A 211,107-nucleotide genomic window follows, 5' to 3' on the forward strand; every position below is an offset into this window, starting at 1 on the left:
GCTTTCAGATCGGCCAGGTTGAGACGTTCGTCGCTCATCAGGTCACCATGTGCCCCATCCACGCCCGGTTGATGGCGCTGCGGCATGATTGCAGGTCGGAAGGAATCGCACCGGACGGCGCGCAACCGTGCCCATAGCGCGGTTGCGCGCCGTTCGTCAATCTTGTCGCCGACCGTCTCAGAACTTCACGATCACCGACAGCACGATCACCACCATCAGCAGCGTCGGAACCTCGTTCATCAGGCGATAGCTGCGCCCGCTTCGCCCTGCGCCGGTGGACAGCCGCCGCCGCTCGATCATCAGCCAGTGGTGAAACACCGACATGCCGATGACTGCTGCCGCCTTCGTCCAGGGCCAGACCATCGTCCAGTCCACGATGCCCGGCGTGAACACCAGTGCCAGCCCGGCGATCCAGGTGGCGATCGAGGCCGGACCCATGATCACGCGAAGCAGCTTGAATTCCATGATGCGAAAGCTGTCCACCGGCTCGGGACCCGTGCCGGCGCGTTCGGCATGATAGACGAACAGTCGTGGCAGATAGAACAGCCCCGCCATCCACGAGATCACGGCCATGACATGGAATGCCTTGATCCATGGATACCAGCTCGCCAGCAGATCGCCCATTCGGCACCTCCTGCTTCTCTTTCTTAGATAAGAGAGAGAAAGGGAAGATGATGTAGTTGGGCCTGTGCATCGTTGAATCCGGCCGAGTCGCACCCGGTTTTCCACAGAAACACTGCTTGTGGACAAATCCGGTAAAATTCACGAGCCAGATCGTCCAAGATATTGGTCCCGTATGACTAATCCGTTTCCCTGGACCTGTGGATAATCCGTGTTGTCCCCGTGCGGTGGACAATCATCCACCCCCTTGTCCCCTTGTGGAGGATGCGGCGGCCTTCCCGGTCCGGGACCGGCGGTTTGCGCCCACCCACCCGAACCGGCGCATTCATCCCCAGCCGCTCCTCCCCGGGCGGGGCCATCTGTCCACAGCCCTGTCCCCAGACGGGGCACTTTCCCCCCTGGACGGCGCGCGCTAACGTCGCGCTCAACGATCCCGGATGCGTCATGACCGACACACGCCCACCCGCCGACCCGATGCCTGGCCCTGACGCGGGGCCGTCGCCGATCCCCTTGGCCGGGGTCGTCGGCTGGCCCGTGGCGCAGTCGCGCTCGCCGCGCCTTCACGGCCATTGGCTGGCGCGGCATGGCCTGGCGGGACACTATGTCCCCTTGCCGGTCGCGCCCGAGGATCTGGCCCAGGTCCTGCGCGCCCTTCCTCGCGCGGGGTTCGTCGGGCTGAACGTCACCATCCCGCACAAGCAGGCGGTGCTGGCGCTCGCCGACAGTGTCACCGACCGGGCGGCGCTGATCGGGGCCGCCAACACGCTGGTGTTCCGCGGGGGGCGCATCCATGCCGACAACACCGACGGGTATGGCTTTGTGGCCAATCTTCGGCAGCACGCGCCGGACTGGGTTCCCGCGGCCGGCGCCGCGGCCGTGATCGGTGCGGGCGGCGCGGCGCGGGCGGTGGTGGCCTCGCTTCTGGAATGCGGGGTCCCGGAACTGCGGATTACCAACCGGACCCGCCTCCGGGCCGACCAGATCAAGGCGGAATTCGGCGCGCGCGTGGTCGTCTATGACTGGGCGCAGGCCGCCAACATGCTCGAAGGGGCGGCCACCGTCGTCAACGCGACCTCGCTGGGCATGGACGGCAAGCAACCCCTGCGCCTTCCGCTGGATGCGCTGGACCCCGGGGCGCTTGCGACCGATCTGGTCTATACTCCCCTGGATACCCCCTTCCTGCGCCAGGCGCGGGATCGCGGCTGCCGGACGGTCGATGGCCTGGGCATGCTGCTGCACCAGGCCGCGCCGGGGTTCGAACGCTGGTTCGGCGTCCGCCCGCAGGTGGACGACGATCTGCGCCGGGCCGTGCTGGCATGAGCTTTCGTCTGGGACTGACCGGCGGGATCGGGATGGGCAAGACCACGACCGCGCGCCTGTTCGCGCAGCGCGGCCATCCGGTCTGGGACGCCGATGACGCCGTGCACCGGCTGTACGCGCCGGGGGGCGCGGCCGTGGCCCCTGTCGCGGCTGCGTTTCCCGCCGCGCTGGTCGCGGGCGGCATCGACCGGGCGGCGCTGAAATCCGCCCTGTCCGACGACCCAGGGGCGCTGGCGCGGCTGGAATCCATCGTGCACCCGCTGGTGGCCGCCGACCGCGCGGCTTTCGTCGCGCGCCACAGGGACGCGCCGCTGGTCGTTTTGGACATCCCCCTGCTGTTCGAAACGGGCGCCGAGGCCGAGATGGACGGCACCGCCGTCGTGTCCGCGCCGGCCCCCGTTCAGCGGGCCCGCGTGCTGGCCCGGCCGGGCATGACGCCGCAGATGCTGGACCTGATCCTGTCGCGCCAGATGCCGGATGCCGACAAGCGCGCCCGCGCCCGCTGGGTCATTCCGACCGACACCCCCGAAACCGCGGCCGCGGCGGTGGACGCCCTCTGCGCCGACATCTTGGGACGACCCGATGCGTGAAATCGTGCTGGACACCGAAACCACCGGCTTCGACCCCGACCGCGGCGACCGCGTCGTCGAGATCGGCGCGGTCGAACTGCTGAACCATCTGCCGACGGGGCGGCATTTCCACGTCTATCTCAACCCCGACCGCGACATGCCCGCCGAGGCGCAGGCCGTCCACGGCCTGTCGTCCGAGTTCCTGCGCGACAAGCCGCGGTTTCCCGACATTCTCGACGACTTCAACCGCTTCCTCGGGCCGGAGGCGCGGATCATCATCCACAACGCGACCTTCGACATGAAATTCCTGAACGCCGAGCTGCGCCGGGCGGGCCAGCCGCCCCTTCCGCAGGGCCGCGCGCTGGACACGCTGGCCATGGCGCGGGAAAAGTTTCCCGGCTCGCCCGTCACGCTGGATGCGCTGTGCCGCCGCTTCGGGATCGACAACTCGGGCCGCACCCTGCACGGGGCGCTGCTGGACAGCGAGCTTCTGGCCGAGGTCTATCTCGAGCTGATCGGCGGCCGCCAGCCCGACCTGGTGCTGGTGGCGCCGACCCGCGCGACGGCCGGCAACGATGCCGGCGGCACAGGCGTGTTGCGTCCCCGCCCGCCGCGTCCCGTGGCGCTGCCGCCCCGCCTCTCGCCGGCCGAGGCGCAGGCCCACGCGGCCTTTGTCCAGCGGCTGGGTCCGAATGCGGTCTGGCTGCGCTATCCGGCCGCCCTCGGCTGAGCCGGGAAGGCAGGGGCCGGTCGCGGCCGCGGTTGCCTAAGCCTGTCCCGCAAGGCATGGTCGCGCCATGATCGGGTCCCTCCGCGACGTCTGGCAGTTCATCTCCGCCGTGATGGAACGGATGGACAAGATCCACATGGGCCTGATCGCCGCGGGCGTGGCGTTCTATGCGATGTTCGCGGTCTTTCCGGGCCTTGCCGCCATGATCGCCCTGTGGGGCCTGTGGTTCGACCCCGCGATCATCCAGGAATACGACAGCTATGTTGACGAGTTCCTGCCCACCGAGGCGGCCGACATCGTGCACGCCCAGATCGACGCGCTCACCTCGGGCGGGCGCACCAAGCTGGGCTGGACCTCGGCCATCTCGTTCCTGGTCGCGACGGTCGCAGCGCGGGCCGGGGTGGATGCGCTGGTGCGGGGACTGAACGCCGCCTATGGCGTGCGGTCCCATTCCACCATTGCCGGTTTCATCCTGGCCTATGTCCTGACGCTGGCGATCGTCGGCGTCGTGCTGATGGGGCTGACGACCATCGTGATCGTGCCGCTGGCGTTCAACTTCCTTCAGGCCGGTCCGCTTCGGGCGTGGCTGGTCAGCTATGTGCCCTGGGGCGCGATGTTCCTGATCGTGATCATCGCGATAGGAATCCTCTATCGCTATGGACCCAACGTCAAGACGCCGCCCACGCCGATCTTTACCTGGGGCGCGCTGTTCGCCGCCGTGGCCTGGGGCCTGGCGTCGCTGGCCTTCTCGGCCTATCTGACCAGCTTCAACAGCTACAACCGGATCTATGGGTCCATCGGCGCGGTCGTGGCGCTGCTGATGTGGTTCTATCTGGCGGGCTTTTCGGTCATGCTCGGCGCGCTCATGAATGTCGAACTCAGCCGCCGCCGCCGCGTCGCGCAGGCCCGCAAGGCCCGCGACCTGGCCCGCCAGATGGCTGCCGAGAAGAACGCCGCCCGGCCGCAGGGCGCGGCCGACTGACGCGGGCGGCGCGGCTCGCCGCGTGGGGCGACAGGCCTGCGGACCGCGTCTTGCGCCCGTCCGCCGCCGCTGGCAGGGTCCGCGCGGCAGGCCCATCCCGCAGGGGCGCGGGCCCCTGGCGCAGGAAAGGGCATCATGGACACGCGTGACCTGGGCGGTCTGACCGTCAGCGACCTCTGCCTCGGCACGATGACCTTCGGGCGCGACACCGACCGGGCGACCGCCTTCGACCAGATGGACCGCGCCCTGGAGGCGGGGATCACCTTCTGGGACACGGCCGAGATGTATCCCGTGAACCCCGTGACCGCCGAGGCCCATGGGCGCACCGAATCGATCATCGGCGCCTGGCTGGCCAGCCGCGGTCGGCGCGACCGGGTGCAGATCGCCACCAAGGCCAGCGGCAAGGGCGGCAACGGCCGCTTCAGCCGCGACAACGCGGGCTTTGGCGCCGATGCCATCGCCGATGCGGTGGACGGGTCGCTGCGGCGGCTGGGGACCGACCGGATCGACCTCTATCAGCTGCACTGGCCCGAACGGGGGTCCTATGCCTTCCGGCAGCACTGGCGCTATGACCCGCGGGGGACATCCGCGGCCCGGGTGCGCGACCACATGGACGGTGTGCTGGGCGTGCTGGCCGATCTGGTCGCGGCCGGAAAGGTGGGCCGGTTCGGCCTGTCGAACGAAACCGCCTGGGGCATGATGCAGTGGCTGGCCGCCGCCGATCGCACGGGGGGGCCGCGCGCGGTCACGATCCAGAACGAATACTCGGCGCTGTGCCGGCTCTACGACACCGACCTGGCCGAACTGGGTGAGAAGGAGGGGATCACCCTCATGGCCTATTCGCCCCTCGCGGCAGGGCTGCTCAGCGGGAAATACGCGGGCGGCAGCGTGCCGACACCCAGCCGCGCGGCGGGCGACCTGGTCCACGGCGGCGCGGGCGACCTGGGCGGCCGGCGAACCCCCCAGGGCATCGCGGCGTCCGGCGCGTGGCTGCGGCTGGCCGCCGAGCTGGGGCATGACCCGGTGCACATGGCCATCGCCTTTGTCCGGCAACGGCCGTTTCCGACCATCCCGATCCTGGGCGCGACCTCGTCCGAGCAGCTTGATCACCTGATCGCGGGACGGGGCCTAGTGCTCGATCGCGCCGCGCTGGCGGCGATCGACCGGTTCCACCGCGACCATCCGCTGCCGTTCTGACGCAGCGGCGGGCGTGACGCGCGGCGGCTGTCCCGCCATCCTGCCGCCATCACGAAGGAGAGTTCATGCTGCCCCCCATCCTGCAACACCTGCGTCTTCCCGTCGTCGCCTCGCCCATGTTCATCGTGTCCGGCCCCGAGCTGGTCATCGCCCAGTGCAAGGCGGGCATCGTCGGCAGCTTTCCGGCGCTGAACGCGCGCGAGGCCGAGGGCGAGCCGCCGCTTCTGGACGCCTGGCTGACCCGCATCGCCGAGGAATTGGATCGCCACAACCAGGCCAACCCCGACACCCCGGCCGCACCCTTTGCGGTGAACCAGATCGTGCACCGCTCGAACGCCCGGCTGGACCGCGACATCGAGATCTGCCACCGCCACCGCGTCCCGATCTGGATCACGTCACTGGGCGCCCGCCCCGAGGTGAACGCCGCCGCCCATGACTGCGGCGGCATCGCGCTGCACGACATCATCAACGCGACATTCGCCCGCAAGGCGCTGGACAAGGGCGCCGACGGGCTGATCGCGGTGGCGGCGGGCGCGGGCGGCCACGCGGGGGTCCAGAGCCCCTTCGCCCTGATCCAGGAGATCCGCGCCTTCTTCGACGGCCCGCTGCTGCTGTCGGGCGCGATCGCCACGGGCGGCGCGGTGCTGGCGGCGCAGGCGATGGGGGCCGACCTCGCCTATATCGGCAGCCCCTTCATCGCCACGACCGAGGCGAACGCGCAGCCCGACTACAAGCAGATGATCGTGGACTGCGGGGCCGAGGACATCGTGAACTCGTCCCTGTTCACGGGCATCCATGGCAATTACCTCAAGCCGTCGATCCGGGCGGCGGGGCTGGACCCCGACGCGCTGGACCAGGCCGACGCCAGCACGATGGATTTCGGCAAGGCAGCGACCAGGGCCAAGGCCTGGAGCCAGATCTGGGGATCGGGCCAGGGCATCGGCGCCGTCCGGGCGATCACCCCCGCCGCGGGGCTGGTGGACCGGCTGGCCCGGGAATACGCCGAGGCGAAACGGACGCTCTGCGCGGGCTGAAGGGGCAGACCATGACGCGCCACGATCACGCCCGAGCCGGCCAGGTGCCCCCCGCCTATCCGACGCTGGCCCAGGCCGTGCCCGTCTGGGCGCGCATCGCGGCGCTGTCCTTCGGGGGGCCGGCGGGGCAGATCGCCGTCATGCACCGCATCCTGGTCGAGGAGCGGCGCTGGCTGGGCGACGGGCGTTTCCTGCACGCCCTGAACTTCTGCATGCTGCTGCCCGGCCCCGAGGCGATGCAGCTGGCCACCTATGTCGGCTGGCTGATGCACGGGGTGCGGGGGGCGCTGGTCGCGGGCGGGCTGTTCGTCCTGCCCGGTGCGCTGTCGATGCTGGCGCTGTCGATCGTCTATGTGCTGTGGGGCGGCGTCGGGATCGTCGCGGGACTGTTTTTCGGACTGAAGGCGGCGGTGCTGGCGATCGTGGTGCAGGCGGTGGTGCGCATCGGCCGCCGGGCGCTGAAGACGCCCGCGCTGCGCGCCATCGCCGCGGCCAGCTTTCTGGCCATTGCCGCGCTGGGGGTGCCGTTCCCGGCGATCGTGGCGGCGGCGGCGCTGGCCGGGTGGCTGGGCCACCGCGCCCGCGTTCCGGGCATGACCGGCGGGGGCGGCGACCACGGCGCGGCGGGCGCCCATGTCGCCGACGCGGCGACCGTGCTGGGGCACGCCCCGCCGCCGGCGACGGCGGGCGCGCGGCGGGCCGGGGCGGTGGCGCTGGTCCTGTGGCTGGCCCCGGTCGCGGCCCTGTGGCTGGCCCTGCCGGGCAGCGTCTTCAGCCACATCGCCCTGTTCTTTTCCCAGCTGGCGGTCGTGACCTTCGGCGGCGCCTATGCGGTGCTGGCCTATGTCGCGCAAGAGGCGGTGACGCGGTTCGGCTGGCTGGCCCCCGGCGAGATGCTGGACGGCCTGGGCCTGGCCGAGACGACGCCGGGCCCGCTGATCATGGTGGTCCAGTTCGTGGGCTTTCTGGCCGCGTTCCGCGAGGGGGGCGGCATGGCGGCCGGCATCGCCGGGGCGGCGCTGACCACCTGGGTGACGTTCGCGCCGTGCTTTGCGTGGATCTTCCTGGGCGCCCCCTATATCGAGCGGCTGCGCCACAACGCCGCGCTGGCCGCCGCGCTGTCGGCGGTCACGGCTGCGGTGGTGGGGGTGATCCTGAACCTGGCGCTGTGGTTCGGCTGGCACTTCGTCGTGCCGGACGGGGTCCTGGACCCATGGGCCGCGGTTCTGTCGCTGCTGGCCCTGGCCCTGGTGTTCGGGCGGGGCTGGGGGGTCATGCCGGTCATGGCGCTGTGCGCGGCGCTCGGCATGGGGCTGCGGCTGGCGGGCTGGGCCTGAGGCGCGTCCCGCGCGCCCTGCCCGTCCTGCCCAGACCCGCCGCCTAGTTCGCGGCGACCTGCGTGCCCGCGCCGGCGCGATACCAGTCGCGGATCGCCTGCCGTTCGGCCGGCTCGACAAAGCTGACGTTGCCGGGCGGCATGGCGTCGGTCAGCCCGGCCTGTACAAAGATCTCGTGCGCGGCCCGCGCGATCTGGTCGGGCGTTTCCAGATGCAGCCCCCGGGGCGCGGTCCCGATCCCGTCCCATCCCGGTTCGGCCGCGTGGCACATCGCGCAGCGCCCCATGACGATGCCCGTCACCGCATCGAACCCGGCCGCATCCGCGAACCGCTGCGCGGCCGGCGGCAGGGCGGTCGTTTCCGTGTCCTCGGGCAGCGACTGGGTGCCCGCGGCGGACAGCCAGACACAGGCTGCAAACAGCGCCGCCGTCGCCCCCCAGGTCCACCACGGCCACGGCTTGCGCGAGTGCTTGGTGTTGAAGAAATGCCGGATCGTCACCCCCATCAGGAACACCAGCCCCGCGATCAGCCAGTTCCAGCGCGTGGCGAACACCAGCGGATAGTGGTTCGACAGCATCAGGAACACGACCGGCAGCGTCAGATAGTTGTTGTGGGTGGACCTCAGCTTGGCGATCTTGCCGTATTTCGGATCGGGCGCGCGCCCGGCCTTGAGGTCGGCGACCACGATCCGCTGGTTCGGCATGATGATGAAGAACACGTTGGCGGTCATGATCGTCGCCGTGAACGCGCCCAGGTGCAGCATGGCGGCCCGGCCGGTGAAGACCTGGTCATAGGCCCATCCCATCGCCAGCAGGATCACGAACAGGATCAGCATCAGCAGCGTCGGCCGCTCGGCCAGCCCCGACGTGCACAGCCGGTCATAGACCAGCCACCCCAGCGTCAGCGACGCGGCCGAGATCAGGATCGCGGCCCAGGGGTCAAGCGCCAGCTTGGCCGGGTCGATCAGGAACAGTTCCGCCCCCGCCCAATAGGTCACGGCCAGCAGCGCGGCCCCCGACAGCCAGGTCGAATAGCTTTCCCATTTGAACCAGGTCAGATGCTCGGGCATGGCGGCGGGGGCCACCAGGTACTTGCGGATGTGATAAAAGCCCCCGCCGTGGACCTGCCATTCCTCGCCATGCGCGCCCGGCGGCAGGTCCGGGGCCTTCTGCAGCCCCAGGTCCAGCGCGATGAAATAGAACGACGAGCCGATCCACGCGATCGCGGTCACCACATGCAGCCAGCGCACGCCCGCCGACAGCCATTCCCACAGGATCGGGTCCATCAGCTGCCCCGATACGTGGAATACCCGTGCGGCGCGATCAGCAGCGGCACGTGGTAATGGTCATGCTCGGCCAGGCCGAAGCGGATCGGCACCTCGTCCAGGAACCGGGGACCCGCGGCATCCTGCCCCTCGGCGTCCAGCCAGGCGCCGACGTGGAACACCAGCTCGTACCGGCCCACGGCAAAGCGGTCCTCGGGCAGGATGGGCGTGTCGGTGCGCCCGTCGCGGTTGGTCAGCATCTCGGCTAGCCGCTCGCGCCCGCCGTGGTCCAGCCGAAACAGCTCGATCCGCATCCCGCTGGCGGGGCGGCCCCGGGCGGTGTCCAGAACATGGGTCGTCAGGTATCCGGTCATCTCGCGTGTCCCTTTCAATGGGTGTCGGCCGCGGCCGCGGCGCGGCGCATCTCGGCCTCGTCCACCGCGCGGGCGCCGTTGAAATACCAGTTCAGCAGGACCGCCGCGACCGCCGCCAGCAGGATGCCCGAATGGCTGAGAACCTTGGTCGACTGCGGCAGCCACTGGTCAAAGTCGTTGGCGATCATCGGAATCATGCCGAACCCCAGCGAGACCGCCACGATGAACAGGTTGTTGCGGCTGCTGGTGAAATCGACCCGCGCCAGGATGCGCACGCCGGTCGCCGCGACCATGCCGAACATCACCAGCCCCGCGCCGCCCAGGACGACGGTGGGCAGCGCCTCGACCAGCGCGCCCATCTTGGGGATCAGCCCTAGCACCACCATGATCGCGCCCCCCATCACGCACACGAACCGCGACCGGACCCCGGTGACGCCGACCAGCCCCACGTTCTGGCTGAACGAGGTATAGGGAAAGGTGTTGAAGATGCCCCCCAGCAGCGTGCCCACGCCGTCGCCGCGCAATCCGGCGGCCAAGGCGGGCTGGGTGATCTTGCGGCCCACGATGTCGCCCAGCGCCAGGAACATGCCGGTCGATTCGATCATCACCACCAGCATGACCAGCGACATGGTCAGGATCATCACCGGGTCAAAGGTCGGCATCCCGAAATGGAACGGCCGGATCGGGGCGAACCAGGCGGCGGCCGCGACCTTTTCGAAATGCATCAGCCCCATCGCCGCGGCCAGCAGCCCGCCGGCCAGGATGCCGATCAGCACGGCGATGTTGGACAGGAACCCGCGCCCGAACCGGGCCACCAGCAGGATCACCGCCAGCACGACCAGGGCGATCATGATGTTGCCCGGCGCGGCATACAGCGGGTTGGGCACGCTGGGCGCCAGGCGCAGGCCGGGCGGCACACCGCCCGCGGCCACCTGCGCGTCCAGCCAGGCCTGCATCCCCGGATCGACGATCCTGGGGGCGGTCGGCCCCTGCTGCAGGCCGAAGATCCAGTTGATGCCGATCGGCATCAGCGAGATCCCGATGGTCAGGATGACCGTACCGGTGACGACCGGCGGAAAGAACCGCAGCATCCGGCTGACCAGCGGCGCGATCAGGACGCCCACGATGCCCGCGCCGATCACCGCGCCGAACAGGGCGCGCGCCCCGGCCTCGCCCGGCGTGGCGCCTGCGATGGCCACCATCGGGCCGACGGCGGCGAAGGTCACGCCCATCATCACCGGCAGGCGGATGCCCAGCCACGCCCCCGCGCCCAGGGACTGGATGATCGAGGCGATGCCGCAGACGAACAGGTCGGCCGAAATCAGGAACGCCACGTCCTCGGGCGCAAGCTTCAGCGCGCGCCCGACGATCAGCGGCACGGCAATGGCGCCCGCATACATCACCAGGACGTGCTGCAGCCCCAGGGCGAACAGCCGTGGCGCGGGCAGTCGCTGGTCCACGGGGTCCGGGGCCGCGGGGGGTGCCCCCGCATAGGTCGTTGCTTGCATGGTCCCTGTCCTTGCGTGTCGGTTTTGCCTGTGATGATGGTCCATCGACCTGGGCGTGCAATAGTCGTGAACCGCCTTTCCGCAGGGTGGAACGGCCGGCGCCGCCTGCCCCTGATGGATCAGTCCGCCGCCCGATGACCCGCCCCCCCGCCAAGCCGCCCGCCAAACCGCTCGCCCGACCCCCCGCGACCCCCGCGCCGGCCGACGCCTCCGCTGGCCCGCCCGCCAACCCGACCGCCGATCCGACCGGGCCGCAGCCCTCGCGCCGGCCGGGCCGCCCCCGCCGCGCCGATGCGCCCACCGGCGCCCGGGTGGTGGACCGCGCGCTGGATGCTCTGGCCGCGCTGGCCGAGGCCGAGGGGCTGACGCTCAGTCAGCTGGCCGCCCGGCTGGGGCTGCCGGTGTCCACCATGCACCGGCTGCTGGTGCCCCTGGCGGCGCGCCGGCTGGCCGAGGCGGACCCCGGCACCGGCCTGTGGACCGTCGGGCCGGGGGCGTTCCGCCTGGGCGCGGCGTTTCTGCGGCGGGGCGGGCTGGCCGACCGGGCGCAGCCCCACCTGCGCGCGCTGGCGGCGGCCAGCGGGGAAACCGCGGCGCTGGCGGTGCCGGATGGGGACGGGGCGCTGGTGGTGGCGCAGGTCGAATCGCCCGCGGCCCTGCGCGTCTGCCTGCCGCCAGGGACGCGGCTGGCGCTGCACGCCAGCGCCGCGGGCAAGGCGCTGATCGCGCACCTGCCGCTGGAACGCGCGCGCGACCTGCTGGGTCGGGGGCCGCTGCCGGCGCTGACCGCGCGCACCATGACCGACCAGGGCGAGCTGACGGCCGACCTGGCAACGCTGCGCCACCGGGGTGTGCTGACCGACCTGGGCGAATCCGCGGACGGGCAGGCCGCGCTGGCCGCGCCGGTGTTTTCCGGCATCGGCGATCCGGTCGCGGCGCTGACGCTGGCGGGGCCCGCCGCGCGGCTTGACCTTGCGCGCATCGACGCGCTGGCCCCGCTGCTGGCGCGGGCGGCGCGCACGCTGGGCACGGCGCTGGGCGGTCCTGCCTGACGGCTAGCGTGCGGCGCGGGCGACCTGTTTAGGCGGGCGGTCGCCCGTCAGGCGGCGCACCGCGACGTAGAACCCGGGGACCAGGAAGATCCCCAGGAACGTCGCGGCCATCATCCCCCCCATGACCCCGATGCCGATCGAGTTCTGCGCCGCCGCCCCCGCGCCCGTCGCGATGGCCAGCGGCAGCACGCCCAGGATGAACGCCAGCGAGGTCATCAGGATCGGCCGCAGCCGCAGGCGCGCGGCCTCGATGGCGGCCTCGGCCGGGCTGCGGCCGCGGGTTTCCAGGTCGCGGGCGAACTCGACGATCAGGATCGCGTTCTTGGCGGCCAGCCCGATGGTGGTCAGGATGCCCACCTTGAAATACACGTCGTTGGCCTGGCCGAAGGCCAGCGCCGCCAGCACCGCGCCCAGGATGCCCACCGGCACCGACAGGATGACCGAGAACGGCACCGACCAGCTTTCATACAGCGCCGCCAGCGACAGGAACACGACCAGCGCCGACAGCGCATACAGATAGGGCGCCTGATTGCCCGACTGGCGTTCCTGATAGGCCAGCCCGGTCCAGGCGACGCCGTAGCCGCCCGGCACCTGCGCGACCAGTTCCTCCATCGCGTCCATCGCCTGACCCGAGCTGTAGCCCTCGGCCTCGGCCCCCGACATGGCGATGGCGTCCGTCCCCTCGAACCGGGCCAACCGCGGCGAGACGGGTTCCCAGCGGGTCGAGATGAAGGCCGAGAACGGCACCATCTCGCCCGAGGCGTTGCGCGCGTACCACGCCTCCAGGTCCTCGGGCTGCATGCGAAAGCCGGCCTCGCCCTGCACGATCACCGGGCGCAGCGTTGCGCCCAGCGCGAAATCGTTGACCTCGCGCCCGGCGAAGATCGTGGACAGCATCCCGTTCAGGTCCGAGAGGCTCAGCCCCAGCGCCTCGGCCCGCTGCGCGTCGATGTCCAGCCGCAGGGCCGCGTCGTCCTCGTCGCCGCGGCCCTGCACGTTGGTCAGGCGCGGGTCGGATTCGGCCGCGATCTCGACCGTCTGCGCCGCCTCGCGCAGCGCGCGCAGCCCCTGGTTGGACTGGTCGATGAGGAACATCTCGAACCCGGCCGCGTTGCCCAGGCCCTGGATCGGCGGCGGCTGCATGAAGGTGACGCGCCCCGCGCGGTGGCCGCGGAAGCGGTCGTTGGCGCGCTGGGTGATGGCCCGGGCGGACTGGTCCGCATCCGGCCGCTGGTCGAAATCCTTCAGCCGCACGAACAGCGTGGCGCGGCCCTGCCCGGTGCCCGAAAAGCCGAAGCCCAGCGCCCCGAAGGTCGAGCGGACGGCGGTTTCCTCGGTCAGCATATACTGCTCGACCTCGCGGACCACGGCCAGGGTCTGCTGCGTGGTCGATCCCTCGGACAGGTTGATCTGGGCCATCAGCACGCCCTGATCCTCGGTCGGAAGGAAGGTCGATTCCATCCGGGCGAACAGCGCCCAGACGGCCGCCGAAAGGCCGGCCAGAACCAGCAGCACCAGAAACGGGCGGCGCACGATGCGCGCCACCGCGCGCGCATAGCGGTCGGTCAGCCGGTCGAACCCGGCGTTGAACCAGCGCGCGGGCGCAAACCGCGCGGGGCCGTGCGCCGGACGCAGCAGCACCGCCGTCTGCGACGGGGTCAGGATCAGCGCGGCCGCCAGGGACAGCATCATGGCGCTGATGATGGTGACCGAGAACTGCCGATAGACGACCCCCGTCGACCCCGCCATGAAGGCCATCGGCAGGAACACCGCCGACAGCACGACCGCGATGCCGACCAGCGCGCCGGTGATCTGGCGCATCGAGACTTCCGTCGCCTCGACCGGCCCGACGTGATCCTCGGCCATCACGCGCTCGACGTTCTCGACCACGACGATGGCGTCGTCCACCAGCAGGCCGATGGCCAGCACCATCGCGAACATGGTCAGCGTGTTGATGGAATATCCCATGGCCGCCAGCACCGCGAAGGTGCCCAGCAGCACGACGGGCACCACGACGACCGGGATGATGGTGGCGCGCCAGTTCTGCAGGAAGATCAGGATGACCGCCGTGACCAGCGCGATCGCCTCGATCAGCGTGTGATAGACCTTCTCGATCGAGCGTTCCACGAACGGCGAGGTGTCGTAGGCGACATAGAGGTCCACCCCCTCGGGCAGCGCCGGGCGCAGGCTGTCGAGCACCGCGCGCACGCCCGCCGCGGTGTCCACAGCGTTCGCCCCGGTTTCCAGATTGACCCCGAAGCCCGCCGCGTTGCTGCCGTTCAGCCGCGAGCCCGAGCCATAGGATTCCTGCCCGATCTCGATCTCGGCCACGTCGCCCAGCCAGACCGAGGAGCCGTCCTCGCCGGTGCGCAGCAGGATGCGGCGAAAGTCCTCGACCCCGGTCAGCTGGCTTTGGGCGGTGATCGTGGCGGTGAACTGCTGGCCCTGCGTCACCGGCTGGCTGCCCAGCGACCCGACCGAGACGGTGGCGTTCTGCTCGGCCACCGCCGCCGTGATGTCCGAAGGCGTCAGCTGGTATTGCGCCAGCCGCAGCGGGTCCAGCCAGATCCGCATCGCATAGCCGGACCCGAAGACGTTGACGCCGCCCACCCCCTCGACCCGCTTGACCGGACCCTCGATGATCTCCTCCAGCAGGTTGCCCAGTTCGACCGTCTGATAGCGCCCGTCCGCCGACGCGACCGCCCCCACCATCAGGATCGACGAGGTGGACCGCGTCACCGACACCCCCTGGGTCTGAACCGGCGTGGGCAGGCGCGATTCGACGCTGCGGACCTTGGACTGCACGTCGTTCAGCGCGTCGGTCGGCTCGACGCTGTCGTCGAAGGTCAGGGTCAGCGACGCCCGCCCCTGCGACGAGCTGGATTCGAAATAGATCAGCCCGTCGATGCCGGTCAGCGTGTCCTCGATCCGGGTCGTGACCGAGTTCTGCACCGCCTCGGCGGTGGCGCCGGGATAGCTGGCGGTGATCCGCACCGTGGTGGGCGCGATGTCGGGGTATTGCGACACGGGCAAGCCCAGCACCGACCACAGCCCGGCCAGCATGGTGACGATCGCCAGGACCCAGGCAAAGACCGGACGATGGATGAAATACTGCGCCATCAGCGTGCCACGGGCGCAGCACCCACCGCCGTCCGGGTGGCCGCGCCTCGGTCGATGGTGCCGGGACCGGCCGCGCTGGCCTGTGCGGCGGGGGCCTGTGCGGGGACCGCCTGCGCGTCACCGGCGGGGCGCGCGCCATCCGCGGCCCCGGTCGCGGCAGGGCGTTCCACCGAGAGCGCGCCGATCTCGCGCACGACGCCGGTGGCGTCGATCTCGACCGGAACGGTCGTCACCTCGGCGCCGTCGCGCAGGTTGGTCAGCCCGTCCAGCACCAGCATGTCGCCGGCCTCGACCCCTTGGGTGACGATCCAGGCGTTCTCGTGCGTGCCGGTTTCGGTCAGCACCACCTGATCGGCGCGGCCGTCGCGCACCAGAAAGGCGGTCAGGGCGCCGCTGGCCGCGCGGCTGGTCGCGCGCTGGGGGACGAGGACCGCGTTGACCGTGCCGACCGTCACCTCGACGCGCAGGAACTGCCCCGGCAGGATCAGGCGGTCGGGGTTGGGAAACTCCAGCCGGACAGGCACCGTGCCGGTCGTGGCCGACACCGCGATGCCGGGGCTGACCAGTCGCCCGCCCAGCGGATAGGCCTGCCCGGTTTCCAGGATCAGCCGCGCGTCCGGCCCCGCGCTGGGCTGCAGGTTGCCCTGAGTCGCGCGGTCCCGGTCACGCAGGACGCGCGCCCGGCTTTGCGAGACATCGACATAGATCGGGTCAAGCTGCGTGACCGTGGTCAGCGGCGCGGTCTGGCTGGCGGTCACCAGGTCGCCGACCGAGACCGCCGCGATATCGACGACGCCGTCGATGGGGCTGCGGATGACGGCGTGGTCCAGCGCCAGTTGCGCCAGGTCGCGCTCGGCCCGCGCGCCCGCCAGCACCGCCCGCGCGCCCGCCAGCGCGACCTGCGCGGTCTCCAGCTCGGCCTGGCTGACCCCGGTCCCCTGCAGGCGGTCATAGCGATCCACCGTCGCCTGCGCGCCGCTGACGGCAACCTCGGCGCCGGTGACGGCGACCTCGGCCGCGGTCAGTTCGGCCGCCAGCGTCTCGGTGTCCAGGCGGAACAGCACGGTCCCGCGGGCGACCTGCTCGCCGCCGCGATGGGCGATCTCGACGATCTCGCCGCCCACCTGCGGGCGAATCTCGGTGCGGGCCACGGCGACGGCGCGGCCCGGCAGGGTGACGGTCACGGTCACGTCCTCGCGCCGCAGGGGGGTCACGCCGACGGCGGCCGGGCCGGGTGGACCGGCGCCGCCCGCTGGCGGGCCCGCGCCCTGCTGGGCCAGCGCCGGCAGGGCCAGCGCGGCGCACAGCACGATCAGGGCTAGACGGGACAGCAGCATGACCACCTCGGGCGCGCGTTCTCCTTGGTGTGGCAGCACGGTCCGGTCCGATCAACCCGCGGCCGAGGGGATCGCCATCACGCCCGCGTAACCCCGGCGAGAGATCCGGCGCTCAGCCCAGCCATCCGGCAAACCGCAGCCCGTCGTCCAGCGTGGCCACCTGGGCGGCCGGCGTGCCGGGGCCGATCGCCAGCGGCGGCAGGCGCATGGCCGCGCGCGGGATGTCGGTCGCCATCGCGACGCAGCGCTCCAGCGCGATGCCGCCGTCGCGGTGCAGGCGGCGCAGGCAGGTCACCAGATCGACATGCGCGCCCGCCAGCGCCCCTTCGGCGTTCACCAGCCGGCCGTCCCGGACCGTGATCTCGCGCCCGTAAAGGCTGAAGCGGTCCGGCCCGCCCACGGTCGGCATCGCGTCCGACACCAGAAGGCTGCGGTCGGGGCGGTGCGCGGCCAGCGCGATGCGCAGCGCGTCCCAGGCGACGTGGTGGCCGTCGGCGATCAGCCCGACATAGGCGTCCGACAGGATCGCGGCGCCCACCAGCCCCGGCGCGCGGTGCCCCAGCGGCGGCATGGCGTTGAACAGATGCGTGACCATCGTCACGCCCTGCGCAAAGGCCGCGCGGGCCTGATCGGCGCTGGCCATGCTGTGACCCGCCGACAGCACCACCCCCAGCGCCGCCGCCTGCGCCAGCCACGCGGGGTCCGCCCGTTCCGGGGCCAGCGTCAGCATCACCGGCACGCCCGCCGCGCGCAGCCGGGCCAGCACCGCCATCGTGCGCGCGTCGGGCGGGCGGATGTGGCGGGCGTCGTGGGTGCCGCGCTTGTCGGGCGCGATGTGGGGCCCCTCGATGTGCAGCCCCTCGATGCCCTCGCCGCGCGCGGCCAGGACGGCGTCGGCGGCGGCCTCCATCACCTCGGGCGCGTCGGTGATGACGGTGGGCAGGATGGCATGGGTGCCCAGCCCCCGGTGTGCCGCGCGCACGGCGCGCAGGCCGGCGGGCGAAGGGTCGGCGTTCACCAGCACGCCCCCGCCGCCGTTCACCTGCAGGTCGGTCGGACCGGGGATCGCCAGATGCGGGCGTGCGTCGGGGCGGTCGGCGCCCAGGGGACGGACCTCGGCCACCCGCCCGCGCGCGATGCGGATCGCAAGGCCGGGGCGCAGCGCGCCCGCCTGCCAGGTCAGGTCGGGGGCGATCAGGGCGTCCAGGGCAGGGATCCGTCCGCGATGCGCCGGGCCAGCAGCGCCGCGCCGCGCACCCCGCTGGCATCGCCAAAGCGCGCGACCCGGATCGCCGGCGCGGGCACCCCGGCCATCAGCCGGGCGGGCAGCGCGTCCGTCAGCCGCTGCGCCACGCCGGGCATCTGCGACAGCCCCCCGCCCAGCACGACCACGCGCGGGTCGATGGTCATCTGCAACATCTCAAGGCACTCGGCCGCAAGGTCGGCCCAGACCGCCAGCACCGGCGCGGCCGCCTCGCCGGCGGCGACCAGTTGCGGCGCGCTCAGCGGCCCCAGCCCGGCGTGCTGGGCCAGTCGGGTCAGCCCCGGCCCCGCGACATAGGTTTCCACGCAGCCCTCGCGCCCGCAGCCGCAGGGCCACAGCGGCAGGCCGTGGCGCAGCAGGGCGCGGGCGGGCATCCCGGCGTGGCCGATCTCGACGGCGATACCGCCGTAGCGGGGCGCGGGCGCGCCCGCGGTGCACAGCCCCGCCGCGACCCCGGTCCCGAGGATCAGCCCCACCGCCGCGTCAGAACCCTCGGCCGCGCCGCCGTTCGCCTCGGAAAAGGCCAGCGCCATCGAATCGTTCATCACCGGCAGGCGGCGGCCCAGCCGAGCGATCAGGTGGCGCTGCATCGGCTGGCCGCTGATCGGCAGGTTGGCCGTCCGCGCGATGCCGCTGTCGGGTTCCACGACGCCGGTCATGGCGATGCCGACCGGCAGGTCCGCAGCACCCGCCTGCCCCGCCAGCCAGCCCACCTGCGCGGCCAGCGCGTCGAAGAACGCGTCCGCGCTGTCGCGGGGCGTCGGCACGCGATGGGTCGCCACCGTCTCCAGCGCGGCGTCGAACAGCCGCGCCTCGATCTTGGTTCCGCCGATGTCCAGCCCGCCGCAGATCACCCCTGTCCCCCCTTGCCCGTTTGCCCCCGGTCCCTGCCGGTGTGATAACCCCCGGCGCGCAGACGCGCGAGAGGGGGATGGCATGCAGCTGGAAATCGTCGTGGACGACGCCGAGGGGCTGGCGCTGGCCGCAGCAGGCGGGGCCGACCGGATCGAACTGTGCGCGGCGCTGGCGCTGGGCGCGCTGACCCCGTCCGTGGGGCTGATGCGGCGGGCGGCGGCCTGTGGCGTGCCGGTCCATGCGATGATCCGGCCGCGAGCCGGGGATTTCCTGTTCTCGGCCGACGACCTGTCTGTCGCGCTGGACGACATCCGCGCCGTCCGCGACGCGGGGCTGGCGGGCGTCGTCATCGGCGTCTCGCGCCCCGACGGGCGGCTGGATGCCGAGGCGCTGGCCCGCCAGATCGACGCCGCCGCCGGGATCGAGGTGACGCTGCACCGCTGTTTCGACGTGACCCCGGACGCCGCGCAGGCGCTTGAGGCGGCTGTGGCGCTGGGCGTGACCCGGATCATGACCGCAGGCCACGCCGCCCGCGCGGTGGACGGGGCGGCGGCCCTGTCGGCGCTGGTCGTGCAGGCCGCGGGTCGCATCCAGATCATGGCCGGCGGCGGGGTCGAGGCGGCCCATGTCCCAGCCTTTGCGGCGGCCGCCGTGGACGCGGTCCATGCCGCGTGCAGCGTGGCGCGCCCCGTCGCCGGCCCGCGGGGCAGCCTGCGGATCGCGCCCGACCGGCCCCGCACCGACGCCGCCCTGATCGCGGCGCTGCGCGCGGCCGTGACGGCGGCGCGCACTGGCGGGGCTTTCCTTGCGCGCCAATCGGATTAGGCTTGGCGGCAAGGGGGCGCGATGCTGACATTCCTGCTGAACGACGACGAGATCCGGCTGACCGAGTGCGGCGCGTCGGACACGCTGCTGGATTTCCTGCGGATCGGACGCCGCCTGACCGGCACCAAGGAAGGCTGCGCCGAGGGGGACTGCGGGGCCTGCACCGTCCTGCTGGGCCGGCTGCACGAGGGCCGTCTGGTCTATGAACCCGTGAACGCCTGCATCCGGTTCCTTGCGTCCTGCCACGGCTGCCATGTCGTGACGGTCGAACAGCTGCGCGACCCGGACGGGGGCTTGCACGCGGTCCAGCGCGCGATGGTGGACCACCACGCCAGCCAGTGCGGGTTCTGCACGCCCGGCTTCGTGATGGCCCTCTACGGGCTGTGGATGACCGACCCGGCCGCCGACGTGACGGCGATCGAGACCGCGCTGCAGGGCAACCTGTGCCGCTGCACCGGCTATGCCCCCATCGTGCGCGCGGCGCAGGCGGTGCTGGCCGCGGGCGGACAGGCGGGCGACCGCATCGAACGGGACCGCGCGGCCGTGACCGCCAGGCTGGCCGCGATGCAGGGCGCGCGGGTCGAGGTGGCGCGCGACGGGGCTGACCGCGCGATCCTGCCGGCCGACGTGGACGACCTGGCCGCCGTGCTGGACGACCACCCCGACGCCACCATCGTCGCCGGGGCCACCGACGTGGGCCTGTGGGTGACCAAGGCCCTGCGCCCGATCGCACCCGCGGTCTTCATCGGCCATCTCGACGGGCTCAAGCGGATCGAGGTCGGGGGCGATCACATCCGCATCGGCGCGGGCGTGACCTATACCGAGGCGGTGCCCCTGATCGAGGCCGAGTTCCCCGAGGTCAGCGATTACTGGCACCGCATCGGCGGCTGGCAGGTCCGCAACATGGGCACCATCGGCGGCAACATCGCCAATGGCTCGCCCATCGGGGAAACCCCGCCGCTGATGATCGCGCTGGGGGCGCGGCTGGTGCTGCGCCGGGGCGCGCTGCGGCGCGAGTTGCCGCTGGAGGATTTCTTCATCGCCTACGGCCAGCAGGACATCCGACCGGGCGAGTTCGTGGAAACCATCGTCCTGCCGCGCCGGGGCGACGCGCGGGTCGCGGCCTACAAGATCTCCAAGCGCCGGTCGGCCGATATCTCGGCCGTGGCGGCGGCCTTCCGCATCGAGGTGGCCGGCGGCGTGATCACAGCCGCGCGCGTGGCCTTTGGGGGCATGGCGGGCACGCCGAGGCGCGCACCCGCAGCCGAGGCCGCGCTGACGGGGGCCCCGTTTTCAGCCGCCAGCTTTGCCGCGGCGGGCGCGGCGGTGCTGGACGACTTTCAGCCGCTGGACGACTGGCGCGCCAGCGCCGCGTATCGCCGCGCCATCGCGCGCAACTTTTTCCGCCGGCTCTGGCTGGAGCAGGCGGGCGGCGACCAGCCGGTCCGGCTGGCCCGCGCGGCAGGGGACTGACCATGAAGGACGCGAGCGACACCACCATCCGGGGCGGCGTGCACCAGTCCGTGCCCCATGATTCCGCCGTGCTGCACGTCACCGGACAGGCCGATTATACCGACGACCTGCCCGAGCCGGTGGGCACGCTGCACGCCTGTCTGGGCCTGTCGCAGATCGCGCACGGTCGCATCCGGTCGATGGACCTGGACCCGGTCCGCGCCGCGCCGGGCGTCGTCGGCGTGCTGACCGCCGCCGACCTGCCGGGCCACAACGACGTGTCGCCGCAGGGGCGGGGCGACGATCCGATCCTGGCGGACGGCGTCGTGCAGTTCTGGGGCCAGCCGGTCTTTGCGGTCATTGCCGAAACCCGCGACCAGGCCCGGCGGGCGGCGGCGCTGGCGCGCATCGACTATGACCCGCTGCCGCACCTGCTGGACCCGATCGCCGCGCGCGACGGCGGCGCGGGCTATGTGACGCCGCCCCTGACTCTGACGCGCGGCGACGCCGACGCGGCGCTGGCGGCCGCGCCCCGCCGCATCGACGGGCGCTTTGCCATCGGCGGGCAGGATCATTTCTACCTTGAGGGCCAGATCGCCCTGGCCATTCCCGGCGAGCGGGACGAGATCGCGCTGCACGTCTCGACCCAGCACCCGACCGAGGTGCAGCACATGGTGGCCCATGCGCTGGGGGTGCCGGCGGCGGCGGTGGTCGTGACGGTGCGGCGCATGGGGGGCGGGTTCGGGGGCAAGGAAACCCAGATGAACCTGTTCGCCTGCGTGGCCGCCATCGCGGCGAAACGCTGGCGCCGGGCCGTCAAGCTGCGCCCGGACCGCGACGACGACATGACCGCGACGGGCAAGCGCCATGATTTCGTCGTCGACTACAGCGTGGGCTTTGACGACGACGGGCGCATCCTGGGCGTCACCGGTGACTATTACGCCCGCTGCGGGTTCTCGGCCGACCTGTCGGGTCCGGTGACGGACCGGGCGCTGTTTCACGGCGACAACGCCTATTTCTATCCGGCGGTGCGGCTGCGGTCGCACCCGATTAAGACGAACACCGTCTCCAACACCGCCTTTCGCGGCTTTGGCGGCCCGCAGGGCGTCATCACGGCCGAACGGATGATCGAGGACATCGCCTATGCGCTGGATCGCGATCCGCTGGACGTGCGGCGGGCCAATCTGTACCGCGACGGCGACCTGACCCCCTATCACCAGCCGGTCGAGGACATGATCCTGCCCCGCCTGCTGGACGAGCTTGAGGCGTCGTCCGATTACCGCCGCCGGCGCCAGGCGGTGCTGGACTGGAACGCGCGGATGCAGGCGGGCGACGGCCCGATCCGCCGCGGCATCGCGCTGACCCCGGTCAAGTTCGGCATCAGCTTTACCGCCACGCATTTCAACCAGGCGGGCGCGCTGGTCCATGTGTATGCGGACGGCTCGATCCACCTGAACCACGGCGGCTGCGAGATGGGGCAGGGCCTGCACGTCAAGGTGGCGCAGGTCGTGGCCGATGCGTTCCAGGTCGATCTGGGGCTGGTCCATGTCACGCGGACGGCCACCGACAAGGTGCCCAACACCTCGGCCACGGCGGCCTCGACCGGGACGGACCTGAACGGCATGGCGGCGCTGGACGCCTGCGGGCAGATCAGGGCGCGGCTGGTCGCGTTCGCCTGCGCGGCCAAGGGGCTGACGCCGGATCAGGTGCGCTTCGCCGACGGCTGCGTCCACATGGGCGGCGAATCGATGCGCTGGTCGGAGTTCATCGAGACCGCCTATCTGGCCCGCGTCCACCTGTCCGCCGCCGGGTTCTATCGCACGCCCAAGATCCACTGGGACCGCACGACCGGGCGCGGGCGGCCGTTCTATTACTTTGCCTATGGCGCGGCCGTGACCGAGGTATCGGTGGACACGCTGAGCGGCGAATACGTGATCGAACGCGCCGACATCCTGCACGACGCGGGCCGCAGCCTGAACCCGGCCATCGACATCGGCCAGATCGAGGGCGGCTATGTTCAGGGCGTTGGCTGGCTGACCAGCGAGGAATTGTGGTGGGACGCGCAGGGCCGTCTGCGGACGCACGCGCCCTCGACCTACAAGATCCCGCTGGCGGGCGACCGGCCGCGGGTCTTCAACGTGGCGCGGGCCGACTGGTCGGAAAACCGCGAGATGACGATCAAGCGGTCCAAGGCGGTGGGCGAGCCGCCGTTCATGCTGGGCATCTCGGCGTTTCAGGCGATCGGCATGGCGGTGGCCTCGGTCGCCAATTACCGCGAAAACCCGCGGCTGGACGCGCCCGCGACGCCGGAACGGGTGCTGATGGCGGTGGAACGGCTGCGGCGATGATCCGGGTCCGCATCACCGCCGTCCGCGGGTCCACGCCGCGCGAGGCCGGGGCCGAGATGATGGTCGGCCCCGATACAGTGACCGGCAGCATCGGCGGCGGCGCGCTGGAATGGATGGCGATCGACCGCGCCCGCGCGATGCTGGCGCGGGGCGAGGACGGCGCCGCCATGGACGTGCCGCTGGGCCCCGAGATCGGGCAGTGCTGCGGCGGACGCGTCACGCTGGCGCTGGACCGCGCGCCCGCCACGCCCGAACCCCCGCGCCCGCCCGTCCTGATCTTTGGCGCGGGCCATGTGGGCCGGGCACTGGCGCGCGCGCTGGCCCCGCTGCCGCTGGCCCCGCTGCTGATCGACAGCCGTGCCGCGGAACTGGCCGCCGCCGGGGACGTGCCCGCGCGCCTGACGCCGCTGCCCGAATCCGAGATTCGTGCCGCCCCGCCCGGCGCGGCCATCGTCATCGTCACCCACGACCATGCGCTGGATTTCCTGCTGGCCGCCGAGGCGCTGTCGTGGGGCCGCGCGGCCTATGTCGGCATGATCGGCAGCGCGTCCAAGCGCGCGGCCTTTGCGCGCCACGCCCGCGCGCAGGGGATCGACCCCGCGCCCCTGGTCTGCCCCATCGGGGCCAACCCGACCGGCGACAAGCGCCCCGCCGTCATCGCGGCCTTTGCCGCGGCCGAGGTGACGGCGCGGCTGCTGGCGCCGGCGCGGGCGATCGCATGAGGACGCTGATCCGCGGCCGGTTGCTGACGTTCCACGCCGACCCGACCGACAGCGCCGCGGCGCACCGCCATGTCGAGGACGGCGCGCTGGTCGTGGCAGGCGGGTGCATCGCGGCGGTGGGCGACTACGCGGACCTGCGCGCCGAGGGCCTGCCCGAGATCGACCACCGGCCGCACCTGATCCTGCCCGGCTTCATCGACCCGCATATCCATTTCCCGCAACTGCAGGTCACTGCCAGCTGGGGCCGCGACCTGCTGGACTGGCTGAACCGCTATACCTTCCCCGAGGAAAGCCGCTTTGCCGACCCGGATCATGCCGCCTGGGCGGCCGGCGCGTTCCTGGACGAGCTGGCGCGCGCGGGCACGACCACGGCCAGCGTCTATGCCTCCAGCCACGCCGTGTCCGCCGACGCGCTGCTGGCCGAGGCGGACCGGCGCGGGCTGCGGATGAACGTGGGCCGCGTGATGATGGACCGCAACGCCCCGCCGGGCGTGCTGGACACCGCGCAGTCGTCCTATGACGACAGCGCCGCGCTGGCCCGCCGCTGGCATGGGCATGGGCGGCTGTCCACCGTGATCACGCCGCGCTTTGCGATCACCTCAAGCCCCGCGCAGATGGCGGCGGCGCAGGCGCTGGCGCAGGATTTCCCCGACTGCCCGATCCAGACGCATCTGTCGGAAAACGGCGACGAGATCGCGCTGACCCTGCAGCTGTATCCCGACCGCCGCGATTACCTGGACATCTATGACCACTACGGGCTGCTGGGGCCGCGCAGCCTGATGGGCCACTGCCTGCATCTGTCGGACCGCGAGATCGCGCGCATGGCGGACACCGGCACCCGCGCGATCTCTTGCCCGACCTCGAACCTGTTCCTGGGCTCGGGGCTGTTTGACCGCAAGCGCCTGCACGGCGCCGGCATCGTCACCGGCGTCGCCACCGACATCGGCGGCGGCACCGACTGGTCGATGCTGCGGACGCTGGGCGAGGCTTACAAGGTGTCGCAGATGCGCGGCCACCGGCTGCACCCGCTGGAGCTGATGCACTGGGCCACGCGCGGCAACGCCCTGGCGATGGGGCTGGCCGACCGGATCGGGACGCTGGATGCGGGGTCCGAGGCCGATCTGGTCGTGCTGGACGCCCGCGCCACGCCCGCGATGCGGCTGCGGATGGATCGCGCCGCCGATCTGGCGGACGAGCTGTTCGTGCTGACCACGATGGGCGACGACCGGGCGGTGGTGGAAACCTATGCGGCGGGACGGCCCATGAAAAAGCCGGGCTGACGCGCCCGGCTTTTCCTGGTCCGAATACACCGGCAGAGGGCGTCAGGCCGCGCCCAGCCCCTCGGTCGAGGCGAAGAACATCGCCTGCGAAACGGCCGAGCGGACCTGTTCCTCGGAATAGGGCTTGGAGATCAGGAACGCGGGTTCCGGGCGGTCGCCGGTCAGCAGCCGTTCGGGGAAGGCGGTGATGAAGATCACCGGCACGTCGCCCAGGCTGCCCATCAGCTCGTTGACCGCATCGACGCCGGACGATCCGTCGGCCAGCTGGATGTCGGCCAGGATCAGGTCGGGGCGGCGGTCGTGGGCCAGTTCGATCGCGGCGCTGTGGGTGCGCGCGATGCCCGTCACCTCGTGGCCCATGGCCTGCACGATGCCCTTCAGGTCCATGGCGATGATCGTCTCGTCCTCGATCACCATGACGCGGCCGCGGATGGCCCGGCCCATCTCGTTCAGGGCGATCTGGACCAGCTCCTCGGCCTCGTCCTGCTCGACCTGCATGATCTGGGCGATCTGGTCATAGCGCAGCTCCTCGATCGTGCGCAGCAGCAGCGCCTCGCGCGAGTTGGCGGTCAGGCCGCGCAGGTGGCTTTGCGCCGCCGCCTCGCGCGCCGACTGGTCGTCGCTTTCGACCGGCTGCCCCGAGCTTTGCCAGATGGCGTGGAAGGTGCGGAACAGGCCGATCCGCGTGTCCTCGCCGTTCATCAGCGAGCGATCGGCGAGGATGGCCTCCAGCGTGGCGGCCGCGTAATTGTCGCCGGCGGTCTGGCTGCCGGTCAGCGCCCGTGCGTAACGGCGCAGATAGGGCAGCTCCCGGCCGATGGATTGGGCAAGATCAGCAGCGGACATCACAACCTCGATAAACTTGGCCCTTTCGGGAACTTTCACGAACCTCTAACGGTTGGCCACCGTGCGCACAAGATTTCCGGGATAAAAGAAAAAATGACCATGAGGCGGGAAGAGCGCAAGCGCGCCGCCATCGAGAAGCAGATCGACGAGAATCTGCGGAAGGTGTATGAGCAGGAAACCTCGCAAGACGTGCCGGACCGGTTCCTGTCGCTGCTGCAGCGTTTGCGCGAGCAGGAGTAACGGACGACATGACCCGATCCGAGACGAACGCGCGGTCAGGCGATGATCCGCGCAGCGAACTGGTGAACCACCTGCCCGCACTGCGGGCCTTTGCGCTGTCGCTGACCCGCGAGGGGGCGTCGGCGGACGACCTGGTGCAGGACACCATCGTCAAGGCGTGGACCAACATGGACAAGTTCCAGGCGGGGACGAACCTGCGCGCCTGGCTGTTCACCATCCTGCGCAACACCTTCTATTCCGCCCGCCGCAAGACCCGGCGCGAGGTCAGCGACAGCGACGGCATCCATGCCGCCCGCCAGGCGACCCGCCCCGAGCATGACGGCCGGCTGGCGATGAACGACTTCCGCGTCGCCTTTGAGCAGCTGCCCGACGAACAGCGCGAGGCGCTGATCCTGGTGGGCGCCTCGGGGTTCTCGTACGAGGAGGCCGCCGGCATGACCGGGGTCGCGGTGGGGACCGTCAAGTCGCGGGCCAACCGCGGCCGGCGCCGCCTGGCCGAGCTGCTGCACATGGTCGAGGGCGAGGAACTGGACATGACGGATCGGGCGACCAAGGCGGTGATGGCGGCGCATCAACCCGTCTCTCGCTGAGGCGACCGGCGGATGCCGCGGTCGGCGGGCGAACTGTTCGGCTTTACGCGCAGCCTGGGCTTTCGCCTGGGGATGCTGCTGACCATCGCCATCCTGCCCATCGGCCTGATCTCGATCATCCAGACCCTGCATCTGTCGCGCGAGGCCGAGCGCGCGGCCGAATTGGCCCTGCTGGGCCGCACCGCGGCCGCCGCGGCCGGCGAGCGGGCGCTTCTGCAAAGCGCCATCGGCACGGCGGATGCGCTGGGACCGGCGGTGCTGACCACGCTCGACGACCCCGAGGCCTGTTCCGAGGTGATGCGCAACTTCGTCCAGCGCAGCGCCAGCTTTGTCTTTGCGGGCTTTACCGGCGTGGACGGGATCAACCGCTGCAACTCGACCGGCGCGCCGCCCACCGATCTGTCGTCGTCGCCCCATTACAAGGCGTTCGTCCAGAACCCCTCGACGCTGATCACGGCCACGGCGCGGGGCGTGCTGTCGGGGCAGTCGGTGGTCATCGTCTCGCAGCCGCTTTACCGGGATCGCGATCTGCTGGGCTATATCGCCGTGTCGCTGTCGCATGACCTGCTGCGGTCCACCCATGCGACGACGCCCGGCACGGACGGCGCCCATATCGTGACCTTCAACGCGGCCGGGCAGACGCTGTCGTCCGACAGCGACGTGGACACGACGGCGATCCTGCCGCGCGGGGTCACGCTGTCGCAGCTGGTGGCGCGGCGGGAAACGACCTTTGCCGAGATGTCGAACGCGGACGAGAAGCGCGTCTTCGCGGTGGTGTCGGTGGTTCCGGGCCTCGTCTATGCCCTGGGCAGCTGGAGCCCGCGGCAGACCGGCATCGCCGGGCTGGGCCTGTCACGTTTCGCCGCGGTGCTGTTTCCACTGGCGCTGTGGATCGTGTCGCTGGCCGTGGCCTATTTCGCGGTCTATCGGCTGGTGCTGCGCCATGTGCGCGAACTGCGCGGGCAGATGCGGCGCTTTGCCATCGGCGACCGGTCCACCCCGCCCCCGGTGCTGCAGAACGCCCCGGCCGAGATCGCGGACGTCAGCGAGACGTTCCACAACATGGCCCGCATCCTGATCCGCGACGAGGCGGCGATGGAGGAGGCGGTCCAGGAAAAGACCGTCCTGCTGAAAGAGGTCCACCACCGCGTCAAGAACAACCTTCAGTTGATCGCCTCGATCATCAACATGCAAAGCCGGGTGATCGACCATGCCGACGCCAAGCGGGTGCTGCGTTCGGTGCAGGATCGGGTGCAGTCGCTGGCGACGATCTATCGCAATCTCTATCAGGCCGAGCATCTCGATTCGGTCGAGGCCGAGCGGCTGGTCGCCGACATCATCCAGCAGATGAGCTCGGCCACCGTGGCGACGGGCACCGACCTGCGGATCGAAACGCGGCTGGAGCCGCTGACCCTGCTGCCTGACCAGGCCGTGCCGCTCAGCCTGCTGACCAACGAGGCGTTCACCAACGCGGTCAAATACGCGGGCCGTCCCGATCCCGGAACGCCGCCCTGGGTGCGCGTGACCCTGACCCGCGAAAGCGAGGATTGGGCGTGCCTGCAGGTCGAGAACTCGCTGAGCCCCGAGACCGCCGAGCTTGAGGGCACGGGCCTTGGCAGCCAGCTGATCGAGGCCTTCGCCGTCCAGCTTGAAGGCGAGGCCGAGGTCACGGCCGAGGACGGCGTCTATCGCATCAAGATGCGGTTCCGCCCCAGTTCCAGCCAGCGCGAGGCGTTCCGCCCCGAGGATTCGCGCCCCGTGGTCCTGACGTCCAAGGCGCGCGAGGGCGCCCGGCACTGAGCCGGCTGCGGCCGCCAGCGGGTCCGCGCGGTCAGCTGCCGGGTCCGAAGCGATCGGTGAACGTCCGCCCCTCGGTGTCGGCGGCCGTGACGGTGACGGGCTGGCCGTTGGGGACGAAGCCCAGCCGGAACACCGGGTTTTCCGAGATGGAAATCCCCCCCTCCATCGTCATCAGCAGCTCGTCCCCCTGCCGCATCTCGACGGTCGAGATGAACTCGGCCGGGATGTCCAGCAGCGTCACCTGATCGCGCTGCAATCCCGAGAAATTGGGATGGCGGATCATCAGCGTGCCCATCGCGCGCTCGCCCGTCGGCTCGGCCGTCCAGCGCATCTGGCCCATGGACGCGCGCGGGTCGCCCGCCTGTCCGGCCGGTGCCGCGCAGCCGCCCGAGGCCTTGACGAACCGCCCCGCCATCACCTGCCGCCCGTCGTCGAGCGTCGCGATGGCGCGCACGTCGGAATAGGCGTTGACCCGGACCCGCACCTCGAAATCGAGAGGGGCGGTGGCGGGGCCGAAGGTGAACTCGCCCGCGACCGGGGCGGGGTTCTCGTCGATCACCAGCGCAAGGCGTGCGATGCGGGGCGCACCGGGGGGCTGGGTGATGCGGATCGGGACCAGCGCCGGGTTGTCGGCGCGCGGGGGCGCGTCCAGATCCAGAACCGCCGGGTCCACCGGCGGATCGGTTTCGGTGCCGATGATCGAGGATCGCAGGTCGTCCCAGACGGGCGAGGGCACCAGCGGATTGTCGGCGGCCCAGCCTGGCGCGACCCATGCGGGTGCGGCCAGCGCGGCCAGGGCGAACGGCAGCAGGCGGGTCAGGACGGTCATGGTCGGGGCGCCTCCTCTCGCGCCATGCGGCGGTGGATCAGCTCGTCGGTCGGCGCGGCCGCATCGGCGTCGGCCCGGGCGTGGACGGCGGGGTTCAGGGGCGACCGGCTGCACACCGGGTCGGTGGCCGCGGCCTGTCCCGCCATGGCCATAGCCTGACAGCGGCAGCCACCGAAATCCAATGTTTTCCGCTCGCAGCTCTGGCACGGCTCGGGCATCCAGGCGGTGCCGCGGAACGCGTTGAAGGCGGGGCTTTCGTGCCAGATGGCGGCCAGCGGCGTGTCGCGGACATTGGCAAAGGTCAGCCCGGGGATCGTCTGTGCGGCGTGGCAGGGCAGGACCGTGCCGTCGGGCGTGACGTTCAGCCCGGTCGAGCCCCATCCCCCCATGCACGCCTTGGGAAAGCGGGCGTGGTGATCGGCGGGCACATAGTCGATGACCATCCGCCCGCGCAGCGCCGCCCGCGCCGCATCGACGACGCGGCGCGCCTGGGCCGCCTGTTCGCGCGTGGGCATCAGCGCGCGGCGGTTCAGGTCGGCCCAGCCGTGGAACTGGACGGTCGCCACCTCGATCCGGCGCGCGCCCATGGCCAGCGCCAGGTCGATCATCTGCGGCAGCGTGTCCAGGTTCTGGCGGTGGACGACCGCGTTGATGGTCAGCGGAAACCCGATCTCGGCGATCCAGCGGGCAACCTGCATCTTGCGGTCCCACGACCCCTGCATCCCGCCGATGCGGTCGGCCGCGGTCCGGCCCACCCCCTGCAGCGACAGCTGCACATGGTCCACCCCCGCGGCCTCCAGATCGCGCAGCCGCGCCAGCGTCAGCCCCAGCCCCGAGGTGATGAGGTTGACATACAGCCCCGCGTCGCGCGCGCCCCGCACGATGTCGGCCAGGTCGCGGCGCGAGGCGGGCTCGCCCCCCGACACATGGGTCTGCAACACCCCCAGGGCCGCGGCCTGCGCAAAGACGCCGGCCCACAGCGCCGCCGGCATCTCGGCGTCCGCGCGGGTCAGCTCGACCGGGTTCGAGCAATAGGGGCAGGACAGCGGGCAGCGGTGCGTGACCTCGGCCAGCATGGCCACGGGCAGGCCGGGGGTGACCGGGTTGCCCTGGAAATCGCGTGGCCCGGCGATGGTCATGGCGCCCTCACGAAGACCATGCGGCGGTCGATCAGCCCCTGCAGGAAGGCCCGGACATCGGCGTCGATCTGGTCGGCCGGCGCGGCATAGCGGGCGGCAAGGTCGGCCACGATGGCGCCCAGCGGGCGGCCGTCCAGCGCGGTCAGGATCGCCTCGCCCACCGCGTCAAGCTGCATCGCGCGTTCCGGGGCCTGCAGGATCGCCATGTCGCGCACGTGGTCGCGCGCCAGTCGCACGCCGCGCGGCAGAAACGGGATCATGCCCGCGTCCAGCGCCGGATCGGCAGGCGGGGCGACAAAGCCCGCGTCGTCGCACGGGGCCGCGGCCGTCGGGACGGGGACGGCGGCGGCCGCCGGGTCAGGGCCAGGGACCAGGGCGGGCAGCGGCTGGGCGGTCATGGCGCCAGCCCCTCGCCGGGGCGCCACGCGCCGGGCGGGATGGCGCCCGCGACATAGCCGTGCCACAGTGCGTCGAGCTGCGCCCACAGAACATCGGTCTTGAAGGTCAGCGCCGCGGCCGCCGCGTCCTGTTTTTCCAGCGTGTCGGCGTGGTCCAGCACCCATGCCAGGCCGAACGCCACGTCCTTGGGCGCCTCGGTCAGGCGGGTGCGGAAATAGGACAGGGCCGCGTCGTCGGCGAAATCATAATGCCTCAGCAGCCCCTCGATCCGCTCGGCATGGATGCGCGGCGCGAACATCTCGGTCAGGCTGGCCGCGACCGCATCCAGCAGCGGCATGTCGCGCACGAACCGGACATAGGCGTCCACCGCAAAGCGCGTGGCGGGCATGACGCCCACGCCGCTGGCGACATAGTCGGGGTCCAGCCCGACCGCGCGCGCCAGCGCCAGCCAGCGCCGGATGCCGCCGCCCTCGGCGACGCCGCCGTCGTGATCCTCGATCCGCGACCGCCAGACGCGGCGCAGGTCGGGATCGGTGACGCGCGACAGGAAGGCCGCGTCCTTCATCGGGATGCGCGACTGGTACTGCCAGCGGTTGACGACCCAGGCGCGCACCTCGTCGGGGGTGCACTGGCCGCCGTGCAGGCGGCGGTGGAACGGATGCAGGTCGTGATAGCGCTCGTCCCCGATCCGGCGCAGCCGCGCCTCGAACGCGTCGCGGGACAGCGGGACATTGGTGCGGGGGGCGTTCACAGCGTGATCTCCATGCCATCGTGGGCGACCTGCCACCCGGCGGCGCGGACCTGCGCCGATTCGGGAGAGGCCGGGTCGCAGAGCGGGTTCGAGTTGTTGACGTGCACATAGACGCGGCGCGCGGGCGCGGTCAGGCGCGCCAGGCTGCCCTCCGGGCCGGACACCGGCAGGTGCCCCATCCGGCGGCTGGTCTTGGTGCCAAGGCCCGCGCGGATCATCTCGTCATCGCTCCACAGGGTGCCGTCGAACAGCACCAGGTCGGCGCCGGCGATGCGCTGGGCCAGCCAGTCGGGCAGGTCGGCGCAGCCGGGAATGTACAGCGCCCGGCGGCCGTTCGCCGACAGCTCGACACCGACGGTGGTCTCGGCCAGCAGGTCGGTCTGCACCGTCTCGCCTTCCAGATACAGCGGCACCTTGCCGGGCACGGCAAAGATCGTGGCGCCAAGGCCGGGGGCAAGGTCCGCCGCCCGGTCCAGGGCCAGCGCGCGGCGCGTCACCAGATCGGGGTTCAGCGCGCCGAACACCGGGTTCGCGTCCAAGACCGCGTGAATCGCGGCGGTGGCGAACAGGTCGAAGGCTTGGGATTCGCGCAAGGTCAGCAGCCCGGCGACATGGTCGATGTCGCCGTTCGTGACCAGAACCGACCGCAGGGGCAGCGTGCGCGGCCCGGTCGGGTGCAGCGCGGGGGTGGCCGCCAGTTGCGCGCGGATGTCGGGCGAGGCGTTCAGGATCGCCCAGGTCTCGCCGTCGGCGCTGACGGCAAGGCTGCTCTGGCTCATGGCGTCCAGCCGGCCGGCCCGCGCGGCGTTGCAGTGGACGCAGCCGCAGTTCCATTGCGGCAGCCCGCCGCCGGCGCCCGCCCCCAGGATGATGATGCGCATCGCGTCGAACGCCGCCGGCGATGCGGCCCCGCCGGACGGGCGGGGCCGCGAACCGTCGTCGCGGTTCAGAACAGAACCGGTTCGTCCTCGGCCGGCGCATACATGTTGATTTCCATGCCGCAGGCGATTTCCTTGAGCGAAGGTTTGGTCCAGGCCATGTCGTCTCTCCGTCGATGGAACCGGGCAAGCCGGTCGAACCCTCAGGCTAAGGTAGTGGCGTCATGTGGCAAGCAGACGAAAGTGGCAGACGGGCCAGAAAATGCAGGGCCGCGCGCGGACGCGGGAATATACGGTCGATCGCGTTCGGGAAGGTTCGGCAATGCAGGTTCTGATTCTGACCGCCTGCCTGGCCGCGGCGGCGACCGACTGTGCCCCGCGCCTGCTGCCGGCGGGCATCGCGCCCGACCCGGCCGCCTGCGCCGCCCGGGGTGATTCGGTCGCATCGGGGTGGATCGCGGCCCATCCGGGTCTGGTGGCGCGGGGCTGGACCTGCGCGCCCCTGTCCGATGCCCCCGCCCTGCCGGTCGAGGAGGTCGCGCCGGGCATCCACGTCCACCGCGGCGCGGACGAGGGGCTGTCGCCGTCGAACGGCGGCGGCATCGCCAACCTGTCGTTCGTCGTGGGCACCGAGCGCGTCGCGGTCATCGACCCCGGCGGCTCTCGCGCCCAGGGCGAGGGGCTGTTCGCCGCCATCCGCCGGGTGACGCCCCTGCCCATCGGGCCGGTGATCCTGACCCACATGCACCCCGATCACATCGCCGGCGCGCAGGTCTTTGCCGAAGCAGGGGCCGAGATCGTGGGCGACGCCCGCCTGCCCGCCGCGCTGGACGCGCGCCGCGACACCTGGATGGACAGCATCCCCGCGCAGATCGGGGCGCAGGCGTGGCTGGGCACCGTGCTGGTCGCGCCCACGCGGCTGATCGACAGGCCGCAGTCTTTCGATCTGGGGGGCCGCAGCCTGCGGCTGCACCCGGTGCCGCGCGCCCACACCGACAGCGACCTGACGGTGCACGACGACCTGACCGGCACGCTGTTCACGGGCGATCTGGTGTTTCGGGGCCTGACGCCGGTGGTGGACGGCTCGCTGAAGGGCTGGCTGGCGTGGCTGGCGCAGCCGCCCCGCGGGGCGCCGGTGGTGCCCGGCCACGGACCCGTGGCGCCCGGCCTGGCGCAGGCGGCCGCCGACGAGACGCTGTATCTGAACGCCCTGCGCGACGCGGTGCGCGCGGCGCTGGACGCGGGGCAAGGGCTGTCGCAGGCCGTGCCCGCGATCGTTGCGGCGATGGCGCCGCAGCGTGGGACCTGGGCCGAGTTCGACGCCACGACCGCCCGCAACGCCGCCGCCGCCTATGCCGAGATGGAGTGGGACTGACGCCCCCGACTTTCGCACGAGTTGCGGTGCGGCCGGCCCCGGCTGCTATAGTGGCGCGGGGGAGATTGCGAATCATGGCCCAGCGGCCTCACGCGGACCTGGTGATCGAGCGGACGCACGCCACGGGCGACCTGTCGGCCCTGACCTCAAGCTGGCGACGCTCGGCCGTCAAGCACGGGCTGGACCCGGCCGCGCACACGCGCGCCGACCGCCTAGACGGGGCGGCGCTGGCCCGCCGGCGGCAGCGTCTGGACGGATTCCTGCATGTCGCCGCCCCGCAGCTTGACGCGCTGTACCGGCTGGTCTGCCCGACGGGCTGTTCGGTGCTGCTGACGGATGCGTGCGGGATCGTGCTGGACCGGCGGGTGGCCGAGGGCGACGCCGCCGCCTTTGACGACTGGGACCTTGCCCCCGGCGCCGACTGGTCCGAATCGGCGCAGGGGACCAACGGCATCGGCACCTGCCTGGCCGAGGGGCGGCAGGTCATCATCCACCGCGACGAACATTTCCTGTCCCGCAACACCGCGATGAGCTGTCTGGACGCCCCGATCCACGGACCCGACGGGCAGATGATCGCGGCGCTGGACGTCTCGTCGGCGCGTGCCGACCAGACCGGGCCGATGAACGCGCTGATCGGCGCCATGGTGGGCCAGACCGCGCGCCAGATCGAGGCGGCGTATTTCCGCGCGGCGTTTGTCGGCGCGCGCTTTGTGGTGGCGGGCGACAGCGGCGAGGCGCTGGTCGCGGTCGACCGCGACGACCTGGCGATCGGGGCCACGCGCGACGCGCGCCGGGCACTGGGCCTGCCTCGCCAGGGCGCGCTGAAGCCGCGTCCCCTGGCCGACCTGATCGGGCGCGACGACGAGATGCGGGGCCTTGACCGGGCCGAGCGGGCCGCCCTGATGCGGGCGCTGTCGCGCGCCGACGGCAACGTCTCGGCCGCGGCGCGGGCGCTGGGGGTGGGCCGGGCCACGCTTTACCGAAAAATGGCGCGGCTGGGGCTGCTGGCCCGCGCAGGTGACGGCCCCTGTCTCAGCGATGAGACAGTCGGCCCTGCGAATCGGCCGGGCGCGAATTGACCCGAAGGGGCGCCCCGCCGCAGCATGGCAGGCGACCCGGACGTGAAGGGCCGGGACAGATCGACAGACATCGACTTCAGGGAGGAAGAGATGCCGAACGACCAGACGCATGAGTTCAAGGGTGTCAGCGCGATGCCCTTTGCCAAGCGCTACGACAACTTCATCGGCGGCACCTGGGTTGCGCCCAGGGCCGGCCGCTATTTCGAGAACACGACGCCGATCACCGGCGCCGTCATCGGCGAGATCGCCCGCTCGGATGCCGACGACGTCACGGCGGCGCTGGATGCCGCCCATGCCGCGGCCGACAAGTGGGGCCGCACCAGCCCGCAGGCCCGCGCCGACATCCTGCTCAGGATCGCCGACCGGATGGAGCAGAACCTGGAACTGCTGGCGACGGCGGAAACCTGGGACAACGGCAAGCCCATCCGCGAGACGATGGCCGCCGACCTGCCGCTGGCCGTGGACCACTTCCGCTATTTTGCCGGCTGCCTGCGGGCGCAGGAAGGCTCGCTGAGCCAGATCGACGACGACACCGTGGCCTATCACTTCCACGAGCCGCTGGGCGTCGTGGGCCAGATCATCCCGTGGAACTTTCCGCTGCTGATGGCCTGCTGGAAGCTGGCCCCCGCACTCGCCGCAGGCAACTGCGTCGTGCTGAAGCCTGCCGAGCAGACGCCCGCGTCCATCATGCTGTGGGTCAGCGTGATCGGCGACCTTCTGCCGCCGGGCGTGCTGAACATCGTCAACGGATTCGGCCTGGAAGCCGGCAAGCCGCTGGCGTCGTCGAACCGGATCGGCAAGATCGCCTTCACCGGCGAAACCTCGACCGGGCGGCTGATCATGCAGTACGCGTCCGAGAACCTGATCCCCGTCACGCTGGAGCTGGGGGGCAAGTCGCCCAACATCTTCTTCGAGGACGTCGCGCGTGAAGACGACGACTTCTTCGACAAGGCGCTGGAAGGCTTCACCATGTTCGCGCTGAACCAGGGCGAGGTCTGCACCTGCCCGTCGCGCGTGCTGATCCAGGAGTCGATCTACGACAAGTTCATGGAACGCGCGGTCAAGCGGGTCGAGGCGATCAAGCAGGGCGACCCGCGCCAGGGCGACACGATGATCGGCGCGCAGGCGTCCGGCGAGCAGCGCGACAAGATCCTGTCGTATCTGGAGATCGGCCGGAACGAGGGCGCCGAGGTCCTGACCGGCGGCGGTGCGGCCGATCTGGGCGGAGAGCTGTCCAGCGGCTATTACATCAAGCCCACGATCTTCAAAGGCAACAACAAGATGCGGATCTTCCAGGAGGAGATCTTCGGCCCGGTGGTGTCGGTCACGACCTTCAAGGACCGTGACGAGGCGCTGTCGATCGCCAACGACACGCTCTACGGCCTGGGCGCGGGCGTGTGGTCGCGCGACGCCAACACCTGCTATCGCATGGGCCGCGAGATCAAGGCGGGCCGGGTCTGGACCAACTGCTATCACGCCTATCCGGCCCACGCGGCCTTTGGCGGGTACAAGCAGTCGGGCATCGGGCGCGAAAACCACCGCATGATGCTGGATCATTACCAGCAGACCAAGAACATGCTGGTCAGCTACAGCCCCAAGAAGCTGGGCTTCTTCTAAGGCGACACCGGCGCGCCCCCCCGCGGGGCGCGCCACATCCTTTCGTGCCGTCCGGCGCGGCTGCGGGACCAGCCGCTGAACCGCAACGCTGCCCGCGGCGTTCGGCCGGAAACGGACAGCGTGGTCATGCCCAGCGACAGCGGAACCATCGTCGATCCCCAGGACGCCGCCGAAAGCGTGGGGCTGGTCTATGTGACCGACGCCGACCCCGGCATCACCCGCCGCCGCACGGGCAAGGGGTTTTCCTTTCGCGACCCCGAGGGGCGAACGATCCGGGACAAGGCGGTGCTGGCCCGCGCCAAGGCGCTGGCGATCCCGCCGGCCTGGACCGATGTGTGGATCTGTCCTGACCCGGACGGTCACATCCAGGCCACCGGCCGTGACGCCAAGGGGCGCAAGCAATACCGCTATCACCCCCGCTTCCGCGAGGTGCGCGACAGCACCAAGTACGAACGCATGCTGGATTTCGCCGCTGCCCTGCCGGGGTTGCGCGCCCGGGTGGACGCCGACATGGCCCGCCCCGGGATGAGCCGCGAGAAGGTGCTGGCGACCGTGGTGCATCTGCTGGAGACGACGATGATCCGCGTCGGCAACGCCGATTACGCCCGGCAGAACAAGTCGCACGGCCTGACCACGCTGAAGGACCGCCACGTCAAGGTCGCGGGGTCCGAGGTCCGGTTCTCGTTCAAGGGCAAAAGCGGCAAGCACTGGACGCTGGACGTGCAGGACCGGCGCGTCGCGCGGATCGTCAAGGCCAGCCAGGACCTGCCCGGCCAGCACCTGTTCCAGTACCTTGACGACGAAGGCCAGCAGCGCGTCGTGACCTCGGGCGACGTCAATGCCTATCTGCGCGACATCACCGGCCGCGACATCACGGCCAAGGATTTCCGCACCTGGACGGGCACGGTCCTGGCCGCGCTGGCGCTGGCCGAATACGAGGCGGCCGACAGCGAGGCCGCGGCCAGGCGCAACGTGCGCGAGGCGATCGAGCGCGTCGCGGCCCGCCTGGGCAACACGCCGACGATCTGCCGCAAGTGCTATGTCCACCCGGCGGTCATCGAAACCTACCTGTCCGACGATCTGGTGCTGGACCTGCGCGAGGAGATCGCGGACGATCTGGACGAACCCGCCCTGCGCCCCGAGGAGCGGCGGGTCCTGACCTTCCTTCAGGAAAGGCTTGCCGCATGACCCCCGACCCTCTGCCCGCCCGCGACCGCGTGGCCGCCACCCCCGCGGCGCTGGCGCTGCTGGCCGAGATCGTCGCCGACCACGGGCCGGTGATGTTCCACCTGTCGGGCGGGTGCTGCGACGGGTCCTCGCCCATGTGCTATGCGCTGGGCGATTTCCGGCTGAGCGAACGCGACGTGCTGCTGGGCCATGTCGGCGCGGCGCCGTTCTATACCGGCGGCGCGCAGGCGGCGGCCTGGGCCGACACCGACCTGCTGATCGACGCCGTGCCCGGCCGTGGCGGGATGTTCAGCCTGGACAACGGGCGCGAGCGGCGGTTCCTGGTGCGCGCGCCCACTTGCGCCCCCTGACCGCACGGGCCACATCGGGCCGGACGGAACAGGGGGGCGATCATGGCGCACAGGGTCTTCATCGATGGCGAGGCAGGGACCACCGGCCTGCAGATCCGCGACCGGCTGGCCCGGCGCAGCGACGTCGACCTGATCCAGATCGACCCGGCGCGGCGCAAGGACCCCGACGCCCGGCGCGACGCCATGGCCGCCGCGGACGTGGCGATCCTGTGCCTGCCCGACGCCGCCGCGCGCGAGGCGGTGGCGCTGGCCGAGGGGCTGCCCCAAGGCCGGGGCGTGCGCTTCATCGACGCCTCCAGCGCGCATCGCGTGGCGGATGGCTGGACCTATGGCTTTGCGGAGCTGGCGCCCGGCGCCCGCGCGGCCATCGCGGCCTCCGCGCGCGTGTCGAACCCCGGCTGCTATGCCACCGGCGCGATCGCCCTGCTGGCGCCCCTGGTCGCGGCGGGGGTGCTGGCCGCGGACGAGGTCGCCTCGATCAACGCGGTCAGCGGCTATACCGGCGGCGGCAAGGATCTGATCGCCGAGATGGAGGGCCAGGGCGCGCCCGACCATTTCGTCTATGCCCTGGGCCAGGCCCACAAGCATCTGCCCGAGATCATCGCCCGGTCCGCCCTGACCCGCCGGCCGGTCTTTGCGCCGGCCGTGGGGCGATTCGCCCAGGGCATGGTCGTGCAGGTGCCGGTGCAGCTGAATGGCCGCCGGCTGGCCGACCTGCACGATGCGCTGGCCGCGCATTACGCCGACGAACGCTTTGTCCGCGTGATCCCGCCGCAGCCGCGCGTGGTGCCCACCGTGCTGAACGACACCAACGATCTGGAACTGTCGGTGCATGGCAGCGACGACAGCGGCTGCGCCGTGCTGGTCGCGGTGCTGGACAACCTGGGCAAGGGCGCCTCGGGGGCCGCGGTGCAGAACCTCAACCTGATGATCGGAGCGGACGAGGACGCGGGGCTTTGACGCGCCCTTGACCGGCTGGCCTAGTCGCCGGCGGCCCAGGGGTTCGAGACCTTCGGCACCGCGTCATCGTCGGCCTTGATCTGGCGCGCCTCGCCGATCAGCATGATCGGGATGCCGGCGCGGATCGGAAAGGCCAGCCCGGCCGTGCGCGACACCAGCTCTTGCCGGGTGGCGTCATAGTCCAGCCGGCCGTGCGTCAGCGGGCAGACCAGCGCCTCCAGCATGTGGCGGTCAAAGGTGGGGACGGCAGGCTCGTGGGTCCGGGTCAATGCATCCGCTCCTCGTCGTCGCCGCCGATGTGCAGCGCGAATTCGATCAGCCCGTCCAGCATGGCGCGCCGTTCGGGCAGGGTCTCGGCCTCCAACAGGGCCTGCTTTTCCTCGGGACCCAGGGGCAGCAGCATGGCCAGGCTGTTGACCAGCAGCTCGTCCTCGGCCTCCTCGGCGGCGTTCCAGTCGGTGGACAGGTCATGCGCGGCCATGTAGCGGCCCAGCCGCTCCATGAAGCCGGCGCGGTCGAAGGCGGGGTCGTCGGCGGACTGCCCGGCCCGGTCGCGCTTGAACCCCGACCAGTCCACGCGACCGCGCGGATAGGGGGTGAAGCCGTCGATGGCCTCGACCAGGCGGAACCGCGAGACGGCCGCCAGCGACACCATCATCCGCCCGTCATCGGTTTCCGAGAACATGGTGACGCGCCCGGCGGTGCCGATGCTGGCCAGCCCGTCGCCCGCCGGCTGGATCATGCCGATCAGGCGATGGCCGGACTTCAGCACGTCCTCCATCATCTGCAGGTACCGCGGCTCGAAGATCTGCAGCGGCAGGCGCGTGCGCGGCAGCAGCACCGCGCCCGGCAGCGTGAACAGCGGGATGGTGTCGGGCAGCGCGGATTCGCGGCGCGGCATGTCAGGCGAAGATCAGCGACGACAGCCGCCGCCGGCCCTTCTGGGCCAGGGGGTCGTTGGGCTTCATGGCGTCGAAGATGGTGATCAGCCGCGTCTTGGCCGCGCCGTCGTTCCAGTCCCGGTCGCGGCGGAACGATTCAAGCAACTGGTCGATCGCCTCCTCGACCCGGCCCGCGGCATGCAGGGCGGTGGCATAGTCCATGCGCGCCTGGTGATCGCCCGGCTCGGCTGCGACGCGCCGTTCCAGGTCGGCCAGCGGCCCGGCCTTGGCGGCCTGCTGCGCCAGCGCCAGCTGGGCGCGGGCGGCCTCGACCGGGGCGGACCCGGCGACGGCGGCGGGCACGCGCGACAGGGCCTCGGCGGCGGCGTCGGTGTCGGCCCCGGCCAGCCGGGCGCGGATCAGGCCGGCCCAGGCCTGCGCGTTCTCGCCTTCCTCGTCCAGGATGGCGGCGAATGTCTCGGCCGCGTCGTCGGTGGCGCCCTCGGCCAGCATCTGCTCGGCCGCCTCCAGCGCGGCGCCCAGGCCGCCGTCGTCGCCGCCCAGCGCGATCAGCTTGTCCACGAACTTGCGGATCTCGCTGGGGGGCAGCGCGCCCTGGAACGCATCGACCGGCTGGCCCTGGAAGAACGCATAGACGGTCGGGATCGACTGCACCCGCAGCTGCGAGGCGATCATCTGGTTCTTGTCCACATCGACCTTGACCATGCGGACGCGGCCCTTGTGGCGCGACACCTCGGCCTCCAGCGCGGGGCCAAGGGTCTTGCACGGCCCGCACCACGGCGCCCAGAAATCGACGATCACCGGCACCTTCATCGAGGCGTCGATCACCTCGGCCATGAACTCGGCCTCGGTGACGTCCTTGATGAAATCGGCGGTCTGCGGCTGCTCGCCCGCGCCCTGAAGCAACATCGCACGGCCCTCTGGTTGTTCCGGTCGGGGGCAATATGGCCCCTGGGGCGGGCGGATGAAAGGGGGCGGCGCCTGCGACGCTGCCGCCGCTGCGGCGGGCTGCGCTGCCGATCCTGTTCACGCGGGGCGCGCGCTGCGCGGGCAGGCCCGGGACGGACATCCGCGCGGGCGTGTTCCGCGGCCTCCGCGTCTCGATGCCGCCGCTGCCGGTGCTGATCGTCGCGGGGGGGCTGAGGGACCTGGGCGGTCACGCGCTGGCCGACACCGGCCCGGCCTCAGCCGCGGATCGTGTCCCCCGCTCAGACCCGCAGGTCAAAGCTGGCCATCACCGGCACGTGGTCGCTGGGCTGGTCCCATCCCCGCACCGGGCGCAGGATGCGGCTGGCGTGGCCCGAGGCCGCAATGTCGGCCGTGGCCCAGACATGGTCCAGCCGGCGGCCCCGGTCGGACGCCTGCCAGTCGCGGTTGCGGTAGGACCACCAGGAAAACAGCGGGCCTGTGGGAATGTCCTTGCGCGTGATGTCCACCCAAGCCCCCGCCTCCTGCGCGTCGGTCAGGTGCTGCACCTCGATGGGCGTGTGGCTGACCATCCGACGCAAGACCTTGTGCGACCAGACGTCATCCTCGCGCGGGGCGATGTTCAGGTCGCCCACCAGGATCGAGCGTGCGGGCCGGTCGGCGCGGAACGCGTCGCGCATGTCGGTCAGGTAATCCAGCTTCTGGCCGAACTTGACGTTGACCTCGCGGTCGGGCTCGTCACCGCCCGCGGGCACATAGACGTTGTGGATGGTCACGCCGTTGTCCAGCCGGGCCGCGACATGGCGGGCATGGCCCAGCCCCGCGTGGTCGCGGTCGCCCGCGTCGGTGATCGGCAGCCGCGACAGGATCGCCACGCCGTTGTAGCCGCGCTGGCCGCGGGCGACCATCCAGCGATAGCCGGCGTCGTGGAACAGCTGCGCGGGGATCTGGTCCACCAGGGCCTTGCATTCCTGCAGGCACAGCACGTCGGGCGCCTCGTCGGTCAGCAGCCGCAGCACCAGCGCCGAACGCAGCCGGACCGAGTTGATGTTCCAGGTGGCAACGGTGAACATGGCGCGCGCAATAGCCCGCGCCGGGCAAAAGGGAAAGCCGATGAACCAGCTTGTGGACGGCCGCTGGACCTATGGCCCCGTCGGGTCCGACCCCGGCGCGGGGGGCGACTATCGACGCCAGACCGCCGGGTTCCGCCACTGGATCACGCCGGACGGCGCGCCGGGTCCGTCCGGCCGCGGCGGATTCGCGGCGGAAAGCGGGCGCTATCACCTGTATGTCTCGTATGCCTGCCCCTGGGCGCACCGCACGCTGATCGTCCGCGAACTGAAGGGGCTGGCCCCGCACATCGGCGTCTCGGTCGTGCATCCGGTGATGGGGCGGGACGGCTGGTCCTTTGCGACCGACTTTCCCGGCGCGACCGGCGACGCGCTGTATGGCGCGGACCATATCCGCGATCTGTATCTGCGCGCCGATCCGCACATGACCGGCAAGACCACGGTGCCGGTCCTGTGGGACCGCGCGCAGCAGACCATCGTGTCCAACGAATCCAGCGAGATCATCCGCATGTTCGACAGCGCCTTCGACGCGCTGACCGGCAGCGCGGTGCGGTTCTGGCCGGCCGAGCTGCGCGACGCGATCGAGGCGGTGAACGAGCGGGTCTATCCGCAGTTCAACAACGGGGTCTACCGGGCGGGCTTTGCCTCGACGCAGAAGGCTTATGACGCGGCGGTCGGCCCCGTGTTCCAGACGATGCAGTGGGCGGACGAGCGCCTGTCGCGCGACCGCTATCTGACGGGCGACCGGCTGACCGAGGCGGACTGGCGCCTGTTCACCAGCGCGGTGCGGTTCGACACGGTCTATCACACGCATTTCAAGTGCAACCGCGCCTGGCTGCGCGACTATCCGAACCTGTGGGGCTGGACGCGCGACCTGTACCAGATGCCGGGCATCGCCGACACCGTGCGGCAGGACCACATCACCCATCATTATTACCGCAGCCACCCCGACATCAATCCGTTCGGGATCATCCCGATCAACCCGGTGATCGACTGGGACGCGCCGCACGGGCGCGGCTGAGCGGCCCTGTTCGGCGGGCGCATCGGGCGGGCGGGCGGAAAAAAAAGCCCCGGCAAAAGCCGGGGCCAGGGACAGGGAGGAGGGGATGTGACCGTATCCCCGGTCACTGGGCTTCACAGACAGAACACCTCAGGGGCGTGCCGGTTCCCGCGCCCGACAGCTTTCGCGCGACGCCCTTCAGGAGACCAGCCGATAGCCGCCGCTTTCCGTCACCAGCAGGCGGGCGTTGGACGGATCGGGCTCGATCTTCTGGCGCAGGCGATAGATGTGGGTCTCCAGCGTGTGGGTCGTGACGCCCGCGTTGTAGCCCCAGACCTCGTGCAGCAGCACGTCGCGCGGCACCACGCCGTCCTTGGCGCGATACAGGAACTTGAGGATGTTGGTTTCCTTTTCCGTCAGCCGGATCTTGCGGTCCTTGGCGTCGATCAGCATCTTCATCGACGGCCTGAACGTATAGGGGCCAAGCTGGAAGACCGCGTCCTCGGACTGTTCGTGCGTGCGCAGCTGCGCGCGCAGCCGGGCCAGCAGGACGGGGAACTTGAACGGCTTGGTGATGTAATCGTTGGCGCCGCTGTCCAGGCCCAGGATCGTGTCGGCGTCGGTGTCGTGGCCGGTCAGCATGACCACCGGGCATTTCACGCCCTGCTTGCGCAGACGCTTGCACAGTTCGCGCCCGTCGGTGTCGGGCAGGCCCACGTCCAGCACCACCAGGTCGAAGATGGTGCCCTTGGTCCTCTCGACGGCCTCGGCGCCGGTCCCGGCCTCGAACACGTCGAAATCCTCGGTGGCGACAAGCTGTTCGGCCAGGGCCTCGCGCAGGTCGTCCTCGTCATCGACAAGCAGGATCTTCTTCAGACCAGCCATCTCAGCCTCCATGCGGTTCCTAGGGGACAGACATGGCGGCGCAAGCGCCCCGGTCCAGCAGGTTGCAATGTTTCTCACGGGCAGTTGTCGCGGGGCGGTGTTATGTTACGGACTGTTTCAGGGTCCTGCATTCCGACGAGCGGGCCTGCCCCGGTCCGGCGCGCCGGCCCGGTGCCCTGACCTTGTGTTCCGACCCTGTGCCCCGACCCTGTGCCCCGATCATGAGCCCCCGAGCATGAGCCTTGTCCCGACGCTGTGCGAAACGATCAGCCGGGCGCGCACCGACCTGCGCGTCGGGCTGCCGGTCGTGATCGACGGGCATCTGGTCGCGGCCGTGGAAACGCTGACCCCGGCGCGGCTGGCCGATCTGCGGGCGCTGGGCCGCGTCGTGCTGGCGATCACCGACCGGCGGGCCGAGACGCTGAAGGCGCGCGCCTATGACGGCGACCTGGCGCGGGTGCGGGTGCCGGGCGACGCCGACGTGGCCTGGCTGCGGGCGGTGGCGGACCCCTCGGGCGACCTGATGACCCCGATGAAGGGGCCGCTGTTCACCGACCGCCCCGAGGACGCGGGCGCGGACGTGGCCGCGCACCGCGCCGCAATCGGCCTGGCCAAGTCGGCGCAGCTGCTGCCGGCGCTGGTGATCGTGGCCGGGGTGTCCGCGCCGCCCGGCCTGACCGCGCTGCCCGCGGGGCCGATGCTGGCGCAACTGGCCGCGGAAACGGCGCTGGCCCCCGTCGCCGCCGCGCGGCTGCCGCTGGCCGCGGCGGAACGATCGCAGTTGCACATCCTGCGTCCCGCCGATGGCGGGACCGAGCATTACGCCGTCGAGATCGGCAGCCCGCGCCGCGACGAACCCGTGCTGGCGCGGCTGCATTCCGCCTGCTTTACCGGCGACGTGCTGGGCAGCCTGAAATGCGATTGCGGCCCGCAGCTCGCCTCGGCGCTGGCGGCGATGGGGCAGGCGGGGGACGGGGTGCTGCTGTATCTCAACCAGGAAGGGCGCGGCATCGGGTTGGCCAACAAGATGCGCGCCTATGGCCTGCAGAACCAGGGATTCGACACGGTCGAGGCCAACCACCGCCTGGGCTTCGAGGATGACGAGCGCGACTTTCGCCTGGGCGCGGCGATGCTGCGCCGCATGGGGTTTTCGGCGGTGCGGCTGATGACCAACAACCCGCGCAAGGTGGCCATGATGCAGGCGCATGGCATCGAGGTGGTCGAGCGGGTGCCGCTGGCCGTGGGGCGCAACCGCTGGAACGACGCCTATCTGTCGGTCAAGGCGGCCAAGTCGGGGCATCTGCTGTGATGGTGCTGTCCCCCGGCGGGCTGCGCGCCTTTGGCCGCATCATGCCCTGCAGCATCGGGCGCGCCGGCGTGACCGCCGCCAAGGCCGAGGGCGACGGCGCCACCCCGGCAGGGGTCCATCGCATCGCGGGGCTGCTGTACCGGCCCGACCGGCTGGCCCGGCCCGCGCCCTGGGCCGAACCGATCGGGCCGGGCGATCTGTGGTGCGATGCGCCGGGCGATCCGGCCTATAACCACGCGGTGCGCGCGCCCTTTCGCCCCAGCCACGAACGGCTGCGCCGGGCCGATCCGCTGTACGACCTGGTGCTGGTCACCGACTGGAACTGGCCCGATGCCCGGCCCGGGCGCGGCTCGGCGATCTTTCTGCACCAGTGGCGCCGGCCGGGGTTCCCGACGGCGGGCTGCATTGCCCTGTCGCGGGCGGACCTGCTGTGGCTTGCGGCCCGCGCGGGACCCGGCACGCGGCTGGCCGTGCCCGCCGCGCTGGCCGGGCGCGCCACGCGCCGCGGGCTGGTCGCCGCGCCGCTGTAAGCCCGCCCCGGCGCCGGCGCCGGTCCATGCCGCGCGGCCGCCCGCCCCTTGCCGCCGCGCGTCTGCCGGTCCATCCCTTGCGCACGGAAGCGAAGGAGCCACGGATGAAGATCGCTGTTGCCGGACTGGGGTATGTCGGGCTGTCGCTGGCCGTGCTGCTGGCGCAGGCCAACCGGGTGATGGCGCTGGACGTGGCCGGGCCGCGGGTCGATGCCGTGAACGCCCGCCGCTCGCCGATCGAGGACGCCGAGGTCAGCGCCTTTCTGTCCACCCGCGCGCTGGACCTGACGGCCACGCTGGATGCAGGTCAGGCGCTGGCGGGGGCCGATTATGTCATCATCGCCACGCCCACGAACTATGACCCGCGCACCAACCATTTCGACACCTCCAGCGTCGAGCAGGTGATCGCGCAGGCGCGCCGGCACGCGCCCGACGCCACCATCGTCGTGAAATCCACCATCCCCGTCGGCTTTACCCAGCGGATGCGGGCCGAGCACGGGACCGACGCGATCCTGTTCTCGCCCGAGTTCCTGCGCGAGGGGCGCGCGCTTTACGACAACCTGCACCCGTCGCGCATCGTCGTGGGCGACCAGACCCCGGCCGCGCGGCGCTTTGCCGACCTGCTGGTGGCGGGGGCCGAGGACAAGACCATGCCGGTGATGTTCACCGGCTCGACCGAGGCCGAGGCGATCAAGCTGTTTTCCAACACCTATCTTGCGCTGCGCGTCGCCTTTTTCAACGAGCTGGACAGCTATGCGCTGACCAAGGGGCTGGACGCCCGCCAGATCGTCGAGGGCGTCAGCCTGGACCCGCGCATCGGCGGCAACTACAACAACCCCAGCTTTGGCTATGGCGGCTATTGCCTGCCCAAGGACACCAAGCAGCTGCTGGCGAACTATGGCAACGTGCCGCAGAACCTGATCGCGGCGGTGGTGGAATCCAACCGCACCCGCAAGGACGTGATCGCCGAGCAGATCATCGCGCGTCGCCCGGCCTGCGTGGGCGTGCACCGGCTGGTGATGAAGGCGGGGTCCGACAATTTCCGCGACAGCTCGATCCAGGGGATCATGAAGCGGATCAAGGCCAAGGGCATCCCGGTGATCGTGTACGAGCCGGTGCTGACCGAGGGCCAGTTCTTCAACTCGCCCGTGGTCCGCGACCTGGCCGAGTTCAAGGCCCGCGCCGACCTGATCATCACCAACCGGATGTCGCCCGACCTGGCCGACGTGACGGACAAGGTGTTCACCCGCGACCTGTTCGGCGCCGACTGATGCGGACGGCGGTGGTCACCGGGTCTGCGGGGTTCATCGGATTCCACCTGTCGCGGCGGCTGCTGGACCAGGGCTGGCGGGTCGTCGGCGTGGACAGCCACAACGACTATTACGACCCGGCGCTGAAAGCCGCGCGCGAGGCGCGGCTGACCCCGGACCCGCAGTTCCGCGTCCTGCGCGGGACGGTCGAGACGCCGGGCCTGCTGGCCGATCTGTTCGCGGCGGAACGGCCCGACGCGGTGATCCACCTGGCCGCGCAGGCGGGCGTGCGCCATTCCATCGACACGCCGCGCGCCTATGTCCAGGCGAACCTGCTGGGCACGTTCGAGCTGCTCGAGGCCGCACGCGCCCATCCGCCCGCGCATCTGCTGCTGGCCTCGACCAGCTCGGTCTACGGCGCCAACACGGCGATGCCCTATCGCGAGACGGACAAGGCCGACACCCAGATGTCGTTCTATGCCGCGACCAAGAAATCCACCGAGGCGATGGCCCATTCCTATGCCCATCTGTTCGGCCTGCCGGTGACGATGCTGCGGTTCTTTACCGTCTATGGCCCGTGGGGGCGGCCCGACATGGCGCCTTGGCTCTTCACCCGCGCCATCCTGGACGGCCAGCCGATCCGGGTGTTCAACCACGGGCGGATGCAGCGCGATTTCACCCATGTCGGCGACCTGTCGGCGGCGGTCGCCCGGCTGATCGACGCGGCGCCCGGCACGGTGCCGGCGGGGGCGTGCGACAGCCTGTCGCCGGTCGCGCCGTTCCGGGTGGTCAACATCGGCAACGGCGCGCCCGTGCAGCTTGGCGACTTCATCGCCGCGATCGAGGCCGCGACCGGGCGCACCGCGATCCGCGACCTGCAACCGATGCAGCCCGGCGACGTGCCGGCGACCTGGGCCGACACCACCCTGCTGACCGCCCTGACCGGGCAGGTGCCGCGCACGACCGTGCGGCAGGGCGTCGTCGATTATGTGCAGTGGTTCCGCGCCTATTACGGCGACTGAACGCGGGGCAGCCCAAGGGGGGGCGGGCAAGGCGTCCCGCAGCCCGCCGCGGGGATGCCACCGCCCGACCACGCGGACCGGAAACGGCCTGCCTCTCGTGTCGAGAGACGGGCCGATCCGTTCGGCGCCCATCAGCCGGGGTCGGGGATCAGAGCGAGCCTGCGCCCTGCGCGGCCGCCTTGGTCAGCCGCTGCGCGATCTCGTACATCTCCTCGGGCGCATAGTCCGGGGTGAAGGCCGAGGGCTGGCCGGTCAGGTCGTGGATCTTGCCGCCGTCCGGCATCCCCTCGACCACGATCAGCTCTCCGGGCGGGTCGCCGGGAAGCGCCTGCTCGCCCTCCCAGATGCCGCGCATCGCCTGATAGTCGCCGGTCGAGAACGTATAGAGCCGCCGGTGCGAGCCTTCGACCAGGTACTTCTGGCACTCGGGGATCTTGTCCAGCGGGATGTTGGGCGTGGGCAGCATCTGCTCGATAGCGATGCCGGTCAGCTTCTTGAGCGCCAGCGCATAGGCGTGGGCGTGCACCGAGCCGCGGACCAGCAGATAGCCGCAGACCTCGCGCCCGGTCGTGTTGTCGTGGGTCAGCGATTCATAGACCCGCAGCTTGTGCAGGCGCGCCCCGCATTCCAGGTGAAAGTTGTGCAGCAGGTCGAACACCACGTTGCCGGTCGTGGTGACCATGTCGACGTTCCACGACATCGAGTTCGAGTTCACCGGCACCGCGCCGCCCGCGTGGGAAAAGAACGACGCGGCCGAGCGGATGTCCTTCATGTCGGCAAAGGGCGCGTTCGAGATGTCGCCGCCGTTGCGCTCGTCCGCGCCCGGCTTGTCGGGACCGTTGGCCAGCATCGCGATGCCGTGGGACACCAGCTCGACGTGGCCCAGCTCTTCGGCGGTGATCGCGGCCACCAGGTTGTAGAAGGGCTTGAGCTTGGACTTCGAGCGGAAGTTGAAGCTCTGGAACATGTAGTTGCCCAGCGTGGACATCTCGCCGTACTTGCCGCCCAGAAGCTCCTGAAGGGCGGCGGCAGCGTTGGGGTCGGCCTTCTTGGGGGGCGGAAGCTCGGTCTGGAGCTGGTCGACGCGCATGAACATATGGCTGATCCTCGTGTGGCAAGGTTTCGCGGGCAGCGATGCCCCTGCGACAACGCACTGGCGCAGCGATCGTTCACGGGCCCGGCCCGCAGGCCGCAAGATTCCGCGGCAGGGAAAGGGTCGGGTGCGGGCCGGACCGCCGCCACAGGGCTGGGCGCCCGGCTCGCGCGCAGCTGTCCCCGCCTGCTGACGGGCTGACGCGCCGGCCCCAGCCTCGCTGGTCCCAGCCCGCGCGCAGCGGCTCGGCGTCACGCGGGCCCGGTCGCGCCCGACGGGGCCGGCAGGCCCGCAGACAGGCCGTCACACCTCGGGGACCAGGACCTCGCGCTTGCCGACGTGGTTGGCGGCGCTGACGACGCCCTGCTCCTCCATCTGCTCGACCAGGCGCGCGGCCTTGTTGTAGCCGATGGCCAGCTTGCGCTGGATGTAGCTGGTGGAACACTTGCGGTCCTTGGCGACGATGGCGACTGCCTGGTCGTACAGCACGTCGTCGGACCCGTCGGTGGCCAGGATCGCGTCGATCTCGGCCTCGCGCTCCTCGTCGGGCGATTCCACGACGCCGCTCATGTAGCGGGGCGGCCCGAAGGACTTGAGGTGGTTCACCACCTCCTCGACCTCCTCGTCGCTGACGAACGGCCCGTGGACGCGGGTGATGCGCGAGCCCCCGGCCATATACAGCATGTCGCCCATGCCCAGCAATTGCTCGGCCCCCTGTTCGCCCAGGATGGTGCGGCTGTCGATCTTGCTTGTCACCTGAAAGCTGATCCGGGTCGGGAAGTTCGCCTTGATCGTGCCGGTGATCACATCGACCGACGGGCGCTGCGTCGCCATGACGATGTGGATGCCCGACGCCCGCGCCATCTGCGCCAGGCGCTGGATGCAGGCCTCGATCTCTTTCCCCGCGACCATCATCAGGTCGGCCATCTCGTCCACGATGACGACGATATAGGGGAAGGCCTCGGGCTGGAACTCCTCGGTCTCGAAGACGGGCTCGCCGGTGTCCTCGTCAAAGCCGGTCTGCATGGTGCGGCGGAACATCTCGCCGCGGTCCAGCGCCTCGCGGACGCGGCCGTTGTAGCCCTCGATGTTGCGCACGCCCATCTTGGACATCTTGCGATAGCGTTCCTCCATCTCGGACACGACCCATTTCAGCGCGACGACGGCCTTCTTGGGGTCGGTGACGACCGGGGACAGCAGATGCGGGATGCCGTCATAGACCGACAGTTCCAGCATCTTGGGGTCGATCATGATGAGGCGGCATTCCTGCGGCGTCAGCTTGTAGAGCAGCGACAGGATCATGGTGTTGATCGCCACCGACTTGCCTGACCCGGTGGTGCCCGCGATCAGCAGGTGGGGCATCTTGGCCAGGTTCGCCACAACCGGCTCGCCCCCGATGTCCTTGCCCAGCGCCAGCGGCAGCGGCATGGCCGTGTCGGCGAAGGCGTGCGAGGCGAGGATCTCGCGCAGCACGACCTTTTCGCGGCGCTGGTTGGGCAGCTCGATCCCGATGACGGTGCGGCCCGGAACGGTGGACACGCGCGCCGACAGCGCCGACATCGACCGCGCGATGTCGTCGGACAGGCCGATCACGCGGCTGGCCTTCAGCCCGGGCGCGGGTTCCAGTTCGTACAGCGTGACGACCGGACCGGGGTGGACGGCGGTGATCTGTCCCTTGACGCCATAGTCGTCCAGCACGGCCTCGAGCAGGCGGGCGTTCTCGTTCAGCGCCTCCGGGCTCAGGGCGTGGCGCTCGACGGTGCCGGGCGCGGTCAGCAGTGTCAGGGGGGGACCTTCATAGTCACCAGGCGCGGCGTCCTCGAAGGCTGCGCCGGGCTGCGCCTCGGCGCGGGGTTGCTGCGGGGGCGCGGGCCGGCGCATCGGCGGCATCGTCACGCGGCCGGCCTCGGCGTCGGTGGGGGCGGCGGGCTCTGGCGGCGCGGGGGCGCGCCCGGTCAGCCGCGCCGTGACCGCCGACAGCACCGACCGCGCGGCCGGGTCCCCGGCGGGCTGTTCCGCGCGATGGCGGATCGCGTCGGCGATGCGGGCCTGGATCGCCGCAGCATCTGGGCCGGGGCTGTCGTCATAATGCGGCTCCGGCTCCACCAGCTCGGATTCGGGCACCGCCTGCCCCGACGGGCGGCGCAGCCGCGCCAGCAGCCGGGCGGGGGGCGCCTCCGGGGCCTCGGTGGCCTCGGTCTCGCCCTCGCCCGCGGCGCGGGTGCGATGGGCCTCGGCGCGGCGGCGCAGCTCGCGCGCGGCGGCGACCGATGCGCGGCCCCCCCAGCCTGCGGCCGTCATCACAAGGTCATAGGCGGTGGCCAGGCCCGTGGCCAGGAACCGCCCGATCCCCATCGCCTCGGCCCGGTCCACGCCCAGCACGAAACCCCCGAACGCGACCGAGGCGACCGCCGACAGCAGCGCCAGGATCTTCAGCCCGACGGCGGCGGGCAGGGGCATCAGCCCCAGCATCGCGCCCATCAGCATGTCGCCCAGGTGCCCGCCCAGCCCGAAGCTTTGCGTCCAGCCCGGCGGCGGCACCATCGAGGTCGCGTAAATCGACACCAGCACCATCGCCAGCGGCGTGAAGACGCCGCGGATCAGCCGGTCCTCGCCCCTGTGCACCATCAGGCGCAGCCCCCAGGCGACGGCGGCCACCGCCAGCATCCAGCTGCCATAGCCGGTGATCATGAACAGCGCCGAGGCGGCATAGGCGCCCACCCGGCCCAGCAGGTTCTGCGCGGGCTGGTCCGTGGCGGTTCCGACGCCGGGGTCGTCGGGGGAATAGCTGAACAGCATCATCGCGACCAGGATGCCCGCGACGACCAGCCCCGCGCCCACCAGTTCCTTGACGCGACGCTCCAGCGCCGCCTGCGTGGTCTGGTCGAACAGCGGGTCGCGGTGTTTCGCCTGCCAGCTTGCCATGCCTCAGCTTCCCTCTTGGTACAGACAGTCGCGCAGGCGGGCCAGCGCGTCCTCGGTCTCGGCGGCAGGGCCGACCAGCGCCACGCGGACATAGCCCGCGCCGGGGTTGGCCCCGTCCACGTCGCGCGCGAGATAGGCGCCGGGCAGCACCTGCACGCCCGCCTCGGCCCACAGGCGGCGCGCCGCGGCCTCTCCGTCCTCGACGGGCAGCCACAGGAAGAACCCGCCCTGCGGCGGCAGATAGCCGGGGATGGTGCCCAGCACCCGGTCGGCGATGGCGTACTTGTCCTGATACAGCGCGCGGTTGGCGGCGACGTGATCCTCGTCCGCCCAGGCAATCTCGCTGACGCGCTGGTGGGGCAGCGGCACGGGCGCGCCGGCATAGGACCGCAGCACCCGGAACCGCGCGATGGCGTCGGCGGACCCGGCGGCAAAGCCCGACCGCAGCCCCGGCAGGTTCGACCGCTTGGACAGCGAGTTGAACATCATCACCCGATCGGCCAGTCCCAGCGCCTGCGCCACGGCCAGCGCGCCGGGCGGGGGCGCGTCGCGCCAGATCTCGGAATAGCATTCGTCGGCAAAGATCAGGAAATCATGCCGGTCGGCCAGCGTCACCAGAGCTTCCAGATAGTCGCGGTCCGCGACCGCACCCTGCGGGTTGGCGGGCGAGCACAGATAGCAGATCGCCGTGCCGTCCAGCGTGGCCGCGTCCAGGCCCGCGAAATCGGGCAGGTGGCCGGTCGCGGCGGTGGCCGGCACGAAGACCGGCTCGGCCCCCACGGCGGCGGCGGCGACGGCATAGACCTGATAGAAGGGGTTGGGCACCAGCACCTTGGCCCGCGCGCCGTTCTTGCGTTCGGGGCACAGCGCCAGCGCCGCGTTGAACAGCCCCTCGCGCGTGCCGTTCAGGACCGTGATGCGGTCGGCCCCGACCTCGATCCCGTGGCGCTGCCCGATCCAGCCCGAGATCGCGGCCAGCAGCGCGGGCGTGCCCTCGTTCGGGGGGTACTTGGCCAGTTCACCCACGCTGCGGGCCAGGGTCGGCGCCACGAAGTCGGGCAGGTCGTGGCGCGGCTCTCCGATGGTCATCACCACCGGGTCCGGGCCGGGCGTCACGTCGGCCAGAAGCCGCCGCAGACGCGGAAACGCATAGGCCGGCAGGTTCGAGAACCGCTCGGGGGATGCCATGACTCTGCCTCGCTTGACGGAGTCGTGTCGCCCCGTTTGCCGTCAGACTATCGGCAAAGCCGCCGTGCGTCCAGCCAAAGCCGGGCCGCGGCGGGCTGCGGACGGTCAGTCCCGCAGGGCGGATTCGGCCCCTGCGGCGGTCCGCAGCAACGCCCGGTCGGCGCCCGCGCGGCCCATCAGCATGACCCCGCAGGCCGGGCGCCGTGTCGGCAGGGTGATCGCAGGCAGGCCCAGCAGATTGGCGATTCGGGTGTTGCGCAGGGCCAGCAGGTTCTCGGCCGCGAAAAACGCCGCGTCGCGTTCCAGCCGCGCGGCATCCGGGGGCATGATCGCGACCGTGGGCAGGATCACCGCGTCAAAGGGGGCGACCGCCGCCGCCCAGTCCGCGCGCAGCCGCGCCAGCGTTTCCCAGCCCGCGACGTAATCCGCCGCACCGACCGTCTGGCCGCCCCGGAAGCGGTCCAGCATCGGCGGGAACATCAGCTCGGGCGCGGCCTCGATCTGGTCGCGCCAGATGCCATAGGCCTCGGGGGCGAACAGCGTGGGCGACAGCGCCAGCGCACGGGCCACGCAGTCGGGCGCGGCATGGGTGATGCGGGCGCCCGCGGCGGCCAGGGCGGCCACGGCCTCCTCGAACGCGGCGACGGGGGCGTCGCGCGCCTGGTCGAAGGGGGCGCCGTCCAGCACCATCAGGCGCAGGCCGCGCGCGTCCGCGCCGCGCAGGTCGGGCGCGGCCTCGCCGCGCAGCAGGGCCACGATCTCGGCGCAGTCCTCGACCGTGCGGGCCAGCGGGCCGGCCGCGTCGAAGCGGCGGCACAGCGGCAGCACGCCCGTCATGTCCAGCGCGCCATGCGTCGGCTTGAAGCCGACGATCCCGTTCCACGCCGCCGGCACCCGGACCGAGCCGCCGGTGTCGGTCCCCATGGCCGCCGCCGCCAGCCCCAGCGCGACCGAGACCGCCGCCCCCCCCGACGAGCCGCCGGCGACCAGCGCAGGGTCGAGCGCATTGGGCACGGTGGCGACCGGCGGGTTCAGCCCCAGCCCGGAAAACGCCAGTTCCGTCATGTGGGTCTTGCCCAGGCAGACGGTTCCCTGCAGGCAGGCGGTGGCCAGCAGGCCCGCGTCGGTGGGGGGCGTGCGCCCCTCGAGCAGCAGCGACCCGGCCTCGGTCGCGACCAGGGCGCTGTCGAAATTGTCTTTCCAACTCAGCGCCACGCCGTCCAGCAGGCCGCGGCGCAGCCCCGCGCGGGCGCGGTCATGCGCGGCGATCGCCTCGCTGCGCGCGCGGTCGGGGGTCAGCCGGGCATAGATGCGGGCCCCGTCCGGGTGGCGGGCGATGGCGTCCAGATAGGCGTCCGCCAGATCCACGGGGCTGACCAGCCCGGCCAGGATCGCCCGGCCCTGGTCGGTCGCCGATGTCGTCCGCCACTCCATCCGCACCCCCTGGCTTGCCGGCGCAAAGGCTAGACCCCCGCGGCTTGCGCGGCAATGGCGGCGTGGGACAGGCCGAGGCCCGGGGGGGTGGCGGAAAGGGGCGGCCCGTGGGACGGCGGCCCGTGGGAGGGCGGCCCGTCCCGACGAGGACCGCGGACGCGTGCGGCGCACGCCCCACCCGCAGGGTGCGCTTGCGGCGCAGCACTCGTCCGGGTCGGCCCGCCGCGCCCGGGCGTGCCGCCGCGCCGCCGATTGGACGCGGCGATGCCGCATGGACCCTGTCGCCGGGTCGTCCTAGTCTGCGGCCATGACACCGAACCATGACATCCTGATCGCGGGCGGCGGGCTGAACGGCCCGGCGCTGGCGCTGGCGCTGGCCGGCGCCGGGTTTTCCGTCGCCGTCATCGACGCGCGTCCCGCCCGCGCCCGCGCCGCCGACGACTTCGACGGGCGCGCCTATGCGCTGGCGCTGGCCTCGCGCCGCCTGCTGGGGGCGCTGGGCCTGTGGGACGGGCTTGCGCCGCGATCCCAGCCGATCCTGCGAGTCGAGGCCGCGCAGGGCCATCCGGGCGAGGGCGCCGACCCGTTCCGCCTAGTCTTCGACAGCGCCGAGATCGAGGAGGGCGCCGTCGGCCACATGGTCGAGGACCGCCATCTTTATTCCGCGCTGATGCAGGCGATGGCGGGGCGCGTGACTCATGTGCCCGCGACGCAGGTCGTGGCGCAGGACGGGCGGCCGGGCCATGTCGCCGTCACCCTGTCGGACGGGCGGACGCTGACGGCGCGGCTGCTGGTGGGCGCGGACGGGCGCGGGTCGGGGGTCGCGGCGCGCGCGGGCATCACCCGGCGCGGCTGGGGCTATGGGCAGACGGCGCTGGTCGCCGCGGTCGATCACGAGCGCCCGCACAACGGCACCGCGTGGCAGTATTTCATGCCCACCGGCCCGCTGGCGATCCTGCCGCTGCCGGGCAACCGCAGTTCCATCGTGTGGTCGGAACCCGATGCCGGCGCGCAGGCGATCGCGGCGCTGGACGACGCCCGCTTCCTGGACCTGCTGCGCCCCCGGTTCGGCGATTTCCTGGGCGAGATCACGCTGGCAGGGCCGCGGTTTTCCTATCCGCTCAGCCTCAGCCTGGCGGACGCCCATGTCGCGCCGCGCATCGCGCTGGTGGGCGATGCCGCGCACGGCGTCCATCCCATCGCCGGGCAGGGGCTGAACCTGGGCCTGCGGGACGTGGCGGCGCTGGCCGAGGTGCTGGTCGATGCCGCGCGGCGGGGCGAGGACATCGGCGCGCCGGACGTGCTGGCCCGCTATCAGGTCTGGCGGCGGTTCGATTCGACCGCGCTGGGCCTGGGGATGGACAGCGTGAACCGGCTGTTTTCGAACGACAACATCCTGCTGCGGACGGCGCGGGGCCTGGGCATGGGGGCGGTGACGGCGACCGGGCCGCTGCGCCGGGCCTTCATGCGGCAGGCGGCGGGGCTGTCCATCGACCCGATGCCGCGCCTGCTGGCCGGCCGGCCGCTGTAGCGCGGAACGTTCACCCGCGCGCGAGCGTTGCGGCCCCGGCCGTCCCGGTTTCGTGACGTGCAACCCTTTGGAAAGCCCGTATGATCCGGCCCATGATCCTTCGCTCTCTCGCGCTTGCGCCCGCCTTCGCCCTCGTCCTCGCCTTGCCGGCGGCGGCCGAGAAGATCCCCCTCAACGAGATCTCCCGCTATCTCAACAGCCTCAAGACCGTGGTGGCCGAGTTCACGCAGGTGAACCCCAACAGCTCGGTCACGCCCGGCACCGTCTATATCCAGCGCCCCGGCCGGGTGCGGTTCGAATACAGGGGCGACCAGACGCTGGTGCTGGCGTCGGGCGGGCAGGTCGCCGTGTTCGACAAGAAATCGAACACCGGCGCGCAGCAGTACCCGCTGTCCAAGACGCCGCTGTCGATCATCCTGGACGACAACATCAACCTGGGCCGCGCCCGCATGGTCACGGCGCACACCGAGAAGAAGAACACCACCGTCGTCAAGGCGCAGGACCCCGCGCACCCGGAATACGGCAACATCCAGATGGTGTTCACCGCCAACCCGACCGAGCTGCGCCAGTGGGTCGTGACCGACGACACCGGCAAGCGCACGACGGTCATCCTGGGCCAGATGAAAAAGGGCGTGTCGATCCCGCCGTCGCGCTTTTCCATCGCCGCCGAGGCCGAGCGGCGGAACTGACCGCGCCGGCCCGGCGGCCGCGGCCGGCTTGGCAGGGCGATGTCCGGCGGACCGCGCCTGCGGCCTCAGGCGCGTCCGCAGGACCGCAGTTGTGCGTCATACATGGCGGCGCGCGACTGCACCTGGCCCGCGACGCCCAGCAGCCAGGGCTTGGACAGGTGGCTGCCGTCGGCGAATCCGCTGCGCCCCTCGTGATAGGCCAGGTACTGCGACCCCGCGTCGTGCGGCGCGATGCCCAGCCGCCGGGTCGTGCCGTTCATGTACCAGCCCATGAAGTCGGTGGCGTCGCGGATGTCGTCGCGCCGGGCGCGGCGCTTGCCGGTGTCGCGCAGATACTCCTCCCACGTGCCGTCCAGCGCCTGGGAATAGCCGAAGGCCGAGCTTTGCCGCCCGATCGGAATGATGCCCAGCGCGTACTGATGCGGCGTGCGGGCGTCGCCCACGAACTTTGATTCCTGGTGAATCGCCGCCATCTGGACCGCCACCGGCACGCCCCAGCGCCGCTGGCTGTCGCGCATCGCGCGCAGATAGGCGGGGCGCTCGGCCACGATGGCGCAGGCGTTGTCCAGTTGCCGCGGCGCCTTGAAGCTGCCGCCGCCGCCCCCGCAGGACGCCACCAGCATCACGATCGCCAGTTTCAGATAGGTGTTCATGCCAGACTGCCCCAGGGTCTTGTGATTTTTCGCACGATCCTAGGGGGAAACCGCAGACGGGGAAATGAGGAAATTGTCGCGCGCCCGTCCCGTCGCGGCGCCGGCCGCATCGGCGGTCCCGCGTCCGGCGCGGGTCGCAGGCCCTTGCCTGCACGCCCCGGGCCGCTAAGGTCCCCGGCAGGGACATTCATCTTGGGGGACTCTTTCCATGGCAGACAACGACATCGTCATCCTGGGCGGCGCGCGGACCGCGATCGGCGCGTTCGGAGGCAGTCTGGCGGGAATCCCGCCCATCGATCTGGCAACCACGGTGGCCAAGGCCGCGATGGAGCGCGCCGGCGTCTCGCCCGAGCAGATCGGGGTGGTGGCCTTTGGCCATGTCATCAACACCGAGCCGCGCGACATGTACCTGGGCCGCGTGGCCATGCTGAACGCCGGCGTGCCCGAAACCACGCCCGCGATGAACGTCAACCGCCTGTGCGGGTCGGGGGCGCAGTCGATCGCCTCGGTCGCGCAGTCGCTGATGCTGGGCGATGCCGACTTCGGTCTGGCGGGCGGGGCCGAAAGCATGAGCCGCGGCCCCTACATCGTCCCCTCGATGCGCCACGGCGCCAAGATGGGCGACCAGCAGGTGCTGGACATGATGGTCGGCGCGCTGACCGACCCGATGGGCACCGGCCACATGGGCGTCACCGCCGAAAACGTCGCGGCCGAGCATCAGGTGTCGCGCGACCAGCAGGATGCGTTCGCGCTGGAAAGCCAGACCCGCGCCGCCCGCGCCATCCAGGAAGGCCGCTTCAAGGAGCAGATCGTTCCGGTTCCGGTCAAGACCCGCAAGGGCACGGTCGACTTCGACACCGACGAGCATCCCAAGTCCACCACGCCCGAGGCGCTGGCGGGGCTGCGCACGGTGTTCAAGAAGGACGGCACCGTGACCGCCGGCAACGCCAGCGGGATCAACGACGGCGCCGCGGCCATCGTGCTGGCGCGCGCCGACGCGGCCGCGCGGGCGGGCCTGACGCCCAAGTTCCGGCTGCTGGGCTATGCCCATGCGGGCGTGCGCCCCGAGGTCATGGGCATCGGCCCGATTCCGGCGGTCGAGAAGCTGATGGAGAAGATCGGCAAGACCACGGACGACTTCGACGTGATCGAAAGCAACGAGGCGTTCGCGGCGCAGGCGCTGGCCGTGAACAAGGGCCTGGGGCTGGACGCGGACAAGGTGAACCCGAACGGCGGCGCCATCGCGCTGGGCCACCCGATCGGCGCGACCGGCACGATCCTGACCATCAAGGCGATGTACGAGCTTGAGCGCACGGGCGGCAAGTCCGCGCTGATCACCATGTGCATCGGCGGCGGCCAGGGCATCGCGCTGGCCATCGAGCGGATCTGACGCCGCCCCCTTGCACGGGCATCCGCCCCGGCCGCCCCCTGGGCGGCCGGGGTTTTTCGTGACGGCGGGGGCGGGTCTGCCGGACGCCCCGCCTAGCGACGCAACCGGTCCAGGCAGTCTGGCGCGACAGCGGCGGTCGCCAGCGCCCGCCCGCCCAGCTCGCCCCGGCCGGGCGGCAGCGCAAGGACCGGGTCCGCGCAGGCGGGCGGATGCGCCACGTCCCCCGCCCACAGCGCGGGACCGGGCTCGTCCCGCAGGGGATAGATCAGGTCGTAATGGCTCGGCTCGGGTCCCCAGGGGGCGGGGACGGTGCGGACGACCGCCGGCCCGCCGGTGGTCGTGGCGCGCAGGACAAGCTGCGCCAGCAGGGCGCGGTCGCTGGCGACGATCAGGCCCGCGCCCTGCTGCGCGGCGCGGTCCAGCACGGCGTCGGCCACCGCCGCGTTGCCGACATAGCGCGCCAGCACGGGCGCGCCGTCGCGCTGCCAGTCCTGCGCGCGGGTCCCGATCACCGGCAGCGCCAGCGCGAGCCCGCCGTTCAGCGCCACCGCCAGCATGGCCAGCCGGGGGCGGGGCGCCAGCAGCGCCGCGACCAGGACCGCGCCCGGCACATAGGCCCCGACCGCCCAGTTCGCATTCGCGCCCGATTGCGCCGCCTGTGCGGCCACGATCGCCAGCGGCGCAGCCGTCAGCGCGACAAGGCCGCGCAGCCCCGTCGGCCAGCGCCGGGCCAGCGCGACCAGCAGCGCGGCAAAGCCCAAGGGGCCGGCGACGGCGAACTGTTCGGCCAGAAACAGACCCGCGCGGCCCAGGTCCAGACCGCCCTGCCAGTCGGCGTTCTGCACCGTGTGCCGGACGGTGGCGAGGTCATGGGTCAGGTTCCACCGGATATTGGGCGCAAACAGCACCAGGGCGACCGCGGCCGCGATGCCCGCCTGGCCCCACGGGCGACGCCAGCGCGGGTCGATCCACGCGGCCACCGCAAGCCCCGGCAGGGCGAACAGCATCGCGTATTTCGACCACATCCCCGCCGCCAGCGCCGCCCCGGCCAGCGCCGCGCCCCACGGACCCGGCGCGCGCAGCCACGCCAGCAGGACCAGCGCCAGCGCCAGCAGCTGCGGGCTGTCGGTGGAGATCAGAATGCTGCCCACCGAGACGGCGGGCAGGGTGGCATAGACCACCCCCGCCAACGCCCCCACCGCGTCCCCCGCCAGCACCCGCCCCACGCCCATGACCGCGACCGCCGCCGCGCCGTGGACCAGCGGCCAGGGCAGGCGGGCCACCCAGGCCGCGTCCGAGCCTGCGATCTCGTTCGCCGCCCGGATCAGCCAGCCGACCAGCGGCGGCTTGGACCAGGCCCCCGCCGCAAGCTCGCGCCCCCACAGCCAGTACTGCGCCTCGTCCACATAGAGTTCCAGGTCCGACGCGGGCAGCCAGGCCAGCCGCCAGGCGGTCAGCGCCAGGATGACGGCCAGCGCCCGCGGCGCGGCCGTCGCCCGCTCAGCCATCGCCGGGGTGACGTTCGGCATGGATCAGCCACAGGTTGCGCGCATAGATGATGGTCCCCAGCGCCTGCCCCGCCATGAACACCGGGTCCCGGCGGTGGACGGCATAGGCCAGCAGCGTCACCCCGCCCGCCAGCGAGAAATACCAGAACGCCACCGGCACCACCGACCGCCTGGCCCGTTCCGAGGCGATCCACTGGATCAGGAACCGCATCATGAACAGCGCCTGGGCGAAAAAGCCGAACAGGACCCACAGCAGTTCGGCCGTGGTATGGACGTTGAAGAAATGCAGCAGTTCGGTCATGGCTCCGCCTTCCGCTCGACGGCGCGCACGGTCTTGCGCCGCCGTATCAGCCAGGCCACCCCGGCCAGATCGGCCACGCCCACAAGCCCGCGCTGCCAGTTGGAATAGTTCGACCGCCCCGCGCGCCGCGCCCGGTGGGACACGTCGATCAGCGCCACCCCCCAGCCGTCGCGCGCAAACAGCGCCGGCAGATAGCGGTGCTGGTGGTTGAAGAACGGCAGCGCCAGATAGGCATCCCGCCGAAAGGCCTTGAGCCCGCAGCCCGTGTCGCGCGTCGTGTCCCCCAGCACGGCCGCGCGCAGGCGGTTGGCCAGCACCGACGCCACCCGCCGCGACGCCGGGTCCTTGCGCCCGACGCGCTGCCCGGCGACCAGCCCCAGGTCGGGCGGTCCCCCCGGCCCCGGGTCGAGCAGCGGCGCCAGCAGCCGCGGCAGTTCCTCCGGGGGGTTCTGGCCGTCGCCGTCCATCGTCGCAATCAGGGGGGCGCGGGCCGCAAGCACGCCGTTGTGGATGGCCGCCGACTGCCCGCCCGTGCGGGGATGGCACAGCAGCCGCAGCCACGGCCGGGCCGCCGCCATGTCCAGGACGATCCGCGCGGTGTCGTCCTCGGACCCGTCATCGACCACGATCACCTCGAACGGGGCCAGCGGGGCCATGGCCGCGGCGACGCCCTCCAGCAGCGGGGCAATGGCGCCGGCCTCGTTCCGGCAGGGGATGACGATGGAACAGCGCGGCGTCATGGGGGGCCTGCAAGGGTCGTGCGGTCGCGTGCGTCTTGCAGGGCCGGCGTGACAGCGATGCGACGGGCGGGCGTGCCGCGCAAGCCCGCGCAGGTCACGGGCGCCGGCCTTCGCCGCCCGGAAACACGGACGGGCCGCCCCAAGGGACGGCCCGCGAGATCATGGGAGATGGTCCGGTTAGGGATGGAATGCATCCGGTCCCAGCCACAGGTTCTGTGCCTCAGGGGATGCCCTCAGGCGGCGGACCCCCCGGCTGTCCCGACTCCGTTCTCCAACATCACTCTCGACACTGGACCACCTCCTTTCGCTGTTGACGCTGCTCGGAAGGGTGCCACAGCCTTGGGGCAAGTCAATCAGTTTTCGACCGGCCCGGACAAGATTTTGCGGATGATGAGGCGGAACGGCACAAGGGCCAGCGCCGCCAGCGCCAGCTTGACCATCCAGTCCGCAAGGGCCAGCGACACCCACAGGGGCGCCGCCGGTCCCTGGCCCAGCAGCGGCAGGATCTCGTTGGCCCAGCCGGTGTTGGCGTCGGCCGGCAGGATCACCGCGAAGGCGATGGCAAAGAACAGCACCGTGTCGACCGCCGAGCCGACCAGCGACGACAGGAAGGGCGCCTGCCACCACGTCCGGCGGCGCAGCGCGTCGAAGATCGCGACGTCCAGCAGCTGCGCGGTGATGAACCCCAGCCCCGAGGCCAGCGCGATCCGCAGCGTGGTCTTGTCCAGCCCGGCCGCGACCAGCGAACAGGCGACCCCCGCGACAAAGCCCGCGACGACGACGCGGCGCGCGGCGGCGGCGCCGTGGACGCGGTTGGTCACGTCGGTGACAAGGAAGGCGATCGGATAGGTCAGCGCGCCCCAGGTCAGCCAGTCGCCCAGCATGAACTGGACCAGGATGTTCGAGGCAAGCACGACGGCGGCCATCGCGAGGACCGCGGGCAACAGCGAACGCATGGATGATTTCCGTTTTACAAGGTGGCGGAAGAACTCGGCCCCGGCGGCGGGACGGGCCGCGTCTAGGACGCCCGGACCCGCTGCGTCAAGCCGCGGTCAGTCGCGGACGCGGTATTCCACCAGTTCCGTGCGCTGGACGAACAGGAAGTTGTCGTCCGAGATCATCGTCAGGCGGATGCCCTGCGCGTCCCGCCAGACCGCCAGTCCCTCGAGGTTGTCGTGGCGCAGAAAGCCTGTCTCGATCAGCACCTCGCCGGCCGACAGGCTGTCGGGCGTCATGTCGAACCGGCGCACCCGGCTGGCAAAGCCCTGCACACCCTTGAAGGCGCGCTCGAGCAGGTAGAGCCGGCCGTCCGGCCCCACGTCCGCGCCCACCGGGACGAACGGCCCCGACCGGGGGATGCGGAACGGCACGGTCCATGCGTCGCCGCTGCGCCGCAGCACGGGAAAGCCGCCGTCCTTGCCCGCCGGCGCGGGCCAGGCCTCGGGGATGGTCAGGATGTCGCCGTCGGGGGTCACGGCCAGTGCCTCCAGCCCGGCGTTGGGGCGCAGGCGCCTGAACTGCGGCGCGGGCGGGATGCGGACGGCGGGGCTGTCGGGGGTGTCGAACCGGGCGATGCGGTCCAGCCCCTCGAAGCTGACGAACAGCCGGCCCTGCGCGTCGATGGCCAGCCCCTCGGCGTCGCCCAGATAGCCCGCGCGCAGCTTGTTGCCGCCGCTGTCCTGCAGCCGCGCGGTGCCGGCGGTGGTCAGGGCGCGGATGCGTCCCTGTCCGTCGCGGTCCACGCTGCCCCAGCGGACCGTGCCGCGGTCCGACAGCGCGGTATAGCGCCCGCCCGCCTCGTCCAGCTCCAGCCCCGAGAACCCGCCGAAATCGGCGTCGCTGCCGCGCCAGACGAAGGTGCCGAGGTAATCGACGGTGGCGGCGGCGGCGGGCAGCGACCCCGCCGCCAGCGCGAGTGCCGCGGCGAGTGCCGCCGCGATCAGCGCCTGACGAGGGCCTGGCATGCGCGCGGCAACTCGCTGAGCCGATAGGTCCGGGGGTGGCGATACTCGGGGTTCGGCGGCGGCGCGGGCGGCGGGTCGATGCGGTCGCGGATCCACTGCGCGGCCTCGTCGCAGCCGTCGCCGGGCGGCGGGGCGGCCTGATCCTCGCAGCCCCGGTTGGTGCAGGCCAGACGGACGTGGAAGTGATAGTCATGGCTGGCGATGGGACGGATCTTGCGCAGATAGCCGCGGTTTCCGCGTTCGGACTGGCACATCATCACCTTGGCGACCGGATCGACGAAGACGCGGGCGACGCGGGGGTCGGACGCCGCTGCCCGCAGCAGCGCATGGTGCGAGGCCGACCACAGCGGGCTGGGCGCCACGCCGCCGCGCGCCACGACCGACTGCGACGACAGGCTTTCGCGCTGGGCCGGCGACAGGCGCAGGCTGGACGGGGGCAGCATCCAGATGTCGGCGTCCAGCCCCATCTGGTGGCTGGCATGGCCGGTCAGCATCGGGCCGCCGCGCGGCTGGCTCATGTCGCCGACATAGATCCCCGGCCAGCCGAAGCGCGTCGCCTGCCGCGACAGGTCGATCAGGAAATCGACCAGTTGCGGATGGCCCCAGTTGCGGTTGCGCGACAGGCGCATCGCCTGCCAGGTCGGGCCGGTTTCCGGCAGTTGCACGCTGCCCGCGGCGCAGCCCCGCGAATAGCCGCCGATCGCCAGCGGCTGGCCGCGGCTGGGCGCCCGCTGGCCGCCGAACACGTCCTTGGCCAGCGGATCGGCCAGCGCGGGCGCTGCGGGAAGGGCCAGCGCCAGCAGCGCGGCGGCCAGGGTCAGGGTCTTGCGGATCACGGTTCGGGCTCTCCCTCTGGGTTGACCCAGCTTAGCAGCGCCAGCGCCAGAAGGAACATCACGATCAGCGGCGAGATGCCGATCCGCTGGCTGTCCGACAGGTCGGTGGCGACCGCGATCAGCAGGGGGGCCAGGAAGGCGGTGGCCTTGCCCGACAGCGCGTAAAGGCCGAACGCCTCGGTCGCGCGGGCCGCGGTGGTGTGGCGCACCATCATGGTGCGGCTGGCCGACTGCAGCGCGCCGCCCGCGCCCCCGATCGCCACGCCGCAGGCCAGAAACAGCGCGTCCGGCAGGCGCGAGCCGGGGTCCAGCGGCAGGCCGAACAGGGATTGCCGGCTCATCCCGACGACCAGGGTGCAGACGGCGATCAGCACGGCGATGGCCACCGCGATCACGGGCCTGGGCCCCCAGCGCCGGTCTGCCCGCCCGCCCAGCCAGCTGATGACGGCGGCGGCGACCGCGCTGACCACGCCGAAGACGCCCGACCAGATCACCGGCCAGCCCAGCACCGTCGCCGCATAGACGCCGCCGAAGGCATAGAGCGCGTTCAGCGCATCGCGCGAGAACATCGACGAGGCCAGCCACGCCGCCAGCGATCGGCGGCGGCGCAGCGACCAGATCAGCCGGCCCAGGTCGGCCGCGACCCGGCGGGCCCGGAACGGGGTGCCGGTGCCCGCAGGCTCGCGCACCCACAAAAAGAACGGGATCATGAAGACCGCGTACCAGATCGCGGTGAACGGGCCGACAAAGCGCGTGCCCTCGCGCGCGCTTGCGTCCAGCCCAAGCGCGGGCGGGTTGCCCAGCAGCGTCAGGCCCGTCGTGCGGCTTTCGGCAAAGAACGCCAGCATGACGACCAGCGCCACCACGCCCCCCAGATAGCCGAAGGCGAAGCCGGTTCCCGAAATCCGCCCCATCTCGGCCCGCGTGCCCAGCGAGGGCATCAGCGCGTTGGTGAAGATGGTGGCGAACTCCATCCCGATCAGGCCGATGCCGAACAGCACCAGCGCCTGGGTCAGCGCGCCGCCGTCGGGGGTCAGGGTCCACAGCCCCGCGCTGCCCACGACATACAGCGCCGAGAACAGCCAGATCCACGGCATCCGCCGCTCCGTGGTGTCGGCCACCGCCCCCAGCACGGGGGCCAGCACCGCGATCGCGATGCCGGTCAGCGACAGCGCATAGCCCCACATCGCCTGCGCCTGCGCGCCCGCGTGGACGGCGTCCGCCGCGCCCAGCATGGCAAAGCGGTGCTGCGCCACCTCGGCGAAGTAGATCGAGAAGATGAAGGTCAGCAGCAGCGTGCTGTAGGGCTGGCTGGCCCAGTCGAAGAACCACCAGCCCCAGATCCGCCTGCGGTCCATGCCACCCCCGGTCCCCTTGATCGCGGCGCATAAGGCACCGGGCGGGTCAGGCTGGCAAGTCGTCGGTTCGGTCATCCCCAAGGTCGCCGATCCGGGGCGGCCAGGGGCGGCGGGCGTCGGCCTCGACCCAGGCCAGGACCCAGTCGGGCAGGGGCGGGCTGGCCTCGGGGTGGCCCATCGCGGCCATGAAGTCGGCGGGCGGCACGATGCCCGCGCGCTGCCCGCCGACGATCGCCACGCGCAGCAGCATGTGGTTGGCGCAGTCGCCGCGGGTCCACATCGACTGCTCCATATACAGGAACCGCTCGTCCCAGCCCAGCATGCGCGAGACCTGCGTGAACCGCTGCATCGCCCGGATGCGGCGGCGATAGCGAACCGAGTTGCCCGCCACCGTGAAGCCCCAGCCCCGGGCCCGCAGCGTGTCGGTGATGCCCAGCCGGATCGCCATCGGAATCCGGCCCAGGTCGTACAGCGTCAGGGTGCGGCCGTTGTTCAGCTCGATCCAGGGGTCGAGGTCCCAGGGCCAGCAGCGATGGGTCGAGACGTGGATGCCCAGCGGCGGCAGGCGCGGCGCGCGGCGCGCGGCCACCACCTCTCGGGCAAAGCGGATCAGCGGATACATGGGCGCCCCCTGGACAGTGCGGACCTGCGCCGGGGCTAGGACGGCCTGCCGCGGGCGTCAACCGTGACGGGGCGTGACGGGCGGCGGGGCGGGACGGCCCCGCCACGCCGCACGGGTCGTGCCCCCCGGCGTGGGTCGCCCGCCCGCAGAGCGCTTCGCCGGCCGTCCAGCACCGCCCGCGCGCGTGCCGGGCCAGTGTGCCGCCAGTGTGCCGCCGGTCTCTTGCGCGGCGTTGCGATGCGGCGCGCCTTGCGCCGGCAGGCGCTCTCGCCTACCTGATGCCCACCCTTTCGGAGGCGAGGCCGCGATGACGACGCTTTTTCAGGCGCTGATGCTGATCCTGGACGTGATCTGGTTCATCATGATCGCCCACATCATCATGTCGTGGCTGATCAACTTTCAGGTGCTGAACCTGCGCCAGCCGCTGGTCGCGCAGGTCTGGGACGGGCTGTCGCGGCTGCTCGAGCCGCTGTATCGACCCATCCGCAACATCCTGCCCGACATGGGCGGGCTGGACCTGGCGCCGCTGGTGGTGTTCATCGGTATCGTCATCCTGCAACGGGCGCTGGCGAACAACGCCGGGTTCTTCCTGGGCTATTGATGGCGGACCCGCAGGCGGCCGACCTGCTGCGGCGGGTCTGGGGCTTCGACGCGTTCCGCCCCGGCCAGCAGGAGATCGTGGAGGCCGTGGCCGCCGGCCGCGACGTGCTGGCCATCATGCCGACCGGCGGGGGCAAGTCGCTGTGCTATCAGCTGCCCGCCCTGATGCGGGACGGCGTGACGGTCGTCATCTCGCCGCTGATCGCGCTGATGCGCGACCAGGTCCGCAGCCTGCGCGCCGCCGGTGTCGCCGCCGGCGCGCTGACCAGCGGCAACACCGACGACGAGACGCGCGAGGTCTTCGACGCGCTGGCCGCCGGCACGCTCAAGATCCTCTACATGGCGCCCGAGCGCCTGGCCTCGGGCGGCACGCTGCCCCTGCTGCGGCGCGCGGGCGTGACCGCCCTGGCCGTGGACGAGGCGCATTGCGTCAGCCAGTGGGGCCACGACTTCCGCCCCGACTATCTGCGCGTGGGCGAGATGAAGCGCGCGCTGGGCGTGCCGCTGGCGGCCTTCACCGCGACGGCGGACGCCGAGACGCGCGAGGAGATCGTGGCGCGTCTGTTCGAGGGCGCGCGCCCTGCGGCGTTCCTGCGCGGCTTCGACCGGCCCAACATCCACCTGGCCTTTCAGCCCAAGGACGGGCCACGCCGCCAGATCATGGAGTTCGCCGCCGCCCGGCGCGGCCAGTCCGGCATCCTGTACTGCGCGACCCGCGCCCGGACCGAGACGCTGGAGGCGGCGCTGAACGAGGCGGGCATCCCGGCCGCGGCCTATCACGGCGGCATGGAGGCCGAGCGGCGGCGCGAGGTCGAGGGCCGCTTCCAGCGCGAGGACGGGCTGGTGGTGGTGGCGACCGTGGCCTTTGGCATGGGCATCGACAAGCCCGACATCCGCTGGGTGGCCCATTCCGACCTGCCCAAGTCGATCGAGTCCTATTACCAGGAGATCGGCCGCGCGGGCCGCGACGGAGCGCCTGCGGAAACGCTGACGCTGTATGGCCCCGACGACATCCGCCTGCGCCGCACCCAGATCGACGAGGGGCTGGCCCCGCCCGACCGCAAGGAGGCCGACCACGCCCGGCTGAACGCGCTGCTGGGGCTGGCCGAGGCCGCGGCCTGCCGGCGCCAGGTGCTGCTGGGTTATTTCGGCGAGACGGCCGAGCCGTGCGGCAACTGCGACCTGTGCGACACCCCGCCCGAGGTCTTCGACGCGACCCAGCCGGTGCGGATGGCGCTGTCGGCGGTGCTGCGGACGGGCGAGTGGTTCGGCCAGGGCCACATCATCGACGTGCTGACCGGCACCGTGACCGACAAGGTCACGCAGCGCGGCCACGACCAGTTGCCGACCTTTGGCGTGGGCCGCGCCACGCCCAAGGGCGAATGGCAGGCGATCCTGCGCCAGATGCTGGGCCGCGACCTGATCCGCCCCGACCCCGAACGCCACGGCGGGCTGCGGATCACCGCGGCCGCGCACCCGGTCCTGCGCGGCGAGGCGGCGGTGATCCTGCGCCGCGACCTGGTCCGCAAGGCGCGTCCCGCCACCGTCGTCAGGACCCAGGTGGACGAGGAGGACGCGCCCCTGCTGTCGGCGCTGAAGGCCAAGCGGCGCGAGCTGGCCGAGGCGGCGCGGGTGCCCGCCTATGTGATCTTTCCCGACCGCACGCTGATCGAGATGGCGCAGGCCCGGCCGCGCACGCTGGACGACATGGCGCGGATCGGGGGCGTGGGCGCGAAAAAGCTCGACAGCTTCGGCGCGGCCTTCCTGTCGGTGATCGCAGGCGAGGTCGCGCCCATGCACCCCGCCCGCCGCGCGCTGGCCGGGCGACCCGAAGGCGCGCTGTTCGACCGGCTGGACGCCGCTCAGCGGCGGCTGGCACGCGGCGAGGACGGCACCGAAAAGCCGCTGTCGGTCGGCAACGCCACGCTGCGGCGCATCGCGCAGGACCGCCCGCGCGACCTGTCGCGCTATCTGGATGCGCCCCGGCTGGACCGGTTCGGCCCCGCGTTCGCCGTCGAGATCGCCGAACCCGGCTGACGGACGGGACAGGCCCGTGCCGCGGCGATCCGGGGGCGCGGTGCGGCCGTTTCCTTGCGCCCTGACCGACAGCCGGGAGTCCTGCCGGACGGCGCCCTTAGCCTTCGGTGGCCTGCTGCATCGAATCCGGGCGTCGTGCGTCCGCGCCGGTCGGCACGCCCGCACGGATGATGCGGCCAAGGCCGTCCATCCCGCCGCCGCCAAATGCACGGCCTGCGGGCGCGCCGCGTTTGCCGCGGTCGAGAGTCCCGCGCACAGGACGCACCCGGGGTCGTCAGTCCGCGCCCGCCGCCGGCTGCGTCGCATCCGCCGGGATCGTGTCCAAGCCGTTCGTTGCCGCGGCGGGCGCGGCTTGGCCGTCCGCAGGGGGGGCGGGGCTGCGCGCAAAGCTGTCGCTCAGCTCGGCCGCGACGCGCGGCTGGTCCTCGGCATCGGCCAGCGGCCAGATCAGCACAAAGCCTTCGGCGCGCCCGTCCGCGACCCGCGCCTCGGCCTGGCCGATGTGGGTCGCGTTCTGGCCGCGCAGCACGGCGCGGCCCGGCGTCACCATGCGCTCGGGCGCGGGCACCCAGCCCAGCGCGGTGACAAGGCCGGTGAAGTCCAGCATCTCCTGCTGGCCGCCCGGCGCCGACCACAGGATCAGCGCGGCGCCCGAGCCGTCGCGCGGGCCATAGATCGACAGTCCCTGCTCGGTCCGGTCGAAGATCAGCCGGTCCATCGGCGCAGTGACCGACAGGCCGCTGGCCGCGTCGTCCAGCCGGGTCAGGCCCATCTGGTCGCGCCAGGCCGCGCGTCGTGCGATCAGCGCGGCCATGGCCGTGCCCGCGTCGGGGGCGGCGCGCTGGGCCATGATCTCGGCCGCGATGGCGTCGCGCGTCCGCGGCCCGTCCTTGCCGTCGATCGCGCCGTCGTAAAGCCCGGCCCAGCGCAGCGCGCGCTGGACTTGGTCCAGCGGCGGCAGGGGCGCGTTCCCGGGCGGCGGCAGGTCGGGGGCGCGGCCCGCATCGGCGACCGGACCCAGGCGGTCCGCGCCTGCGACGAAGGCATCATCCGCGGCGCGGCCCGCCGCCTGCATCGCATCCAGCCAGGCGGCAGCCGTGTCGCGCGCCATCGGCCCCAGCGCCACGGCGAACCAGCCGTCGGGCAGGGCGTAAAGCCCGGCCTCGGGGAAATCCTTGCGCCAGTCGGCCAGCGCCGCGTCCGCCTCGGCCCGCGTGGCCAGGGCCTGCAGGCGAATATAGTCGCCGGGCGCGGGCTGGTCGGGGGCAGGTTGGTCGGCTGTGGGCTGGCCGGCTGTGGGCTGGTCGGGGGCGCCGGCCTGCGGCTGGGCGGCGGTGGGGTCGGCCGACGGATCGGGCGCGGGCGCGGCGTCCGGCTGCCCCGTGGCCGCCGTCGGGGACGCAGGTGTCAGCGCGTCGGGCACGGGGCCAAGGAAGCTGTCGCCCGGCACGCGGCCCGCGCCCTTCAGCGCCTCGAGCCTGGCCTGCGCCTCGGCGCGCTCCATCGGGCCCAGCGCGATGGCGGTCCACCCCTCGTTCAGCGCAAACGTCACCACGTCGGGAAACTGCGCCGCCCAGCGGGCGGCGGCCTCGGCTGCGGCGCCGGCGTCGCGCTTGGCCTCAAGCCGCAGGACGACGGGCTCGGCCAGCGCCAGCCCCGGCAGAAACATCGCGATCAGAAAAGCCCAAGCTCGCATCCGCGCCCCGTTCGTGACCCGTCATTGACCCGGTCAGACCCGCCCCCTAGAAGGCGCCTGACATTCGCGTCAGTTATGCGAAAGGACGCTGGAATGACCAGCCCCCAGACCGATCAGGGCGCCGGCATCGCCGATGCGGGCGCGCGGGCCACGCCCGGCGCGAACGGCCCGCGCTGTTTCCAGGACGTGATCCTGCGCCTGCAATCCTATTGGGCCGCGACCGGCTGCGCCGTGCTGCAACCCTATGACATGGAGGTGGGCGCCGGCACCTTCCACCCGGCGACCACCCTGCGGTCCCTGGGCACCCGCCCCTGGGCCGCGGCCTATGTCCAGCCCTCGCGCCGCCCGACGGACGGGCGCTATGGCGAGAACCCGAACCGCCTGCAGCATTACTATCAGTATCAGGTCATCATCAAACCCTCGCCCCCGGACCTGCAGGACCTGTATCTGGGCAGCCTGCGGGCGATCGGGCTGGACCCCCTGATCCACGACGTCCGCTTTGTCGAGGACGACTGGGAATCGCCCACGCTGGGCGCCTGGGGCCTGGGGTGGGAGGTCTGGTGCGACGGGATGGAGGTCAGCCAGTTCACCTATTTCCAGCAGGTCGGCGGCCACGACTGCCGCCCCGTCTCGGGCGAGCTGACCTATGGGCTCGAACGGCTGGCGATGTACGTGCTGGGCGTGGAACACGTCATGGACATGCCCTTCAACGCCCCCGACAGCCCGATCCCGCTGACCTATGGCGACGTCTTCCGCCAGACGGAACGCGAATACAGCCGCTGGAACTTCGAGGTGGCCGACACCGACATGCTGCTGGCGCACTTCAGGGACGCCGAGGCGGAATGCGCCCGCATCCTTCAGGCGCCTGCGGAAGACAGCGCCGGGCGGCGCATCCCGATGGCGCACCCGGCCTATGACCAGGCGATCAAGGCCAGCCACATCTTCAACCTGCTGGACGCGCGCGGCGTCATCTCGGTCACGGAACGCCAGGCCTATATCGGCCGCGTGCGCGCGCTGGCCAAGGCCTGCGCCGACCTGTTCGTGACGACCGAGGCCGCGACCGGCACAACCCCGGGGGACGTCGCATGACATCGGGCAAGATCATGGTGTCGATGCTGGTGCTGGTCTCGCTGCTGGCGGGAATGGCGGTCTGGTATCTGCAGGTCTACGGCTTCTACGAGGAGGTGGACGAGATCACCGGCGCGGGGCAGATCGTCGTCACGGACGCGGCCGGGGCCACGCATCCGGTCGCGATCGAGGGGTTCCGCGCCATCGACGCCTCGTCCTCGCCCATCCGCTATCGCGCCTGCTTCACGCTGGACCCCGCGCAGGTCGCCCAGGCTGCCCCCTATCCCGCCGCGACGCCGCTGAACGGGCCGAACTGGTTCCAGTGCTATTCGGCGCGCGCGCTGACGGCCGACCTGGAAAGCGGGGCCGCAAAGGCGGTGCTGGGGCAGGCCGAGGTGCGCCCCGACGTGGACCGGGTGATCGTCGTCTATCCCGACGGCCGGGCCTTTGCCTGGCACCAGTTCAACGACAAGACCCCGGAACGAAAGGTCATGGACTGATGCCCGACCTGCTGATCGAGCTGTTCTCCGAGGAGATCCCGGCGCGCATGCAGTCGCGCGCGCGCGAGGACCTGCGGCGCCTGATCACCGACGGTCTGGTCGAGGCCGGGCTGACCTATCGGTCCGCCAATGCCCTGTCCACGCCGCGCCGGCTGGCGCTGGCGGTCGAGGGGCTGACCGCGCAATCCCGCCCCGTGCGCGAGGAGCGCAAGGGGCCGAGGACGGACGCGCCCGCGGGGGCCATCGAGGGCTTCCTGCGGTCCACCGGCTTGACGCTGGAGCAGCTGGAACGCCGGGCCGAGAAAAAGGGCGAGGTCTTCTTCGCCGTCATCGAACGGCCCGGCCGCGGCGCGCCCGAGATCGTGGCCGAGGTGCTGGAGGCCGCGATCCGCGACTTTCCCTGGCCCAAGTCGATGCGCTGGGGGTCGGGGCCGCTGCGCTGGGTCCGCCCGCTGCATTCGATCATCGCCATCCTGTCGGACGAGGCGGGTGCGCAGGTCGTGCCGCTGACCGTGGACGGCATCACGGCCGGCGACACGACGCGCGGCCACCGGTTCATGGCGCCAGACGCCTTCCGCGTGACGGGCTTTGACGATTACGCCGCCAAGCTGCGCCGCGCCCGCGTGATGCTGGACCCCGCCGAGCGCGACTCCGCGATCCGGCAGGAGGCCGCGACCCGCGCCTTTGCCCGCGGGTGGGAGATCGTGGCGGACGAGGGGCTGATGGCCGAGCTGGCCGGGCTGGTCGAATGGCCCGTGCCGCTGATGGGGGTGATCGAGGACCGCTTCCTCGACCTGCCGCCCGAGGTGCTGCAGACCTCGATGAAGGCGCACCAGAAGTTCCTGTCGGCCCGCAACCCCAGGACGGGCCGGATCGAGGGCTTTGTCACGGTGGCCAACATCGAGACGCCCGACGACGGCGCGACGATCCTGGCCGGCAACCAGCGCGTCCTGGCCGCCCGCCTGTCGGACGCCGCCTTCTTCTGGGAGAACGACCTGCGCGAGGCGCGGTCGGGGATGGAGACGTGGAAGAAGGGGCTGGAGGCCGTGACCTTCCACGCCAAGCTCGGCTCGCAAGCCGACCGGGTGGAGCGGATCGCGGCGCTCGCCCGCGAGATTGCGCCCGCCGTGGGGGCGGACCCCGATCAGGCCGAGCAGGCGGCAAGGGTTGCCAAGCTGGACCTGCGGTCGGCCATGGTCGGCGAGTTCCCCGAGTTGCAAGGCACGATGGGCCGCTATTACGCGCAGGCCGCCGGGTTGCCGGACGCGGTCGCGGACGCCGCCCGCGACCACTATTCGCCGCTGGGGCCGTCGGACGAGGTGCCCAGCGCGCCTATGTCGGTCGCCGTGGCGCTGGCCGACAAGCTGGACACGCTGACCGGCTTCTGGGCGATCGACGAGAAGCCGACCGGGAGCAAAGATCCCTTTGCGCTGCGGCGCGCGGCGCTGGGGGTGATCCGGCTGGTGCTGGGGAATAAGCTGCGCTTAGTGCTGAATGACGTCTTTTTCTCATCGCTTCCTGCAAATGCTAAGTCAGCGCTGTCCGTGCTGTCGGCTGATGCCTCGGCGACAAGAGAAAAATATGCGTCGCTCTCAAAAATCCCAGCGGCGCAGTTGTTGCACAACGAACTGATTGCTGCCCTCTTCGAGGAGGCAGAGAAAGCCGAACCGGAGTCAAAAACGGTTCTTATCGCGGCGTATGATCCAGAGATTGTAGCCGCCGACCTCCTCGCCTTCCTCCATGACCGCCTCAAGGTCCATCTCCGCGATCAGGGCATCCGCCATGACGTGATCGACGCGGTGCTGGCGATGCCGGGCAGCGACGACCTGACGCTGGTGGTCAACCGCGCCACCGCGCTGAACGCGATGCTGGGGACCGGGGACGGGCCGAACCTGCTGCAGGGGCTCAAGCGCGCCGCCAACATCCTCGCGCAGGCCGAGGAGAAGGACGGCGTCGAATATTCCTTCGGCGCGGACCCGAAATTCGCGGACACCGACGAGGAACGCGCGCTGTTCGCCGCGCTCGACGCGGCCGAGCCGAAGATTTCCGCCGCCATGCGGGCCGAGGACTTCCCCGCCGCCATGGCGGCCATCGCCGCCCTGCGCGCGCCCATCGACGCCTTTTTCGAGGCGGTGCAGGTCAACACCGACAACCAGATCCTCCGCCGCAACCGCCTGAACCTGCTGTCGCGCATCCGCGGGGCGGGCCGCCTGATCGCGGATTTCGGAAAGATCGAGGGGTAAGGCCGGGGACAGGTCCCGAGGGCCGTTCCTGTCCCCCCCGCCGGCCGCCCGGCCCCTTGCGCCGCCGCACGGGGGCTGTCTGCCCCCGCGAGGCCTTCGGCCTCTTCCCCCGAGGATATTTCAGGCCGCCCGAGGCCTTTTCGGGCGGGTTCAGGGATCACGGAGGTGTCCAGGCGCGCGGACGGGCCGGGCGGATAGCCGGCGGCGAAGGCCGCGGCAGGCACCCGGGGGGACGGCGGCGAAGGCCCACCTTGCAGCCGCCGCCTGCGCTGCTAGCCTTTGGCGAAAGGGGACCGCCATGACCGACTTTGCCGCCACCCGCCGCGCCTTTCACCTGCCCGACGGGATCACCTATCTGGACGGCAACTCGCTGGGCCCGATGCCGCGCCATGCCGCCGACCGCGTGGCGGCGATGATGCGGGACGAGTGGGCCGGGATGCTGATCACCGGCTGGAACCGCGCCGGCTGGTATGACCAGCCGCGCCGCGTGGGCGACCGGATCGCGCGGCTGATCGGTGCGGGCGAGGGGCAGGTCGTCATGGGCGACACGCTGTCGATCAAGGTCTTTCAGGCGCTGTCCGCCGCGCTGGCCCTGCGTCCCGGCCGCCGGGTGATCCTGTCGGACAGCGGCAACTTCCCCTCGGACCTGTATGTCGCGCAGGGGCTGGCCCGCATGACCGGGGCCGAGCTGCGCGTCGTGGCGCCCGAGGATGTGGCGGCGGCGATCACCCCCGATCTGGCCGTCCTGATGCTGACCGAGGTGGATTACCGCACCGGCCGGCGCCACGACATGGCCGGCCTGACCGCTGCCGCGCAGGGGGCGGGGGCGCTGACGGTCTGGGATCTGGCCCATTCGGCGGGCGCGGTGGACGTGGACCTGCTGGGCGCGGGGGCCGATTTCGCGGTCGGCTGCACCTACAAGTACCTGAACGGCGGGCCGGGCGCGCCGGCGTTCATCTGGGTCAACCCCCGCCACGCCGACGCGGCGCAACCTGTCCTGCAGGGCTGGATGGGCCATGCGGCGCCCTTTGCGTTCGACCCCGCCTATGCCCCCGCGCCGGGGATCGAGCGGATGCGCGTCGGCACGCCGCCGGTCATCGCGCTGGCCGCGCTGGAGGCGGCGCTGGACGTGTGGGAGGGCGTGGACATGGCCGCGCTGCGCGCGCGCTCGGTGGCGCTGACACAGGCCTTCATCGCCGGCGTCCGGTCCGCCTGCCCGGAGGTGGTGCTGGCCAGCCCCGGCGATCCGGCCCTGCGCGGGTCGCAGGTCAGCCTGCGCCATCCGCAGGCTTACGCCGTCATGCAGGCGCTGATCGACCGCGGCGTGATCGGCGATTTCCGCGCCCCGGACCTGCTGCGCTTCGGCTTTGCGCCGCTGTTCAACGGGCCGGACGACGTGGACCGCGCCGTCGCCACGCTGGCCGCGATCCTGCGCGAGGGCTCGTGGGACCAGCCCCGGTTCCACCAGCGGGCGGCCGTCACGTAAAATCCTCACCTCAATGTGCTTTCCATTGCCAGCCGGGGCCGGCAATAGAACAGCCATTCAAAGGACAGGCAGCTCGTGCGGCAGACTTCCTCGACAGGCCCCCGGTCGCTTGCGACCGTTATCCTGATGGCGCTGGCCGTCCTTGCCGTGCTGGTCAAGGCCGCGCCCGCGCAGAGGCCCGATGCACCGGGTTCCGGCGCGTCCCGGACTGCCGCGCCGCTGGCGGTCGAATTCGTGGCCGTGGCGCGCCGGCCGCTGACCTTCGACATGGCGCTGACCGGGACCATCGCGGCGCGCGACAGCATCGCCCTGTCGTTTCCCCAGGGCGGCAAGATCATCCAGGTGCTGGTCGATGCCGGCGACCGCGTGCGCGAGGGCCAGGTGCTGGCGCGGCTGGACCCCGTCCAGCAGCAACAGGCGCTGGCGGCCGCCCAGGCCTCGCTGGGCGCGGCGCTGGCCTCGCTGGAGCAGGCGCAGCAGGCGGCCACCCGCTCGGACGAGATGCTGCGGCGGGGCGTGGGCACCGCCGCAGCCCGCGACGACGCGCGCCGCGCCCTGTCGGCCGCCGAGGGCGAGGCGGAGCGCGCCCGCATCGCCGTCGATCAGGCGTCCCGCGCCCGCGAGGACACCGAGCTGAGGGCCCCCCAAGCGGCGGTCGTGACCGTCCGGTCGGGCGAGCCGGGCCAGATCGTCGGCCCCGCGCAGGACGTGTTGCAGGTGGCTGCGCTGACCGGCCTCGAGGCGGTGTTCCAGGCCCCCGACGGCCCCGATCTTGACGCCGCGATGGGCGCGGCCGTCATGTTGCACCCCCTGGACCGGCCCGGCACCACCCTGACGGCGACGGTCAGCGAGATCGCGCCGCTGGTCGATCCGGCGACCGGGGCAGTCACCGTCCGCGCGACGATCCCCGGCCCCACCGACACCTCGCTGCTGGGCGCAGCGGTGCGGGGCAGCGTGCGCCTGCCGGTCGGGACCGGCATCGTGGTCCCCTGGACGGCGCTGACCGTGACCGGGGACCAGCCCGCGGTGTGGCGGGTCGGCCCGGACGGCCGGGCGACGCTGACGCCGGTCACGGTCGAGCGGTTCCAGACCGAGGTGGTGATCCTGCAATCGGGCGTCGAGCCGGGCGATACCGTCGTGGGCGAGGGGTCGCAGATGATGTTTCCCGGCCGGCGCGTCACCGCGGGGCAGGTGCGGCCATGACCCGCGTGGGCTGCCATGCGGCGCGGCTGCTGATCGCCGGCGCGCTGGCGCTGGCCTTGGCCAGTCCCCTCGCCGCGCTGACCCTGCCCTGGGACACGGCCAAGGCGCCCGCGCCCCAGGCGCCGCCGCGCCCCGTCGTGACCGAGATCGTGACCGACATGGCCGCGCAGGTCCGCAGCATCCCCGGCATCATCGTCGCGCGGTCGCAGGTGGACATGGCGTTCCGCACCTTGGGCCGCATCGTCGAACGCGACGTGGACATCGGCGACCGGGTGCGGCGGGGGGCGCTGCTGGCCCGCCTCGACGGCGAGACCCTGGACGGCAACGTCCGCGCGGCCGAGGCGGCGGTGTCGGCGGCCGAGGTGAACCTGTCCACCGCACGCAGCACCGCCGAGCGCACGCGCGCGCTGGCCGAACGCAACGTCGCCTCGCGCGCGCAGCTGGAACAGGCCGAGCAGGGCCTTGCCGCCGCCGAGGCCGCGATGGCCGAGGCCCGGTCGCAACTGGTCCGGGCCAGCGACGCGCAAGGCTTTGCCGAGATGCGCGCGCCCATCGACGGGGTCGTCAGCGAGGTCTTTGCCAGCAAGGGCGCGGTCATCGCTGCGGGCGAGCCGGTGCTGACCCTGTCGGGCGAGGACGGGCTGGAGGCGAGGATCGACGTAAGCGAGGCGCAGCGCGCCATGGGGGTGAGGATCGGGACCGCGTTCCTGGTCAGCCGCGCCGCCGCCGATGCCGCGCCGGTGCGCGCGGTCGTGCACCGGGTCGAACCGGTCGCCGATGCCCAGACGCGCACCCGCCGGGTCCACCTGACCCTGGCGGACGCGCGCGGCTTTCGGCTGGGCACGCTGATCCGCGCGGTGCGGGCCGACGGCAACGCCGAGGTGCTGACCGTGCCCGCCGCGGCCATCGTGGGCGGCGACGCCCCGGCGGTGTGGGTCGTCGCCCGCACCGATGCGGGCCGGGTCGTCACCCGCCGCGCCATCGCCACCGGCGAGGGCTGGGCCGACCGCGTCGTGGTGACGGCGGGCCTTGCGGCCGGCGACGAGGTCGTGATCCGCGGGGTCAACTCGCTGGCCGAGGGGCAGGCGGTGGGCCGCCGGGTCGATCCATGATGCGCCCGCGCGCCTGTCCGTCCCGCCCCCGGGCCGCCACCTCCCCCACCGACGCACGGGCCGCGGCCCGCCCCCCGACAGGACGGCCAGGATGAGACGCAGCGCCTTCAACCTGTCGGACTGGGCACTGCGCCACAGGTCGTTCGTCTGGTTCCTGCTGGTGGTCTCGATGGTCGCGGGGATCATGGCCTATCGCAACCTCGGCCGCGAGGAGGACCCCGACTTCACCATCAAGGTGATGGTCGTCACCGCCGCGATGCCCGGCGCCACGATCGAGGAGACGCTGGACCAGGTCACGGACCGCATCGAGACCAAGCTGGAGGAGCTGGACGAGCTGAAGTTCACCCGCTCGGTCACGCTGCCCGGACAGGCCGTCGTCTATGTCGAGCTGCTGGAGACGGTGCGCGGCCCCGCCGTGGCCGAGACGTGGAAGCGCGTCCGGTCCATGATGTCCGACATCCGCCCCGAGTTCCCGCAGGAGTTCGCGGGCTTTCAGTTCAACGACAGCTTCGGCGACGTGTTCGGCAACATCTATGCCTTCACCGCCGACGGATTCACCCAGCGCGAGCTGCGCGACCGGGTCGAGGCCATCCGCAAGCAGATCCAGGGGCTGCCCCAGGCCGGAAAGACCAGCCTGCTGGGCGTGCGCGAGGAGCAGATCTACCTCGAGTTCTCGTCCGCGCGGCTGGCCGCGCTGGGGGTCCAGCAGTACGAGGTGATCCAGACGCTGGCGGCCCAGAACGCCATCGCGCAGTCGGGGATCGTCCAGGCGGGGCCGGAACAGGTTCTGGTCCGCGTGGACGGCCAGTTCGACGACGCCGCCGCCATCGCCGCCGTCAACCTGCGGATCGGCGACCGCTTCTTCAACCTCGGCGACGTCGCCACCGTGCGCCGCGGCTATGCCGACCCGCCCGCGTCGCTGTTTCGCTACAACGGGCGCGAGGCCATCGGGCTGGAGGTGGCGATGCGCCAGGGCGAGAACATCCAGACCTATGGCGCGGCGCTGGACGCGATGATGGCCCGCATCGCGGCCGACCTGCCGGTGGGCATCGAGATGCACAAGTTCGCCGACCAGCCGCAGGTGGTCGAGGATGCGGTGGGCCATTTCATCACCGCGCTGGCCGAGGCGGTGGGCATCGTGCTGCTGGTCAGCTTCGTCAGCCTGGGCATGCGGGCGGGGTTCGTCGTCACGCTGACCATCCCGCTGGTGCTGGCGATCACCTTCGTCGTGCTGGACTACTGGGGCATCACGCTGCAGCGCATCTCGCTGGGCGCGCTGATCATCGCGCTGGGGCTGCTGGTCGACGACGCGATGATCGCCATCGAGACGATGATCTCGCGGCTGGAGATCGGCGAGAGCCTGACCGAGGCCGCCAGCTATGCCTGGACCTCGATCGCGTTTCCGATGCTGACGGGCACGCTGGTCACCGTGGCGGGGTTCATCCCGATCGGGCTGAACAGCTCGGCCGCGGGCGAGTTCACCTTTTCGCTGTTTGTCGTCATCGCCGTGTCGCTGGTGGTCAGCTGGATCGTGGCGGTGCTGTTCGCGCCCCTTCTGGGGGTGACGTTCCTGCCCAGCCGGATGACGCACCACGCCGACCGCCCCGGCCCGCTGCGCCGGGGCTTTCGCGCGCTGCTGCGGGCTGCGATGCGGATGCGGTGGCTGACGGTGGCGGCGACGCTGGCGATCTTCGGCGCATCGGTCTGGGCGATGCAGTTCGTGGAACAGCAGTTCTTCCCGACCTCGGACCGGACCGAGGTGGTGATCGACGTGACGGAACGCCACAATGCCTCGATCGCGCGCACCGATGCCTCGATCGCGCAGCTGGACGCCTTCCTGGCCCGGCAGCCCGAGGCGCTGTTCTGGACCAGCTACGTGGGCCGCGGCTCGCCGCGCTTCGTGCTGGCGATGGACGTGCCGACGCCCGGCCCCTTCATGGGCCAGCTTGTGATCCAGACCCCGGACCTGGCCGCCCGCGACGCGCTGAAGGCGCGGCTGTCGGCCTTTGCCCGCGCCGAGATGGTGGGCACCGATGTCTATGTGAAGAACCTGGAAATCGGCCCGCCGGTTGGCAAGCCCGTCCAGTACAGGGTCAGCGCCCCCGACATCGCCGCCGCCCGCGACGCCGCGCGCGGGCTGGCCGCCGTGATCGCCGCGGAACCCCGGCTGCGGGACGTGTCGCTGGACTGGAACGAACCCGCGCGGGTCGTCCGCGTCGCCGTCGATCAGGACCGCGCGCGCCGGCTGGGCCTGTCGAACCAGGACGTCGCGGGCGCGCTGGCGGCGCTGTTCTCGGGCCGCACGGTGACGCAGCTGCGCGACGGCATCTTCCTGATCGACGTCGTCGCGCGCGGCGAGGCCGAGGACCGAAAGTCGCTGGAATCGATCCAGACGCTGGAAATCGCCATGCCCAGCGGTACGCCGATTCCGCTCGCCGCGCTGGCCTCGCTGTCCTACGACACCGAGCAGCCGCTGATCGCCCAGCGCGACGGGCTGCCCACGGTCAGCGTCAAGGCCGCGATCGCCACCGCCGACCAGCCCGCGACGCTGGTCGCCGCGCTGGCGCCCCGCGTGGACGCCTTCGCAGCCACGCTGCCGCCCGACGTGCGGGTGGTGATCGGCGGCACGGTCGAAAGCTCGGGGCAGAGCCAGGCCCCGATCGCGGCGGTGGTGCCGCTGATGCTGCTGACCATGGCCGTGCTGGTGATGGCGCAGATGCAAAGCCTGCGGCTGTCGCTGATCGTCCTTGCCGCGGCGCCGCTGGGCCTGATCGGCGTGGTGGCGGCGCTGGTGCCCTTCGGCGTGCCGATGGGGTTCGTGGCGATCCTGGGCATCCTGGCGCTGGTCGGCATCCTGATCCGCAACTCGATCATCCTGGTGCACGAGATCGAGGTGCTGCGCGACCGGGGCCGCAGCGCCTGGGCGGCCGTCTTCGAGGCATCCGACAGCCGCGCGCGCCCGATCCTGCTGACCGCCGCGGCGGCAAGCCTCGCCCTGATCCCGATCTCGCGCCAGGTGTTCTGGGGGCCGATGGCGTTCGCGATGATGGGGGGCATCATCGCCGGCACGCTGATCACGCTGGTGTTCGTGCCGGCGCTGTACTGCGTCGTGTTCGGCGTCCGTCCTCCGGCGGCGGGCCCGGTGGTGGACCCGGCGGCGGCCCCCGTCCCGGGTCCCACGCCCGCTGCACCCGCCCCCGCCCCCGCCCCCGCAGCGTCTGCCTGACGGCGCGGGCAGCGGGGGCGGGCGGCCCTATTGCCGCCAGAACCGCGGCATCAGCACCACCAGCACCGTGATCAGCTCAAGCCGCCCCAGGTACATGCCCACGATCATCAGCCACTTGGCGGTGGTCGGAAAGTTGGCGACGCTGCCGTTGCCCGTCACCTCGGGTCCCCAGGCGGGCCCGACGTTGGCGATCGCGGTCCAGGCGGCGGTCAGGGCCGTGCGCGGATGCAGCCCGGTCAGCGCCAGCGCCACGATCAGCAGGCCGAAGGTCAGGATGAACAGCGTGAACATCGCCATGACGGAATGCACGACGTCGGCGTCCAGACGCCGGCCCTGCAGCCTGAGCGGCCGGACCCGGTGGGGCGACTGCATCGCCGCCAGCTGGCCGCGCACCGCCTCGAACAGGACCTGATAGCGAAAGACCTTGATTGAGCAGACCGTCGATCCGCTGCACCCGCCGATCAGCCCCGCCGCGATCAGCAGCACGAACGGCAGGTGGCCCCATTGCGTCACGTCCACCGACGCATAACCGGTGCCCGAGATGATCGTGGTGACGTTGAACAGCACCTCGGTTCCCAGCCGCGTGCTGGCCGGCGCGCCCAGCCACAGGACCTGATAGGCGACGATGGTGGCGACCAGCGTCGCGATGATCGCCAGATAGGCGCGGATCTGGCTGTCGCGCCACATCGGGCTCAGGTCGCCGTGCATCGCCTGGACCATGCGCACGAACGGGATCGAGGCGAGGATCGTGAACACCGAGGCCGCGATCTCGGGCGCGCCCAGGAACTTGCCGAAGCTGGCGTCATAGTTCGAGAAGCCGCCCGTGGAACAGGTCGTCAGCGCGTGCATGATGGCGTCGAACCCGCTCAGGCCCAGCGCGGCATAGGTGAGGGCGCAGGCCAGGGTCAGTCCCACATAGATCTCGGTCAGTTGCAGGGCGATGCTGCCCGCGCGGGGCATGACCTTGCCCAGCGTGTCGAACCCCTCGGAGCGGAAGAACTGCATGCCGCCCACGCGCATGACCGGCAGGAAGACCATCGCGACGACGACGATCCCCAGCCCGCCCGACCATTGCAGCAGCCCGCGCCACAGATGCGTGCCGCGCGGCAGGTCGTCCAGGCGCGGGAACGCCGTGGCGCCGGTCGTGGACATGCCCGACATCGATTCGAACATCGCGTCGGTCAGGCTGGCCGCGGGCGCGCCCAGCATGAAGGGCAGCGCGCCCAGCACCGGCAGCACGATCCACAGGCCCGAGGTCAGCAGGAACGCCTGTTCCAGCGTCAGCGTGCCGGACCGCGAGGGCGTGGCCAGCGCGGTCATCGTGCCGCCCAGGATCGTGACCGTGCCCGCCGCCAGGAACGCCCGCCAGTTGGGATCGCCGCGCAGAAGGTCGGCCGCCATCGGCAGCATCATCAGCCCGCCCATTGCGACGGCCAGTCTGGAAATGGCGTGGATCACCGGGCGGACGTCGATCATGCCGCCTGCCTGCCCGCCCGCCGCGCGCCGGTCAAGCAGGGTCGCGCGCCGTCCCTGCCGGATGGGTGCCCCGGTCCGCGTCAGTCTGCGTCAGTCTCCGCGTCAGTCCGCGAACGAGGCGACCGCCCCCCAGACCGCGTCCAGGTCCGCGGCGGTCACGCAATAGGGCGGCAGGACATAGACCGTGTTGCCAAGCGGCCGCAGCAGCACGCCCCGGTCCAGCGCGTGGGCGCGCAGGCGCGGCCCCACCGCCGCCATGTAGCCCTCGGAGTCCGAACGCAGGTCGATGGCCGCGATGGTGCCGGTGCGGCGCGGGTTGGCAAAGCGGGGATCGCGGGCCAGTTCGTCCAGCCGGTCGCCCTGCATCGCGCCCACCGCGTCCAGCCGCGCCTGCATCCCGCCCTCGGCCCAGATGCGGGCATTCGCCAGCCCCGCCGCGCAGGCCAGCGGGTTGGCGGTGTAGCTGGACGAATGGAAGAACGTCTTGGCCCGGTCCTCGGACCAGTGGGCGTGAAACACCGCCTCGGTCGCGAGCGTCGCGGCCAGGGGGATCGCGCCGCCGGTCAGGCCCTTGGACGTGCACAGGATGTCGGGGGCGACCCCGGCGTGGTCGCAGGCCCACAGCCGGCCGGTGCGGCCCCAGCCGGTCATCACCTCGTCGGCGATCATCAGAACCCCGTGGCGGTCGCAGATCGCGCGCAGCCCGGCCAGCACCTCGGGCGGATACATCAGCATCCCGCCCGCGCCCAGCACCAGCGGCTCGGCGATCACCGCGGCCATCTCGCCCGTCGCGGCCAGCGTCTCGAAGATCGCCAGCGTCCCCGCGCCGTCGCCGCGCGGAAAGGGCAGGCGATCGACGGAAAACATCAGCGGCTCGTAGCTGGCGTTGAAGACGCCGCGCTCGCCCACGCTCATCGTGCCGATGGTGTCGCCGTGATAGCCGTGCTCGATCACGGCGATGCGGTGGCGGGGGCGGTCGGTGTTGCGCCAGAACCCCAGCGCCATCTTCAGCGCGACCTCGACGCTGGTCGAGCCGCTGTCGGAATAGAACACCCGCGTCAGGCCGGGCGGGGCCAGGCCGACCAGCGCGTTCGCCAGATCCTCGGCCGGGGCATGGGTCAGCCCGGCGAAGATCACCTGGTCCAGATGCTCGGCCGTGTCGCGGATCGCGTCCATGATGGGGGGGTGGCGGTGGCCGTGGGTGATGACCCACCAGCTGGACACCGCGTCGATCAGCACGCCGCGGTCGGTGGTCAGGTGGACGCCCGCCGCATGGGTGACGACCGGCGGCGGCGGTTCGGTCGCGTGCTGGGTGAACGGCCGCCAGACCGCGCTGTCGGTGCGGCGGGGGGCGTGGTTGCGATCGGCATGGGGCCGGTCGGCGTGACGGGCGGGGACGGTCATGCGAAATCCTTGCGGTCGAAGCCCGCCTGCATCGCGGCGGCCAGGCTGGCGGGGGTCAGCGGGTCCAGGCGGGGCAGCCGACCCAGCGCCCGCACCCCGCCCAGCGCGGCGATGGTGGCGATGTTGTCGGGGTTGTCGTCGCCCACGAAGGCCACGCCGTGAACCCGCACCCCGCGCCGGTCCAGCGATTCCAGCGCCGTCAGCGTGTGGCTGATGGTGCCCAGCCCCGTCGTGGCGACCACGATCACCGGCAGGCCCCAGCGGGCGAACAGGTCCGCCGACAGCAGCTGCCGGGTGATCGGGACCAGCACGCCGCCGGCCCCCTCGATCACCAGCGGGTCGCCGTCGGGGGGCGTCAGCGCGGGGATGGCGACGCCGGCCAGTTCGGCGGCGCGGTGCGGCGACAGCGGCGCAGGCAGGACCACGGCCTCGGGGTGGATGCGCGCGCCCGTCATGCGGTGGACGAACGCCGCATCGCTGCCGGGCGCGGGGGCGTCGGGCGCGCCTGCGGGCCGGGGCGTCACGCCGGTCTGCACGGGCTTCCAGTAGCTGGCCCCGATCAGGCCGACCAGCCCGGCGGCGAACACCGTCTTGCCGATGTCGGTCCCCGTGCCCGTGATTACAAAGCGGGCCATGCATCCTCCAGCACCTCGGCCAGCCGGGTCACGTCGGCCGCCGAGGCGTTCAGCGTCAGGGACACGCGCAGCCGCGCGGTACCGGGCGGCACCGTGGGCGGGCGGATGCCGCGCACATCGAACCCGGCCGCCTGCACGCGCCCCGCCAGCGCCATGGCGTCCGCGTCCGCGCCCACGATCAGCGGCACGATCTGGCTGCCCGACATCGGCAGATGGGGCAGGCGGGTGGCCATCTCGCGCCCGAACAGCGCCACCAGGTCGTGCAGGCGCTGCCGCCGGTCCGGCTCGTCCCGCAGGATGTCCAGCGCCTCGGCCCCGGCCGCCGCCATCAGGGGCGAAGGGGCTGTGGCGAAGATGAAGGGCCGGGCGCGGTTCACAAGGAACGCGCGCAGCACGCGCGGCAGGCACAGCAGCGCGCCCGATCCGCCCAGCGCCTTGCCCAGCGTGTGCAGGGTAATCACGCATTCCCGCCCCTCCAGCGCGTGGCCGAGGCCGCGCCCCCCGGGACCCCAGACGCCCGTGGCGTGCGCCTCGTCCACGATCAGGAACCCCTCGCGCTCGGCCAGCGCGGCCAGATCGTCCAAGGGGGCGCGGTCGCCGTCCATGCTGTAGAGGCTTTCGACCGCGATCCACGCCGCGCCGCGCCCGCCGCCGCGCCGCCAGTCGGCGATCACGTCGGCGGCGTGGCCGGCGTCGTTGTGGCGGAACTCGGCCACCGCGGCGCGGGTCAGCCGCGCCCCTTCGCGGGTGGACGCGTGGCTGAGCGCGTCCATCACCAGCAGGTCGCCCCGCTGCGGCAGCGTCGAGATCAGCGCGACGTTCGCCGGATAGCCGCCGGTGAAGCCCAGCGCGGATTCGGCGCCGAAAAAGGCCGCGGCCTTGGCCTCGAACGCCTCGTGCCAGTCGGTGTTGCCGCGCAGCAGGCGCGATCCCGCCGCCCCCACCGGCACGCCCGCGTCCAGCGCCGCGCGCACGGCGTCGCGCAGGCGCGGCGCGCCGGCCAAGCCCAGATAGTCGTTCGAGGCGAAGTCCACGCCCGCGCGCGGGATCAGCCGCCGCTGGCGCGAGGCCGCCGCCAGCCCGTCCAGGTCGGCGCGAAAGACCGCCAGGCGGTCGGGGGCCGTCCCGCTCTCCGCAGGCCCTTTCATCGCAGGCCCGCTCACCGCAGGATCGGCACCGGCATGGCGGCCCGGTCGGGCGCCGAAGGCAAGGGGGCTGCGTCCTGCGGCGCGTGTTCATGCGCGACCATCGGCGACATCCCCAGCCGGGACAGCAGGCGCATGTCGCGGTCCTCGTCGGGGTTGCCCGCGGTCAGCAGCGTGTCGCCGACAAAGATCGAGTTCGCGCCCGCGAAGAAGCACAGCGCCTGCATCTCGTCCGACATCCCGGTGCGGCCGGCGGACAGGCGGACATGGCTTTGGGGCATCATGATGCGCGCCAGCGCGATGGTGCGGACGAAGTCGATGGGATCGACGGCCTCGGCATCCTGCATCGGGGTGCCGGGGATCGCGATCAGCATGTTGATGGGCACGCTGTCGGGCGGCTCGGGCAGGTTGGCCAGCGTCACCAGCATGTCCACGCGGTCCTGCTGCCCCTCGCCCAGGCCCAGGATGCCGCCCGAGCAGACCTTGATGCCGCTGTCGCGCACCACGGCCAGCGTGTCCAGCCGGTCGGCAAAGCTGCGGGTGGTGATGACGTTGGGATAGTGGCGCTCGGACGTGTCGATGTTGTGGTTGTAGTAGTCCAGCCCCGCGTCCCGGAGCCGCCGCGCCTGGCCCGCGTCCAGCATCCCCAGCGTCATGCAGGTTTCCATGCCCAGCGCCTTGACGCCCTCGACCATGGCGACGACCTGGTCCATGTCGCGGTCCTTGGGGCTGCGCCAGGCGGCGCCCATGCAATAGCGGGTGGCCCCGGCGTCGCGGGCGCGGCGGGCCTCGGCGATCACCCGCTCGACCTCGACCAGCTTCGAGGCGGACAGGCCCGATCCGTGCCGCGCCGACTGGCTGCAATAGCCGCAATCCTCGGGGCAGCCGCCGGTCTTGATCGACAGCAGACGGCTCAGCTGGACGCGGTTGGGGTCGAAGTGCTGGCGATGCACGGTCTGGGCGCGAAACAGCAGCTCCATGAACGGCAGGTCCAGAATGGCGCGGGCCTCGGCCCCGGTCCAGTGCGTGCGGTCGGCTGCGGCGGCGGCGGGACGGGACATGGCACCTCTCTCGACGGTTTTGCAGGCCGCGGTTAGCAGCTTTGCCTGCGCCTGTCCAATAGGCGCGCGGGGTGTTCGCGGCGGGCACGGGGTCCGCCGTGTCGGGCGCGGCAAAGATCATTGACGGCCGCCGGGGCAGCACCTCTAATCGGCGGCGATCCGGGGTCCGCCCCCTGCAAGATAGGTGCCACCGATGACCCTGATGACCCGCCTGGCCTGCTGCGCCGCGGCGCTGGCCCTGTCGGCCGCCGCCGCGAGCGCCGAACCGGCCCTGATCTTTGACCTGGGGGGCAAGTTCGACAAGTCCTTCAACGAGGCGGCCTATGCCGGCGCCGAGCGCTGGAAGGCCGAGACGGGCGGCACCTACAAGGAGCTGGAGATGCAGTCCGAGGCCCAGCGCGAGCAGGCGCTGCGCCGGCTGGCGCAAGCCGGCGCGGACCCGATCGTGATGACCGGGTTTGCCTTTGGCGACGTGCTGAACAAGGTCGCACCCGACTATCCCGACAACCGCTTCGTCATCATCGACATGGTGGTGGACCAGCCCAACGTGCAGTCGATCGTCTTCACCGAGGAACAGGGCAGCTATCTGGCCGGCATCGCCGCCGCCAAGGCGTCCAAGACCGGCACGGTCGGCTTCATCGGCGGCATGGACATCCCGCTGATCCACAAGTTCCAGTGCGGCTATGCCCAGGGCTTCAAGGCGGCGCGGCCGGACGGAAAGGTCCTCGTCAACTATACCGGCACCACCCCGGCCGCCTGGAACGACCCGGTCAAGGGCGGAGAGCTGGCCCGCGCCCAGAAATCGCAGGGCGCGGACGTGATCTATGCCGCGGCGGGCGGCACCGGCATCGGCGTGCTGCAGGCGGCGGCGGACGAAGGCATCCTGTCCATCGGCGTCGATTCGAACCAGAACCACCTGCATCCGGGCAAGGTGCTGACCTCGGTGGTCAAGCGCGTGGACAATTCCGTCTACGACGCCTTCAGCAACCCCGAGGCGATCACCGGGGGCGTCAAGGTCATGGACCTGAAATCCGACGGCGTGACGCTGGCCATGGACGAGCACAACAAGGCGCTGATGACCGAGGACATGGTCAAGGCCATCGACGAGGCCCGCGCCGCCATCGTGGCCGGCACCCTGACGGTGCACGACTACATGACCGACAACGCCTGCCCGGTGGAATGAGCAGGGCTGCGGGCGGGCGATCGTGGGCCTGACGGCCGCCACCGGCGATGCGGCGCGACCGGCCACGGCCGCGCCGCCCGCCATCGAGCTGCGGGGCATCAGCAAGGCGTTCGGCCCCGTGCAGGCCAACCGCGACATCGCGCTGGCGGTGCGGCGCGGCACGATCCACGGCATCGTGGGCGAGAACGGCGCGGGGAAATCCACGCTGATGTCGATCCTTTACGGGTTCTACCGGCCCGACGCGGGGCAGATCCTGATCGACGGGCGCGAGGTGGCGATCCGCGACAGCCAGGCCGCGATCCGGGCGGGCATCGGCATGGTGTTCCAGCACTTCAAGCTGGTGCCGAACTTCACCGTGCTGGAGAACGTGATCCTGGGGGCCGAGGATGGGGCGCTGCTGGCCCCTTCGCTGGGCCGCGCGCGGCGCGAACTGCGGCAGCTGGCGGCGGACTATCAGCTCGAGGTCGATCCCGACGCCGTGGTCGAGGACCTGTCCGTCGGCCACCAGCAGCGGGTCGAGATCCTCAAGGCGCTGTATCGGCGCGCCGACATCCTGATCCTGGACGAGCCGACCGGCGTGCTGACCCCGCCCGAGGCCGACCATCTGTTCCGCATCCTGCGCGGCCTGCGCGACCAGGGCGCGACCGTGATCCTGATCACCCACAAGCTGCGCGAGATCATGCAGATCACCGACGCCGTCAGCGTGATGCGGCGGGGCGAGATGGTGGCGACCGTGCCGACCGCCGACACCACCCCCGAGGCGCTGGCCGAGCTGATGGTCGGGCGCAAGGTGCTGCTGCGGGTGGACAAGGCCCCCGCCGCCCCCGGCGCGCCCGTGATGGAGCTGGCGGGCCTGCGGATGGTGGACGCGGACGGCGTCGAGCGGCTGCGCGGCATCGACCTGACCGTGCGCGCGGGCGAGATCCTGGGCATCGCGGGCGTCAGCGGCAACGGGCAGAGCCAGCTTCTGCAGATCCTGGGCGGCTATCCCGAACCCGGCGCGCAGGTCACGGGGCGGGCGACGCTGAAGGGCGCGGCGCTGCCGCTGGCGGGCGCGGATGCGCGCCAGCGCCGCCGGGTGGGCATCGGCAACATCCCCGAGGACCGGCAGGCCGAGGGGCTGGTGATGGATTTCGCCGCGTGGGAGAACATGGTCTTCGGCCATCACCGCGACCCCGAATACCAGGCGGGCGCGATGATGGACAACGACGCGATCCGCCAGCGCACCGCGCGGCTGATGCAGCGCTTCGACGTGCGCCCGCCGCTGTCGGACCTTGCCGCCAGGAATTTTTCGGGCGGCAACCAGCAGAAGATCGTCTGCGCGCGCGAGATCGAGGAAGGCCCCGCCCTGCTGCTGGTCGGCCAGCCGACCCGCGGCGTGGACATCGGCGCGATCGAGTTCATCCACCGCCGCCTGGTCGAGATGCGCGACGCGGGCGCCGCGATCCTGCTGGTGTCGGTCGAGCTGGACGAGATCCTGGCCCTGTCCGATCGCATCGCCGTCATGTTCGACGGCCGCATCATGGGCGAGCGGCTGCCCGGCGCCACGACGGCGGGCGAGCTGGGGCTGATGATGGCCGGCGTCGGCGAAGGGCGCGCGCGATGACCCGCCTGCCGCGCTGGGCCGATCTGGTGCTGACCCCGCTGATCTCTCTGGTGCTGGCGTTCGGCCTGTCGGCGCTGGTGATCCTGGCCATCGGGGAAAGCCCGTGGCTGGCGTTGAAGACCATGGTCACGGGGGCGCTGGGGTCGTCCTATGGCTGGGGCTACACGCTGTATTACGCCACCAACTTCGTCTTCACCGGGCTGGCGGTGGCGGTCGCCTATCACGCCGGGCTGTTCAACATCGGGGGCGAGGGGCAGGCCGCGATGGGGGGCCTGGGGGTCGCGCTGGTGTGCCTGGCGCTGCCCTGGCCGCACTGGGCGCTGGCGCTGCCCGCCGCGATGCTGGGGGGCGCGGCCTTTGGCGCGCTGTGGGCGCTGATCCCCGCCTGGCTGCAGGCGAAACGCGGCAGCCACATCGTCATCACCACGATCATGTTCAACTTCATCGCCGCGGCGGCGCTGAACTATCTGCTGGCCAACGTCCTGCGCCCGACCGGCAGCATGGACCCCGCGACCGCGCGGTTCCCCGAGGGAACGGCGCTGCCGCGCCTGACCGACATGGCCGCCGCGCTGGGCCTGGACTGGGGCAAGGCCACGCCCGCGAACGTGTCGTTCCTGGTGGCGCTGGCGGCCTGCGGGCTGGTGTGGCTGCTGATCTGGCGCACGCGGCTGGGCTATGAGATCCGCGCCTTCGGCAAGTCGGAACGCGCGGCCCGCTATGCCGGCATCTCGCCCGCGCGCATCACCGTGGTCGCCATGCTGATCTCGGGCGGGCTGGCGGGGCTGATGGCGATCAACAATGTCATGGGCGAGGCGGGGCGGCTGGTGCTGAACAGCGTCGAGGGCGCGGGCTTCATCGGCATCGCCGTCGCGCTGATGGGGCGCAACCATCCGCTGGGCATCCTGCTGGCGGCGCTGCTGTTCGGGTTCCTCTATCAGGGCGGGGGCGAGCTGGCGCTGTTCACCCAGATCCCGCGCGAGCTGATCGTCGTGATCCAGGCGCTGGTGATCCTGTTCACCGGGGCGCTGGACAACATGGTGCGGATGCTGATCGCGCCGCTGTTCGCCCGGCGGGGGGGCGCGTGATGGATCTGGCGACGCTCCTCCAGATCCTCGACAGCGCGACGCGGCTGATGGCGCCCCTGCTGCTGGCCTGCCTGGCCGGGCTGTGGTCGGAACGCGCGGGCGTGTTCGACATCGGGCTTGAGGGCAAGATGCTGATCGCGGCCTTTGCCGCCGCCGCCGTCGCGGCGGTGACGGGCAGCGTCTGGGCGGGACTGGCCGCCGGGATCGGGGCCTCGCTGGCGCTGGCCTGCGTGCACGCGCTGGCCGCGATCACGTTCCGCGGCAATCAGCTGATTTCCGGCGTGGCGATCAACTTCCTTGCGTCCGGGCTGACGGTCCTGCTGGGGCAAAGCTGGTTCGGGCTGGGCGGGCGCACGCCCTCGCTGGAGGGGGCGGCGCGGTTCGCGCCCGTGACCCTGCCGGGGGCCGAGGCGCTCCGCGGCGTGCCGGTGATCGGCCCGCTCTATGCCGAGGTGCTGTCGGGCCACACGCCGCTGGTCTATCTGGCGCTGGCGCTGGTGCCGGCGACCGGCTGGGTGCTGTATCGCACCCGCTTTGGCCTGCGCCTGCGCGCGGTGGGGGAAAACCCCGCCTCGGTCGATACCGCGGGCGTGTCGGTCGTGCGGCTGCGCTGGGCGGCGGTGCTGATCGCGGGCGTGCTGTGCGGTGTGGCCGGGGCCTATCTGGCGACCGGGCTGTCGGCGGGGTTCGTCAAGGAAATGACGGCCGGGCGGGGCTATATCGCGCTGGCGGCGCTGATCTTTGCCAACTGGCGGCCCTGGCGGGCGCTGGGCGCCACCTTCCTGTTCGGCCTGATGGAGGCGGTGGCCAACCGCTTTCCCAGCCTGGAGCTGGGACCGATCACCGTGCCCTCGATGGTCATGACGGCGCTGCCCTATATCCTGACGGTCATCATCCTGGCGGGCTTCATCGGCCGCGCCACACCCCCCCGCGCCGGAGGCGAACCCTATGTCAAGGAGCGCTGAACTTGCCCGCCTGATCCGCGACCGCGCGGGGGCGGCGCCCCCGGACTGCGCGCTGGTCCTGGGGTCCGGGCTGGGCCATCTGGGGTCCATGGTGCGGGGCGTGGCGATCCCCTATGCCGACCTGGACGGGTTCCCCCACGCGGGCGTGTCGGGCCATGTGCCGCAGCTGTTCATCGGCACGCTGGAAGGGCGGCGCGTCGCGGTCCTGGGCGGGCGGGCGCATTACTATGAAACCGGGCGCGCCGACGCGATGCGCCTGCCGCTGGAGGTCCTGGCGGAACTCGGCTGCGAGCGGCTGGTCCTGACCAACGCCGCCGGATCGCTGCGCGACGATCTGCCGCCCGGATCGCTGATGCTGCTGTCCGACCACATCGCGTTCGCCGGCGCCAACCCCCTGATCGGAGAGGCGACCGACGCCCGGTTCGTCCCCATGACCGACGCCCACGACCCCGCCCTGCGCGCCGCCTTGCGCGAGGCCGCGGCCGCCGAGGGCGTCGATCTGCCCGAGGGCGTCTATTGCTGGTTCTCGGGCCCGTCGTTCGAGACGCCGGCCGAGATCCGCGCCGCGCGCGTTCTGGGCGCGGATGCCGTGGGCATGTCCACGGTGCCCGAGATCATCCTGGCGCGGTTCATGGGCCTGCGCTGCGCGGCGGTGTCGGTCATCACCAACATGGGCGCGGGCCTGTCGGCCGAACGCATCAGCCACGACCACACCAAGGCGATGGCGCCCGTGGGCGCGCGCAAGCTGGAACAGGTGCTGCGCCGGTTCCTGCGCGACTGACGCCGCGCGGCGCGGCCGCCGCCTTTTGCCCGCCGCAGCGTCCGCGGGCTGGCGCAGCGGCGCTGGCAGGTCGCCGCGCCTGCGCGCGTGCCCGTCGTGCGATTGCCGTGACATCCCCGCCCCGCGTGGTTATATCAGGCGGGTCAACCGCAGGATTTTTCACGCATGAGCGCAGCCGCCGCGCCCCAGGCCACCTACGACGCCGATTCCATCAAGGTCCTCAAGGGCCTTGAGGCCGTGCGCAAACGTCCCGGCATGTATATCGGGGACACCGACGACGGCTCGGGCCTGCACCACATGGTCTATGAGGTCGTGGACAACGGCATCGACGAGGCGCTGGGCGGGCACGCCGACTCTGTGCTGGTCAAGATCCACGCCGACAACAGCGTCAGCGTGCGCGACAACGGCCGCGGCATCCCCGTGGACATGCACCCCAGCGAGGGCGTGAGCGCCGCCGAGGTCATCATGACCCAGCTGCATGCCGGCGGAAAGTTCGACCAGAACAGCTACAAGGTGTCGGGCGGGCTGCACGGGGTCGGCGTGTCGGTGGTGAATGCGCTGTCGGACTGGCTGGAGCTGCGGATCTGGCGCAACGGCAAGGAACATTTCGTCCGCTTCGAACACGGCGACACGGTCGAGCACCTGCGCGTCGTGGGCGACGCCAAGCCCGGCGAAAGGGGGACCGAGGTGCGGTTCCTCGCGTCGTCCAGGGTGGACGGGGGAACCGGGACGTTCTCGAACCTCGACTATCAGTTCAAGACGCTCGAGGCGCGGCTGCGCGAGCTGGCGTTCCTCAACAGCGGCGTGCGCATCGTGCTGGAGGACGAGCGCCCCGCCGAGCCGCTGCGCACCGAGCTGCTGTACGAAGGCGGGGTGCGCGAGTTCGTGCGCTATCTGGACCGCAGCAAGCAGGCGGTTCTGGCCGATCCCATCTTCATCCAGGGCGAGCGCAACGGCATCAGCGTCGAGATCGCGATGTGGTGGAACGACAGCTATCACGAAACCGTGCTGCCGTTCACCAACAACATCCCCCAGCGCGACGGCGGCACCCACCTGGCGGGATTCCGCGGCGCGCTGACGCGGGTGATCAACAACTATGCCCAGACGAGCGGCATCGCCAAGAAGGAAAAGGTCGATTTCACCGGCGACGACGCGCGCGAGGGGCTGACCTGCGTGCTGTCGGTCAAGGTGCCCGACCCCAAGTTTTCCAGCCAGACCAAGGACAAGCTGGTCAGCAGCGAGGTGCGCCCCGCGGTCGAGACCCTGGTGAACGAAAAGCTGGCCGAGTGGTTCGAGGAAAACCCCGCCGAAGCCCGGTCCATCACCGGCAAGATCGTCGAGGCCGCCCTGGCGCGCGAGGCCGCGCGCAAGGCGCGCGAGCTGACGCGCCGCAAGACCGCGATGGACGTGGCCAGCCTGCCCGGCAAGCTGGCCGACTGCCAGGAAAAGGACCCCGCGCTGGCCGAGCTGTTCATCGTCGAGGGTGACAGCGCCGGCGGGTCGGCCAAGCAGGGACGGTCGCGCCAGAACCAGGCGGTGCTGCCGCTGCGGGGCAAGATCCTGAACGTGGAACGCGCCCGCTTTGACCGGATGCTGTCGTCGGACATGATCGGCACGCTGATCACCGCGCTGGGCACCGGCATCGGACGCGACGAGTTCAGCCTCAAGAAGCTGCGCTACCACAAGATCGTCATCATGACGGACGCCGACGTGGACGGCGCGCATATCCGCACGCTGCTGCTGACGTTCTTCTTCCGCCAGATGCCGGACCTGATCGATGCCGGGCATCTCTATATCGCGCAGCCCCCGCTTTACAAAGTGGCGCGGGGCCGGTCCGAGGTCTATCTCAAGGACCAGTCGGCGCTGGAGGATTACCTGGTCCAGCAGGGGATCGAGGGCGCGGCGCTGCGCCTGGGATCGGGCGAGGAGATCACCGGCGCGGACCTGGCCCGGGTCGTGGACGAGGCGCGGCTGGCGCGGCGGGTGCTGCGGTCCTATCCGACGCATTACCCGCCCCACATCACCGAGCAGGCCGCCATCGCGGGGGCCATGCGGCCCGGCGCGCTGGACGCCGACGCCGCGGGCGTGGGCGAGGCGGTCGCGGCCCGGCTGGACATGATCGCCGCCGAGTACGAGCGCGGCTGGTCCGCCCGGCCCACGCAGGACGGCGGCGTGCGCCTGTCGCGGCTGCTGCGCGGCGTCGAGGAGACGCGGACCCTGGACGGCCCGATGCTGCGGTCGGGCGAAAGCCGGCGACTGGGCCAGATGTCGGACGCGCTGGCCGAGGTCTATGGCGCGCGCGCCGTGCTGGTCCGCAAGGAGCGCACGGTGCCCATCTCGGGCCCGCTGTCGCTGCTGGACGCCATCTTCGCCGAGGGCGAAAAGGGGCTGAGCCTGCAACGCTACAAGGGCCTGGGCGAGATGAACCCCGAGCAGCTGTGGGAAACCACGCTGGACCCGCAGGCGCGCACCATGCTGCAGGTGCGGATCGAGGACGTGGCCGAGGCCGACGACATCTTCACCAAGCTGATGGGCGACGTGGTCGAGCCGCGGCGCGACTTCATCCAGGCGAACGCGCTGAACGTCGAGAACCTGGACGCCTGAGCCGCCCCGCGGGCTGTGGCATATGGGTCACGGGTCGGCCGCCTGCGGGGCGCCCCAAGCATCCGTTTGGCGGCCCGGGCGTTGCAGGGGAAAGCCCGCGTCGCTATGTTTGCCGCTGACAAGGCGATGACCGGGTGCAACCCGGCAACCGCCGAGGAACAGGAGCCTGCCATGACCTTCACATCCGCATTCGCCGTTGTCGCAGCGATCCTGTCTGCCGGCGCCGTCCATGCGGGCGGATTCACGGCCCCGGCGGTCGAGGTCGAGCCTGTGGCCCCCGTGGTCGTCACGGCCGAACCCGCCGAGTGGACAGGCGGCTATGCCGGCCTGACCTTGGGCTATGCCTTCGGCGGCGACGACGATGTCGGCGAATTTACGGGCGATGGTCTGCTGGGCACCCATGAGCTGTCGGGCGCCAACGCCGGCATTCGCGCTGGTTACCGCTGGCAGCGTAATCGTTGGGTCGTCGGGCCCGAAGTGTCGTATCAGGCGGGCGACATCAGTGACGAATTCGACCTGCCGCTGGCGCTGGGCGGCGGAACGTTCGACTCGCAGGTTGACAGTCTGTTGGCTGTCAAGGTCAAGACCGGCTATGCGGTGCGCCCGGACACGTTGGTCTATGGCATCGCCGGTTGGCAGCGAGGCGATTTCACCTATGACTTCGCCGGAGCTGAAACCGAATACGACGCCGAGGGCTATGTCCTGGGGCTGGGTGCGGAACGCAAGCTCACCGACCGCATGTCGGTCACTGGTGAATGGGAGTATTCGGACTTCGGCAGTACCACTGTCGAACTTGAGCCTGGCGTAACCACCTCTGCGACGCCCAAGTTCAACAACCTCAAGCTGGGCCTGAACTTCAAGTTCTGATCGGCCACGCTGTCCTGTTCAGGGGCCGTCCTTTGGGGCGGCCCTTTCTGCATGGGCGGCCGGGTTTGCGCCGGGCGGGCAGGCGAGTGAGGCGCGGCCGTCGGGCGCGGGAACGCTGACGGGCGTTCGGGGTTCAGGGCAGGGGCCGTAGGGGCCGTCCTCTCTGCCGCACGGGGGCGGGCAGGGGCAGCGGCAGGGCCCGGTGGACGCAGGCCACCGCGATCCCCCCCGCGACCCAGCGCGACAGCGCGGGATCGGCCGCATCCAGCCCCCCGGTATAGCGGCCGAAGGCGGGCAGGATCAGGTGCTGCGGCCCGATCAGGGCAGCCCGGCGCCGCGCGCCCGCAAGCCGCACGACCGGGTGATAGTGGCCGCTGATGTCGGGGCCATCGCCCTGCGGTTCGTGGCGCAGGGTGATCCCCCCAAGCGCCACGGCGTCCAGCATCCGGCCCGGCAAGGGCGCGGTCGGCGCCGGGTCATGGTTGCCCGCCACCCAGATCCAGTCCCGCGCCCGTGCCATGCCGTCCAGCGCGCACAGGGCATCGGCATCCAGCGCGCCGGCCGCCGCGTCGTCGTCGAAGCCGTCGCCCAGGCTGATCACCACGGCGGGGTCCAGGGCGTCCAGCTCGTCCCCCAGGCGGCGCAGCGTTTCGGCGGTCTCATAGGGTGGCAGCAGCGCGCCCCCGCGCCGGGCCATGCGTTCCGACTTGCCCAGGTGCAGGTCGGCCACGACAAGCCAGCGGCCCGCAGGCCACCACAGCGCACCCGAGCAGCGCATCTGCAAGGACTGTCCCTGCCAGGCAAAGGCAAAGCCCGTCATCGGGCCGTGCGCGACCGCGACGGACGCGACCGTTCGGGCAGGGCCGCTGCCGCCGCGGGCGCATCGAAGCCCCCGGGGTCGTCGGTCAGCTGCAATCCTGCGGCCTGCATCATCGCCTCTGCCTCCTGCTCGGCCAGCCGCATCCGGCCCTGCCCCTCGATCCTGACGCGCCCCATTTCCAGCATCAGGGGTGCGGCCAGGGGGGATACGCGGTCCAGTCGCCGGTGGTCAAGGACGGGGGACCGGTCCAGCATCTCGTCGATGCGGCCGAAATCGACCAGTCCGCGGCCCGCCTCGGCCGCGGTGATCCGCAGCAGCAGGTGGTCGGGGTCGTGGCGGCGCAGCGTGTCATAGAGGATGTCGGTCGAAAACGTCGCCTGCTTGCCGCTGCGCCGCCCGCCCGGCATGTTGCGGTGGATCAGGCCCGAGATGATGGCCACGTTCTTGAACGTGCGTTTCATCACCGCGTTGTCGGCCAGCCAGTCCCCCAGCCCCGCCCGCAGGCTGTCGCGGTCCAGCAGCGGACCAAGGTCCGTGACCGGGTCCAGCGACCAGACCAGCAGCGCATAGTCGGTCGAGGAAAACCCCAGCGGTCCCAGTCCCGCCGCCTCCATCGCGCGCGTCAGCAGCAGGCCCAGCGTCTGCATCGCATTGTGCCCGGCAAAGCCATAGACGGCCAGGTGCCAGCGGCCCATGTGCGGGAAGGTTTCCGCCAGCAGCGTGCCGGGCCGGGGCACGGCCGAGACCTCGGCCTGCAGCGCCAGCCAGTCGCGGGTGGGCTGGGGCAGGACCTCCCACCGCGCGGGGTCGCCGATCAGGGCCAGCACGCGGTGGCTGAGTTCCGCGGACATGGGCATGCGGACGCCCGAGAAGACGGCGATCTTCGGCTCCTTGCGGGGGCTGGGGCTGACCTCGACCACCAGTTCGCGCAGGGCTTCATAGCGGACGATCTGGCCGCCGGTCAGGAAGGTGTCGCCGGGCACGAGGCTGGCGGCAAAGGATTCCTCGACCTCGCCCAGCAGCCCGCCGCCGCGCTTCCAGCGGACCTTGGTCATCTCGGCCTCGACGATGGTGCCGACATTCATCCGCAGGTCGCGGGCGGCGCGGGGGTCGCGCAACCCCCACAACCCGCCCCGCTGCATCAGCCGCTGCCAACGGTCATAGGCGCGCAGGGCATAGCCGCCGGTGGCGGTAAAGTTCAGGCAGTCGTCGAAATCGGCCCGCGACAGGCCGCAGTAGGGACCGGCCGTGCGGACCTCGGCATAGAGCGCGTCGGCCTCGAACGGTCCCGCGCAGGCGGTCAGCAGGATGTGCTGACACAGGACATCCAGCGGCCCCGGGCCGCGCGCGTCGCCGTCCAGGTCGCGCGCGCGCACGGCCTCCAGCGCGGCGATGCACTCGATCACCTCGAAGCGGTTGGCGGGGACCATCCGCGCGCGGGATGGCGCGTTGTAGCGGTGGTTCGCTCGCCCGATCCGCTGGACCAGCCGCTTGACGTTCTTGGGCGCGCCGACCTGGATCACCAGGTCCACGTCGCCCCAGTCGATCCCCAGGTCGAGCGACCCCGTCGCCACCACCCCCCGCAACTCGCCCGCGGCCATCGCGGCCTCGACCCGGGCGCGGGCCTCGCGGGCAAGGCTGCCGTGATGCAGGCCGATGGGCAGGTTCGTGTCATTCTCGGCCCACAGCGCCTGGAAGAACAGCTCGGCCTGGGCGCGGGTGTTGATGAAGATGATCGTGGTGCCCGCCTCGGCCACGGCCTTGAGCACGTCGCGCACGGCATAGCGCCCGCCCGCGCCGGCCCAGGGCGGGGGCCGGCTGGTCAGCAGCATGGCGATGTCGGGATCGGGCCCGGGGTCGGCATGGACGACCCGAGCGCCCCCCATGAAATCCGCCAGCGCCTGCGGGTCCTCGACCGTCGCCGACAGGCCGGTGGCGATGAGGCCCGGTGACAGGCTGCGCAGCCGCGCCAGTCCCAGCATCAACTGGTCGCCGCGCTTGGATTCCGCCAGCGCGTGCAGCTCGTCCAGCACGACCCGGCGCAGGCTGCCGAAGATCTTCGGCGCCTCGGGATAGGACAGCATCAGCGCCAGGCTTTCGGGCGTCGTCAGCAGGATCTGCGGCGGGTCGGTGCGCTGGCGCTGGCGGGCGCTGGTCTTGGTGTCGCCGGTGCGGTCCTCGACCCGGATGGGCAGGTTCAGGTCGGCCACCGGCCGCGCCAGGTTGCGGCTTATGTCCGCCGTCAGCGCCTTCAGCGGCGAGACATAGAGCGTGTGCAGTCCTTTCCAGCCCTCGGCCAGTTCCACCAGCGAGGGCAGGAACCCGGCCAGCGTCTTGCCGCCCCCCGTGGGCGCGATCAGCAGGCTGTCGCCCCCCGCCCCCAGCAGCGCCAGCTGATGCGGATGCGGGGTCCAGCCCTGTCGCGCGAACCAGTCGGCGAAGGCGGGCGGCAGGCTCATTCTTCCTTGCCCAAATATCCCGCGGGGGGGGATGGGGCTTCGGCCCCATCCAGGGGGCGCGAAGCCCCCATTTCTTCGGGCGGGCCGCTCGCGCCGCCCCGCCGCTTCGTCCGCCCGTGGCGCACGCCCGCCCGCGCGGCCTCGGCGTCGAACACATTCGGCGCGTCGATCATCGCCTCCAGCGTGTCCAGCCGGTCGGCCTCGGCCACGGGCTTGTCCCAGCGGATGCGGCTGATGCGCGGAAACCGCAGCGCCACGCCCGAGCGGTGGCGGGCCGAGCGGTTGACGCCCTCGAAGGCGACCTCGACCACCAGCCTGGGCGCAAGGGCGCGGACGGGGCCGAAGCGCTCGGTCGTGTTGGCGCGCACGAAGCGGTCGAGTTCGCGCAGCTCCTCGTCGGTGAAGCCGAAATAGGCCTTGCCGACGGGGACCAGCGTGTCGCCCGCCCATACGCCGAAGGTGAAGTCGGAATAATAGCCCGACCGCTTGCCGTGCCCGCGCTGGGCATAGATCAGCACGGCGTCCACCACGCGCGGGTCGCGCTTCCACTTGAACCAGGGTCCGCGCGGGCGGCCGCCGACGTAGGGCGCGTCGCGGCGCTTGATCATCACGCCCTCGATCACCGGGTCGGGCGGTTCGGCGCGCAGGGCGGCCAGGTCGTCCCATGTGGCGAAGGGCAGCAGGGGCGAGACGTCGATGCGGTCCGACCGGAAATCGGCGGTCTCCAGCACCGCGCGGCGGTCCGTCAGGGGACGGGGCCGCAGGTCCTCGCCGTTCCAGATCAGCAGGTCATAGACGCGCAGCCCCGCCGGGTGGCTGGCCAGCAGCGCGCGGCTGACGGTCTTGCGGTTCAGCCGCTGTTGCAGCTCGTTGAAGCTGGCGACCCCGCCCTGGCTGCGGACCAGCAGTTCGCCATCGACCGTGCCCTCCCAGGTCATCTCGGCGACAAGGTCGGGGAAGGCGCCCGAGATGTCCTCTCCGGTGCGGGAATACAGCCGCCGCACACCGCCGTCGCTGACCGCCTGCACGCGAATGCCATCCCACTTCCATTCCGCGACATGGGTGGCGGGGTCCAGCGCCCGCAGCTCGTCCAGATCAATGGGGGTGGACAGCATGACCGGCCGGAAGGGCGCGAGCGCGGCGCGGTCGGGACGCGGGCCGCCCTCGACCCAGGCGAAGATTTCGGGATAGGGGGGCTTGAGGCCGTGCCAGACCTCCTCGATCTCGTCCAAGGTCGGCGCGCCCATCTGCGCCAGCGCCGTGCGGGCGAGCCGGGCCGACAGGCCGATCCGCAGGTTGCCGGTGGCAAGCTTGAGAAAGGCCAGCCGTTCGGACGGACCCAGCCGGTCCAGCACCCCCGCGATGGCGGCGGGCAGGCCCGCCTTGCCGGTGGTTTCCAGAAGGCGCACGGCCTCGGTGATCGACAACTCGCCTCCGGGCTCGCCCTCCCAGATCAGCGCGATCGTCTCGGCCAGATCGCCGACGAAGTCGTAGGACAGCGCGAACAGCACCTCGTCGAAGCGTTGGGCGGCGAGGCCCCGCAGCAGGCCCGGCGTCACCGCCCGCAGCTTGAGATCGCCCGTCAGCGCGGCAAAGGCATAGCCGCGGTCGGGGTCGGGGGTGCGTTCCAGATAGTGTTGCAGGATCTGCAGCTTGGCATTGCGGGCAGGCGTGAAGGCCAGCCGTTCCAGCAGGGCGGCGAAGGCCTTCATTCCTCCTCGTCCTCGTAGCCGACCAGCCGCAGGGGGCGGGCGCGCAGCTGGTTCAGCTCGCACCAGCGGACCAGCGCCTCCTCGGCGCCATGCGTGACCCAGACCTCGGACGGGCGCAGTTCGGACAGCGTCTGCGTCAGCTGCGGCCAGTCCACATGGTCGCTGATGACCAGGGGCAGTTCCACGCCCCTTTGCCGGGCGCGGGCGCGGACGGCCATCCAGCCCGAGGCGAAGCAGATCACCGGGTCGCGGAAGCGCTGGACCCAGGGGCTGGCGAAGGCGGATGGGGGGGCGATGACGACCTGCCCCTCGAGTGCCTTCGGCGTGGTGGCGGGGCGCAACTCGCCCAGGGGGACGCCCTCGGCCAGGTGATAGTCGCTCAGCCGCTGGGCGCTGCCGTGCAGGTGGATCGGCGCGTCATGGCCCGCCTGCCGCAGAAGCGCGATCACCCGCTGCGCCTTGCCCAGCGCATAGGCGCCGACAAGGTGCGGGCGGTCGGGGAACTCGGCCATGCTGGACAGCAGCTTGCGCGTTTCCGCGCCTGGGTCGGGGTGCTTGAAGACCGGCAGGCCAAAGGTCGCCTCGGTCACGAAGATGTCGCAGGGCACAGGTTCCCACGGGGCGCAGACAGGGTTCGGCGTGCGGCAGTAATCGCCCGAGACGGTGATGACCGGGCCGCCCGCGCAGGCCAGCCGGATCTGGGCCGAGCCAAGGATATGGCCCGCCGGGTGAAAGCTGACCTCGACCCCACCCACGCTGACCGGCCCGTCCGCCACCTGCCGGGTCGCGGTGAACTCCTCGCCATAGCGGATCGCCATGATGTCCAGCGTCTGCCGCGTGGCCATGACCGCCCCGTGCCCGGCGCGGGCGTGGTCGCCGTGGCCGTGGGTGATCAGCGCGCGCGGCACGGGGCGCACCGGGTCGATGAAGAAATCGCCCGCCGGGCAGTAAAGCCCGGCCTCGGTCGGATAAAGGAAATCGTCGGCGCGCATCACGCCTGAACGCGCCGGACCCCCCGCCGGTTGCCGCGACCGCGGCGCCGGACCGGCCGGTTCCCGCATCCCGTGCCGCCCTTGCGCCATCAAGGACATCGCGCGGGTCGCCGAGGCCCTGCAGGGCCACGACTGTTTGCCGGGCGATTGCTACTCGGCCGCGGACCTGCGGGTCGGCAAGCCCCTCACCCGTGTCCGCCCCCTGATCCCCGACACCGAGCCGATCGGCCCCGGGGTCGGGCGCTGTCAGGGCCGCGGGGCACCCGCCGGGCCGTGGACGCGGCCGCGTCGGGTGAGGCCGCCTGAACCGGCCTGGGCGAAACGCGGGCCAGCTGCACCATCAGGATGCCGATGGCGACGATGATCGAGCCGATCACGTCCGACCAGCCGAACCGCTCGCCCAGCCACAGTGCGGCGATGGCCACGCCCAACGGCGGGGACAGGAAATGGAACGCCGCCGCGCGCACTGCGCCGATGCGCGTGACCAGCCGGAACCAGATGAAGGTCGCAAGGATGCCCGGCACCAGGATCGAATAGGTCAGGCCGCCCACCAGCGGGATGCCCCAGTCGATCGGGCGGCCCCATTCCAGCGCCAGCGCCGGCAGCACCAGGGCCGCGGACCCCACCGCCATCTGAAGCCCCACGATCATCAGCACGTTCGGACCCCCGCCGGCCGTCCGAACGGCCAGGGTGGCGACGGTCAGCGCGACGACGGCGGCCAGGCACATCCCCAGCCCCAGCAGGTTCATGCCGTGCGACAGCCGCACGCCCATGATGATCGTGACGCCCACGACGCCCACGACCAGCCCGGCCACCGCCATCGGCCGCAGCCGCTCGCCCAGGATCGCCCAGCCCGCAAAGGCCACCAGCAGCGGCATCATGGACGCGATGATGGCGGCGGCCGACGCCTCGACCCACTGCATGCCCATCCAGTTCAAACCCAGATACAGCGCATTCTGGCACAGGCCGAAGACGACGACGGTGCGCCATTCGGCCCGCGTCAGCCGCATGGTCTGGCCCATGGCGCGGGCCAGTCCGATGGCGATGACGGCCGAGATGGCAAAGCGCACGACCAGCGCGCTCAGCGGCGGCATCTCCTGCACGACGACCCGCGTGGCGGTGAACGCCGACGCCCAGATCACCGCAAAGCTCAGCCCCATCAGGACGGATTTCAGATCCATGCGGTCCCCCTTTGAACCGTCCAAGGCGGTCGCCGTCACAAGACAGGGGCGCCCGGCGATTGTCCAGCAAGCCGCAGGCGGGCGCGATCCAGATCGGCCGGCGTGTTGACGTTGAAGAACGGATCGTCCCCCGGCACCGCCACACGCAGGGCGCCCTGCGCCTGCATCCAGTCGATCATCCGCCGCTCGCCCCGCCCCAGCGCGGCGCGCAGATCCTCCGCCAGCCCCGTGTCCCAGGCGGCGAAGGCCGGATGGTCGCGGCCGTCGTGGCAGGCCAGCGCGACCCGTGCGGGGGTGGCAAGCAGGCGGGCGGCAAGGGTGCGCGGAAAGAACGGCGAGTCGGCGGGCGCGGTCACGATCCGCGCGATCCCGCGCGCGGCGGCCCAGTCCATGCCTGCCAGCACGCCGGCCAGCGGCCCCTGCCACCCGGCCACGCTGTCGGGCAGAACCGGCAGGCGAAAAGGCGCGAACCGCGCCGGATCGCCGTTGGCGCTGATCGCCCGCGCGCAGCCCAGCCGGGCGATGACATGCGCGATCATGGGCTGCCCGCCCAGGTCGGCCAGCGCCTTGTCGCCCCCACCCATCCGCCGGGATTGCCCCCCGGCCAGCACGATGCCCGTCGGTTCCGTCATGCCGCAGGATTGGCGCCCCCCGCCGGTCGGGGCAAGCCCCGCGGCAGGATCGTGCGGCCAGGGTGCCGGACGGCGGACGGGACGGGACGGGATTGCCGGGGGGCCGCGCGGGTTCTATCAGGGGGTCATGCTGGCCTATCTGATCCATGACGATGCAGACAACGCCGCCCCCGCCCTTGCGGCGCTGGCCTGCGGCCTGGCCGCGCAGGGGCTGCGCCTGGCGGGCGCGGTGCAGCACAGCCTGGACCGCGGCCCCGACTGCGCCTGCGACATCGTGCTGGAGGTTCTGGGCACGGGCGGCACGCGGGTCGCGATCTCTCAGTCGCTGGGCGCGGGCTCGACCGGCTGCCGTCTGGACAGCGACGCGCTGGAACGCGCCGTGGGCCTGGCCGAGGCGGCGCTGGCGCAAGGGGCGGACCTGCTGATCGTCAACAAGTTCGGCAAGCAGGAGGCCGCGGGCCGCGGCTTTCGCGCGCTGATCGCCCGCGCGCTGATCGGCGGCGTGCCGGTCCTGACCGCCGTCGCCCCCGCCCAGATGCCCGCGTTCCAGGCCTTTGCCGACGGGCTTGCCACGCCGGTCACGGCGGCCGAGGCCCGGGCGTGGTGCCTGCGGGCCGCGCGCGCCCCCGCATGACCGCCACCGCAGACCCGGCCGCGCCGCTGGAACTGGACGCGCGCCACCTGCTGTGCCCGCTGCCGGTCCTGCGCCTGCGCCGCGCGCTGTCGGCGCTGCCGCCGGGCGCGCAGGTCGCGCTGATTGCGACCGACCCCGCCGCGGTGCTGGACGTGCCGCATTTCTGCGCCGAGGCGGGCCATGTCCTGCTGGACCAGGCCCCGACCCCGGACGGCGCGCGGCGCTATCTGGTCCAGCGCGGCTGAGGCGCCGCATCGTCCAGCGTCAAGACGAAAACCCCCGCGCGTTGGGGGGGCGCAACCGGGGCTGATGGGCCGTGTGCCACGGTCGAAGCCCACGGATAGCGCCGATCTTGCCGCCGACGTGTGCCCGGCGCGGCGCCCCAAGAACTGGCCCTTTGCGCGCATCCCCTGCGTCTGGGCAGGGACAGGTTGCAGCGGGATGGTGCACCGTCCCCGCACGGGCTGGCGTCAGGCCATGGAAAAGCCCCGCCGATGAGGGCGGGGCAGGAATGGTGCAATGTCGTTGCTTTCCAATACGCAGGCCAACGCTCACCAAGAGGAATGATCATGCCCGCCAGGTCGCGTTAGAGCCGATTTGTAACGTGAGTATGTCAACCCGAGGGTGCGTTCATGCTATGATGGATAGCACCGGGCGCAGACACGCCTGTGAGCGCCAGGGTTTCGCCGAGGGGGACGAATCCGCCCCGGTCGGCGCGACCCCCGGCTCCGGGCAGGCCAGACCTGTGCGCTCTTTCAAGCGCAGCGTCAGTTGGCAGCCCGTCGGAAGGGCCTGCCGAAGTGGGCACCGCCTCTTGCGCAGACATCGGCTTTCGGCAGCATGCCGAACTCGCTGCGGCTGTCCACCGTTGGCGCCCTTGCAAGTTTTTACCTGGCCCCGGCCCTGCCGCAGCTGCTGGAAGCCGAGCCGGACCTGGTGCTGTCCATCGACACCTCGGACCACCATGTCGCCATGTCGCGCTGGGAGGCGGATTTTGCCCTGCGCCTCGGCCGCCCGAGCCGGGGGGGCTTCACCATGCGCCGGGTCGGCACATTGCAGTTCGCGCTGGTTCGCCCCAGCGATCCGGCCGTCGTCCCCATCGTCACGGCCTATCCCGGCCCGTGGCTGGAAACGCCCGAGATGCAGGCCCTTCAGGCGATGCTGGGGGGCTCGCGACCCCGGCTCGAAACCTCCGACCTGACGCTCTTGCGGCGCTTTCTGGAGTCGGGGCGCGGCATCGGCGTCCTGCCGGACCGACTGGCCCGGTCGCTGACCGGCAACCCCGCCGTCGCGATCGAGGCGCTGGAGGTCACGCGCGAGGTCTGACTGCTGTCGCAGCCGCATCTGCGCGAAGATTCCCTCGCCCGCAGCGTGTCCGACTGGTGCGCCGCACCCCCCAAAGGCTTGGCGCCCGGCAGCCATCGCCGAACCGAGGATACGGAGGGTCACGCCGCTGCCCGGGGCCCGGACCGTTGTCGATCGATCGAAGGCTGCGTGGTCCTTACAGAATGCCCCGCGGTGCCGTTCCGCACAGCGCATGGCGGCGGAGAATCCCGTGCCGTCCAAGGCCGTGACCAATCGAGTGACCAGCACCAAGAGGGCCATCGCTGATCCCCCAAGGACGGCGTCAGCAGCGTTGTAGATAACGAGAAACAGTGGTGAGCCCAACAGGACATGAAGAGTCCTGTCAAAACAACGCTGTAATCTGTCCACATGCCCGAACCGGCCGCATTGAAAACATTGCGGAATATTCCGCTTTGTCCAACGGCGAAAACGAAAACCCCGGCGCGCTGGCGGGCGCAACCGGGGCTGAACTGCATAGCAGCACTGTCACCGACCATCATAGCGAACCGGGCTGGCCCTATCAAGGCACCCGTGCCGAACGCGCGGACCTTTTTCGCAAGGAGCTGCTGAAAGCGGCCCTGTCTTACGCCGCCAAGGGACTGCCGGTGTTCCCGGCGGCCAAGATCGACGGCGAAAAGAAGCCGCTGGTCAAATGGGGCAAGGGCGCCGATGGGCACCCGGACCTGAAACAGCGACGGGCCACGACTGATGCGGACACGATCCGCGCCTGGTGGACCCGCTGGCCGCTCGCCATGATCGGGATGCCCACAGGTGAGCGGTCCGGGCTGGTCGTCCTGGACATAGACCGCAAGAACGGCGTGGACGGGCTGGCAAACCTGCGGGCGGCGGGAATCGATCCGTTCACCATGTCCCCGGTGATAGCCAAGACCCCCAGCGGCGGACTGCATGTGTTCATGCGCTACTCCGGCCCGCTCAAGAACTCTGCGGGCATCTTGGCGGATGGCGTCGATGTGCGGGGCGACGGCGGATACATCGTCCTGCCCCCGTCCCTGCCCAGCCTGTCAGGCCCCGAATACTGCTGGGAAGGAGGCGCTTATGGTTGCCTTTGATCTTCCCAACTGGTCGCCGGAACTGACCGCGCTGGAAGAACAGAAGCGCGGCGAGAAATGGGCGCAGCGGGCGCTGGAAAGCGAAACGCAGATTGTCGCGCGCGCCATGAACGGCACCCGCAACAACACCCTGAACAACGCTGCGGTGAAGCTGGGGCACAAGATCGCCGCGGGCTATCTGGACCTGTCCGAGGTCGAGGCGGCGCTGTTGCATGCGGCGCAGGCAAGCGGGCTGGTGGGCGAGAACGGCGCGGACGCGGCGCTTGCCACGATCCGCAGCGGACTGACGAAGGGGATGGAAGAACCCCAGCACCCCGAGGGCCGCCCCGACTATCGGAGCGCGCCTTCCATGATTGTTCCGCAGCCCGAACGCACGTCGCGGTTCTACAGTGCCGCCGACCTGGCGGGCCGCCCTGTCCCCGCCCGGCAATGGCTGGTCGAAGGCATGGTGCCCCAGAAAACCGTCACGCTGTTCAGCGGCGACGGTGGCACCGGCAAGTCACTGGCCGCCCTGCAACTGGCCGTCAGCGCCGCCACGGGGCGCGCATGGCTCAACATCCCCGTGCCGAAGGGCCGGGCGCTGTTCCTGTCCGCCGAAGATGACGACGACGAACTGCATATCCGCCTGGACACGATCCGGCGGCAGATGCGCCTGGAATGGTCCGATCTGGCCGGACTGACGATCCGGTCACTGGCGGGTGAGGATGCCTTGCTGGCGGTGGAAACCAAGATCGCCTTGGCGCAGACGGCGCTGTTCGATGAGATCGAGGCCCGCGCCGCCGATGAGCAACCGTCCCTGATCGTGCTGGACACGCTGGCGGACCTGTTTCCCGCCAATGAAAACGACCGGGCAGCGGTTCGGCAGTTCATCAGCATCTTGCGGGGTCTGGCGCTGCGGAAGAAATGCGCGGTCCTGCTGTTGGGGCACCCGTCCCTGACCGGGCTTGCCAGCGGCACGGGGACCAGTGGCAGCACCGCCTGGAACAACAGCGTCCGGTCCCGGCTCTACTTGGAACGGATCGTCCAGGATGGATACGAGCCGGACCCCGACAAGCGCGTGCTGTCCACCAAGAAGGCGAACTACGGCCGTGTCGGGGGCGAGCTGACCCTTACGTGGACCGAGGGCGTGTTTCTGCGCGATGCCGAGCCGCAGGGCCTGGACCGCCTGGCAGCGGGCGCAAAGTCGGAGCGTGTGTTCCTGCACCTCTTGCGCGAGGTCACGATGCAGGGCCGCAAGGTCAACGCATCGGGAGGGCTAAATTACGCGCCGAAGGTCTTTGAGACGCATCCCGATGCCGAGGGTTGCAACAAGAAAGTCCTGCGGTCCGCGATGGAAAAACTGCTCGCCAGTGGCAAGGTCAAGGTCATTCACGGCGGTTCGCCATCGCGACCTGTGACCTGGTTGGAGGCCGCAGAATGACGCCCTTCATCCCCCCCTTCACCACACCCTTCATCCCCCCTTCATCCCCCCCTCTGTCACACACCCCTATAACCCCTAGGTGTGTGCGCACCCCTTGGCGGGGATGCGCCACCTTTGGCGGGCGTGTGGCGACGGAAGCGGTGGCGTGTCGGACCGCTCAAGAGGCCACCCGATGACCTACACCCGCACGCCCGCGCTGGCTGTCCCTGTGGACCTGGCCGACGCCAAGCAACACCTGCGCGTCATGGCAGATGACGACGATCTGGCGATCCAGCGCATGGTGCTGGCAGCCGCCCGTGAGATCGAGGCTTACTGCGACCTTGCCCTGACCCGGCAGACGATCAGCCTGACGGTTCTGGCAGACGAACGGCAGCCCGATCTGGTTCACGCCCTGCCAATCGGGCCGCTTGCCCCGGATGCCAACGTGACGGCGGACGGTGCACCGCTGGTCAACGGCGTGACCGGGGACCGCTGGCCCGTGCTGATGCTGCCCGCCTGGATGCACGGCCCGGTGCGCGTGACCTATGAAGCCGGGTTCGGCGACGACGCGCGCAGCGTCCCCGACGACCTGCAACTGGCGATCATGGAGCAGGCCGCGTTCGCCTATGACAACCGTGGCAATGCCGATGCCAAGCCCGGCCTTGTCCCCGCCGCTGCCCGGATCGCGGCGCGGTATCGGAGGGTCAGGGCATGACCCGCAGAGGCGCAGAGAGCGGCGCACAGGGCGACAAGGGCGCGCTGGTGGGTAAGGGCGGAAAGAGCGCGCAAGCCGCTGTCCGGGGCGCTGTGGCGTCTGGTCCCAATCCGCAGACTTTGAAACGGCAGAGGTACCGGCGGCTACCTGTTGCAGACGAAAAAAATCCGGCCGCGATCGCCATTGCCTTCCTGGAGACGCTGCGGATTCCCGAGGGCAAGCTGGCGGGCCAACCGCTCAGGCTGGCGGAGTTCCAGCGGCAGTTCGTCCGGGGCGCGCTGGCCGATGGCGTGATGGTGGGCGTCCTGTCGATCGGGCGCGGCAACGCCAAGACCGCGACGGCGGCGGGGCTGGCGCTCGGGGCGCTCAAGGGCGTCTGGGACGATCAGCCGAAGCGGGAAATCCTCTTCGCCGCGCGCAACCGGGATCAGGCGAAGACCGCCTTCGGGTTCCTGGTGGGGTTCATCGAGGGGTTGCCCGAAGACGAGCAGGAGCTGTTCACCATCCGCCGCGCCAAGCTGGAGGTTGAGTTCGAGGGTAACGGCGGCGGGCTGGCGCGCTGCATCGCGGCCGATGGCAAGAGCATCCTGGGCGGGGCACCGACGCTGGCCCTGATGGACGAGCGGGCCGCTTGGGAGCGCGAGAAGGGCGACAACCTTGAGAACGCGATCCTGTCGGGTCTCGGCAAGCGCGACGGCCGCGCGCTCATCATCAGCACGAGCGCACCCGACGACGCCAACACGTTCAGCCGCTGGTTGGATGAACCCCCGCCTGGAACGTATGTGCAGGAACACCGGCCCCCCTTCGGACTGCCGGCCGACGATCTGGACAGTCTCTTGCAGGCCAACCCCGGCGCGACCGAGGGCATCGGCGCGACGGCGGACTGGCTGGTCGCACAAGCCCGGCGGGCGATTGCGCGGGGCGGATCGGCGCTGTCCAGTTTCCGCAACCTGAACCGGAATGAGCGGGTCTCGACCGAGAACCGCAGCGTCCTGGTGACGGTGGACGAATGGCTGTCGTCGGAGGTGGACCCGGCGGACCTGCCCGACCGCGACGGGCCGTGCATCCTGGGCATCGACCTTGGCGGCAGTCGCAGCATGTCGGCGGCGGCGTTCTACTGGCCGCAGACCGGCCGGCTGGAGGCGCTGGGGACGTTCCCCGGAACGCCCGGCCTGGCAGATCGTGGCGCGTCTGACGGCGTGTCCGACCGCTACGTACAGATGCAGGACCGGGGCGAGCTGACGACCATGGGCGAGGCGACCGTTCCGCCCGGCCCCTGGCTGGCGGAGATCGTCCGCAAGCTGGACGGGATCACCCCGGCCTGTGTGGTGGGTGACAGGTTCCGCCATGCCGAGTTCACCGAGGCGCTGGACAAGGCGGGGCTGCGTGTCCCGTTCGTCTGGCGCGGCTTCGGCTGGAAGGACGGCAGCGAAGACGTGGAGCGGTTCCGGCGGGCGCTGTTTGACGGCGAGGTCAGGGCGGTTCCGTCGCTCTTGCTGCGATCCGCCATGTCGGACGCCATTGTCCTGAACGACCCGGCGAACAACGCCAAGCTGGCGAAAGCCCGGTCCCTGGGCCGGATTGACGCGGCGGCGGCAACCGTGCTGGCCGTGGCGCAGGGGCAGCGGATGCTGGCGGCCCCGACCCGGAAAGCGAGGGTCGCGTGGGCCTGAGAGACGACTACACCCGCCACAGCAAGCGCGTCACGCGCGGCCCGCGCTGGCACACGCTGCGGATGGCCGTTCTGGAACGCGACGGCTTCAAGTGCGTGGACTGCGGCAAGAGCCGGGGCCGCTTGGAGTGCGACCATATCGTGCCCGTCCGGCTGCGGCCTGACCTGGCCTATTCCCCCGAAAATTGCGCCATGCGGTGCCCTTCCTGCCACTCGGCAAAGACCCGCATCGAGGTGGGAAATCCCCCGCCTTCGTATGACCGCCAAGGCTGGCGGCAGGCTGTCAACGATCTGATGGCCGACAATCCCCCCCTATCGAGCAACGAGGAAACACATGCTTGATTCTGTGAAGATCGCGCGCCGTCAGTCGGAAATCCGGCAGCAGCTCGCAACCCTGGTCGGAAAGGAAAGCCCGACCGAAGACGAGACCCGTTCGATGGAGACGCTGGACGGCGAGTATCGGACCAACGAGACCCGCTATCGCGCGGCCCTGACCGCCGAAGACACCGAGCGGCGCGAGGCCGGGGCGGACCTGGAGACGCGCAGCGACCGCCAGTTCGCGGAGCTGGTCGGCCGGTTCGAGCTGCGGCAGGTGGCGCTGGCGATCGACGAGGGCCGCGCCCTGACCGGAGCGACGGCCGAGGTCGTGGCCGAGCTGCGGAACGCGGGCGGCTATCAGGGCATCCCGGTTCCGTTCGCGGCGCTGGAAACCCGCGCGGGCGAGACCGTCGCGGCGGACCAGATCAAGCCCAAGACCTACCGCAACGTCATCGACCGGCTGTTCCCCGCGAGTGTCGCGGCGAAGCTGGGGATCGAGCGCATCCAGATCGAGCGGGGCGAGCTGGCGTTCCCCGTCGCCACGTCCGGGGCCGTCTTCGGCTGGCAGACGACCGAGCTGGGCAACGTGGGGGCACCCAACCCCTACGCCACGACCGAGCGCAGCCTGACCCCGGATCACACGGGCGGCGCGCAGATGGTCATCAGCCGCAAGGCGCTGAAACAGGCCGGCGAGGGCCTGGAAGAAGCGATCCGGCGCGACCTGAACGCGGTCATCGGGGCCGAGCTGGACCGCGTGGTCATCAACGGCAGCGGCGCGGCGGGCCAGCCTCTCGGCATCATCCCCGGCGCGGCGACCTACGGCATCGCCAGCACGGCGGTTGGCGCGGCGGCGACCTGGGGCGCGTTCCGGACCGCGATCGTCGCCTTCATGCAGGGCAACGCGATCACGTCCCCGTCGCAGGTGAACATCGGCTTCCCCCCGGCGATCTGGGCGGACCTGGACAGCCTGCAAGCCGCCGACTCGGCGCCGATGTGGGAATGGGACCGCCTGGTCAAGAACGTGGGCACGGCGGCGATCAGCAACGTCATCCCCGCCGCGACGGCGATCATGACGGCGACGGTGCAGGGCATCGCGCCGGGCTATCTCGGCATCTATGGCGGGATCGACCTGATCCGCGACCCTTACACCAAGGCGGCCAGCGGGCAGCTTGTCCTGACGGGACTGGTGACGGCCGACTTCACCGTCCCGCGCGGGATGCAGACGCGCATCCTGACCGGCCTGGCGGGGACGCCCTGATGCTGTGGGGCGCGATGAACGGCAGCCTTGAGCTGCGGGCCGAGGGCGGGACAACCCGCCTTCGCGCCACCTTCCCCTATGGCCGGGAAACGGAGCTTGCGCCGGGGCGGTATGAGTCCATCGCGCCGCGCGCCTTTGCTGCCCGGATCGAGGCGGGCGAGGATATCCACCTGTTGGCGGGTCACAGCTACGACCGGCCGCTTGCATCCCGGTCGGCGGGCAACCTGCGCCTGTCCGACGACGACGACGCATTGCGGCTGGAGGCGGAGATCGACGGCGGCACGACCTGGGCGGCGGACTTCATCGCCGCGCACCGGGCCGGGCTTATCCGGGGCCTGTCGCCCGGCTTTCGCGTGCCGCGCGGCGGTGAGCGGATCGAGCAGCGGGCGGGCGGGCTGCACCGGACGATCACCGAGGCCGAGCTGTTCGAGGTCTCGACCGTCACCCGGCCCGCCTATCCCGAGGCGCAGATCGAGGCGCGGAGCTGGGAGACGCATCAGGACCGGCAACCCTATCGCGGCCCGGCCTATCCCTTGAACCGATGGAGGGCATAATGGGGATCTTCGATCTGTTCCGGCGGCAACGGGAGGTGGGCAACTATCCCCCGTCCGAAACTCGCGCCCTGGCGACGGGCTACACCGCCGATCTGATCGCGGCGCGGGCCGAATGGCTGTCGGGCCGGTCCAACATGGCCGAGCTGACGGCGACCGTTCAAAGCTGTGTGAGCCTCTGGGAAAGCGGTTTCACCCTGGCGGACGTGACCGGCACCGACCTGCTAGATCGGCGGGCGCTGGCGATGCTGGCCCGCTCGCTGGCCCTGCGGGGCGAGGCCGTGTTCCTGATCCGGGACCGGCTGTTGCCTATTACCGATTGGGACATGAAGACCCTGCATGGCGAGCCGACCGCCTACCGGGTCAGCGTGTCCGAAGTGGGCGGGGGGCACTCCCAAACCGTCCTTGCAGGCGAAGTGCTGCATGTCCGCATCGGAAGCTCGCCCGTAACGCCCTGGGCGGGCACGTCGCCGCTGCATCGGGCCAGCCTCTCGGCATCACTGTTGCAAGAGGTCGAGTGCGCGCTGCGCGACGTGTGGCGGGATGCGCCGATCGGCAGTCAGATCGTGCCACTGCCCGACTCATCGTCCGAGGACATGGCATCCCTGCGGCGGTCCTTCCGGGGCGCGCGCGGACAGTCTCTGGTGATTGAGGGCACGGCGCAGGCGGTCGCGGCCGGGATGCACCCGCAGCTTGAAAAGCGGGTCGAGGGCCTGACCCCGGACATGCAGCGCGCCATGACGGCCGAGACGTTGCAGGCGGCCCGTGGCGCGGTCCTGATGGCCTATGGCGTCCTTCCCGCGCTGCTGAACCCGGCAACCACTGGGCCGCTTGTGCGGGAGGCGCAGCGGCACCTGGCGCAGCTTGTCTTGCAACCCCTCGCCCTGATCGTGGCGGAGGAAGCGACGGCCAAGCTGGGCCAGCCGGTGACGCTGGACGTGGTGCGGCCGATGCAGGCTTACGACCACGGCGGCAAGGCGCGGGCCTTCGGGGCGATGCTGCAAGCCTACGCCACCGCGAAGGAGGCCGGTCTGGACGGCGCGGCGCTGCAAGACGCCATGACGTTCATCGACTGGCAGGAATGACGAGACAGGGCCGGGATGCGCCCTGCGGTAGCTCAACCGCGAAGCATCTGGGATCAGACGGCGAGTGCCCCGGTTCAGCGACCGAACAACCCCGTCACGGCGCGGCCCTTGAGAACCTTTCGGGGGCGCGGCGCAGGCTGGCACGGCTTGTAACCGGGGCCAGCCAACGCAGCGCGTGTATGCGCTACGCCCCGCGTCTGGGGCAGGGGCCGGGGCAGCGGGATGTTGCACCGGCCCCGACTTTCTTCTGGGCGAGCGAAGATTTTATGGGAACATCCTTTCCGCAGGCTTTTCACCAGCGGCAACCGCGCGCACAACATCGGCGAGGTCGGCGTTCTCCGTTGCGACCTCTTGCAGCGTCCCGATCAGGGCTTTCATCGTCGACAATAGCTGTTCCTGCACTTCGGCCTGTTTGTCGAGGCTCGCTTTCAAATCGACAAGCGCGTCGTAGATAACATCGTCCATAGTTGAGCCTTTCTTGCTCTAAGATTGCAGCAGCATTAGCGGCGAGACGACACCCGAGCGCAAGCCTAAACGCGCGCAGCACGATTACGCTTGCCGGCACGCTAAGTGTGTGCTACGCATTGGATCATGAAATCCGGTCCTTTCCTCTCGATGATCGCCGATACCTTCTCCGTGGAGGGTAAAACGGTAACGGTCTATGCCCGTGCGCTCAAAGAGGCAGGCCTGCTGACCACGGGCGCACGGGGCGTGAACGCCCCCGACATGACACCGCTGGACGCCGCGCGCATGACAATCGCTCTGCTGGCATGTGACGGTCCGTCGCAAGCGGTGGACCGTGTGCGCCGGTTCGGTCAACTGCGCCACAAGCCCACGCTGGGCTATTCGCAGACGTGGCGCGAGGTTGTCACGGCCGACGAGTTCGCCAGCCTGTTCCCCGGCGCGAAGACGCTGGAAGATGTGCTTGCGTTCATTTTCAGTTTGTATCTGGACCGAGGAATTAACGATGCCTCGGCTTGGTTCGGCCGACATATGCTGTCTCTAACTGTCCGTCCGGGCGACGTTATGGCGGAGCTTGTCCAGTGGACCTATGGCAGCGAAGATAAGATCGCCGGCGAGCGCGTCGTTCCCTTCAAGGGCGAGAGGGGCGACCCCCAATATGTCACCATTCCGCGCGGCCTGCTGGTGGAGCGGACAGCTTCGCCCGGCACCATGAGCTTGATTGCCACGCAGTTGTGGGCCGACGCTAAAGGCGAGGGCTGACGCATGGCTGCCCGTCCCGTCACCATCCCCAAGAACGAGTTGGCAGGCTACGCGCAAGTGATGCGCGAAGCCAACATCGAGCATTGGACGGTATCGGCCGAGCGGCCGGACGGAACGCGAATCACCATCACGGCGGGCGCGACGACCAGCGGCCCGAACGAAATCGACAAGATGTTGGGGATCGGCCGATGACGCGCAAGAACCCCTTTTCCGGTGCGACCATTGTTGACGACCCGCGCGGCGGCAAACGCATCCGCCTGCGCAAAACGATCAAGGGCCGCAAGATCGACACCTATCTTCCCGGCCCGTGGGGTTCGCCTGCCATGGTCGCGGCCTACAACGCGGCCATCACCGGGAAGCCCGATCTGCCCAAATCGCAGCACTCGCGCGGCACGTTCGACCACACCATCACCGACTATCTGGCGGGCAAGAAATTCCGCGATCTGCGCGAGACGACCCGCTATCATAAGCGGCTGCGGCTGGACTGGATCAGGGAAAAGATTGGGGCCGCGCGCCTGTCCGATCTGCAACCTTACCATGTCGAACACCTGATGGACATGAAGGGCGGGCCGACTGCGGCGAACCGCCTGCACAAGGAGCTGTCGGAAATCTACACCCACGCGCGCAAGCGCCTTGGCTTCAACGGCGTGTCGCCGACCGAACAGGTTGATCGTCGCAAGGTTAAGTTGGGCGGGTTCCATACCTGGACCGAGGAACAGGTCGAACAGTTCCGCGACCATCACGCCAGCGGCACGGTTGCCCGGCTGGCGTTCGAGCTGTTCCTTGGCACCGGGGCAGCCCGGCAGGACGCGCGCGCGATGGGACGCATGAACATCAAGGGCGCAAATATCTGGTATCGGCGGATCAAGACCGGGCAGGAAGTCGAGCTTCCTCTGGAATACCTGCCCGAGCTGCGGGCCGAGCTTCGCCAGCTTCCGCCGTCGCAGGCGACGTTCATCCTAAATCGCGAGGGCAATCCCTACACGGTCGAGAGCTTTGGCAACTGGTTTGCCGATCAGTGCCGCGAAGCCGGATTGCCGGACGAGTGCCGCGCGCATGGCCTGCGCAAGTATGGCGCAACCCGTCTTGCGGATCAGGGCGCTTCCGAATTTCAGATTATGGCCTTCCTCGCGCACAAGACGACGCAAGAGGCGCGGCGCTACGTCCAAGCCGCAAACCGCGTGAAGCTGGCGGCCGGCGCGCTGGCGCTGCTTCCCGGCAACAATGTCCAACACCTTCGCCCGTTGGACAAAGCAGGTTCATAACACCGTGAAAGGAAACGATAAAATGAGAACAGTGGTGAGCCCAACAGGATTCGAACCTGTGACCCACTGATTAAAAGTCAGTTGCTCTACCAACTGAGCTATGGGCCCAACACAGGGCCGCCGATTACCCATGCACCGGGCAGGGGTCAAGGGGAAAATCATGGGCCACTGGCACAAACCCGGCGGGCGGCGTATAGGGCCGCCATGGACCGCCACAGCCTTTCGGGCCTGCCTTTCGTCAAGATGCACGGGGCAGGCAATGATTTCGTCGTCGTCGATGGCCGCGCCTCGGGCCGCAGGGTGGTCACGCCCGCGCTGGCGCGCGCGCTGGGCGACCGCAACCGCGGCGTGGGCTTTGACCAGCTGGCCGAGATCCTGCCCGACGCGCAGGCTGATTACCGGCTGGTGTTCTGGAACGCCGACGGCAGCCAGGCGGGCGCGTGCGGCAACGCCTCGCGCTGCGTGGCCGATCTGGTGATGGCGCAGACGGGGCGCGCGCAGCTGCGGTTTTCCACCGCGCGCGGCGTTCTGGCCGCCCTGCGCGAAGGCGACGGCGTGACCGTCAACATGGGCCAGCCGCAGACCGAGTGGGACCGCGTGCCGCTGGCGCGCGCGGCCGACACGCTGCACCTGCCGCTGCCCGGCGATCCGGCGGCGGTGGGCATGGGCAACCCGCACTGCGTCTTTTTCGTCCCCGATGCCGAGGCCGTGGACCTGGCCGCGCTGGGTCCCCGGATCGAGCACGACCCGCTGTTTCCCGAACGCACCAACGTGGAATTCGCCAGCCCGACCACGCCCGACCGGCTGCGGATGCGGGTCTGGGAACGCGGCACCGGCGTCACGCTGGCCTGCGGGTCCGGCGCCTGCGCTGTCGCCGTGGCGGCGCACCGGCGCGGGCTGACCGGACGGCGGGTGACGCTGGACCTGGACGGCGGCACGCTGGTCGTGGACTGGCGGACGGACGGGGTCTGGATGACCGGCCCCGTCGCGCGGGTCTTCGACGGCGTGCTGTCGCCCGAGTGGCTGGCGGGCGTCGCATGACCGCGCCGCCGATCTTTGCCACGCTGGGCTGCCGGCTGAACGCCTATGAATCCGAGGCGATGGCCGAGATGGCGCGCGGGGCGGGCCTTGACGGCGCGGTGATCGTCAACACCTGCGCCGTCACGGCCGAGGCCGTCCGCAAGGCCCGCCAGGAAATCCGCCGCCTGTCGCGCGAACACCCCGGCGCGCCGATCATCGTGACGGGCTGCGCCGCGCAGACCGAGCCCGAAACCTTTGCGGCCATGCCCGAGGTCGCCCGCGTCCTCGGCAACCACGAGAAGATGCAGCCCGAGACCTGGACGCGCCTTGCCGCGCCCGATTTCGGGACCGAACGGGTGATGGTCGACGACATCATGTCGGTGCGCGAAACGGCGGGCCACCTGATCGACGGCTTCGGCCGCCACCGCGCCTATGTGCAGGTCCAGAACGGCTGCGACCACCGCTGCACCTTCTGCATCATCCCCTATGGCCGGGGAAATTCCCGGTCCGTCCCGGCGGGCGTGGTCGTGGACCAGATCAGGCGGTTGCGCGACCGGAGCTTCAACGAGGTCGTGCTGACCGGCGTGGACCTGACCAGCTGGGGCGCGGACCTGCCGGGCCAGCCGCGGCTGGGCAACCTTGTGCGGCGCATCCTGCGGATGGTGCCGGACCTGCCGCGCCTGCGGATTTCCTCCATCGACTCGATCGAGGCCGACCCCGAGCTGATGGAGGCGATCGCCACCGAGCCGCGCCTGATGCCGCATCTGCATCTGTCGCTTCAGCACGGCGACGACCTGATCCTGAAACGGATGAAGCGCCGCCATCTGCGCGACGACGCCATCGCCTTCTGCGAGGAAGCCCGCCGCCTGCGGCCCGGCATCGTCTTTGGCGCCGACATCATCGCCGGCTTTCCCACGGAAACCGAGGCGCATTTCGAGAACTCGGTCAAGCTGGTCGCGGACTGCGGCCTGACCTTCCTGCACGTGTTCCCCTACAGCGCGCGCCAGGGCACGCCCGCCGCGCGGATGCCGCCCGTGCCGGGCCCCACCGTCCGGGACCGCGCCGCCCGGCTGCGGGCCGTGGGCGACGCGGCGCTGGGCGCGCATCTGGCCGCGCAGACCGGGCGCACCCACCGCATCCTGACCGAAGGCCCGCGCCTGGGCCGCACCGAGCAGTTCACCGAGGTCGCGTTTGCCGTCGACCGCCCCGAGGGCGCGCTGGTCGAGGCCACCATCACCGGCCACGACGGCGCGCGGCTGACCGCATAGCTGCGACATAACGAATGCGTTACAAGCGGCCGTGCCGGGGCTAAGCTGCAGCCCGGTTACAACCGGGAGGAGAGATTCGCATGAGCGTCGGCGCAGCAATCCGGCGGGTCACACCGCCCGACCTTGTGGCCCGAAAGGGGGGGGCGCCGCTGGTCTGCCTGACGGCCTATACCACGCCCGTGGCGCGGTTGGTGGACGCGCAATGCGACGTGATCCTGGTCGGCGACAGCGTGGGGATGGTGCTGCACGGCCTGCCTTCGACGCTGGGGGTGACGCTCGACATGATGGTCCTGCACGGGCAGGCGGTGATGCGCGGGTCCGACCGCGCGCTGGTCGTGGTCGACCTGCCCTTCGGCGCCTACGAGAGCGGCCCCGAGCAGGCGTTCGAGGCCGCCGTCCGCATCCTGCGCGAGACCGGCGCCGGCGCCGTCAAGCTGGAGGGCGGGGCGTACATGGCCCCGACCATCGCCTTTCTGGTTGCGCGCGGCGTGCCGGTCATGGCCCATGTCGGGTTGACCCCCCAGTCGGTCAACGTGTTCGGCGGCTACAAGGTGCAGGGCCGCGGCGACGACGGCGACCGCATCCGCGCGGATGCCCGCGCCGTGGCGGATGCCGGGGCGTTCGCCGTGGTGCTGGAAAAGGTGCCCGACGGCCTGGCCAGCATCATCACCGCGGATCTGTGGGTGCCGACGATCGGGATCGGCGCGTCGGCCGATTGCGACGGGCAGATCCTGGTGATCGACGACATGCTGGGGCTGTTCACCGATTTTCGCCCGCGCTTCGTGCGCCGCTATGCCGAACTGGGCGCGGCCGCGGCCGCGGCGGTGGCCGCCTATGCCGATGACGTGCGCGCCCGCCGCTTTCCCGGGCCGGACCATGTCTTCCCCGACGAGACGGGCGCATGAGGGCGGTCCGCACCGTCGCGGACCTGCGGGCGGCCGTCGCGGGCTGGCGCGCCGCCGGCGAAACGATCGCCGCCGTTCCCACGATGGGCGCCCTGCACGCAGGCCATCTCAGCCTTGTGGATGCCGCGCGCGCCGCGTGCGACCGGGTGATCGTCACGCTGTTTGTCAACCCGCGCCAGTTCGACCGCCCCGAGGATCTGGCAAACTATCCCCGGACCGAGGACCGCGACCGCGCCGTGCTGGAACCCCGCGGCGTCGATCTGCTGTTTTCGCCCACGGTCGATCAGGTCTATCCGCCGGGCTTTGCCACCACGGTCAGCGTTGCCGGGCTGACGCAGGGCATGTGCGGCGATTTCCGGCCCGGCCATTTCGACGGCATGGCGACCGTTGTGGCCAAGCTGTTCCTGATGACCGGGGCCGACCGGGCGTTCTTTGGCGAAAAGGACTGGCAGCAGTTGCAGATCGTGCATCGGCTGGTGGCCGACCTGAACATCCCCATTACCGTCACGGGCTGTCCCACGGTGCGCGAGGCCGACGGGCTGGCCCTGTCGTCGCGCAACGAGCGCCTGTCGCCTGCCGATCGCGCTGCCGCGCCGGCGCTGCACCGGGCGATGGCCCATGCCGCGGACGCGCTGCGGCAGGGCCGGGCGCCCGCCGCGGTGCTGGACGCGGCGCGGGCAGGGATCGTCGCGGGCGGGTTCGACCGTGTGGAATACCTGGACCTGCGCCACCCCCGGACACTGGCGCCGCTGGACCGGGTGGACGGCCCGGCCCGCCTGCTGGCCGCGGCCTGGCTGGGGCCGGTGCGGCTGATCGACAGCGTCGCGGTCTGACGCGCCGCTTGCAGGACGGCCCCCCCGGCAAGACGGGCCGCAGAACAGGGCCGCTTGCGGGGCAGGGGGCCTGCGCCTAACGTCGGCCCTCATGACCATCCTGTATTCCCACCCCGCCTCGGATTCCCACGTCAATCCGCCCGGCCACCCGGAACAGGTGTCGCGCCGCGCCGCCGTGCTGGAGGCTCTGTCCGACCTGCCGCTCGATCGCCGGGACGCGCCCCTGGCGGCGGATGCCGAGGTGCTGCGCTGCCACCCCGCCCGGCATCTGGATCGCCTGCGCGCGGCCGTGCCCGCGAAGGGCCATGTGGCGCTGGACGCCGACACGCACATGGCGCCCGGCAGCCTGACGGCGGCGCTGCACGCCGTCGGCGGGGCCTGCGCCGCGGTCGATGCGGTCCTGTCGGGCCAGGACGACAGCGCCTTTGTCGCCCTGCGCCCGCCCGGCCACCATGCCGAGCGCGAGACGCCGATGGGCTTTTGCCTGCTGGGCACCGCCGCCATCGCCGCGATGCGCGCGCTGGACCATCACGGGCTGGACCGGGTGGCGGTGGTGGATTTCGACGTCCACCACGGCAACGGCACCCAGGACCTGCTGTGGACCGAGCGGCGGGCGTTCTTCGCCTCGACCCACCAGATGCCGCTGTATCCCGGCACCGGGGCAGCGGCGGAACGCGGCGCGCACGACCAGATGCTGAACATTCCGCTGCGGCCCGGCTCGGGCGGCCGTGATGCGCGCGCGGCGTGGTCCGCGATCGCGCAGCGCCTGCGCGACTGGCGGCCGGGGCTGGTGGTGATCTCGGCCGGGTTCGACGCGCACCGCGACGACCCGCTGGCCGAACTGTGCTGGGACGATGCCGATTTCGGGGCCGTGACGGCGCTGATCCGCGACGCCGCGCGCGACGTTGGCGCGCCGATGGTATCGGTGCTGGAAGGCGGCTATGATCTGGCGGCGCTGGGCCGGTCCGCCCGCGTCCATGTCGAGACACTCAAGGAACCCGCCCGATGAGCGACCCCGAAATCGAGACGCTGTCCTTCGAGGACGCGATGAAGGAACTGGAGGCGACCGTGGGCCGGCTGGAGCATGGCGACGCGACGCTGGAGCAGTCGATCGCGCTCTACGAACGCGGCGCGCAGCTGCGCGCCCACTGCGAGCGTCGCCTGCGCGCCGCCGAGGAGCGGGTCGAGAAGATCATGCTGGCCGCCAGCGGCGAGCCGGTCGGCACCACCCCGGCCGAAGGCCTGTGATGAAGGCCCGCATGGACGCGGTCCGCGCCGCCGTGCAGCAGGGGCTGGACAACGCGCTGGCCGACCTGCCCGACGGCGACCTGGCCGACGCGATGCGCTATGCCTGTGTCGGCGGCAAGCGGGTGCGCGCCTTTCTGGTCCTGGAATCGGCGCGGCTGCACGACCTGCCCGACACGGCCGCGCTGCCGGTGGCGGTCGCGGTCGAGATGCTGCACGCCTACAGCCTGGTCCACGACGACCTGCCGGCGATGGACGACGACGATCTGCGCCGGGGCATGCCCACCTGCCACATCCAGTGGTCCGAGGCGACGGCGATCCTGGCGGGCGACGCCCTGCAGACCCTGGCCTTTCGCCAGCTGACCGACGAGGCGATCGGCGGGTGCGAGCAGCGGATGGCGCTGATCCGCCGCCTTGCCGACGCGGCGGGCGCGCGCGGCATGGTCTGGGGACAGGCGCGCGACATCGCCGCGCAGTCCGCGGTCGAGCCGCTGGACCTGGCCGCCGTCAAGACGCTGCAACAGGCCAAGACCGGCGCGCTGATCGGCTTTGCCGCGACCGCGGGCGCGATCATGGCGCAGGCCGATCCCGCGCCGCTGGCGGACTATGCGCGCCAGCTGGGGCTGGCCTTCCAAATCGCCGACGACATCCTGGACGTGACCGGCGACGAGGCCACGACCGGCAAGCGCGTCCACAAGGACGCCGCCGCCGGCAAGGCCACCTTCGTGTCGCTGCTGGGCCTCGAGGAGGCGCGCGACAAGGCGGCCGCGCTGGTGACGCGGGCGGAATCGTCGCTGGACCCCTACGGAGAAAGCGACGCGGCCGGAAACTTGCGGGCGTTGGCGCGTTTCGTTATCCACCGCCAGACCTGACGCCCGCGCAGCCAGCGCAGGCCAGCCGCCCGGGAAAGGGCACGCCATGACCGACCGCCCGGACCGTCCCCCGACCCCGCTGCTGGACCGCGTCGCCGCGCCCGCCGACCTGCGGGCGCTGTCGGACCGCGAACTGCACCAGCTGGCCGACGAGCTGCGGGCCGAGACGATCAGCGCGGTCAGCGTGACGGGCGGGCATCTGGGCGCGGGGCTGGGGGTCGTCGAACTGACCGTCGCGCTGCACGCCGTCTTTGACGCGCCGCGCGACAAGATCATCTGGGACGTGGGCCACCAGTGCTATCCCCACAAGATCCTGACCGGCCGCCGCGACCGCATCCGCACCCTGCGGATGGAGGGGGGGCTGTCGGGGTTCACCAAGCGCAGCGAATCCGCCTTCGACCCGTTCGGGGCGGGCCATTCCTCGACCTCGATCAGCGCGGCGCTGGGGTTTGCCGCGGCGCGCGACCTGGGCGGCGATCCGGGCGACGCCATCGCCGTGATCGGCGACGGCGCGATGAGCGCGGGCATGGCCTTCGAGGCGCTCAACAACGCCGGCCACATGGGCACGCGGCTGATCGTCGTGCTGAACGACAACGAGATGTCCATCGCCCAGCCCACCGGGGCGCTGTCGTCCTATCTGACGCGGCTTTACACGCGCGGCCCCTTTCAGGACCTGAAGGCCGCGGCCAAGGGCGCGGTGGGCCTGCTGCCCCACCCGATGCAGGAAGGCGCGCGCCGGGCCAAGGAAATGCTCAAGGGCATGACCATCGGCGGCACGCTGTTCGAGGAACTGGGGTTTTCCTATGTCGGCCCCGTGGATGGGCACGACCTGGACCAGCTGCTGCCGCTGCTGCGCACGGTCAAGGCGCGCGCCGACGGGCCGGTGCTGATCCATGCGGTGACGAAAAAGGGCAAGGGCTACGGTCCCGCGGAAAACGCCGCCGACCGCGGCCACGCGCGCGCCAAGTTCGACGTCGTCACGGGCGAGCAGGCCAAGGCGAAATCGAACGCGCCCAGCTATACCGCGGTGTTCGCGAAATCGCTGCTGCGGCTGGCCGAGACCGACGACAGGATCGTGGCCATCACCGCCGCCATGCCGGACGGCACCGGGCTGAACCTGTTCGCCGACCGCTTTCCGCGCCGCTGCTTCGACGTGGGCATTGCCGAACAGCACGCGGTGACCTTTGCGGCCGGGCTGGCGGCGGGGGGCATGCGGCCGTTCTGCGCGCTGTATTCCACGTTCCTGCAACGCGGCTACGACCAGGTGGTGCATGACGTGGCGATCCAGCGCCTGCCGGTGCGGTTCGCCATCGACCGCGCGGGGCTGGTCGGCGCGGACGGCGCGACCCACGCCGGCGCCTATGACATCGCGTTTCTGGCCAACCTGCCGGGGTTCGTGGTCATGGCCGCCGCCGACGAGGCCGAGCTGGTCCACATGGTCGCGACCGCCGCGGCCCTGGACGACCGTCCCAGCGCCTTCCGCTTTCCGCGCGGCGAGGGGACGGGCGTCGAGATGCCCGACCGCGGCACCCCGCTGGAGATCGGGCGCGGCCGCATCGTGGCCGAGGGCGGGCGCGTCGCCATCCTGTCCTTCGGCACCCGCCTGGCCGAGGTCATGGCCGCGCGCGAATCGCTGGCCTCCCGCGGCCTGGTGCCCACCGTGGCGGACGCCCGCTTTGCCAAGCCGCTGGACCAAGACCTGATCCTGCGCCTGGCGCGCGAGCACGAGGCCCTGATCACCATCGAGGAGGGCGCGACGGGCGGCTTCGGCAGCCATGTCGCGCAGCTGCTGGCCGACCGCGGCGTGTTCGACCGCGGCCTGCGATTCCGCAGCATGGTCCTGCCCGACACCTTCATCGACCACGCCAGCCCCGAGGCGATGTACCGCGCCGCCGCCATGGACGCCCCCCAGATCGAGGCCAAGGTGCTGGAAGTGCTGGGCGTGGCCGCGCTGGGACGGCGGGCCTGAGCGGCGAGGGGTTGCCCTCGGTAACGTCATGCGGCCCTGTCTTCGCCGTCTTGCAGGGGGGCGACCAAAGCACGCGAATGTCTTCCCGGATTGAGGGCGCACTTCGATCCGGGCGAGGACGACAAGGCGGAGACGAGTCCCAGCGGCCTGCGGACCAGCGCGGCCTGTGTCGTCCGCCGCATCGACGAGGATTGGTTCTCGATCGACTGACAGGGTGGTCCTGCACGCCTGCCAGCGGTTCCTCGCCTGTGGTGCGGTTCAGGCGCCCGGCAACCGGCCCCGGCGGGCTGGCACCGGGGCGGCCGCGCGCATAAAGGATCGGGCATGACCCGCCATACCCATCCCGAAGCCCATCCGCACGACCCGCATTACATCAGCCGCTCGGGCTGGCTGCGCGCGGCGGTGCTGGGCGCCAACGACGGCATCGTCTCGGTCAGCTCGCTGATCGTGGGGGTGGCCATGTCCACCCCCGCACCGGGCGCGGTGGCCATCGCGGGCGTCGCCGGGCTGGCTGCCGGGGCGCTGTCGATGGCGGCGGGGGAATATGTCAGCGTCAGCTCGCAGGCCGACATCGAAAAGGCCGACATCCGGCGCGAGAAGCGGGCGCTGAGCGCGCAGCCCGACATCGAGCTGGAGGAGCTTGTCTCGATCTACATCGCGCGGGGCCTGGCCCCCGACACCGCGCTGATGGCCGCGGTCGAGCTGACCGAGCATGACGCCCTGGCCACCCACATCCGCGACGAGCTGGGGCTGAGCGAGGTTCACGCCGCAAACCCGATGCAGGCGGCCTTTGCGTCGGGGATGACGTTCAGCGCGGCGGCGGCGGTGCCGCTGCTGGCGGCGATGGCCGCGCCACGGGCGCAGCTGGTCCCGGTGGTTCTGGTCGTCACGCTGATGGCGCTGGCGGCGCTGGGCGCGATCGGGGCGCGCGCGGGTGGCGCGCCGGTCGGCCGGGCGGTGGTCCGGGTGCTGCTGTGGGGCGGATTTGCCATGGCGGTGACGGCCGGGATCGGGCATGTTTTCGGCACGACCATCGCCTGACCGGAGCCCTGTCATGATCCGTGCCCTGCTGCTTGCCCTTCTGACCGCGCTGGCGACCCCGGCGCTGGCCACCCCCACCCTGTACGACGTGACCGGCGTGTCCGCCCGCGACGTGCTGAACATCCGGGCCGAGCCCAGCGCGCAAGCGCGCATCGTCGGCACGCTGCCCGCCAATGCCCGCGGGCTGGAGGTCGTGGACACTGCCCCCAACGGCTGGGCGCGCATCTATGACGGCACCCGCACCGGCTGGGTCAACGGCCGCTATCTGGTCCGCGCCGCGCCTGTCGCAGCACCACAGCTGACCTGCCTGGGAACCGAGCCGTTCTGGTCCCTGACCAAGTTCGACGGCACCCTGACCTATGACACGCCCGAGGCGGCGGCGCGCGCCCTGACACTGCGCGCCGGGCTGACCGACGGGCTGAACCCCGTGCGCACGCAGGCCATGATCGGGGGCGATAGCGGCGGGCGCCTGACGGCCGTGATCCGCAGCCAACAGTGCAGCGACGGCATGTCGGACGAGGTCTATCCCATGGGCGTCACCGTGATCCTGGAGGGCAGCGGACAGTCCTCGCGCCTGCTGACCGGCTGCTGCCGGGTCGGGCGCTAGCCGACCATCCCATCAGGGGGGCAGGGACGGCGCCGGCCCGGCCCTGCCAGCGGCGGTTCGCGCAGACGACAGCGGGCACCGGCCGCGGGTGCGGCGTGGCCCTCAGTCGCCCCCGCCGTTCAGCAGGGCCGCCAGCCCCGCCCGGTAATCGGGATAGCGCAGCGTGATGCCCAGGTCGCGCTTGATGCGGTCATTCGCCACCCGCTTGCTTTCGGCATAGAAGCTGCGCGCCATCGGCGTCATCTCGGCGGTGGCGAAATCCTCGGCCGGGGGGATGGGCGCGCCGATCAGCGCGGCGGCATGGGCCAGCACGTCCTGCGGGGGGGCGGGATCGTCGTCGCAGACGTTGTAGATCGCGCCCGGCGCCGGCCGCGCGATCGAGGCCGTCAGCACCTGCGCGATGTCCTCGGCGTGGATGCGGGAAAACACCTGCCCGGGCTTGATGATGCGCCGCGCGGTGCCCGAGCGGATCTTTTCGAACGGCCCCCGTCCGGGGCCATAGATCCCCGCCAGCCGGAAGATGTGCAGCGGCAGGCCGTGGGCCGCGGCCAGCGCCTGCCAGGCGGCCTCGGCGGCGACGCGTTCGCGCCCGCGGCGGGTGGCGGGGGTCAGCGCGGCGGTTTCGTCCACCCACGCCCCCTGCCGGTCGCCATAGACGCCGGTGGTGGACAGATACCCCAGCCAGCGCGCCGGGCTGGCGGCGATGGCCGGGCCGAAATCGCGCAGCGCGGGGTCGCCGTCCGGTCCCGGCCCGGCGCTGAGCAGGATCGCGTCGGCGCGGGCCAGTTCGGCGCGCACCGCGTCCTCCTCCCCCGGCCAGCGCAGGGGCGCGGCGCCTGCCGCCTGCACGCGCGCAGGATCGTCGCGGGTGGTGCCGGTGACGGTCCAGCCCTGCGCGACCAGCAGCCGGGTCAGGAACCCCGCCGAATAGCCGTGGCCCAGCGTCACCAGCCTCATGCGGCGGCGCTGCGGGACGACAGGCCCATCACCTCGGCCCCGATCGCATAGGACCGCAGCCGGGCCTGTTCGTCCCAGATGTTGCCGGTCAGGATCAGCTCGTCGGGCCGATACTGCGCGATCAGCGCGTCCAGTTGCGCCTTGACCGTGTCAGGCCCGCCGACCGCGGTGATCCGCAACGCGGCGTCCACCAGCCGCTGCTGGTGGGGCGCGACATGGGCATCGAGGTCATCCACGGGGCGCGGCAGCAGCCCCGGCTGGCCCGACCGCAGCCGGGCAAAGCTGATCTGCTGGCTGGTCTGCAAGCGGCGCGCCTGCGCGTCGGTGTCGGCCGCAAACAGGTTGGCCGCCAGCATGAACCGCGGCGCCTCGCCCCAGGGGCCGGGCTGGAACCGCTGGCGATACAGGCGCACCGCCTCGTCCAGATCGTTCGGGGCGAAATGCGACGCGAACGCATAGGGCAGGCCCAGCGCCGCCGCCAGGCTTGCGCCATACAGCGACGAGCCGAGGATCCACACCGGCACGGCCGTCCCCTGTCCGGGATGGGCGGCCACCGCCAGGTCGGGGCGGGGCGGGCCGAGATAGGTCAGCAGCTCGATCACGTCGTTGGGGAAATCGTCGTTGCGCGACAGGCCGCGGCGCAGCGCGTGCATCACCGCGCCGTCGCCCCCCGGCGCGCGGCCCAGCCCCAGGTCGATGCGGGGGCCATGGATGGTGGCCAGGGTGCCGAACGCCTCGGCCACCGCAAGCGGCGCGTGGTTGGGCAGCATGATGCCGCCCGCGCCCACCCGGATCGTGCGCGTGTGATCGGCCACATGGCCGATCAGCACGGCGGTCGCGGCGCTGGCGATGCCGGGCATGTTGTGGTGTTCGGCCAGCCAGAAGCGGGCATAGCCCAAGGCCTCGGCGGCCTGGGCCAGCCGGACGGACCGGCCGATGGCGGTGCGGGCGTCGGCCCCCTCGGGGACGGGGGCAAGATCGAGGATCGAGAGTTCCATGACTGACAGATAGGGGCGTCGGGGACCCGTTGCCAGCCCCGCGCGCCCCCCGCAGCCCCGCGCAGCCCCACGGGCACGCTTGTCACCGCCGGCTGCCCCTGTCAGCATGGCGGCATGGACGAGATGCGGATCGACAGGACCAGCCGGCTTTTGCCCGTCGAGACGCCCGACCCGGTCGAGCGCGCCTATTTCGACGATCCCGCCGCCGCCGTGGCGCGGCTGGTCCAGCTTTACGACCGCGCCACCCGCTTTCTGCTGGACCGCTTCATGGCGACGCTGGGGGGACGCGAGCCGCGCGCCCGGTATCGCGCCTTCTACCCCGAGATCCGGCTGACCACCTCCAGCCACAACATGGGGGATTCGCGGCTGGCGTTCGGCCATGTGCCGCTGCCGGGCAGCTATGCGGCGACGATCACGCGCCCGGATCTGTTCGGCGACTATCTGGTCCAGCAGATCGGGCTGCTGATCCGCAACCACGGCGTTCCCGTCGCCATCGGGGAAAGCGACACCCCGATGCCGGTCCACTTCGCGGTCGCCACCCGCAGCGACCTGAACGTCCCGCAGGAAGGGGTGCTGGACTATTCCCTGCGCGACGTGTTCGACGTGCCCGACCTGGACACGATGAACGACGACATCGTGAACGGCACTGCCGGGCCGCTGCCCGACGGCACCCGGCACCTGGCGCCCTTCACCGCCCAGCGGGTGGATTATTCGCTGGCCCGGCTGGCGCATTACACCGCGACCCTGCCCGAGCATTTCCAGACCTTCGTGCTGTTCACCAACTATCAGTTCTACGTGGACGAGTTCGAGGCCTTCGCCCGGCGCGCACTGGCCGATCCCGCGTCCGGCTACAGCGGGTTCGTGGGGCCGGGCAACCACCTGATCGAACGCGCCGACGATGCCTCGGTCCCGGTCGCCAAGACCCCGCAGATGCCGGCCTATCACCTCAAGCGGCCGGACGGGCAGGGGATCAGCCTTGTCAACATCGGGGTGGGTCCGTCCAACGCCAAGACCGCGACCGACCACATCGCGGTGCTGCGCCCGCATGCCTGGCTGATGGTCGGCCACTGCGCGGGGCTGCGCAACAGCCAGCGGCTGGGCGACTATGTGCTGGCCCATGCGTACCTGCGCGAGGATCACGTGCTGGACGACGACCTGCCCGTCTGGGTGCCGATCCCGGCCCTGGCCGAGGTTCAGGTCGCCCTGCAGGACGCGGTGGCCGAGGTGACGCGGCTGGACGGCTACGACCTCAAGCGCATCATGCGCACCGGCACCGTCGCCACCATCGACAACCGCAACTGGGAACTGCGCGACCAGTCCGGCCCGGTCCAGCGCCTGTCGCAGTCCCGCGCCGTGGCGCTGGACATGGAAAGCGCCACCATCGCCGCCAACGGGTTCCGGTTCCGCGTCCCCTATGGCACGCTGCTGTGCGTCAGCGACAAGCCCCTGCACGGAGAGCTGAAGCTGCCGGGCATGGCCACGGATTTCTATCGCACCCAGGTCGCCAGCCACCTGCTGATCGGCATCCGGGCCATGGAAAAGCTGCGCGCCACGCCGCTGGAGCGGCTGCATTCGCGCAAGCTGCGCTCGTTCGACGAAACCGCCTTTCTTTGAAGGGCTTTCGCGGGGCGACGCGCGGCCGGGCCGCGGCGCGGGGGCTTCTGTGCCTTTTTGGGCCGAACCGGCGCCTTCGATGCGCGCGGGGATCAAAAAGGCTTGAACTGCCGGTAAAAACCCGCTGTAGCAGTGCCCATGCCACCGTTCCGTGGCGCGATTTTGGCCCGCACGGATGCGGGTGACATGAGGAGACAGGTCCGATGGCCACAGCCCCTGCGAAACCCATGACCAAGACCCAGCTGGTCGCCGCGCTTGCCGACGAGATGGGCAGCGACAAGAAGACCGCGTCCGCGGCGCTGGACGCGATCCAGTCGCTGGTCGCGCGGGTCGTGTCCGAAGGCGGCGCGCTGACGCTGCCGGGGATCGGCAAGGTCGCCTGCCGCGCCCGCCCGGAACGCCAGGTCCGCAACCCGCAGACGCAGGAGATGATGACCAAGCCCGCCGACAAGGTCGTCAAGGTCACGGTGGCCAAGGCGCTCAAGGACAGCGTCAACGCCTGAAGGGCAGAGACATCGGAAAGGGGTCGCGCAGCAGCGCGGCCCCTTCTTCATTAACGCGACGGGGGAACCGCGCCATGAATCGCACCGTGGACGACGCATTGGCCGAGGCGGGGGCCGGGCGCTTTCAGCGCCGCCTGCTGGGAATCTTCGGCCTGGTCTGGGCGGCCGACGCGATGCAGGTCGTGGCCGTGGGCTTTGCCGCCCCCTCGATCGCGCGCCAGTTCGGCGTCGACATGCCGACCGCGCTGCAGACCGGGACCCTGTTCTTCCTGGGCATGTTCATCGGCGCGGCGCTGTTCGGCCGTCTGGCCGACCGCATCGGGCGGCGCAACGTGCTGATGGCGACGGTGGCCTGCGACGCGGTCTTCGGCATCGCGTGCGTCTTTGCGCCCAGCCTGACCGCCCTGCTGGCGCTGCGCTTCCTGACCGGCGTGGCGGTGGGCGGCACGTTGCCCGTGGACTATGCGATGATGGCCGAGTTCCTGCCCCCGAAGAACCGCGGCCGCTGGCTGGTCTGGCTGGAGGGGTTCTGGGCCGTGGGCACGCTGGTCGTGGCGCTGACGGCCTGGTATGCCGCGACGTCCGGCATCGCCCAGCCGTGGAAGCTGATCTACCTGGTGGCCGCGCTGCCCGCCTGCCTGGGGATCTTCCTGCGGATGTGGGTGCCGGAATCGCCCATGTACCTGCTGCGCCGCGACCGCGAGCCCGAGGCGCGCGCCGTTGTCAACCGCGTCCGCATCGCGAACGGCGCCCAGCCGCTGCCTGCGGAGGCGCGCCTGATCCTGCCCGCGACCGCGCCCGTCCCGCAGGGGGGCATCATGGCGCCTGCGCTGGCGCGCACGACCGTCGCGGTGCTGGCGGTGTGGTTTCTCGTCTCGCTGTCCTATTACGGCGTGTTCGTCTGGCTGCCGGGCAAGCTGGCGACCGACGGGCTGGGCTTTGTCCGCGGCTACGGATTCCTGGTGCTGCTGGCGCTGGCGCAGCTGCCCGGTTATGCGCTGGCCGCCTGGGGCGTGGAAAACTGGGGCCGCCAGCGCACGCTGCGGATCTTCCTGATGCTGTCGGCGGCGGGCTGCCTGCTGTTCGTGTCCGCGCAGGCCACGCTGGTCGTCGCGGCCGCCCTGCTGCTGATGAGCTTTGCGCTGCTGGGGACCTGGGGGGCGCTTTATGCCCTGACGCCCGAGGTCTATCCGACGACGCTGCGCGCCACGGGCATGGGCACCGCGGGGGCGGCAGCCCGGCTGGGCGGGCTCGCCGCGCCGTCGGTGATGGCGGCGCTGGCCACGCGGGATTTCAGCGCCATGATCGGGCTGTTCGCGGGGCTGCTGGTGCTGGCCGCCCTGGTGTCGCTGATGATCGGGCGCGAGACGCGGGACGTGTCGATCGCCTGATCGCCTGATCGCCGGCCGCGCCGCTGCTGCTGGCGGCGCGGGTCAGCCGGCCGGCGGGACGAACACGCGCGAGGGATGCACCTCGCCGCCCAGGTAGCGGCCGATGCCGATGGCGCGGCCCTGATGGCTGACCCAGACCTCCGACCCATAGTCGGCGATGCCCAGCACCTGACCGGGGTTGCCATGCCCGATGCGGATCGCGCCCTGGTCGGTCGCGCGCATCTCGGGCAGGTCCAGCGCCGCCTCGATGGGGCGCAACGCGGCCTCAAGCTCGGCCATGGCGGCGCGGTCCACGCGGTCGAAGGGGATCGCGTCGGCCACGTCGAACGGTCCCGACCAGACCCGGCGCAGCGTGGCGACATGGCCAAGGCAGCCCAGCGCGCGGCCCAGGTCGCGGGCGATGGCCCGGACATAGCCGCCCTTGCCGCAGACCATCCGCAGGTCGGCGTCATCGGGCCAGGCCTCCCGCAGCTCCAGCGCCTCGACCCACAGCGGGCGGGCGGCCAGATCGACCGCCTGGCCGTCGCGGGCCAGGTCATAGGCGCGCGCGCCGTCGACGCGGACCGCCGACACCGCCGGCGGCACCTGCAGGATGTCGCCGCGGAACGCGGGCAGTGCGGCCTCGATCTGCGCGGCGGTGGGGCGCGCATCGGACTGGCGCAGCACCGCGCCGGCCGCATCGTCGGTCGCGGTTTCCGCGCCCCAGGCCACCGTGAAGTCATAGGCCTTCAGCGCCTCGGTCAGGTAGGGCACGGTCTTGGTCGCCTCGCCCAGCGCCACGGCCAGCAGGCCGGTCGCGTCGGGGTCCAGCGTGCCGGCATGGCCCGCCTTGCGCGCATCCAGCGCCCAGCGGACGCGGCCCACCACGTCGGTCGATCCGATCCCCGCCGGCTTGTCCACGATCAGCCAGCCGGAAATGTCGCGGCCCTTCTTGCGTGCCATCAGGGCCCCTCGACCAGTCCGATGATCGGGCCCAGCCGCCGGCCCCAGTCCGCGCGGCCCAGGGCCGGCGCGTAAAGCCGGCTGATCGAGCCGTCCAGATACAGCGCGTTGGGCGCGCCCAGCCCGTCGCGGAAGAACCGCGCGAATTCGTGAAACGTCACCGCGCGGTCCGAGATCACGAACCATGCCGTGCCCATGTCCCCCGACACGCCGACGCCGTTGCGGACATGGCGGCTGTCGCTGTCGGGCAGGAAACGGGGATGCAGTGCGCCGTCGATGACCAGCATCGGCCCGGACTGCGTGGCCAGACGACAGTGCGGCTGGACGCGGGCAAAGCGGCGGCTTTCGATGACCTGGAATGGCGCCCTGGCGCCGACGCAGAAGACGCCGTTCGGCCGCATGCCGAAGTTGCCGCCGCCGCCCGCGGTCACCACCGCGCCGCGTTCCACCCCCTCGGCCCGGTACAGCCCGACCGGCGCAAAATCGGCGTGATACATCCCCGCGTTCATGGCGAATCCCAGCACCTCGCCGGGGGCAAGCTGGGCGCGCACGGCGGCGAAATCGCCCAGCACCCGGCCGTCCGGTCCGTCCAGCCACAGCCGCAGCTTGCCCTGGTCAGCCGCCTCGACGGTGCAGACCGCATAGCCCGCGCCCTCGAACTGGCGGGTGTCGCACAACTCGGCCACGGCGGGCAGGGTCATCGCGACCAGGCCGCCCAGCGCCAGCCCCAGCCGGCGCCTCAGCTCAGCGATCATCGTCCCGGCCGGCGTCGCGCGCGGCCTCGGCGCCGGCATCCCAGTCTTCGCCGTCCTCGCCGTCGTCGCCGTCCTCGGTCCCGGCCTCGACGTCGCGGCGCACCCGGTCGTCGGCGAACAGCCGCCTTGTGTCGTCCATGCGGTCGAACGTCTCGTCCAGCACGAACCGCAGGTCGGGCGCGTATTTCAGCGTCATGTCCTTGGCGACATGGTGGCGCAGTTCGCGCGTGTTGCGGCGCAGCGCGGCCAGCGCCTCCTCGGCGCCCTGGCCGCCCAGCGGCAGCACATAGACCGTGGCGACCTTGAGGTCGGTCGAGGTGCGCACCTCGCCCACGGTGATCGAGTGGCGGTTCAGGTCGGGGTCGTGCACGTCGCCGCGCAGCAGAACATCCGCCAGCTTGCGGCGGATCAACTCGCCCACCCGCAGCTGGCGCTGCGACGGACCGGAACCAGGGGGGGAACGATAGGCCATGGCCGCAGATGTAGGGGGTCGCGCGCGCCGCGGCAACCGGATAGACCGGCCGCACGCAGGATCAGGCGGCCGTTGGGGGGCGTGCATGGAACAACCCGGTATCGTCATCACCGGCGTCTCGGGCCGGATGGGCCGGATGCTGGCGGGCCTCGTTGCCGCCTCGGACGCCTGTCGGCTGGTGGGCGCGGTCGAGCGCGAGGGCCACCCCTGGGTCGGGCAGGATGCGGGGACCGCCATGGGCGGCGCGGCGCTGGGCGTCACCGTCACCGACGACGCGGTCGCGGCCATCGCCCGGGCGCAGGCGGTCATCGACTTCACCACCCCTGCGGCGACGGTGGCCTTTGCCGAGCTGACCGCGCAGGCCCGCGCCGTCCACGTCATCGGCACGACCGGCCTGTCGTCCGACGACCTGGCGCATATCGCCGCCGCCGCCCGCCACGCCCCGATCATCCGCGCCGGCAACATGAGCCTGGGGGTCAACCTGCTGGTCGGGCTGACCCGGCGCGTGGCCGCAGCCTTGGGCGCGGACTGGGATATCGAGATCGTCGAGGCCCATCACCGCATGAAGGTGGACGCCCCGTCCGGCACCGCGCTGATGCTGGGCGAGGCCGCGGCCGAGGGGCGGGGCGGCGCGCTGTCCGACCTGCGCGTGCCCGCGCGCGAGGGGATGACCGGCGCCCGGGTCCCGGGCAGCATCGGGTTTTCCGCGATCCGCGGCGGCGACGTCGTGGGCGAGCATGACGTGATCTTCGCCACCGACGGCGAACGCGTCGTGCTGCGCCATCTGGCCACCGACCGCGCCATCTTTGCCCGCGGGGCGCTGCGCGCCGCGCTGTGGGGGCAGGACAAGGGGCCGGGCGAATACGACATGGCGGACGTGCTGGGGCTGTGACGGCGTGCCAGGGGCCTTTGCCGCCCCCTTGGGACGCTGATGCAGCCGCTGTCCGCGGGTGATTCGGCGGCGCTTTGGGACGATCGTCGAAGATTGTTCGGCCAGGTGGCGCTGATCCCGAAGAAAACTCTGCGGCAGCGTCCGTGCGCGCCGCAAATCGCAAGCACATTTCCCCGTGTTTCGACGATGGTTCCTTTCGTCGCATCGACCGGGGGGGTTAGCGGGATGAAGATCGTCGTTCTGGGTGCAGGGGTTATCGGCGTCACCAGTGCCTGGGCGCTGGTCCGCGCGGGCCATCAGGTCACGGTCGTGGACCGCCAGCCCGCCGCCGCGATGGAGACCAGCTTTGCCAACGCGGGCGAGGTTTCCCCCGGTTATTCGACGCCCTGGGCTGCGCCGGGCATCCCGCAAAAGGCGCTGCGCTGGATGTTCCAGCGCCATGCGCCGCTGGTGCTGCACGCCTCCGCCGATCCGGTCCGGGCGGGCTGGATGGCGCGGATGCTGGGCAACTGCACGTCCGACGCCTATGCGGTGAACAAGTCCCGGATGATGCGGATCGCGGAATATTCGCGCGACCGGCTGGGGATGCTGCGTGCCGAGACCGGCATCCGCTATGACGAGCGCACGCAGGGCACGCTGCAGGTGTTCCGTGACGCCAAGCAGGTCAAGGCCGTGCAGAAGGACATCAAGGTCCTGAAGGCCGACGGCGTGGCGTTCGAGGAGCTGGACGTGGACGGCTGCATCGCGGCCGAACCCGGGCTGGCGCAGGCGCGTCACCGGCTGGCCGGCGGCCTGCGCCTGCCGGGCGACGAGACCGGCGACTGCCACATCTTTACCCAAGGTCTTGCGGCGCTGGCGGCGGCGCATGGCGTCGTGTTCCACTATGACACCACCATCCACGGGCTGGAGGGCACGGCCGGCCGGATCGAGGCGGCGCTGACCTCGGCCGGGCGGCTGACGGCGGACGCCTTTGTCGTGGCGCTGGGCAGCCATTCGCCCGCGCTGGTGCGGCCCTTCGGGATCAGGCTGCCGGTGCATCCGGTCAAGGGCTATTCGCTGACGCTGCCGATCGTGGACGAAAGCCGCGCCCCGGTCAGCACCGTGATGGACGAGACCTACAAGGTCGCGATCACCCGTCTGGGCGACCGCATCCGCGTGGGGGGGCTGGCGGAACTGGCCGGCTTCGACCTGTCGCTGTCGCCGCGCAGGCGGGCGACGCTGGCAAAGTCGGTGGGCGAGCTGTTCGGGGGGGCGGGCGATCTGGACGCCGCGACCTTCTGGACCGGCCTGCGACCGATGACGCCGGACGGCACGCCCATCGTCGGCGCGACCCCGGTTGGCAACCTGTGGCTGAACACCGGCCACGGCACGCTGGGCTGGACGATGGCGGCCGGGTCGGCGGCGGTGCTGGCCGACCTGATGACCGGCCGCACCCCCGACATCGAATCGGGCGACCTGGGCTATGCCCGCTATCTGCGCGGGGCCCGCGCGGCGCAGCCGGTGCTGCGGCCCGCCGCGGCCTGACGGTCAGAAGTCGACCGCGATCCCCTTGCGTTCGTAATCGCCGAAGCGGACCGGCTCGGGCCCGTCGCGGCCCCCCAGTTCGGGCGGCAGGTCCAAGGCCTTGGCCTCGCGCCGCCGGGCCTCGGCCTCAGCCAGGGCGCGGCGGGCGGCGGGCGGCAGGTCGTCAGGGCTGGCGTCGGCCTGGGTCGTGGTGTCCGGTCCGGCCGGCGCGTCTGGCGTGTCGTCGATCATGGCAAACCCCGCTGCGGTTCTGTATCACCCTCTTTCAGCTAAGCGCCGGAGAGCCGATGAACAAGCGCGACGACACCGCACCCGCCGGGGCCGGCGCGCGCCCGCGCCGCGCATCGGCGCCGCGCGGTCCTGCGGCGGCCAAGCCGAACCCCGCGCGCAGCGCCGCGCACGCCGGCGACACCCGCGACAAGGCGGTCGATCCCGCCCGCCAGGGCGCGCTGCGCCTGCTGGCCGCGGTGCGGGAGGGCGCGACCCTGTCCGAGGCTGCGGGCGCGCTGGACCGGCTGGCCCCGCCAGACCGTGCCCGCGCCCAGCGGCTGGCCGCCGACACGCTGCGCCACAGGGGCCGCGCCGACGCCGTGCTGGCGCCGCTGCTGACCGGCCGCACCCGCCCCGGAACGCTGGACCTGCTGCGCCTGTCGGTGACCGAGATGCTGGCCCTGGCCGAGGCGCCGCACGGCGTGGTCAACGCCGCCGTGGCGCTGGCCCGCGCGGGCGGGCCGAAATCCGCCGCCGCCGCGGGGATGGTCAACGCCGTCCTGCGCCGCGCGGCGGACGCGCGGGCCGCCTGGGACGCGGCCCCGCCCGTGCGCCTGCCCGACTGGCTGCGCCGCCCCGTGGCCGAACGCTGGGGCGAGGCTGTCGCCGCCGCGATCGAGGCCGCGCAGGAACGGCCCGCGCCCCTGGACCTGACCCCGAAGGGCGACACGCCCGGCGAGGCCCTGCCCACCGGCAGCCACCGCCTGCCCGCGGGCACGCAGGTGTCGGCGCTGCCGGGCTATGCCGCGGGGGCGTGGTGGGTACAGGATGCGGCGGCCGCGCTGCCGGCGCGGCTGCTGGACCCCCGCCCGGCCGAGGCGATCGCCGACCTGTGCGCGGCGCCGGGCGGCAAGACGATGCAGCTTGCGGCCGCAGGCGCCGATGTCACCGCCATCGACCTGTCGCCCGCGCGACTGGACCGCGTGGCCGAGAACCTGGCCCGCACCGGCCTGACCGCCCGGCTGGTCGCAGCCGACGCGCTGGACTGGCGGCCCGGCGCGCCGCTGGACGCGGTGCTGCTGGACGCGCCCTGTTCGGCCAGCGGCACGATCCGCCGCCACCCCGAGCTGCCGCTGATCCGCGACGGCGCGATGATCCCCGATCTGGTCGCGCTGCAGGCGCGGCTGATCGACAGTGCGCTGTCGATGCTGGGGCCGGGCGGGCGGCTGGTCTATGCCGTCTGCTCGATCCACCGGGCCGAGGGCGAGGCGCAGCTTGCCGCCGCGCTGGCCCGCCATCCGGGGCTGGCGGTCGAGCCGCCGACGCTGCCGGGGCTGGACCCTGCCTGGATCACGCCCGAGGGGGCGATCCGCACCCGTCCCGACCACTGGGCGGACCGGGGGGGCCTGGACGGCTTTTTCATGGTCCGGCTGCGGCGGGCCTGACCCGCGGCGTGGGCGCTGGACCTTGCCCCGTTCAGCCGCTAGGTGACGCCAGACAATCCCAACCGGGGCCGCCATGACCGACCGCATTCCCCTGCGCCGCGCGCTGATCTCTGTGTCCGACAAGGCGGGGCTGGTCGATTTCGCCCGCGCGCTGCACGCCCGCGGCGTGGACCTGCTGTCCACCGGCGGCACCGCCCATGCCCTGCGCCAGGCCGCGCTGCCGGTGCGCGATGTGGCCGACCTGACCGGCTTCCCCGAGATGATGGACGGCCGCGTCAAGACGCTGCACCCCAGGGTCCACGGCGGGCTGCTGGCGCTGCGCGACAACGCCGAGCATCGCGCCGCCATGGACGAACACGGGATCGAGGACATCGACCTGCTGGTCGTGAACCTTTATCCGTTCGAGGCGACGGTGGCGCGCGGTGCGCCCTATGGCGACTGCGTGGAAAACATCGACATCGGCGGTCCCGCGATGATCCGGGCGGCGGCCAAGAACCACGGCTTCGTCGCCACGCTGGTGGACGTGGACGACTACGGCGCCCTGCTGGCCGAACTGGACGCGAACGCAGGCGCCACGACGCTGGCGTTCCGGCAGCGCATGGCGCAGGCCGCCTATGCGCGCACCGCCGCCTATGACGCGGCCGTCAGCACGTGGATGGCGGGCGCGATCGGGCAGGACACGCCCCGCCGCCGCGCCTTTGCCGGCACGCTGGCGCAGCCGCTGCGCTATGGGGAAAACCCCCATCAGCAGGCCGCGTTCTATACCGACGGATCGGGCCGGCCGGGCGTTGCCACCGCGCGCCAGGGACAGGGCAAGGCGCTGTCCTACAACAACATCAACGACACCGACGCTGCCTTCGAACTGGTGGCCGAGTTCGACCCCGCGGCAGGCCCCGCCGTTGCGATCATCAAGCACGCCAATCCCTGCGGGGTCGCCCGCGCCGACACGCTGGAGGCGGCCTATCGCCGCGCCTTCGACTGCGACCGCACCAGCGCCTTTGGCGGCATCATCGCGCTGAACCAGCCGCTGGACGCCGCGACGGCCCGCGCCATCACCGAGATCTTCACCGAGGTCGTGATCGCCCCCGACGCCTGTGACGAGGCGCGCGCGATCTTTGCGGACAAGAAGAACCTGCGCCTGCTGACGACCGGCGGGCTGCCCGACCCCGGCGCGCCGGGGCTGACCTTTCGCCAGGTCGCGGGCGGGTTCCTGGTGCAGACCCGCGACAACGGCCGCGTGACGGCCGCCGACCTGCGGGTCGTGACGCGGCGCCAGCCGGACGCACGGGAACTGGACGACCTGATGTTCGCCTGGACCGTCGCCAAGCACGTCAAGTCGAACGCCATCGTCTATGCGCGCGACCGGGCCACCGTCGGCATCGGCGCGGGCCAGATGAGCCGGGTGGACAGCACCCGCATCGGCCGCCGCAAGTCCGAGGACATGGCGCAGGCGCTGGGCCTGCCCGCCCCCCTGACCGAAGGGGCGGCGGTCGCGTCCGACGCGTTCTTTCCCTTTGCCGACGGGATCGAGGCGCTGGCCGAGGCCGGCGCGCGCGCCGTCATCCAGCCCGGCGGGTCCATGCGCGACGACGAGGTGATCGCCGCGGCCGACCGGCTGGGCCTGGCGATGGTGTTCACCGGCCAGCGGCATTTCCGCCACTGAGCCGATGACCGACACCCCGCCCCCCACCCCCGCGGCCGATCCGCCGCCCCCGGCCCCCCGGCCCAAGGCCCCGCGCAAGGCGGGCAGCGCCACCCGCGACGGCGCCGCGTCGCGTGCCCCGCGCAAGCGCAAGGCGGCCGAACCGCCGCCGCCGCCTCCTCCCCCGCCGCCGCCTTCGCTGTGGTGGGCCGGGGGGGTGGCGCTGGGGATCGTGGCGCTGGACCAGCTGACGAAATGGATCGTCGTGCAGGCGCTGAACCTGGTCGAGGTGCAGGCGATCGACGTACTCGACCCGTGGCTGAACCTGCGGATGGCGTGGAACCAGGGCGTGAACTTCGGCCTGCTGGCGTCCAGCGAGGATGTGATGCGCTGGGTGCTGGTCGCCGTTGCGCTGGCGATCTGCGTGTGGGTCGGCGTCTGGCTGGTCCGCGTCCGCCCGGGGCGGCTGGCGCAGGTTGCGGCCGGGCTGCTGATCGGGGGCGCGCTGGGCAATGTCATCGACCGCATCGCCTATGGCGCGGTGGCCGATTTCCTGAACATGTCGTTTCCGGGCTGGCGCAACCCCTACAGCTTCAACGTGGCCGACATCGCGATCTTTGCAGGGGCGTTGGGGCTGGTGTTCCAGCCCGGACCCGCCCGCGTCGAGAAGGCCGCGGCGGCGGGGGCGGACAAGACCCGTGACGCACAGGACAAGACGCGCTAGACAGGCGCGAACGGGGATCGGAGCCATCGACATGCGGGCACTCGCGCTGGGTTTCATGGTGGTCGCGGCGCTGGGCGCGTGCAGCGACGACGGCCGGCTGATGAACACCCGAAGCAGCAGCGACGGCCCCGACGAATTCTCGATCCTGCCGACGCGCGCCCTGTCCATGCCGCCGGACCTGGCGCAACTGCCGCCCCCCACGCCGGGCGGGGCCAACATCACCGACCCCGCGCCCGCCGCCGATGCCGTGGCCGCGCTGGGCGGCGATCCGGGCCGGCTGTCGGCCCAGGGGGTGGGCGCGGGCGACGGCGCGCTGATCGCCCATGCCGGCCGCGCGGGCGTGACCCCCGGCATCCGCCAGGTCACCGCCGCCGAGGATCAGGCCTATCGGTCGCGCCACGGCCGCCGTGCGCTGGAACGGGTCACCCGCAACGGGGTCTATTACCGCGCCTATCGCCCGCAGACGCTGGACAGCTGGAGCGAACTGGACCGCTGGCGTCCGACCGGCGTCCAGACCCCCAGCGCGCCGCCGGTGGCCGACTGACGCCGGCCTGACTTCGGCCTGACCCGCTGCGCGCGTCGGGGAAGGGGCCGCGTTCACCACGGGTTGACCGGCGGCCGGGTTGCGCCGGCCAGGCGGGCGCACCACCTTTCCCCCAACAGCGGAGGTTTTCCATGCGTCGCCCCATCCTGCCCACGGCTGCCCTACTGCTGCTGACGACGGCGCTGGCCGCGCCGGCCCAGGCGCCGGCGCCCGAACCCCCGGCCGCCGCGGCACCGCCCGCCGCGGCTGCGCCCGCCCCTGCGGCCATGCCGCCCGGCGTCAGCCATTTCACCCTGGCCAACGGCATGCAGGCTGTGGTGATCGAGGATCACCGCGCGCCCGTCGTGGTCCAGATGGTGTGGTACCGCATCGGGTCCGCCGACGAGGTTCCGGGCAAGACCGGGCTGGCCCATTACCTGGAACACCTGATGTTCAAGGGCACCGACACGCTGGACGCAGGCGAGCTGTCCAGGACGGTCACGGCGAACGGCGGCATGGACAACGCCTTCACCAGCTACGACTTCACCGCCTATTTCCAGCGCATCGCGTCCGACCGGCTGGACCTGGTGATGGGGATGGAGGCCGACCGCATGGAAAACCTGCGGATCGGCGAGGACGACTGGCAGGCCGAACGCCAGGTCGTGCTGGAGGAACGCGCCCAGCGCACCGACAGCGATCCCTCGGCGCTGTTCGGCGAGGAACGCAGCGCGGTCCAGTTCTACAACCACCCCTATGGCCGCCCGGTGATCGGCTGGCGGCAGGAGATGGAGGGACTGACGCGCGAGGACGCGATGGCGTGGTACGACAGCCATTACGCCCCGAACGCCGCCGTGCTGGTCGTCGCGGGCGATGTCACCGCCGAACAGGTGCGGGCGCTGGCGGAAAAGCACTATGGCCCGATCCCGCCCAAGCCGGGCGCCGAGCGCGGCCCACGCCCGCAGGAGCCGCAGCAACGGACCGAGCGGCGGATCGAGATGTCCGACCCGCGCGTCGCGCAGCCGGTGCTGTCGCGCAGCGTCATCGCCCCCGAACGCAACCCCGGCGACCAGAGGACGGCCGCGGCGCTGACCGTGCTGGCCGAACTGCTGGCGGGATCGCCGCAGACCTCGGTCCTGGGCCGCGCCCTGGTCCTGCCGGGCAAGGCGCTGTACGTGGGCGCGGGCTATGACGGGCTGGCCGTCGATCCGACCAGCTTTTTGCTGGCCATGGTCCCCGTCCCGGGCGTGGCCCAGGCGGACGCCGAGGCGGCGCTGGCGGCGGCGCTGGACGGCTTCATGCAGTCGGGCCCCGACCCCGAGCAGCTGGAGCGGGTGCGCACGCAACTGCGCGCCGCGCGCATCTATGAACGCGATTCGGCGCATGGGCGGGCCTATGACTATGGCCAGGGGCTGTCGATCGGGCTGTCGGTGCAGGACGTGAACGACTGGCCCGACCTGCTGGCGGCGGTGACGGCCGAGGACGTGCGCGCCGCCGCGGCGCTGGTGCTGGGCGACCGGCCCGGCGTGACCTCGTGGCTGCTGCCGGCCGAGGCGGGCGCCGCCACGGCCGGCAGCGGCGCGACCCTCCCGGACGCGGCGCTGGTCCCCGCCGCGCAACCGGCCGCCGATGCGCCACAGGCGGCGGATGCCACAGCGGTTGGGGACGCGGCGCTGGTCCCCGCCGCGCAACCGGCCGCAGGCGTGGCCGAGGGCGCCACCGATGCGGCCGCGTCCCCTGCCGCGACCGCCCCGCCGCCCGCCGCTCTCCCCGCCGCTCCGCCCCCGGCGCCGCCCGCCGCGGCAGGCGCCGAGGCCCCCGTCACCACCGGAAAGGCCCGTCCGTGATCCGCACCCTGTTTTCTGCCCTGGCGCTGACGCTGCTGGCCGTGCTGCCCGCCCGCGCCATCGACATCCACGAGACGACCTCGCCCGGCGGCATTTCGGCCTGGCTGGTCGAGGATCACTCGATCCCCTTCGTCGCGCTGAACATCGCATTTCGCGGCGGCGCGTCCGTCGATGCGCCGGAGCGGCGCGGGGCCGTCAACCTGATGACCGGACTGCTGGAGGAGGGGGCCGGCGCGCGCGACGCCGCCGCCTTTGCCGAGGCGCTGGAGGCGACGGGCGCGACCCTGTCCTTCGGCGCAGACAACGACGCGGTGACGGTCTCGGCGCGGTTGCTGACCGCCAATCGCGATGAGGCCGCGGCCCTGATCCGCGATGCGCTGACCGTGCCGCGCCTTGACCCCGACGCCATCGAGCGGGTCCGCGCCCAGGTGCAGGCGTCGATCCGGTCGGGCGACACCGATCCCCAGACCCTGGCAGCGCGCGAGATGGCGCGGCAGGCCTGGGGCGATCATCCCTATGCGACGCCGGTGGACGGCACCGCCGACAGCGTGGCGGCCCTGACCCGCGCGGACCTGCTGGCCGCCAAGGACCGGGTGCTGGCCCGCGACCGCGTGATCGTATCCGCGGCGGGCGACATCACCGCCGCCGACCTGGGCGCGCTGATCGACGCCATACTGGGCGACCTGCCGGCGCAGGCCACGGCGCCGCTGCCGCCCCGGGCCGAGCTGCTGCTGACAGGGGGCACCACGGTCATCGACTGGGACAGCCCGCAGACCGTGGTCAGCTTTGCCCAGGCCGGGCTGCCGATGGACCATCCCGACTATTTCGCGGCCTTCGTGCTGGACCACATCCTGGGCGGCGGCGGGTTCTCGTCCCGGCTGATGGAGGAGATCCGCGAAAAGCGCGGGCTGACCTATGGCGTGGGCACGGGACTGGCCAACGAGGTGCTGGGCGAGACATGGCGGGGCGGCATGGCCACCGCCAACGCCACCACCGGTCAGGCGGTGGATCTGGTCCGCACGGTCTGGGACGGCATGAAGGGCGGCGTCACCGAGCAGGAGCTTGCGGACGCCAAGACCTATCTGACCGGCGAATACCCGCTGCGGTTCGACGGCAACGGCAAGATCGCGGGAATTCTGACCGGCATGCAGCTGATGGGAATGCCGCGCGATTACGTCAACACGCGCAACCCGCGGATCGAGGCGGTCACAGCCGCCGACGTGCAGCGGGTCGCGCAAACGCTGCTGGATTCGGGCGATCTGCGCTTTGTTCTTGTCGGCCGCCCCGAGGGGTTGGTCGCCGACTGAACACAAGACACCGCCGCGCCCGGGGGGAGGAGGCGCGGCGGTGTCCCGACCCCGTTGGGATCACTTGACCTGAACGGCCCCGGTGCCACCCAGGGCTGCGCCTGCAACCGCCCCGACAGGACCGGCCACAACCGCACCTGTGGCCGCGCCGGTCGTGGCGCGCGTCGCCGTGTTCGGGCCGCAGCCCGCAACGGCCAGCGCCATGCCAACCGCCGTCATCATTGCCATCGTCTTCATGTCCGGTCCTCGCATCCTGTGGATTGCAGGATCAACCGTTCAGCAATGGCCCGGTTCCCTTTTCGACGCAGCAGGGGGCGAATCGGGTGATCTTTGTCCGGTCTGTGCTAGATATGGTGGCATGATACGCCAGGACCCCAACATCCGACCGGTCATCCGCCAATTGGACCAGACCGCCGCCAACCGCATCGCCGCGGGCGAGGTGGTCGAGCGTCCGGCCTCGGCCGTCAAGGAACTGGTCGAGAACGCGCTGGACGCCGGCGCCACGCGGATCGAGGTGGCGATCGCCGGCGGCGGCAAGCGGCTGATCCGCGTGACCGACGACGGCTGCGGCATGACGGCCGCCGACCTGCCGCTGGCGCTGGCCCGGCACGCGACGTCCAAGATCGACGGGTCCGACCTGCTGGACATCCGCAGCTTCGGCTTTCGGGGCGAGGCGCTGCCCAGCCTGGCCGCGGTCGCGCGGCTGACCCTGACCAGCCGCGCCGCCGGGCACGAGCCCGCGCAGATCGCCGTCAGCGCCGGACGCGCGGGTCCGGTCCGCCCGGCGGCCAGCAACCGCGGCACGGTGGTCGAACTGCGCGACCTGTTCTTCGCCACGCCCGCGCGGCTGAAGTTCCTGCGCTCTGACCGGGCCGAGACGCAGGCCATCGCCGAGGTGATGCGCCGGCTGGCCATGGCCGAACCCGCCACCGCCTTTACCCTGACCGACGAGGACGAGGGCCGGATGCTGTTTCGCGCCGATGCCGAGCAGGGCGATCTGTTCAATGCCCTGGCCGCCCGCGTCGGGCGGGTCATGGGGCGCGAGTTCCTGGACAATGCGGTGCCCATCGACGCCACCCGCGACGGGCTGCGGCTGACCGGGCTGGCGGGGCTGCCGACCTGTTCGCGCGGCGCGGCCGTGGCGCAGCACCTGTTCGTCAACACCCGCCCCGTCCGCGACCGCCTGCTGACCGGCGCGCTGCGGGCGGGGTATTTCGACACGCTGCCGTCCGGGCGGCATCCGGCGGCGGTGCTGTATCTGGCCTGCGACCCCAGGCAGGTGGACGTGAACGTCCACCCCGCCAAGGCCGAGGTGCGGTTCCGTGAACCCGACGCGGCGCGCGGCCTGGTCGTGACCGCGCTGCGCCACGCGCTGGCGGGCGCGGGGCATCGCGCCGCCACCACCGGGGCTGCGGCGGCGCTGGCGGCGTTCCGCGCCGAACCCGACCCGCGCCCGCCCCTTCGCCTGTCGCACGTCCCCATAATGCCCGCTCGTCTGTCCCCCACGGCTGCCGCGCTGTCGCTGGCCGCGCAGGCGCCGTTGCCGTCCGGTCCGGCCGCAGGCTTTGCCGAGGCCGCCGCCCGCGTCGAGCCGGAGGGGCTGGCGACCGACGCCCCGCTTGGGGCGGCCCGCGCGCAACTGCACGAGAACTGGATCGTCGCGCAGACCCGCGACGGCATCGTCATCGTGGACCAGCACGCCGCGCACGAGCGGCTGGTCTATGAACGGCTCAAGGCGCAGGCGGCGGCCGCGCGCATCCCCTCTCAGGCACTGCTGATCCCCGAGATCGTCGATCTGGGCGACGCGGCCGCGACCCTGCTGGCGGTTGCGGGGGACCTCGACCGGCTGGGGCTGGCGCTCGAGCCGTTCGGCCCCGGCTGCATCGCGGTGCGCGAGGTGCCGGCCGCGCTGGGGCGCGTGGATGCCGCCGCGCTGCTGCGCGACATCGCCGACGACCTGGCGGACCTGGGCGCGTCGGATCGCCTGCAGGGGCGGCTGGACGCGGTGCTGTCGTCGATGGCCTGCCACGGCTCGGTCCGGTCGGGCCGGCGCCTGACCGGGGACGAGATGAACGCCCTGCTGCGCGAGATGGAGCGCACGCCCCGGTCGGGCCAGTGCAACCACGGCCGCCCCACCTGGATCGAGCTGAAGCTGGCCGACATCGAGCGGCTGTTCGGGCGCTGATTGACGCCCGTGCCCCGTGGGGCGACAAGCGGGGAAAAGGGGACCGACCATGCTGGAGATCAGTGCCGACAAGATCGCCTTCGTCATCATCCGCGCCCGCGACTATGACCAGGGGCTGGACGGGCGGGGCGGGCGCAATGCCTTCGAACTGCGCGACTTCATCGCCGGGCTGAACGACGACGAGCAGGCGGCGCTGACGGCGGTCATGTGGATCGGCCGCGGCACCTATGAGGCGGAAGAACTGGCCGAGGCCGTCGCCACCGCGCGGGCCGAAAAGACCACGCCGACCGAGGATTACCTGATGGGCGAGCCCCGGCTGGCCGACCACCTCGAGGCCGGGATGGCCGCCCTCGGGCTGGATGCGACCGATGCCGAGGACGACCTGCTCAAGTTCTGATCAGTCCCGCGTGACGCGGACCAGCGCGCCGTTCCGGGCGTCGGTCAGCAGCATCACCGACCCGTCGCGCGCCACCTCGACGTCGCGGACGCGGCCGATGCCCTGCAGGTGCCGCGCCTCGCCGGTGACGCGGTCGCCGTCCAGCGTCAGCCGCACCAGCGCCCGTCCGACCAGCCCGCCGATCAGGGCGTTCCCCTGCCATTCGGGGAACATCGCGCCGTCATAGAACGCCAGCCCGCTGGCCGCGATCACCGGGTCCCAGTAATAGACCGGCTGCTCCAGCCCTTGCTGTGCCGTGATCCCCTCGCCGATCGGCTTGCCGCTGTAATCGAGGCCATAGGTGATGATCGGCCAGCCATAGTTCTTGCCGGCCTGGGGGCGGTTCAGCTCGTCCCCGCCCTTGGGGCCGTGTTCCACGGTCCACAGCCGGCCCTGCCCGTCCAGGGCTGCGGCCTGAACGTTGCGAAAGCCCTTGGCAAAGGTTTCCGGCAGCCAGCCGTCCACGCGCGCGCCCGCCGCGCCCCCCAGGGGGTCGATGCGGACCAGCTTGCCGATGTGGTTGTCGTCATCCTGCGCGGTGGCGCGGGGCGCGGGGTCGGACCGCTCGCCCAGCGTCACGAACAGCCCGCCCTGTCCGTCCAGCACCAGCCGAGAGCCGAAGTGCTTGTCGCTGGCCCAAGGGGGGGTCTGGCGAAAGATTTCGGTCACGTTCTCGAGCGTGCTGCCGTCGGCCGACAGCGTGCCGGTGGCGACGGCGGTGGCGTTCCTGCCGCCCTCGGCCGGGGCGGCATAGCTGATCCAGACGCGGCGGTCGGCAAAGTCGGGGGCGACCAGCACGTCCAGCAGCCCGCCCTGTCCGCGGGCGTCAATCGGGGGAAGGCCTGCGATCTCGGGGCCGACGCGGCCGTCTGCGGACACCATCCGCAGCCGCCCCGGCCGTTCGGTCACCAGCCATCCGCCATCCGGCAGTTCGGCCATGCCCCAGGGATGCTCAAGGCCGTCGGCGACCGTGGTGGTGGCCAGCGCGATGTCGTCGGGCAGGACCGGCGCGCGGGTCTGGCCGGCGAATGCGGGCTGCTGGTCGGGGGCGTTGGGGGGCGTCGCATTGAAATCGGCGGCGGCCGGTCCAGCCAGCGCCGCCGCCAGAACTGTGCTCAGGACGAAACGGGTCATCGCGCACTCCTCGGGGTTGCCTTGGGGTGACAACCGCGGCGCGACCCGTCCGTTCCGCGTGGATTACAGCACGAACTCGTCAGCGCTGTAGGCGTAGGGGCTGACGGACCCGTCCTGGATGACCAGACGGAAATCGGCCACGCGGTCGTTGTTGACGTGTCCCGACAGGATCGTATTTCCGTAGCTGTCCTGGCTAAGGACAACAGTCCCTGCCGCCCGGCTGGCGGAAAAGCCGAAGGTCTGGTTGCCGGCATAGTTCACGTTGGCGTCGATCCCCGACAGGTCGATCACGTCGCCGCCCCGGACGCCGATGCCCTGGAACGCGGTCGCGCCGTCGCCGGCAGAGATCACGTCGACCGTGCGGCCGCTGGAGTCCGACACCGCATTGAAGACAAAGCGGTCGGCGTTCGCGCCGCCGATCAGCCGGTCGGCCCCGGCCCCGCCCAGCAGCCTGTCCGCCCCGTCCTGCCCGCGCAGCACGTCCGCCCCGTACCCGCCGTTCAGGATGTCGGCACCGGCCCCGCCCAGCAACTGGTCGTTGCCCAGGGCGCCCACCAGATTGTCGTTGCCGCCCTGGCCATAGATCGTGTCGTTGCCGTCCATCCCGTGGATGCCGTCGTTCGACCCGGTGCCGACGACCCGGTCGTTGCCGTTGGTCGCATAGCCCAGCGACACGGTCAGCGTATAGCTGCCAGTGGCGTTGTTGCCCGTCTCGCCGACACCCAGAGTCCACGTGCCGGTCCAGCCGTTGCCGATAGTGAAAGTGATCTGCCCATCGCGGTTCACGCCGGGCGTGCTGTCGTTGGCCGGGTTGATGTCGTCGTTGTAGAGCACCCGCGTACCATTGCTGTTGTACAGCGAGATATTGGGGTCATACAGCGTGCCCGACCCTGACGAGACGCCCTTGGCCGCGACCGAATAGGTCAGCCCCTCGATGAAGGTGGTGTTATAGGTGTCGTAGTCCCTCATCGGCGAGATGGACCCGACGCGCGAAGTGCCGGGTGCAATCAGTCCGGAATAGGCCATGAGACGGTCTCCTCAAGAGTTCGGTTTGTGGCCGCATGCTACGCGCGTCCCGGGTCACTGCCTCTTCACCTTGCGCGGCGGATGTCGTGACCGAAGGCGCGCGCGCCATGCGGCACTTGCGACGGATCAACGTCCCGCCGCGCGCCGCGTTCGATCACGGACGCGTGTCGCGCCGCGCCCCAGCAGACGGCCGCCGATGGGCGGCCATGCGAAACGGCCCCCGCCGGATGGGCAGGGGCCGTCAACGGTGATCAGAAGGGCAGGGCTGGACCATGTCCCGATCCGGCCTTGCCGGCGCTCAGAACGTTCCGGGCTGCCGGACTGCCGGACTGTTTGCGGGGGCCGTGCTCCGGCCCTCCGCTTGCGCTCCGGGCGTTCGCCGGGGAAAAGGTCCACTGGACCTTTTCCTGATCCGGCTCAGCCCTTCTTCAGCACCCGGCTGCCCAGCAGCTCGGCGATCTGCACGGCGTTCAGCGCCGCGCCCTTGCGCAGGTTGTCGCTGACGCACCACAGGTTCAGGCCGTTCTCGACGGTGGAATCCTGCCGGATGCGGGACACGAAGGTGGCATAGTCGCCGACGCAATCGATGGGCGTGACGTAGCCGCCGGGTTCGCGCTTGTCGATCACCAGCACGCCGGGCGCCTCGCGCAGGATATCGCGGGCCTCGTCCTCGTCCAGGAACTCCTCGAACTCGATGTTGATCGATTCCGAATGGCCGACGAAGACCGGGACGCGCACGCAGGTCGCCGTGACCTTGACGCTGCTGTCCATGATCTTCTTGGTCTCGGCGACCATCTTCCATTCTTCCTTGGTCTCGCCCGAGTCCAGGAACACGTCGATCTGCGGGATCACGTTGAAGGCGATCTGCTTCTGGAACTTGCTCGGGGGCACGTCCTTGGTGGGGTTGTAGACCGCCTTGGTCTGCTCCCACAGCTCGTCCATGCCCTCTTTTCCGGCGCCCGACACCGATTGGTAGGTGCTGACAACGACCCGCTTGATCCGCGCGCGGTCGTGCAGCGGCTTGAGCGCGACGACCATCTGCGCCGTCGAGCAGTTGGGGTTGGCGATGATGTTCTTCCTGGAATAGCCGGTGATCGCGTCGGCATTCACCTCGGGGACGATCAGCGGCACGTCGGGGTCATAGCGGTACAGCGACGAGTTGTCGATCACCACGCAGCCCGCCTTGGCGGCGATGGGCGCGTATTGTTTCGTCGCGTCCGACCCGATGGCGAACAGCGCGATGTCCCAGCCGGTGAAGTCGAAGCCCTCGATATCCTTGGTCTTCAGGGTCTTGTCGCCAAAGCTGACCTCGGTGCCCAGCGACCGGCGCGAGGCGAGCGCGACGATCTCGTCCACCGGAAACTGGCGCTCGGCCAGGATGTTCAGCATTTCGCGGCCCACGTTCCCCGTGGCGCCCGCAACGACGACCTTGTAGCCCATCGAGGTTCCCTTTCGATCAAGACGCGCGGCCATAGCCGGAAATGGCGGGAAAGTGAAGGCGGCACGCGTGCGAGCGGGGGCTGCGCGCCCCCGCACCCCGCGGGATATTTCCACAAGGAAGAATGGGGGTTTTCCGGGCGTGCGGCCCGGCGCACAACAGGCCGAACCGAGCAGGAGCCGCCGATGACCGACCCCGCCTTTGCCCCCCGTGATGCCGACAGCCGGCCGCTGTGGCTGGTCGCGCAAGGCGGGGACGGCCCGGTCTGGCCTGCCGGCATCGACCCGGCCTTTCCGCGCGCGGCGGGCTTTGCGGCCAAGGCGGGGCAGGTCTGCCTGCTGCCGGGGCCGCAGGGTGTCGCGGGCGCGCTGTTCGGCCTGGGCCGCACCGCCGCGCCCGGCGACCGCCCGCCGCGCGAGCGGTTCGTGCTGGCCAAGGCCGCCGAGGCGCTGCCCGAGGGCGCCTGGCATCTGGCCGAAATGCCGCAGGCCTTTGACGCGGCGCAGGGCGCGCTGGGGTGGCTGTTCGCGCAGTATCGCTTTGACCGTTACAAGACGGCGGACGCGCCCCGCGCGCGGCTGGTCTGCCCGGCGGGCGCGGACGCGGACGCGCTGCTGGCGATGGCGGCGGGCGAATACCTGGCGCGCGACCTGATCAACACGCCCGCGTCCGATCTTGGCCCGGCAGAGTTGGAACAGGCGGCGCGCGACCTGGCCGCCCGGCACGGCGCAGCCGTCGCCGTCACGCAGGGCGCCGACCTTGCGCGGGATTTCCCGATGATCCACGCCGTCGGCCGGGCCGCCGCGTCGGGGCGCGAACCCCGGCTGATCGACCTGCGCTTTCCCGGCGACGGGCCCGCCGTCACCCTGGTCGGCAAGGGCGTGTGCTTCGACACCGGCGGGCTGGACATTAAGCCCGCCTCGTCCATGGGGCTGATGAAAAAGGACATGGGGGGTGCGGCCAACGTGCTGGGGCTGGCCGAGACGCTGGCCCGCATGGGCCGGGCCGGCGGGCTGCGGGTGCTGATCCCGGCGGTGGAAAACAGCGTCGGACCCGACAGCATCCGCCCCGGCGACGTGCTGACCAGCCGCAAGGGGCTGACCGTCGAGGTCAACAACACCGACGCCGAGGGCCGGCTGGTGCTGGCCGACGCGCTGGCGCTTGCGGCCGAGGAGGCGCCCGCCCTGCTGGTCAGCATGGCCACGCTGACCGGGGCGGCGCGCGTAGCGCTGGGGCCGGACCTGCCGCCGTTCTTCTGCGACGACGAGGCGGCGGCCGAGGCGCTGTTCCGCGCCGGGCGCGAGGCCGCCGACCCGATCTGGCGCATGCCGTTCTGGGAGCCTTACGAGACGATGATCGAGCCGGCCATCGCCGATCTGGACAACGCCCCGGGCGGCGGATTCGCGGGCGCGATCACCGCCGCGCTGTTCCTGCGCCGCTTCACCGAAGGGGCGCGGGTCTACGCGCATTTCGACATCTATGGCTGGCAGCCGACGCCTGCGCCGGGGCGACCCAAGGGCGGCGTGGGGCAGGGGATGCGCGCGATCCTGGCCGCCCTGCCGCGGATCGTGTGATGGATCGCCGCCTGACCCCCGCGACCGACCGCGTGGCCCTGCGCGGCAGCGGCATCGACCGCGCCGCGACCACCAAGGGGCAGCCCCTGCGGGTTGTGGGCGGCATCGCCGACCTGCTGCGCGCACCGGCGGGCGCGCGGGATCGCCAGCTTCTGCATGGGGCCGATGTCACGCTGATCGAGGAGCGTGACGGCTGGGCCTTCGTGCAGGCGGCGGCCGACGGCTATTGCGGCTGGGTGATGCGCAGGACGCTGACGGATGAGCTTCCCCCCATCACCCACCGCGTCACCGCGCCCGCCACCCATGTCTATGCCGCACCGGATTTCAAGCAGAGGGAACGGGGCGCGCTGTCCCTTGGGGCGCGGCTGTCGGTCAGCGGCATCGAGGGTCGTTTTGCCCGGCTGTCCGATGGATTCTTCGTGCCCGTCCAGCACATCGGCGACGCGCCTGCCGATGACCCTGCCGCCGTCGCGCTGTCCCTGCTGGGCACGCCCTATCTGTGGGGCGGCAACAGCCGGGTCGGCATCGACTGTTCCGGCTTGGCGCAGGCCGCGCTGCTGGCCTGCGGGATCGCCTGCCCGGGCGACAGCGACCTGCAGCGCGCGACATTCCCGTCCGTGGCCAACATCCGTCGCAACGACCTGCTGTTCTGGCCGGGCCATGTCGCGCTGGCGCTGGACGCCGCCACCATGGTCCACGCGACCGCCTGGACGATGTCGGTCGTCACCGAGGACATCGCTGCCGCCATCGCCCGCATCGACCGGGCGGGCGAGGGGCCGTTCCTGGGCGGGCACCGGCCGCTGGACCATCCGGCGGCCTTTCCGTAAGCCTTTCCCCATCTGCCGCGGCCCACGCCGCGCGTGACCGCAACGCCACGGGGGGCCAGCATGACGCATCTGTGGGTAAGGGCCGAAAGCCGCCCTGACGAAAGCCGGGTCGGAATCACCCCCGACGGCGTGCGCGCGCTGATCGCCGCAGGGTTTCGCGTCACCGTCGAGGACAGCCCCACGCGCATCATCCCGACCGCCGACTATGCCGCCGCCGGGGCGGCCTTGGCGCCCGCGGGGACATGGCCCGCGGCGCCCGCCGACGCCATCGTCTTCGGTCTCAAGGAACTGCCCGACGACGGCTCGCCCCTGAGGCATCGCCACGTCATGTTCGGCCATGCCTTCAAGGGCCAGCCCGCCGGCCAGGGGCTGCTGCGCCGGTTCCGGGACGGGGGCGGGCGGCTTTACGACCTGGAATACCTGCTGGACGAAGACGGGCGCAGGCTTGCGGCGTTCGGCTATTGGGCCGGGTTCGCGGGCGCGGCCGTCGCCCTGAAATGCTGGGCGGCGCAGCAGCGTGGCGCCCTGTGCGGGCCGGTCGCGCCCCAGCCCGACAGGGATGCGCTGGCCGCCGGGCTGCGGGCCGAGCTGGACGCCACCGGCCGGCCGCGCCCGCGCGCCATCGTGGTCGGCGCCCTGGGGCGGGTCGGGACGGGGGCCTGCGACCTGTGCGCCGAAATGGGCGTGCGCGTCACGAAATGGGACCTCGCCGAAACGGCGAATGGCGGACCATTTCCCGAAATCCTGCTGCACGACATCTTCCTGAACGGCATCCTGGCGGTGCCGGGCACGCCGGTCCTGGTCCCGGCCGATGCGGTCAACCCCGGCCGCGCGCTGACCGTGATCGCCGACATTGCCTGCGACCCGGGCAGCGACTTTTCCCCCATCAAGGTCTATGACCGCACCACCGACTGGGCCGCCCCGGCGCGGCGGGTGGCCGAGGCCCCGCCCCTGGACGTGACCGCCATCGACAACCTGCCCGCGCTGCTGCCGCGCGAATCCAGCACGGATTACGCCGGCCAGCTGCTGCCGGTGCTGCGCGGGCTGGACGCCCTGGACGCAGGGCCGTGGGGACGGGCCGCCGCCCTCTTCGACGCGCATCTGAAAGGGCTGTCGCCATGACCATCCACTGGGTCGGAACGGGCCTGACGTCGGTCCCCGGATTGCGCCGCCTGCTGTCGGGCCGCGTGCCGGTGACGGTCTGGAACCGCACCGTGGACAAGGCCCGTGGCGCCGTGGGCAATCTGGCCGCGGACATCCGCGAATTCGGCCTGCCGGCGCTTGCGGATGCGGTCGGGCCGGGCGACGTGGTCGTCTCGCTGCTGCCGGCCGACCGGCACGTCGCCCTGGCGCGGGTCTGCCTGGACCGGCGCGCGCATTTCGTCTGCCCCAGCCTCATCTCGCGCGACATGGCCGCGCTGGAACAGGCGGCGGTCGATGCGGGCGTGGCGCTGGTGAACGAGGTGGGACTGAACCCCGGCATCGACCAGCTGGTGGCGCATGATCTGGTCAACGACTATCGCCATGTGGCGCAGCCCGGCGACAGGGTGCGGTTTGCCAGCTATTGCGGCGGCATCCCGAAACATCCCAACCGGTTCCGCTACAAGGTGTCGTGCTCGCCGCTGGAGGTGCTGCAGGCGCTGCGCGCGCCCGCGCGCGTGATCCGCGAGGGCGCCGCGCAGGTGATCGACCCGCCGTGGCAGGCGACCCGATCCTACGACGCGCCACTGCCCACGCCCGAACGGTTCGAGGTTCATCCGACCGGCGATTCCACGGCGTTCACGGATCACTACGGCTTCGATCCCGCCTGGCACATCCACGAGTTCGTGCATGGCACCATCCGGCTGAAGGGCTGGCGCGAGGCCTGGGCCCCGGTCCTGGCCGAGCTTGCCGCGCTGCACGGCCCCGAGGGCGACGCCCGCCTGCGGCAGATGGCCGACCGCTTTCGCACCGACCACGCCTATGCCCCCGGAGAGCCGGACCGCGTCGTGCTGTGCGTGGCCCTGCACGCCAGCCGCAACGGCGCGCCGGTGTTCGGAAAGGAATGGGTGCTGGACGCGCAGGGCGGCCCGGCGGGGACCGCGATGGCGCAACTGGTGTCCGTGCCGGTGGCGATGGCCGCCGAGGCGGTGCTGGCCGGGCATTTTGCGCCGGGCGTCCATGCCGCGCCCCGCGACCCGCTGCTGGTCGGCCTGTGGCTGGTCGAGGTCGGGCAGATCGCCAGCCACATGGCCAAGATCGATCACCTGCGAGTGGCCTGAGGGGGGACGGCGCGCGGGACGCAGCCCGTCGCCGCCCCGTCGCGGTCAGACCGGGCCGAAGCCCTGGCCGTCGAACTGCGTCAGCGTGCCGTCCGAGATGTCGTGCAGCAGCCCGTGCAGGGACAGCTCGCCCGACTCGACCGCGGCCGCAACGAACGGAAAGGTCATCAGGTTTTCCAGCGAGATCAGGACCGCCTGCTGTTCCAGCGCGGCCAGTTGCCGGTCCTCGGGCAGATCCCGGACGCGGTCATAGCCGGGGCGCAGGATGTCCATCCAGCGGCCGACGAAGCTGGTCGTCTCGTCCAGATCGGGGGCGTGGCCCGCGCACATCGCCAGGCATCCCTTGACGCCGCCGCACTGGCTGTGACCCATGACGATCAGATGCGCGACCCGCAGCGTGGTCACGGCGTATTCCACCGCCGCCGAGGTGCCGTGCTGGGCGCCGTCCGGCGCATAGGGCGGCACCAGGTTGGCGATGTTGCGGTGGATGAAGAACTCGCCCGTGTCCGCCCCGAAGATCGACGTGACATGCACGCGCGAATCGCAGCACGAGATCACCATCGCCCGCGGCCGCTGTCCGTCGTTGGCCAGCCGGCGATACCAGGCGCGGTTCTCAGTGAACGAGGTGGCGTGCCAGCCGTGATAGCGCTGCACCAGATACTGCGGCAAAGGACGGCCCGTGGTCATCGTTTCCTCCTGTGTCACGGCTGCTGCGCGTGCATATCCAGCCGTCGCGTAAAGTTCGAGGGGTTTTCACGGCGGGGGGTAAGGAAATCTCAACGCCTGCGGGCAGATGGTGCCCGGACGTGTGGGGACACGGGTGAAGGGAAACGGACATGGCAAACCTTGCGGTTCTCGCCCTCGACGAGGCGGTGCGCCTCGACGCCGGGCGGGTGGGCGAAATCGTGGACGAGCTGGGCGAGCTGGCCGCGCAGAACGTGATGGGCATCGCGCTGGAGCAGCTGGCCCAGGCCCTGGCGACGGCGCGCGGCGCGGCGATGGCGGGGGACATGGCCGCCCTGGTCGCGCAGGCGGACCTGCTGTCGCGGCTGGCGTGGCAGATGGGGCTGGTGTCGCTGGCGGGGGTGGCGGTCGATGTGGGCGCCTGCGCCGACCGGCGCGACGCGACCGCGCTGGGGGCGACGCTGGCGCGGCTGATGCGGGTGGGCAACCGCTCGCTGACGCAGATCTGGGACGAGGCGTCGATCGGGTCCTGAGGGGGGCCTGTCGTCCGGCCGAGGCACGCCGCGGGGAACGGCGATAAGAAACCCCGGACGGCCAGCAGGGAGTGCAGCCCGGGACCCGCGCGGTCAGCGGCCCATGCAGCCTTCGTAGAACAGGATGCGGACCGTCTGTTCGTCCAGCCGGAACATCGGATCGGACAGGGGAACCGAATAGATCTGCTGCACCGCCCGCGCCATCCCCGCCATGTACAGCGAGGCGAGCTGCTGGCGGGCGGCCAGCGGAACGTTGCGCCGGTTGCTGAGCCGCGCGCCGACCGTGTCGCTCAGGATCTGCATCGTCTGGCGCTGGGTGTTGCCGGCCGCCCGCAGGCCGACCGCCCGCGCGGCGTCGGGCGCGATGGTGGCGCAGACGAACTCGTCCTCGGCGGTCCGGGTCTGGGCGTTCGCCCCCAGCGGCATCGCCATGATCGCCACCGCCAGCAGCGCCGAAAGCTGTCGCATCAGATGCTCTCCGTTTTCGGCTGTCTAGCATCGACCGGGCACGCGCGCATCCCGGTCGCGCGCGCCCCTCAGGCCAGCCGCAGGCGCGCGTCGCGCTCGGCCGCGCGCGCGACCCATGCGGCCTCGGCCGCAAAATCGTGGGGCACCTGCGCGGCGCGGCGGCGGCCCGACAGGGACTGGCTGGCGAAGAAATCGAACCCGTGCAGCGTCAGCCCGGCCACCGGCGCCGACAGGATCAGCCCGATCAGCATCGCCCCGGTGGTGGGCGGCGCCCCCAGCTCGGCCGTCAGGGCGGCGTAATCGGCCAGCGGGTGCAGGTAGAATCCGGGGCTGTGCGCGGTCTGCCAGTCCAGCCTCTTGCGCTTGGGCGACATCCACAGGATGCGGCGGGGGGCCAGCCGCGCGCGGTCGGCCGCAGGCAGGCGCACGGCCAGCCCCAGCCAGTCGGTGCGGGTCCCGTGGCTGGCGGGGTCGGGCATCGGCGCGCGGTTGATCCGCACGACCAGGTCGGCCGCGTCGATCTGCGCGCCCTGCTGCGCCTGCGCCAGGGCGCGCGCGTTTCCGACCAGCGCGACCTGCCGCCCCGACAGTTCGGCGTGCAGATCGGACAGGGGCGCGGACAGGGTGGCCAGCATCGGCTCGTTCCGCATGGTCCGGGCCAGAAGAAAGCGCAGCGGCGTCATCCCAGCAACCCCCGATAGACAGCGATGATCGCGCGGGCCTCGCCCTCGATCGCGTGACTCGCGGCCACATGGGCGCGCGCCGCCTGGCCTGCCCGGGCGCGCGCCGCGTCGTCCGCCAGCCAGCGGTCCAGGGCCGCGGCCAGCGCGGGCAGGTCGTCGCGGGGGATCAGCGTCCCCGTCTCGTCGTCGCGGACCAGTGTCTCATAGGCGCCGACCCGCGCTGCGATGACGGGCACGCCGCAGGCCATGGCCTCCAGCGGGGTCAGACCGAAGCCTTCCCACCGCGCCGGGGCGGCGAACAGGTCCAGCGCCTGATAGTGGCGCACGACCTGGTCCCACGGGATCTCGCCCAGGAACCGGATACGGTCGGCCAGTCCCGCGGCGGCGGCCTGGGCCATCAGCCCGTCGGCAAAGGCGCGGTTGTCGGGCGTGATGCGCCCGGTCAGGATCAGCTGCGCGCGCGGGTGGCGCGGGAACACCTGGATCGCGGCGCGCACCAGCAGGTCCACGCCCTTTTGCGCGCGCACCCGTCCGAAGCAGCCGACCAGCACCGCGTCCGGGTTCAGCCCCAGGTCGCGGCGCAGCGCGTCGCGGTCGGCGGCCGGCTGGAACACGGCCGTGTCCACGCCGTGCAGGATCACCGTCGCCGGCCGTTGCAGGAACGACGCGGCCTGTGGCGAGGTGGCGATCAGCGCGTCCTGGCGCCGGATCAGCCAGCGGGTGAACCCGGTGTGCCGCCGCTGCGCCGCGCTGGTGAACAGCAGGCGATAGCGGCGGCGCAGGACCTGCCGCAGGACCAGCCCCAGCGCCATTTCCGTGTTGCGCCGCGCGTGCCAGACGCGCCAGCGGTCGCGCGGCAGGGTCGCGGCGCGGGCCAGCGAAATGTGCGGCAGGTCCGGCGGCAGGCCTGGGCCGGTCGCCACGATGCCGATCATCCGCGCCTGCACCGGGATCAGCCGCACCACGGTCGCGGTCACGCCCGACAGGCGGCGTTTGAGGTTCGGGGCCACGACCTCGATGGCGCGCGGGTCAGGCATCGTGGGACTCCGGCGTGCGCAGGTACAGCGCCAGCCCGACCGCCATGGGCACCAGGAAGAACAGGAACAGCAGGCCATAGGCCTGCGCGGGTGGGTTCAGCGCCTGCGCCGTCGCATGCACGGGGCGCGAGGCGAACTGCATCACCCCCACGCCGCCGATGGAAAACATGTTCAGCAGCGTCACCCCCCGGCCGACCAGCGCCGGGGGCAGGAACGACCGCGCATGGGCCATGACCAGCGCATAGTTGGTGCCGGTCAGCCCGATCAGGCCCAGCAGCACCACGGACAGGCCCGGGCTGTGGCCCGGCGCCAGCCACAGCCCGGCCAGCGTGGCGACCGCCAGGACATGGCCCGCCAGCACCGCGCGCCGCGTCGATCCGATCAGTCGCGCCGCGGGTCCGGCGACGAAGCTGCCGATCACCATCGCCAGCCCCATGACCAGCGTCGCCCGGCCGATCATCGTGTCGCCGGCGCCGAACACGTCGCGCAGGTAAGGCGCGGCCCACAGCCCGCGGATCGCGGCCGAGGCGGCGTAGCTGACCGCAAACAGCGGCAGGATGAACCACAGCGCCCGCAGGGACAGGATCTGTGACAGCCGGCCCTGCGGTGCCCCGCCGTGGTGGGCGGGGTCGCGCACGGTCAGCGCCTGCAGCGCGGCCACGGCCAGCGTCAGGGCGACCATCAGCCACAGCGCGGGCCGCCAGCCGACGGCCTGGATCAGCGACACCAGCGGCGCCGCGCCCAGGATGTTGCCCAGCGAGCCGAAGCCCACCACCGCGCCCGCCAGCATGGTGAACTGCGCGCGCGGATGGTCGTGGGCAAAGATGTAATAGGCCGCCATCAGCGCCGGGGCGCAACCGATCCCGATCAGCCCCATCGCGACATGCAGGTGCCAGGGCTGCGTCGCCAGCGCGAACACCGCCGCCCCGCCCCCGCCCCCCATCGCCAGCAGCGCCGACGCGGTCAGGCGCGGCCCGATGCGGTCCAGCGCCCAGCCGATCGGCAGCTGCATCAGCGCGAAGGTCAGAAACCACATCCCCGACGACAGCGCCAGGTCGCCCGGCGTCGCCCCCAGCTCGGTCTGCAGGGTGCCGGTCAGCACGGCCAGAAACGCGCGATAGAACTGGCTGAGCATATAGCCCAGCGTCAGCGCGATCGTGCCGGCAGTCAGAAAGGCGCCCATGGCCTGACCCCAAGGTCGTTGCGGGCGCACGCTGCGGCAAACGGCTGCCGGGCGCAACGGGGCGCGCGCGCTGACGCAGCCGGGGCAAGGCGCTGCACGCCTCAGGGTTGCGGGTCGGGCGGCCGCCGCCTAAAGCCTGCGCTGTGATCGCCGACCCGGCCCAGCGAAAGACCTGCCCATGACGACCCCTCGCCTGATCGGACCCGAGGTCGAGCCGCGGCTCGACTGGATCGCGCTGACCGACGCCATCGCCGCCGGGCACGAGATGCCGCGCGCCGAGGTGGCCGACAGCTTTCTGTACCGGGGCGCCGACACGCTGCTGACGCGCAGCGCGTGGATCGACGGGCTGGGGATGGCGGTCAAGCCGGCGACGGTGTTTCCGGGCAACGCGGACCACGGCCTGGGGGTGGTCAACGGGGCCGTCACCCTGCTGGACGATGCGACCGGCGTGCTTGAGGCGATCGTCGATTTCCATCTGGTCACCCGGTGGAAGACCGCCGCCGACAGCCTGCTGTCGGCGCGCCGGCTGGCGCGGCCCGACGCGCGGCGGGTGCTGGTGATCGGGGCAGGCAACGTCGCCGACAGCATGATCGACGCCTATCGCGCGCTGATTCCCGACGCCGCCATCACGATCTGGAACCGCTCGGCCGCCGCCGCTCAGGCGCTGGCAGAGCGCAAGGGGGCAAGGGTGGCCCGCGACCTCGAACTGGCCGTCCGGGATGCCGAGATCGTCGCCACCGCCACCATGGCCCGCCAGCCCGTGCTGCACGGCGACTGGCTGTCGCCGGGCACCCATGTGGACCTGATCGGCGCCTATCGCCCCGACATGCGCGAGGCCGACGACGAGGTGCTGCGCCGCGCGCGCCTGTTCGTGGACAGCCGCGTCACGACCCTGGGCCATATCGGAGAGATCCAGATTCCGCTGGACGCGGGCGTGATCGCGGAAACCGACATCCTGGGCGATTTCTACGACCTGCCCGCGGGGGCCTATGCCCGCCGCTCGGATGACGAGATCACCGTGGCCAAGAACGGCGGCGGCGCGCATCTGGACCTGATCACGGCCCGCTATATCCTGTCGGCGGCCGGCTGAAGGCAGCGGACCGACGAGAGAGGGCCGACAGGGGGCGGACCGACAGCGGGCGGACCGGGGCGGCGGCCGATCAGGCCGCGACGGCGGCCGGGCGCGGCATCGGCGCCTCGCGCACCGGCAGGTGGATCAGCGCGGAAAACGCGCCCACGCCCACGCCCACCCACCACACGACGGTATAGTCGCCATACAGGTCATACAGCTTGCCCCCCAGCCACACGCCCAGGAACGAGCCCAGCTGGTGGGACAGGAACACGAATCCGTACAGCGTCCCCATGTAGCGCAGCCCATAGATATAGGCGACCAGGCCCGAGGTCAGCGGCACGGTGGCCAGCCACAGCGATCCCATCGCCAGCGAGAAGACCACGACCGTCGTCGGGGTGATCGGCGTCAGGATGAACCACGCCGCCAGCAGCGTCCGCAGCGTATAGACCCCGGCGAGCAGGTACTTGCGGCTGTAGCGATTGCCCAGCCATCCCGCCAGGATCGAGCCGGCGATGTTGGCCATGCCGATCAGCCCGATCGCCACCGCCCCCAGCGCCGATGTCGTGGTGATCCCCAGCGCCGCCAGCCCGCCATCGGGCGAGATCGGGCCGCACATCTCGGTGATCATGGCGGGGAAATGCGCGGTGATGAAGGCCAGCTGATAGCCGCAGGAAAAGAACCCCGCAAAGATCATCAGATAGCTGGGGTCGGTGAAGGCCCGCTTCAGGACCGTGCCCAGCGATTCCTCGATCTCGTGGCGGCTGGCGGGGCGGGTGGACCGCAGCATCGGCAGGAACAGCAGCACCAGCATGACCAGCGCGGCAAAGACGATGAACACCTGCTGCCAGGGCAGGACGGCCAGCAGCCCCTCGGCCAGCGGCGCGCCGATGACCTGCCCGGCCGAGCCGGCGGCGGTGGCGATGCCCAGGGCCAGGCTGCGGTTCTCGTCGCTGGCGGCGCGGCCAACGATCGCCAGGATCACGCCGAAGCCGGTCCCGGCGATGCCGAAGCCCACGGCGATTTCCCAGACCTGCATCCCGGCGGGCGTGGTCGCCAGCGCCGTCATCACCAGCCCCAGCGAATAGAGCGCGGCCCCCAGGATGATCGCCAGCCGGTCGCCCCAGCGTTCCGCAAGCGCGCCGAAGACCGGCTGGCCGATGCCCCAGGCCAGGTTCTGGACGGCGATGGCCAGGCTGAAATCGGCGCGCGGCCAGCCGAAATCCTCGGCGACGGGGATCTGGAACACGCCGAAGCTGGCCCGCAGGGCAAAGTTGATCATCAGGATCATCGAGCCGCCGATCAGGACCGGGGTGAACAGGCGGGCGCTGTCGCGGGACATCGGCAAGGGCTCCGGTCAGAGGCAGGGCAGTCGGCAGGACGGGCACAGTGGCGCGCGCCGCGCCCCTGCGTCAATATGCGCCCTTTGCAGGCCCGCCCTGCAGGGTCCGCATGTCGCTTAGGCGCGCAGCCGCGCCGCGGCCGCGCGCCCGGCGTGGCGGCCCGTGGCAAGGCAGGCCGTCAGAAGATAACCGCCGGTCGGCGCCTCCCAGTCCAGCATCTCGCCCGCGGCGAACACATCGGGGCGGGCGCGCAGTTCCAGATCCGGCGTCAGCGCGTCCGAAACGATCCCCCCCGCGGACGAGATGGCCCGGTCAAGCCCCATCGGTCCCGCGTGGCGCAGCGGCAGCGCCTTGATCCGCGCGGCCAGCGCCCGCGGATCGTCGGGCAGCGGCCGCCCCCATTCCAGCAGCAGGGCCACGCGCACCGGATCGCCCAGCACGCGGCGCAGCCAGTTGCCGACCGACAGCCGCCCGCGCGGACGCGCCAGCCGCGCGGCCAGCCCCGCCGGGTCCAGGTCGGGGGCCAGGTCCACCGTGCCCGGCGCGCCGTCCCGCAGCGCGGCCGCGATCTCGTAGACGCCGCCGCCCTCGATGCCCGCGCGGGCGATGACCCATTCGCCGCGGCTGGACAGCGCGCCCGCGGCCAGTGCGGTGCCCTTGACCGCGCGCCCGACCAGCGGCGCCATCGCGGGCGACCAGTCCACGCGGAACCCCATGTTCGCGGGGCGAAACGGGGCGATGCCGACCCCCGCGGCGCGCAGCCACGGCACCCAGGCCGCGTCCGATCCCAGCCGCGGCCAGCTGGCCCCGCCCAGCGCCAGCACCGTGACGGCCGGGGTCAGCCGCAGCGCGCCCTCCGGCGTGTCAAAGACCAGCGCCGCGCCGTCGAACCCGCCCCAGCGCCAGCGCGTGCGCAGCACGACGCCCGCGCCGTCCAGCCGCGACAGCCACGCGCGCAGCAGGGGCGAGGCCTTCATCCCCACCGGGAACACCCGCCCGGTCGATCCGGTGAACAGCGCGATGCCCAGGCCGCGCGCCCAGCCCATGACCTCGGCCGGGCCGAAGTCCCGGACGAGGGCGCGCAGGTCGTCCTGACCGAAATGCGCCGGATGGGCTGCCAGGGCGGCGCCCATCGACAGGCGCGCCGCAAAGGCCCCGGCCGGCTCGTCGCGGGTCAGGTTCAGCCCCGACTTGCCCGCCATCAGGAACTTGCGGGCCGGGGTGGGCATCGCCTCGGCCACCAGCACGCGGGCGCCGGATGCGGCCAGCGTCTCGGCCGCCATCAGCCCGGCGGGGCCCGCGCCGATCACCAGCGCGTGGGGCGCGTGGATCACCGCCGGCCCCGCGGCATCATCGCCAGCCGGATCAGCGCGCGTTCCACCACCGCCATGGCGGGCGCGCGCGACCGCGACCGCAGCGTCAGGTCCGTGTCCACCATCAGGTGCATCGCGTCCTCCAGCGCGCGCATCCCCCAGGACTGGGCCTGCCGGGCCATGCGGTCGCGTCGGGGGCCAAAGACCGGGGGGCGCAGCCGCGCCAGCCCCGCCGCCGCCCCGCCGGGGTCCGAGGCCGCGGCATGCAGCGCGCGGACATGGCGCAGCGCGGCGATGCACAGCGTCACCGGGGCGATGCCCTGCGCCTCGATCCGCCGCATCAGCGGACCCAGCGCGTCCGAGCGACCCTCGGCCGCGGCGTCGATCAGCGCGTCCACGTCGGCCTCGACCGTGGCGGGCGCCAGCGCGGCGATCTCGTCGGGGGTCAGGGGCGAGTCGTCGCCGAACTTGTAAAGGCCGATCTTCTCGACCGTCTGGCGAAAGTCGCCGGGGTCCAGCGCGCGGGCGAGCGCCGTCAGGTCGCGCATCGCGGCGGGCGGCACGGCGCGCAGGCCCGCGTCCGCCAGCCAGCGGGCGATCTCCTCCTCGCCGGGGGGGTCGTCATAGATCGGGGCGGTGACGGCTGTCCTGTGCGGCTCGAACAGCTTGCGCAGGGCGGACCCCTTGGACAGCCCGCCCGCGGTCACCACGATCACCGCGTCGCCATGCGCCCAGGCGTCCAGCGCCACGGCGATCGCCGGCGCCGCCGCGTCGGGGGTGTCGTCCACCAGCACGACGCGGGGACCGGGGAAGAACCCGACCGCCTTGACCTCGTCCAGCAGGGCGGCCGCGTCCCTGCGCAGGCTTGCGCCGGGGATGCGGGTCAGCCGCATCTCGGCCTCGGCATCGGGGCCCGTCAGGGCGGCCACCGCCTCGGCCCGCTTCAGCGCGACGCGCATCGCGTCCTGGCCATGGATCAGCAGCGCCGGGCGCGTCGGATCGGGCCGCGCCAGATAGCGGGCGATCTCGGGGCCCTTCAGGATCATCGCGCCGGCAGGGCCGCATACAGCCGTGTCACCACCTGGTCCGCCAGCATGACGGCCAGCCGGTCGCGCGCGTCCTGTTCGGCGGCGGTGGTGGCGATGACCGTGCCCACGGTGGAATGGCTGGCAAAGCTGCTGACCTCGCCCTGCGCGACGGCCTGCCCGGTCGTGCGGTCGGTCAGCGCATAGGCGGCGGTGCCGTTCAGGGAATAGCGCGTCGTCACCGCGTCGGGGGTGATCGCCTGCGGCACCACCGCGATCCGCAGCGCATAGGCCAGGTCATAGCGCGCCGCCTGATCCGGCCCCAGCCGTTCCGTCATCCGGCGCAGGAACGCATGATCGTCTGGCGTGCGCGGATCGGCCACCCGCACCTGCCCCAGCAGCCGCGCGCCCGCGCCGCCCGGCGCATGGAGGGGCGTGAAGCCGCAGGCCCCCAGCAGCGCGACGCCCGCGATGGCGGCCAGCGCCGACCGGCGGTCAGGCGACCACATTGACGATCCGTCCCGGCACGACGATCAGCTTTTTCGGCGGCTGGTGGTTGAGGAACCGCTGCACCGTCTCGTCGGCAAGGACCATCGCCTCGACCTCGGGCGCGGCCATGTCGCGCGGAACGGTGATTTCGGCCCGGCGCTTGCCGTTGATCTGGATGGGCAGCGTCACCGCGTCGCTGACCAGCGCGGCCGGGTCGGCCTGGGGCCAGGGCGCGTCCACGACCATGCCGGCGCCGCCCGCCATCGCCCAGACATCCTCGGCCAGGTGCGGCACCATCGGGGCCATCAGCTGCGCCATCAGCCGCAGCACCGCGCGGCGCGGCTCGCCCGACGCGGGCGATTTCGCCAGCGCGTTGGCCAGCTCGTACAGCTTGGCGACGGCCTTGTTGAAGGCGAAGCCGTCGATCGCGCGCGTCACCTCGTCGATGGCGCGGTGGGCGGCCCGCGTCAGGTCGGGGTCGTCCGCGGCCGCGTCGCCCTGGGCGCCGGCCTCGGCCAGCCGCCAGACGCGGGCCAGGAACTTGGCCGCGGCCTCGGCCCCGGCGGCGGTCCATTCCACGTCGCGCTCGGGCGGGCTGTCGGACAGCATGAACCAGCGCGCGGTGTCGGCGCCGAAGGTCGAGACGATGTTCACCGGGTCCACGACGTTCTTCTTAGACTTGGACATCTTGGCCGAGGGGATGATCTGGACCGGGGTGCCGTCGGCCAGCTTTCCGTCGGTCACGTCCTCGGGCAGGTGATAGACCGGCCGGCCCCGGTCGTCGCGGGTCAGATAGATCTCATGCGTCACCATGCCTTGCGTGAACAGGGCGTTGAACGGCTCCCTCGCCGTGTCGGGCAGGTGCCCCGTCCTGACCATCGCACGGGCGAAAAAGCGGGAATACAGCAGGTGCAGGATCGCGTGCTCGATGCCGCCGATATACTGGTCCACGTTCATCCAGTAGTCGGCGTCCTCGCGCACCGTGGGCGTCGGCGCGTGGGGCGCGGTGAAGCGCGCGTAATACCAGGACGAATCGACGAACGTGTCCATGGTGTCGGTTTCCCGCCGGGCCTGTCCGCCGCAGTTCGGGCAGCGGGCCTGCCGCCAGGTCGGGTGGCGGTCCAGCGGGTTGCCCGGCACGTCGAAGCTGACGTCGGCCGGCAGCAGGACCGGCAGGTTCTGCTTGGCCTCGGGCACCGTGCCGCAGGCCTCGCAATGAACGACCGGGATCGGGCAGCCCCAGTAACGCTGGCGCGAGATGCCCCAGTCGCGCAGGCGGTATTTCGTGACACCCTCGCCATAGCCCGCGGCCTCGGCATGGGCGATGGCGGCGTCCACCGCCGCCTCTCCGGTCTGGTCGCGCTCGCCCGCGAAGCCGCGCACATAGCGGACCGGCTCGGACTTGGTCGGCACGAAGGGGGCGGCTGCGACCAGCGCGTCGGCCTGGCCCGCGTCCATCCCCGGCAGGCCGAAGGTCGCGCGGATCGGCAGCCCGTATTTCACCGCGAAATCATGGTCGCGCTGGTCGTGCGCGGGGCTGCCGAAGATGGCGCCGGTGCCGTAATCCATCAGAACGAAGTTCGCGATCCAGACCGGCAGCTCCCACGCGGGGTCCAGCGGGTGGCGGACGCGGATGCCGGTGTCCAGGCCCAGCTTCTCGGCCGTCTCCAGCGCCTCCTCGGAGGTGCCGAGCTTGCGCGCCTCGGCGGCAAAGGCCGCGATGCGCGGGTCGGCCTCCAGCGATCTCGCCAGCGGGTGGTCCGGGCTGATCGCGACGAAGCTCGCGCCCATCAGCGTGTCGGGCCGGGTGGTGTAGACCTCGATCTGCGCAAATCCGGGCGCGTTCACGGTGTCAAAGCGGAACTGCAGCCCGCGCGACCGGCCGATCCAGTTGGCCTGCATCAGCCGGACCTTGTCCGGCCAGCCGGTCAGGCCGTCCAGCGCGCCCAGCAGCTCGTCCGAGTAATCCGAGATGCGGAAGAACCATTGCGTCAGCTCGCGCCGTTCCACCGGGGCGTTGGACCGCCAGCCCCTGCCGTCGATCACCTGCTCGTTGGCCAGCACCGTCCTGTCCACCGGGTCCCAGTTGACCACGGCGGCCTTGCGATAGATCAGCCCGGCGTCCAGCATGTCCAGAAACAGCGACTGCTGCTGGGTGACGTAATCGTCGTCGCAGGTGGCGAATTCGCGCGTCCAGTCGATCGACAGGCCCAGCGGCTTGAGCTGGCCGCGCATCGTGGCGATATTGCCATAGGTCCAGTCGCGCGGGTGGCCGCCCTGTTCCATCGCCGCGTTTTCCGCCGGCATCCCGAACGCGTCCCAGCCCATCGGGTGCAGCACGTTGAACCCCTGCGCGCGCTTGGTGCGCGCCACCACGTCGCCCATGGTATAGTTGCGCACATGGCCCATGTGGATGCGCCCGCTGGGATAGGGGAACATCTCGAGCACATAGTATTTCGGTCGCGCGTCGCGCGTCGCCCGAAAGCTGGCGGCGCGGTCCCAGGCCTGTTGCCAGTGCGGTTCGCGTGTCGCGGGATCGTAGGGCATGGCAGGTCTCCGGGCGGCGGTTGCCCGGCGGGTTTATCTGCCCGGCCCCCGCAGGTCCAGATCGTGCGCCGGGGGGCGGCCTTGCGGGGCCGCGCTACAGCCTGCCGTCGCGGACGCGCAGCTGGCGCGCGCGGGTCAGGATCGCATCCTCGACCGCGCGCACGGTGTCGGGGGCGACGGCCGCGCCGCCCGCACCCTGCAACGACAGCTTCAGGCTGCGCGCGTCCAGCGCCGGATCGCTGACCTTGACCGTCGCGCGATAGGCGCGCCCGCCGCCCGGGGGCGTGCCATAGCCGGTCACGATCACCCCCGTGAACGGGTCGATCGTCTGGATGGGCAGGAAATCCAGCACGTCCAGGCTGGCGTTCCACAGATAGCGGTTCACCGCCACGGCGCGGTTGGGGTCCTCGCGGTTGGAAAACAGGTCCCAGATCGTGGACTGGCGCGGCTGGGCGGCCTCTCTGGCCTGGTGGTCGGACGCGGGCAGCCCCAGCGGGCCGCGCTGGCCGCCGCCGCAGGCCGCCAGCGCCACCGTCAGGGACAGGACCGCCGCAAGGCGCAGCGGATGGCGGAACGGCGGGGCGGCGCGAACGGTCATGGCAGGATCATCCCGGAGGGCCCCTGCGGCGGGGCGTTGCGGCCAGCCTTAGCCGGTTTGCCTGCGGGGCGACAAGCTCTTGTGCGCCCCGCCGCGCGGGCCGGGCCAAGGGGGCGGGGCCACGGGACGGGGTCCCGGGCGGCGGCCCTGTCGGGGGGTCTGGCGCGGGGTCGCGGTCCTGCAACGGACTGTGGCGCTTGTGCATCACGGAACGGCCCAAGTGGCTGGCATCGGGGCCATTTCGTTGCATTGCGGGGGTGAACGGGCGACAGCTAGCGCCATACCCAGCCCGCAAGGCCGGGTTGGGGACATAGAGAGACAAGAGGGAAAGCCATGAAAAAGGTTCTTTTCGCCACCAGTGCGCTGGTCGCCCTGTCGGGTGCCGCCTACGCCGAAGTCGCGGTCACCGGCGATGGCCGGATGGGTATCGTGTACGACGGCGAGGACATGCAGTTCTCCAGCCGCGCCCGCGCCAAGTTCAACCTGACCGGCGAAACCGATTCGGGCCTGTCGTTCGGCGGTGCGTTCCGCGTTGACGAAGAAAACTACTCGGCCAACCCGGACGGCCGCTCGGCTGCCCACGGGACCGATGGATTCGTCTTCATCTCGGGGACCTTCGGCAAGCTGTCGATGGGCGACGTCGTCTCGGCGGCCGAAGCCGCGATCGGCGACCTGACCGAAATGGGCTATACCAACGGCGAATTCGCCGGCAACCCGGAAGAGATCGACTATCTGACCGGCGACGGCGAGAACGAAAACCAGGGCCCGACCGCCCTGTACGAGTACACCTTCCAGGGCGTGAAGCTGTTCGCGTCCATGTCGGACGGATCGCGTCGCGATTGTGGCCCTTCCTATGTCATCGCCGGCGACCTGTCCTGCTACAACGACCTTGGTCTGGACCCCGTGACCGGCGAGCCCATCGAAGACGATGATGACGACACCGACGTCGCCTTCTCGCTGGCCGCGGCCTATGAGATGAGTGGCTACAACGTCGGCCTGGCGTATTCGGAGAACGGCGACGGCAGTGAAATCGTCCTGGGTGGTAGCGGCTCGATCGGCGAGTTCAAGATCAAGGCCTTCTACGCCGACTACGACGACCGCAGCCGGGGTTCGCTTGGCGAACTGGTGTTCGAAGACACTGCGGGCGCGTTCGACGTCGACTACGACAAAGCCTATGGCGCTTCGGTCGAATACGCGATGGCCAACGGCATCGGCCTGCAGGCGCTGTGGATCACCCGCGAAGTCGTGATCGAGGAAGCCTTTGCTGACGAGTTCGACGACACCTACAACGCTTATGGCGTCGGTGCGTCCTATGACCTGGGCAGCGGTGCGATCCTGGCCGGTTCGATCATCAAGAACGAGATCTACCCGGAAAACGAGACCCGTGCCGACATGGGTATCAAGTTCAGCTTCTGATCCCTTCGGATCGACGGCAGACGGAATCGAGCGGGCCTTGCGCCCGCTCTTTTCATTTGCGACCCCGCGTGAAAGGGCCGCGGCGGGCGGCCGGCCGGAAGACGGAGGCAGCCGATGGGACTGGCAGAGATCCGCGCGCGCATCGCGCAGGCCGAGGCGGCCGCCGGGCGGCCGGCGGGCTGCGTCACGCTGATCGCCGTCAGCAAGACGCAGCCGGCGGACCGGGTGGACGACGTGCTGGCGCAGGGGCAACGCGTCTTCGGCGAAAACTATGTGCAAGAGGCGCAGGCCCGCTGGACCGACCGGCGCGCGCGCCACCCCGACGTGGCGCTGCACATGATCGGCCCCTTGCAGTCGAACAAGGCGCGCCTCGCCGCCGGGTTCTTCGACGCGATCCACAGCCTGGACCGCCCGTCCCTGGCCCGCCGCCTGGCGCAGCTCGGCGACGAGACCGGCGCGCTGCCCGCGCTGTTCGTGCAGGTTAACACCGGGGCCGAGCCGCAAAAGGCGGGCGTCCTGCCCGACCAGGCGGACGCCTTTGTCGCAGAATGCCGCCGGATGGGGCTGCCGCTTGCGGGTGCGATGTGCATCCCCCCGGACGCGGACGATCCGGTCCGGCATTTCCGCCTGCTGCGCGCCCTTGCCGAACGGAATGGGCTGGCCGGCCTGTCGATGGGGATGAGCGCCGATTTCGAGCGCGCGATTGCCGAGGGCGCGACGCATGTCAGGGTCGGCAGCGCGATCTTTGGCGCGCGCGAGGCCCGGGCTCAGGCCTAGGCCGGGGCCCAGACCGCCGCCGCCGCGGGGCCGCGCGGGCGTCGTCGTCGCGCCTTGTCGATGGCCCGGCCGATCAGGCCGCGCCCGCTGCCACGCCCTGCGCCTCGCGCACCGTCTGAACGGACGGGGGTGGCGCGGGCAGGGCACGCGCCGGGGCGTCCGCGATTCCGGCCGTTGGCTCGGCCTGCGGCAGGGGGTCGTCGAACATCACCATGCGGCGCGCGCCCGACAGCGCCCGCACCGTCCAGGTCAGCAGCCCGCCGCCAGGGGCGGACATGGCGCCGCGCGGCGCGCCCTCGCGGCTGGCGTCCGCCAGGGCCTTGCGCAGCCCGTCAAAGCCCGTGCCCTCGCCTGCCGCGCGGCGCCACAGCTCCTGATGGCCGCGCAGGGTCGAGGGCTGGCCCTCGCCCCACAGCCGGGCATAGGCGCGATTCGCGCTGATCAGCCGTCCGTCCGCGTCGAACACCGCCAGCGCGTTGCTGACCGTGTCCAGCACCTCGGCGCCCAGGGACAGCTCGGCGCGAAAGCGGCGCGTCAGCGCCATTTCCGAGGTGATGTCCTCGAACAAAAAGGCGATGGCCCCGTCGGGATGCGGGCGGCCGGTCACCCGATAGGTCTGCCCGCCCGGCAGGTTCCACGTCTCGACATGGTGGCCGCTGGCGGCCGCGGCCTCCAGCGTGGCCATCATGGTGCGCCAGCTGCGATAGTCCTTGGGCTCGGGCGCCATCCGCGCCTCGCGCAGCGCATCCAGCACCGCATAAAGGGTCGGACGGGCGGTCAGGAAGCCGGTGGACAGGCCCGTCAGGTCGATCAGCGCCGGGTTGAACAACTGCAACCGCCGGTCCCGGTCGAAGATGGCAAGCCCCGTGGGCAGGTCGGCAAAGGTCTTGGTCAGCGTCTGGACGAACTCGCGCAGGCTGCGTTCGGCGCGCACGGCATCGTCGGCAGGAACGGCGAAGATCATCCGGTGACTGTCGGCGGACCGGACGTGGCAGTCATACCAGCGCACCCGGTCGTCGATGCGGATGCTGGCGCGGCGCGGCGACAGCGGCTCGGCGGTGCCGACCTCGATCAGGCGCGGCATGGGCCAGCGCACCTCGCCGTCGGCCTGCGTCTCGACCTCGTGCAGATAGGCGGCGTTGGCCCAGGTGACCGCGCCGTCGGGATCCTCGCGCCAGATCAGGACCGGGGCGTGATCCATCGATTCGCGCAGGACGGCCAGTTCCTCCTCCATCGCGGCGAGGGACTGCGCGTCGATGACGATGCCCGCGTTCTCGGCCGCCGGATCGACGATCGTCAGGCGCAGCACGCCCGCCCCCAGATCCTCGACCCCAAGGCTGAGCGTGGCGGCGCCGAGGCCCCCCTTGCCCCGCACCTGCACCCGGCCGTCGTCGCGGGCGCGGGCGATCACCGCCTGGGGGTCGTCGAACCGCTGACCCAGCCACGCCGACAGCCGCTGCCAGTCGCTGTCGCCCGGCAGCGTCGCCAGCAGGGCGCGGGCCGGAGCGGTCGCGTCGATGACATGGCCGTCGCGCAGCAGCAGGCACAGCGGTTCGGCCTGCGGGTCGGGACCGGCGCGCCGCCCGGCCCGCCGGCCCCGCAAGGCATCCAGCAGCGGATCGACCAGGCGCATGGCGATCAGCGCCAGCAGGACCGACAGCGTTGCCGCCAGCAGCGCCATCCCCATCGTCACGGTTGCCGACATCGCGTCCCCCCGGCCCGCGGGCGGCCTGCGCGCGGTTCACCCGTGCGGTACCACGGGCTTGCTTAAGACAGGGTTAACCGGCCTGGCCGATCCCTATCAACCCTGGATTGAAGGATTGGTACCCAGCGCCGCCCGGTCGTCCCCGGTGATCGCGTCCATCGGCCAGGACACCGTCACCCGCGCCCCGCCGTCGTTCTGGAACGTGACGGTCGCACCCTGCCGTTCCAGCAGCGTGCGCGCGATGAACAGCCCCAGCCCCATGCCCTCGTAGGTGCCCGGCGCGCCCGAGCCGCCGCGCCGGGTGGTCAGGAACGGCTCGCCCAGACGGCCCAGCAGATGGGGCGGATAGCCCGGACCATCGTCCTGGATGGCCAGCACAAGGGTGTCGCCGCTGCTCTGGGCAGTCACCGTGACGGCGCCTGCGGCAAAATCGACGGCGTTCTGGATCAGGTTGCGCAGCCCGTGGATCGTTCCGGCGTCGCGCCGGACCGGCAGCGTTGCCAGCGGGCCCACATCGACGACGATGCGCTTGCCGCGGTCGCGGTGGGGGCCGGCCGCCTCGTCCAGCAGGGCGGCCAGGGGGGCGTGGCGCAGGTGCAGGTCGTCCTTTCCCGCGCGGCCCATGCTGCGCAGGATGTCGCGGCAGCGGTCCGCGGACTGGCGCAGCTGCGCCAGGTCGTCGGCCAGGCCCGGTCGCTCGGCGACGATGTCGTCCAGTTCCTCGGCCAGTTCGGCCGCGATCAGCTTGATGGTGGCAAGCGGGGTCCCCATCTCGTGCGCGGCGGCGGCGATGACGCCCCCCAGATGCTGCAGCCGCTGTTCGCGCGCCAGGGCCATTCCCGTGACCGCCAGCGCGTCCGAGGCCGCGGCCAGTTCGGAGGCGACGCGATGGGCGTAAAGGGCAAAGAACCCCCCGCCGATGATCAGCGCCAGGACATGCGCCATCGTCATCACGATCCCCGGCGACAGCGGCGCGTCGGCCGCCAGCCGCAGCGGCGCGTCATGCAGCGTCATCAGCAGGATCATCCCCGCCGTCACCACGCCCACGACCGCCGTCAACCGGGCGGGCAGGGCGGTGGCCGCGATGGTCAGGGGCGCCAGCACGAACAGCGCGAACGGGTTGCGGATGCCCTCGACCAGCGTCAGCAGGACGCCGACCTGCGCGGCGTCCAGGCAAAGCTGCGCGGTCGCCTGCGCGGGCGTGACGCGACCCGACCCGCGGCGCATCAGCCACAGGTTCAAGGCGGCGGACAGGCCCATCATCAGCAGGATCGGCCGCAGCGGCAACTCGACCCCCAGGACCAGCCCGCAGACCACGGCCGCGGCCTGTCCCGACAGGGCCACCCAGCGCAGCGCCACCAGCGTGCGCGCCCGGATCGGGTCGGGCAGGGCGCGCGCGCGTGCGGCAAACGGCGGATAGCTGGTCAGCGGCATCTGTGTCGCCTTGCGTTACCTGACCCTTGCTTGATAGCGACCGCCAACACCGGCTTCAACGCGAGGGCGAGACGATGACCCACCGGCGCATCATGTTCCTGGGAATGGCCGCGGCGGCACTGCTGTTGCTGATGGGATGGCTGTGGCTGAAACCCACGGGGGGCGACGCGTTCGCCCAGTGCCGGCGCGGCGCGGTGGCCGGGGGGGCGGGCGCGCTGGGGGCGCCGTTCACCCTCACCTCGGAAACCGGAGAGCGGGTGACCGACGCGCAGGTCTTTGCCAAGCCCTCACTGCTTTACATGGGATACACGTTCTGCCCCGACGTCTGCCCCTTGGACAATGCCCGCAATGCGGCGGCCGTCGATCTGCTGGACGGAAAGGGGATCGAGGTGACGCCGGTCTTCATGACCGTCGATCCGCGCCGCGACACGCCCGAACAATTGGCCCAGTTCACCGACGCGATGCATCCGCGGATGATCGGGCTGACCGGGTCGGACGAGGAAATCCGTCAGGCCGCGAAAGCCTGGCGGTTCTATTTCAAGCTCAACGACGAGACGGACAAGGAAAATTATCTGGTCGATCACATGACCACGACGTTCCTTGTCCTGCCGGGCCACGGCACGGTCGATTTCTTCGGCCGCGACGTGACGGCCGAGGAGATGGCCGATCGCGTTGCCTGTTTCGTCGAGCGGATGTGACCGCGCCCTGAACCCCGGCTTTCGGGCCGAATGAACGCGGCGGGCGCATTCGGGGTTCGGATCGATGCGGGGAATGGCGTTTGACGGGGTGCGGCAAATGGTCCTATGACCGCAGGGGCCAACAACGGAGTTGTCATGTCCGACGATATCGCCACCCGGATCGGCCCGGACCCTGCCCTGCTGCTGGTCGATGACGACGAGGTGTTCGTCGCGCGCCTGGCACGGGCCATGGAACGCCGGGGATTTCGCACCCGGGTCGCCACCAGTGTCGCGGGCGCGCTTGCGGCTGTCCAGGCCGATCCCCCTGCCTATGCGGTGATCGACCTGCGGCTCGAGGATGGCAGCGGGCTGGACGTCGTGGACGCATTGCGGGCACGGCGCGCCGATGCCCGCATCGTGGTGCTGACCGGGTATGGCGCGATTGCGACCGCGGTGGCGGCGGTCAAGATGGGCGCCACCGACTATCTTTCGAAACCGGCCGATGCCGACGAGGTGACCAGCGCCCTTCTGGCCGCCGGGGGGGCATTGCCGCCCCCGCCCGAAAACCCCATGTCGGCGGACCGGGTGCGCTGGGAACATATTCAGCGCGTTTACGAACAATGCGACCGCAATGTCAGCGAAACGGCCCGGCGGTTGCATATGCACCGCCGCACATTGCAGCGCATTCTCGCAAAGCGCGGTCCGAAATAGATTGATCCATTGCACAGGGCCCTTTTCTCTGCGATGAATGGGACAGAGAATGTCTTCAAGGGAAAACCTGTAATGGATGTCGATCTGAACGGAATGGACCTGGACCAGCTGCGCGCGTTGCGCAAGCAGGTCGATCAGGCCATTGCCTCGTTCGAAACGCGGCGCAAACGCGAGGCGATGGAGGCGATCGAAAAAGCCGCGCGCGAGCATGGCTTCAACCTGGCCGACCTGACGGCCGGCGGGGGGCGCGGCCGGGGACGCGGGCGCAAGGCCGCAGGCGGGGCCGACGAGGCCGCCGGCCGCGCGCCGCGCTATGCCCACCCCGAAGACCCGTCGCAGACCTGGTCGGGCCGCGGCCGTCGTCCGCGCTGGGTGACGGAGCAGATCGCCTCGGGCCGCGACCTGTCCGAGTTCGCGATCTGAAACCGGCGCGGGATTGACCGCCGCGTGGCGGTCAGTCCCGGTCCACCTGCGCGATCAGCGCGGCAAAGCAGTCCAGGAACGCGGCGCGGGTCTCGGCCGGGGGGCGCAGGCGGATCGCCAGCCCGTCCGGCGCCCCGTCGCCGGGCACCGGGAACAGCCGGTTCGCCTCGGCCGCGGTGAACCCTGCGATCTGCACCGCCTCAAGACGGGCCGACAGCCGGTCGGCCTGCTTGATGGCGCGCTTGACCGGCGCAGGCAGCGTCGCGGGCAGGCCAAAGCGGCGATGGATCGCCGCCGCCAGCCGCGCGTCCATCTCGCCGTATTCGACGCCCAGCGCGGATTTCACCGGCGAGATCATGTCGCCGATCACGTATTCGGGCGCATCGTGCAGCAGCGCGGCCAGCCGCCAGCGGGCGGGAACGCCCGGGTCCCGCGCCGCGAAGATCTCCTCGACCAGCAGCGAGTGTTCCGCGACGGAATAGGCCCAGTCGCCGTGCGTCTGGCCGTTCCAGCGCGCCACGAAGGCCAGGCCGTGGGCGATGTCCTCGATCTCGATGTCCATGGGCGTGGGGTCCAGCAGGTCAAGCCGGCGCCCCGACAGCATCCGCTGCCATGCCCGTGTGGCCCGTCGCGGCATGCGTTCCCCCGGCACCGGAACGCCGCGGCCTGCGGGGGCCGCGGCGCGATCAGATCACGACAGCGGGCGGTCGGCGGGCCGTTCGGCCTGCGCGCGCCGCGCGGCTTCGCTGCGGTACAGCGCCACGAAGTCCACCGGGTCCATGTTGAAGGGCGGGAATCCCCCGTCCCGCGTCACGTCCGACAGGATGCGGCGGACAAAGGGAAACAGCAGCCGCGGGCATTCGATCATCAGGAACGGATGCATCTGCTCGTTCGGCACGCCCTCGATGTGGAAGACGCCCGCATAGTCCAGCTCGCACAGGAACAGCTTGGCCTTGTCGGCCGAATTGATCGACGTGACCTTGTACTTGCAGATCACCTCGTACTGGTGGTCGGGGGTGCGCTTGCGGGCGTCCAGGCTGACTTGGATGCTGATCTCGGGCTGGACCTCGCCGCCGGTCAGGCCCTTTTGCGCCACCACGTTCTCGAACGACAGGTCGCGGATATACTGGGCCAGGATGTTCAGGCGGACCGTCTGGTCCTGCGGCTGCTGCGGGGGCGCGGGCTGCGCCGTGCCGTTGGCCGGGGTGTCGTCGGTCATGGTGTATCCCTGGATGAAGCGTCAGCCGCGGTGATAGCAAAGCGCGCAAGGCGCCTCAATGCCGCGTCCAGCCGGATCGGGGCCGCGGGCCGGGACGGGGCGGGTCCTGCGGCGGGTCCTGGGGGTCCTGCGGCCCGCCGGCGTCGGGCGGCTCAGTGTTGACCACGGTGAACGCCGCGTCCACGACCGCGCCGCGCCCCCGCGCGCCCGCGTCACCGCGCCCGGGCCAGTCCGCAGGGCCGCGCTGCGGCGCGCCCCGCAGCCCCGCGCCCATGCCGAACCCCACGCGGGTCATCCGCATCCGTGCGCCCAGCCGCCGGATCACCCAGCGCCGCACGGCAGGCACCAGCAGCGCCAGGCCCACGCTGTCGCTGAAGAACCCGGGCGTGACCATCAGCGCCCCGGCCAGCAGGATCAGCGCGCCATGCGCCAGCGGCCCGGTCGGGTCGCGCAGCTCGCGGAACGCGCCCTGCAGGTCGGCCATCGCCGCCGCCCCCTGCCGGCGCATCAGCGCCGATCCCGCGACGGCCGACAGGATCACCAGCCCGATCGTGGGCCAGAACCCGATCAGATCGCCGACCTTGAGAAACAGCGCGATCTCGACGATCGGCAGAACGACGAACGGAACCAGCAGCCACATCGGCACCCCCTGCGGTGATCGCCGGTCTTCGGCGGGTGCCGAACTGGACTTGCCGGGCACCGCTCCCTACATAGTCAGGCAATCCCGCACGACAAACCAGAGGCGCAGGCCACATGTCCAACCCGATGCTGCAGATCCTCGTTCTCGCGGCCATCGCCGTTTTCCTGATCCTGCGGTTGCGCAATGTCCTGGGCACGCGCGACGGGTTCGAGCCGCCGCGTCCGGTGGTGCCGGTCCTGGGCCGCCCCGCGGCCGCCGCACCCGACATCGACGAAGGCAGCGACGTGCTGGACCATGCCCCCGCCGGATCGCCCGCCGCCGCCGCGCTGACCGCGATGCAGCAGGCCGAGCCCGGCTTTGCGGTCGGCCCGTTCCTGGCGGGCGCGCGCCAGGCCTACGAGATGATCCTGACCGCCTTCGAGCGCGGCGACCTGACCGAGGTGCGCCCGTTCCTGGCCCCGCAGGTGGCCGAGGCGCTGGACGGCGTGATCGCCGAGCGCCAGGCGCGCGGGGTGACGTCCGAGGTCACTTATCTGGGCACCCGCGAGACCGCGCTTGAGGGGGCCGAGTACGATCCGGCGACCGGCGTGGGCGAGGTGTCGGTGCGCTTCGTGGGCGAGCTGATCTCGGTCCACCGCGACGCCTCGGGGGCGGTGGTGGACGGCGATGCCAAAGCCGCGCGCAAGCAGCGCGACATCTGGACCTTTGCCCGCCGCATGGGACAGGACGATCCCAACTGGCAGCTGGTCGCAACGGCCTGACCATGCCAGGACGCGGCGGCGCGGGACAGCCCGGCACCAAGGGGCCCCGCGCCCCGTCGGCCCGCCGCCGCAAGGGCGGACGGCTGAGCGACGAGGACCGCGACCTGTGGTCGCGCGTGACGCGCAAGGTGGCGCCCATGACGGCGGCCGAGCGCGCGCAGTTCGCCCCCATCGCCGATCCGCAGCCCGGGGCCGCGTCCTTTTCCCTGCCCACCGCCTCCGGGCCGGCCGCCGGCCGCTCGACCGGCGCCGTTTCCGCCCGCGCGGCCGCGACCGGCCCCCGGCCCCCCGTCCCCTTGCCGGCGGGTTTCCGTCTAGGCGCGGCTGCGTCCGGCGCGCCCGGCCTGTCCCCCCTTGCGCGGCACGAACCCGCGCCCGGCCCGGCCGAGCGGCTTGCCGCGCATCCGCTGCGGATGGATCACAAGACTCACAAGCAGCTGACCCGCGGCAAGCTGCGCCCCGAGGCCCGGCTTGACCTGCACGGCATGACGCTGGCGGCGGCCAAGGCCGAGCTGACCGGGTTCATCCTGTCCGCGCACGCTCAGGGACGGCGACTGGTTCTGGTCATCACGGGTAAGGGCAAGGGCGATCATGGTCCGCTGCCGACGCGATCGGGCGCGCTGCGCCACGAGGTGCCGCACTGGCTGCACATGGCGCCGCTGGTCGGGGTGGTGCTGCAGGTCGTGCCCGCTCATCTGCGCCACGGCGGGGGCGGGGCGTACTACATCTATCTGCGCCGCCGCGGCGCCTGACCCCCTGAGCAGGCCGCGGCCGCCCGTCGCCCGGGGCGCGCGTTAACCGTGTCTGAACTTTCCGGTTCGGGGACAGGGGGTTGGCCAGCTATGATCCGGTCAGGGCAGCCGGCGTTCGGCGCGGCCCGAAGGACCGGAGGATCGCCCATGCTGGTTGTCGCAAGCATGATTGCCGTTCTGATGATGGGCGTCGCCCTGGACTTCGCCTCGGATGACGGGGACGACGAGGGCGAGGGCGAGACCCGCGCCCTGCCCGGCGAGGACGACGGCGACGGCGACGGCCAGGGCGAGGGCCAGGATGGCGGCCCGTCGGTCGGGCCTGACCCCGAACCCGTCCGCTTTCTTTGGGGAAGCGGAGCCGACGAATGGCTGAGCGGCACCGAGGGGTGCGACCAGATCGTCTCGCAGGGCGGCCATGACGATGTGCGCGCGGGCCTGGGCGACGATCTCGTGCAGGGCGGTGGCGGCGATGACGTGCTCTACGGCGACGACGCCCTGGGGCAGGGCGGCGACGACACGCTGTCGGGCGGCGGCGGCGGCGACAGTGTGGTGGGCGATGGCGGCCATGACCGCCTCAGCGGCGACGGCGGCGATGATTCGCTTTTTGGCGGCGAAGGGGACGACAGCGCGGACGGTGGCGCGGGGAACGACTGGCTGACCGGCAGCGGCGGGAACGACGCGCTGCGCGGCGGCAAGGGGTCGGACGACCTGGCGGGGGACGGGGGCGACGACTGGCTGATCGGCGACGATGATGGCGCGGGGCCCGACTGGCTGCACGGGGACGGGGGCGACGACCGGCTGTCGGTCGGGTCGGGCGACTGGGCCGAGGGCGGCGCGGGCAGCGACCGGTTCGATCTGCAAGGCGCGCCGCCCGACGCGCACGGCCCGGCCACGCTGGCCGATTTCGACCCGCGCCATGACCGTATCACCATCACCTTGCCCGCGGATGCGCCGCACCCGCGGATCGACATCGACCGGCAGGCCGACGGCACCGCCATCCTGCGGATCGACGGGCAGGCCGTGGCCCATGTGCTGACGCCCCGCGGCCTTGCCGCCGCAGACATTGCGGTGACGCGGGCCTGACCCGTGCCCGCCGGGCGGCAGGGGGTTTGCTTTCCGGTCGCGTTCCCTGTATGCGCCAGCGGTCCGCCGGTCCGAATCCCCCGGCGGCATCCCTCCAAGGGCCCGTGCTGGACGACATCCCGGCCTGCGCCATAACCCTTTCCGACAGGAGACCCCGATGTCGATCACCGTCGAAGACAAGGCCCGCGTGATGGCCGAATACGCCACCAAGGCCGGCGACACCGGCAGCCCCGAGGTGCAGGTGGCCATCCTCAGCTCGCGCATCGCCACGCTGACCGAGCATTTCAAGAGCCACAAGAAGGACAACCACTCGCGCCGTGGCCTTCTGATGATGGTGGCCCAGCGCCGCAAGCTGCTGGACTATCTCAAGCGCAAGGACGAGGCGCGCTATACCGACCTGATCGCCCGGCTGGGCCTGCGCCGCTAAGGCAGCCTTCGCCCCCGCGCGGAACGACCGGACGCCCGTGGCCATTGCTGCGGGCGTTCCCATATGGGTCGTCCCGGATGGCACCGGCAGTCCGGGTCATCGCCCGAGGGGCGGGCGTCGATCATCGCGCTTTCCCGGGACGCGCTTTTCCGGTATGGCCGGCAAATCTGTGACGTGAGGCCAGCCCCGGGCCGCATGCAAAGGATAGGGGCGGCGGCAATGGGGCCGCCATGTTGACAGGGGCGACCGGAGGGCCGGCACGCACCCAGAGGAAACCAGATGTTTGAAGCTGCTGTTCAGAAATCCATCCAGTGGGGTCAGGAGACCCTGACCCTGGAAACCGGCAAGGTCGCGCGCCAGGCCGACGGTTCGGTCATCGCCACGCTGGGCGAGACCTCGGTCATGGCGAACGTGACGTTCGCGCGTGAGCCCAAGCCCGGTCAGGACTTTTTCCCGCTGACCGTGCACTATCAGGAAAAATTCTATGCCGCCGGCAAGATCCCGGGCGGCTTTTTCAAGCGCGAGGGCCGTCCGTCCGAAAAGGAGACGCTGACCTCTCGCCTGATCGACCGTCCCATCCGCCCGCTGTTCGCGCCCGGCTTCAAGAACGAAGTGCTGGTCATGTGCACGGTGCTGAGCCACGACCTGGTCAACGATCCCGACATCGTGGCGATGATCGCCGCCTCGGCCGCGCTGACGATTTCCGGCGTGCCCTTCATGGGTCCGATCGCCGCGGCGCGCGTGGGCTTTGCCCATGGCGCCTATGTCCTGAACCCCGAGGTGCAGGACATGGACCATCTGCGGTCCAACCCCGAGCAGCGCCTGGACCTGGTCGTCGCCGGCACCCGCGACGCCGTGATGATGGTCGAATCCGAGGCCTATGAGCTGTCGGAAGACGAGATGCTGGGCGCGGTCAAGTTCGGCCACGAGCAGATGCAGCCGGTCATCGGCCTGATCGTCGAACTGGCCGAGGCTGCCGCCAAGGAACCCTTCGACTTCCAGTCGCCCGACTATTCGGACCTGTATGCCCGCGTCAAATCGCTGGGCGAGGCCGACATGCGCGCGGCCTATGCCGTCCGCGACAAGGGTGAGCGGCGCGACCTGATCGAGGCGGCCAAGGCCAAGGTCAAGGCGGGCCTGTCCGAGGACGACCTGGCGAACCCGAACCTGGGTTCGGCGCTGAAAAAGCTGGAATCGGGCATCCTGCGCGGCGACATCATCAACGGCGGCGCCCGCATCGACGGCCGCGACACCCGCACGGTGCGCGCCATCGACAGCGAGGTGGGCATCCTGCCGCGCACCCACGGCTCGGCCCTGTTCACCCGTGGCGAAACCCAGGCGCTGGCGATCACCACACTGGGCACCGGCGACGACGAGCAGATGATCGACGCGCTGCACGGCACGTCGCGGTCGAACTTCATGCTGCACTACAACTTCCCGCCCTATTCGGTGGGCGAGGTGGGCCGCGTGGGGTCGCCCGGCCGCCGCGAGATCGGCCACGGCAAGCTGGCGTGGCGCGCCCTGCAAGCGGTCCTGCCGGCCCCGGCCGAGTTCCCCTATACGATCCGCGTCGTGTCCGAGATCACCGAATCGAACGGCTCGTCGTCGATGGCGTCGGTCTGCGGCGGGTCGCTGGCCATGATGGACGCCGGTGTGCCGCTGAAGGCGCCGGTGGCCGGCGTCGCGATGGGCCTGATCCTGGAAGACGACGGCAAGTATGCCGTCCTGACCGACATCCTGGGGGATGAGGATCACCTGGGCGACATGGACTTCAAGGTGGCCGGGACGGAACGCGGCATCACCTCGCTGCAGATGGACATCAAGGTCCAGGGCATCACGCCGGCGATCATGGAACAGGCGCTGGCGCAGGCCCGTGACGGCCGGATGCACATCCTGGCCGAGATGGCCAAGGCGCTGAAGGAAGGCCGCCGCGAGTTTTCGGCCCACGCCCCGCGCATCGAGACGATGACGATCCCGACCGACAAGATCCGCGAAGTGATCGGTTCGGGCGGCAAGGTCATCCGCGAGATCGTGGAAACCTCGGGCGCCAAGGTCGACATCAACGACGACGGCACCATCAAGATCGCGTCGGCGAACGCCGAATCGATCAGGAAGGCCCACGACATGATCTGGTCGATCGTGGCCGAGCCCGAGGAAGGCAAGGTCTATACCGGCAAGGTCGTCAAGCTGGTCGATTTCGGCGCGTTCGTGAACTTCTTCGGCAAGCGCGACGGGCTGGTCCATGTCAGCCAGATTTCCGGCAAGCGCCTTCAGCACCCCAACGAGGTGCTGAAGGAGGGCCAGGAGGTCAAGGTCAAGCTGCTGGGCTTTGACGACCGCGGCAAGGTCCGCCTGGGCATGAAGATGGTCGATCAGGAGACGGGTGAGGAAATCACCGAGAAGAAAGAGGAGGCGACCGCGGAATAACCCCCGGCCGCTGCCCTGCCAGATCGCCCCGGCCGCCGCGTGCGGCCGGGGCTTTTCATTGGGGGCCTTGGTGTCAGGACACCACGATCAGATGGGTGAAGGTGGCCGGGTCCAGCGTCGCCGCATCCACCCGGGCGGGGTCCGTCGACACCGGTTCTCCTGCCGATAGGGGGACACGGCGAAAGCCACCCCCTCGGCGCGCAGGCGGTCGAGCACAGGGCCCAGCACCTCGAGATCGCCCACCCTCGGGAAATGCCCGGTGACACGGGCCTTGCCGGTGGTCGGGGACGACCGAGGGTGGGTCACGCGAGCCTTGCGCGATGGGCAGGGATGCGTCCGCCGGAACCGTCCTGCGGGCAACCGGCGGGCGGGGGCCGGTCAGCCCCGGGCGGGCTGCGCGACATAGCGCAGGTAGGGCAGCTTCCGGTCCACCTTGCCGAACTTGGCCTCGGCCTGCTCGTCGGTCAGCGACAGCGCGGCGATCACGTCCTGGCCCGGCACCCAGTCGGCCGGGGTCGCGATCGGCACCCCGTCGGTCGCCTGCACCGCGTCCAGCGCCCGCAGGATTTCCGCAAAGTTCCGGCCCACCGACATCGGATAGGTCATCATCAGCCGGATCTTCTTGTCGGGACCGATGATATAGACGGTGCGGACCGTGGCGCTGTCCGCCGCGGTCCGCCCGTCGGGCAGATAGGCGTCGGCAGGCAGCATGTCATACAGCTTGGCGACCTGCAGCGAGGTGTCGTCCACGATGGCGAAGTTCGCCGGAGAGCCCGAGAACGCCTCGATGTCGCGCTTCCATTTGCGGTGGTCCTCGGCACTGTCCACGGACACGCCCAGGACCTTGGTGCCGCGCTGTTCCCATTCCTGCGCCAGTTGCGCGACGGCCCCGAACTCGGTCGTGCAGACGGGGGTGAAGTCGCGCGGGTGGCTGAAGATGATCGCATAGCTGTTGCCGACCCACTCGTGGAAGCTGATCGGTCCGTTCGATGTCTCGGCCGTGAAATCCGGCGCGATGTCGTTGATCCGCAAGGCCATGACGGCGTCCTTTGCTGTGATGATCGTTGCGCGAACCATAGGCGGCCCGCGCCCGATTGCCAGCCCGATGGCGGCCCGCCCCCGCACGCCGGGGAATGATCGGCGGCAGTCTGCCCGGCGGATCGGCAGATCGCCCGCCGCGACGGCCTTGCGGCGGCGCGGGGCGGGTGCGACCGTGCGCGCAACGTGAATGCAGGGGGATTCAGCCATGACGCAAATGGCCGACAAGCGGAAATTCTATATCGACGGCGCGTGGGTCGACCCCGCCGCGGCACGCGACCTGGAGGTGATCGACCCCACGACCGAAGAGCCGGTCGCCGTCATCTCGCTGGGCGGGCAGGCCGACACCGACCGGGCCGTTGCGGCCGCCAAGGCGGCGTTCCCGGCGTGGTCGCAGACGCCGCCCGCGGACCGGCTGGCGCTTGCCGAACGCATCCTGGCCGTCTACAGGCGGCGCAACGACGACATCGCGGCGGCCATGACGGCCGAGATGGGCGCGCCCACCGACATGTCGCGCGAGGATCAGGCCGGATCGGGGTCGTTCCACATCGAGGCGTTCATCGATGCGTTCCGCGACTTTCAGTTCATCCGCCCGCTGGGCGATCACGCCCCCACCAGCATGGTCGCATGGGAGCCGATCGGCGTCGTGGGCCTGATCACGCCGTGGAACTGGCCGATGAACCAGGTCACGCTGAAGGTGATCCCCGCCATCCTGGCCGGCAACACCGTCGTGCTGAAGCCGTCCGAGATCGCGCCGCTGTCGTCGATGGTCTTTGCCGAGGTGCTGGACGAGGCGGGCGTGCCCGCGGGCGTGTTCAACCTGGTCAACGGCGATGGGGCGGGCGTGGGCACGCAGCTGTCCACGCATCCCGACGTGGACATGATCAGCTTTACCGGATCGACCCGCGCCGGCATCGCCATCACCAAGGCCGCCGCCGACACCGTGAAAAAGGTCGCGCTGGAACTGGGGGGCAAGGGCGCCAACCTGGTCTTTGCCGATGCCGACCCCAAGGCGGTGGTGCGCGGCGCGCGGCACGTGTTCTACAACTCGGGGCAGTCCTGCAACGCGCCGACCCGGATGCTGGTGGAACGCCCCGTCTATGAGCAGGCGATCGAGACCGCGCGCCGCGTGGCCGAGGACACCGCCGTCGGCAGCGCGCACGAGCCCGGCCGCCACATCGGCCCGGTGGTCAGCCGGCAGCAGTGGGACAAGATCCAGGGCCTGATCCAGACCGGCATCGACGAGGGCGCGCGCCTGGTCGCCGGCGGCCCCGGCCTGCCCGAGGGCGTCAACCGCGGCTATTTCGTCCGCCCCACGGTGTTCGCCGACGTGACCAACGACATGACCATCGCCCGGCAGGAGATCTTCGGCCCGGTGCTGGCGATCATGCCCTTCGACACCGAGGAGGAGGCGCTGCGGATCGCCAACGACACCATCTATGGGCTGACCAACTACGTCCAGACGCAGGACGGCCCCCGCCGCAGCCGGCTGGCGCGCCAGTTGCGGTCCGGCATGGTCGAGATGAACGGCGTCAGCCGCGGCCGCGGATCGGCCTTCGGGGGCGTCAAGGCGTCGGGACGCGCGCGCGAGGGCGGCGTCTGGGGGCTGGAGGAGTTCATGGACTCCAAGCAGATCTCGGGCTGGGACACGTCGGCATCGTGACCGCCGGGCAGGGCCGCCCGGCGCGCGGCGTCCGGGGATGACGCGGCCGTCCCTGTGGTGGGTCGGCCGCGACCTGCGGCTGGCCGACAACCCCGCGTTGTCGGCGGCCGCCGCGGCCGGTCCGGTCATCCCGGTCGCGGTGCTGGACGACGCCACGGTCCCGCCGGGCGCGGCCGCGCAGTGGCGGCTGGGCCAATCGATGCATTCGCTGGACGCGCGGCTGCGCGACCTAGGCAGCCGACTGGTGGTCCGGCGCGGCGACGCGCGGACGACGCTGGCCGGGCTGCTGGCGGACACCGGGGCGCAGGCGATCCACCTGTGCGATCCGCACCCCTTCTTTGCGGTGCCGCAGGGCCTGCCCCTGGTGCTGCACCCGGCCAACAACCTGATGGCCTCGGGGACGCTGGCGACGGGGGCGGGCACGCCCTATCGCCGTTTTACCCCGTTCTGGAAATCCCTGCGCGCCCGACCCATTGCCGCGCCCCTGGACACGGCCCCGGTGCCGGCGCCCGCGGACTGGCCGGCGGGGCTTGACCCGGCGGACTGGGACCTGGGCGCGGCCATGAACCGGGGGGCCGCCGTGCTGGCCCGGCACGCCCGCATCGGCGAGGCGGCCGCGCGCCAGCGGCTGGACGCGTTCCTGGCGGACTCGCTGTCCGCCTATGGCACCGACCGTGACCGGCCGGACCGGCCGCTGGGCACCTCGGGCCTGTCGGACGCGCTGGCGCTGGGCGAGATCTCGGCCCGCAGCATCTGGCACGCCGTGCTGGACCGGGGCGGGCCGGGGGCCGAGACGTTCCTGTCGGAACTGGGCTGGCGCGACTTCGCCCGTGACCTGATGCGGCACAGCCCGGACATGGGGCGGCAGAACTGGAACCGCGACTGGGACGGCTTTCCCTGGCAAGCCGACAACCCGCAGGCCGAGGCCTGGCGCCGCGCCCAGACGGGCATCGACATGGTCGATGCCGGCATGCGCGAGATGTACGTGACCGGGCGCATGCACAACCGGGTGCGGATGATCGCGGCCAGCTTCCTGACCAAGCACCTGCTGACCGACTGGCGCGTGGGCACGCGCTGGTTCGACGACACGCTGATCGACTGGGACCCGGCGTCGAACGCGATGAACTGGCAGTGGGTGGCCGGCAGCGGCCCGGACGCCGCGCCCTATTTCCGCGTCTTCAACCCCGACAGCCAGGGCGACCGGTTCGATCCCTCGGGGCGGTATCGCGCGCACTGGCTGACCGGCCCCGGCGCCGACGCCTTTGCCGAGGCCGCGCCCCGCGCCTGGCGGGTCGATCCCCGCCGCCGCCCGCCGCCGGTGGTCACATTGGCCGCCGGCCGCCAGCGCGCGCTGGAGGCTTACGCCATCGCGCGCCGCTAGGCCCCGGCGGCAGGGGGCGTCAGTCCTGCGCGCGCCCCATCCCCTGTCCGGCCTGCTCGGACGCCAACGCGGCCAGCGCCTCGTCCCACAGGACATCGCCATGCTGCTCGCGCAGGCGGGCCTTGACGATTTTGCCGGTCGGGCCCATCGGCAGCGTGTCAAGGAAGATCACCCGGTCGGGGATCTGCCAGCGCGGGACCTTGCCGGCATAATGCGCCAGCAACTCGGCCTCGGTCAGGTCGGCCTGCGGTCGGCGGACGGCGCAGATCACCGGGCGCTCGTCCCATTTGGGGTGCCGCGCGGCGATGGCGGCGGCATTGGCCACCTTGGGGTGCGAGATCGCGATGTTTTCCAGATCGACGGTCGAGATCCATTCGCCCCCGGACTTGATGATGTCCTTGGACCGGTCGCGGATCACCATGAATCCGTCGGCGTCCAGCGTGGCGATGTCGCCGGTGTCGAACCAGCCGTCCCAGGTCAGCGCGGGCTTTTCCTGCCCGAAATAGCTGTCCACGATCCAGTGGCCCCGGATCTGCAGCTCGCCCTCGGTCTGGCCGTCGGGGGGCAGGACATGGCCTTCGGCGTCCACGATCCGCAGCTCGACCCCGAACGGCGGGCGGCCCTGGCCGTTGCGGATGCGGTCCTGGTCCTCGGCGGGCAGGTCAAGGTGCTTGGCCAGCGGCGCGTTGACGGTGCCCAGCGGGCTCGTCTCGGTCATGCCCCAGGCGTGGACCAGCTCGACCCCGTAGCGGTCGCGGAAGGCCGCGCGCATCGACGGCGGCAGGGCCGATCCGCCGACGATCGTGCGCCGCAGGGTCGCGGCGGTGGCGACCCCCGCATCCAGCGCGGCCAGCAGGCCCATCCAGATCGTCGGCACCCCGGCCGCCATGGTGACGCGCTCGGCGTCGATCAGCCGCGCGAGGCTTTCGCCGTCCAGCCGCGGACCCGGCATCACCAGCCGGGCGCCTGCGGCCGCGGCCATGTGCGGCAGGCCCCAGGCGTTGACGTGGAACATCGGCACGACCGGCATGATCGAATCGGCCGCGCTGACCGCCAGCCCGTCGGGCTGGTTGGCAAACAGCGCGTGCAGGATGGTCGAACGGTGGGAATACAGCACCCCCTTGGGGTTGCCCGTGGTCCCCGAGGTGTAGCACAGCCCCGAGGGCGCCGTTTCCTCGACGGGCGGCCACTCGAAGGCGGGGTCGCCCTCGGCCAGCAGCTCGTCGTGAAACAGCAGGCCCGGCAGGGCCGTGGCCGCGTCGTCGTCGCGCGGCCCCATCAGCACGATGCCGCGCACCGACGTCAGCCGGTCGCGCACCGCCACGATCAGCGGCACGAAGGTCTTCTCGACGAACAGCATCCGGTCCGACGCGTGGTTGACGATATAGACCAGCTGTTCGGGCGTGAGCCGGGGGTTGATCGTGTGGCAGACCATCCCCGCGCCGGGCACGCCGAAGTACAGTTCCAGGTGGCGGCGGTTGTTCCAGGCGACGGTGCCGATCCGGTCGCCGGGTTCGATCCCCCGGCGGATCAGGGCCGAGGCGATGCGGCGCGCGTTGTCGGCAACCGCGCCCCAGGTCACGCGCTCGAACCCGCCCTCGGTCAGGGCCGAGACGATCTCGGTTGCGCCGTGCCAGCGCGCGGCATGGTCGATCAGCGATCCGATCGACAGCGGTTGGGTCATCATCCGGCCAAGCAGCATGGCAGTCCTCCGTTTGGGGGATGATTGCGGCGCGGGCGGCGTGCAGGCAAGCGCGTCGCTGCGGCAGAACGCGCGGGACACGGCGCAGGGGCGCAGTGCGGTATCAGCCCCACTCGACCCCGGACAGGAAGATATAGCCCGCGCCGTAGATCGTCTTGATCAGCCGCGGGTTGCGCGGGTCCTCGCCCAGCTTGGTGCGCAGGCGCGAGATGCGGACATCCATCGCCCGGTCGAAGCTGTCGCCCGCCGCACCCCCCAGCGTCTCGAGCATCTGCGCGCGGCTGATCAGGCGGCGCGGACTGTCGAGGAACATCCGCAGCATCTCGGCTTCGGCGTGGCTCAGCGGCGTGTCCGCGCCATCGGGGCCGGTCAGGGCATAGCGGTCGAAATCGGCCGTCCACCCCGCAAAGCGGGCGCGCTGCGACGGGCGCGCGACCTCGCGCGCGGGACGGCGCAGGCGGGCGCGGATGCGCGCCACGACCTCGGCCGGGTCGAAGGGCTTGGTGACATAGTCGTCGGCCCCAAGCTCCAGCCCCGTGACGCGGTCCTGCACCTGCGCGCGGCCCGAGATGATGATGATCGCCGCGCCCGATTCGGAGGCCAGGCGGTGGACCAGCGCCAGCCCGTCGCGGTCGGGCAGGCCCAGGTCGATCAGGCAGGCGTCGGGCGTCATCCGGCGCAGGCCCGCCTCGAACTCGGTCGCGCGGGCGAAGGCGGCGGTGCGAAAGCCCGCCTCCTCCAGCGTGGCGGCCAGCAGGCGGCGGATGTCGGGCTCGTCGTCCAGGATGGCGATCAGCGGGGCGTCGGTCATGGGGGCCTTCATCGTGGGGCGGGCTTGCCCGGCGCCGAGTCGGGCGTGGCGGAACCGGGCCGGGCGGGATCGGCCGGGGCGGCCTCGTGCCTCGAGGCGGACAGCGAGGGGGCGGGCAGCGAGAGGTCGGGCGCCGGCGGGGAACCGGGGCGCGCGGGGGCGGTGCGGGCGGCGATCAGCGTCGCCAGCTCGGCCGCGGCGAAGGGCTTGGTCAGCACCGGCACCCCCAGCCCGCGGCGGTCCGGGTCGTCCGGGGGCAGGGCGGTCATCAGGATCAGCGGCAGCGGCCCCGCGGCCAGCGCCGATCCCGACCCATCGCCCAGTTGCAGGTCCGACAGCACCAGCGTCAGCCCTGGCAGGTCGGCCAGGCCCTGCGCCTCGGCAAGCGATCCGGCCTCGATCACGGCATGGCCCATGCCGGTCAGCATGGCGCGGACCTGCGCGCGGATGTCGTCGTCGTCCTCGACCAGCAGGACCATCTGGCGCAGCACCCGGCGCAGCGGCAGGCGCAGGCGGACGCGGCCCCCGCCGCCCGGCACGTTGCCCACCCGCAGCGTCCCGCCTGCCAGCTTGGCGTGGTCGTAGACCATCGGCAGGCCCAGGCCCGAACCGCGGCCGCCCTTGGTGGTGAAAAACGGCTCGACCGCGCGGGCCAGCGCCTCGGGCGTGAAACCGGGGCCGCTGTCGGTGACCGACAGCTCCAGCCAGTCGCTGACCGCCCGGGCCTCAAGCGCGATGCGGCCGCTGTCCATCCCGGCCCCGGCGATCGCGTCGCGTGCGTTCAGGATGAGGTTCAGCAGCGAATCCTGCAGCGCCCCCGGATCCAGCAGCACCTGGCCCATGCCGGGGCCGCAGTCCACGGCCAGCGCCAGCCCGGGCCCCAGCGTGGGGCCGGCCATGGCCGCCAGGTCCCCCAGCAGGGCGGGCAGGTCCACGGCTTCGAGGGTCATGTCGCGGGGCGCGGTGATCTTGGCGATCCGCGCCAGCAGCGCCGCGCCGCGCCGCGCGGCCGCCAGCGTGCCGGCCACGTCGTCGGCGGCCTCGGGCGGCAGCCCGGCGCGGGCGAGGCGGCCCTGCAACCCCAGGATGATGGTCAGCAGGTTGCCGAAGTCATGCGCCAGCCCCGATGTCATCTGCGCGGCCGCCGCACGCCGCGCCCCGTGGGTCAGGGCCTCGCGGGCCTGCACCTCGGCGGTGACGTCGGTGGACAGCACATAGGCCCCGGCGCCCGCCCCGTCGGGGGTCAGCGCGATGCGGATGCGCCGGCCCGACGGGGGGTGCGTCACCTCGAACACCTGCGGCCGGCCGGCGACCGCGGCGTCCAGGTGCGGGCGCAGGCGGGCGAACGTCTCGGTCCCCAGCACCTCGGCCACGGTGCGGCCGACGATGCCGGGGGCGGCGCCGGGAAACACCTTGTCGATCTGCCGGTTCGAGAAGGTGTAGCGATAGTCGGCCGCCACATGCGCGATGTGGGCGGGCACCATCTCGGTCACATGGCGGGTGCGGGCCTCGCTTTCGGTCAGGACGCGCTTGGCCTCCTGCAGGGCGGCGTTCGTGGCGGCAAGCTCGCGGTTGGCGGCCGACAGGCGCTCGGCGTGGGCCAGCACCTGCCCCGACAGCTCCTCGGACCGGGCGCGCAGCAGCACCTCCTGCATGCGGATCGCGGTGATGTCGGTATAGACGGCGATCCAGCCGCCCTGGCCCAGGGGCGAGCCCTCGACCGAGATGATGCTGCCGTCGGGGCGGGTGCGCTCGAGGTAATGGGGCTGGAACGTCCGGGCCTGCGCGACGCGGGCGCGCACCGCCGCCTCGGGATCGTCCTGCGGGCCGTATTCGCCGCGCAGCACCATGTAGCGGATCGTGTCCTCGAAGCTGGTACCGGGTCGGGTCAGCCGGTCGGGCAGGTCGAACATCAGCTGATAGGGCCGGTTCGACACGGCCAGCCGCAGGTCGGCGTCAAAGATCGAGATCGCCTGCTGGATCAGGTTCAACCCCGACTGGGTCAGTTCGGCGCGGCTGTCGGACGGAACCATGCGCCTTGGCTAGCACCGCGCGCGCCCGGGCGAAAGACGGTAACAATTTGTAGGAATCGGGTAAAACTGCCGCAAGGATTGGCCGCGAAGGCTTGTGCGTCCGGGGACAGGGAGGTGTTGCCGGACAGCGGTGCCCGCGCACCGAAGGGGGGAACACGATGACGGCTTTGGCTGAACCGCAGGTCGACCTGCGGTCCATTCCCGCGCTGCTGGCGCGAAACGCCGCCCGCATGGGCGGCCGCCCCGCCTATCGGGAAAAGGAATTCGGCATCTGGCAAAGCTGGACCTGGGCCCAGACGCTGGAGGAAACCCGCGCGCTGGCGATCGGTTTTCTGGCGCTGGGCCTGAACCGGGGCGATCACGTCGCCCTCATCGGCCGCAACCGGCCGGCGCATTACTGGGCGATGGTGGCGGCCCAGATGTGCGGCGCGGTGCCGGTGCCGCTGTACCAGGACGCGGCGGCAGCCGAGATGTCCTATGTGCTGACCCATTCCGGCGCCCGCTTCGTGGTCTGCGGCGACCAGGAGCAGGTCGACAAGGTGATCGAGGCCGAGGAGGACGACCACACCGTCCAGCAGATCATCTACACCGACAAGCGCGGGATGCGGAAATACGACCACGCCCGCATGAACTGGCTGGCCGACGTGCAGGCCGAGGGCCGCGCCGCCCGCCAGCGCTATGAGGCCGAGCTGGACGCCCGCATCGCCGAGCTGACCTATGACAGCACCTGCGTGATGCTGTACACCTCGGGGACGACGGGCAAGCCCAAGGGCGTGGTGCTGTCGAACCGCAACATCATCGAGACGGCGCGCAACTCGTCCAGCTTCGACGGGCTGAGGGCGGACGACGACGTGCTGGCCTATCTGCCGATGGCCTGGGTGGGCGATTTCATCTTTTCGGTCGGGCAGGCCACCTGGACGGGATTCTGCGTGAACTGCCCCGAGGGGCCGCACACGATGATGACCGACCTGCGCGAGATCGGCCCGACCTATTTCTTCGCCCCGCCCCGCGTGTTCGAGGGGCAGCTGACCAACGTCATGATCCGCATGGAGGACGCCGGCCGCTTCAAGAAATGGCTGTTCGACCATTACATGCGGCTGGCCCGCCGGATCGGCCCGGCGCTGCTGGACGGCAAGCCGGTGGGGCTGGTGGACCGGCTGCGCTATGGCTTGGGGAACCTGCTGGTCTATGGCCCGCTGAAGAACACGCTGGGCTATTCCCGCATCCGCGTGGGCTATACCGCCGGCGAGGCGATCGGCCCCGAGATCTTCGACTTCTACCGCTCGCTGGGCATCAACCTCAAGCAGCTCTACGGCCAGACCGAGGCGTCGGTGTTCATCACCCAGCAGCCCGACGGGCAGGTGCGCTCCGACACGGTGGGCGTCCCGTCGCCGGGCGTCGAGGTCCGCATCGCCGAGAACGGCGAGGTCTATTACCGCGGCCCCGGCACCTTCGTCGAATACTTCAAGAACGCGGACTCGACCCGGTCCACCAAGGACGACCAGGGATGGGTGGCCACGGGCGACGCCGGGTTCTTCGAGCCGGGCAGCGGGCACCTGCGGATCATCGACCGGGCCAAGGACGTGGGCAAGATGGCCGACGGATCGCTGTTCGCGCCGAAATACGTCGAGAACAAGCTGAAGTTCTTCCCTAACATCCTTGAGGCGGTGGTGTTCGGCGCCGGCCGCGACCACTGCACGGCGTTCATCAACATCGACCTGACGGCGGTCGGCAACTGGGCCGAGCGCAACAACATCGCCTATTCCTCGTACCAGGAACTGGCCGGGCACCCGCAGGTCTATGCCACGATCCGCAAGCACGTCGAGGAGGTGAACGCCTCGGTCGCGCAGGACCCGATGCTGTCGGGCTGCCAGATCCACCGCTTCCTGATCCTGCACAAGGAGCTGGACGCCGACGACGGCGAGATGACCCGCACCCGCAAGGTCAAGCGCGGCGTGATCTCGGAGAAGTTCGCCGACCTGATCGCGGCCATGTACGACGGGCGCGACAGCATCCGCACCGAGACCGAAGTCACCTACGAGGACGGCCGCAAGGGCGTGCTGAAGGCGACGGTGCGCATCGAGGACGCCCGCACCTTCCCCGCCGTGCATCACAAGATGGCCGCAGAATGACCCCGACCACCTCCACTGCCCCCGCCCTGACTGATCCCGCAGCGACGGACTCGGCCGTTCAGCCCCATGTCACCGCCGACGGCCGCCAGATCGGCGGCGTGTTGATGGACATGCGCAACATCACCCTGCGCTTTGGCGGCGTGGTGGCGATCAAGGACATCAGCTTCGACATCCGCGAGGGCGAGATCCGCGCCATCATCGGCCCGAACGGCGCCGGCAAGTCGTCGATGATGAACGTCATGTCCGGTTTCTACGTCCCGCAGGAGGGCGAGGTCTGGTTCCGCGGGCAGCGGCGCCCGCAGATGAAGCCTTATGAGGTCGCGCGCCTGGGCATCGCCCGGACGTTCCAGAACATCGCGCTGTTCGACGGCATGTCGGTGCTGGACAACATCATGACCGGCCGGCTGACGATGATGAAATCCAGCCTGCTGGAACAGGCCCTGTGGTGGGGCCGGGCCGAGCGCGAGGAGACCTGGCACCGCGAGAAGGTCGAGAAGATCATCGACTTCCTGGAAATCCAGAACATCCGCAAGACGCCGGTGGGCCGCCTGCCCTACGGGCTGAAGAAGCGCGTCGAGTTGGCCCGCGCCCTGGCGGCAGAGCCCAAGCTGCTGATGCTGGACGAGCCCATGGCCGGCATGAACGTCGAGGAGAAGGAGGACATGAGCCGCTTCATCCTGGACGTGAACGACGAGTTCGGCACCACCATCGCCCTGATCGAACACGACATGGGTGTGGTCATGGACCTGTCGGACCGGGTGGTGGTGATGGATTACGGCCGCAAGATCGGCGACGGCACCCCCGACCAGATCCGCAGCAACCAGCAGGTGATCGACGCCTATCTGGGGGTGGCCCATGACTAGTCCCGCCCCGATCGCCCGACCGGTTCCCGCCTGCCTTCGGAGTGTCCGCTGATGGAACAGTTCCTCTATGCCGCCGAGGTTGTGGTGAACGGCCTCATGGCCGGGGTGATGTATGCGCTGGTCGCGCTGGGCTTCGTTCTGATCTACAAGGCCTCGGGCGTGTTCAACTATGCCCAGGGGGTGATGGCGCTGTTCGCCGCACTGACGCTGGTGGGGCTGCAGAACGGGCAGGTGCCCTTCGCGCACATGATCAATGCAACCTTCGGCACCCATCTGGACACGTTCGGCTGGACGCTGCCGGCGATTGTCGCCATCGCGCTGACGGCGCTGGTGATGGTCGGGCTGGCGATCGCGATCGAAAAGCTGGTGCTGAAGCATCTGGTCAACCAGGTGCCGATCATCCTGTTCATGGCCACCATCGGCCTTGCGTGGTTCCTCGAGGGGCTGGGCGACGTGATGTGGGGCGCCGACATCAAGATGCTGGACGTGGGCGTTCCCAAGGGCGCGTCCGAGGCCTTGATGACCGTGACCGAGCAGTGGACCGGCTACGGCTTCTACATCGACCGGCTGGACATCTGGGCGGCGGCGATCGCGGCGATGCTGGTGGCGGCGCTGATGGTGTTCTCGCAGTACACCAAACAGGGCCGGGCGCTGCGCGCGGTCGCCGACGACCACCAGGCCGCCCTGTCGGTCGGCATCTCGCTGCGCTTCATCTGGGTGCTGGTCTGGTCGATCGCGGGGTTCGTCGCGCTGGTCGCGGGGATCATGTGGGGGTCCAAGTCCGGGGTGCAGTTCAGCCTGTCGCTGATCGCGCTCAAGGCGCTGCCGGTGCTGATGCTGGGCGGCTTCACCTCGATCCCCGGGGCCATCGTCGGCGGGCTGATCATCGGCGTGGGCGAGAAGCTGTTCGAGTTCTATGTCGGCCCGCTGGTCGGCGGCGCGACCGAGAACTGGTTCGCCTATGTGCTGGCGCTGATCTTCCTCGTGTTCCGGCCGCAGGGCCTGTTCGGCGAGAAGATCATCGAGAGGGTGTGACGTGGGCCTTGGTCCTGTTCTTCCTTGCAGAACTATCCTCGGGGGTCCGGGGGTGGAAAACCCCCGGCGCGACCGCCACGAAAGGACCGCGTGATGCTTTACCGTGAGGCAGGCGACTTCAAGACCAGCTACCGCGAGGACAGCCAGACCTTCCCGCTGCGCCTGGACCGGTGGGGCTATTACGCGACGCTGGCGGTGGCGTTCCTGGTGATCCCGCTCGTCATCAACGACTACTGGGCGAACGCCGTGCTGGTCCCGTTCCTGGTCTATTCGATCGCGGCGCTGGGGCTGAACATCCTGACCGGCTATGCCGGGCAGGTGTCGCTGGGCACGGGCGGGTTCATGGCGGTGGGCGCCTATGCGACCTACAAGCTGTCCACCTCGTTTCCCGACATCTCGATCCTGATCCACATCCTGCTGGCGGGCGGCATCACGGCGGTCGTCGGCATGCTGTTCGGGCTGCCCAGCCTGCGCATCAAGGGGTTCTACCTGGCCGTGGCGACGCTGGCGGCGCAGTTCTTCCTGGTGTGGCTGTTCAACAAGGTGCCGTGGTTCTACAACTATTCCGCCTCGGGACAGATCACCGCGCCCGAACGCACGGTGCTGGGCTGGTTCGTCACGGGCCCGCAGACCAGCGCGCCCGCCAAGTATCTGGTGTGCCTTGTCTTTGCCGTGGGGCTGGCGTGGATCGCGCGCAACCTGACGCGCGGCACCGTGGGGCGCAAGTGGATGGCGATCCGCGACATGGACATCGCGGCCGAGATCATCGGGGTGAACCCGCTGACCGCCAAGCTGACCGCCTTCGCCGTCTCGTCGTTCTTCGTGGGCGTGGCCGGGGCGCTGTTCTTCTCGGTCTATCTCGGCGCGGCCGAGGTGGGCGAGGCGTTCGGCATCAACAAGTCCTTCCTGATCCTGTTCATGGTCATCATCGGTGGCCTCGGCTCGATCTTCGGCAGCTTCGCCGGCGCCGCGTTCCTGGTGCTGCTGCCGGTGCTGCTCAAGAACGTGCTGGTCGGCACGCTGGGCTGGCCCACGGACCTTGCCGCGCATATCGAGCTGATGATCGTGGGCGCGCTGATCGTCGTCTTCCTGATCGTCGAGCCGCACGGGCTGGCGCAGCTGTGGCGCCTGACCAAGGAAAAGCTGCGGCTGTGGCCGTTCCCGCACTGACCCGTTTTGCAACCAGACCGGGCGCAACCCGGCACAACCCTGACCCCCCTGGGAGGAAACCGATGACACTTCGCTTCGCTTCGCTGGTCGCCGCCGCCATCCTGGCCGCCGCCCCGGCCCTGGCCGATCTGGTCGTGCCGAACCTCAGCTATCGCACCGGCCCCTACGGCGCGAACGGCACCCAGTACGCCGACGGCTTCAACGACTATTTCACGCTGCTGAACGAACGCGACGGCGGCATCGGCGGGCAAAAGGTGCAGGTGCCGGAATGCGAGACGGCCTATAACACCGAAAAGGGCGTCGAGTGCTACGAGTCCACCAAGGGGACGGGGGCGCTGGTCTACAACCCGCTGTCGACCGGGATCACCTATCAGCTGATCCCCAAGGTCTCGGTGGACAAGATCCCCCTCTACACCCCCGGCTATGGCCGCACCTCGGCCAAGAACGGCAAGGTGTTCGAATGGGTGTTCAACGCGCCCGCGAACTATTGGGACGGGGCGTCGGTCATCGTCAAGCACCTGCTGGACCTGAACGGCGGCTCGCTGGACGGCAAGAAGATCGCGCTGCTCTACCACAACTCGGCCTATGGCAAGGAGCCGATCCGCACCCTGCAGGAGCTTGGCAAGAAGCATGGCTTCACCCTGACCGAACTGCCCGTCGACGCCGCGGCCGGGCAGGAGCAGAAGTCCCAGTGGCTGCAGATCCGCCGTGAAAAGCCCGACTACGTCATCATGTGGGGCTGGGGCGTGATGAACCAGGCTGCCATCCAGGAGGCCGCGAACGTCCGCTATCCGATGGACCAGTTCATCGGCATCTGGTGGGCAGGGTCCGAAGTCGACGTAAAGCCCGCGGGCGCCGCCGCCAACGGCTACAAGTCCGCGACCTTCCACGGCGTGGGCACCGAGTACCCGATCTATGCCGACCTGAACAAGTTCGTGGTCGAGCCGGGCAAGGCGTCGCAGGGCGGCGAGCATGTCGGCAGCGTGCTGTATTCGCGCGGCATGTACGCGGCGCTGGTGATCGCCGAGGCGATCCGCAAGGCGCAGGAGCTGTCGGGCACCCCGACGGTGAACGCCGCCCAGGTCCGCGACGGGTTCGAGGCGCTGGAGATCACGCCCGAGCGGCTGACCGAGCTGGGGCTGCCCGACTTCGGCCCCGAGATCACGATGACCTGCGAAAACCACGGTGGCAGCGGCATGGCCCGCATCCAGCAGTGGGACGCCGCGGCGGGCAAGTGGACCCTGATCAGCGAGTTCACCGAACCCGACCAGGAGGTGCTGCAGCCGCTGATCGATGCCGACAGCGAGGCCTTTGCCAAGGAGGCCGGGATCACCCTGCGCTGCTGACCGCCACCGCCTGACCCTGATCCCCGGCCCGTCGCGGCCGGGGATACGCCGCACCGACGGCGGACCGCCACCTTCGATCCAGAAAGGGCCTGCCATGCTGGACGCCGCCCATCCCGCCCCTGCCGCACCTGCCGCGGAGCCCGCAGCGCCGGCGCTGCTGGAGGTGAACAACATCGAGGTCATCTACAACCACGTCATCCTGGTGCTGAAGGGGGTGAGCCTGACCGTGCCCAAAGGCGGGATCACCGCGCTGCTGGGCGGCAACGGCGCCGGCAAGACCACGACGCTGAAGGCCGTCAGCAACCTGCTGCATTCCGAGCGGGGCGAAGTCACCAAGGGCTCGATCCTGTATCGGGGCGAGGACATCGCGGCGCTGAATCCCGCGGCCCTGGTCCGCAAGGGCGTCATCCAGGTGATGGAGGGGCGCCACTGCTTCGAGCACCTGACCGTCGAGGAGAACCTGCTGACCGGCGCCTACACCCGCACCGACGGGTCGGCCGCAATCAAGCGCGACCTGGACATGGTCTATGCCTATTTCCCCCGCCTGAAGGAGCGCCGCCGGTCGCAGGCCGGCTATACCTCGGGCGGCGAGCAGCAGATGGTGGCGATGGGCCGCGCGCTGATGTCGCGCCCCGAGACGATCCTGCTGGACGAGCCCTCGATGGGCCTTGCGCCGCAGCTGGTCGAGCAGATCTTCGAGATCGTCAAGGCGGTGAACGAAGGCGAGGGCGTCACCTTCCTGCTGGCCGAGCAGAACACCAACGTCGCCCTGCGCTATGCCCACCACGGCTATATCCTGGAAAGCGGCCGGGTGGTGATGGACGGCCCGGCCGCGGCGCTGCGCGAGAACCCGGACGTCAAGGAATTCTATCTGGGCATGTCGGACGAGGGGCGGAAGTCCTTTCGCGACGTGCGGTCCTATCGCCGCCGCAAGCGCTGGCTGGCCTGAGGGGAAGACCATGGCCCATTACGACGAACTGGAAACCCGCAGCGCCGACGAACGCGAGGCGGCCTTCGCCCCGGCACTGGCCCGCGCGGTGGCGAACGCCCGCCAGACGCCCGCGATGGCGCGCGCGCTGCGCGACGTGGATCCCGACGAGATCCGGGACCGCGCCGCCCTGGCCCGCCTGCCGGTGCTGCGCAAGTCCGAGCTGTCCGAGGCGCAGAAGAAAAAGCCGCCCTTCGGCGGCTATACCTCGCGCCACCCGCACGAGTTCAACCACATCTTCCAGTCGCCCGGCCCGATCTATGAACCGGGGCGGGTCGAGGGCGACTGGTGGCGGCTTGGCCGCTTCATGGCGGCGGCCGAGGTGGGCAGCAGCGACATCGTGCAGAACTGCTTCGGCTATCACCTGACGCCTGCGGGCATGATGTTCGAAAGCGCGGCGCGGGCCGTGGGCGCGGCGGTGCTGCCGGCCGGGACCGGCCAGACCGACCTGCAGGTGCGCGCCGCCGTGGACGTGGGCACCACCTGCTATGCGGGGACGCCCGATTACCTCAAGGTCATCCTGGACCGGGCCGACGAACTGGGCGAGCGGCTGGCGATCACCCGCGCCGTGGTCGGCGGCGGGGCGCTGTTTCCCAGCCTGCGGGCGGCCTATGCCGACCGTGGCATCGTCACGCTGCAATGCTATGCGACGGCCGACCTGGGCAACATCGCCTATGAATCCCCCGCGATGGAGGGGATGATCGTGGACGAGGGCGTGATCGTCGAGATCGTGCGCCCCGGCACGGGCGATCCGGTCCCGGACGGCGAGGTGGGCGAGGTGGTCGTCACCACGCTGAACCCCGATTATCCGCTGATCCGCTTTGCGACGGGCGACCTGTCGGCGGTCATGCCGGGGGAAAGCCCCTGCGGGCGCACCAACATGCGCATCACGGGGTGGATGGGCCGTGCCGACCAGACCGCCAAGATCAAGGGCATGTTCGTGCGCCCCGAGCAGGTCGCCCAGCTTGTCGCGCGCCACCCTGAGGTGTCACGCGCCCGTGTCATTGCCGACCGGCGGGATGAAATGGACGTGATGGTGGTGCAACTTGAAACCAAAGGGGAAAACCCCGCGCTATATGAGGCGTCGGTGCTGGATGCACTCAAGCTCAAGGGCCGGGTCGAACTGGTTGCGCCGGGATCACTGCCGAACGACGGCAAGGTGATCGAGGATCGTCGCAGCTATGGCTGACCACGGCCCCCGAACAAGGGGACCACAATGGTCAGACTGTCCTTTTCCGCCGCGCTCTGCGCCGCCATCCTGACCGCAGGCGGCGCGGCCGCCCTGCAGGCACCGGTCGTGGTCGCCCCGGCCTTGCCCGGCGCCACGACGCTGCCGGGAACGACGCGGCCGATGGCGCCCCCCGCCCCGGCGGCCAGCGCCGAGGACGAGTTGCTGTGGCAACTGGCCATCCGCCGCGGCACGGCCGATGCGTACCGCAACTATCTATCCACCTTCCCGAACGGGCGCTATGTGCCGGTGGCCCAGGCGCGGCTGGCCGATCTGGGGGTGCCCGTGGACGGCGCGCCCGCGGCCGCGGACGGGGCGGGGGCTGCCCTGTCCGCCGCCGATGCCGCCCGGGCCGAGGCGATCGCCCGCGACCAGGGCGCGGCCCAGGGCGGGCCGGCGGGTGGGGCAACCGCGGGTGCCGATGCCGAGCAGGCGCTGGGCCTGACCCGCGACCAGCGCCGCGCCATCCAGGGCCGGCTGAGCGCGCTGGGCCACGACACCCGCGGCATCGACGGGGTGTTCGGCTCTGGCACGCGGCGCGCCATTGCGGCCTGGCAGCGCGGTCAGGGGCTGGCCGAAACGGGCTATCTGGACCGGACGCAGGCCGATGCGCTGATCGCGGCCGCAGGTCCCGCGGCCGCGGCCGCCGCGGCCGGGGCGGCGGACGCCGGCGCGACCGAGGCGGCGCTGGGCCTGACGCGCGCCGACCGCACCGACCTGCAGCGGCGGTTGACGGCGCTGGGCCATGACACTCGCGGCGTCGATGGCGTCTTCGGATCGGGCACGCGCGCCGCGATCACCGCTTGGCAGCGCAAGCAGGGCCTGGCCGGGACCGGGTTCCTGACCGCCGCCCAGGTCGCCGCCCTGCGCGGCACGGCCGTCGCCGAGCCCGTCGCCACTGGCGCGCAGGACGCGGCGCAGGGCGAACTGGCGCTGAACCTGACGACCGAGGACCGCCTGGCCGTCCAGCGGCGGCTGAGCGCGCTGGGCTATGACACAAGCGGCATCGACGGCCGCTTTGGCGCAGGCAGCCGCGCGGCCATCGGGGCCTGGCAGCGGGCGCGGGGCGACGCGGGCACCGGCTATCTGACCCAGGGCCAGTTGCGCGCGCTGCGCGACGGCGGGGCGGTCCCGGTGGTGTCGGGCGCGACGGGCGCGCAGGCCACCGACGAGGCCGCGCTGAATCTGGACCAGCCAGCGCGGGCCGAGATCCAGACCCGGCTGAACGCCCTGGGCCACGACACGCGCGGCATCGACGGCCGGTTCGGGTCGGGGACGCGGGCCGCGATCTCGGCCTGGCAGCGCGCGGCGGGCCTGCCGGCGACCGGCTATCTGAACGCCGACCAGATGGCGCGGCTGCGCGGGCAGGCGGTGCCGCGGAACTGATCCGGCGAATGTCCGGGGGGTCGGAAACCGAACGGCCGCCCGGACATTGACCCAGGAACGCCACCGCAAGGGGACCATGCCATGCCACGCCGGATCGGCACGATGCTGGGAACCGCGGCTCTGGCCGCCTGGACGACCCTGACGCCCGCGGCCACGTGGGCCGAGCCGCGCGCGGTGGTGCTGACCAACGGCGACTATCAGCAACTGCCCGCCGTGGGTCAAACCGACGCCAGCGCCGCGATCGCCGGGTTCAAGCAATCGGGCTTTCGCATGGTCGAGGGGCGGAACCTGCCCTCGGCGCAGGTCCGGGCCGCGCTGGCCGACCTGCTGCGTGCCGATCCCGACCCCGGACCGCGGGTCGTCGTCCTGATCGGCCGGTTCGTCAGTTCAGCCACCGACACCTGGTTTCTGGGAACCGAGGCGGGGCCCGTCAACCTGATGCAGGCCGACAGCGTGGGCGTGCCGCTGTCGGTGGTGATGGCGGCGATGGCCGGGGGGCGCCCGGGATCCACGCTGATGCTGGGGACCGACCGCGCCCTGTTCCCGCTGGGCGCGGGATTGCGGCGCGGGTTTGGCCCAATGGAGCCGCCTAAGGGCGTGACGGTGATCGTGGGCCGTGCCCAGGGCGTGCGGCACGGGGCCGAGGTGCTGGCGCGGCCCGGATCGACCCTGCGCGCCGTTCTGGCGGCGGGCGAATCCCTGCGGCAGGTGAAGCGTGACGCACGGGCCGAGGCCCGCCCCACTGATCCCGAGGAGGAGCGCGCCTGGCAGAACGCCAGGCGCGCCGGCACCGCCGCGGCCTGGCGCGAGTTCCTGTCGAAGTATCCCAGGGGCCGCCATGCGGCCGCGGCCCGGCGGCAACTGGCCGGCACCGATCCCGTCGTCCTGCCGGCCGCCCCGGTCGGCGGCGCGACGCCGGTGGTCGCGCCGCCCCCCGACACGGTCGAGCGCCCCGGCGACGAGGAAATGGCGGCCTGGACGCGGGCCAAGCGGGCCAACGCGGTTGCAGCCTATCAGGAGTTCCTGTCGAAATACCCCCGCAGCATCTTTGCCGGGGCCGCGCGTGGACGGATGGCAGAACTGTCCGGGCCCGGCGTCTCGCCCGACCCTGCGGCGCAGGTCGAGGCGGGCCTGAACCTTGACCGCGCGCGGCGCGCGCAGATCCAGCGGCAGCTGACGCTGCTGACCTTCGACACGGGCGGCATCGACGGGGTGTTCGGCGACCAGACCCGCCGCGCGCTCGCCGCCTGGCAGCGCAACAATGGCCAGCCCGCCACGGGCTATCTGACCCGCGACCAGTTGCAGCTGCTGGACACGTCGGCAAGCCGCCGCCTCGCCGCGCTTGAGGCCGAGGCCCAGCGCGTGCGGGCCAAGACCCGGGCCGCCGATCAGGCTTACTGGACGCGTGTGGGGGCAGGGGGCGGGCAGGCCGGGCTGCAGGCCTATCTGCAACGCTATCCCGACGGCGTTCACGCGGGCGAGGCGCGGCAGGCCCTGGCGCGGCTGACCGGGGCGAACGAAACCGCGGCGTGGGACCGGGCACGGGCCGCCAACACGATGGCGGCATACCGCGCCTATCTGGACCGGTTCCCGCAGGGCGCGAACGCCGCCCCCGCCCGGCAGGCCTACGAGGCGCTGCGCGCGCGCGGCCGGCAGGACGCGGCCGACGAGGCGCGGCTGGATCTGGACGGCGTGGCGATGCAGCTGGTCGAAACCCGGTTGCAGCAGATGGGGCTGGACCCCGGCGCGGTGGACGGCCAGCTTGACGAGCGGTCCCGGCAGGCGATCCGCAGCTATCAGCAGGACCGCAACCTGCGGGTCAGCGGCTATCTGAACCAGGGAACGATCGTGCGGCTGCTGGCCGATGCGCTGCTGCCGCAGAACTGATGCGGGCGGGCGTCGTCGGGGCGCCGCACAGACGGAAACGCCCGCGGCCTTGCGGCGCGGGCGTCCCGAAGCCTTGTGGCAGCGTTCAGCCCTGGCGGGCCTTGAACCGGCGCTGCGTCTTGTTGATCACATAGACGCGGCCCTTGCGGCGCACGATCTGACAGTCGCGGTGACGCTCTTTCAGCGAACGCAGCGAGTTGCGAACCTTCATCGGTTTTCTCCCTCTTCGCGGCGCTCGCATCGCGCCTTGAAACTGAAATGCCCCCGGTCAATGCCCGGGGGCGGCGAAAGATGGTGGGCGGTACTGGGATCGAACCAGTGGCCACTACGATGTCAACGTAGTGCTCTACCGCTGAGCTAACCGCCCGTTCCATGCGCCCCGGAACCAAGGTCCCGAACCGCAGTGGTGCGCGTGTCTATATAGGCACCCCACAGGCCGCGCAAGTGCTGTTGGCGAGACGCGTGCAACGGGTATAGTCGGACCCTGACCCACCGGATTCTCAGGACCCGCTCTGCCATGACGGACCCCGCGCCTGCGCCGTTCACCCTGTCGCGGCCAGACCGCTGGGCGGGGGGCGTGATCTTCGCCTCGCCCCATTCGGGCCGCGACTATCCCGACTGGTTCCTGGCGGAATCGGGGCTGGACGCGCATCTGCTGCGATCGTCCGAGGACGCGTTCGTGGACCGGCTGATCGCGCCTGCGGTCGCGGCGGGCGCCGTGGTGCTGGCGGCGCGGGTGCCGCGCTGCCTCGTGGACCTGAACCGCGGCCTGGACGAGCTGGACCCGCTGGCCGTGACGGGCGTGCCGCCCCGCCCGCCCAGCCCGCGCATCCAGTCCGGCCTGGGGGTGATTCCCCGCGTGGTGGGGCAGGGCCGCCCGATCCGGCGCGCGCCCCTGTCGCGGGCCGAGGCGGCGCGCCGGCTGGACGCCTATTGGCAACCCTATCATGCCGTGCTGGGCACGCTGATGGCCGAGGCGGCGGGCCGGTTCGGCCGGGCGGTGCTGATCGACGTCCATTCGATGCCGCGCGAGGCGCTGGCGCATCTGCCCGGACCGCGCCCGCAGATCGTGATCGGCGACCGCAACGGGCTGTCGGCCGCGCCCGCTGTCACGGGCGCGGTGGCCGAGGCCCTGACCGCCGCGGGGTTTGCCGTGCGCCACAACAGCCCCTTTGCGGGGGCCTATGTGGCCAGCGCCTATGGTCGTCCCGCGCAGAACCGCCATGTCGTCCAAATCGAGATCGACCGCGCCCTGTACATGGACGAATCGCGCATTGCGCCGCATGCGGGCTTTGGCGCCTTTGCCGCGCGGTTCGGTGCCGTGCTGGCCGCGCTGGCGCTGATGGGCGCGGGCGAGCCCCCCGCCGCGCTGGCGGCGGAATGACGGCGGCGGTGTGCCGCCGCGGGGTCGCGCCGGTCCCGCAGGGGCGCCGTCGCGCATGACGGCAAACCCCGACCCGGTGGCCTGGCGCGGGGCCAAGCTGGTGCTGACCTGCGGCGACCGCGTGCTGGTGATGCGCCGCGACGACATCCCGACGATCAACTGGCCCGGCTGCTGGGACCTGCCCGGTGGCGGGCGCGAGGGCGACGAGACGCCGGTGGCCTGCGCCCTGCGCGAGCTGGCCGAGGAAACCGGCCTGCGGCTGGACCCCGCGCGCCTGTCGGGGGGCGCGCGTCCGCTGCCCCACAAGCCGGGGCGCGTCGGGTTCTATTTCCACGCCGAGATCACCGAGGCCGAGGCCGCCGCCGCCCGGCTGGGCGACGAGGGCGCCGAGCTGCGGCTGATGCCGGTGGCCGAGTTCGTGGACCACCCTCGCGCGGTCCCGCATTTCCGCGACGTCGTGCGCGAGATGCTGGCGCGGGGGTAGGTCAGTCGTGGGGGGCGGGGTCGGCGGCCACGCCCGTCCCTGCGCCGGCGTGCCGTCCGGCCGGGGGCGGGGGCGCGGGCGGCAGGGGCGGATCGGTGCGGGCGACGGCGCGCACCACCGGTCGTAGCGAATCGCCCTTGACCATCCACGAGGTCGCAAAGGCAAAGGTCGCCAGCGTTTCCAGCCAGAACACCGGGGCCAGCGCGGCCAGCGCCGCCTGGGCGCCGGTGATGTTCAGCAGCGCGATGGCTGCCATGCAGCCGACGATGGTCCAGCCGCACAGGCGATAGATGCGGTTGCTGGCCGCCTTTTCCTGCGTCTGGGCGGCTCCGCGCACGAACAGCACCAGGCAGAACACCGCAAGCGCGCCAAAGAACACGGTCGCACCCACCCAGTGCAGCACATAGGCAAAGCCTTCGCCGAACGCATCCTGGCTGGCGGTGCAGATCAGCGGCGGCGGCTCGGTCGTCCGGCAGTCCAGCAGCGGATCGGTGCGGATCGGCGCCCAGGCGATGGCCAGCGCCCCCAGTGCTGCGGTGCGCGCCGCCACGTGGTCGCTGAGCCATTCGCCGGGCCGGGGATCATAGCCCTCATAGCTCCACAGAAAGACCGCGATGGCGCAGAGCGTGCCGACCAGCACCTCGCGCATGGGAGAGTAGTAATAGTCCGAGATGGTGGGCAGCAGCCCCGGACCCAGCGTCAGCGACCAGACCAGCAGCGCCACCGGCAGAAAGAACCCCAGCAGGCCGATGGCCTGCCGCACCCGCAGGAACGACAGAACCAGATCGTTGTCGGCGCGCTGCTCGGCGCCGCTGTGCGCTGGCTCAATCCCGCTCATCCCGTCCTCCGCCGGCTGCCGGTCCGATGATAACATGGCGCGGCGGTCAGCGCGCGGGCAGTTCGTCCAGGATCGCGCGGGCGGCGGCGCGGGGGTCGGCGGCCTGCCAGACGGGGCGGCCGACGACGATGTGGTCGGCGCCGGCCGTGATGGCGGCGGCGGGGGTCTCTACCCGCTTCTGGTCGCCCGCGGCGGCGCCCGCGGGCCGGACGCCCGGCGTCACGATCAGGCGCGCGCCGGGCAGGGCGCGGATCGCCTGCGCCTCGCGGGGGCTTGCGATGATGCCGTCGGCGCCGGCCTCGAACGCGCGGGCGGCGCGTTCCACGGTCAGGTCGTGCAGGTCGCCCTCGCGGATCAGGGCTGCGTCCAGATCGGCCCGGTCCAGCGAGGTCAGGATGGTGACGGCCAGGATCTTGAGGTTCGACCCCGCCGCCCCCTGCTTGGCCGCGCGCACCACATGCGGGTCGCCGTGGACGGTCAGGAAGTCGATGTCGAACCGCGCAAGGCCGCGCACCGCCGCCTCGACGGTGGCGCCGATGTCGAACAGCTTCATGTCCAGGAAGATGCGCTTGCCGTGGTCGTGCTTCAGTTCGTTGGCCAGCGAAAGCCCGCCGCCGGTCAGCATCCCCAGCCCGATCTTGTAAAACGACACCGCGTCGCCCAGCGTCGTCGCCAGCGTCAGCCCCGACAGCGCGTCCGGCACGTCCAGCGCCACGATCAGACGGTCGTCCATGTGCATCCATCCCGTTGAAACATCCTGCTTATGACAGCCGGGCGAGCCGCTTGAAACCCCGTTTGGCCCTGCCCATCTGAAAGCCAGACCCGCAGCGGGCCGCGCCATGCCGGGCGGCGCCAGGGCGGGGGCTGAGAGGGAGATATTGCCGATGGACATGGAAAAGTTCACCGAGCGGTCGCGCGGCTTCATTCAGTCTGCGCAGACCATCGCCATGCGCGAGGGGCACCAGCGCGTGGTGCCGGAACATCTGCTGAAAGCGTTGATGGACGACGATCAGGGGCTGGCCGCCAACCTGATCACCCGGTCCGGGGGCGATCCCCGCGCCGTGCGGACGGCGGTTGACCAGGCCGTGGCCAAGCTGCCCAGGGTGTCGGGCGGCGACGGGCAGGTCTATGTCGACACCTCGCTGGTGCGGGTGCTGGACGAGGCGCAGACGATCGCGAAAAAGGCCGGCGACAGCTTTGTTCCGGTGGAACGGATGCTGATGGCGCTGGCCATGGTGAACACCCGCGCCAAGGACGCGCTGGAGGCCGGAAAGGTCAGCGCGCAGTCGCTGAACGCCGCCGTCAACGACATCCGCAAGGGCCGCACCGCCGACAGCGCATCCGCCGAGGATACGTTCGAGGCGCTGAGCAAATACGCCCGCGACCTGACCGCGGCCGCCGAGGAAGGCAAGATCGACCCAATCATCGGCCGCGACGAGGAGATCCGGCGCACCATGCAGGTGCTGTCGCGGCGCACCAAGAACAACCCCGTGCTGATCGGCGAGCCCGGCGTCGGCAAGACCGCCATCGCCGAGGGGCTGGCGCTGCGCATCATCGACGGCGACGTGCCCGAATCCTTGCGCAACAAGAAGCTGATGGCGCTGGACATGGGCGCGCTGATCGCCGGCGCGAAATACCGCGGCGAGTTCGAGGAGCGGCTCAAGGCTATCCTGAAGGAGATCGAGACGGCGGCGGGCGAGATCATCCTGTTCATCGACGAGCTGCACGTCCTGGTCGGCGCGGGCAAGAGCGAGGGCGCGATGGACGCGGCCAACCTGATCAAGCCGGCGCTTGCGCGGGGCGAGCTGCATTGCGTGGGCGCGACGACGCTGGACGAATATCGCAAGTACATCGAGAAGGACGCGGCGCTGGCGCGGCGCTTTCAGCCCGTGCTGGTGCAGGAGCCGACGGTCGAGGACACGATCAGCATCCTGCGCGGGATCAAGGAGAAGTACGAGCTGCACCACGGCGTCCGCATCAGCGACGCGGCCCTGGTTGCCGCCGCCACCCTGAGCCACCGCTATATCAGCGACCGGTTCCTGCCGGACAAGGCGATCGACCTGGTGGACGAGGCGGCCAGCCGCCTGCGGATGGAGGTGGACAGCAAGCCCGAGGAGCTGGACCAGCTGGACCGCCAGATCCTGCAGCTGCAGATCGAGGCCGAGGCCCTGCGACGCGAGGACGACGCCGCCAGCCGCGACCGGCTGGAGCGGCTGGAGCGCGACCTGGCCGACCTGCAGGACCGCAGCGCCGAGATGACGGCCCGGTGGCAGGCCGAGCGCGACAAGCTGGAAGGGTCGCGCCACATCAAGGAGCAGCTGGACCGCGCGCGGGCCGAGCTGGAGCAGGCCAAGCGCGAGGGCAACCTGGCCAAGGCCGGCGAGCTGTCCTACGGGATCATCCCGGGACTGGAGCGTCAGCTGGCCGAGACCGAGGACCAGGGCGACGGCGTCCTGGTCGAGGAGGCCGTGCGCCCCGAGCAGATCGCCGAAGTGGTCGAGCGCTGGACCGGCATCCCCACCAGCAAGATGCTGGAGGGCGAGCGCGACAAGCTGCTGAAGATGGAGGACCAGCTTGGCCGGCGGGTGATCGGTCAGTCCGAGGCGGTGAAGGCCGTCGCGAACGCCGTGCGCCGGGCGCGGGCCGGCCTGAACGACCCCAGGCGGCCCCTGGGCAGCTTTCTGTTCCTGGGCCCGACCGGCGTCGGCAAGACCGAGCTGACCAAGGCCATCGCCGAGTACATGTTCGACGACGACAGCGCGATGGTCCGCGTGGACATGTCCGAGTTCATGGAAAAGCACTCGGTCAGCCGGCTGATCGGCGCGCCGCCGGGCTATGTCGGCTATGACGAGGGCGGCGTGCTGACCGAGGCCGTGCGGCGCAGGCCCTATCAGGTGATCCTGTTCGACGAGGTGGAAAAGGCGCATCCCGACGTCTTCAACGTGCTGCTGCAGGTGCTCGATGACGGCCAGCTGACGGACGGGCAGGGGCGGACGGTCGATTTCAAGAACACGCTGATCATCCTGACCTCGAACCTCGGCGCGCAGGCGCTGAGCCAGCTGCCCGAGGGGGCAGACAGCTCGGCCGCACGCGAGCAGGTGATGGCGGCGGTGCGCGGCCATTTCCGGCCCGAGTTCCTGAACCGGCTGGACGAGATCATCATCTTCCACCGGCTGAGCCGGGCGGACATGGACGGGATCGTCGCCATCCAGATGCGCGGCCTGGAAAAGCGTCTTGCGGATCGCAAGATCACGCTGGCGCTGGACGACGCGGCGCGGAAATGGCTGGCCGACGAAGGGTATGACCCGGTGTTCGGCGCGCGTCCGCTGAAGCGGGTGTTGCAGCGGTCGCTGCAGAACCCGCTGGCCGAGATGCTGCTGGCGGGCGAGGTTCTGGACGGCCAGACCGTCCGGGTGACGGCCGGCCCGGACGGGCTGGTCGTGGGCAACCGCGTCAGCACCGGGGCGCATGGCGCGGCCGAGCGCCCCGCCGACGTGCCCTTGCAGTAAGCGCACGGCCCCGGCCCGTTCGGGCCGGGGCGTCCGCGTGGCGGGAACGTGATTCGCCCGGATGGCATTGGCGGGACTAGTCTGCGGCCAGACAAGGGGATCGCCATGAAACTGAACTGGTCGGACGTCACCCCCGAAGCCGTGTTCCTGAACCGTCGCGCCTTTCTGGCGGGCGCGGGAGCTGTGGCCGCAGCCCCCGCACTGGCCGCTGCGGACAAGCCCAACAGCTTCGAGGACATCACCAACTATAACAACTTCTACGAATTCGGGACGGGCAAGACTGACCCCGCCAAGAATGCGGGCGCGCTGACCACGACCCCCTGGGCCGTGCAGATCGACGGGCTGGTGGATCGTCCGGGCAGCTGGTCGGTCGCCGACCTTGCCCCGGACAGCGCCGTGCAGGAACGCCTCTATCGCCTGCGCTGCGTCGAGGCGTGGAGCATGGTGATCCCGTGGATGGGCGTGCCGCTGGCAGACGTGCTGTCGCGGGCGGGCGTCCAGCCGGGCGCGAAGTTCGTCGCGTTCGAAACCCTGTTGCGCCCCGAGGAGATGAAGGGACAGCGCCGCGCCACGCTGGACTGGCCCTATCGCGAAGGGCTGCGGCTGGACGAGGCGATGCATCCGCTGACGCTGCTGGCGACAGGGCTTTACGGCAAGCCGCTGCCCAACCAGAACGGCGCGCCGATCCGGCTGGTCGTGCCGTGGAAATACGGCTTCAAGTCGATCAAGAGCATTGTCCGCATCACCCTGACGGACCGCCAGCCCGTGTCCACATGGCAGCAGATGCAGCCATCCGAATACGGCTTCTATGCCAACGTGAACCCGACCGTTGACCATCCCCGCTGGAGCCAGGCGACCGAGCGGCGCATCGGCGCAGGGCTGTTCGGCGGCCGGCAGGAGACGCTGATGTTCAACGGCTATGCCGACCAGGTGGCCTCGCTGTATGCGGGGATGGATCTGGCGCGGGACTATTGATGGACCGCATCCCGGGGGCGCTGGCGGACCGCCTGCGTCGTCTGCCGATCTGGTCGGTGTGGCTGCTGGGGTCGATCCCGCTGGCCCTGCTGGTCTGGGATGTGCTGGTTGGCGCCGTGGGCGTGGACCCTGTCCGGGACATCGAGCACCGGCTGGGGCGCACGACGCTGTACCTTGTGCTGGTGACGCTGTGCGTGACGCCGCTTTTGCGGCTGGGGCGCATCAACCTGATCCGGCTGCGGCGGCCGCTGGGGCTGCTGGCCTTCAGCTATGGGGTGCTGCACGTCCTGGCCTGGGCGGTTCTGGACATGGGGCTTTTGTGGCAGCAGGCGGCGCGCGACATCCTCAAGCGGCCCTACCTGACCTTCGGCATGGCGGGTTTCGTGATTCTGGCGATTCTGGCCGTAACCTCCTCCGATTCGATGATCCGGCGACTCGGGCCGAAACGCTGGAAAGCCGTGCACCGGCTGGTCTATGCGGCTGTTCTGCTGGGGATTCTGCACTGGTTGTGGGCCTACAAGCTGTGGCCGCCCAAGGGTCTTGCGGTGGGGGCAGGGGCCGTCCTTCTGCTGGGTCTGCGGTTGCCGGGGGTGTCCAGATGGCTGGGGGCGCTGAAGAAAAGACAGGCAAAACCAGTGATTTGAACAGAAATACGACAGTAGGACGAACTTTTTCAAATTTCCCTCTTGCTCCTTTTTCTCTCTCCCCCTAGATACCGCTTCACCGAACGGCGGGGACGCCAGACGGGACGGGGAGGCCGGGAACGGTTGCTC

194 protein-coding genes, 2 tRNA genes and 1 pseudogene (1 of these 197 cut by a window edge) are annotated in these 211,107 nt (G+C 71.3%); 115 read left to right on the forward strand and 82 right to left on the reverse strand.

What is annotated here, in order from left to right:
* A protein-coding gene (gene rho / locus DPQ23_RS02700; RefSeq protein WP_112873098.1) for a transcription termination factor Rho crosses the window boundary here: on the reverse strand, positions 1-38 show its 5' portion. The gene continues 1,234 nt to the left of window position 1, outside the view; 38 of the gene's 1,272 nt are visible here — the first part of the coding sequence; it begins with the start codon at positions 36-38; its stop codon lies beyond the left edge, outside the window.
* Positions 39-177: 139 nt separating this feature from the next.
* Entirely contained in the window at positions 178-624 is a 447-nt protein-coding gene (locus DPQ23_RS02705) for a CopD family protein (protein ID WP_112873099.1), read from the reverse strand.
* A gap of 471 nt (positions 625-1,095) precedes the next feature.
* Here DPQ23_RS02705 and DPQ23_RS02710 point away from each other — a divergent pair, with 471 nt between their 5' ends.
* The 7 genes from DPQ23_RS02710 (at position 1,096) to chrA (ending at position 7,790) form a co-directional block, all read left to right on the forward strand.
* A complete protein-coding gene (locus DPQ23_RS02710; protein ID WP_112873100.1) occupies positions 1,096-1,941 on the forward strand; it encodes a shikimate dehydrogenase in 846 nt (281 codons plus the stop codon).
* Complete coding sequence (gene coaE / locus DPQ23_RS02715) at positions 1,938-2,531, forward strand: dephospho-CoA kinase (RefSeq protein ID WP_112873101.1); 594 nt, start codon at positions 1,938-1,940, stop codon at positions 2,529-2,531. Before DPQ23_RS02710 ends, coaE begins: the two co-directional genes overlap by 4 nt.
* The gene (gene dnaQ, locus DPQ23_RS02720) at positions 2,524-3,240 is read left to right on the forward strand and encodes a DNA polymerase III subunit epsilon (RefSeq protein ID WP_112873102.1); all 717 of its coding nucleotides are present in this window, start codon (positions 2,524-2,526) and stop codon (positions 3,238-3,240) included. Before coaE ends, dnaQ begins: the two co-directional genes overlap by 8 nt.
* A 67-nt stretch (positions 3,241-3,307) precedes the next feature.
* A complete protein-coding gene (locus DPQ23_RS02725) occupies positions 3,308-4,222 on the forward strand; it encodes a YihY/virulence factor BrkB family protein (RefSeq protein ID WP_112873103.1) in 915 nt (304 codons plus the stop codon).
* A 135-nt stretch (positions 4,223-4,357) separates the two neighbouring features.
* Entirely contained in the window at positions 4,358-5,419 is a 1,062-nt protein-coding gene (locus DPQ23_RS02730; RefSeq protein ID WP_112873104.1) for an aldo/keto reductase, read from the forward strand.
* A 65-nt stretch (positions 5,420-5,484) separates the two neighbouring features.
* Positions 5,485-6,453 (forward strand): NAD(P)H-dependent flavin oxidoreductase, encoded by a 969-nt coding sequence (locus DPQ23_RS02735; protein ID WP_112873105.1) that lies wholly within the window; start codon positions 5,485-5,487, stop codon positions 6,451-6,453.
* Between the two features lie 11 nt (positions 6,454-6,464).
* On the forward strand, positions 6,465-7,790 hold the full coding sequence (gene chrA / locus DPQ23_RS02740; RefSeq protein ID WP_112873106.1) for a chromate efflux transporter: 1,326 nt from the start codon (positions 6,465-6,467) through the stop codon (positions 7,788-7,790).
* A gap of 43 nt (positions 7,791-7,833) precedes the next feature.
* On the opposite strand, the gene DPQ23_RS02745 is transcribed toward chrA, so the two are convergent.
* The 3 genes from DPQ23_RS02745 to DPQ23_RS02755 are packed head-to-tail and all read right to left on the reverse strand — an operon-like array spanning position 7,834 to position 10,936.
* Positions 7,834-9,075 carry a urate hydroxylase PuuD gene (locus DPQ23_RS02745; RefSeq protein WP_112873107.1) on the reverse strand — a complete coding sequence of 414 codons (1,242 nt, stop codon included), beginning with the start codon at positions 9,073-9,075 and terminating at the stop codon, positions 7,834-7,836.
* Entirely contained in the window at positions 9,075-9,428 is a 354-nt protein-coding gene (gene uraH, locus DPQ23_RS02750; RefSeq protein WP_112873108.1) for a hydroxyisourate hydrolase, read from the reverse strand. The genes DPQ23_RS02745 and uraH overlap by 1 nt, the downstream gene beginning before the upstream one ends.
* A gap of 14 nt (positions 9,429-9,442) precedes the next feature.
* Complete coding sequence (locus tag DPQ23_RS02755) at positions 9,443-10,936, reverse strand: nucleobase:cation symporter-2 family protein (RefSeq protein WP_112873109.1); 1,494 nt, start codon at positions 10,934-10,936, stop codon at positions 9,443-9,445.
* A gap of 134 nt (positions 10,937-11,070) precedes the next feature.
* Here DPQ23_RS02755 and DPQ23_RS02760 point away from each other — a divergent pair, with 134 nt between their 5' ends.
* A complete protein-coding gene (locus DPQ23_RS02760; RefSeq protein ID WP_112873110.1) occupies positions 11,071-11,988 on the forward strand; it encodes an IclR family transcriptional regulator in 918 nt (305 codons plus the stop codon).
* A gap of 3 nt (positions 11,989-11,991) precedes the next feature.
* On the opposite strand, the gene DPQ23_RS02765 is transcribed toward DPQ23_RS02760, so the two are convergent.
* From DPQ23_RS02765 to DPQ23_RS02780, 4 genes are all read right to left on the reverse strand, one after another.
* Positions 11,992-15,108 (reverse strand): efflux RND transporter permease subunit, encoded by a 3,117-nt coding sequence (locus tag DPQ23_RS02765; protein ID WP_112873111.1) that lies wholly within the window; start codon positions 15,106-15,108, stop codon positions 11,992-11,994.
* Positions 15,108-16,484, reverse strand: a complete 1,377-nt coding sequence (locus DPQ23_RS02770) for an efflux RND transporter periplasmic adaptor subunit (protein ID WP_240602329.1) — start codon at positions 16,482-16,484, stop codon at positions 15,108-15,110. Before DPQ23_RS02770 ends, DPQ23_RS02765 begins: the two co-directional genes overlap by 1 nt.
* Positions 16,485-16,557: 73 nt before the next feature.
* Positions 16,558-17,568 (reverse strand): N-acetylglucosamine-6-phosphate deacetylase, encoded by a 1,011-nt coding sequence (locus DPQ23_RS02775; RefSeq protein WP_112873113.1) that lies wholly within the window; start codon positions 17,566-17,568, stop codon positions 16,558-16,560.
* A gap of 71 nt (positions 17,569-17,639) precedes the next feature.
* Positions 17,640-18,563, reverse strand: a complete 924-nt coding sequence (locus DPQ23_RS02780) for an ROK family protein (protein WP_205961402.1) — start codon at positions 18,561-18,563, stop codon at positions 17,640-17,642.
* A gap of 82 nt (positions 18,564-18,645) precedes the next feature.
* Between DPQ23_RS02780 and DPQ23_RS02785 the strand changes: the two genes are divergently transcribed.
* From DPQ23_RS02785 to guaD, 5 genes are read left to right on the forward strand one after another with little or no spacing between them, the layout of a single operon-like run.
* Positions 18,646-19,389 carry a copper homeostasis protein CutC gene (locus DPQ23_RS02785; protein ID WP_112873115.1) on the forward strand — a complete coding sequence of 248 codons (744 nt, stop codon included), beginning with the start codon at positions 18,646-18,648 and terminating at the stop codon, positions 19,387-19,389.
* Between the two features lie 21 nt (positions 19,390-19,410).
* Positions 19,411-20,862 carry a xanthine dehydrogenase small subunit gene (gene xdhA, locus DPQ23_RS02790; RefSeq protein ID WP_112873116.1) on the forward strand — a complete coding sequence of 484 codons (1,452 nt, stop codon included), beginning with the start codon at positions 19,411-19,413 and terminating at the stop codon, positions 20,860-20,862.
* A gap of 2 nt (positions 20,863-20,864) precedes the next feature.
* Positions 20,865-23,189 carry a xanthine dehydrogenase molybdopterin binding subunit gene (xdhB, locus tag DPQ23_RS02795; protein ID WP_112873117.1) on the forward strand — a complete coding sequence of 775 codons (2,325 nt, stop codon included), beginning with the start codon at positions 20,865-20,867 and terminating at the stop codon, positions 23,187-23,189.
* A complete protein-coding gene (gene xdhC / locus DPQ23_RS02800) occupies positions 23,186-23,911 on the forward strand; it encodes a xanthine dehydrogenase accessory protein XdhC (RefSeq protein WP_112873118.1) in 726 nt (241 codons plus the stop codon). The genes xdhB and xdhC overlap by 4 nt, the downstream gene beginning before the upstream one ends.
* Complete coding sequence (gene guaD / locus DPQ23_RS02805; protein ID WP_112873119.1) at positions 23,908-25,191, forward strand: guanine deaminase; 1,284 nt, start codon at positions 23,908-23,910, stop codon at positions 25,189-25,191. Before xdhC ends, guaD begins: the two co-directional genes overlap by 4 nt.
* A 42-nt stretch (positions 25,192-25,233) precedes the next feature.
* Here guaD and DPQ23_RS02810 read toward each other — a convergent pair whose 3' ends face one another.
* On the reverse strand, positions 25,234-26,037 hold the full coding sequence (locus tag DPQ23_RS02810; RefSeq protein WP_112873120.1) for a response regulator: 804 nt from the start codon (positions 26,035-26,037) through the stop codon (positions 25,234-25,236).
* Positions 26,038-26,130: 93 nt separating this feature from the next.
* On the opposite strand from DPQ23_RS02810, the gene DPQ23_RS02815 reads away from it, so the two are divergent.
* Genes DPQ23_RS02815 through DPQ23_RS02825 form a run of 3 tightly spaced genes read left to right on the forward strand, consistent with a single transcriptional unit; the run spans position 26,131 to position 28,667 of the window.
* A complete protein-coding gene (locus tag DPQ23_RS02815) occupies positions 26,131-26,277 on the forward strand; it encodes a NepR family anti-sigma factor (RefSeq protein WP_112873121.1) in 147 nt (48 codons plus the stop codon).
* Between the two features lie 8 nt (positions 26,278-26,285).
* Positions 26,286-26,867, forward strand: coding sequence for an RNA polymerase sigma factor (locus DPQ23_RS02820; protein ID WP_112873122.1), 582 nt, complete (start codon positions 26,286-26,288; stop codon positions 26,865-26,867).
* Positions 26,868-26,879: 12 nt separating this feature from the next.
* Positions 26,880-28,667, forward strand: coding sequence for a sensor histidine kinase (locus DPQ23_RS02825; protein WP_112873123.1), 1,788 nt, complete (start codon positions 26,880-26,882; stop codon positions 28,665-28,667).
* A gap of 31 nt (positions 28,668-28,698) precedes the next feature.
* Here DPQ23_RS02825 and DPQ23_RS02830 read toward each other — a convergent pair whose 3' ends face one another.
* The 6 genes from DPQ23_RS02830 to pqqA form a co-directional block, all read right to left on the reverse strand.
* Complete coding sequence (locus DPQ23_RS02830; RefSeq protein ID WP_112873124.1) at positions 28,699-29,496, reverse strand: quinoprotein dehydrogenase-associated SoxYZ-like carrier; 798 nt, start codon at positions 29,494-29,496, stop codon at positions 28,699-28,701.
* On the reverse strand, positions 29,493-30,635 hold the full coding sequence (pqqE, locus tag DPQ23_RS02835; RefSeq protein WP_112873125.1) for a pyrroloquinoline quinone biosynthesis protein PqqE: 1,143 nt from the start codon (positions 30,633-30,635) through the stop codon (positions 29,493-29,495). Before pqqE ends, DPQ23_RS02830 begins: the two co-directional genes overlap by 4 nt.
* Complete coding sequence (gene pqqD, locus DPQ23_RS02840; protein WP_338067039.1) at positions 30,632-31,033, reverse strand: pyrroloquinoline quinone biosynthesis peptide chaperone PqqD; 402 nt, start codon at positions 31,031-31,033, stop codon at positions 30,632-30,634. Before pqqD ends, pqqE begins: the two co-directional genes overlap by 4 nt.
* The gene (gene pqqC, locus DPQ23_RS02845; RefSeq protein ID WP_240602330.1) at positions 31,030-31,785 is read right to left on the reverse strand and encodes a pyrroloquinoline-quinone synthase PqqC; all 756 of its coding nucleotides are present in this window, start codon (positions 31,783-31,785) and stop codon (positions 31,030-31,032) included. Before pqqC ends, pqqD begins: the two co-directional genes overlap by 4 nt.
* Positions 31,782-32,666, reverse strand: a complete 885-nt coding sequence (gene pqqB / locus DPQ23_RS02850; protein ID WP_112873126.1) for a pyrroloquinoline quinone biosynthesis protein PqqB — start codon at positions 32,664-32,666, stop codon at positions 31,782-31,784. Before pqqB ends, pqqC begins: the two co-directional genes overlap by 4 nt.
* Before the next feature lie 65 nt (positions 32,667-32,731).
* Positions 32,732-32,824: a pyrroloquinoline quinone precursor peptide PqqA gene (pqqA, locus tag DPQ23_RS02855; protein ID WP_112873127.1), complete on the reverse strand. Its 93-nt coding sequence runs from the start codon at positions 32,822-32,824 to the stop codon at positions 32,732-32,734.
* A gap of 161 nt (positions 32,825-32,985) precedes the next feature.
* Between pqqA and DPQ23_RS02860 the strand changes: the two genes are divergently transcribed.
* From DPQ23_RS02860 to argC, 6 genes are all read left to right on the forward strand, one after another.
* On the forward strand, positions 32,986-34,038 hold the full coding sequence (locus DPQ23_RS02860) for a quinoprotein relay system zinc metallohydrolase 2 (RefSeq protein WP_112873128.1): 1,053 nt from the start codon (positions 32,986-32,988) through the stop codon (positions 34,036-34,038).
* A 74-nt stretch (positions 34,039-34,112) separates the two neighbouring features.
* Positions 34,113-35,117, forward strand: coding sequence for a GAF domain-containing protein (locus tag DPQ23_RS02865; protein ID WP_112873129.1), 1,005 nt, complete (start codon positions 34,113-34,115; stop codon positions 35,115-35,117).
* Between the two features lie 90 nt (positions 35,118-35,207).
* Positions 35,208-36,734 carry an aldehyde dehydrogenase gene (adh, locus tag DPQ23_RS02870; protein WP_112873329.1) on the forward strand — a complete coding sequence of 509 codons (1,527 nt, stop codon included), beginning with the start codon at positions 35,208-35,210 and terminating at the stop codon, positions 36,732-36,734.
* Positions 36,735-36,860: 126 nt separating this feature from the next.
* Positions 36,861-37,922: a DNA topoisomerase IB gene (locus DPQ23_RS02875; RefSeq protein ID WP_112873130.1), complete on the forward strand. Its 1,062-nt coding sequence runs from the start codon at positions 36,861-36,863 to the stop codon at positions 37,920-37,922.
* Positions 37,919-38,272 (forward strand): DUF779 domain-containing protein, encoded by a 354-nt coding sequence (locus DPQ23_RS02880; protein ID WP_112873131.1) that lies wholly within the window; start codon positions 37,919-37,921, stop codon positions 38,270-38,272. Before DPQ23_RS02875 ends, DPQ23_RS02880 begins: the two co-directional genes overlap by 4 nt.
* A gap of 42 nt (positions 38,273-38,314) precedes the next feature.
* The gene (gene argC, locus DPQ23_RS02885; protein ID WP_112873132.1) at positions 38,315-39,232 is read left to right on the forward strand and encodes an N-acetyl-gamma-glutamyl-phosphate reductase; all 918 of its coding nucleotides are present in this window, start codon (positions 38,315-38,317) and stop codon (positions 39,230-39,232) included.
* Positions 39,233-39,252: 20 nt separating this feature from the next.
* Here the strand turns inward: argC and DPQ23_RS02890 are convergent, their stop codons facing one another.
* From DPQ23_RS02890 to DPQ23_RS02905, 4 genes are all read right to left on the reverse strand, one after another.
* Complete coding sequence (locus tag DPQ23_RS02890) at positions 39,253-39,456, reverse strand: Trm112 family protein (protein ID WP_112873330.1); 204 nt, start codon at positions 39,454-39,456, stop codon at positions 39,253-39,255.
* Positions 39,457-39,497: 41 nt separating this feature from the next.
* Positions 39,498-40,133: an LON peptidase substrate-binding domain-containing protein gene (locus DPQ23_RS02895; protein WP_112873133.1), complete on the reverse strand. Its 636-nt coding sequence runs from the start codon at positions 40,131-40,133 to the stop codon at positions 39,498-39,500.
* A 1-nt stretch (position 40,134) separates the two neighbouring features.
* Positions 40,135-41,043: a thioredoxin family protein gene (locus DPQ23_RS02900; RefSeq protein WP_112873134.1), complete on the reverse strand. Its 909-nt coding sequence runs from the start codon at positions 41,041-41,043 to the stop codon at positions 40,135-40,137.
* Positions 41,044-41,342: 299 nt separating this feature from the next.
* The gene (locus DPQ23_RS02905) at positions 41,343-42,134 is read right to left on the reverse strand and encodes an exodeoxyribonuclease III (RefSeq protein ID WP_112873135.1); all 792 of its coding nucleotides are present in this window, start codon (positions 42,132-42,134) and stop codon (positions 41,343-41,345) included.
* A 40-nt stretch (positions 42,135-42,174) separates the two neighbouring features.
* On the opposite strand from DPQ23_RS02905, the gene DPQ23_RS02910 reads away from it, so the two are divergent.
* A complete protein-coding gene (locus DPQ23_RS02910; RefSeq protein ID WP_112873136.1) occupies positions 42,175-43,152 on the forward strand; it encodes a glutathione S-transferase family protein in 978 nt (325 codons plus the stop codon).
* 177 nt (positions 43,153-43,329) lie between these two features.
* On the opposite strand, the gene DPQ23_RS02915 is transcribed toward DPQ23_RS02910, so the two are convergent.
* On the reverse strand, positions 43,330-44,016 hold the full coding sequence (locus tag DPQ23_RS02915; RefSeq protein ID WP_112873137.1) for a response regulator transcription factor: 687 nt from the start codon (positions 44,014-44,016) through the stop codon (positions 43,330-43,332).
* A 235-nt stretch (positions 44,017-44,251) separates the two neighbouring features.
* Between DPQ23_RS02915 and ribA the strand changes: the two genes are divergently transcribed.
* The 4 genes from ribA to DPQ23_RS02935 all read left to right on the forward strand — a co-directional run bounded on the left by ribA (position 44,252) and on the right by DPQ23_RS02935 (position 48,127).
* Positions 44,252-45,325 carry a GTP cyclohydrolase II gene (gene ribA / locus DPQ23_RS02920; protein ID WP_112873138.1) on the forward strand — a complete coding sequence of 358 codons (1,074 nt, stop codon included), beginning with the start codon at positions 44,252-44,254 and terminating at the stop codon, positions 45,323-45,325.
* Entirely contained in the window at positions 45,325-45,855 is a 531-nt protein-coding gene (locus tag DPQ23_RS02925; protein ID WP_112873139.1) for a L,D-transpeptidase family protein, read from the forward strand. The genes ribA and DPQ23_RS02925 overlap by 1 nt, the downstream gene beginning before the upstream one ends.
* A 104-nt stretch (positions 45,856-45,959) precedes the next feature.
* Positions 45,960-47,126, forward strand: a complete 1,167-nt coding sequence (locus tag DPQ23_RS02930; RefSeq protein WP_112873140.1) for a nucleotide sugar dehydrogenase — start codon at positions 45,960-45,962, stop codon at positions 47,124-47,126.
* Positions 47,126-48,127 carry an NAD-dependent epimerase/dehydratase family protein gene (locus DPQ23_RS02935; RefSeq protein ID WP_112873141.1) on the forward strand — a complete coding sequence of 334 codons (1,002 nt, stop codon included), beginning with the start codon at positions 47,126-47,128 and terminating at the stop codon, positions 48,125-48,127. The genes DPQ23_RS02930 and DPQ23_RS02935 overlap by 1 nt, the downstream gene beginning before the upstream one ends.
* 148 nt (positions 48,128-48,275) lie before the next feature.
* Here DPQ23_RS02935 and DPQ23_RS02940 read toward each other — a convergent pair whose 3' ends face one another.
* From DPQ23_RS02940 to DPQ23_RS02955, 4 genes are all read right to left on the reverse strand, one after another.
* Complete coding sequence (locus DPQ23_RS02940; protein ID WP_112873142.1) at positions 48,276-49,223, reverse strand: manganese catalase family protein; 948 nt, start codon at positions 49,221-49,223, stop codon at positions 48,276-48,278.
* Positions 49,224-49,523: 300 nt separating this feature from the next.
* Positions 49,524-52,145, reverse strand: a complete 2,622-nt coding sequence (locus DPQ23_RS02945) for a DNA translocase FtsK (RefSeq protein ID WP_112873143.1) — start codon at positions 52,143-52,145, stop codon at positions 49,524-49,526.
* Between the two features lie 3 nt (positions 52,146-52,148).
* Positions 52,149-53,333 (reverse strand): aminotransferase class I/II-fold pyridoxal phosphate-dependent enzyme, encoded by a 1,185-nt coding sequence (locus DPQ23_RS02950; RefSeq protein WP_112873144.1) that lies wholly within the window; start codon positions 53,331-53,333, stop codon positions 52,149-52,151.
* A gap of 105 nt (positions 53,334-53,438) precedes the next feature.
* Positions 53,439-54,767: an amidase gene (locus DPQ23_RS02955; protein WP_112873145.1), complete on the reverse strand. Its 1,329-nt coding sequence runs from the start codon at positions 54,765-54,767 to the stop codon at positions 53,439-53,441.
* Between the two features lie 307 nt (positions 54,768-55,074).
* Here DPQ23_RS02955 and DPQ23_RS02960 point away from each other — a divergent pair, with 307 nt between their 5' ends.
* Both DPQ23_RS02960 and DPQ23_RS02965 read left to right on the forward strand, forming a co-directional pair.
* Positions 55,075-56,298 (forward strand): FAD-dependent monooxygenase, encoded by a 1,224-nt coding sequence (locus DPQ23_RS02960; protein WP_112873146.1) that lies wholly within the window; start codon positions 55,075-55,077, stop codon positions 56,296-56,298.
* A 92-nt stretch (positions 56,299-56,390) separates the two neighbouring features.
* Positions 56,391-56,987 carry a LolA family protein gene (locus DPQ23_RS02965; RefSeq protein ID WP_112873331.1) on the forward strand — a complete coding sequence of 199 codons (597 nt, stop codon included), beginning with the start codon at positions 56,391-56,393 and terminating at the stop codon, positions 56,985-56,987.
* Between the two features lie 65 nt (positions 56,988-57,052).
* On the opposite strand, the gene DPQ23_RS02970 is transcribed toward DPQ23_RS02965, so the two are convergent.
* Positions 57,053-57,640 (reverse strand): transglycosylase SLT domain-containing protein, encoded by a 588-nt coding sequence (locus DPQ23_RS02970; protein ID WP_112873147.1) that lies wholly within the window; start codon positions 57,638-57,640, stop codon positions 57,053-57,055.
* Between the two features lie 208 nt (positions 57,641-57,848).
* Between DPQ23_RS02970 and DPQ23_RS02975 the strand changes: the two genes are divergently transcribed.
* Positions 57,849-59,030 carry an acetyl-CoA C-acyltransferase family protein gene (locus DPQ23_RS02975; protein WP_112873148.1) on the forward strand — a complete coding sequence of 394 codons (1,182 nt, stop codon included), beginning with the start codon at positions 57,849-57,851 and terminating at the stop codon, positions 59,028-59,030.
* Between the two features lie 92 nt (positions 59,031-59,122).
* Here the strand turns inward: DPQ23_RS02975 and DPQ23_RS02980 are convergent, their stop codons facing one another.
* The 8 genes from DPQ23_RS02980 to DPQ23_RS03015 all read right to left on the reverse strand — a co-directional run bounded on the left by DPQ23_RS02980 (position 59,123) and on the right by DPQ23_RS03015 (position 66,359).
* Positions 59,123-60,559, reverse strand: a complete 1,437-nt coding sequence (locus tag DPQ23_RS02980; protein ID WP_112873149.1) for a glycosyltransferase family 39 protein — start codon at positions 60,557-60,559, stop codon at positions 59,123-59,125.
* Entirely contained in the window at positions 60,531-60,839 is a 309-nt protein-coding gene (locus DPQ23_RS02985; RefSeq protein WP_112873150.1) for a lipid-A-disaccharide synthase N-terminal domain-containing protein, read from the reverse strand. Before DPQ23_RS02985 ends, DPQ23_RS02980 begins: the two co-directional genes overlap by 29 nt.
* On the reverse strand, positions 60,836-61,579 hold the full coding sequence (locus DPQ23_RS02990) for a glycosyltransferase family 2 protein (protein WP_112873151.1): 744 nt from the start codon (positions 61,577-61,579) through the stop codon (positions 60,836-60,838). The genes DPQ23_RS02985 and DPQ23_RS02990 overlap by 4 nt, the downstream gene beginning before the upstream one ends.
* Positions 61,580-61,932: 353 nt before the next feature.
* On the reverse strand, positions 61,933-62,535 hold the full coding sequence (locus DPQ23_RS02995) for a queuosine precursor transporter (protein WP_112873152.1): 603 nt from the start codon (positions 62,533-62,535) through the stop codon (positions 61,933-61,935).
* 96 nt (positions 62,536-62,631) lie between these two features.
* Positions 62,632-63,543 (reverse strand): esterase-like activity of phytase family protein, encoded by a 912-nt coding sequence (locus DPQ23_RS03000; protein ID WP_112873153.1) that lies wholly within the window; start codon positions 63,541-63,543, stop codon positions 62,632-62,634.
* Positions 63,519-64,379, reverse strand: coding sequence for a penicillin-insensitive murein endopeptidase (gene mepA / locus DPQ23_RS03005; RefSeq protein WP_420818561.1), 861 nt, complete (start codon positions 64,377-64,379; stop codon positions 63,519-63,521). Before mepA ends, DPQ23_RS03000 begins: the two co-directional genes overlap by 25 nt.
* Positions 64,376-65,737 carry an MFS transporter gene (locus DPQ23_RS03010; protein ID WP_112873154.1) on the reverse strand — a complete coding sequence of 454 codons (1,362 nt, stop codon included), beginning with the start codon at positions 65,735-65,737 and terminating at the stop codon, positions 64,376-64,378. Before DPQ23_RS03010 ends, mepA begins: the two co-directional genes overlap by 4 nt.
* 46 nt (positions 65,738-65,783) lie before the next feature.
* On the reverse strand, positions 65,784-66,359 hold the full coding sequence (locus DPQ23_RS03015; RefSeq protein ID WP_112873155.1) for an acyl-CoA thioesterase: 576 nt from the start codon (positions 66,357-66,359) through the stop codon (positions 65,784-65,786).
* Positions 66,360-66,666: 307 nt separating this feature from the next.
* Between DPQ23_RS03015 and DPQ23_RS03020 the strand changes: the two genes are divergently transcribed.
* A complete protein-coding gene (locus DPQ23_RS03020; RefSeq protein ID WP_112873156.1) occupies positions 66,667-66,960 on the forward strand; it encodes a YggT family protein in 294 nt (97 codons plus the stop codon).
* Positions 66,960-68,996 (forward strand): DNA helicase RecQ, encoded by a 2,037-nt coding sequence (recQ, locus tag DPQ23_RS03025; RefSeq protein WP_112873157.1) that lies wholly within the window; start codon positions 66,960-66,962, stop codon positions 68,994-68,996. The genes DPQ23_RS03020 and recQ overlap by 1 nt, the downstream gene beginning before the upstream one ends.
* 274 nt (positions 68,997-69,270) lie before the next feature.
* Here recQ and DPQ23_RS03030 read toward each other — a convergent pair whose 3' ends face one another.
* On the reverse strand, positions 69,271-70,692 hold the full coding sequence (locus tag DPQ23_RS03030) for a peptidoglycan-binding protein (RefSeq protein ID WP_162630609.1): 1,422 nt from the start codon (positions 70,690-70,692) through the stop codon (positions 69,271-69,273).
* Positions 70,693-70,785: 93 nt separating this feature from the next.
* Between DPQ23_RS03030 and DPQ23_RS03035 the strand changes: the two genes are divergently transcribed.
* From DPQ23_RS03035 to DPQ23_RS03065, 7 genes are all read left to right on the forward strand, one after another.
* Positions 70,786-71,781, forward strand: coding sequence for a glycine--tRNA ligase subunit alpha (locus tag DPQ23_RS03035; RefSeq protein WP_240602332.1), 996 nt, complete (start codon positions 70,786-70,788; stop codon positions 71,779-71,781).
* Positions 71,778-72,260 carry a DUF6446 family protein gene (locus DPQ23_RS03040; protein ID WP_112873159.1) on the forward strand — a complete coding sequence of 161 codons (483 nt, stop codon included), beginning with the start codon at positions 71,778-71,780 and terminating at the stop codon, positions 72,258-72,260. Before DPQ23_RS03035 ends, DPQ23_RS03040 begins: the two co-directional genes overlap by 4 nt.
* Positions 72,260-74,503 carry a glycine--tRNA ligase subunit beta gene (gene glyS, locus DPQ23_RS03045; protein WP_112873160.1) on the forward strand — a complete coding sequence of 748 codons (2,244 nt, stop codon included), beginning with the start codon at positions 72,260-72,262 and terminating at the stop codon, positions 74,501-74,503. The genes DPQ23_RS03040 and glyS overlap by 1 nt, the downstream gene beginning before the upstream one ends.
* A 298-nt stretch (positions 74,504-74,801) precedes the next feature.
* The gene (kynU, locus tag DPQ23_RS03050; protein WP_112873161.1) at positions 74,802-75,989 is read left to right on the forward strand and encodes a kynureninase; all 1,188 of its coding nucleotides are present in this window, start codon (positions 74,802-74,804) and stop codon (positions 75,987-75,989) included.
* Between the two features lie 75 nt (positions 75,990-76,064).
* Complete coding sequence (locus DPQ23_RS03055) at positions 76,065-77,192, forward strand: efflux RND transporter periplasmic adaptor subunit (protein WP_240602334.1); 1,128 nt, start codon at positions 76,065-76,067, stop codon at positions 77,190-77,192.
* Complete coding sequence (locus DPQ23_RS03060) at positions 77,189-78,304, forward strand: efflux RND transporter periplasmic adaptor subunit (protein ID WP_112873163.1); 1,116 nt, start codon at positions 77,189-77,191, stop codon at positions 78,302-78,304. The genes DPQ23_RS03055 and DPQ23_RS03060 overlap by 4 nt, the downstream gene beginning before the upstream one ends.
* 91 nt (positions 78,305-78,395) lie before the next feature.
* Positions 78,396-81,530 carry an efflux RND transporter permease subunit gene (locus DPQ23_RS03065; RefSeq protein WP_112873164.1) on the forward strand — a complete coding sequence of 1,045 codons (3,135 nt, stop codon included), beginning with the start codon at positions 78,396-78,398 and terminating at the stop codon, positions 81,528-81,530.
* 27 nt (positions 81,531-81,557) lie between these two features.
* On the opposite strand, the gene DPQ23_RS03070 is transcribed toward DPQ23_RS03065, so the two are convergent.
* From DPQ23_RS03070 to bioB, 5 genes are all read right to left on the reverse strand, one after another.
* Positions 81,558-83,006, reverse strand: coding sequence for a TrkH family potassium uptake protein (locus DPQ23_RS03070; RefSeq protein ID WP_112873165.1), 1,449 nt, complete (start codon positions 83,004-83,006; stop codon positions 81,558-81,560).
* A 102-nt stretch (positions 83,007-83,108) separates the two neighbouring features.
* Positions 83,109-84,410: an adenosylmethionine--8-amino-7-oxononanoate transaminase gene (locus DPQ23_RS03075; protein ID WP_205961403.1), complete on the reverse strand. Its 1,302-nt coding sequence runs from the start codon at positions 84,408-84,410 to the stop codon at positions 83,109-83,111.
* Positions 84,407-85,045 (reverse strand): dethiobiotin synthase, encoded by a 639-nt coding sequence (bioD, locus tag DPQ23_RS15700; protein WP_205961404.1) that lies wholly within the window; start codon positions 85,043-85,045, stop codon positions 84,407-84,409. Before bioD ends, DPQ23_RS03075 begins: the two co-directional genes overlap by 4 nt.
* Positions 85,030-86,193 carry an 8-amino-7-oxononanoate synthase gene (locus DPQ23_RS03080; protein WP_112873167.1) on the reverse strand — a complete coding sequence of 388 codons (1,164 nt, stop codon included), beginning with the start codon at positions 86,191-86,193 and terminating at the stop codon, positions 85,030-85,032. The genes bioD and DPQ23_RS03080 overlap by 16 nt, the downstream gene beginning before the upstream one ends.
* 11 nt (positions 86,194-86,204) lie before the next feature.
* Entirely contained in the window at positions 86,205-87,251 is a 1,047-nt protein-coding gene (gene bioB / locus DPQ23_RS03085; protein ID WP_112873168.1) for a biotin synthase BioB, read from the reverse strand.
* 193 nt (positions 87,252-87,444) lie between these two features.
* On the opposite strand from bioB, the gene DPQ23_RS03090 reads away from it, so the two are divergent.
* From DPQ23_RS03090 to DPQ23_RS03120, 7 genes are all read left to right on the forward strand, one after another.
* The gene (locus tag DPQ23_RS03090; RefSeq protein WP_162630610.1) at positions 87,445-88,434 is read left to right on the forward strand and encodes a BMP family lipoprotein; all 990 of its coding nucleotides are present in this window, start codon (positions 87,445-87,447) and stop codon (positions 88,432-88,434) included.
* 28 nt (positions 88,435-88,462) lie between these two features.
* Positions 88,463-90,040: an ABC transporter ATP-binding protein gene (locus DPQ23_RS03095; RefSeq protein WP_112873335.1), complete on the forward strand. Its 1,578-nt coding sequence runs from the start codon at positions 88,463-88,465 to the stop codon at positions 90,038-90,040.
* Positions 90,037-91,125 (forward strand): ABC transporter permease, encoded by a 1,089-nt coding sequence (locus DPQ23_RS03100; protein ID WP_112873169.1) that lies wholly within the window; start codon positions 90,037-90,039, stop codon positions 91,123-91,125. Before DPQ23_RS03095 ends, DPQ23_RS03100 begins: the two co-directional genes overlap by 4 nt.
* On the forward strand, positions 91,125-92,090 hold the full coding sequence (locus tag DPQ23_RS03105; RefSeq protein WP_112873170.1) for an ABC transporter permease: 966 nt from the start codon (positions 91,125-91,127) through the stop codon (positions 92,088-92,090). The genes DPQ23_RS03100 and DPQ23_RS03105 overlap by 1 nt, the downstream gene beginning before the upstream one ends.
* Positions 92,074-92,871: a purine-nucleoside phosphorylase gene (locus tag DPQ23_RS03110; RefSeq protein ID WP_112873171.1), complete on the forward strand. Its 798-nt coding sequence runs from the start codon at positions 92,074-92,076 to the stop codon at positions 92,869-92,871. Before DPQ23_RS03105 ends, DPQ23_RS03110 begins: the two co-directional genes overlap by 17 nt.
* A gap of 165 nt (positions 92,872-93,036) precedes the next feature.
* Complete coding sequence (gyrB, locus tag DPQ23_RS03115; RefSeq protein ID WP_112873172.1) at positions 93,037-95,475, forward strand: DNA topoisomerase (ATP-hydrolyzing) subunit B; 2,439 nt, start codon at positions 93,037-93,039, stop codon at positions 95,473-95,475.
* A 171-nt stretch (positions 95,476-95,646) separates the two neighbouring features.
* On the forward strand, positions 95,647-96,342 hold the full coding sequence (locus DPQ23_RS03120) for an outer membrane protein (RefSeq protein WP_112873336.1): 696 nt from the start codon (positions 95,647-95,649) through the stop codon (positions 96,340-96,342).
* A 133-nt stretch (positions 96,343-96,475) separates the two neighbouring features.
* Here the strand turns inward: DPQ23_RS03120 and pdeM are convergent, their stop codons facing one another.
* The 6 genes from pdeM to mobA all read right to left on the reverse strand — a co-directional run bounded on the left by pdeM (position 96,476) and on the right by mobA (position 104,138).
* Positions 96,476-97,162, reverse strand: a complete 687-nt coding sequence (pdeM, locus tag DPQ23_RS03125; RefSeq protein ID WP_112873173.1) for a ligase-associated DNA damage response endonuclease PdeM — start codon at positions 97,160-97,162, stop codon at positions 96,476-96,478.
* The gene (locus DPQ23_RS03130; protein WP_112873174.1) at positions 97,159-99,621 is read right to left on the reverse strand and encodes a ligase-associated DNA damage response DEXH box helicase; all 2,463 of its coding nucleotides are present in this window, start codon (positions 99,619-99,621) and stop codon (positions 97,159-97,161) included. Before DPQ23_RS03130 ends, pdeM begins: the two co-directional genes overlap by 4 nt.
* Positions 99,618-101,333 carry a cisplatin damage response ATP-dependent DNA ligase gene (locus tag DPQ23_RS03135; protein WP_112873175.1) on the reverse strand — a complete coding sequence of 572 codons (1,716 nt, stop codon included), beginning with the start codon at positions 101,331-101,333 and terminating at the stop codon, positions 99,618-99,620. Before DPQ23_RS03135 ends, DPQ23_RS03130 begins: the two co-directional genes overlap by 4 nt.
* Positions 101,330-102,325, reverse strand: coding sequence for a ligase-associated DNA damage response exonuclease (locus tag DPQ23_RS03140; RefSeq protein WP_112873176.1), 996 nt, complete (start codon positions 102,323-102,325; stop codon positions 101,330-101,332). Before DPQ23_RS03140 ends, DPQ23_RS03135 begins: the two co-directional genes overlap by 4 nt.
* A 185-nt stretch (positions 102,326-102,510) precedes the next feature.
* Positions 102,511-103,506, reverse strand: a complete 996-nt coding sequence (locus DPQ23_RS03145; RefSeq protein ID WP_112873177.1) for a DMT family transporter — start codon at positions 103,504-103,506, stop codon at positions 102,511-102,513.
* Between the two features lie 35 nt (positions 103,507-103,541).
* Positions 103,542-104,138, reverse strand: a complete 597-nt coding sequence (mobA, locus tag DPQ23_RS03150) for a molybdenum cofactor guanylyltransferase MobA (RefSeq protein ID WP_112873178.1) — start codon at positions 104,136-104,138, stop codon at positions 103,542-103,544.
* A gap of 127 nt (positions 104,139-104,265) precedes the next feature.
* Between mobA and DPQ23_RS03155 the strand changes: the two genes are divergently transcribed.
* The 11 genes from DPQ23_RS03155 to DPQ23_RS03205 all read left to right on the forward strand — a co-directional run bounded on the left by DPQ23_RS03155 (position 104,266) and on the right by DPQ23_RS03205 (position 114,184).
* Positions 104,266-104,772 carry a DUF2478 domain-containing protein gene (locus DPQ23_RS03155; protein ID WP_112873179.1) on the forward strand — a complete coding sequence of 169 codons (507 nt, stop codon included), beginning with the start codon at positions 104,266-104,268 and terminating at the stop codon, positions 104,770-104,772.
* Positions 104,769-105,017, forward strand: a complete 249-nt coding sequence (locus DPQ23_RS03160) for a sulfurtransferase TusA family protein (RefSeq protein ID WP_112873337.1) — start codon at positions 104,769-104,771, stop codon at positions 105,015-105,017. Before DPQ23_RS03155 ends, DPQ23_RS03160 begins: the two co-directional genes overlap by 4 nt.
* A 595-nt stretch (positions 105,018-105,612) precedes the next feature.
* Positions 105,613-106,098 (forward strand): LysR substrate-binding domain-containing protein, encoded by a 486-nt coding sequence (locus DPQ23_RS03165; RefSeq protein ID WP_112873180.1) that lies wholly within the window; start codon positions 105,613-105,615, stop codon positions 106,096-106,098.
* Between the two features lie 431 nt (positions 106,099-106,529).
* Positions 106,530-107,186: a bifunctional DNA primase/polymerase gene (locus DPQ23_RS03170; RefSeq protein ID WP_162630611.1), complete on the forward strand. Its 657-nt coding sequence runs from the start codon at positions 106,530-106,532 to the stop codon at positions 107,184-107,186.
* Complete coding sequence (locus DPQ23_RS03175) at positions 107,173-108,606, forward strand: AAA family ATPase (protein ID WP_240602337.1); 1,434 nt, start codon at positions 107,173-107,175, stop codon at positions 108,604-108,606. Before DPQ23_RS03170 ends, DPQ23_RS03175 begins: the two co-directional genes overlap by 14 nt.
* A 172-nt stretch (positions 108,607-108,778) precedes the next feature.
* A complete protein-coding gene (locus DPQ23_RS03180) occupies positions 108,779-109,300 on the forward strand; it encodes a head-tail connector protein (protein ID WP_162630612.1) in 522 nt (173 codons plus the stop codon).
* A gap of 119 nt (positions 109,301-109,419) precedes the next feature.
* Positions 109,420-110,973 carry a terminase large subunit domain-containing protein gene (locus DPQ23_RS03185; RefSeq protein ID WP_240602347.1) on the forward strand — a complete coding sequence of 518 codons (1,554 nt, stop codon included), beginning with the start codon at positions 109,420-109,422 and terminating at the stop codon, positions 110,971-110,973.
* The gene (locus tag DPQ23_RS03190; protein ID WP_112873184.1) at positions 110,964-111,314 is read left to right on the forward strand and encodes an HNH endonuclease; all 351 of its coding nucleotides are present in this window, start codon (positions 110,964-110,966) and stop codon (positions 111,312-111,314) included. Before DPQ23_RS03185 ends, DPQ23_RS03190 begins: the two co-directional genes overlap by 10 nt.
* On the forward strand, positions 111,307-112,548 hold the full coding sequence (locus DPQ23_RS03195; protein WP_112873185.1) for a phage major capsid protein: 1,242 nt from the start codon (positions 111,307-111,309) through the stop codon (positions 112,546-112,548). The genes DPQ23_RS03190 and DPQ23_RS03195 overlap by 8 nt, the downstream gene beginning before the upstream one ends.
* Positions 112,548-113,102 (forward strand): HK97 family phage prohead protease, encoded by a 555-nt coding sequence (locus DPQ23_RS03200; protein WP_112873186.1) that lies wholly within the window; start codon positions 112,548-112,550, stop codon positions 113,100-113,102. The genes DPQ23_RS03195 and DPQ23_RS03200 overlap by 1 nt, the downstream gene beginning before the upstream one ends.
* Positions 113,102-114,184, forward strand: a complete 1,083-nt coding sequence (locus DPQ23_RS03205; RefSeq protein WP_112873187.1) for a phage portal protein — start codon at positions 113,102-113,104, stop codon at positions 114,182-114,184. The genes DPQ23_RS03200 and DPQ23_RS03205 overlap by 1 nt, the downstream gene beginning before the upstream one ends.
* 264 nt (positions 114,185-114,448) lie before the next feature.
* Here the strand turns inward: DPQ23_RS03205 and DPQ23_RS03210 are convergent, their stop codons facing one another.
* Complete coding sequence (locus DPQ23_RS03210; protein ID WP_112873188.1) at positions 114,449-114,649, reverse strand: hypothetical protein; 201 nt, start codon at positions 114,647-114,649, stop codon at positions 114,449-114,451.
* A 126-nt stretch (positions 114,650-114,775) separates the two neighbouring features.
* On the opposite strand from DPQ23_RS03210, the gene DPQ23_RS03215 reads away from it, so the two are divergent.
* The 3 genes from DPQ23_RS03215 to DPQ23_RS03225 are packed head-to-tail and all read left to right on the forward strand — an operon-like array spanning position 114,776 to position 116,673.
* On the forward strand, positions 114,776-115,408 hold the full coding sequence (locus DPQ23_RS03215; protein WP_162630613.1) for a hypothetical protein: 633 nt from the start codon (positions 114,776-114,778) through the stop codon (positions 115,406-115,408).
* A gap of 3 nt (positions 115,409-115,411) precedes the next feature.
* Positions 115,412-115,600: a hypothetical protein gene (locus DPQ23_RS03220; RefSeq protein ID WP_112873190.1), complete on the forward strand. Its 189-nt coding sequence runs from the start codon at positions 115,412-115,414 to the stop codon at positions 115,598-115,600.
* The gene (locus DPQ23_RS03225) at positions 115,597-116,673 is read left to right on the forward strand and encodes a tyrosine-type recombinase/integrase (protein WP_112873191.1); all 1,077 of its coding nucleotides are present in this window, start codon (positions 115,597-115,599) and stop codon (positions 116,671-116,673) included. The genes DPQ23_RS03220 and DPQ23_RS03225 overlap by 4 nt, the downstream gene beginning before the upstream one ends.
* Positions 116,674-116,705: 32 nt before the next feature.
* On the opposite strand, the gene DPQ23_RS03230 is transcribed toward DPQ23_RS03225, so the two are convergent.
* Positions 116,706-116,781, reverse strand: a tRNA-Lys gene (locus DPQ23_RS03230).
* 96 nt (positions 116,782-116,877) lie between these two features.
* Between DPQ23_RS03230 and dapF the strand changes: the two genes are divergently transcribed.
* From dapF to DPQ23_RS03280, 10 genes are all read left to right on the forward strand, one after another.
* Positions 116,878-117,714 (forward strand): diaminopimelate epimerase, encoded by an 837-nt coding sequence (gene dapF, locus DPQ23_RS03235; RefSeq protein ID WP_112873192.1) that lies wholly within the window; start codon positions 116,878-116,880, stop codon positions 117,712-117,714.
* The gene (gene mtaB / locus DPQ23_RS03240) at positions 117,711-118,961 is read left to right on the forward strand and encodes a tRNA (N(6)-L-threonylcarbamoyladenosine(37)-C(2))-methylthiotransferase MtaB (protein ID WP_112873193.1); all 1,251 of its coding nucleotides are present in this window, start codon (positions 117,711-117,713) and stop codon (positions 118,959-118,961) included. Before dapF ends, mtaB begins: the two co-directional genes overlap by 4 nt.
* Positions 118,962-119,041: 80 nt before the next feature.
* Positions 119,042-119,866 (forward strand): 3-methyl-2-oxobutanoate hydroxymethyltransferase, encoded by an 825-nt coding sequence (gene panB, locus DPQ23_RS03245; RefSeq protein WP_112873194.1) that lies wholly within the window; start codon positions 119,042-119,044, stop codon positions 119,864-119,866.
* The gene (gene panC, locus DPQ23_RS03250; protein ID WP_112873195.1) at positions 119,863-120,699 is read left to right on the forward strand and encodes a pantoate--beta-alanine ligase; all 837 of its coding nucleotides are present in this window, start codon (positions 119,863-119,865) and stop codon (positions 120,697-120,699) included. Before panB ends, panC begins: the two co-directional genes overlap by 4 nt.
* Positions 120,700-120,790: 91 nt before the next feature.
* Positions 120,791-121,708, forward strand: coding sequence for a histone deacetylase family protein (locus DPQ23_RS03255; protein ID WP_112873196.1), 918 nt, complete (start codon positions 120,791-120,793; stop codon positions 121,706-121,708).
* Positions 121,705-121,947: an exodeoxyribonuclease VII small subunit gene (locus DPQ23_RS03260; RefSeq protein WP_112873197.1), complete on the forward strand. Its 243-nt coding sequence runs from the start codon at positions 121,705-121,707 to the stop codon at positions 121,945-121,947. The genes DPQ23_RS03255 and DPQ23_RS03260 overlap by 4 nt, the downstream gene beginning before the upstream one ends.
* Complete coding sequence (locus DPQ23_RS03265) at positions 121,947-122,816, forward strand: polyprenyl synthetase family protein (RefSeq protein ID WP_112873198.1); 870 nt, start codon at positions 121,947-121,949, stop codon at positions 122,814-122,816. The genes DPQ23_RS03260 and DPQ23_RS03265 overlap by 1 nt, the downstream gene beginning before the upstream one ends.
* Before the next feature lie 46 nt (positions 122,817-122,862).
* The gene (gene dxs / locus DPQ23_RS03270; RefSeq protein ID WP_112873199.1) at positions 122,863-124,785 is read left to right on the forward strand and encodes a 1-deoxy-D-xylulose-5-phosphate synthase; all 1,923 of its coding nucleotides are present in this window, start codon (positions 122,863-122,865) and stop codon (positions 124,783-124,785) included.
* Between the two features lie 324 nt (positions 124,786-125,109).
* Positions 125,110-125,826: a VIT1/CCC1 transporter family protein gene (locus DPQ23_RS03275; protein WP_112873200.1), complete on the forward strand. Its 717-nt coding sequence runs from the start codon at positions 125,110-125,112 to the stop codon at positions 125,824-125,826.
* A 13-nt stretch (positions 125,827-125,839) separates the two neighbouring features.
* Positions 125,840-126,433, forward strand: a complete 594-nt coding sequence (locus DPQ23_RS03280; RefSeq protein ID WP_162630614.1) for an SH3 domain-containing protein — start codon at positions 125,840-125,842, stop codon at positions 126,431-126,433.
* A 102-nt stretch (positions 126,434-126,535) separates the two neighbouring features.
* Here the strand turns inward: DPQ23_RS03280 and DPQ23_RS03285 are convergent, their stop codons facing one another.
* Together DPQ23_RS03285 and DPQ23_RS03290 are read right to left on the reverse strand one after the other, a co-directional pair.
* Positions 126,536-127,390, reverse strand: a complete 855-nt coding sequence (locus DPQ23_RS03285; RefSeq protein ID WP_112873202.1) for an SDR family oxidoreductase — start codon at positions 127,388-127,390, stop codon at positions 126,536-126,538.
* The gene (locus tag DPQ23_RS03290; protein WP_112873203.1) at positions 127,387-128,388 is read right to left on the reverse strand and encodes an LLM class flavin-dependent oxidoreductase; all 1,002 of its coding nucleotides are present in this window, start codon (positions 128,386-128,388) and stop codon (positions 127,387-127,389) included. The genes DPQ23_RS03285 and DPQ23_RS03290 overlap by 4 nt, the downstream gene beginning before the upstream one ends.
* A 123-nt stretch (positions 128,389-128,511) precedes the next feature.
* On the opposite strand from DPQ23_RS03290, the gene DPQ23_RS03295 reads away from it, so the two are divergent.
* The 3 genes from DPQ23_RS03295 (at position 128,512) to DPQ23_RS03305 (ending at position 131,896) form a co-directional block, all read left to right on the forward strand.
* Positions 128,512-130,002, forward strand: a complete 1,491-nt coding sequence (locus tag DPQ23_RS03295) for an AMP nucleosidase (protein ID WP_112873339.1) — start codon at positions 128,512-128,514, stop codon at positions 130,000-130,002.
* Between the two features lie 203 nt (positions 130,003-130,205).
* Positions 130,206-130,505 (forward strand): HU family DNA-binding protein, encoded by a 300-nt coding sequence (locus tag DPQ23_RS03300; RefSeq protein WP_112873204.1) that lies wholly within the window; start codon positions 130,206-130,208, stop codon positions 130,503-130,505.
* A gap of 74 nt (positions 130,506-130,579) precedes the next feature.
* The gene (locus DPQ23_RS03305) at positions 130,580-131,896 is read left to right on the forward strand and encodes an MFS transporter (RefSeq protein ID WP_112873205.1); all 1,317 of its coding nucleotides are present in this window, start codon (positions 130,580-130,582) and stop codon (positions 131,894-131,896) included.
* Positions 131,897-131,938: 42 nt separating this feature from the next.
* Here the strand turns inward: DPQ23_RS03305 and truB are convergent, their stop codons facing one another.
* The 3 genes from truB to rbfA are packed head-to-tail and all read right to left on the reverse strand — an operon-like array spanning position 131,939 to position 134,065.
* On the reverse strand, positions 131,939-132,838 hold the full coding sequence (gene truB, locus DPQ23_RS03310; RefSeq protein WP_112873206.1) for a tRNA pseudouridine(55) synthase TruB: 900 nt from the start codon (positions 132,836-132,838) through the stop codon (positions 131,939-131,941).
* Positions 132,838-133,593, reverse strand: a complete 756-nt coding sequence (locus tag DPQ23_RS03315; RefSeq protein ID WP_112873340.1) for a phosphodiester glycosidase family protein — start codon at positions 133,591-133,593, stop codon at positions 132,838-132,840. The genes truB and DPQ23_RS03315 overlap by 1 nt, the downstream gene beginning before the upstream one ends.
* The gene (gene rbfA / locus DPQ23_RS03320; RefSeq protein WP_112873207.1) at positions 133,583-134,065 is read right to left on the reverse strand and encodes a 30S ribosome-binding factor RbfA; all 483 of its coding nucleotides are present in this window, start codon (positions 134,063-134,065) and stop codon (positions 133,583-133,585) included. Before rbfA ends, DPQ23_RS03315 begins: the two co-directional genes overlap by 11 nt.
* An 85-nt stretch (positions 134,066-134,150) precedes the next feature.
* On the opposite strand from rbfA, the gene dapB reads away from it, so the two are divergent.
* Both dapB and DPQ23_RS03330 read left to right on the forward strand, forming a co-directional pair.
* Positions 134,151-134,957, forward strand: a complete 807-nt coding sequence (gene dapB / locus DPQ23_RS03325; protein WP_112873208.1) for a 4-hydroxy-tetrahydrodipicolinate reductase — start codon at positions 134,151-134,153, stop codon at positions 134,955-134,957.
* Between the two features lie 225 nt (positions 134,958-135,182).
* Positions 135,183-136,481, forward strand: a complete 1,299-nt coding sequence (locus DPQ23_RS03330) for a D-amino acid dehydrogenase (RefSeq protein ID WP_420818562.1) — start codon at positions 135,183-135,185, stop codon at positions 136,479-136,481.
* 3 nt (positions 136,482-136,484) lie between these two features.
* On the opposite strand, the gene DPQ23_RS03335 is transcribed toward DPQ23_RS03330, so the two are convergent.
* Positions 136,485-136,640 (reverse strand): DUF1674 domain-containing protein, encoded by a 156-nt coding sequence (locus tag DPQ23_RS03335; protein WP_240602391.1) that lies wholly within the window; start codon positions 136,638-136,640, stop codon positions 136,485-136,487.
* Positions 136,641-136,768: 128 nt separating this feature from the next.
* Between DPQ23_RS03335 and DPQ23_RS03340 the strand changes: the two genes are divergently transcribed.
* The 6 genes and pseudogenes from DPQ23_RS03340 to DPQ23_RS03365 all read left to right on the forward strand — a co-directional run bounded on the left by DPQ23_RS03340 (position 136,769) and on the right by DPQ23_RS03365 (position 144,176).
* Complete coding sequence (locus tag DPQ23_RS03340) at positions 136,769-138,136, forward strand: RsmB/NOP family class I SAM-dependent RNA methyltransferase (protein WP_112873211.1); 1,368 nt, start codon at positions 136,769-136,771, stop codon at positions 138,134-138,136.
* 73 nt (positions 138,137-138,209) lie between these two features.
* On the forward strand, positions 138,210-139,799 hold the full coding sequence (purH, locus tag DPQ23_RS03345; RefSeq protein WP_112873212.1) for a bifunctional phosphoribosylaminoimidazolecarboxamide formyltransferase/IMP cyclohydrolase: 1,590 nt from the start codon (positions 138,210-138,212) through the stop codon (positions 139,797-139,799).
* A gap of 178 nt (positions 139,800-139,977) precedes the next feature.
* Entirely contained in the window at positions 139,978-140,502 is a 525-nt protein-coding gene (lspA, locus tag DPQ23_RS03350; RefSeq protein ID WP_112873341.1) for a signal peptidase II, read from the forward strand.
* Positions 140,503-140,533: 31 nt separating this feature from the next.
* Positions 140,534-141,046: a DUF3035 domain-containing protein gene (locus tag DPQ23_RS03355; protein ID WP_112873213.1), complete on the forward strand. Its 513-nt coding sequence runs from the start codon at positions 140,534-140,536 to the stop codon at positions 141,044-141,046.
* 266 nt (positions 141,047-141,312) lie between these two features.
* Positions 141,313-142,599 (forward strand): annotated as a pseudogene (locus DPQ23_RS03360) (M16 family metallopeptidase); the annotation flags it as partial.
* Between the two features lie 266 nt (positions 142,600-142,865).
* Complete coding sequence (locus tag DPQ23_RS03365) at positions 142,866-144,176, forward strand: M16 family metallopeptidase (protein ID WP_112873215.1); 1,311 nt, start codon at positions 142,866-142,868, stop codon at positions 144,174-144,176.
* A gap of 60 nt (positions 144,177-144,236) precedes the next feature.
* Here the strand turns inward: DPQ23_RS03365 and DPQ23_RS15625 are convergent, their stop codons facing one another.
* Positions 144,237-144,413 (reverse strand): hypothetical protein, encoded by a 177-nt coding sequence (locus tag DPQ23_RS15625; protein WP_170310739.1) that lies wholly within the window; start codon positions 144,411-144,413, stop codon positions 144,237-144,239.
* A 121-nt stretch (positions 144,414-144,534) separates the two neighbouring features.
* On the opposite strand from DPQ23_RS15625, the gene mutL reads away from it, so the two are divergent.
* Together mutL and DPQ23_RS03375 are read left to right on the forward strand one after the other, a co-directional pair.
* Entirely contained in the window at positions 144,535-146,361 is a 1,827-nt protein-coding gene (gene mutL / locus DPQ23_RS03370; RefSeq protein WP_112873216.1) for a DNA mismatch repair endonuclease MutL, read from the forward strand.
* Positions 146,362-146,410: 49 nt separating this feature from the next.
* Positions 146,411-146,758 (forward strand): DUF3775 domain-containing protein, encoded by a 348-nt coding sequence (locus DPQ23_RS03375; RefSeq protein WP_112873217.1) that lies wholly within the window; start codon positions 146,411-146,413, stop codon positions 146,756-146,758.
* Here the strand turns inward: DPQ23_RS03375 and DPQ23_RS03380 are convergent, their stop codons facing one another.
* The 3 genes from DPQ23_RS03380 to DPQ23_RS03390 form a co-directional block, all read right to left on the reverse strand.
* Positions 146,759-147,931: a PQQ-dependent sugar dehydrogenase gene (locus DPQ23_RS03380; RefSeq protein ID WP_112873218.1), complete on the reverse strand. Its 1,173-nt coding sequence runs from the start codon at positions 147,929-147,931 to the stop codon at positions 146,759-146,761. It lies immediately after the preceding gene.
* 63 nt (positions 147,932-147,994) lie between these two features.
* A complete protein-coding gene (locus DPQ23_RS16035) occupies positions 147,995-148,957 on the reverse strand; it encodes a calcium-binding protein (RefSeq protein WP_112873219.1) in 963 nt (320 codons plus the stop codon).
* A gap of 417 nt (positions 148,958-149,374) precedes the next feature.
* Entirely contained in the window at positions 149,375-150,397 is a 1,023-nt protein-coding gene (locus DPQ23_RS03390) for an aspartate-semialdehyde dehydrogenase (RefSeq protein ID WP_112873220.1), read from the reverse strand.
* Positions 150,398-150,580: 183 nt separating this feature from the next.
* On the opposite strand from DPQ23_RS03390, the gene DPQ23_RS03395 reads away from it, so the two are divergent.
* From DPQ23_RS03395 to DPQ23_RS03410, 4 genes are read left to right on the forward strand one after another with little or no spacing between them, the layout of a single operon-like run.
* Complete coding sequence (locus DPQ23_RS03395; protein ID WP_112873221.1) at positions 150,581-151,969, forward strand: leucyl aminopeptidase family protein; 1,389 nt, start codon at positions 150,581-150,583, stop codon at positions 151,967-151,969.
* Positions 151,969-152,796 (forward strand): C40 family peptidase, encoded by an 828-nt coding sequence (locus DPQ23_RS03400; RefSeq protein ID WP_112873222.1) that lies wholly within the window; start codon positions 151,969-151,971, stop codon positions 152,794-152,796. The genes DPQ23_RS03395 and DPQ23_RS03400 overlap by 1 nt, the downstream gene beginning before the upstream one ends.
* 60 nt (positions 152,797-152,856) lie before the next feature.
* Positions 152,857-153,918: a saccharopine dehydrogenase gene (locus tag DPQ23_RS03405; protein ID WP_112873223.1), complete on the forward strand. Its 1,062-nt coding sequence runs from the start codon at positions 152,857-152,859 to the stop codon at positions 153,916-153,918.
* A complete protein-coding gene (locus DPQ23_RS03410; protein ID WP_112873224.1) occupies positions 153,915-155,057 on the forward strand; it encodes a saccharopine dehydrogenase C-terminal domain-containing protein in 1,143 nt (380 codons plus the stop codon). Before DPQ23_RS03405 ends, DPQ23_RS03410 begins: the two co-directional genes overlap by 4 nt.
* 45 nt (positions 155,058-155,102) lie before the next feature.
* On the opposite strand, the gene DPQ23_RS03415 is transcribed toward DPQ23_RS03410, so the two are convergent.
* A complete protein-coding gene (locus tag DPQ23_RS03415) occupies positions 155,103-155,744 on the reverse strand; it encodes a carbonic anhydrase (protein WP_112873225.1) in 642 nt (213 codons plus the stop codon).
* Positions 155,745-155,893: 149 nt separating this feature from the next.
* Here DPQ23_RS03415 and DPQ23_RS03420 point away from each other — a divergent pair, with 149 nt between their 5' ends.
* Complete coding sequence (locus DPQ23_RS03420; protein ID WP_112873226.1) at positions 155,894-156,274, forward strand: hypothetical protein; 381 nt, start codon at positions 155,894-155,896, stop codon at positions 156,272-156,274.
* 93 nt (positions 156,275-156,367) lie between these two features.
* Here DPQ23_RS03420 and DPQ23_RS03425 read toward each other — a convergent pair whose 3' ends face one another.
* From DPQ23_RS03425 to DPQ23_RS03440, 4 genes are all read right to left on the reverse strand, one after another.
* A complete protein-coding gene (locus DPQ23_RS03425; RefSeq protein ID WP_112873227.1) occupies positions 156,368-156,742 on the reverse strand; it encodes a hypothetical protein in 375 nt (124 codons plus the stop codon).
* Positions 156,743-156,810: 68 nt separating this feature from the next.
* Entirely contained in the window at positions 156,811-157,425 is a 615-nt protein-coding gene (locus DPQ23_RS03430; protein ID WP_112873228.1) for a glycosyltransferase family 29 protein, read from the reverse strand.
* Positions 157,422-158,462 carry a glycosyltransferase family 4 protein gene (locus DPQ23_RS03435; RefSeq protein ID WP_112873229.1) on the reverse strand — a complete coding sequence of 347 codons (1,041 nt, stop codon included), beginning with the start codon at positions 158,460-158,462 and terminating at the stop codon, positions 157,422-157,424. The genes DPQ23_RS03430 and DPQ23_RS03435 overlap by 4 nt, the downstream gene beginning before the upstream one ends.
* Positions 158,455-159,645, reverse strand: a complete 1,191-nt coding sequence (locus tag DPQ23_RS03440) for an MFS transporter (RefSeq protein WP_112873230.1) — start codon at positions 159,643-159,645, stop codon at positions 158,455-158,457. The genes DPQ23_RS03435 and DPQ23_RS03440 overlap by 8 nt, the downstream gene beginning before the upstream one ends.
* A 178-nt stretch (positions 159,646-159,823) precedes the next feature.
* On the opposite strand from DPQ23_RS03440, the gene DPQ23_RS03445 reads away from it, so the two are divergent.
* Positions 159,824-160,735: an ornithine cyclodeaminase family protein gene (locus tag DPQ23_RS03445; protein WP_112873231.1), complete on the forward strand. Its 912-nt coding sequence runs from the start codon at positions 159,824-159,826 to the stop codon at positions 160,733-160,735.
* Positions 160,736-160,805: 70 nt separating this feature from the next.
* Here DPQ23_RS03445 and DPQ23_RS03450 read toward each other — a convergent pair whose 3' ends face one another.
* From DPQ23_RS03450 to DPQ23_RS03475, 6 genes are all read right to left on the reverse strand, one after another.
* Positions 160,806-162,056: an MFS transporter gene (locus DPQ23_RS03450; RefSeq protein ID WP_112873232.1), complete on the reverse strand. Its 1,251-nt coding sequence runs from the start codon at positions 162,054-162,056 to the stop codon at positions 160,806-160,808.
* A 117-nt stretch (positions 162,057-162,173) separates the two neighbouring features.
* Entirely contained in the window at positions 162,174-163,340 is a 1,167-nt protein-coding gene (locus DPQ23_RS03455; RefSeq protein ID WP_112873342.1) for a TIGR03862 family flavoprotein, read from the reverse strand.
* A gap of 47 nt (positions 163,341-163,387) precedes the next feature.
* Positions 163,388-164,416, reverse strand: a complete 1,029-nt coding sequence (holA, locus tag DPQ23_RS03460) for a DNA polymerase III subunit delta (RefSeq protein ID WP_112873233.1) — start codon at positions 164,414-164,416, stop codon at positions 163,388-163,390.
* Positions 164,413-164,904, reverse strand: coding sequence for an LPS assembly lipoprotein LptE (gene lptE / locus DPQ23_RS03465; protein ID WP_112873234.1), 492 nt, complete (start codon positions 164,902-164,904; stop codon positions 164,413-164,415). The genes holA and lptE overlap by 4 nt, the downstream gene beginning before the upstream one ends.
* Positions 164,891-167,431 carry a leucine--tRNA ligase gene (gene leuS, locus DPQ23_RS03470; RefSeq protein WP_112873235.1) on the reverse strand — a complete coding sequence of 847 codons (2,541 nt, stop codon included), beginning with the start codon at positions 167,429-167,431 and terminating at the stop codon, positions 164,891-164,893. The genes lptE and leuS overlap by 14 nt, the downstream gene beginning before the upstream one ends.
* A gap of 94 nt (positions 167,432-167,525) precedes the next feature.
* Positions 167,526-168,029 (reverse strand): DUF3576 domain-containing protein, encoded by a 504-nt coding sequence (locus DPQ23_RS03475; protein ID WP_112873236.1) that lies wholly within the window; start codon positions 168,027-168,029, stop codon positions 167,526-167,528.
* A 333-nt stretch (positions 168,030-168,362) separates the two neighbouring features.
* Here DPQ23_RS03475 and DPQ23_RS03480 point away from each other — a divergent pair, with 333 nt between their 5' ends.
* Both DPQ23_RS03480 and DPQ23_RS03485 read left to right on the forward strand, forming a co-directional pair.
* Positions 168,363-169,445, forward strand: a complete 1,083-nt coding sequence (locus DPQ23_RS03480; RefSeq protein ID WP_112873237.1) for a porin — start codon at positions 168,363-168,365, stop codon at positions 169,443-169,445.
* Positions 169,446-169,559: 114 nt separating this feature from the next.
* Positions 169,560-170,222 carry a YggS family pyridoxal phosphate-dependent enzyme gene (locus DPQ23_RS03485; protein WP_112873238.1) on the forward strand — a complete coding sequence of 221 codons (663 nt, stop codon included), beginning with the start codon at positions 169,560-169,562 and terminating at the stop codon, positions 170,220-170,222.
* Between the two features lie 73 nt (positions 170,223-170,295).
* Here DPQ23_RS03485 and DPQ23_RS03490 read toward each other — a convergent pair whose 3' ends face one another.
* The gene (locus tag DPQ23_RS03490) at positions 170,296-171,927 is read right to left on the reverse strand and encodes a PAS-domain containing protein (RefSeq protein ID WP_240602351.1); all 1,632 of its coding nucleotides are present in this window, start codon (positions 171,925-171,927) and stop codon (positions 170,296-170,298) included.
* A gap of 96 nt (positions 171,928-172,023) precedes the next feature.
* A complete protein-coding gene (locus DPQ23_RS03495) occupies positions 172,024-173,361 on the reverse strand; it encodes an ActS/PrrB/RegB family redox-sensitive histidine kinase (RefSeq protein ID WP_112873239.1) in 1,338 nt (445 codons plus the stop codon).
* A 74-nt stretch (positions 173,362-173,435) separates the two neighbouring features.
* Between DPQ23_RS03495 and DPQ23_RS03500 the strand changes: the two genes are divergently transcribed.
* The 3 genes from DPQ23_RS03500 to DPQ23_RS03510 all read left to right on the forward strand — a co-directional run bounded on the left by DPQ23_RS03500 (position 173,436) and on the right by DPQ23_RS03510 (position 175,172).
* Complete coding sequence (locus tag DPQ23_RS03500) at positions 173,436-174,059, forward strand: SCO family protein (protein WP_112873344.1); 624 nt, start codon at positions 173,436-173,438, stop codon at positions 174,057-174,059.
* A 135-nt stretch (positions 174,060-174,194) separates the two neighbouring features.
* Positions 174,195-174,749 (forward strand): ActR/PrrA/RegA family redox response regulator transcription factor, encoded by a 555-nt coding sequence (locus DPQ23_RS03505; protein WP_112873240.1) that lies wholly within the window; start codon positions 174,195-174,197, stop codon positions 174,747-174,749.
* A gap of 72 nt (positions 174,750-174,821) precedes the next feature.
* Entirely contained in the window at positions 174,822-175,172 is a 351-nt protein-coding gene (locus tag DPQ23_RS03510; protein WP_112873241.1) for an H-NS histone family protein, read from the forward strand.
* A 31-nt stretch (positions 175,173-175,203) separates the two neighbouring features.
* Here DPQ23_RS03510 and DPQ23_RS03515 read toward each other — a convergent pair whose 3' ends face one another.
* The 3 genes from DPQ23_RS03515 to DPQ23_RS03525 are packed head-to-tail and all read right to left on the reverse strand — an operon-like array spanning position 175,204 to position 177,031.
* Positions 175,204-175,809, reverse strand: coding sequence for an HD domain-containing protein (locus DPQ23_RS03515; protein WP_112873242.1), 606 nt, complete (start codon positions 175,807-175,809; stop codon positions 175,204-175,206).
* A 54-nt stretch (positions 175,810-175,863) separates the two neighbouring features.
* A complete protein-coding gene (gene secB / locus DPQ23_RS03520; protein WP_112873243.1) occupies positions 175,864-176,391 on the reverse strand; it encodes a protein-export chaperone SecB in 528 nt (175 codons plus the stop codon).
* A gap of 55 nt (positions 176,392-176,446) precedes the next feature.
* Entirely contained in the window at positions 176,447-177,031 is a 585-nt protein-coding gene (locus DPQ23_RS03525) for an FxsA family protein (protein ID WP_112873244.1), read from the reverse strand.
* A gap of 113 nt (positions 177,032-177,144) precedes the next feature.
* On the opposite strand from DPQ23_RS03525, the gene DPQ23_RS03530 reads away from it, so the two are divergent.
* The 5 genes from DPQ23_RS03530 to pnp all read left to right on the forward strand — a co-directional run bounded on the left by DPQ23_RS03530 (position 177,145) and on the right by pnp (position 182,481).
* A complete protein-coding gene (locus DPQ23_RS03530) occupies positions 177,145-177,792 on the forward strand; it encodes a Tim44/TimA family putative adaptor protein (protein ID WP_112873245.1) in 648 nt (215 codons plus the stop codon).
* 2 nt (positions 177,793-177,794) lie between these two features.
* Entirely contained in the window at positions 177,795-178,544 is a 750-nt protein-coding gene (locus tag DPQ23_RS03535; RefSeq protein WP_162630615.1) for a Smr/MutS family protein, read from the forward strand.
* A gap of 147 nt (positions 178,545-178,691) precedes the next feature.
* Positions 178,692-179,627: a calcium-binding protein gene (locus tag DPQ23_RS03540; protein ID WP_112873246.1), complete on the forward strand. Its 936-nt coding sequence runs from the start codon at positions 178,692-178,694 to the stop codon at positions 179,625-179,627.
* A 157-nt stretch (positions 179,628-179,784) separates the two neighbouring features.
* Positions 179,785-180,054, forward strand: coding sequence for a 30S ribosomal protein S15 (rpsO, locus tag DPQ23_RS03545; RefSeq protein WP_112873247.1), 270 nt, complete (start codon positions 179,785-179,787; stop codon positions 180,052-180,054).
* 279 nt (positions 180,055-180,333) lie between these two features.
* On the forward strand, positions 180,334-182,481 hold the full coding sequence (pnp, locus tag DPQ23_RS03550; RefSeq protein ID WP_112873248.1) for a polyribonucleotide nucleotidyltransferase: 2,148 nt from the start codon (positions 180,334-180,336) through the stop codon (positions 182,479-182,481).
* Positions 182,482-182,859: 378 nt separating this feature from the next.
* Here the strand turns inward: pnp and DPQ23_RS03555 are convergent, their stop codons facing one another.
* Positions 182,860-183,519 (reverse strand): peroxiredoxin, encoded by a 660-nt coding sequence (locus DPQ23_RS03555; protein WP_112873249.1) that lies wholly within the window; start codon positions 183,517-183,519, stop codon positions 182,860-182,862.
* A gap of 217 nt (positions 183,520-183,736) precedes the next feature.
* Here DPQ23_RS03555 and DPQ23_RS03560 point away from each other — a divergent pair, with 217 nt between their 5' ends.
* Both DPQ23_RS03560 and DPQ23_RS03565 read left to right on the forward strand, forming a co-directional pair.
* Entirely contained in the window at positions 183,737-185,182 is a 1,446-nt protein-coding gene (locus DPQ23_RS03560) for an aldehyde dehydrogenase family protein (RefSeq protein WP_170310755.1), read from the forward strand.
* Between the two features lie 37 nt (positions 185,183-185,219).
* Positions 185,220-186,563 (forward strand): cryptochrome/photolyase family protein, encoded by a 1,344-nt coding sequence (locus DPQ23_RS03565; RefSeq protein ID WP_112873251.1) that lies wholly within the window; start codon positions 185,220-185,222, stop codon positions 186,561-186,563.
* 19 nt (positions 186,564-186,582) lie between these two features.
* Here DPQ23_RS03565 and DPQ23_RS03570 read toward each other — a convergent pair whose 3' ends face one another.
* The 3 genes from DPQ23_RS03570 to DPQ23_RS03580 form a co-directional block, all read right to left on the reverse strand.
* Positions 186,583-188,265: a long-chain fatty acid--CoA ligase gene (locus DPQ23_RS03570; RefSeq protein WP_420818563.1), complete on the reverse strand. Its 1,683-nt coding sequence runs from the start codon at positions 188,263-188,265 to the stop codon at positions 186,583-186,585.
* 103 nt (positions 188,266-188,368) lie between these two features.
* Positions 188,369-189,076 (reverse strand): response regulator transcription factor, encoded by a 708-nt coding sequence (locus DPQ23_RS03575; protein ID WP_112873347.1) that lies wholly within the window; start codon positions 189,074-189,076, stop codon positions 188,369-188,371.
* Positions 189,077-189,084: 8 nt separating this feature from the next.
* Complete coding sequence (locus tag DPQ23_RS03580) at positions 189,085-191,109, reverse strand: PAS-domain containing protein (protein WP_112873252.1); 2,025 nt, start codon at positions 191,107-191,109, stop codon at positions 189,085-189,087.
* Positions 191,110-191,267: 158 nt separating this feature from the next.
* On the opposite strand from DPQ23_RS03580, the gene DPQ23_RS03585 reads away from it, so the two are divergent.
* The 9 genes from DPQ23_RS03585 (at position 191,268) to DPQ23_RS03625 (ending at position 203,144) form a co-directional block, all read left to right on the forward strand.
* Positions 191,268-193,241, forward strand: coding sequence for an AMP-binding protein (locus DPQ23_RS03585; protein ID WP_162630616.1), 1,974 nt, complete (start codon positions 191,268-191,270; stop codon positions 193,239-193,241).
* Between the two features lie 104 nt (positions 193,242-193,345).
* Positions 193,346-194,104 carry an ABC transporter ATP-binding protein gene (locus tag DPQ23_RS03590; protein WP_240602392.1) on the forward strand — a complete coding sequence of 253 codons (759 nt, stop codon included), beginning with the start codon at positions 193,346-193,348 and terminating at the stop codon, positions 194,102-194,104.
* Positions 194,105-194,155: 51 nt separating this feature from the next.
* Complete coding sequence (locus DPQ23_RS03595; protein ID WP_112873254.1) at positions 194,156-195,139, forward strand: branched-chain amino acid ABC transporter permease; 984 nt, start codon at positions 194,156-194,158, stop codon at positions 195,137-195,139.
* Between the two features lie 93 nt (positions 195,140-195,232).
* Positions 195,233-196,309, forward strand: coding sequence for a branched-chain amino acid ABC transporter permease (locus tag DPQ23_RS03600; RefSeq protein WP_112873255.1), 1,077 nt, complete (start codon positions 195,233-195,235; stop codon positions 196,307-196,309).
* Positions 196,310-196,371: 62 nt separating this feature from the next.
* On the forward strand, positions 196,372-197,655 hold the full coding sequence (locus tag DPQ23_RS03605; protein ID WP_112873256.1) for an ABC transporter substrate-binding protein: 1,284 nt from the start codon (positions 196,372-196,374) through the stop codon (positions 197,653-197,655).
* A gap of 94 nt (positions 197,656-197,749) precedes the next feature.
* Positions 197,750-198,604, forward strand: coding sequence for an ABC transporter ATP-binding protein (locus DPQ23_RS03610; protein WP_112873257.1), 855 nt, complete (start codon positions 197,750-197,752; stop codon positions 198,602-198,604).
* A gap of 10 nt (positions 198,605-198,614) precedes the next feature.
* The gene (locus DPQ23_RS03615; RefSeq protein ID WP_112873258.1) at positions 198,615-199,832 is read left to right on the forward strand and encodes a phenylacetate--CoA ligase family protein; all 1,218 of its coding nucleotides are present in this window, start codon (positions 198,615-198,617) and stop codon (positions 199,830-199,832) included.
* A 27-nt stretch (positions 199,833-199,859) separates the two neighbouring features.
* Entirely contained in the window at positions 199,860-201,257 is a 1,398-nt protein-coding gene (locus DPQ23_RS03620; protein ID WP_112873259.1) for a peptidoglycan-binding domain-containing protein, read from the forward strand.
* A gap of 81 nt (positions 201,258-201,338) precedes the next feature.
* A complete protein-coding gene (locus tag DPQ23_RS03625; protein ID WP_112873260.1) occupies positions 201,339-203,144 on the forward strand; it encodes a peptidoglycan-binding domain-containing protein in 1,806 nt (601 codons plus the stop codon).
* Positions 203,145-203,229: 85 nt separating this feature from the next.
* Here DPQ23_RS03625 and ykgO read toward each other — a convergent pair whose 3' ends face one another.
* Entirely contained in the window at positions 203,230-203,355 is a 126-nt protein-coding gene (gene ykgO / locus DPQ23_RS03630; protein WP_112873261.1) for a type B 50S ribosomal protein L36, read from the reverse strand.
* Between the two features lie 81 nt (positions 203,356-203,436).
* Positions 203,437-203,511, reverse strand: a tRNA-Val gene (locus DPQ23_RS03635).
* 150 nt (positions 203,512-203,661) lie between these two features.
* On the opposite strand from DPQ23_RS03635, the gene DPQ23_RS03640 reads away from it, so the two are divergent.
* Positions 203,662-204,528: an N-formylglutamate amidohydrolase gene (locus tag DPQ23_RS03640; RefSeq protein WP_112873262.1), complete on the forward strand. Its 867-nt coding sequence runs from the start codon at positions 203,662-203,664 to the stop codon at positions 204,526-204,528.
* Between the two features lie 55 nt (positions 204,529-204,583).
* On the forward strand, positions 204,584-205,012 hold the full coding sequence (locus DPQ23_RS03645) for an NUDIX domain-containing protein (protein ID WP_112873263.1): 429 nt from the start codon (positions 204,584-204,586) through the stop codon (positions 205,010-205,012).
* Between the two features lies 1 nt (position 205,013).
* Here the strand turns inward: DPQ23_RS03645 and DPQ23_RS03650 are convergent, their stop codons facing one another.
* Positions 205,014-205,850: a DUF998 domain-containing protein gene (locus DPQ23_RS03650; protein WP_112873264.1), complete on the reverse strand. Its 837-nt coding sequence runs from the start codon at positions 205,848-205,850 to the stop codon at positions 205,014-205,016.
* A 46-nt stretch (positions 205,851-205,896) separates the two neighbouring features.
* Complete coding sequence (gene pyrF, locus DPQ23_RS03655) at positions 205,897-206,583, reverse strand: orotidine-5'-phosphate decarboxylase (protein ID WP_162630617.1); 687 nt, start codon at positions 206,581-206,583, stop codon at positions 205,897-205,899.
* 151 nt (positions 206,584-206,734) lie between these two features.
* Between pyrF and clpB the strand changes: the two genes are divergently transcribed.
* From clpB to DPQ23_RS03670, 3 genes are all read left to right on the forward strand, one after another.
* On the forward strand, positions 206,735-209,359 hold the full coding sequence (clpB, locus tag DPQ23_RS03660) for an ATP-dependent chaperone ClpB (RefSeq protein WP_112873266.1): 2,625 nt from the start codon (positions 206,735-206,737) through the stop codon (positions 209,357-209,359).
* Between the two features lie 105 nt (positions 209,360-209,464).
* Positions 209,465-210,334 (forward strand): protein-methionine-sulfoxide reductase catalytic subunit MsrP, encoded by an 870-nt coding sequence (msrP, locus tag DPQ23_RS03665; RefSeq protein WP_112873267.1) that lies wholly within the window; start codon positions 209,465-209,467, stop codon positions 210,332-210,334.
* On the forward strand, positions 210,334-210,978 hold the full coding sequence (locus DPQ23_RS03670) for a protein-methionine-sulfoxide reductase heme-binding subunit MsrQ (RefSeq protein WP_112873268.1): 645 nt from the start codon (positions 210,334-210,336) through the stop codon (positions 210,976-210,978). Before msrP ends, DPQ23_RS03670 begins: the two co-directional genes overlap by 1 nt.
* Positions 210,979-211,107: the final 129 nt, after the last annotated feature.

The organism is Paracoccus endophyticus (assembly GCF_003286075.1).
GTDB lineage: Bacteria > Pseudomonadota > Alphaproteobacteria > Rhodobacterales > Rhodobacteraceae > Paracoccus > Paracoccus endophyticus.

What these genes read in the sequence shown, in the direction of transcription:
- DPQ23_RS02705 (WP_112873099.1), bottom strand. Translation starts at nt 624, where the DNA reads ATGGGCGATCTGCTGGCGAGCTGGTATCCATGGATCAAGGCATTCCAT.
- DPQ23_RS02710 (WP_112873100.1), top strand. Translation starts at nt 1,096, where the DNA reads ATGCCTGGCCCTGACGCGGGGCCGTCGCCGATCCCCTTGGCCGGGGTC.
- coaE (WP_112873101.1), top strand. Translation starts at nt 1,938, where the DNA reads ATGAGCTTTCGTCTGGGACTGACCGGCGGGATCGGGATGGGCAAGACC.
- dnaQ (WP_112873102.1), top strand. Translation starts at nt 2,524, where the DNA reads ATGCGTGAAATCGTGCTGGACACCGAAACCACCGGCTTCGACCCCGAC.
- DPQ23_RS02725 (WP_112873103.1), top strand. Translation starts at nt 3,308, where the DNA reads ATGATCGGGTCCCTCCGCGACGTCTGGCAGTTCATCTCCGCCGTGATG.
- DPQ23_RS02730 (WP_112873104.1), top strand. Translation starts at nt 4,358, where the DNA reads ATGGACACGCGTGACCTGGGCGGTCTGACCGTCAGCGACCTCTGCCTC.
- DPQ23_RS02735 (WP_112873105.1), top strand. Translation starts at nt 5,485, where the DNA reads ATGCTGCCCCCCATCCTGCAACACCTGCGTCTTCCCGTCGTCGCCTCG.
- chrA (WP_112873106.1), top strand. Translation starts at nt 6,465, where the DNA reads ATGACGCGCCACGATCACGCCCGAGCCGGCCAGGTGCCCCCCGCCTAT.
- DPQ23_RS02745 (WP_112873107.1), bottom strand. Translation starts at nt 9,075, where the DNA reads ATGGACCCGATCCTGTGGGAATGGCTGTCGGCGGGCGTGCGCTGGCTG.
- uraH (WP_112873108.1), bottom strand. Translation starts at nt 9,428, where the DNA reads ATGACCGGATACCTGACGACCCATGTTCTGGACACCGCCCGGGGCCGC.
- DPQ23_RS02755 (WP_112873109.1), bottom strand. Translation starts at nt 10,936, where the DNA reads ATGCAAGCAACGACCTATGCGGGGGCACCCCCCGCGGCCCCGGACCCC.
- DPQ23_RS02760 (WP_112873110.1), top strand. Translation starts at nt 11,071, where the DNA reads ATGACCCGCCCCCCCGCCAAGCCGCCCGCCAAACCGCTCGCCCGACCC.
- DPQ23_RS02765 (WP_112873111.1), bottom strand. Translation starts at nt 15,108, where the DNA reads ATGGCGCAGTATTTCATCCATCGTCCGGTCTTTGCCTGGGTCCTGGCG.
- DPQ23_RS02785 (WP_112873115.1), top strand. Translation starts at nt 18,646, where the DNA reads ATGCAGCTGGAAATCGTCGTGGACGACGCCGAGGGGCTGGCGCTGGCC.
- xdhA (WP_112873116.1), top strand. Translation starts at nt 19,411, where the DNA reads ATGCTGACATTCCTGCTGAACGACGACGAGATCCGGCTGACCGAGTGC.
- xdhB (WP_112873117.1), top strand. Translation starts at nt 20,865, where the DNA reads ATGAAGGACGCGAGCGACACCACCATCCGGGGCGGCGTGCACCAGTCC.
- xdhC (WP_112873118.1), top strand. Translation starts at nt 23,186, where the DNA reads ATGATCCGGGTCCGCATCACCGCCGTCCGCGGGTCCACGCCGCGCGAG.
- guaD (WP_112873119.1), top strand. Translation starts at nt 23,908, where the DNA reads ATGAGGACGCTGATCCGCGGCCGGTTGCTGACGTTCCACGCCGACCCG.
- DPQ23_RS02810 (WP_112873120.1), bottom strand. Translation starts at nt 26,037, where the DNA reads ATGTCCGCTGCTGATCTTGCCCAATCCATCGGCCGGGAGCTGCCCTAT.
- DPQ23_RS02815 (WP_112873121.1), top strand. Translation starts at nt 26,131, where the DNA reads ATGACCATGAGGCGGGAAGAGCGCAAGCGCGCCGCCATCGAGAAGCAG.
- DPQ23_RS02820 (WP_112873122.1), top strand. Translation starts at nt 26,286, where the DNA reads ATGACCCGATCCGAGACGAACGCGCGGTCAGGCGATGATCCGCGCAGC.
- DPQ23_RS02825 (WP_112873123.1), top strand. Translation starts at nt 26,880, where the DNA reads ATGCCGCGGTCGGCGGGCGAACTGTTCGGCTTTACGCGCAGCCTGGGC.
- DPQ23_RS02830 (WP_112873124.1), bottom strand. Translation starts at nt 29,496, where the DNA reads ATGACCGTCCTGACCCGCCTGCTGCCGTTCGCCCTGGCCGCGCTGGCC.
- pqqE (WP_112873125.1), bottom strand. Translation starts at nt 30,635, where the DNA reads ATGACCATCGCCGGGCCACGCGATTTCCAGGGCAACCCGGTCACCCCC.
- pqqD (WP_338067039.1), bottom strand. Translation starts at nt 31,033, where the DNA reads ATGACCGCCCAGCCGCTGCCCGCCCTGGTCCCTGGCCCTGACCCGGCG.
- pqqB (WP_112873126.1), bottom strand. Translation starts at nt 32,666, where the DNA reads ATGCGCATCATCATCCTGGGGGCGGGCGCCGGCGGCGGGCTGCCGCAA.
- pqqA (WP_112873127.1), bottom strand. Translation starts at nt 32,824, where the DNA reads ATGGCCTGGACCAAACCTTCGCTCAAGGAAATCGCCTGCGGCATGGAA.
- DPQ23_RS02860 (WP_112873128.1), top strand. Translation starts at nt 32,986, where the DNA reads ATGCAGGTTCTGATTCTGACCGCCTGCCTGGCCGCGGCGGCGACCGAC.
- DPQ23_RS02865 (WP_112873129.1), top strand. Translation starts at nt 34,113, where the DNA reads ATGGCCCAGCGGCCTCACGCGGACCTGGTGATCGAGCGGACGCACGCC.
- adh (WP_112873329.1), top strand. Translation starts at nt 35,208, where the DNA reads ATGCCGAACGACCAGACGCATGAGTTCAAGGGTGTCAGCGCGATGCCC.
- DPQ23_RS02875 (WP_112873130.1), top strand. Translation starts at nt 36,861, where the DNA reads ATGCCCAGCGACAGCGGAACCATCGTCGATCCCCAGGACGCCGCCGAA.
- DPQ23_RS02880 (WP_112873131.1), top strand. Translation starts at nt 37,919, where the DNA reads ATGACCCCCGACCCTCTGCCCGCCCGCGACCGCGTGGCCGCCACCCCC.
- argC (WP_112873132.1), top strand. Translation starts at nt 38,315, where the DNA reads ATGGCGCACAGGGTCTTCATCGATGGCGAGGCAGGGACCACCGGCCTG.
- DPQ23_RS02890 (WP_112873330.1), bottom strand. Translation starts at nt 39,456, where the DNA reads ATGCTGGAGGCGCTGGTCTGCCCGCTGACGCACGGCCGGCTGGACTAT.
- DPQ23_RS02895 (WP_112873133.1), bottom strand. Translation starts at nt 40,133, where the DNA reads ATGCCGCGCCGCGAATCCGCGCTGCCCGACACCATCCCGCTGTTCACG.
- DPQ23_RS02900 (WP_112873134.1), bottom strand. Translation starts at nt 41,043, where the DNA reads ATGTTGCTTCAGGGCGCGGGCGAGCAGCCGCAGACCGCCGATTTCATC.
- DPQ23_RS02905 (WP_112873135.1), bottom strand. Translation starts at nt 42,134, where the DNA reads ATGTTCACCGTTGCCACCTGGAACATCAACTCGGTCCGGCTGCGTTCG.
- DPQ23_RS02910 (WP_112873136.1), top strand. Translation starts at nt 42,175, where the DNA reads ATGAACCAGCTTGTGGACGGCCGCTGGACCTATGGCCCCGTCGGGTCC.
- DPQ23_RS02915 (WP_112873137.1), bottom strand. Translation starts at nt 44,016, where the DNA reads ATGGCTGGTCTGAAGAAGATCCTGCTTGTCGATGACGAGGACGACCTG.
- ribA (WP_112873138.1), top strand. Translation starts at nt 44,252, where the DNA reads ATGAGCCTTGTCCCGACGCTGTGCGAAACGATCAGCCGGGCGCGCACC.
- DPQ23_RS02925 (WP_112873139.1), top strand. Translation starts at nt 45,325, where the DNA reads ATGGTGCTGTCCCCCGGCGGGCTGCGCGCCTTTGGCCGCATCATGCCC.
- DPQ23_RS02930 (WP_112873140.1), top strand. Translation starts at nt 45,960, where the DNA reads ATGAAGATCGCTGTTGCCGGACTGGGGTATGTCGGGCTGTCGCTGGCC.
- DPQ23_RS02935 (WP_112873141.1), top strand. Translation starts at nt 47,126, where the DNA reads ATGCGGACGGCGGTGGTCACCGGGTCTGCGGGGTTCATCGGATTCCAC.
- DPQ23_RS02940 (WP_112873142.1), bottom strand. Translation starts at nt 49,223, where the DNA reads ATGTTCATGCGCGTCGACCAGCTCCAGACCGAGCTTCCGCCCCCCAAG.
- DPQ23_RS02945 (WP_112873143.1), bottom strand. Translation starts at nt 52,145, where the DNA reads ATGGCAAGCTGGCAGGCGAAACACCGCGACCCGCTGTTCGACCAGACC.
- DPQ23_RS02950 (WP_112873144.1), bottom strand. Translation starts at nt 53,333, where the DNA reads ATGGCATCCCCCGAGCGGTTCTCGAACCTGCCGGCCTATGCGTTTCCG.
- DPQ23_RS02955 (WP_112873145.1), bottom strand. Translation starts at nt 54,767, where the DNA reads ATGGAGTGGCGGACGACATCGGCGACCGACCAGGGCCGGGCGATCCTG.
- DPQ23_RS02960 (WP_112873146.1), top strand. Translation starts at nt 55,075, where the DNA reads ATGACACCGAACCATGACATCCTGATCGCGGGCGGCGGGCTGAACGGC.
- DPQ23_RS02965 (WP_112873331.1), top strand. Translation starts at nt 56,391, where the DNA reads ATGATCCTTCGCTCTCTCGCGCTTGCGCCCGCCTTCGCCCTCGTCCTC.
- DPQ23_RS02970 (WP_112873147.1), bottom strand. Translation starts at nt 57,640, where the DNA reads ATGAACACCTATCTGAAACTGGCGATCGTGATGCTGGTGGCGTCCTGC.
- DPQ23_RS02975 (WP_112873148.1), top strand. Translation starts at nt 57,849, where the DNA reads ATGGCAGACAACGACATCGTCATCCTGGGCGGCGCGCGGACCGCGATC.
- DPQ23_RS02980 (WP_112873149.1), bottom strand. Translation starts at nt 60,559, where the DNA reads ATGCCGAACGTCACCCCGGCGATGGCTGAGCGGGCGACGGCCGCGCCG.
- DPQ23_RS02985 (WP_112873150.1), bottom strand. Translation starts at nt 60,839, where the DNA reads ATGACCGAACTGCTGCATTTCTTCAACGTCCATACCACGGCCGAACTG.
- DPQ23_RS02990 (WP_112873151.1), bottom strand. Translation starts at nt 61,579, where the DNA reads ATGACGCCGCGCTGTTCCATCGTCATCCCCTGCCGGAACGAGGCCGGC.
- DPQ23_RS02995 (WP_112873152.1), bottom strand. Translation starts at nt 62,535, where the DNA reads ATGCGTTCGCTGTTGCCCGCGGTCCTCGCGATGGCCGCCGTCGTGCTT.
- DPQ23_RS03000 (WP_112873153.1), bottom strand. Translation starts at nt 63,543, where the DNA reads ATGCCAGGCCCTCGTCAGGCGCTGATCGCGGCGGCACTCGCCGCGGCA.
- DPQ23_RS03010 (WP_112873154.1), bottom strand. Translation starts at nt 65,737, where the DNA reads ATGGACCGCAGGCGGATCTGGGGCTGGTGGTTCTTCGACTGGGCCAGC.
- DPQ23_RS03015 (WP_112873155.1), bottom strand. Translation starts at nt 66,359, where the DNA reads ATGTATCCGCTGATCCGCTTTGCCCGAGAGGTGGTGGCCGCGCGCCGC.
- DPQ23_RS03020 (WP_112873156.1), top strand. Translation starts at nt 66,667, where the DNA reads ATGACGACGCTTTTTCAGGCGCTGATGCTGATCCTGGACGTGATCTGG.
- recQ (WP_112873157.1), top strand. Translation starts at nt 66,960, where the DNA reads ATGGCGGACCCGCAGGCGGCCGACCTGCTGCGGCGGGTCTGGGGCTTC.
- DPQ23_RS03030 (WP_162630609.1), bottom strand. Translation starts at nt 70,692, where the DNA reads ATGCGAGCTTGGGCTTTTCTGATCGCGATGTTTCTGCCGGGGCTGGCG.
- DPQ23_RS03035 (WP_240602332.1), top strand. Translation starts at nt 70,786, where the DNA reads ATGACCAGCCCCCAGACCGATCAGGGCGCCGGCATCGCCGATGCGGGC.
- DPQ23_RS03040 (WP_112873159.1), top strand. Translation starts at nt 71,778, where the DNA reads ATGACATCGGGCAAGATCATGGTGTCGATGCTGGTGCTGGTCTCGCTG.
- glyS (WP_112873160.1), top strand. Translation starts at nt 72,260, where the DNA reads ATGCCCGACCTGCTGATCGAGCTGTTCTCCGAGGAGATCCCGGCGCGC.
- kynU (WP_112873161.1), top strand. Translation starts at nt 74,802, where the DNA reads ATGACCGACTTTGCCGCCACCCGCCGCGCCTTTCACCTGCCCGACGGG.
- DPQ23_RS03060 (WP_112873163.1), top strand. Translation starts at nt 77,189, where the DNA reads ATGACCCGCGTGGGCTGCCATGCGGCGCGGCTGCTGATCGCCGGCGCG.
- DPQ23_RS03065 (WP_112873164.1), top strand. Translation starts at nt 78,396, where the DNA reads ATGAGACGCAGCGCCTTCAACCTGTCGGACTGGGCACTGCGCCACAGG.
- DPQ23_RS03070 (WP_112873165.1), bottom strand. Translation starts at nt 83,006, where the DNA reads ATGATCGACGTCCGCCCGGTGATCCACGCCATTTCCAGACTGGCCGTC.
- DPQ23_RS03075 (WP_205961403.1), bottom strand. Translation starts at nt 84,410, where the DNA reads ATGACCGTCCCCGCCCGTCACGCCGACCGGCCCCATGCCGATCGCAAC.
- bioD (WP_205961404.1), bottom strand. Translation starts at nt 85,045, where the DNA reads ATGGCCCGCTTTGTAATCACGGGCACGGGGACCGACATCGGCAAGACG.
- DPQ23_RS03080 (WP_112873167.1), bottom strand. Translation starts at nt 86,193, where the DNA reads ATGAAAGGGCCTGCGGAGAGCGGGACGGCCCCCGACCGCCTGGCGGTC.
- bioB (WP_112873168.1), bottom strand. Translation starts at nt 87,251, where the DNA reads ATGTCCCGTCCCGCCGCCGCCGCAGCCGACCGCACGCACTGGACCGGG.
- DPQ23_RS03090 (WP_162630610.1), top strand. Translation starts at nt 87,445, where the DNA reads ATGACCCTGATGACCCGCCTGGCCTGCTGCGCCGCGGCGCTGGCCCTG.
- DPQ23_RS03100 (WP_112873169.1), top strand. Translation starts at nt 90,037, where the DNA reads ATGACCCGCCTGCCGCGCTGGGCCGATCTGGTGCTGACCCCGCTGATC.
- DPQ23_RS03105 (WP_112873170.1), top strand. Translation starts at nt 91,125, where the DNA reads ATGGATCTGGCGACGCTCCTCCAGATCCTCGACAGCGCGACGCGGCTG.
- DPQ23_RS03110 (WP_112873171.1), top strand. Translation starts at nt 92,074, where the DNA reads ATGTCAAGGAGCGCTGAACTTGCCCGCCTGATCCGCGACCGCGCGGGG.
- gyrB (WP_112873172.1), top strand. Translation starts at nt 93,037, where the DNA reads ATGAGCGCAGCCGCCGCGCCCCAGGCCACCTACGACGCCGATTCCATC.
- DPQ23_RS03120 (WP_112873336.1), top strand. Translation starts at nt 95,647, where the DNA reads ATGACCTTCACATCCGCATTCGCCGTTGTCGCAGCGATCCTGTCTGCC.
- pdeM (WP_112873173.1), bottom strand. Translation starts at nt 97,162, where the DNA reads ATGACGGGCTTTGCCTTTGCCTGGCAGGGACAGTCCTTGCAGATGCGC.
- DPQ23_RS03130 (WP_112873174.1), bottom strand. Translation starts at nt 99,621, where the DNA reads ATGAGCCTGCCGCCCGCCTTCGCCGACTGGTTCGCGCGACAGGGCTGG.
- DPQ23_RS03135 (WP_112873175.1), bottom strand. Translation starts at nt 101,333, where the DNA reads ATGAAGGCCTTCGCCGCCCTGCTGGAACGGCTGGCCTTCACGCCTGCC.
- DPQ23_RS03140 (WP_112873176.1), bottom strand. Translation starts at nt 102,325, where the DNA reads ATGCGCGCCGACGATTTCCTTTATCCGACCGAGGCCGGGCTTTACTGC.
- DPQ23_RS03145 (WP_112873177.1), bottom strand. Translation starts at nt 103,506, where the DNA reads ATGGATCTGAAATCCGTCCTGATGGGGCTGAGCTTTGCGGTGATCTGG.
- mobA (WP_112873178.1), bottom strand. Translation starts at nt 104,138, where the DNA reads ATGACGGAACCGACGGGCATCGTGCTGGCCGGGGGGCAATCCCGGCGG.
- DPQ23_RS03155 (WP_112873179.1), top strand. Translation starts at nt 104,266, where the DNA reads ATGCTGGCCTATCTGATCCATGACGATGCAGACAACGCCGCCCCCGCC.
- DPQ23_RS03160 (WP_112873337.1), top strand. Translation starts at nt 104,769, where the DNA reads ATGACCGCCACCGCAGACCCGGCCGCGCCGCTGGAACTGGACGCGCGC.
- DPQ23_RS03165 (WP_112873180.1), top strand. Translation starts at nt 105,613, where the DNA reads ATGCCGAACTCGCTGCGGCTGTCCACCGTTGGCGCCCTTGCAAGTTTT.
- DPQ23_RS03175 (WP_240602337.1), top strand. Translation starts at nt 107,173, where the DNA reads ATGGTTGCCTTTGATCTTCCCAACTGGTCGCCGGAACTGACCGCGCTG.
- DPQ23_RS03180 (WP_162630612.1), top strand. Translation starts at nt 108,779, where the DNA reads ATGACCTACACCCGCACGCCCGCGCTGGCTGTCCCTGTGGACCTGGCC.
- DPQ23_RS03195 (WP_112873185.1), top strand. Translation starts at nt 111,307, where the DNA reads ATGCTTGATTCTGTGAAGATCGCGCGCCGTCAGTCGGAAATCCGGCAG.
- DPQ23_RS03200 (WP_112873186.1), top strand. Translation starts at nt 112,548, where the DNA reads ATGCTGTGGGGCGCGATGAACGGCAGCCTTGAGCTGCGGGCCGAGGGC.
- DPQ23_RS03205 (WP_112873187.1), top strand. Translation starts at nt 113,102, where the DNA reads ATGGGGATCTTCGATCTGTTCCGGCGGCAACGGGAGGTGGGCAACTAT.
- DPQ23_RS03210 (WP_112873188.1), bottom strand. Translation starts at nt 114,649, where the DNA reads ATGGACGATGTTATCTACGACGCGCTTGTCGATTTGAAAGCGAGCCTC.
- DPQ23_RS03215 (WP_162630613.1), top strand. Translation starts at nt 114,776, where the DNA reads ATGAAATCCGGTCCTTTCCTCTCGATGATCGCCGATACCTTCTCCGTG.
- DPQ23_RS03220 (WP_112873190.1), top strand. Translation starts at nt 115,412, where the DNA reads ATGGCTGCCCGTCCCGTCACCATCCCCAAGAACGAGTTGGCAGGCTAC.
- DPQ23_RS03225 (WP_112873191.1), top strand. Translation starts at nt 115,597, where the DNA reads ATGACGCGCAAGAACCCCTTTTCCGGTGCGACCATTGTTGACGACCCG.
- dapF (WP_112873192.1), top strand. Translation starts at nt 116,878, where the DNA reads ATGGACCGCCACAGCCTTTCGGGCCTGCCTTTCGTCAAGATGCACGGG.
- mtaB (WP_112873193.1), top strand. Translation starts at nt 117,711, where the DNA reads ATGACCGCGCCGCCGATCTTTGCCACGCTGGGCTGCCGGCTGAACGCC.
- panB (WP_112873194.1), top strand. Translation starts at nt 119,042, where the DNA reads ATGAGCGTCGGCGCAGCAATCCGGCGGGTCACACCGCCCGACCTTGTG.
- panC (WP_112873195.1), top strand. Translation starts at nt 119,863, where the DNA reads ATGAGGGCGGTCCGCACCGTCGCGGACCTGCGGGCGGCCGTCGCGGGC.
- DPQ23_RS03255 (WP_112873196.1), top strand. Translation starts at nt 120,791, where the DNA reads ATGACCATCCTGTATTCCCACCCCGCCTCGGATTCCCACGTCAATCCG.
- DPQ23_RS03260 (WP_112873197.1), top strand. Translation starts at nt 121,705, where the DNA reads ATGAGCGACCCCGAAATCGAGACGCTGTCCTTCGAGGACGCGATGAAG.
- DPQ23_RS03265 (WP_112873198.1), top strand. Translation starts at nt 121,947, where the DNA reads ATGAAGGCCCGCATGGACGCGGTCCGCGCCGCCGTGCAGCAGGGGCTG.
- dxs (WP_112873199.1), top strand. Translation starts at nt 122,863, where the DNA reads ATGACCGACCGCCCGGACCGTCCCCCGACCCCGCTGCTGGACCGCGTC.
- DPQ23_RS03275 (WP_112873200.1), top strand. Translation starts at nt 125,110, where the DNA reads ATGACCCGCCATACCCATCCCGAAGCCCATCCGCACGACCCGCATTAC.
- DPQ23_RS03280 (WP_162630614.1), top strand. Translation starts at nt 125,840, where the DNA reads ATGATCCGTGCCCTGCTGCTTGCCCTTCTGACCGCGCTGGCGACCCCG.
- DPQ23_RS03285 (WP_112873202.1), bottom strand. Translation starts at nt 127,390, where the DNA reads ATGAGGCTGGTGACGCTGGGCCACGGCTATTCGGCGGGGTTCCTGACC.
- DPQ23_RS03290 (WP_112873203.1), bottom strand. Translation starts at nt 128,388, where the DNA reads ATGGAACTCTCGATCCTCGATCTTGCCCCCGTCCCCGAGGGGGCCGAC.
- DPQ23_RS03295 (WP_112873339.1), top strand. Translation starts at nt 128,512, where the DNA reads ATGCGGATCGACAGGACCAGCCGGCTTTTGCCCGTCGAGACGCCCGAC.
- DPQ23_RS03300 (WP_112873204.1), top strand. Translation starts at nt 130,206, where the DNA reads ATGGCCACAGCCCCTGCGAAACCCATGACCAAGACCCAGCTGGTCGCC.
- DPQ23_RS03305 (WP_112873205.1), top strand. Translation starts at nt 130,580, where the DNA reads ATGAATCGCACCGTGGACGACGCATTGGCCGAGGCGGGGGCCGGGCGC.
- truB (WP_112873206.1), bottom strand. Translation starts at nt 132,838, where the DNA reads ATGGCACGCAAGAAGGGCCGCGACATTTCCGGCTGGCTGATCGTGGAC.
- DPQ23_RS03315 (WP_112873340.1), bottom strand. Translation starts at nt 133,593, where the DNA reads ATGATCGCTGAGCTGAGGCGCCGGCTGGGGCTGGCGCTGGGCGGCCTG.
- rbfA (WP_112873207.1), bottom strand. Translation starts at nt 134,065, where the DNA reads ATGGCCTATCGTTCCCCCCCTGGTTCCGGTCCGTCGCAGCGCCAGCTG.
- dapB (WP_112873208.1), top strand. Translation starts at nt 134,151, where the DNA reads ATGGAACAACCCGGTATCGTCATCACCGGCGTCTCGGGCCGGATGGGC.
- DPQ23_RS03330 (WP_420818562.1), top strand. Translation starts at nt 135,183, where the DNA reads ATGAAGATCGTCGTTCTGGGTGCAGGGGTTATCGGCGTCACCAGTGCC.
- DPQ23_RS03340 (WP_112873211.1), top strand. Translation starts at nt 136,769, where the DNA reads ATGAACAAGCGCGACGACACCGCACCCGCCGGGGCCGGCGCGCGCCCG.
- purH (WP_112873212.1), top strand. Translation starts at nt 138,210, where the DNA reads ATGACCGACCGCATTCCCCTGCGCCGCGCGCTGATCTCTGTGTCCGAC.
- DPQ23_RS03355 (WP_112873213.1), top strand. Translation starts at nt 140,534, where the DNA reads ATGCGGGCACTCGCGCTGGGTTTCATGGTGGTCGCGGCGCTGGGCGCG.
- DPQ23_RS15625 (WP_170310739.1), bottom strand. Translation starts at nt 144,413, where the DNA reads ATGAAGACGATGGCAATGATGACGGCGGTTGGCATGGCGCTGGCCGTT.
- mutL (WP_112873216.1), top strand. Translation starts at nt 144,535, where the DNA reads ATGATACGCCAGGACCCCAACATCCGACCGGTCATCCGCCAATTGGAC.
- DPQ23_RS03375 (WP_112873217.1), top strand. Translation starts at nt 146,411, where the DNA reads ATGCTGGAGATCAGTGCCGACAAGATCGCCTTCGTCATCATCCGCGCC.
- DPQ23_RS03380 (WP_112873218.1), bottom strand. Translation starts at nt 147,931, where the DNA reads ATGACCCGTTTCGTCCTGAGCACAGTTCTGGCGGCGGCGCTGGCTGGA.
- DPQ23_RS16035 (WP_112873219.1), bottom strand. Translation starts at nt 148,957, where the DNA reads ATGGCCTATTCCGGACTGATTGCACCCGGCACTTCGCGCGTCGGGTCC.
- DPQ23_RS03390 (WP_112873220.1), bottom strand. Translation starts at nt 150,397, where the DNA reads ATGGGCTACAAGGTCGTCGTTGCGGGCGCCACGGGGAACGTGGGCCGC.
- DPQ23_RS03395 (WP_112873221.1), top strand. Translation starts at nt 150,581, where the DNA reads ATGACCGACCCCGCCTTTGCCCCCCGTGATGCCGACAGCCGGCCGCTG.
- DPQ23_RS03400 (WP_112873222.1), top strand. Translation starts at nt 151,969, where the DNA reads ATGGATCGCCGCCTGACCCCCGCGACCGACCGCGTGGCCCTGCGCGGC.
- DPQ23_RS03405 (WP_112873223.1), top strand. Translation starts at nt 152,857, where the DNA reads ATGACGCATCTGTGGGTAAGGGCCGAAAGCCGCCCTGACGAAAGCCGG.
- DPQ23_RS03410 (WP_112873224.1), top strand. Translation starts at nt 153,915, where the DNA reads ATGACCATCCACTGGGTCGGAACGGGCCTGACGTCGGTCCCCGGATTG.
- DPQ23_RS03415 (WP_112873225.1), bottom strand. Translation starts at nt 155,744, where the DNA reads ATGACCACGGGCCGTCCTTTGCCGCAGTATCTGGTGCAGCGCTATCAC.
- DPQ23_RS03420 (WP_112873226.1), top strand. Translation starts at nt 155,894, where the DNA reads ATGGCAAACCTTGCGGTTCTCGCCCTCGACGAGGCGGTGCGCCTCGAC.
- DPQ23_RS03425 (WP_112873227.1), bottom strand. Translation starts at nt 156,742, where the DNA reads ATGCGACAGCTTTCGGCGCTGCTGGCGGTGGCGATCATGGCGATGCCG.
- DPQ23_RS03430 (WP_112873228.1), bottom strand. Translation starts at nt 157,425, where the DNA reads ATGACGCCGCTGCGCTTTCTTCTGGCCCGGACCATGCGGAACGAGCCG.
- DPQ23_RS03435 (WP_112873229.1), bottom strand. Translation starts at nt 158,462, where the DNA reads ATGCCTGACCCGCGCGCCATCGAGGTCGTGGCCCCGAACCTCAAACGC.
- DPQ23_RS03440 (WP_112873230.1), bottom strand. Translation starts at nt 159,645, where the DNA reads ATGGGCGCCTTTCTGACTGCCGGCACGATCGCGCTGACGCTGGGCTAT.
- DPQ23_RS03445 (WP_112873231.1), top strand. Translation starts at nt 159,824, where the DNA reads ATGACGACCCCTCGCCTGATCGGACCCGAGGTCGAGCCGCGGCTCGAC.
- DPQ23_RS03450 (WP_112873232.1), bottom strand. Translation starts at nt 162,056, where the DNA reads ATGTCCCGCGACAGCGCCCGCCTGTTCACCCCGGTCCTGATCGGCGGC.
- DPQ23_RS03455 (WP_112873342.1), bottom strand. Translation starts at nt 163,340, where the DNA reads ATGGCGGCCGAGACGCTGGCCGCATCCGGCGCCCGCGTGCTGGTGGCC.
- holA (WP_112873233.1), bottom strand. Translation starts at nt 164,416, where the DNA reads ATGATCCTGAAGGGCCCCGAGATCGCCCGCTATCTGGCGCGGCCCGAT.
- lptE (WP_112873234.1), bottom strand. Translation starts at nt 164,904, where the DNA reads ATGTGGTCGCCTGACCGCCGGTCGGCGCTGGCCGCCATCGCGGGCGTC.
- leuS (WP_112873235.1), bottom strand. Translation starts at nt 167,431, where the DNA reads ATGCCCTACGATCCCGCGACACGCGAACCGCACTGGCAACAGGCCTGG.
- DPQ23_RS03475 (WP_112873236.1), bottom strand. Translation starts at nt 168,029, where the DNA reads ATGACCGTTCGCGCCGCCCCGCCGTTCCGCCATCCGCTGCGCCTTGCG.
- DPQ23_RS03480 (WP_112873237.1), top strand. Translation starts at nt 168,363, where the DNA reads ATGAAAAAGGTTCTTTTCGCCACCAGTGCGCTGGTCGCCCTGTCGGGT.
- DPQ23_RS03485 (WP_112873238.1), top strand. Translation starts at nt 169,560, where the DNA reads ATGGGACTGGCAGAGATCCGCGCGCGCATCGCGCAGGCCGAGGCGGCC.
- DPQ23_RS03490 (WP_240602351.1), bottom strand. Translation starts at nt 171,927, where the DNA reads ATGTCGGCAACCGTGACGATGGGGATGGCGCTGCTGGCGGCAACGCTG.
- DPQ23_RS03495 (WP_112873239.1), bottom strand. Translation starts at nt 173,361, where the DNA reads ATGCCGCTGACCAGCTATCCGCCGTTTGCCGCACGCGCGCGCGCCCTG.
- DPQ23_RS03500 (WP_112873344.1), top strand. Translation starts at nt 173,436, where the DNA reads ATGACCCACCGGCGCATCATGTTCCTGGGAATGGCCGCGGCGGCACTG.
- DPQ23_RS03505 (WP_112873240.1), top strand. Translation starts at nt 174,195, where the DNA reads ATGTCCGACGATATCGCCACCCGGATCGGCCCGGACCCTGCCCTGCTG.
- DPQ23_RS03510 (WP_112873241.1), top strand. Translation starts at nt 174,822, where the DNA reads ATGGATGTCGATCTGAACGGAATGGACCTGGACCAGCTGCGCGCGTTG.
- DPQ23_RS03515 (WP_112873242.1), bottom strand. Translation starts at nt 175,809, where the DNA reads ATGCCGCGACGGGCCACACGGGCATGGCAGCGGATGCTGTCGGGGCGC.
- secB (WP_112873243.1), bottom strand. Translation starts at nt 176,391, where the DNA reads ATGACCGACGACACCCCGGCCAACGGCACGGCGCAGCCCGCGCCCCCG.
- DPQ23_RS03525 (WP_112873244.1), bottom strand. Translation starts at nt 177,031, where the DNA reads ATGTGGCTGCTGGTTCCGTTCGTCGTTCTGCCGATCGTCGAGATCGCG.
- DPQ23_RS03530 (WP_112873245.1), top strand. Translation starts at nt 177,145, where the DNA reads ATGTCCAACCCGATGCTGCAGATCCTCGTTCTCGCGGCCATCGCCGTT.
- DPQ23_RS03535 (WP_162630615.1), top strand. Translation starts at nt 177,795, where the DNA reads ATGCCAGGACGCGGCGGCGCGGGACAGCCCGGCACCAAGGGGCCCCGC.
- DPQ23_RS03540 (WP_112873246.1), top strand. Translation starts at nt 178,692, where the DNA reads ATGCTGGTTGTCGCAAGCATGATTGCCGTTCTGATGATGGGCGTCGCC.
- rpsO (WP_112873247.1), top strand. Translation starts at nt 179,785, where the DNA reads ATGTCGATCACCGTCGAAGACAAGGCCCGCGTGATGGCCGAATACGCC.
- pnp (WP_112873248.1), top strand. Translation starts at nt 180,334, where the DNA reads ATGTTTGAAGCTGCTGTTCAGAAATCCATCCAGTGGGGTCAGGAGACC.
- DPQ23_RS03555 (WP_112873249.1), bottom strand. Translation starts at nt 183,519, where the DNA reads ATGGCCTTGCGGATCAACGACATCGCGCCGGATTTCACGGCCGAGACA.
- DPQ23_RS03560 (WP_170310755.1), top strand. Translation starts at nt 183,737, where the DNA reads ATGGCCGACAAGCGGAAATTCTATATCGACGGCGCGTGGGTCGACCCC.
- DPQ23_RS03565 (WP_112873251.1), top strand. Translation starts at nt 185,220, where the DNA reads ATGACGCGGCCGTCCCTGTGGTGGGTCGGCCGCGACCTGCGGCTGGCC.
- DPQ23_RS03570 (WP_420818563.1), bottom strand. Translation starts at nt 188,265, where the DNA reads ATGCTGCTTGGCCGGATGATGACCCAACCGCTGTCGATCGGATCGCTG.
- DPQ23_RS03575 (WP_112873347.1), bottom strand. Translation starts at nt 189,076, where the DNA reads ATGACCGACGCCCCGCTGATCGCCATCCTGGACGACGAGCCCGACATC.
- DPQ23_RS03580 (WP_112873252.1), bottom strand. Translation starts at nt 191,109, where the DNA reads ATGGTTCCGTCCGACAGCCGCGCCGAACTGACCCAGTCGGGGTTGAAC.
- DPQ23_RS03585 (WP_162630616.1), top strand. Translation starts at nt 191,268, where the DNA reads ATGACGGCTTTGGCTGAACCGCAGGTCGACCTGCGGTCCATTCCCGCG.
- DPQ23_RS03590 (WP_240602392.1), top strand. Translation starts at nt 193,346, where the DNA reads ATGGACATGCGCAACATCACCCTGCGCTTTGGCGGCGTGGTGGCGATC.
- DPQ23_RS03595 (WP_112873254.1), top strand. Translation starts at nt 194,156, where the DNA reads ATGGAACAGTTCCTCTATGCCGCCGAGGTTGTGGTGAACGGCCTCATG.
- DPQ23_RS03600 (WP_112873255.1), top strand. Translation starts at nt 195,233, where the DNA reads ATGCTTTACCGTGAGGCAGGCGACTTCAAGACCAGCTACCGCGAGGAC.
- DPQ23_RS03605 (WP_112873256.1), top strand. Translation starts at nt 196,372, where the DNA reads ATGACACTTCGCTTCGCTTCGCTGGTCGCCGCCGCCATCCTGGCCGCC.
- DPQ23_RS03610 (WP_112873257.1), top strand. Translation starts at nt 197,750, where the DNA reads ATGCTGGACGCCGCCCATCCCGCCCCTGCCGCACCTGCCGCGGAGCCC.
- DPQ23_RS03615 (WP_112873258.1), top strand. Translation starts at nt 198,615, where the DNA reads ATGGCCCATTACGACGAACTGGAAACCCGCAGCGCCGACGAACGCGAG.
- DPQ23_RS03620 (WP_112873259.1), top strand. Translation starts at nt 199,860, where the DNA reads ATGGTCAGACTGTCCTTTTCCGCCGCGCTCTGCGCCGCCATCCTGACC.
- DPQ23_RS03625 (WP_112873260.1), top strand. Translation starts at nt 201,339, where the DNA reads ATGCCACGCCGGATCGGCACGATGCTGGGAACCGCGGCTCTGGCCGCC.
- ykgO (WP_112873261.1), bottom strand. Translation starts at nt 203,355, where the DNA reads ATGAAGGTTCGCAACTCGCTGCGTTCGCTGAAAGAGCGTCACCGCGAC.
- DPQ23_RS03640 (WP_112873262.1), top strand. Translation starts at nt 203,662, where the DNA reads ATGACGGACCCCGCGCCTGCGCCGTTCACCCTGTCGCGGCCAGACCGC.
- DPQ23_RS03645 (WP_112873263.1), top strand. Translation starts at nt 204,584, where the DNA reads ATGACGGCAAACCCCGACCCGGTGGCCTGGCGCGGGGCCAAGCTGGTG.
- DPQ23_RS03650 (WP_112873264.1), bottom strand. Translation starts at nt 205,850, where the DNA reads ATGAGCGGGATTGAGCCAGCGCACAGCGGCGCCGAGCAGCGCGCCGAC.
- pyrF (WP_162630617.1), bottom strand. Translation starts at nt 206,583, where the DNA reads ATGGACGACCGTCTGATCGTGGCGCTGGACGTGCCGGACGCGCTGTCG.
- clpB (WP_112873266.1), top strand. Translation starts at nt 206,735, where the DNA reads ATGGACATGGAAAAGTTCACCGAGCGGTCGCGCGGCTTCATTCAGTCT.
- msrP (WP_112873267.1), top strand. Translation starts at nt 209,465, where the DNA reads ATGAAACTGAACTGGTCGGACGTCACCCCCGAAGCCGTGTTCCTGAAC.
- DPQ23_RS03670 (WP_112873268.1), top strand. Translation starts at nt 210,334, where the DNA reads ATGGACCGCATCCCGGGGGCGCTGGCGGACCGCCTGCGTCGTCTGCCG.